The organism is Sphingobium sp. BYY-5 (assembly GCF_022758885.1).
Classification (GTDB): Bacteria; Pseudomonadota; Alphaproteobacteria; order Sphingomonadales; family Sphingomonadaceae; genus Sphingobium.
In genome coordinates, this window is the sequence record NZ_JALEBH010000001.1 from 1,878,951 (window position 1) to 2,106,900 (window position 227,950).

A 227,950-nucleotide genomic window follows, 5' to 3' on the forward strand; every position below is an offset into this window, starting at 1 on the left:
CCCGGCCTCTTCGACAGGCTCGATCCGGGATCCATGAACCTCTGCCTCCCACAAACACACAATCGTAGAGCCAATGGATGCTGACTTTCGTCAGCATGACGGCATGGGGTGGTGAAGGAATGTCGGCTTTTCCCATCCTCCCCTTGTAGGGGCGGTGGCAGGCGCGTAGCGCCTGACGGAGGGGTGTCCCGCTATCGAAAGGGTGACACCCCTCCACCACTTCGTGGTCCCCCTCCCCTTACAGGGGAGGATGAATATGGCCGAAAATAGTCGGTTTTGCCTTTTTTCCATCATCCCGGACCTGTCGAAGGGGCCGGGGGTGACAATGAAAGCGATGCCCCCTTCCGGCCACTTCCGGCCCTCACGCAGCACCCGCAGCCAACCAAACCCTAAGCGCTCGCCGCCGATGTCTCGCTCAGCGCCCTGAACTGTTCCATCATCTGGTCCCAACCGGGGTGGAAGCCCATTGCCTCATGCCGTGCCTTCGTCTCCGCGTTCCAGTGGCGCGCAGTCGCGGTGAAGCGGGTGCCTTCCCCCTCATCGGCGAACGCCCAGATCGCGGTCATGAACGGCGTCTGCGGGATCCAGCCCGCCGCATAGGCGTCGGTCGTCACCACCCGCTCGCCGGCCACCACCTCCAGAAATATGCCCTCCATCGGCCCCGTCTCCTCGCCATCAGGACCGAACATCTGCACCGCGCTGCGCCCGCCGGGACGCAGATCCTCCTCGATCACCTCGGCGCGCCATGGCTTGGGGCAGAACCATTCGTCCTTCAGGTCGGTCCACACCTTCCAGCAGATCGCGCGCGGCGCGGCGATATGGCAGGTCACGGACAGTTCATGGCGCGCGCCGCTCATGGCGTCTCTCCGTCAAAGGCGGCCTGCATCGCGGCCGTGTCCAGCTTCTGCATGGTCATCATCACCCGCATCATGCGCGCGATGCCTTCCTTGTCGCCCGTATGATAATTGGCCATGATCTGGCGCGTCACCAGTTGCCAGCACAGGCCATATTTGTCGGTTACCCAGCCGCACGGCCCCGGCTTGCCGCCATCGGCGGTCAGCGCATCGAAATGCCGATCCAGTTCCGCTTGATCCTCGCACGCCACCGACAGCGACACCGCCTCGTCGAAGGTGAATTGAGGACCGCCATTCAGCGCCTGATAGCTTTGCCCGAACAGGGTGAACTCGACCAGCAGCACGCTGCCACCCGCCAGCGGCGATGGGGAAGGATTTTCTTCGGGATAATAGCTCACATGGTCCACCGACCCGCCGAAGACGGACACATAGAAATGCGCCGCTCCCTCGGCCTGGCCATTGAACCAGAGACAGGGGGAAATCTTGCTCATCACGCCTCTCCCTTGCTGCCGACCAGCGCGAACATCGCGCCTTGGGGATCGGTTGCCTGGATGATCCACGCGCCGCCGGGCACTTCCATCGGCCCCTGCATGACCTGGCCGCCGCCCGCTTTCACCCGCTCGACTGCCGCGTCGATGTCGCCGACGGTGAAATAGAAAAGCCAGACAGGCATCGGCATTTCCTTGGGGCATGGCATGATGCCGCCGGTCATCCCCTGGAAATCGGTCGCCCCGGTCTGCGAGACAAGCTGATAGCTGCCCATTTCGCCCATATCCATGGCGTCGCCCTTGGTCCAACCGAGCTGGCCGGTGTAGAAAGCCAGGTCCTTGTCGAAGTCGCCCGCATAAAGTTCATGCCAACTGACATGCCCCAAAGGCATTCCGGTCGGCGCCTCCATCCCGTCGGGGCTGGAGCCTTTGAGCAACATGAACACAGCGCCACCCGGATCGCTCATCACGACAAAGCGGCCGACGCCGGGGATGTCCTCGGCTAGGCGCATCACCTTGCCGCCCGCTGCGCTCAAGCGCGCGGCGTCCGCGTCGACATCGGCCGATCCGACATAGCCGCCCCACCAGGGCGTCATGCCGCATGTCCGGGCCTCGGCCGGGATCGTCATCACCCCGCCCATCGGCCCGGCGCTGCCGGACACGATCATGTAGGGGTCGTCGGTCCGCTCGCCGCCAAAGGGCTGCGCGGTCCAGCCGACCACGTCGCCATAGAAGGCCAGCGCCGCCTTGGGATCACTGGTCATCAATTCGTACCAGAAGAATTTGCCGTTGAAGTCGGTCATCGTCCGTCTCCTTGCGTGGAGGTCAGGCCTTCGCGTCGAGCAGCACTTCAAACCCGCCATAGATCAGCCGTGCGCCGGAAAAGGGCATGTCCTCGCCCTCCTTGGGCTGCATCCGCTCGTCCTTCATCACCTTTTCCGATCCCGCGTCGCGCGTTGCCTTGTCGGGCCATTCAATCCAGGAAAAGACGACCTCCTCATCCTCCTCCGCGATCACGGCGGTGCGGAAATCGTTGATCTTGCCCGGCTTGACGTCGTTCGCCCAGCATTCCACGACGCGGGTCGCGCCATGTTCGATGAAGATGGGGGCGGCATAGGCCGCGACTTCCTTGTACCGTTCCTTGTTGCCCTTGGGCACGGGAATCACGAAACCATCCATATAGGCCATCGTCTCTCTCCTTCCTTGTGTCAGGTCAGGTCCGTTCAGGCTTCGGCAGGCTCTCCCTGCCCGGCAGCCATGGCAGCCGCCATGTCCATCCACGCTACTTCCCAGATATGGCCGTCCAGGTCCGCGAAATTGCGGCCATACATGAAGCCATGATCCTGTTTCGGGTTGGGTTCGGCGCCGCCAGCGGCGAGCGCCCTGCCCACCACATCGTCCACCGCTTCCCGGCTTGTCTCACTCAACGCGAGCAGCACCTGCGCGGTTTCATGCGCATTGGGAATGGCGCGCCGGGTGAAGCTGCGGAACCGGTCATGGGTCAGCAACATCACATGGATCGTCTCGGAAAAGCCCATCATCTGCGCACTGTCATCGGCGAAATCATTGTTCCGCACCGCCCCAACCGCTTCATAGAAGGCAATCGACGCGGGCAGGTCGCTGACGGGCAGATTGACGAAAATCATCTTCGGAGCGGGTATATTCGACATCACACTTCTCCTCGGGATCTTATCATTCAGCAGCACCCTCTTCTCCGGAGGACGACTCACTGCTTGCACTTTGTGAACTCATACATTATTTTATACAACAGTTAAGTTAGAAAAGATAACTAATGAGTCAATCGAACAAAAAACGAGCCTATCAGGACGGGTGCGCGGTCGCTCATGCGCTGGATATCATCGGCGATCGCTGGGCGATGCCGATCATGCGCGAACTGATGCTCGGCCCCAAGCGCTTCACCGATCTGCGCGCCGGCCTGCCCGGAATCAGCGCCAATGTGCTGACACAAAGGCTGGAGGAACTAGAGGCGACCAGCATCCTCATCCGCCGCCGCCTGCCCCCGCCCGCCGCCAGCCAGATTTACGAGCTGACCGACTGGGGCCGCGAATCGGAAATATTGTTCCAGGTGCTGGGCCGCTGGGCCTGCCGATCCCCCACGATGGAGCCGGGCAAGCCGATGAGTCAGGTGTCGGTGGTCCTGTCGATGCGCACGATGATCGACCGCAGCCGCATCGGCGACCTAGACGCAACCCTGGGCTTCCGTTTCGGCGAGGAGGAATTTCGCGCCATGTTGAAAGACGGCGATTTCCTGATCGACCGGGGCGATGCGGCAGATGCGGATGCGATCTTCACCGGCGACCAGAATGCACTGGTCGCGGTCCTCTACGGCGGCGCACGCTTCGAGGATGTGGTGGCCGCCCTTACGGTCGAAGGGGACAGGGCGCTGGCCGAACATTTCGTCCGGCTCTTCCCCCTGCCCCCCAAGGCGCCATCGACGATCAACTCGACGTTGACAGCTTCATAAGCACCAGCCCCGCCAGGATCAGCCCTGCCGCAACAAACCGCGCGGGGCTGACGCCCTCACCCAGAAAGATCACGCCGACGACGAAAGCACCCAGCGCGCCGATCCCGGTCCAGATCATATAGGCCGTCCCCAGCGGCAGGCTGCGCATCGCCATCGACAGGAGGAGGAAACTGGCCGTCACCGTGCCCAAAGTGATGAGGCTGGGAACAAGGCGCGTGAACCCTTGCGACTGCTTCATCGCAAAGGCCCAGACGATTTCCAGCACGCCAGCAAAAAACAACATGATCCAGGCCATAATGACTCCCTTTCTAGAGAGCCGGGCCGTCCCGGACTTCAACCCGCGTGGCGGGGGAGGACGTGGCCTCGCTTACGGCGTGAGATAGGGTGACGACGCCGCAGGGACAAGTCCAGAAATCCTCCGCTTACAAGGAGAGGATTGGGTTTAATCAATGCCCGCCGTTCAACATCCCGTACACCTGATCGAACGCGCCGCGCTTCGTGGCCTCGCTCAGAAATTTCACCCGTTCGACATGGATTTCCGCCGGTGTCGGCTGCCGCCGCAGTAGTGCCATCGTTTCGCTGATGAAGTCCGCCAGCGGCATCATCTCTTCATTCTCGGCATGGCCCGGCATCAGGTTGGTCTGCACGCCGGGCGGCACGATCTCGATTACCTCGACACTGGTGGCCTTCAACTGCTCCCGCATCGACAGCGACCAGCTATGGATCGCCGCCTTGGTCGCGCAATAAGTAGGCGTCGCCGCAAACGGCACGAAGGCCAGCCCCGACGACACGGTCAGGATCGCCGCGGACGGCTGCGCCTCCAGATGGGACAGCAGCGCATGGGCGAGCCGGATGGGTCCCAGCAAGTTGGTCGTGACGGTCGCCTCCGCAATAGCGAGATCGATCTTCTCCTCCGCCACCATGATCCCCGCATTGAGCAGCACGGCATTGAGCGCCGGAAAGTCCGCGACCAGCCTGTCGGCAAAGGCCAGGATCGCCGCCGGGTCTTCCATGTCCAGCACCATCGCGGCCATGCCGGGATGCGCCGCCGCGACCGCATCCAGCGCCGCCCGCCGCCGTCCGGTGATGATAACCTTGTTTCCCGCCGCATGAAATTCATGTGCCAGCGCCGCGCCGATGCCCGAACCGCCGCCCGTGATGAGAATGGTGTTTCCTGTGACTTGCATGGGTCAGTTCCTTCCGATTGGCTTGACCGGCAATTTAAGCTTATGCTCTCTTTTGGAAAGAAGGCACCTAAAAGTGCCATACATAGCCAAGGGTAAGAAATGAGAAATCCGATGCAAACCCGTTTCCACGCCGACGATATCGCGCAGGCAGAACAGTATCTTGCGACCGAACCACCCGCCACGATCGACCCGCGCGTCGAGCGACTCGTCAACGACCTGATCGGCCGCATCGCCGACAAATGGACGCTGCTGGTGCTGGAACTGCTGGAGGAGGAAGGCACGCAGCGCTTCACCGAAATCGGCCGCGGAGTGGAAGGCATCAGCCAGAAGATGCTGACCCAGACGCTGCGCCAGATGGAGCGAGACGGCCTGCTCACCCGCACTGTCCATCCGGTGGTGCCGCCCCGCGTCGACTATACGCTGACCCCGCTCGGCAACAGCCTCAGCGCCGCCTTTTGCGGCGTCTGGATCTGGGCCGAACGCAATCTGGAAACAGTGGAGGCCGCGCGCGCGAATTTCGACGCGCGCGATTGATTCCATAGCTCCAAACGGAGGTGGCTATTTCTCCGGCGCGGGAACCGGTTGCACCGGCAATGTTGGGGTGGTCGCGCCCGGCTGCGCGGGTTGGGTCGGCACTACCACCGGCGGCCCTGAGATCGTCGGAGCCGTGGCCGGAACAGCAGAAGACGCAGGCGCCTCGGCCGGAATCGGTGCAGCCGCTTCCAGCGCGGTCGTATAGCTGGGCGACCAGCCCGCCGGCGGCGGCGCTTCCCCCGGCGGCACGGGCGGCGGCGGCAGCGGCGTCGGCGACACCACGACCGTCACCGTCCCGCCGAAGCGCGACTGCCATTCGGCCAGCCGCCGCAGATAATCGGCATAAGCGGCGTAAAATTCCTGATAGGGCTTTTCCAGTTCCTTCAGCGCTTCGGGCGCATAGGCCAGGAGCGCGCTGGACGGCATCGTCAATATCTTCGCGCCCACGGCGGTCGCCACCGGGCAGAAGCTTTTGACGACCGGCGGCAGGGCGAAGAAATTATAGACGATGGTGTTGAGCTGCTCGCGCGAGCCCACACCCGCCCGGCCATAGGCAACCTTGTAATTGCGATCGACCGCTGCATTGGCGTCGGTCAGCACCACCTTATGCACCGTCAATATCTGGTTATATTGGGTGCGGGCGGTGCTGCCATATTTCTCGCAATTCAACGCCGCGACGTTGAGCGCCATGCGCACATGCCAGAGCGCGGTGTTGGACGTCACCTTGCGGTTGGGCGTCAGATAATCGCCCTCCTCGTCCTTGGTGGGGATGCTCATCCCCTCGGCCGCATTGTTCGGCGGCACCGGACGCACGGTCGGAACCACCGGCGGCGGGGGTGATGGCGGGGGCGCCTTGGGCGTCGAACAGGCCGCCAGAACCGCCAGCGACACCAGGGAAATTCGCCCAAGAAAAAGGCGCGTTGCGGACATCAAACTCTCCGAAATACTATAGGCTCGGTCATGCCGGGCAACCGGGTCGGGGGGAATATGCCTTATGCTCCGTTCACCGCAACCCTTCAGGCGGCTCGCCGTTCCAGCGCCTGCGTCGCCTCGTCCATCAACTGGGCGATGATGTCGGCGACCGGTTCTTCCTTCGTGACCATGCCGACCGACTGACCCGCCATCAGCGACCCGCCCTCGACATCGCCATCGATCACCGCGCGGCGCAGGGCGCCGGCCCAATAATGCTCGATCTGCAACTGCGCTTCACCCATGTCGACCGCGCCGCTGTCCAGCAGGTTGGCGACTTCGCGCTGCTTGGCGGTGAAGCTCTCGGTCCCCGCATTTTTGAGCGCGCGCACCGGGATGACCGGCAGGCGCGGGTCGATCTGCACGCTGGCGATCGCATCGCGCGCCGAAGCGCGGAAGAAAGCCTTCTTGAACGCCGGGTGGGCGATACTCTCGGTGGCGCAGGCAAAGCGGGTGCCCAGTTGCACGCCCGCCGCGCCCATCTCCAGATAGGCCGCGATCGCCTCACCCCGACCGATGCCGCCCGCGACGAAGACGGGCACCTGGCCTCCCATCTCCGGCAGGATTTCCTGCGCCAGCACGCTGGTCGCCACCGGGCCGATATGGCCGCCCGCCTCCATCCCTTCCACCACCAGCGCATCGACGCCTGACCGCACCAGCTTCTTCGCCAGGCTCAGCGCCGGGGCGAAGCAGATCAGCTTTGCGCCCTTCTGCTTGATCGCCTCGATGCTGCCCTTGGGCGGCAACCCGCCCGCCAGCACGACGTGGCCGACTGCATGTTTCGCGCAGACATCGATCAGTTCGAATAACTGCGGGTGCATGGTGATGAGGTTGACGCCGAACGGCTTGCTCGTAAGCGCCCTGGTCGCCGCGATCTCCCGGTCGAGCAGGTCGGGCGTCATCGCGCCGCAGGCGATCACGCCGAAGCCCCCGGCATTGGAAATGGCCGACACCAGATGGCGCTCACTGACCCAGCTCATCGCGCCACACAGGATCGCGGTTTCGCAGCCGAGAAATTCGGTGCCGCGGGCCATCAGGGAAGCGAGTTTGGCGGTGGTCATATCTTCAAGCCTCTAGAATCAAAAAAAGCCCCTCCCTTTCAAGGGAGGGGTTTGGGGTGGGTGCGTCGCGCCAGCGGCGCCTCCGCCTTATCGGGATAGTGGAAGGCTCGCTTCGCTCGCCACCCACCCCCAACCCCTCCCTAGAAGGGAGGGGGGTATGTCTGTCAAGCCGTCGGCGCGTCCAGGCCGTAGGCCGTATGCAGCACGCGCACCGCCAATTCGGTCTCGTCCTCGTCGATCAGCACCGAAACCTTGATCTCGCTGGTGGAGATCGCCTCGATATTGATGCCGCGTTCGGCCAGGGTCTTGAACATGGTCGCCGCGACGCCCGCATGGCTGCGCATCCCCACGCCCACGACGCTGATCTTGGCGACTTCGGCGTCGGTGATGATGCGGCGGAAGCCGATATTATCCTTGTGGCTTTCCAGCAGGTCGACGCTGCGGGCCAGGTCCGCGCGCGGCACGGTGAAGGTGACGTCGGTCTCTTCCTTCTCCTTGCTGTCATTCTGGATAATCATGTCGACATTGATCGCCGCATCGGCCAGCGGACCGAAGATGCTGGCGACCGCGCCCGGCTTGTCGGGCACGCGGGTGACGATGATCTTCGCCTCATTCTTGTCATGGGCGATGCCGGTGATGAGCTGACGTTCCATTTTGCTTTCCTTGAGCTTGGCGTCCAGTTCCTCGTCGCTCACGATCAGCGTGCCGGGAAGGTCGTCCTGGGTGGGATCATCGAAGGAGGAGAGCACCTGCACGACCACGCCTTCCTTCATGGCGAGGCCGACCGAGCGGGTCTGGAGCACCTTGGCGCCGACCGAGGCCAGCTCCAGCATCTCTTCATAGGTGACGAGGTCGAGCTTGCGGGCGCGCGCCACGATGCGCGGGTCGGTGGTGTAGACGCCGTCGACATCGGTATAGATGTCGCAGCGATCGGCCTTGACCGCCGCGGCCACCGCCACCGCCGACGTGTCGGACCCGCCCCGGCCCAGCGTCGACACCCGGCCGTCGGCCATCATGCCCTGGAAACCGGGGATCACCGCGACCTGGCCCGACGCCATTTCCGCCAGCAGCGCGCCTGTGTCGATCTTCTCGACCCGCGCCTTGGCATGAGCCTCCGTCGTGCGGATCGGCATCTGCCAGCCGAGCCAGCTACGCGCATCCACGCCCATCGACTTGAGCGTCATGGCAAGCAGGCCGCTCGTCACTTGCTCGCCCGACGCCACAACCACATCATATTCGGCTGGATCATAGAGCGGCGAGGCTTCCTTGCAGAAACCGACCAGCCGATCGGTCTCGCCCGCCATGGCCGATACGACGACGGCAACCTCGTGCCCCTGCTCCACGACATGTTTGACGCGCGCGGCCACGTTGCGAATTCGCTCCATCCCCGCCATGGAGGTGCCGCCGAATTTCATCACGATGCGCGCCATTTGCTTGTCGAATCCGCCTAGAGTTGTGAAACAAAATGTCCCAAAGGGCCAAAACGGCGCTCCTATTAGCAGTCGCAACGGATATGGCAAGCAGTCCCGCTACGCACGTCACCACATCGGCACCGCACGGCGTCCCGGCTCTTTTGCGTTCAAGGGCATAGTCGCATTTGCCTCGCCCGTCAGGGCTAGATAGAACAGGATGCATGATGACTGAGACAGCCGCGACGATCGACCCGAAGGAAGCCGCCCATTTCGGCGCCATGGCTGCCGAATGGTGGGACCCCGCCGGCTCCAGCGCGATGTTGCACAAGCTGAACCCGGTACGGCTGCGCTATATCCGCACCGCGATCGACCGGCACTGGCCGGGCCGGGAACAGGCCTTCCGCCCGCTCACGGGCAAGCGCGCGCTCGATGTCGGCTGCGGCGCGGGCCTGCTCGCCGAACCGCTGGCGCGGCTGGGCGCGACCGTCACCGGCCTCGACGCCGCGCCGGAGAATATCGCCGCCGCGGCCGCCCATGCGCGGGGCCAGCATCTCGCCATCGACTATCGCGCCACCCCGGTGGAGGACATGGCGGAGGATGGCTTCGACCTCGTCACTTCGATGGAGGTGATCGAGCATGTCGCCGATCCCGCCGCTTTCGTCGCCGCCCTCGCCGCCAAGCTGGCGCCAGACGGCCTGATGATCCTCTCCACCCCCAATCGCACGGCCCTCTCCCGCTTCGCCATGATCACCATCGGCGAAAGCGTCGGCGGCATTCCCAAGGGCACGCATGACTGGCACAAGTTCATCACGCCCGATGAACTGACCGTCTTGCTGGAGGGCGCAGGCCTGGATGTCATCGACAGCAGCGGCCTCAGCTTCGCCCCCGCGCGCGGCTTCACCCTGTCGGCCAACACCGCGATCAACTATCTCCTGACCGCGCGGCATCGTTAATGTGGTGGATCATGGCCCAGACATGAGGACCGCCTTCGGGAATGTCGAACTCATCCACGGTTTCGAACCCGATATGATGATAATATCCAACATTCGCCGCGTTCATGACTTCGACATAGACCGGCATTCCGGCTGAACGGGCCAGATCGAGTCCCGCGCAGACCGCTGCACCGCCCAGTCCAATGCCTTGCATGGTGGGCCGAACCCCGATGAACTGGAGATACCACCAGGCAAAATGCACTGGTTGATGTGCTTTTAGCGTCTCGCTCATCAATTTGGACCGCTCCCGCCCCACACCGAAAGCGACAGCCATGCTGGGCAGGCCACGGAATATTTCCAGGCGTCCCGGATTGATCCGGCCCGGCTGTCGCCAGAGCGAAACCGCATCGCTCCGCGCCGAATGAAGAACGACACCGTTCGCCAAAGTGCCCGCGACGATCGCCTTGAAGAAATAGGGCAGCCGCCGCACCCTGTCCTCCCGGTCCGGCCATATCCAGTTGAGTCCCGGATCATCGGCGAAAGCCTCGCACAACGAAGCGATCATCGCGCCGCGGGAACGCGCGGAGGCAGGCAACATGGCAGGACGATCCGATGCCTTTTCCGCAATGAACTCCTCTCCCATCGCCCGCTCCGCCCTTCTTTGAGAACATTGTTCTCAAAGAAGTATCGCTTACCCCTGCTGCGGTCAAGCCTGGGCATCGGCAGGCGACAAAAGCCGCTACGCCCCCACCGCCTCGGCCCGCGCGATCAGCGCTTTCGCTTCCTCGACATGCATCGCCTCGATCATCCGCCCCTCGAAGCGTTCAGCTCCGCCAGTCGCCGCCTCGATCAGTCGCCGGGCGTCCGCCACCGCCTGCGCATCCGGACCGAACACCTGGTTCGCCACCGGCACCTGGCTCGGATGAATCAGCGTCTTGCCGTCAAAGCCCAGCGCGTAGCCCTGGGCGCATTCCTCCTCCAGCCCCGTCTCATCGTCCAGCCGGTTGAACACACCGTCGAACACCGCGATGCCCGCCGCGCGCGCCGCCAGCACCACCGCCTGCAACGCATGGCCCAGCCCCGCGCGCCCGGCCGAAGGCGGAATGCCCAGATCCTTGCGCAGGTCGTTATTGCCCATGAACAGTGCCGCGCAGCCCTCTCCCGCTGCGATGGCGGGCGCCGCCAGCACGCCACGCGCGCTCTCGATCATCGCGATCACCGGCTTTTGGCAGACGCTGAACACATCCTTCACCTGCTTGGGATGCTCCACCTTGGGCAGCACCACATAATCAGCGCCCGACGCCTTCACCGTCACCATCTCGACCCCGTGCCAGGGCGTCCCTTCCACATTGATCCGCACCGCGCTCAGCCGGCCGCCAAAGCCCTCGCCCAGCGCCACGATCGCCGCCCCGCGCGCCGTTTCCTTGGCATCGGGCGGCACCGCATCCTCCAGGTCCAGGATCACCATGTCGCACGGCAGCGTCCGCGCCTTGGCGATGGCGCGCGCATTGGATGCGGGCAGAAACAGCAGCGAACGGGCGTGCCTAAGCAGCATTGGGCGCAGCAACATGGACAAGACTCTCCTTTGGATCGGCCTTTGGCGGTTTGACTTCCCCCGTTAAAGATTAGCGCGCATAATCCAAGCCCATGATCGGGAGAGATATCCAGATGCTGACCACCTTCGCGCTCGCCGTAACCGGCCTCGTCCTCTTCTATCTCGCCGTCAGCGTGAAGGTGGTGCGACAGGGCTATCAATATACGATCGAACGTTTCGGCCGCTTTACAGAGGTCGCGAGGCCCGGCCTCAATTTCTACCCCGCCTTCTTCTACGGCGTCGGCCGCAAGATCAACATGATGGAGCAGGTGGTCGATATTCCGGGGCAGGAGATCATCACCAAGGACAATGCCATGGTGTCGGTCGATGGCGTGGTCTTCTTCCAGGTGCTGGATGCGGCCAAGGCGGCCTATGAAGTCAGCGAACTCTATGTTGCGATCATGCAGCTCGCCACCACCAATTTGCGCACGGTGATGGGATCGATGGACCTGGACGAAACCCTGTCCAAACGCGACGAGATCAACGCCCGCCTCCTGTCCGTGGTGGATCATGCCACCAATAGCTGGGGCATAAAGATCACCCGCGTCGAACTGAAAGACATCCGCCCGCCGGCCGACATCGTCAACGCCATGGGCCGTCAGATGAAGGCGGAGCGTGAGAAGCGCGCCAATATCCTGGAGGCCGAGGGCCTAAAGAGCGCCGAAATCCTGCGCGCCGAAGGGCAGAAGCAATCGCAGATATTGGAGGCCGAAGGGCGCCGCGAGGCCGCCTTCCGCGACGCCGAAGCCCGCGAGCGCGAAGCGGAGGCCGAAGCGAAGGCGACACAGATGGTTTCCGAAGCCATCGCCACGGGCAATCCACAGGCACTCAACTACTTCATCGCGCAGAAATATACCGACGCGGTGAGCCAATTCGCCACGTCCCCCAATGCCAAGACCATCCTCTTCCCGGTCGAGGCGACCCAGCTTATCGGCACGCTGGGCGGCATCGGCCAGCTCGCCAAGGAAGCGCTGGGCGACACCCCGACGCCTCCACCCGCCTCCACCCGCCGCGGCCCCTTCGACCGGACCCAGGAATAAGGAGATGGTTGACAGAAGAAGGAAGATCTCCCGCCCATGACCCATTGGCTTACCCTCCTCCACGATCACTGGGCCTGGCTGGTCTTCGCGGCATTGCTGGGGATAGCGGAGGTGCTGATGCCCGGCGTCTTCCTGATCTGGATCGCGATCGCTGCGGCGCTGACGGGCCTTGTCGCGCTGGCGCTGCCGATCGGGCTGCCGCTTCAGCTCCTTCTCTTTGCGGGCCTCAGCATCGTCGCGGTCTGGGGCGGCCGTCGCTGGTATGTCGATAATCCGGTGGCCTCCACCGACCCACTCCTCAACGACCGCACCGCGCGCCTGATCGGCCAGATCGTGACCGTCGTGGAACCGATCACTGGCGGCGAAGGCCGCGTCAAGGTCGGCGACAGCGTCTGGACCGCGCGAGGAAATGACGCGGAACTTGGCGCAAGGGTGCGCATCGTGAGCGCCGAAGGGGCGGTGCTGTGGGTGGAGGGGACTTAAGAAGCAACCCTGCCCCTTGCCGACGCCGATGCACCGAAGCTGAGACTCCGATGCTCAACGCAGACGTGAAGGCACCGGCCCGACGCGATTATCGCCCTTTACCGCCGCCGGAAGTTTCCAGTTCAAGCTTGAGCACCGTATCCACGGAATCTCCGGCGCGCGGGGCGAGAATCCTGATTTCTCCCTGGCTCTGGTCCAGATCGATTTTTTTTCCATCGACCATGTTGGTGGCGCGCAGCACACGGCCGGGCAGCGCGGGAATGGTCAGGACCTTATCGGGCCAGCTCAGGACGTGCAGATACACCGTCCGGCCGCGATGCGTGGTGCCATAGCTGCCGTCGACCGGCTCCAGCGGACCCGGACGCGTTGCAAACAAGCTTTCGCCATAGCGTTGATTCCAGACGCCGAACTCATGGAGCAATCGTTCCTGGCCTTCCGGGATGACGCCATCGGGGTCAGGCCCGACATTGACGTGCAAATTGCCGTTACGGATCACCGCATCGACGAACAACCGCTTCAACTGATCGAGAGGTATGAGCCGCTGCCCGCTCGTATATCCCCACGCATTCTCATTCAGCGAGAAGGTCTTTTCCCAGGGCTTGGGCCGGATCGGGCCTGTAATGGGAGCAGCTCCTTCCTCGGTATCGAAATCGCCTTGCCAGCCGGATCGCGGATTGATCACGATCTTGGGCTGATGCTCTCGCACTTCGGCATTCAATATTTCCGGACGCCAGAACCAGGCCGCATCGGCGTCGGTGCCGTTATGCGCCAACCACCCGCCATCATACCATAGGATATCGATGCGTCCGTACCGCGTCGTCAGCTCGCGCACCTGATCGTAGGTCTGCTTGCGGAAAGCGGCCGCATTCTCCGGCATTTCGCGGATGTGGAAATAGGCCGGGAACCGCCAGTCCAGCGGAGAATAATAGAGGCCCACCCGCAGCCCCTGCTGCCGTGCCGCAGTAACGAACGGCTTCACCAGATCGCGACGGGCTGCCGAATGCACCGCGTCGAACTGGCCATAGCTGCCGGGACTGTCCCACAGGGCAAATCCGTCATGGTGCCGGGCAGTCAGAACCATGTAACGGGCACCGGCCGTGCGCGCGATCTTCGCCCATCGTTGGGGATCATAATGTTTGGGTGCGAAGCGTTGCGCCAGCTTTGCATATTCGGCGGCAGGCACATGATCGCGGAACATGGACCATTCGCCGCTGGCCGGGATGGAATAGAGCCCCCAATGGATAAACATGCCGAGCTTGGCATCGCGCCACCAGGCCATGTCCGCTTCTGACAGGCGCAATTCCGGGGCGAGGGCCGCATTGCTGTTATTGGTTTTCAGCGCCGATTTCTGCTCGTCGCTACCGGCCTGCTGGGTTGAGGGCGGCTCCGCCGCAGCCCAGGCGGAGATATCTCCGGTCAGGCCGAGTGACAGCAGCATCGCAAGACGCAGCTTGCGGTCCCGCGTGCGGAAAAAAGCCCGCCAACCCGTAAATCCCCCCAAGATCGTCTCCTATGAACATCGGTCGAAACCATTATTATTAGCGAAATATCATTTTCACAAGCGCAACACATCACACTGCCATTTACAGGCAGGCGCGTGGACAAACCACCGTTCGTCTGAACTGGAAAATCGCGGCTAGCTGAGCGCTGCAATCGCAGCTTTGGCGTCTTTCTGCGCCGACGGTCCGCTGCCGTCTGCGACAAACGCTATGGTTTGGGGGACTGCTTTGTCAGGGAACCAGATACTGGCTCAATCACACCCGGCGCTTCACCTTCAACCATATGCCAGCATCAGCACCAAGCCGACGAAGGTGAGCAGCAGCGAGAACCAGAGGAAACCGAAGTCGGGCTTGTCGGGGTCTCGCATCGGTCAGTCCTGCCTTTCGAGATGGGGGCGCCGCGTCAGCAGATCGTCGGTGACAGTCATGGTGAAGATCGGATCGGCATCTGGCGGTACTTCGGCAATGGCGTCGACGAAGGCGGCGCGGGTTTCGGGATCATCATAGACCATTTTCCGGTCAAATGCCCTACGCCACGTCGCCTCGTCCGGCCATTCGGCATAGCCGACGAAACGGCCCTCGGCATCCCGGTGGAGACGGGAGCCGTAGCTGCCATATTTCTGACGGATGAGGTCGGTGCCGCGCCGCCAGGCCGCGCGGAACTGATCCTCCTTGCCGGGATGGACCCGCCACCAGTAGATCGCGACGAACATCGGCCATCTCCTTTATCAGGAGAATAGGCCGGACCGGGCGCAGGTTCCAGCGCCCGGTCTCGAAAAGTTCAGAGAATGGTCTGGCCGGTCTTGGCCCAGTCGGTCGCGAAACCCTCAAGACCCTTGTCGGTCAGCACATGCTTGGAGAGCATCTTGATGACCGAGGGCGGCGCGGTGATGACGTCGGCGCCGATCTTCGCGCATTCGAGCACATGGATCGGATGGCGCAGCGAGGCGGCCAGAATCTCGGTCTCGAAAGCGTAATTGTCATAGATCAGGCGGATATCCTCGATCAGCTTGAGGCCGTCGAAGCCATTGTCGTCATGACGGCCGACGAAAGGCGAGATGAAGCTCGCACCCGCCTTGGCCGCCAGCAACGCCTGATTGGCGGAGAAGCAGAGCGTGACGTTGACCTGCGTGCCATCATCGGTCAGCGCCTTGCAGGTCTTGAGGCCATCGATGGTCAACGGCACCTTGATGCAGACATTGTCCGCGATCTTCCGCAGCACTTCGGCTTCCTTCATCATCGTCTCATGGTCGAGCGCGATCACCTCGGCGGAGACCGGACCGTCAACGATGCCGCAAATTTCCTCCACCACTTCCATGAACTTGCGACCGGACTTGTGGATCAGCGTGGGATTGGTGGTAACACCGTCCAGCAGGCCGGTGGCGGCCAGTTCGCGGATTTCGGCGGTGTCTGCGGTATCGACGAAGAATTTCATGCCCGTGCTCCCAGATAGGCGAATCGCGTCCCTTTAACCGTTGGCCGGCGGATACGCCATCATAGCGCGGATAATTGCGTCACGCGCCCGGCGTTATCGTCACCACCATATCGATCATGCACCGCACCGACCGTTTACCGGCGATCCTGTCAGCCCCTGGGTGATGCGGGCATTGCGCCGCACGCCCAGCGCTTTAAGGACAATAGCCATGTCTTCGCGCGCCCGTGTCCTGATCCTGAACGCCGCCCTGGGGCCGCTCGATTACCGCGTGCCGCATGGGATGCGCGTCGAACCCGGCAGCATCATCGTCGCGCCGCTGGGACCGCGACAACTGATCGGCGTGGTGTGGGAGGAAGACAGCTTCCCCGACATAGAGACGGTGGGCGATAACCGGCTGCGCAACCTGCTGGACGTGGTGGACGCCCCGCCTCTGCCCGAACCGCTGCGCCGGCTGATCGAATGGACGGCGGATTATTATCTGGCTCCCCCCGCCGCCGTGCTGCGCATGGCGTTGTCGTCCATGGCGGCGCTTAAAGGCGCACGGACGGTGATCGAATATAGGCGCACCGGGGAACTGCCCGAGCGCATGACCGAACAACGCGCCCAAGCGCTGGAACGGATCGGCGATCGGCAGGGGTTGATCCGCGAGCTGGCAATGATCGGCGGGGTGAGCGACGCGGTGATCCGCGGCCTTATCAAGCAGGATATTTTCGAGGCGGTGGAGGTCAGCGTCGACACGCCCTTCCCCATGCCCGACCCCGATCATGCGCCACCAGCCCTGTCGGAAGCACAGGCCGGCGCGGCGACGACCATGGCGGACGCGGTGCGCGCACATGATTTCGCGCCCTTCCTGCTCGACGGCGTCACCGGATCGGGCAAGACCGAGGTCTATTTCGAGGCGATCGCGGCGGCGATCCGCGCAGATCGGCAGGTGCTGGTGCTTTTACCCGAAATCGCGCTGACCGAACCGTTCCTGGAACGGTTCGGTCAGCGGTTCGGAGTGGCGCCCGTCAACTGGCACAGCGGCCTGCGCCAGAGCGAACGACGGCGGGCCTGGCGCGCCATTGCCAGCGGGCAGGCGCAGGTGGTGGTGGGCGCGCGTTCCGCCCTGTTCCTGCCCTATCCCAATCTGGGCCTGATCATCGTCGACGAAGCGCATGAGGCGAGTTTCAAGCAGGAAGACGGGGTGCATTATCATGCCCGCGACGTGGCGGTGATGCGCGGCTTCATGGAGAAATTTCCGGTCATCCTGGCGTCGGCAACGCCCGCCATCGAGACGCGGCATCAGGTGGAGCTGGGCCGCTATGCCGAAATCAAGCTACCCTCGCGCTATGGCGGGGCGGAAATGCCGCAGATCGAAGGCCTCAACCTGCTGACCGACCCGCCCGAGCGCGGCCGCTGGATCGCGCCGCCGCTGGTCAAGGCGATCGATGAGAATATGGAGAAGGGCGATCAAAGCCTGCTTTTCCTGAACCGGCGCGGCTATGCGCCGCTGACGCTTTGCCGCCATTGCGGCTATCGCTTCCAATGCCCCAATTGCACGAGCTGGATGGTGGAGCATCGCCTCACCCATCGGCTGGCCTGCCATCATTGCGGCCATGTCATCCCCGCCCCGCGCCACTGCCCGGAATGCAAGGAGGAGAACAGCCTGGTCGCGTGCGGTCCCGGCGTCGAGCGTATCGCGGACGAGGTGAAGACGCTCTGGCCGCAGGCGCGCACCGCCATCGTCACGTCCGACACGCTGTCGTCGCCCGCCCGCGTCGCCGATTTCGTAAAGTCGGTAGAGGCCGGCGACATCGACATCATTGTCGGCACCCAGCTTGTCACCAAAGGCTATCATTTCCCCAATCTGACGCTGGTGGGGGTGATCGACGCCGATCTTGGCCTGGAGGGTGGCGACCTGCGCGCAGCCGAACGCACTTTCCAGCAGATCGTGCAAGTGGCGGGACGCGCCGGACGCGGGGAGAAACCGGGCCGCGTCTTCATTCAGACGCGAATGCCGGGCAGCGAGGTCATCAAGGCACTGATCGACGGCGACACCGAGCGCTTCTACGCGGTCGAGACGGAAAACCGCCGCCTTGCCAACGCTCCGCCGTTCGGCCGCTTCGCCGCGATCATCATTTCGAGCGAAAATGCCGACGAGGCGGCGCAGACCGCGCGGCTGATCGGCAAGTCAGCGCCGGTGATCGAGGGGATGCGCGTCTATGGCCCCGCACCCGCCCCGCTGTCCGTACTGCGCGGGCGGCATCGCCACCGGCTGCTGATCCATGCCACGCGGCAGATCGACATCCAGGCGGCGATCCGCGAATGGCTGGGCAATCTCGCGTGGAAATCGGGGACGCGGGTGGCGGTGGACGTCGATCCGTACAGCTTCATGTAGCGATCAGGAAGCATCCGCCGGCGACACGATGATGACCACCCGGCGATTTTCCGCCCTTCCGGTCGAAGAGCGGTTGCTTTCCACCGGAGCGCGCGCGCCCATGCCCACGACCCGCATGGCCGGTTGCGCCATGCCGCCGGCGACCAGCGCATCGGCCACCGCCTGCGCGCGCCGCAGCGACAGCGCTTCGTTATAGCTGGCCGAGCCGGTCGAATCGGTATGGCCCTCGACCCGCGCACCGTGGATGCCGACCGCCATCAACGCGCCGGAAATGCGCCCGATCGCGACTTTCTGATCGGGGATCAACATACTTTCGTCGGTGGCGAAGAGCAGCCGGTCGGCCATACCGAACTGCCAGTCCCCGTTCACCGGCTCGAAGCCCTGTTGCTTGAGTAGCGCGACCTGCTGCGGCGTGAAGCCGGCCTGCCGCGGCGGCTGGACCGTCTGGCACGCCGCCAGCAAAGCTATGGAAAGGAAGAGGAAAGCGTTACGCATCTTGGTCCTTGTCATGTCATCGATCCTGGGCAGCGTTGCGCTCGCCTGTCTTGTCCGCGTACATGGCGGCATCGGCATGGCGCAACAAGTCGCGCGCGTCGGCGCTGTCCTCAGGATAGCAAGCGCTGCCGATGCTGAGCGATCCCTCGATGCTCTCGCCATTGGGCAGCATGATGGGCTGCGTCATCCCGTCAGCGATCCGCGCCTTGATCGCGCCAAGCTCGGCCGGCTCGACACCCGGCGCCAGGATGAGCGCAAATTCGTCCCCGCCCAGGCGGAAAGCCTGGTCGCCGGGCCGCAGTACAACGCGCAACCGGGCAGCTATGACGATAAGCATCGCATCGCCCGCGTCATGGCCATGGGTGTCGTTGACCTGCTTGAAACGGTTGATGTCGATATAGATGATGGCGAAGGATCGTTCCTCCGCATTCGACCGGGCGATGGTCGCAGGCAAGGTCTGCTCAAACATGGCGCGATTGCCGAGGCCCGTCAGCACGTCACGGGTGGCCTGTCGCTCCAGCATCCTGTTGTGCGACACGATACCCTTATGCCAATCATACAACTCGTCCAACAGCGCGTTGAAGTCGCGACCAAGCTGGTCGACCTCCTGAATGTCGGAGGTTGGCGCGCGTCGATCGAACTGGCGATCGGCGCGTACTGCGTGGGCAACCTCGGCGATCTTGCTCAACGGCCCGGTGACATCGCGATGCAAGCGCCGCGCCAGCGTCCAGGTGGCGACCAGAGTGAGGGCGAGGCAGGAGAACGCCGTCGTCAGGCCCGACAGGATGAAGCGCCCCAGCCCATCCGCTCCTCCATAAACCCGGACCTGGGCGATCACCTCCCCACCACGTCGGACCTCCGCGCGTGCCGGGGACAGCGCGACCAGTTTCGCAACGCCCCGTTCGATCGCCACCATCGTCCCATCATCGGGCCGGCGCCATTCAACCAGCGGCGCCCCGCGGGGATCGCGTACATCCACCAGATGAACGCTTTCGGATGCCGCCACGGTCGTGATGCCGCGCCGGGCCGCATCCATATCGCCAAACACCAGAGCTGGCTCGACCGTATACGCCACTGTACGGGCGATCAGGGCGAGATTGTGATCGGCATAGCTGCGAATGACCAGCACGCCAGTAACCATCAAGGCCACACCGGCGGTCAGCACGGCAAAAAGAATCAGGCGCATATGCCCACGCGCCAACACCTGACGCAGGGTAGGCATGGCGGGATCGGAGGACATCGGCATCGCTCAATAACCCCCTTTCGACAAGCGCAGCACGCGCGGATCGATCTTGACGGCCGATCGCGACACCGCGTCGATGCTGAGCTGGAAGGACAAGGACGTCTCTCCATAAAGCAGACAGAACATCGCGCCACTGCGGCAGTCCGGATCATCTTCGGCGATCGTCACGATTGCCTGATCGCGCAGGCTCGCAATCAGGCTGCGCATCGGCGCAGCGCCGACCCGGCCGATATAAAGCGCATCGCAACGATCCGGCGCAACCACCCCCTGTCCGTCCAATTTCGCCAGCTCCACCCGGACGCCGTTGGACAAGTCGATGCCGGCCAACCGCCCGGCATGGCGCGTGACACCCGCAAGACAAAGCCGCACGACCGGGCGGGGAGAAGGCCAGCGTGTATATTCAAGGATAGCGCCCACCATGCGCGCAGTCCCCGCGGCCACCGAATCAGGACCGGAGCCAAGCGGCATCATAACGGGCTGGGTCGGAGGCGCCGCAAGGACGGCGGTCGGCGTCAGCAGCAGCAACCAGAATAGTAAACAGCGCAAACCCGACGACACTCCTCCATGCCCGAAGGCTGTGCCGAATATAGTTAATCGGGGTCAAAATATAGTGGAAATCATTTCGTTCTCGTTACGGTGACAGTAGGGCGCGCTGGCGGGAGTCTGTCCAGCGGATTAGATAAATGGAATGGACAGCCCCTGTCGAAATCTATGCGCGCTCGACCGCGATCGAAAGATGTGCACGGGTTGCGGCCGGAGCATCGAGGAAATCGTCCATTGGCGCAGCATGAGCGATGCCGCGCGGGCCGACGTTATGGCGCGGGTGCGGGACTTCCAGCCTGTAGAGCGCCCTTCTCCTTTTCCGCCGCCTGGGCGTCGAACGTCGCCTTGAGCCGGAGCGCATTGTCGCGCATCTCCGATCCATGGGGTGAATAGGCGATTGGATCGAGCAGGGTCGACGCCGCCTTATAATCGCCGCGCGCCGCCATAGCATGAGCGAAATTGACGCGATATTCCGGGCTTTGCGGCAGGAGGAGGAAGGCCTTGTAGAGGCCGTCATAGCCCAGGTCGGGCATCTTGCCCCCGCGCATCGCATGATAGCGGTAGAAGAGCGCGAGCGGCACGGGATCTTCCGTATCGGCCCGGTTCGCGCGGACGATCGACGTCAAAGCCGCCTTCCAATCCTCATCCTTGTCGCTCTCATGCGCCCGTTCGAGCAGCACTTCGGCGCGCACGGCATAGGCGCGCGCGGACTTGGGGTCGATCGCGATCGCCCGGTCGGCGTCGGCCAGCGCCGCATCCTTCTGCTCCGCCGCCCAGTCGGCCTCGGCGAGCAGGGCCAGAGCGTAGGCGCTGGCGGGATATTTCGCGGAAACAGACCGAATCGCGGTGACGATCCCCGGCAGTTCGTCCGTCTTGGGACGATTGATGAGCCGCAATTCATCCTCGATCAGATCGCCCTGCGCCGGATCGACCGCGCTGACCGTGATCGCATCGATCTTCAATTCCTTGGGCCTGAGCACCGATGCCGTTAAGCGATGCCGCATATAGATTTTGAGATCCTTCTCCAGCCCGGCCAGCCCGCCCGCGAAATAGCTGTCGGGCTGCATATCCTTCACGCCATCGGCGACATCCTTCAGATAGCGGGCGATTTCGGCACGACGGTCAGCCTTATACTGGAAATAATGGGTCAGCAGCCAGGCGGTGCCATAATAGCGGTCGCCATCGCGCAAACTGAGGCCATCGGTATTGCGGGCGAAGAGATTAGCGACCGGATAGGGGGATCCCAGCACCAGTCCCGGCGCTCGCGCCATTGGAATATGACCGAATTCGATCGAACCATCCTTGGGAAATTTCACCACCGAGAAAAATTCGGCGAACCCCTCCACATACCAGGCGGGGTAGGCTGCCGGGAAATGATGCAGCATGAAATGATGAGTATATTCGTGGAAGAGGATTTCCTCCGCCCCGAAATCGAACTGGTTGGACTTTCTTTCCCGCGACAGCACGGCAAAGGCGGTCCGGTCCGACGTAGTGTAGAAGCCCCCGATATTGCGATTGCGGGCCAGGCTCTTCACCTTGTCTTCGCTCGACAGCAGATAGACCTTGACCGGACTGCCACGGTCCGGGTCCGTGACGCCGGTGACGGTGCGCAACAGATAATCGAACTTCTCCAGCCGCTCGGCGAAGTTGCGCAGCGTTTCGTCCCTGCCTTCGCTATAGACGGTGAAGTGACGACTTTGCGCCTGCCACCAGGCCGCCTGCGCCGTGCCCATGCTCATCACGGCCAGGCCAAACCCGGCCAGCGCCTGCATCCAGAATCGCGCGCGTCGCATATCTTCCCCCACAGATCCCGGCCGATTTTGATCGAGCCAGGGGGAGAAGGAAAGATGCAATCTATCCGTTACTCGCCATTTTCCCGCGCCAGCAGTGCCTGTTTCCTGTCCACGCCCCAGGCATAGCCGCCCATGCCGCCATCGCTGCGGACCACGCGATGGCATGGGATAAGGACGGCGAGATTATTGTCGCCGCAGGCCGTACCCGCCGCACGCACGGCACCGGGACGTCCGATTGCGGCGGCAATGTCGCCATAGCTGCGCGTTTCGCCCGGCGGAATGGCGCGCAGAGCGGCCCAGATCGCCTGCTGGAACGCGGTGCCGCCCACATCGACAGGGAGGTCCGCGCCAGCAGCGGGATCGTCGACCAGCGCGGCAACCCTCTGCGCCATGGCGTCCAGCACCGGATCGGCCGGGCAGAGGTCCGCATGAGGGAAACGGACGCGCAGCTCGGCCTCGTCTTCGCCAAAGCTGATGCGGCAGAGTCCCTTTTCGGTTGCCGCTATCAGTACCCGACCCAGGCTGCTGTCGATGGTGCGCCACCGGATCGTCACGCCGCGTCCGCCCCCCTTCCAGGCGCTCGGCGTCATGCCCAGATGCTTTTCCGCATCGGCATAGGCGCGGCTCGGCGCGTTATAGCCCGCTTCATAAATGGCGCCCGTGACGCTTCCCTCCTGCGTCAGCGCCTCCTTCAGCCGCTCGGCGCGCAGGCCGCGCGCCCAGGCGGCGGGGGTAAGGCCTGTCTCGCGCTTGAAGAGGCGATGGAAATGATGCGGCGCATAGCCGACATGCGCGGCGACCGCTTCCAGCCTGGGCGCTTCCTCCGCCGCCTCGATGAAGGCGATCGCAACCTCCACCGCCAGTCGGTCGCGCCCGATCTCATCGGGGCGGCAGCGCAGACAGGCACGAAAACCGGCCGCCCGCGCTGCCGCCGGATCGGGCAGGAAGCTCATATTCTCGCGCCTGGGGTGGCGCGCGGCGCAACTGGGCTTGCAATAAATGCCCGTCGTGGACACGCAGCCAACGAAACGCCCGTCCATCGCCCGGTCGCGGCGCAGAAAAGCTTCCCAGCAGGCATCGGCGTCGGGCATGGCCGACAGAGAGGGGGCGGGATGAGTCATCTGGTTCATGACTATATGCGATAGAATGAGCCTGCCTGTCATGCTTCCCGCGCCTTGCCGTCAAAGCATTTCATCTTTTCCCGATTGCGCCTGGCCCGCCATCGCATATGAATGCGCCACGATGGTCGCCCTTCTCCGCCGCTTCGCCCCTGTCCTTGGCCTCATGGTCGCGTTGCTTGCGCCAGCATCGCTCCATGCCGAACAACAGGATGTCACCGCCGCCGCACGCGGTGTGGTGCGCGTCGCGTTGGTCGCGACCGACGGGTCGGATGCCTATTTCGTCGGCCATGGCAGCGGCTTTGCCGTCGCGCCCGACAAGGTGCTGACCAATGCCCATGTGGTCGAACTGGCCCGCGAGGAGAAGAATCTCGTCATCGGGGTCATCCCGTCCGAAGGGACCAAGACCTATGGCGGGCGAATCATCGCCTTTTCACCGGGCAACGACCTGGCCCTGATCCAGTTGGAGGAAGGCCATCTGCCCGTCAGCACTTTCTACGCAGGTGCGGTGAGCGACGGGCAGCATGTCACCGCGATCGGCTATCCCGGCACGGTCGACCGGGCGCAGGGGCTGGGCCTCAAGCAACTGGTCGAACCGCTCGCGACGGTGAAGACCAGCGGCACCATATCATCGGGCCGCGCCAGCCAGAGCTTCGACACCATCCTCCACACCGCGCCCCTCGCCGCCGGCAATAGCGGCGGTCCCCTGATCGACGATTGCGGGCGGGTGCTGGGCGTCAACAGCTTCGGATCGGTGTCGGACGGCAATGATGCCGAGTTCGGATTCGCCGTTTCCTGGCGCGAAGTCGCCTCCTTCCTGCGGCAGGCGGGCGTTTCCTCGCTCCATACCGTGGTCGGTTGCCGGTCGATGGCGGAGGCGGACGCCGCCGAAGCCTCCATCACCCAGCGCGAAGCACAGGCGAGCGAGCAGAAGAACCGCGCCAGCGCCGATGCGCGCGAGGAAGCCCTGACCCGCGCGCGCGACACGGCCGAACGCGACGTCATCGCCGCGCGCGAAAATGCAATGGCAGGCGCGGCGGTGCTGCTGGCGCTCGCCGTGCTGGGCCTGGGCGCAGGCGGCCTTTTCTACACGCAGGGGAAGGAAAGGAAGACAATCTGGTTCCTGGCTGGCGGCGGCATATTGCTGCTTGCGGCGTTGGGGCTCTTCTTCCTCAAGCCCAGCTTCTCCAGCATCGATGAGCGAGTGAAACTGCCCGATGACAAGGGCGTGACGGCCAACAGCGCCTATGCCTGGGCCGGCGACAATGTCTGCAAGGTCGATCTCAACCGCAGCCGCCTTACCGTTTCACAGCCCAACGATGTCGGCTTCACCTGGGCCGAGGGGGGATGCGTCAATGGCGATACCCAATATGTCGCCGCCGGCACCCAGTGGCAGCGCGCCAATGTTCCTGACCAGGGCAATTTCGTATCGACCAGCCAGTTCGACCCGGCCACCGGCACGCTGCGCGTTCAACGCTGGCTGCCCGATCTGGATATGATGGACAAGGCGCGGGCGCTGCTGAAGGACAAGCCGGTCAAGGGTTGCGGTACGAATCCTGACCTGCTCGCCCGGATCGCGACCCTGCAATCGGACCTTGCCGCCCTGCTTCCTGCCCAGCCCAATGAACGGATCGTCTATCATTGCCAGAAGGGCCAGCTTGCCCCAACCGATCCTGCCAAATAACCGATTCGTCGCAGCATAAATACTCAGGCAAATAGCCGCGATTTCGCCCTGATGATGGAATCGCGTCACATGACTTGCATAGTCATAATCGCACTGCTAACCGGCCCGGCGACAGGGGTTCGGGACGGCATCAAACCGCGCCCCTCTTTTTGCATGACCGGCAAATCAAGTGGAGGACGGTAAGCGCGTGGAGATTAGCGGCGGTATTCAGGCCAGCCTCAGCGGCCGCTATGCGGTAGCGCTGTTCGATCTGGCGCGCGATGCAAATTCGCTCGACGCGGTGGCTGAAAGCCTTGCCGCGCTCAAGGGCGCGGCAACGGAATCGCCTGATTTCAAGGACTTGATTACCAGCCCCGTGCTCAGCCGCGATGCAGCAGGTAAGACGATCGCCGCCGTGGCATCCTCCATGGGAATCGACCCACTGACGACGAAATTCCTGGGCGTGCTTGCCCAGAACCGTCGCCTGGCCCAGCTTCCGGCCATCATTCGCGCCTATGAAACGCTGTTGTCGAATCACAAGGGTGAAGCCCGCGCCGAAGTGACGAGCGCCCACGCGCTCAGCAAGACTCAGATCACCGCTCTGCAAAAGAGCCTCAAAGCCCGTGTCGGTCGCAATGTCGCGGTCGACGCCAAGGTCGATCCCGCGATCCTGGGCGGGCTGGTCGTCAAGATCGGCAGCCAGATGATCGATTCCTCCATCCGTACCCGTTTGAATAGTCTCGCCCTGGCGATGAAAGGCTGAACATGGATATCAACGCCGCAGAAATTTCGAAGGTCATCAAGGACCAGATCGCCAATTTCGGCACCGAAGCGCAGGTGAGCGAAGTCGGTTCCGTGCTGACCGTGGGTGACGGCATCGCCCGCGTCCATGGCCTCGACAACGTCCAGGCGGGCGAAATGGTCGAGTTCGCCAATGGCGTGCAGGGCATGGCACTGAACCTGGAAGCCGACAATGTCGGCGTCGTGATCTTCGGCTCCGACGCCGAGATCAAGGAAGGCGATGTCGTCAAGCGCACCGGCACCATCGTGGACGTCCCTGTCGGCAAGGGCCTGCTGGGCCGCGTGGTCGACGGTCTGGGCAATCCGATCGATGGCAAGGGCCCGATCCAGTATACCGAGCGCAAGCGCGTTGAAGTCAAGGCGCCGGGCATCATCCCCCGCAAGTCGGTGCACGAGCCTGTTCAGACCGGCCTGAAGGCGATCGACGCTCTCGTCCCCGTCGGCCGCGGCCAGCGCGAACTCATCATCGGCGACCGCCAGACCGGCAAGACCGCCGTCGCGATCGATACCTTCATCAACCAGAAGGGCATCAACGCGGGTGACGACGAGAGCAAGAAGCTCTACTGCATCTATGTCGCCGTCGGCCAGAAGCGCTCGACCGTCGCGCAGATCGTCAAGCAGCTCGAAGAAAATGGCGCGATGGAATATTCGATCGTCGTCGCCGCGACCGCTTCGGAACCGGCTCCGCTCCAGTATCTGGCGCCTTACACCGGCGTCACCATGGGCGAATTTTTCCGCGATAACGGTATGCACGCCGTGATCGTCTACGACGATCTGTCCAAGCAAGCCGTCGCCTATCGTCAGATGTCGCTGCTGCTGCGTCGTCCTCCGGGCCGCGAAGCCTATCCGGGCGACGTTTTCTACCTGCACAGCCGCCTGCTGGAGCGTGCGGCCAAGATGAACGACGCCAATGGCGCCGGCTCGCTGACCGCGCTGCCGATCATCGAGACGCAGGCCGGCGACGTGTCGGCCTATATCCCGACCAACGTGATCTCGATCACCGACGGCCAGATCTTCCTCGAAACCAACCTCTTCTACCAGGGCATCCGTCCGGCCATCAACGTCGGCCTGTCGGTGTCGCGCGTCGGTTCCGCCGCGCAGACCAAGGCGATGAAGAAAGTGTCCGGATCGATCAAGCTGGAGCTGGCCCAGTATCGCGAAATGGCGGCCTTCGCCCAGTTCGGTTCGGACCTCGACGCCTCGACCCAGAAGCTGCTGAACCGTGGTGCGCGCCTGACCGAACTGCTCAAGCAGGCCCAGTTCTCGCCCCTGCCCTTCGAAGAGCAGACCGCGTCGATCTTCGCGGGCACCAACGGCTATCTGGACAGCGTGCCGGTCAAGGACGTGACCCGCTACGAGGAAATGATGCTGGCCTATCTGCGCCACGATCATCCTGAAGTGCTGACCGCGATCCGCGACAGCAAGGATCTGGGCGACGACGCCAAGGGCAAGCTGAAGGCCGCGCTCGACGCATTCGGCAAGACCTTCGCCTAACTAAGCAACAACCGTCACCCCAGCGAAAGCTGGGGTCTCCCTTCCTTCAAGAAGAGAGATGCCAGCTTTCGCTGGCATGACGGAAGAAAGGAAACGGAACCGCGCTTTAGATGCTGACCGCCCATTCCCTCCTTGCCTGGACCGTCATGGCGATCGGTCTGGTGCTGCTGCCGGGACCGGACACCATGCTGGTGGCCGGCCATGCAGCGCGCCGTGGTTTCAAGGCTGGGATGGCGGCGATCGGTGGCATTCAACTGGGCGGCCTGTTCTACATGCTGCTGTGCGGCTTCGGCTTCCTCAGCGTGCTGAACGCGGTGCCGGGCCTGTTCATGGCGGTGAAGATCGCCGGCGCGCTCTATCTGGCGTGGATGGGTTTCGGCCTGCTGCGCGGGGCGATCAAGCCGGCCCCGGCTTCGGACGCACCCAAGATGCGACTGGGTGGATCGCCCTTCATGCAGGGCTTCATCAGCACCGTGCTGAACCCGAAGGTCGCGATCTTCTTCCTCGCCGCGCTGCCGCAATTCGTCGGCACCGGCCCCGATGCGCCGTGGCAGGGTATGTTGCTGATCGCGATCGTCTATGTGCTGGGCTTCTTCTGGTGCGCCCTGCTCGCCGCGCTCGCCACCAAGGCGGGCCGCAAGGTCGGTCAAAGCAGCGCGATGCGCTGGTTCGAAGGCGCCATGGGCGTCGGTTTCTTTGGTCTCGCGGGTCGTCTGGCCCTTGCTCGGAATGTTTGAACTATGCCTAGCCTCAAGGAACTGAAGATTCGCCGGGATTCGGTGAAGTCGACCCAGAAGATCACCAAGGCGAAGCAGATGGTCGCCGCCGCGAAGCTGCGCAAGGCGCAGGCTGCGGCCGAGGCAGCGCGCCCCTATTCCGGCCGTCTGGAAGCGGTGGTCGCCAGCCTTGCTTCCAAGATCGCGGGCGGTTCGGGCGAAGGCGCCTCCCCCCTGCTCGCGGGCACCGGCAAGGACGATGTGCATCTGCTGGTCGTCGCCAATTCCGATCGTGGTCTGGCGGGCGCATTCAACGCGAACATCGTCAAGGCCGCGCGCGTCAAGGCCGATGATCTGATCAAGCAGGGCAAGACGGTGAAGTTCTACCTGATCGGCCGCAAGGGGCGCCCGGTCATCAACCGCACCTTCCCCGGCATGATCGTCGCCCAATATGACACGACCGGTGCCAAGGAACCCAATTACGACCAGGCGCACGCCATAGCCAATGAACTGACCGACATGTATCTGAACGGCAAGTTCGACGTCGCGCACCTTTTCTATTCGCGCTTCAAGTCGGCCCTCGCGCAGATTCCGACCGAGCAGCAGATCATCCCGGTCAAGATCCCCGAGGATGCCGACCGCAACGCGATTGCCGCGACGGTGGAATATGAACCGAGCGAAGAAGCGATCCTGGACGAATTGCTGCCGCGCAACGTGTCGATCCAGCTTTTCAAGGCGTTGCTGGAAAACAACGCATCGGAGCAAGGCGCATCGATGACCGCCATGGACAATGCGACACGCAACGCCGGCGACCTCATCAACAAGCTGAACATTCAGTATAACCGTGGCCGCCAGGCCGCGATCACCACCGAACTCGTCGAAATCATCTCGGGCGCCGAAGCCCTTTAAGTGCAGGCAAGGACACTAGTCATGGCAACAAAATCAGGTGCTGGCACCAACAATGTAGGCCGCATTTCGCAGGTCATCGGCGCCGTCGTCGACGTGACCTTCCCGGATGCGGTGCCGTTCATTCTCTCTGCGCTGGAAACCAGCAACAACGGCCAGCGCCTTGTTCTGGAAGTCGCCCAGCATCTGGGTGAGAACACCGTCCGCACCATCGCGATGGATTCGACCGACGGCCTTACCCGTGGTCAGGAAGTCACCGACACCGGTTCGCAGATCAGTGTTCCCGTCGGCCCGGCCACGCTCGGCCGCATCCTGAATGTCGTCGGCGAACCGATCGACGAGCGCGGCCCGGTCGCGACCGAGATGCGCTCGCCGATCCACGCCAAGGCGCCGGAGTTTGTCGACCAGTCGACCGACGCCAGCATCCTCGTCACCGGCATCAAGGTCATCGACCTTCTCGCCCCTTATGCGAAGGGCGGCAAGATCGGCCTGTTCGGCGGCGCGGGCGTCGGCAAGACCGTGCTCATCCAGGAACTCATCAACAACATCGCGAAGGGCCATGGCGGCACCTCGGTCTTCGCGGGCGTGGGTGAACGCACCCGCGAAGGCAATGACCTGTATCACGAGTTCCTCGACGCCGGCGTTATCGCCAAGGACGCCGACGGCAACGCGATCAGCGAAGGATCGAAGGTTGCCCTGGTCTATGGCCAGATGAACGAACCGCCGGGCGCCCGTGCCCGCGTCGCCCTGTCGGGCCTGACCATCGCCGAATATTTCCGCGACGTCGAAAACCAGGACGTGCTGTTCTTCGTCGACAATATCTTCCGCTTCACCCAGGCGGGCGCGGAAGTGTCGGCGCTGCTCGGCCGTATCCCTTCGGCCGTGGGCTATCAGCCGACCCTGTCGACCGACATGGGCGCGTTGCAGGAGCGCATCACCTCGACCAACAAGGGTTCGATCACCTCGGTGCAGGCCGTGTACGTCCCCGCGGACGATTTGACTGATCCGGCGCCGGCCACCTCGTTCGCGCACCTTGACGCGACGACCGTTCTCAACCGCGCCATTTCGGAACTAGGCATCTATCCGGCGGTCGACCCGCTGGATTCGACCAGCCGCGTTCTGGAACCCCGCGTCGTCGGCCAGGAACATTATGAAACCGCCCGTGCGGTTCAGGCGATCCTGCAGAAGTACAAGTCGCTGCAGGACATCATCGCAATCCTGGGCATGGACGAGCTGTCCGAAGAGGACAAGCTGACCGTCGCCCGCGCGCGCAAGCTCCAGAAGTTCCTGTCGCAGCCCTTCCACGTCGCTGAAGTCTTCACCGGCATATCGGGCAAGTTCGTCCAGATCGAAGACACGGTGAAGTCGTTCAAGGCCGTGGTCGAAGGCGAATATGACCATCTGCCCGAAAACGCCTTCTACATGGTCGGCGGCATCGACGAGGCGGTCGCGAAGGCGAAGAAGCTGGCTGCCGAAGCGGCGTAAGCTGACCGAAAATAGCCCCTCCCTTTCAAGGGAGGGGTTGGGGTGGGTGGTGAGCGAAGCGAACCTGCAACCTATCCCGAAAGATTGCAGGCGATTGCTGCGCAATCGCACCCACCCCCCGCCCTCTTAGGAGGGTCACGTGCCCCTCCTAAGACTTGAAAGGGAGGGGGGAGAGTTAATGATGGCACTGCATTTCGAACTCGTGACCCCGGAAAAGCTCGTCCGCTCGGAGGAAGTCTATCAGGTGGTCGTCCCCGGCACCGACGGCGACTTCGGCGTGCTGGAAGGCCATGCCCCCTTCATGTCGACCGTCCGCGACGGCGCGATCCAGATTTTCGCCAGCGCCAGCGCCGCACCGGAAGTCATCCCGGTGCAGGGCGGCTTTGCCGAGGTCAATGAAAAGGGCCTGACGGTTCTCGCCGAAAAGGCGGGCTGATCCTGGGAACGACATGCGCGGACCGCTCTGTCCCGCGGATATTTTTAGCCCTCAGATGACCTGATGGCCGCGTTCCAACCCAGGAATGCGGCCATTTTAGTTAGCGGCTCCTTAACCTTGCCTCCCTAGACCGGAGCCAAGTCGGGGAGTCTCCATGTCCTATCTTGTCCAAGACCTTAGCGGCCTTGTCCTCGCGACCTTGATCGCCCCCCTGCTGCTATATCTGCCTGGCCTGGGCCTGGTCCGGCTGCTTGCCCCCATGGGTCTCGCGGTCGATAGCTACTGGCAACGACTGGGCTGGGCGATGGTCCTCGGCCTTGCCGTCCTGCCGGTCTTCGACACGCTGGCGATCCGGTTGCTTGGCCTCCCTGGCATGATCCTGCTCAACGGCGCGCTCGCCATCTGGGGCGCTCCACTGCTGAAAGCCATGCCAAAAGGCGCCTCTCTCCGGCCGTTCCTGCTTCTGGCCATTCTCTGGTGGCTGATCTCAGCCTGGAGTCTTGTCGATTTCGATATAGGCAGCCGCCTTCACCAGAGCCTGATCGTCCTCGATATGGTCAAACATGCCGCCGTGATCGAACAGATTGCGCGCCAGGGCATTCCTTTCACGGACCCCTTTTTCGCGCGCGAAGGGATCGCCGGCTACTATCATTATTTCTATGTCTGGCCTGCCGCGATCCGCTGGATCAGCGGTTTCCACATCATGCCCGCAATGGCGTTCGGTGCGACCGCCTTCTGGACCGGTTTCGGTGTCATTGCCCTTTTGTGGAGAATTGGCGCGGACGCCGGTTTTATCCGTCCCGGCAAAGAAAGGCGCGTGCTGCTGCTCGCCATCCTTCTATGCTTTGTGGCCGGCGCAGACCTGCTGTTCATGCTGGTCCGCTATCTGATTGCGCATCGGATCGAACCCGAACTGGATAGCTGGAATACGGAAATTCGTATGCTCGGCACATCCACACTCTGGGTGCCGCATCACGTCATGGCGCTGGTCGCGGCCTGGACCGGCATGTTGCTCTGCACCCGCGCCCAGCAGGTCGCCGGCGCAAAGCGTTATGGGCTGGCGTTCGCGGCCGGTGCTGCCTTCGCCACAATGTTCGGGGCCTCGATCTGGATTAGCCTCACGATTATGCCGCTGTTGGCGATCTGGGGATTCATCGCCCTCACACAGCGCGACCCTATCCTGCTCGTCTCTGGCATTGCGGCCCTGTGTATGTCGCTTCCGCAGATCCACGACCTGCTCACCGGCCGCGAACCCGACATCTTTCCGATCGGCTTCCACGTGCGCGCCTTCACGATATTGTTCGCAGCGAACACAATCACGGCGCAGCTCTGGAGCCTGATCCTGCTGCCGCTCAATTATGCGCTGGAATTCGGGATCTTCGCCTTGGGGACGAGCCTCTATTTCCGCAGCCGTAGAAATATGTGCGTGGATGGCCGCACGGTTCGCCAACTCCTGATCTGGAGCGCTATCACGGCGCTGGTCATCGCCAGTTTCCTGCAGTCGGTCATCATCAACAATGATCTGGGCTGGCGCGCGGTACTCTTCATCCTCGTGCCCCTCATGTTATGGACAATGGCCGTTGGCCAAGACATCGGTTCCTTCCGTCAGCTCGGCGCCATGGGCAGCGCGCTGCTGCTGCTTGGAGCGGCGGGAACGCTTTGGGATCTGGTCGGCCTGCGCATCATTCGACCATCATTCTTCCCGACCCTACCGATCCAGATCAACAGCGACCGGCAGCTATCCTATGCCTTGCGCACCGCATATGGCTGGGCTGATCACCATTTGCCGGCAGGTGCGGTGCTGCAGCATAATCCGGCACTTACCTTTCGTTCGATCGAGTTCGGCCTCTACGGACATCACTGGCCGGCCGTTGCGGACAAAGAGGCCTTTCTGTTTGGAGCCAGCCGTCAGGCGGTGGCGGAGCGGATGATGATCCTCAAGCCCATATTCGATCATTCGATATCGAAGGGGGAATTGTTGGAACGCGCGCATCGAGCGCGCAGCGATTATCTGCTCTTCACCCGACGCGATCGGGTGTGGCGCGCAATCGGCGGTCCACCGCTATCACTCACATGCGTATACCGCACGCCTGACCTCTGCATCGCACCAGCCCGCAAGAGCCTTCACCTATGAGAAATTTCCGCATTTTCCTCATGCTCGCGTTCGCTTATTCGGCGATCATCCTGCTGGGCTTTCTGCTCTGTGTAGGACTGATCCGCAGCCCCTTGCTGGATAATATCGACATCCTCTTTTACAGAGGGGTAGCGGTCGCCGCGATTGGCGCACTGCTCATGTTGCTCATTCTGGGCGTGCTACTGCGGCGATTGATGCTTGAGCCGGCGACATTGGTCGGCGCCGTTGCCCTGTCGCTGGCGTTCAATATCTGCTTCCTTATCACCTTCCCAGTCACCTTCGACCGGTCGATCACCATATTCCTGCTGGCCCGGATCGAGCGGCAGGACGGACAACTCGACGCGCGGGGGCTGCAGCGCGTCTATGTGCAGGAATATCTGGGCGATATGCGGCAGATTGATCGACGCATCGAGGAGCAAAGCCTGTCGGGCAATATCCGGGTCGAGCAGGGTCGCATTCATATCACGGCGCAGGGTCGTCGCCTGCTGACGGGCGGGCGGATCGTGGGCGGCTGGTTCGGCGCCGATCCGCGCTTCGTAACCGCGCCTGCTCCGTCGCCTTCGAACCATTAGCCATTTATCAAAGTTTCCAACCTATTCACCTTCCCTATGGATGACCGCCCCCATCGGGTTCGCAAGGCCGGTCACAAGCATCATGGCGGAGACATATGAGCGCCTTTGGACGGAAGAATGGACCTGCCGGGATCAAGCCCGGCTTTGGCGTGGCCCGCCCGATGCAAGGTGGCGCGGCGGTACGCGAGGAGGCGCCGCGGGGCGGCAATCAGTTTCCGCCGCTCGACATCGCCTCGCTGCCCGGCGAAACGTCCGTCGATCCGCTGTCCGCGCCGACCAGCCAGATGCAGCGCAATGCCGACGCCATGTCGCGCCTGTCGGAACGCGCCAATGCCGAACATCTGCCCGATGCCGGGCCGCAGGGGTTCGAGGCGTCGGTCCACAAGATCAAGGAACAGGTGCTGCCCCGCCTGCTGGAGCGCGTCGACCCGGAGGCTGCCGCGACCCTGACCAAGGATGAACTGGCGGAGGAGTTCCGCCCGATCATCATGGAAGTGCTGGCGGAACTGAAGCTGACCCTCAACCGGCGCGAACAGTTCGCGCTGGAAAAGGTGCTGGTCGACGAATTGCTGGGCCTTGGCCCGCTTGAAGAATTGCTGGCCGATGCCGACGTCACCGACATCATGGTGAACGGCCCGGACCAGACCTATATCGAAAAGAAGGGCAAGCTCCAGATCGCCCCGATCAAGTTCCGCGACGAGGAGCATCTGTTCCAGATCGCCCAGCGCATCGTGAACAAGGTCGGCCGCCGCGTCGACCAGACCACACCGCTGGCCGACGCCCGCCTGCCCGACGGCAGCCGCGTGAACGTGATCGTACCGCCGCTCAGCCTGCGCGGCACCGCCATCTCGATCCGTAAATTCTCGGCCAAGCCGATCACGATCGACATGCTCGCCCAATGGGGGGCGATGTCGCCGAAGATGGCGACCGCGCTCAAGATCGCGGGGGCGTGCCGTTTCAACATCGTGATTTCGGGCGGCACCGGTTCGGGCAAGACCACCATGCTCAACGCCCTGTCGAAGATGATCGATCCGGGCGAGCGCGTGCTGACCATCGAGGACGCGGCGGAACTACGCCTGCAGCAGCCGCACTGGCTGCCGCTGGAAACCCGCCCCCCGAACCTGGAGGGGCAGGGCGCGATCACCATCGGCGATCTGGTCAAGAACGCCCTGCGTATGCGTCCCGACCGCATCATCCTGGGCGAAATTCGCGGCGCGGAATGTTTCGACCTGCTCGCCGCGATGAACACGGGCCATGACGGCTCCATGTGCACGCTCCACAGCAACTCGCCCCGCGAGTGCCTGGGCCGTATGGAGAATATGATCCTGATGGGCGACATCAAGATCCCCAAGGAAGCGATTTCCAAGCAGATCGCCGATTCGGTCGACCTGATCGTGCAGGTGAAGCGCCTGCGCGACGGTTCGCGCCGCGTCACCAACATCACCGAGGTCATCGGCATGGAGGGCGAGGTCATCGTCACCCAGGAATTGTTCAAGTTCGAATATCATGACGAGGACGAAAGTGGGAAGATCGTCGGCGAATATCGGTCCATGGGCCTGCGTCCCTATACACTCGACAAGGCGCGCCTGTTCGGCTTCGACCAACCCTTTCTGGAAGCCTGCCTCTGAGGGAATAAAGTCCCGCCGCCCTGCGTAGATGGTCAGTTTATCCGTCCATTCAGGGAGATAGCATTGTTTCGACGAACCACACGCCATCCCGTCCGCCACGGGGTGGCGTTTCTTTTTATCGGCCTCTGGACACCGGCCGAAGCCGAAACCGACTATCCGCGCGTCCCGGAGCCGATGGTCTTCGACATGATGCGACCGCTCGGCGCGAAGCGGGGCGAGTTGGAGGTCAACACGCTGGCCACGACATCCCTGTCCGGTCCCGACAAGACGATCCAATGGGCGCCCGAAGTCGAATATGCGCTGACCGACGGCTTCGCGATCGAAGGGGAGCTGCCCTTCGTGGATGGGAGGCTGGTCGAACTGAAACTGGGGTTGCAGGCCGCGTTCGGCGCGTTCAACGGCGGCAGGAGCGCGCATGGCGTGCAATATCTGGGCATTTACGATCGCGACGCCCGCCATTACCGCAACAGCTTCGCCTATATGCTGGCGCACCGCTATAATGGCCGCTGGAGCAGCATTTCCATGGCGGGCCTGGGCGATGTTTCCTTTTCCGGCGGGCACGGACGCAACGCCGCCATCGTCAACCATTCCTTCTTCTACGACAGCATGGAGGGACAGGTTCTGGGCCTGGAACTCAATTATCGCGGCGGGACGGACGGCTATGTGCTGGCCATGCCGCAGATCCACCAGCGGCTGGCCGCCAAGATCAACGTCCAGGCCGGCATCGGCGCGGAGCGACCGCGTGGCGAGGTTTTCCGCCCCAAGGCAGGGGTGCGATTGGTCCGCGAATTCTAGGGCGGGATGGGGCACGGAAATGCGACTGTGCCGAAGTTCACAGTGTCGTGGAGCAAATTTGTCCGTTTTTACGTCAGTTGCGCCAGTTTTGCGCCAGTGACGCGCCAACCCCGCGCCACTGGCGCAACGGCTGCGCACCACCGACGCGCCGGGTATGCGACACCGATGCACCACCCATGCGCCCGCGACGCGGCGGAGGGAGGATGCGAGCAGGAAAGACGGCGACTGTTCCATCGCAGAGGATAGACCAAAGAAAATCCAACATTGGAAGCGGCAGTCGAGCTTTCGCCAGCGAGGGTGTTTGCCAAGCTGGCGGAAAGGCGGATTGGGTGGAACCTAGACATTCCCCTCCCTTTCAAGGGAGGGGAGAAAGTAGGGCCGCTCATGGTCGCCGCCGGACTGTTGGAATTTGTCCGCGCTGCCAAGGCAGGCGCCCCTTGTCAGGCCGATGGAGAGCGGGCACACCGTCGCGCAATCATCACGACAAGAGGATTGCCCGATGCGCCTTCCCCTCCTGCTAGCCGCTGCCGCGCTCCTGCCCCTCGGCGCGGCGGTCGCTCAACATGCCGGTCATCGTCAGGCTGCCGATCCGATCGCGGCCGCGATCGCGGCGCCCAGCCGCACGCCGGCCAACACCGTCCGCGACACATATCGCCACCCGGCCGGAACGCTCGCCTTCTTCGGCGTCACGCCGGGCCAGACGGTGGTCGAATATGCGCCGAGCGGCGGCTGGTACACGGAAATCCTGGCGCCGCTACTGCGCGAGCATGGCACTTTCTACGCGCTCCAGCCCACCGGCCGTTATCTGGATGCCTACAGGAATTTCCTCGCCGCCAAGCCGGATGTCTATGACAAGGTGAAGCTGGTCGCCTATCCGGAGGAGACCGCGAGCATCCCGGCCAACAGCGTCGACACGGTGCTGACCTTCCGCAACGTCCATAACATGGTGATGGCCGGAACCGAGGCGGCGACCTTCAAGGCCTTTTTCGACATGCTGAAGCCCGGCGGCACGCTGGGCGTGGTCGATCATCGCCTGCCGGAGAGTCGCGACACGGCGCTGGAAAAGAGCAGCGGCTACCTGAAAGTATCCACCATCCGCCGCATCGCGGAAGCTGCCGGCTTCGAATATGTCGGCGCATCCGAAGTGAACGCCAATCCCAAGGATACGGCCGACTGGCCCAAGGGCGTATGGACGCTGCCCCCGACGCTGAGCCAGAAGGAAGTCGACCGGGACAAATATCTCGCCATCGGCGAGAGTGACCGGATGACGCTCAAATTCCGCAAGCCGAAGGGTTAAAGCCCCAATTCGCCGTCATGCTGACGACAATCAGGATGACGGCGAATGGAACGCCCTGAACGCCCTTTGTCTTGCGCGTGCACGCAACCGGGCTAAGGCGGAGGCGTGACCGTTGCCGATCGCCCCCATCGCCCGCTTTTCGCGATCGCGCTGCGCCTGACCGCCGTCTTCTGCCTGTCGGTCATGTTCGTCACCGTCCGGCTTGCGAGCGAGCATGGCGTGCATGTGGTCGAATCGCTCTTCTACCGGCAGGCCCTCGCGCTGCCGGTCGTGCTGATATGGGTCGCGATGGCCGGCGGCCTCCAGACCATCCGCACACGCCGCATCCGCGTCCATGCCAGCCGCATGATGCTGGGCCTGACCGGCATGTTGCTCAATTTCCTGTCCTATATCCTGCTGCCCCCCGCGGAAGCCGCCACCATCGGGTTCACCATGCCGATTTTCGGCACGATCCTGTCGGCCCTGATCCTGCGCGAGGCGACGGGCATCCACCGCTGGAGCGCGGTGCTGATCGGCTTCGTCGGGGTGCTGGTGATGATCCGGCCCGATGCGGGGCATTTCCCGCTACAGGGCGTCGCCGTCGCCATCGCCGCCGCGCTCGTCACCGCCAGCGTCAGCCTGGTGCTGCGGGAACTGGGCCGTACCGAGGCGGCGGGCGTCGTCGTCTTCTGGTTCACCGCCCTGTCGATGATCCCGCTGGGCGTGGCCATGCCCTTCGTCGCGCAGATGCATGACGCGACGACCTGGGGCTTGTTGCTGATGATCGGCCTGTTCGGCGGCATCGCGCAACTGTGCCTGACCACTGCGCTGCGCTGGGGACCGGTGTCGGTGGTGCTGCCGATGGATTATAGCGCGATCATCTGGACCACATTGCTGGGCGTCGCGATCGGCGAGGATTGGCCGATGGCGACGACCTGGATCGGCGCGACCCTGATCGTCGCCAGCGGCCTTTATATCGCCTGGCGCGAACATGTCCGCGCCAGGCAGAGCCGCATCGGGCAGGGCCGCGTCAGCCCAGCAGTTCCGCTTCCAGACTGATTTCGGTCTTCAGCAGCTTGGAAATGGGGCAGTTCGCCTTCGCCTTGGCCGCCAATTCCTGAAAGGTCGTATCGTCCGCGCCGGGAATCGTGGCCTTGAGCGACAAGCGACTCGCGGTGACGGCAAAGCCGCCATCCTGCTGCTCCAGCGTCACGACGGCATTGGTCTCCATCTTCTCCGCCGTCAGCCCCGCCTCGCTCAGGATGAGCGAGAGCGCCATGGTGAAGCAGGAGGCATGGGCGGCCGCGATCAGTTCCTCCGGGTTGCTGCCCGGCACCCCTTCAAAACGGGACGCAAAGCCATAGGGATAGGCGGTGAGCGCGCCACTCTGGGTCGAGATCGCGCCCTTTCCGTCCTTCAGGCCGCCACTCCATACTGCCGAACCGCTGCGATTGATCTTCATGCCGATGCTCCTTGTGGTGAAGCGGAGGAACCCCTGCGGCCCCCCTTGGTTGCTATAGATAATGAATTTCATGCAGGAGAGTGACAATGACTGACCCGACGATGGAAAATCGTGGCGACCTGATCGCATCCGATCGGGTCGAAGGCACGGCCGTCTACAACCGCGAGGGCGAACGACTGGGCAAGATTTCCAACTTCATGGTGGAAAAGCAAAGCGGGCAGGTGCGCTATGCGGCGCTGTCCTTCGGCGGCTTCCTGGGGATAGGCAATGATGAATATCCCCTGCCCTGGTCGATGCTGCGCTATGATGTCGACAAGGGCGGCTATGTGGTCGACCTGGACAAGCAGCAGCTTGACGACGCGCCGCGCCATACCGCCGACCAGCGCCCCGATTATGACGAGGATTATGGCCGCAACGTCTACCGCTATTATGGGCTGATCTATCCCTGGTGAGCGGCTTTTTTGAGGATGCGCCTTTCGGCGCATAGCGGCACCTGCCCTCTCCCCCACCCGGCCACCCATATGATACTGCCGTCGGGTGGCCGGGCGGGGATGAGGGCAGGTGCGGTCTTAAAAATGCGCTCTCCCGCGCATTTTTAAGCAAACTCCAGGCATCCCCATGGCGTCTGAACGAGAAGGCGTCTGGTCGAAGGATCGGACTCCTTTTCCCTCTTTGCCGGCCCGCCACCGGCTGCCCAAATTCAGACACATTTTGTCGCTTGCCAATTGTCTACTTCAAAAATAGAGTTTTATATATATCCTCGAAAGGAAGAATGAGGAGAGCTTCATGGACCGATTCGGAAGTGCGGGCAGGACGCGCCAACCGGTCATTTTGACCGTCCCAGGCCTCAACAATAGCGGTCCCGGACATTGGCAGACGCATTGGGAACAAAGCCGCGGCGATTGTCAACGGGTTGAACTGGGGCGCTGGTCCAGTCCCAATCGCAATGCATGGGTCACGCGACTCGATGCCGCAATCCGGGAGATTGACGGGCCGGTCATTCTTGCCGCCCATAGCCTGGGCTGCATCACCGTCGCCTGGTGGGGTGCGTTGCAGAGCCAGGCCTATGGCTGGCCGGTGATCGGCGCACTGCTGGTGGCCCCGCCCGACTGCGACCGGGTGGAAACGCCGGATACGATCGGCAATTTCGGCCCCGTGCCGCGTTCGCAGCTTCCCTTCCCCTCCATTCTCGTGGCGAGCCGGGACGATCCCTATATCTTCTTCGAACGCGCCCACAGCATGGGCAAATATTGGGGTAGCCAGTTCGTCGATGCAGGTCATTGCGGCCACATCAATGCCGATTCGCATCTGGATGACTGGCAATTCGGGCAAAATCTGCTCGAACGGCTGATCGACGGTGCGCAAGCCCCTGCGTCAGGCGGCGATCCCGCCCTGTCGGCAATTGGCCGGACAGCATCCCACTCCACCCCGCCGGGCGTGTCCGTGCAAGGCTGATCCATCGGGCCGAACCAGCCGGGCGGACAAGACAAACTTGTCCGCCCCTTATTTTTCTTTTTTTGTCTACTTTAGAAGTTGAGATAATAAGGTCTCAAGAGGTGCTCATGACTGACCAAAGACCGATAGATTTTCGCAACGGACGCAGCGATCCACAGCGTATCGATATCGTCGCCAGCATCGAAAAGGTGCGTGACGTGCTGCAGGACCTGCGCTTCGGTTCCATCACGCTGACGATCCATGACGCCCGCGTCGTGCAGATCGACGTAACCGAAAAGACGCGCCTGACCGCCTGAAGGCCGGCAGCGAGCCATTATTTCCGGGTCGCGGCAACGCAGCCCATGCGGTTTGGGGGTGAGCCGCAACAAGCGATCATCATGCCCAATATGTTGGTCCTGACCGGAACACCGGCGGAGCCGCGATCATCAATCACCGGACAGCCGGATAAAAGGGGAATATCATGATTGCGCGTTTCCTGTTGCTCGCCAGCGTGGCGGGCGCTTCCATTATCGTGCCTGGCGCTCATGCGCAGGAGGGCGCGCCCGAACCCGCCGTGGAGGGCGCCGAGCAGACCAATGTTCGCGGCGACGTGATCGTCGTCACCGCCCGCCGACGGCAGGAAACCGCACAGGAAGTGCCGCTCGCCATTTCCGTCGTCAAGGGCGACAGCATCGAGGCCACCGGCAATTTCAACATCGTGAAGCTCCAGCAGCTTGCCCCAACGCTTCAGGTCTACACGACCAATCCGCGCAACACATCGGTCAACATCCGCGGCCTTGGCGTGCCGTTCGGCCTGACCAGCGACGGCTTCGAACAGGGCGTCGGCATCTATGTCGACGATGTCTATAACAGCCGTGTCGCCGCCGCGACCTTCGACTTTCTCGACGTCGCCCAGGTCGAAGTACTGCGCGGCCCGCAAGGCACGCTCTACGGCAAGAACACCACCGCCGGCGCGATCAACATCACGACCAACCAGCCGACCTTCGATTTCGAAGGCCGCGCCGAACTGACCGTCGGCAACCTCAACTACAAGCAGGCCAAGGCCGCCGTGTCCGGTCCGCTGACCGACACGATCGCCGCCCGCATCGCGGTCGCCGCGACCAGTCGCCGCGGCACGCTCTATAATGTGACGAGCCAGCGCTGGATCAACGAGCAGGACAATCTGGGCATTCGCGGCCAATTGCTGTTCAAGCCCAGCGAGGACTTCAGCCTCACGCTGTCGGGCGATTACAGCAAGCAGGACCCCGAATGCTGCGGCACCGTCTATGTCCGCGTCGGCAAGACCCAGCGCGCGCTCACCCGCCAATATGACGCGCTGGTCGCCGCGATCAACGCCGCCAATCCCGGCCGCAACTATGCCGTGCCCAGCACCAATCCCTATGACCGCCTGACCGACCTCGATTCGAACCTGAATGCGGGCAACAAGATCGGCGGCGTGTCGGCCAAGGCCGTCTGGAATGTCGGCCCCGGCACGCTGACGTCGGTCACGGCCTGGCGCTTCTGGGACTGGAAGCCGGAAAATGACCGCGACTTCACCGGCCTGTCGATCGTCGCCAAGTCGCAGAACCCGTCGCAGCAGGACCAGTATAGCCAGGAATTCCGCTATAATTACGAGAGCCAGAAGATCGACTTCGTCGTCGGCCTGTTCGGCTTCAAGCAGCGGATCGACACGCAGGGCACCGAGCAGCAGGGCGCCGACGCCAGCCGCTGGAGCCTGACCGGCACGCAGGCCGCCACGCCCAGCATCCTCGAAGGCCTGACCGCCAGCAACACGCAATGGCTGAAAGCCGACAGCGCGGCGCTGTTCGGCCAGTTGAGCTGGAAGGTGACGGACGCGCTGACCATCCAGCCGGGCGCGCGCATCAACTATGACAAGAAGTCGGGCTTCTACCAGCGTGTCGTGACCAATGGCGCAGGTCAGGTCATCAGTTGCACCCCGACCCCGGCCGCAGGTTCGGCACTGGCGGCGCAGTGCGGCGTCTACCAGCCGCAGGTCAGTTCGCCGTCCGACAGCGCGTGGAACTTCACCTACGACTTCAACGTCAATTACAAGGTCGCCCGCGACGTCCTAGCCTATGCGACCTATGCCAAGAGCTTCAAGACGCTGGGCATCAACCAGAACGGCTTGCCGCTCAATGCCGACAATACGGTGAATTACGACGCCGGCACGGTGAAGCCGGAATCGGTCAACCATTTCGAACTGGGCCTGAAGACGCAGTTCTGGGATCGCCGGGCAACCTTCAACCTGTCCGCCTTCCGCACCGACATCAAGAATTTCCAGGCGACGGTGAATGGCGGCCAGTTCGGCACCGTGCGCGGCTATCTCGCCAACGCGGAGAAGGTCCGGTCGCAGGGCATCGAGGCGGACTTCAAGGTCGTCGCAAGCGATCGCTTCACCGCCTATGCCAACGGCGCCTATACCGACGCCAAATATAAGAAGTTCACCAACGCCCCCTGCCCGCCCGAACTGTCCGGCGGCACGTTGCAGCCGGCCAGCGCCACGCCGGACTATTCGCAGCCGGGCGTTCCGGGCGCGCTCAGCCCGCGCCAGTGCGACATTTCCGGACAAGGCCTGCCGGGCGTGTCCAAATGGGCCTTCTCCTACGGCGCCGAATATAACATCCCGGTCACGCTGCTGGCGAAGGAAGGCCAGGTCTATCTGGGCGTCGACGGCAATTACCGTTCGCACTGGAATTCGAACGCATCCCCGTCGATCTACACGGAGGTGAAGGGCTATGCCCTGACCAACTTCCGTGCCGGCTTCCGCGGCGAAGGCTTCGACGTCTTCGGTTGGGTCCGCAACGCCTTCGACGTGAACTATATCGAGAATCTCCAGGTCGCGCCCGGCAACACCGGTCTGATCGCCGGTCAGCCCGGCGACCCGCAGACCTGGGGCGGCACGATCAAATTCTCGTTCTGATCCCTCCCACGATGTTCACCCCTGCGGGAGCGACACAGCCCTGTCGCTCCCGCATTTTTCATCTTGGTCCTCTTTCTAAATATTTTCGTCATCCCCGCGCAGGCGGGGATCCTATCTCCTGACGTCGCACCAAGCACATTCTTGTGGGAGATGGGTTCCCGCTTTCGCGGGAATGACGGTTGAGCTTGATGAGACACGCGATTTGCGCCCCGCCCGTGGCTGCGGTAGAGCGCCACCATGTCCACGACCTTCACGATCGACACCGCCACCAGCCGCGCCAACCCCACGCCAGCGCCGATGAAGCGCCTGACCGTGCCCGCCATTCAGCGGCGCAAGTTCGAGGGGAAGACCGACGAACCGCTGGTAATGCTGACCGCCTATACGGCGCGGCAGGCGCAGTTGCTCGATCCCCATTGCGACATGCTGCTGGTCGGCGATTCGCTGGGCCAGGTGATCTACGGCCTGCCCTCCACCCTGGCCGTCACACTCGACATCATGATCGCCCATGGCGCGGCGGTGGTGCGCGGCAGCTATCACAGCGTCGTGCTGGTCGACATGCCGTTCGGCAGCTACGAGGCTTCCCCCCAGCAGGCCTTTGCCAGCGCCAGCCGGGTCATGGCGGAAACCGGCGCTGCCGGGGTCAAGCTGGAGGGCGGCGAAGCGATGGCCGAAACCATCCGCTTCCTGACCCGGCGCGGCATCCCGGTGATGGCGCATATCGGCCTGACGCCCCAGGCGGTGAACGCATTGGGCGGCTATGGCGCACGGGGCAAGAGCCAGGAGGAACATGCGAAGATCATGGCCGACGCGCGGGCCGTGGCGGAAGCCGGCGCTTTTTCCATGGTTCTCGAAGGCGTGATGGAGGAACTGGGCGATGCCGTCACCGCCAGCGTCGATGTGCCGGTGATCGGCATCGGCGCTTCGGCCCGTTGTGACGGGCAAGTGCTGGTGACGGAGGATATGCTGGGCATGTTCGAACGTGTCCCGCGCTTCGTGAAGCGCTATGACAATATCGCCGAAACGATCGGCAATGCCGCCGAACGCTATGCCGCCGACGTGCGCAGCCGGGCCTTTCCGACCGACGATCAGGTCTATCGGCCCAAAAATTGATTTGCCTGTGGCATAAGCGCCGCTATTGATCGCGCCTTCCGGCAGATATTTCGGACTCATTTCTCGGAGATTCCCGTGGCCCTCACGCCGCAAAACAGCGAAGCCTTCATGCGCGAAGTCGACGAAGCCGTCCGTCAGGATCAGCTTCTCACCTTTTGGGAACGGTATGGTCGCGCCCTGCTGGTCGTCGTCGTCCTTGGCCTCGCCGCTTTTGGCGGCTGGCTCTACTGGCAGCATTACAGCAAGACGCAGTCCGAAGTCGTGTCCGAAAAGATGGATACGGTGCTGGACGCCGCCGTGGGCGGCGGCACGCCCGACGCCAAACAGCTTGACGCCCTCACCAAGGCGAGCCAGCCCGGCTATCGCGCATCCGCCCTGCTGATCAAGGCGGGCGCCGCAGCACGCAAGGGCGACGCCAAGGGGGCGATCGCCGTCTACAGCGCGATGGCGGCGGACACCGGCCTCGATCAGCCCTATCGCGACCTGGCGCTCATCCGCCAGACGGCGCTGGAGTTTGACGGCCTCAAGCCCCAGCAGGTGGTGGATCGCCTCAAGCCCCTCGCCATCGAGGGCGCCCCCTGGTTCGGCAGCGCCGGCGAACTGGTCGCCGTCGCCTATATGAAGATGGGCAAGAATGATCTGGCCGGGCCGATGTTCGCGGCCATGGCCAAGGACGTCAATGTGCCGCAATCGATCCGTTCACGCGCCCGTCAGATGGCAGGTGTCATGGGAATCGACGCGGTTGAGATTCCGGCCGAGCCGAGCGAAGGATAAGCGAACGGATGGTGAGCATGAAGAGCCTGGCGCCGATCGGGCGTACCGTGACCGTGGCGGCGATGATCGCGCTGCTCGCGGGTTGCGGCATCGTCGGCGGCAAGAAGGGCGGCCCCAAGACTCCGGTCGTCGGCAATCGCGTATCGATCCTGACCAACGAGCAGGGAGTCGAAGTCGATCCGTCGCTGGCCGACGTCCCCGTCAGCCTGCCCGCGCCCTATGTCAACGACAGTTGGTCGCAGCCGGGCGGTGATCCGTCCAAGGCGATGGGCCATGTCTCGCTGGGCGGATCGCCTAGCCAGGTCTGGACCGCCTCCATCCGGGGCAGTTCGCCCCAGGCGCGGCTCGCGGCATCGCCGGTCGTGGCGGGCGGCAAGCTGTTCGTCACCGACGCCGGCGCGCATGTCATCGCCTTCGACGCGGCCACCGGCGCCAGACTGTGGCAGACCAACCTCCCCGCCGAGGGCAAGGGCACCGGCAGCGCGCTCTTCGGCGGCGGCGTCAGCGTCCTGGGCGACCATATCTATGCCAGCACCGGCCTGGGCGACGTGTTCGCCCTCAACGTGGCCGACGGCAAGATCCTGTGGAAGAAGCATCCGGGCGGCCCGCTGCGCGGTGCGCCGACGCTGGAAAACGGCCATGTCTATGTGATGGGCCAGGACAACCAGATTTTCGCGCTCAACCAGACCGACGGCGAAACCCAGTGGACCGACAGCGGCACGCTGCAAGTCACCGGCATTTTCGGCGTCGCCGCCCCCGCCGCCGCGCAGGGCACGGTGGTTGCCGGCTATAGCTCGGGTGAAATCACCGCCTATCGCTATGAAAATGGCCGCGACCTGTGGGGCGATGCGCTGTCGCGCACCAGCATCTCGACGGCGGTGGCGTCGCTGACCGACATCGACGCCGACCCGGTGATCGATCGTGGCCGCGTCTTCGCCATCGGTCAGGGCGGGCGCATGGCCAGCTATGAATTGACCAGCGGCCAGCGCCTCTGGGAAATCAACATCGCCGGTATCTCCACCCCCGCAGTCGTGGGCGAATGGGTGTTCGCCGTCACTAGCGACGCCAAGCTGCTCTGCGTCGCCCGCGCGACCGGCAAGATCCGGTGGATCAGCCAGCTTCGCCGCTGGCAGAAGGAAAAGAAGAAGGACAAGGCGATCCGCTGGACCGGTCCGGTGCTGGCCGGCGGGCGCCTGATCGTGGTGTCCACGCGCGGCCAGATGGTCTATGTCGATCCGGCGACCGGTAATACCCAATCGACGGTGGACCTGGGCAAGTCCATGTCGCTGTCCCCCATCGTCGCCAACAACATGCTCTATCTGCTGGCGGATGATGGAAAATTGACGGCTTTTCGGTAAAAGCCGATTCCAGAAAAAGCTTGTGCTCCTGCGAAAGCGGGAGCCTAGGGTGAGGCAAGTGCCCATGAACCCTAGGCTCCCGCTTTCGCAGGAGCACGACGTTTGTGACAAGCGCATTATTTAACTCGGAAGGAAGTGCGGGCATGCTGCCCACGGTAGCCATCGTCGGACGCCCCAATGTGGGCAAGTCCACCCTGTTCAATCGCCTGGTCGGCAAGAAGCTGGCGCTGGTCGATGACCAGCCCGGCGTCACCCGCGACCGGCGCGAGGGCGAGGCGCATCTGCTGGGCCTCGACTTCACGATCGTCGACACCGCCGGTTATGAGGATGAGGACGCGCAGTCCCTGCCCGGCCGGATGCGGATGCAGACCGAAGCGGCGGTGGACAATTGCGACGTCGCGCTGTTCATGATCGACGCGCGCGCAGGCATCACCCCGCTGGACGAGGAAATCGCCCGCTGGCTGCGCGCCAACGACGCGCCCGTGGTGCTGGTTGCCAACAAGGCAGAAGGCAAGGCGGCGGATGACGGCGTGATGGAATCCTTCAGCCTGGGCCTGGGCGAACCCATCCCCTTTTCCGCCGAACATGGCCAAGGAATGGCCGACCTGTTCCAGGCGCTGCTTCCCCATCTGGAGCGTGAAGAGTTTCAGCATGAGAAGGAGTTCTACGAGGATGACGAGAGCGCACCGCTCAAGCTCGCCATCGTCGGCCGGCCCAATGCGGGCAAGTCCACGCTCATCAACCGGCTGCTGGGGGAAAACCGCCTGCTGACCGGGCCGGAAGCCGGGATCACCCGCGACAGCATCGCCGTCGAATGGAACTGGACCAATCGCGAAGGGCTGGAGCGTCCCGTCCGCCTGATCGACACAGCGGGGATGCGCAAACGCGCCAAGGTGCAGGACAAGCTGGAAAAGCTGGCGGTGTCTGACGGTCTGAACGCCGTGAACTTCGCCGAGGTCGTCGTGCTGATGATCGATTCTACCCGTGGCCTGGAGGCGCAGGATCTGCGCATCGCCGACAGGGTGCTGGAGGAGGGCCGCGCGCTTGTCGTGGCGCTCAACAAATGGGACACGGTCGAACATGGATCGGCCCTGTACCAGGGGATCAAGAAAGCGCTGGACGAGGGGCTGGCGCAGGTGCGCGGCGTGCCGATCATGACCATTTCCGGGGCCACCGGAAAGGGTCTGGACGACCTGATCCACGTCGCTTTCGAAACCCGCACCGCCTGGTCGCAGCGCGTCTCTACCGGCGTGCTCAATCGCTGGTTCGAAACCGCGCTGGAAGCTAATCCGCCGCCCGCGCCGGGTGGCAAGCGGATCAAGCTGCGCTACATCACCCAGAACAAGACCCGCCCGCCGACCTTCGTCCTGTTCGGCACGCGGCTGGACGAACTGCCCGAAAGCTATCGCCGCTATCTGGTAAACGGCATCCGCAGGGAACTGGGTTTCGGCGCGGTGCCGGTGCGGCTGACGCTGCGGAGCCAGAAGAACCCGTTCGCGACCAAGTAAAGCGATGGCCGCCGATCCGGTCCCGATAAACGCCAGGGGCATGAAATGTCCCTGGCCAGCCCTGCGCGCGGCGCGTGCGATGCGGGAAGCGGACGCCATCATCATCGAGGCGGACGACCCGAACGCCGCCACGGAGCTGGAGGCGATGGCCCGGCAGCAGCAATGGGCCTTTGCCGTCCTGGGCCAGCATCGTTTCTCGCTGCGACGCACCTGAGGCGCGGCGCACTCCTCATTGTCCCGCCCCGCTTTAACCCGCCGTTTACGCGCAAGACCTATCTTCGCGTTACAAGGAAAGGAGCGGTGGGGTGTCTCATCTACAGACTGAGTTGGTCAACTGGACCGAGTTTGCGCGGACCCGGAGCGAGCTGGGCGCGGCCTTTCTACGCATCCTGGGCTATTTCCGCGACGATGGCGTCCAGTCGATCAACGCGATCGAGGAGGCGTTCCGCGCCCGCAATGCGGCTGCCCTGGTCCCGCCGGCCCATCGGCTGAAGGGCGAAGCCGCCCAGTTCGGCGCCTTCCGCCTGAGCGTGATGGCGGAAGAAATCGAGATGACCGCCCGCCGCTGCGTGGAAACGCATGAAGGGCCGGAAGAGTTGATCGAGACCGTTGTGGCGCTGCGCCCCTGCTTCACCGAGACGATGACGTTGCTCGACCGCGATGCGAACCCGCTGGTGGCGCGCCGTCCGACCAGCTTCGGCCGCCGGACCGAAGCGCCCGCACCGGGTTTCGGCCGGGGCGTCTAATCTTCGTATTGAAATGAAACCCATCATGCCCCCATATGGCGGGCATGACGCATTTTTCCCTGCTCGACCTGGTCCCCGTCCGTGAGGGCGATGATGCCGCCACCGCGCTCGCCAACGCCGCGGACCTCGCCGCTTATGCCGAAACGCTTGGCTATCACCGTTTCTGGGTCGCCGAACATCATGGGATGCCGGGCATCGCATCGGCCGCGACATCGGTCGTCCTCGCGCATATCGGGCATGCCACCTCCACCATCCGCATCGGCGCGGGCGGCATCATGCTGCCCAATCATGCGCCGCTGCTGATCGCCGAACAGTTCGGCACGCTGGACGCCCTGTTCCCCGGCCGCGTCGACCTGGGCCTGGGCCGCGCGCCTGGTTCGGACCAGCGGGTCGCGCAGGCCATCCGGCGCAATCTGGCAGGCGGGGCGGACCAGTTTCCACGCGATGTCATGGAACTTCAGGCCTTTTTCGCGGACGACGAGCGGCTGGGCATTCAGGCGACGCCGGGCGCGGGCGCGCAGGTGCCGATCTGGATATTGGGTTCCAGCCTTTATGGCGCGCAGTTCGCCGCCGCGCTCGGCCTGCCCTATGCCTTCGCCTCCCACTTCGCGCCTTCCGCGCTGGACGAGGCAATCGCGATCTATCGGCGCGATTTCCGTCCGTCGGCGCAGCTCAAATATCCCTATGTGATGGCGGGCTATAATGTCTTCGCTGCCGATGACGCGGCGGAGGCACAACTGCTGGCCAGTTCGATGCAACAGGCCTTCGTCCGCCTGCGCACCGGGCAGCCCGGTAAGCTCCAGCCACCCGTCCCCGGCTATTATGACAGCCTGCCCGGCCAGGCGCAGGCGATGCTGGCCGATGTGCTCAGTGTTTCCAGCATTGGTACGCAGGCCGATGTCGAACGCGACATCGCCGCCTTCCTGCGCCGCACCCAGGCGGACGAACTGATCGTGACCGGCCAGATTTTCGATCCCGTCGCGCGCAAGCGCAGCTTTGCGATCGCCATGGCGGCGGCGCAGGCGGTGACGGCGGGCGAACCGGCGCTCAACGCGCCCTGAGCCGTCCGCCGCTGAGGATGGACGCGGCGCCGGGTGCGATCCGCTGCAATGCCAGACCGGCGGGGATCACCGCCGCCAGAATGACGAAGGGCTGGGCGATCAGATAGATCGGGTAGAGCGACGATCCCATCGGTCCGAATATCGCCCCCAGCACCGGCCCGCCCAGCCAGATCAGGATGAGATGGGCGCAGAAAAAGAAGAAGGCGAAAGGCTCCAGCCGCAGCAACAGGCCACGCACGACGCTTCCAGCCAGCGCCCAGGCCAAGCGCCAGAAGGCGATGGCCGCGCTGACGCGGACGGCGAGGTCCAGACTGCGCTGGAAGGACAGCCATTCCCCGTCCCCCAGCCTGATCGTTCGATAAAGCTGCGCCGCCATGAGCAGGGCAAAGGGCAGAAGCGCTAGCGGCAGCGGAAGGCGCGCGATCCACTCCTCCCCCGCATGGCGGCGGGTGAGGATGCCGAGGACGAAGAAGAAGAGGATCGACACCCGCATCAGCACGGGCGGCCCCAGCCCCGCGATATGCGCCGCTCCCGCCAGGATCACGATCAGGCCCAGCGTCCAGTCCGGCAGACGCACCAGCAATGGGGCCGCGACCATGCAGAGGAACAGATCGCGCAGGAACGGCATCTGGACATTGATGTCGGGATTGCGGGTCAGGATGAGGACTTCATCCACGACCCACCAGAGTGATCGGGGCTGTGGCGCCGACAGGCCGAACAACCAGGCCGCGCCCGATACAAACAGGATCGCCAGCATGTTCCACAGGATCATCGGCAGAAGGATCGTCCGCGCCTTGCGCGCGATATGGCCGGTCCAGTCGCGCGTGCGCCCCGAAGCCGCCACCAGCCATCCCGAAATCAGGCCCAGCAGCGGCACGGCGCTCCGCCCGAATATCTCCATCAATGTCCAGCGCAGATCATCCTGCGTACTACCGCGAAGCGAGGCCAGCATCTCCCCGTTGAGACCCGTCCAGGCGTGGACATAGATCACTCCCAGGATGCAGATGACACGGGCTATGGAAATCGCGTCGGAGCGGCGCGCTCCATGGACCGGTAGGGTTTCAGGCAAGAAAATATCCTGGTTGTGACGCTTATGGAATGCCGGAACTGGCTCCACGTTCCATGGGACGGGACGATCCGTGGCGGAGCTGCGGGCAAAAGCCGCACTGTTCGAAGGACATAGACAATATGGGCGACCGGCTCAACCATCCCGGCATAAGCCAATATTTACCTATCTCCCCTATCTCCTCCCCCGACAATCGGAAGTCGTTCCGGTTGCAGGGGCGATCACAGACTCATGACCCAAATGCCGAGCGCACATCAACTCTCCGCCGCCGCCGCGCCGTCGGCGGTGAACCAGTCCATGGGCATGGTGTTCCAGATTGCCGGTTCCAGTTCCAAGATATTGATCGATGCGCCGCAACTGGCTGTGCTCGGCCATGATCCCGACCCCTGCATCGCCATGGCCGGACAGGTAGGCAGCCAGGTCAAGATGCGGGTCGGCCATAGCTGGCTGGTGGCCAGCGTGCGGGCGATGACGCTGGACCAGGCGAGCAAGGGCATCGTCGCCGATATCGATTTCCTGGGTGAAGGCGACGAAGAGGCGCCGACGGGGCGCATCTGCCGCTTCCGCCGCGGCGTGACGCGCTATCCCACGCCGGGCACCGACATCTTCCCGGTATCGAGCCAGGACATGGATCAAATCTACGCCGCCGACGATCGGCCGCATGTCCAGATCGGCACCGTCTATCCGACCAGCGGCACACGCGCCGCGCTCTATGTGGATTCCATGCTGGGCAAGCATTTCGCATTGCTGGGTTCGACCGGCACGGGCAAGTCGACCAGCGCAGCGCTGATCCTGCACCGCATCTGCGACCTGTCGCCGCAGGGGCATATCGTGATGATAGACCCGCATGGCGAATATGGCGCCGCCTTTGCGCAGAATGGCGCGGTCTATGACGTCAGCAACCTCGCTCTGCCCTATTGGCTGATGAATTTCGAGGAGCATTGCGAGGTGTTCGTCACCTCCTCCGGGTCCGACCGGACCGTGGACTGCGACATATTGGCCAAATGCCTGCTCGCTGCTCGATCGAAGAACCGGCTGGCGGAGAGCATTGGCCGCCTGACCGTCGATTCCCCCATCCCCTATCTGCTGTCCGACCTGACCACCATCCTCCAGAATGAGATGGGGAAGCTGGACAAGGGGACGGGTTCGCTGCCCTATATGCGGCTCAAGACCAAGATCGACGAGATCAAGGCCGATCCCCGCTACAGCTTCATGTTCTCCGGCATGTTGGTCGCGGACACGATGCAGGCCTTTCTGGCGAAGATCTTCCGCCTGCCCGCGAACGGCAAGCCGATCTCGATCATCGACGTGTCCGCCATGCCGTCCGACATCACGTCCGTGGTCGTGTCAGTGCTGTCGCGTCTGGTGTTCGACTACGCCATCTGGGCGCGCGACGAACCGCAGCGCCCCATCCTCCTCGTCTGCGAGGAAGCGCATCGCTATATTCCCAGTTCGACGACCGGTTCGGGTCAGGCGGTGCGCAAGATATTGGAGAGGATCGCCAAGGAAGGCCGTAAATATGGCGTGTCGCTGGGCCTTATCACCCAGCGCCCTTCTGACCTGGCCGAAGGCGTGCTGTCGCAATGCGGCACGATCATCTCGATGCGCCTCAACAACGATCGCGACCAGGCATTTGTGAAGGCGGCCATGCCCGAAGGCTCACGCGGTTTCCTCGATTCAATCCCCGCGCTCCGCAACCGGGAGGCGATCATCTGCGGCGAGGGTGTCGCCGTGCCGATCCGCGTCTCGCTCGACAATCTGGAGGAAAGCCGCCGGCCGGCATCGGGCGATCCCAGCTTCACCGAACTCTGGCGGCAATCGGGCAGCGAACCGGACATCCTGGATCGCACCATCACCCGCTGGCGTAACCAGGGGCGCTAGGGCCGATCGCCATTCAGCCCTAACGGGCTGCAAATGGCGGCTTTCCGCGCTTCCGGTGCTCACGTACTTTTAGTACGCTGCGCTCCGGGTCGCGAAAAGCCGCCATTTTCGCCACGTCATCATCTGAATGGCGATCGGCCCTAGCCTACCGGCGCGATCCGTCCGGCGGGTTCGGTTTCGCTGTTCACCGATTCGCGGCACTCCTCCTCATGGGGCTGGACCATCAGCTTCGCCTTGCGCCAGCCGCCCTGCGCATAGACCGCCCAGGCGAGCAGGAACGCCGCCAAGGATCCGGCCGGGAAGCTGAGCCACAAGGCATTGGCGCCCAGCGTCGGATAGCCCAGTTCGTAGAAGCCCAGCCGCACCCCGAACAGGGTGAAGGTCAGGATGACGAGCGGCGCCACCACCACGCCGTTGGCGCGCATCACGCCGAACAGGATCATGGTGCAGCCGAACAGCAGGAAGCTCCAACTCGCCAGCAATTGCATGTTCCAGGCGGCATCGATCGCCGCCTGGTTGGTTCCCAGGAACAGCGACAGCAACGGCGCATGGAACAGCAGGATCACGACGATCATCGCGCTGGTGATCGCGAACAGATAGCCCATGCCATAGCCGGTGATGCGGCTGATCCGGTCCCACCGGCCCGCGCCGACATTCTGCGCCGCCATGGCGCTGACCGCAGCGCCCATCGCCATCGCGGGCATCTGGAGATAGGTCCATATCTGCTGCGCGGCGCCATAGGCGGCCGTCACCAGCAATCCTTCGCGATTGACCAGCCCGATCATGACGAGGCCAGAAACCGACATGACGATCATCTGCAGGCCCATCGGCAATCCCTTGCCCACCAGCACGCGCATCTGGTCGGCAGCGGGCCAGAGATAGGCCATTTCCCTGCCCCGCAAGCGCAGGGACAGATCCTTGGCATAGGTAAAGGCGACCAGGCCGATCAGGCTGACGAAACCCGCCACAGCCGTCGCCGCGGCCGACCCCGCAATGCCGAAGGCGGGGATCGGCCCCAGCCCCAGGATCAGCACCGGATTGAGGATCAGGTCGATGGCGACGCTGACGATCATGAAGATGAGCGGCGTGCGCGCATCGCCCGCGCCGCGCAGGCCCATCATCATCATGACGCTGAGCAATGTCGCGGGCATGGCGATAAAGATGACGCGCAGATAGGTGAGCGCCAGGTCGAACGCCTCCGCCGGTGTCGCCAGCAGGCGCAGCAGCGCCGGCGCGCCGATCCACCCCACGATGGCGACGCCCAGCCCCATGATGGAGCAGAAGCCGACCGCCGATCCGAAGGCGCGCCGCGCCGCGTCCACGTCCCGCGCGCCGATCGCCTGCGCGATCATCACGGTCGACGCCATGCCGAAACCGAACACGACCGAGAACATCAGGAACATGATGATGTTGGCGTTGGCGGTCGCCGCCAGCGCCTGCGCGCCCAGGAAGCGGCCGACCCAGATGGCGTTGATCGAACCGTTGAGCGACTGGAGAATGTTGGACGCCAGGGTTGGGATAGCAAAAAGCAGCAGGGTCGACGCGATCGGCCCCTGCGTCAGGTCTTTTGCACCCTTGCCCTCTCCACTCACGCCCGGCCCTCCTTGTAAGTGCTCCTGCGAAAGCAGGAGCCCAGGGCGAACCGGCATTAGCTGGCATCCTGGGCTCCTGCTTTCGCAGGAGCGCATCCTTCTTTAGCGGCTTATCCCAACCGGTCCAGCGCCGCCTTCAGACGATCCGCCTCGGCGGTTTTTTCGGCATGATCCTCGCGCGCCTTGGCGACGGCTTCGGGCTTGGCCTTTTCGACGAAGCTCGGATTCGAGAGGCGACCGCCCAGCGAATCCCGCTCCTTCTCCGCCGCGGCCAGCGCTTTGGCGAGGCGGGTCTTTTCCGCCGCGATGTCGATCACGCCTTCCAGCGGCAGGATGAAGGTCGCTTCGTCCACCACGATCTGCGCCGCCCCGCCCGCAGGCGGCTCGCCGAAGCTCAGGCTTTCGACGCGACCCAGGCGTGCGAGGGCCACACCCTGCCGGTCGAGCCGGCGCTGCGTTTCTTCCGACCCGTCGCGCACCACCATGGGCAGCTTCGCGCCCGGCGGCACGTTGAGTTCGGTCCGCGCGGTGCGGATCGCGCTCACCAGCCGGATCAGCCAGTCGATTTCCGCCTGCGCATCGGTATCGACGGCGGCCAGCCCCTGCGGCCAGCGGGCGACGATCAGCTCGCTCTCGCGCTCACCGGTCAGATGCCACAGCTCTTCGGTGATGAAGGGCATGAAGGGATGCAGCATCACCAATATCTGGTCGAACGCCCAGCCCGCGACGGCGCGCGTCTCATCGTCCATCGCGCCCTTGGTGAGTTCGATATACCAGTCGCAAAACTGGTCCCAGACGAAATGATAGATGGCGTTGGCCGCCGCGTCGAAGCGCAAATCCGCCAGCGCCGTGTCGATCGCCTGCACCGTCGCCACCGTCTCCGCGATGATCCAGCGGTTGACCGGAGCCTGCGCGGCGGGCGCTTCGTGCGTGGTCGAGGCGGTGACGCCATTGGATTGTAGGAAGCGCGCCGCGTTCCACAGCTTGGTCGCGAAGTTGCGATAGCCCTCGACCCGCTTCTCATCCATCTTCACGTCGCGGCCCTGGCTTTCCATCGCCGCCATGAAGAAGCGCAGCGCGTCCGCGCCGAACCGGTCGATCAGGCCGAGCGGATCGACCACATTGCCCTTGGACTTGGACATTTTCTGCCCGTCCGCCGCGCGCACCAACCCGTGGAGATAGAGCTTGCGCCACGGCACGTCGCCCATGAACTCCATCCCCTGCATCGCCATCCGCGCGTCCCAGAAGAACAGGATGTCGAAGCCGCTGATGAGCAGATCGTTGGGGTAGTGCCTTGACAGCTTCTCGCTCTGCTCGGGCCAGCCCAGCGTTCCGAACGGCCAGAGCGCCGAGGAGAACCATGTGTCGAGGACGTCGGGGTCGCGCACCAGCTTCTTGTTGCCAGCCAGAGCCTGCGCCTCCGCTTCGCTCTCCGCGACATAGGGATTGCCGTCCTCGTCATACCAAGCCGGAATCTGGTGCCCCCACCAAAGTTGACGACTCACGCACCAGGGCTGGATATTCTCCATCCAATTGAAGAAGGTCTTTTCCCACGTTTTCGGCACGATCTCGATCGCGCCGTCGTGCACGGCCTGCATCGGGGCCACGGCCAGCTTCTCCGCATCGACATACCATTGGTCGGTCAGCCAGGGTTCGATCACCACATTGGAGCGATCGCCGAACGGGGTCTGGATCGTGCGCGGCTCGAAATCGGCGGAGACCTCCTCCCCTTCCTTGTCCTTGGTGACGTGCGGGACCAGCAGGCCCAGCGCCTTCATCTCCGCGACGACAGCCTCGCGCGCGCCATCGACGCCATCATGGCGGAAGCGGTGGAGGCCCAGGAAGCGATCGGGGATCAGGTCGTCGGCGGTCTGGACGACATTGGCGTCGGCATCGAACATGTTGAGCATCTCGCCAGCCTTGAAGCCCGCGCGCTTGCCCACTTCGAAATCGTTGAAGTCATGCCCCGGCGTGATCTTGACCGCGCCCGATCCCAGTTCCGGGTCGGCATGATCATCCGCCACCACCTTGAAGCGGCGGCCGGTGATCGGCTGGAGGATGTCCTTGCCGATCACATCCTTGTAGCGCGGGTCTTCGGGATGGACCGCGACCGCCATGTCGGCCAGCATGGTTTCGGGGCGCGTCGTGGCGACGACAATATGGTCGCTGCCGTCGGCCAGCGTCACGCCGTCCGCCAGCGGGTAGCGGAAGCGCCAGAAGCCGCCCTTGGTCTCGATCGTCTCGACCTCCAGGTCCGAAATGGCCGAGCGGAAATGCGGGTCCCAGTTCACCAACCGCTTGTCGCGATAGAGCAGGCCGCGCTTGTGCAGTTCCACGAAGGTCTTGACGACCGCCTTCGAGAACCCCTCGTCCATGGTGAAACGTTCGTTCGCCCAGTCCATGGAACAGCCCAGCCGCCGCAACTGGCCGGTGATGGTGCCGCCGCTCTCCGCCTTCCATTCCCAGACCTTCTCGACGAACTGGTCGCGGGTGTAGTTGCTGCGCTTGTCCTGGCGCGCCTCCATCTGACGCTCGACCACCATCTGGGTCGCGATGCCGGCATGGTCGGTGCCGACCACCCAGAGCGCATCCTTGCCGCGCAGTCGCTCGTAGCGGATGACGATATCCTGCAAGGTGTTGTCGAGCGCATGGCCAATATGCAGGCTGCCCGTGACGTTCGGCGGCGGGTTCACGATGGTGAAGGGCGTCGCGTCCGGGCGATCGGGGCGGAACAGGCCCTTCTCCTCCCAATGGGCGTACCAGCGGGATTCGATATCGGCGGGGTCGAAGGTTTTGGGCAGTTCGGTCATGATCGCGCTTTAGCGGGAACGTCGAGAACGTCAATTAAACCGCATCATTCGATCACAAGATTGGCCTGTAAAACGGCTCGTAGATCGGACGGCAAGGCACCTACCACCGACAACGGTCTTTTATATTTCTTGATGGCAACCAACTTCGGATCACCACGACTATTATCGAAAATCGCCAAATAATCGAGATGTTTGGCAAAAATTGCAAGCTGCTCGAAAGAACGGGCGCGACGCGCAATGATTTTGTCGGCCGGCACGTCATGTCCGCCCTCGGAAACCCTCAATCTCACGCGCTGGATCTGGAGGTCGGCCGATTCCAAGACCACATAAAGCATTCGGACATCGAAACCTCGCGCTTTGGCGCGATCAATCAACTCTCGATATTTGGAGGTGGAAAGCACGGTTTCCACACCAATCGTCTGATGAACTTCGATGGATGCATCCAGCCAGTTCTGGATACGATCGAGCGCCGCCCGATTTGCATCATTCTGGGCCAAACCTTCCTGCTCCATCAAGCGGAGGGTGAGAAGATCAGGATTGATAATCCAGATAGAACCGCCCCACCCGTCGATATCCGTGCGATTGTAGAGCGTGCTTTTGCCGGACCCGTTGGGTCCAGCAATAATCCATAGGGAAGGTTTCTCCGCCTTACGCGGCGATATCTGCATCTTTGGCCCGCTCACGGCGCTCGCGCTTCAACCTACGCACATTGGATCGAAATGCCGCGAGCAAATCATATTCCAATGTTTCGCTTTCGGACTGCACAACCTTGACGGCGATCATCTCACCGTTCGGCGCACGCTTCCATTTGGTTGGCAGATCACTGGGGCGTTTATCAGTCATGTCGTTACCTCTACCACAGAGATAATAGCGGTGGATAGGTTAGGAAAGACCTATTTCCCCGTCCACTTGTCCAGCCAGCCCAGCGCTTCGCCATACCATTGCAGCGAGTTGCGGGGCTTCAGGACCCAGTGGTTCTCGTCGGGGAAGACCAGCAGCTTCGACGGCACGTTCCGCCGCTGGAGCGCGGTGAAGGCGGCCAGTCCCTGGGTATAGGGAATGCGGAAATCCTTCTCGCTCGTCACCACCAGCATCGGCGTCTTCCACGCGGTTACATGGTTGACCGGGTTCCATTTCTCGAACTCTTGCGGCTTCTCATAATAGGGGCCGCCATGTTCCCATTCGTCGAACCACAATTCCTCGGTCTCATAGGCCATGGCGCGCGCGTCGAACACGCCGTCATGCTGGACGATGCACTTGAAGCCGTCGGCCCATAGCCCTTCGATCCAGTTCATCATATAGCCGCCATAGCTGGCGCCCAGCGCGCAGGCGTTGCCCGCATCGACCTGCGCGTCCTTCGCCGCGGCGGCGGCAAGGCCCAGCTTCAGGTCTTCGAGCGGCTTGCCGCCCCAATCTTTGTTGATGCTGTCGGTGAAGGCTTGACCATAGCCGGTGCTGCCATGGAAATCGACGATCACGGCGGCATAGCCATGGGCGGCGAAGGCCTTCGGGTTCCAGCGATAGGACCATGAATCGTTGAAGCTGCCCTGCGGCCCGCCATGGACCAGGAAGGCGACCGGCAGCTTGCCCGTCACGCCGCGCGGCTTCACGATCTGGCCCCAGACGGTGTCGCCATTGGCGCCCTTGAAGCTGTAGCGTTCGACCGACACGTCATCGACGCCGGCCAGCTTCTGCGCATTGACGCTGGTCAGGCGCACCGGCTTGCCTGTTGCAGGCATCTTCCAGAAATCGGCGGGCGACTGGATGCTGTCGAGCGCATAGACGAAACCGCCCTGGGGCAGCGGTACGACGCTGCCGGCATGCCCTTTCTCCGTCAACCGCGTGACCTTGCCCGACACTGCATCGACACGGAACACCGGATTGTCGAGCACGTCATTGGCGGTGACGAGCAGGCCCTTGCCGTTCGCCTCCCAGGCGATCGAGGCCACCGAGCGATCCCAGCCCTCGGTCAGCGGCTTGGTCTCGCCCGTCGCGATGTTGCGCAGCATCAGCACCAGCCGGTCGGCCTCATAACCCGGCCGCTTCATCGCCGCATAGGCGAGCCACTTCCCGTCGGGCGACACCGCCGGCATGGTGTCGGTCGCCTCGTTGGCGGCGGTCAGGTTGACCGGCGCGGCGCTGCCGTCTGCCGGAGCCGAGAAGATGTCGAGGTTGGTCGACAGCGGCTCGATCCGCCCCGCCTGACGCAGCGCGAAGAAGAGCGTCCTGCCCTCCGCATCCCATGCGATTTCCTCCGCGCCGCCGAACGGCTTGGAGGGACTGTCGCCGACCAGACCGCCCATCACCGACACGGCCGGGCCGCCCGAAACGGGCATGACGAAAATCTGCGAGCGCTGGCCGTCCGCCCATGTGTCCCAATGGCGCACGAACAATTGGTCATAGACGCGGCCACTGCCTGCGTCGGCAGGAGCATCCGGCTTCACATCGTCGATCGTCCGCGCGCCGACCGGGCGGTCTGCCCAGAGCGCGACCTTCGCCCCGTCAGGGCTGAGCAGGAAACCGGAAATGCCGCCCGGCGCCTTGCTGATCTGGACCGGATCGCCGCCCGCAAGCAGCACGCGCCAGAGCTGATCGTCACCGCTCGCGTTGGACTGGAAATAGAGCGCCGTCCCGTCAGGCGAAAAGACCGGCGACGTCTCATTCTTGTCAGGCTTCGACGCGATCAGGCGCGGTGTCTGGCCCGGCTTGCCGATGTCGAGCAGATAGAGGTCCATCCGCCCGCGATTACCGGCCAGGTCGGTGCTGCGCAGTTGATAGGCCAGCCATTTGCCGTCCGGCGACACGGCCGGCGCGGCAATACGGTCCAGCGCCACCATATCGGCCGGCGTGAACGGCCGGGCGAGCGCGGGCGCGGTTGCCAGGGCCATCATACCAAGCCCGGCAAGCAAAAATATCTTCATGAAATCACCCTCGGATCGGATCGCGACGCACAGGGCATCCGCCAAGGCGTCGTCAGGATGCGAGGGGTCTAAGCCTCCACAGAAATCATCGCAAGGGCGCTCAACGGCCTGTGATGCGCGCGATTTCCTTGGCGACCATATCCTCGACCAGCGCCGGCAGGCGCGCGTCGAGCCAATCCTTGAGCATGGGCTTCAACATCGAGCGGACCAGCCCATCGAGCGTGTTGTCCTGGCCGTCCTGCGGCGCGACCAGCATCGAGGACAGGGTGGACAGCGAATGGCGCGCCGCGACTTCGCTTTCAACCGAGAGGATGGAATCTTTACCGGATGCGGGCGCAGCAGGCGTTTTAGCGGCAGCTTTGGGAGCGGGCATCACGTCCTCCTCCATGACCTCCTCGGTCAGTTCCAGCACTTCTTCGACCGCCGGTTCGATCAAGGCGGCCTTCGCCGCCTCGGCACGAGCGCGGCGAGGCGTAGCCTGCACCGCCGCCTCGCCCTCCTCGGCGATGATCCGCTTGATGGAAGAAAGTATCTCTTCCATCGAGGGTTCCTTGGTCATGTCACCCATGGATAGTCCCCGTCCGAAACGCATTACGCATCCTTAGGCTTTAGAATTACCCGACCGGGTTAACAAGCAATTAAGGCTGCTGCGAAGAAGCGGCGTCGACATTGGCATTTTGCGCGGGCGTATCAACGGTGCGCGTCGCCACGGGCGTGGGCTTCGAATCGAAGCTCCAGTCCAGCCACTTGCCCTTCACCCGCTCATAATTGACCATCGGGTCGTAAAGCGTACCGCTTTCCAGCCCCAGATCGTCGGCTTCCGCATGCCCCATCGCGGCGAGCAAGCTGAAACCGGCAACATAGGCATTACGCTGCGCCGTCACCAACTGGACCTTGGCGTTGAGCGCCTCCTGCTCGGCATTGAGGATGTCGAGGATGGTACGGCTGCCCACCGAATTTTCGGCGCGTACGCCTTCCAGCGACAGATTGGCGGCGTCGACCGCCTTCTTGTTCGATTCGATGCTCTCCAGCGACGCCTGCCAGCTCGCATAGGCGGCGCGCGTCTGCGAAATGACGCTGCGTTCCACTTCGATCTCGCGTTCGATCGCCTGCGATTCGAGCGCTTGATTCTGGCGGACCTGCGCGGCCGGGCGACCACCCTGATAAAGGGGGATGGTCAACTGGACGCCGGCGGCGGCCTGCTTGTTGATCTGCGGGCCCTCTTCAGCAGCCTGACCTGCCTGGTCAAGTGTATGGAGATAATTGGTATAGCCCGCCGTGGTGAAGCCCGAAACCGTCGGCAGGCGACCGGCGCGGGCCACCTTCACATCATAGCCGGCGGCGATCCGGCTCTTCTTGGCGGCCAATATGTCCGGATTGTCGTTCAGTGCGACCTGCACCGCCACGACCGGCGTGGCCGGCAGGCCGGGCAGCGCCGGCGGCGCATCCAGCGCATTGGGCGCATCGCCCACCAGCGCGATGTAATTTTCGCGGCTCGTGATCAGATTGGCTTCCGCCGTCTGCAAATCCGATCGCGCCAGCGCCAGTCGCGATTCGGACTGGGCGACATCGGTCCGCGTGACATCGCCAACCTCGAAGCGATCATTGGTCGCCTGGAGATTGACCTCCAACGCCTTCACGTTCGACTGGTTGAGCGACACCACGGCATTGTCGCGGATCACGTCCATATAGGCGGCCACGGTTTGCGAAAAGATGCTGGCTTCCGTCCCGCGCAAATTGGCCTGTCCCGCCTCGACCCGAATCTTGGCGGCCTTGACATTGTTGCGCACGGCGCCGCCCGAATAGACCGGCACGCTCAGTTGCGCCTGAGCGTTCACCGTCCGCTGGGGCGAGGTGAAGCTGATCGTCGGCTTGAGGATGCTCTCGCTAAAGCTGCCCGTGACATCGACCGCCGGCCGACCGCTGGCCTTCTGGATCGGCACATTTTCGTCGGTCGCCCGTTGACCGGCGCGAGCGCCGGTCAGTGTCGGATTTGAGGCATAGGCCTTGGCCAGCGCCCCCTGCAGCGTTTCGGCCTGGGCTGGGGCGACCATGGCGCCAGCCAGAGCAGAGGTCAGCAACAGCAATGCGACCGCGGCACGATGCCGTTCATATATGCGCTTCGCTGTCATCGCCCTCCGCCCATCCTTTTTCAGAACACAAAAGCCTGAGCCGCGCCAAAACCAGGCAGCACGACCATTTCCATATCGATCAAACTGTTCAGCCCCAGCGAGCCGCCGACCGCCCGGCCGCTGCACAGGCGCGTGACGCCGCGATCGGCGACACCCGTCACGACGCGCGCGCCATCGGCAAGCTGCTGAACGAGCGCGGCGGGAACTTCCTCCACCGCACCGTCGATGAAAAGAACGTCATAGGGCGCGCCGGACAGCGCGCCGGCATGGAGCGCCCCGCGCACCACGGTCGCGCCGGGCACGGCGATCTCCGCCCCGCCCTCTTCCTCGACCGCCGTCACCTGGGCACCAAGCGCGACCAACAGCGCAGCGGCATAGCCGGTCGCCGCTCCGATCAGCAGCACCTTGTCGCCTTCGGCGATCTGCGCTTCCTTGAGCAGCCGACCCGTGACCAGCGGCGGATTCAGCGCACGACCGCCATCCAGCGGAATCGGACGATCGACATAGGTCATGGCGCGGCGATCGGCAGGGACGAAGTCCTCCCGCGGCACCTTGGCCATCACGGCGATCACGCGCTGGTCGTCCACGTCGCTGGTGCGCAACTGGCTGTCGACCATGGCGTTCCGCATCGAAGAATAGTTCTGCTCGGTCACGATAGTTCCTCGCTTGGCACAACTGTATTGGCAATGCAATACACTAAGGAGATCATCGGACCTCTAAATCAGCAAAGCCCCCGCGCCAAGCGGCTTTGCATGGCGGCCACCAAGATTCTTGCGCGCTTCGGGCCGGACCCCGCTTGACTTTGCCGCCAAAGCCGCACATCTGCGGCCACCCACATGCCGAGGCCCGATGGCGGAGTGGTTACGCAGAGGACTGCAAATCCTTGCACGCCGGTTCGATTCCGGCTCGGGCCTCCATCACAGCCTCCGGCTTGAGCATAGAAAAATCCCATTTTTTAATAGCTTGCCTACTCCAGGGCAGAGCCATCCGCGCGACATCGACTGGAAAGCCCGCAAGGCCCGACTCTCCGTCGCGCAGACCAGGCGACAATTTCCCATGACATCGTCTTCCACCCTTTCCACTCGATCATAGTCGGAAGAGACGACTCCACTTTGGACCGACAGCAGCCGTAAAGGCTATAGACATTGATTCTTGGTCAAATGTTCTGATGAAAAGTTGATCCAGAATAAATATTGTGCAATGTTGATGGAAAGGAAAATTCTGTACCTTGCCGTACCTTAGCATGGCGGGACAGAAGAAGTCAGATTGATAGAATTCGGGGGCCGGCATGTGTTGATGTGGGAGGATGGACTATGGGTAAACCAGCCTTTATATTGGCTGCGCTCTGCGCTGCGGCATTTTCGATGCCGGCTCATGCCGACATTACCGGTACTATAGACGCCACGATCACATTGACGACGGCTTGCCGGATCAACAATGCGGTTGTTCCCGACACCACCACCGGCGTCGATTTCGGGACGATCGATTTCGGCACCCAAAATAGCTATTTCACCACGGCGGACGCCCAGCTTGTCGGCACGGTCGGCAATGGCATCGCCATCCAGTGCAGCGACGGCATCGAACCGACGATCGCTTTTTCGGGCGGCAGCTTCGCCGGATTGGGCAGCAGCAACACGGGCACCACCGGCGCGCGCGCGATGAAGCATACGGCCGACGCGAACTATGTGACCTATAATCTGTATGAGGATGTGGCCGGCGGCACCGCGATCCCCGTGGACGGCACCATCGTCCTGGCGTCGGACGGCAGTGTCCAGACGGTGCCCATATTCGGGCGCGCTTTTGGCGCCAACAGCCTGGTCACTGGCACCTATAGCGACGTCGTCGTGGTAACAGTCTCCTTCAATCCCTAGGCCGCGGCGGTTGCCAGCGGGCGCGGGCCGTCCGGCCATGCGATGGTGCCCCCGATATGCCGTGGCTGCGATCCTGCCGATCGCGATCGGTGGCCCCGTCCAGGCGGAAACCAGCAAGAGCTTCGGCGTGTCAGCCACCATCCAGGCAGGCTGCGCGATCGATGGCCTGGGCATGAGCGGCAACGCCGGATCGATGGGAACGCTGACCTTCGCGCCCCAACCGTCGGTCGCCACCACGACGGTGCACGCCAGCCTGACGGGATCGCAGGCCGTCACCCTGCGCTGCTCGCCGGGCGTGCAACTGTCCATGACGATCAACGGCGGCCTGCACCAGGCATCGTCGAACCGCAACCTGCAACTCGCCAGCACGACCGAGCGGCTGGTCTACAGCCTATGCGCTGACGCCGGATGCACGCAGGCGATCGGGATCAATCAGGGCGTCGCCATCGGCGTCACGACCGCCAACATGAATGATGTCCACCTGCCGATCTTCAGCAGCCTGACGTTACCGGGGGACACGCCGCCGGGCACCTATACCGATACGTTGACCATTACCTTGAGCTGGTAGGATGCAAATGGAGGCCCCCATGCCGCTTTCCCCCCTTCGTTCAGGCATGATCGCCATTGCCGTCTGGACGATCCTGTCCGGCCTCGCTCATGCACAGACGACCAACAGCGTGGTGATCTGGCCGATCAATCCGGTCATCGAGAGTGGAGAACGGGCGACGGCATTGCGACTGGAAAATCCGGGGAAACGCCCGATCCTGATGCAGATTCGGGTCTTCGGCTGGCAACAGGCGGAGGGCGAGGACCGATATGGCGAGCAGAAGGATGTGACCGGAACGCCGCCCATGGTGCGGATCGAGCCAGGCCAGCGGCAACTGATCCGCCTGACCCGGATCACGCCGCCGCCCGCGGGCCGGGAACAGGCCTATCGCATCATCATCGATGAAATCCCGCTGGCGGACACCCCGGTCGAGACAGCCAAGACGTCCGGCACGGGCGGACAGGCCGGCGCCGCGATCCAGTTCCGGATGCGCTATTCCCTGCCCCTGTTCCTCTATGGCGACGGGATCGGCAGCCGCCCCCCCAAGGGCCAGGTCGCCGCGAAGGCGGCGCTGCAATGGCGCGTGATCGACGCGAACGGGAAAAGCGTGCTGGAAATCCGCAACGGCAACACCACCCATAGCCGGCTGAGCCAGGTGAGTCTGAAACGAGCCGACGGAACCCTGTCAAAGCTGGATGGCGTCCACGGCTATATTCTGCCCGATGCGGTCATGCGCTGGCCCATCGGACTGAGCATCTCCCCCCGCGCCACCCTGGTAGCTGCCAATGGCGACCAACCCGTCAGCCTGACCCCCTGGGACCCGTAACATGATCGACCCGGCGCTCCCTTCCACCGCCAAGAGAGAGGATGGACCTTGCCGTTTGCCGCCATTCCTCGCCGGCTAGGGTGGACAATCCCCTCAGGACTATGCGCGGTGCTCACCATGGCTCCCTGTACGGCGGCGGTCAAATATGACGACATCCCTGCGGCGGCAGCTTCCAGCGATGTGGCGGGGGCAGTCACGGCCACCCCGTTGCAACTGGAAATCGTCATCAATGGCGTACCAAGCGGCGTCATCGTACCGGTGCAGGCCGATGGCGGCCATTTCCACATGACCGCCGGCGACCTGCGCGCGCTGGCCTTGCCTGCCGAGGGCGATGCGGCGACGCCGATCGCCGTCGATCAGTTGCCGGGGGTCATCGTGGACTATGATATTCCCAATCAGCGCCTGAAACTGCAGGTGCCGGCGCACTGGCTGCATAACCAGCAGATCGGTTTCGGCCCGCGCCAGAACCAGGGGCCGGCGCGCAGCAGCTTCGGCATCATGCTGAACTATGATCTTTATGCGGTGGACGGCGAAGGGGCACCTCCCTCCGCTTCCTTGTGGACCGACCTGCGCGCCTTCGGGCCGGCCGGACTGTTGTCCACCACCGGCGTAGCGCGCACAGATGGCACCGGCACGTCCTACCGGCGCTATGATACGCGCTGGATCCGGTCGGACGAAGCCAGCATGACCACCTATGAGGTCGGCGACCTGGTGACACGCACCCTGCCATGGAGCGGCGCGATCCGTCTGGGCGGTGTCCAGATTTCCCGCGATTTCGCCGTGCGGCCCGATGTCGTCACCTATCCCATGCCGAATTTCGCGGGCGAAGCGGCGCTGCCCTCTTCCGTCGACCTGTTCATTGACAATCACCAGGCATTTGGCGGCCAGGTGCAGCCCGGCCCGTTCGTGATGAATACCCTGCCGCAAATCAATGGGGCGGGTCAGGCGAGCATCGTCGTCACCGATGCGCTGGGTCGGCAGGTCAGCACGACGATCCCTTTCTACGTCGCCTCCACGCTGCTGCGCCCCGGCCTGACCGACTATGCGGTCGCGGCCGGAGCGGTACGCCAGCATTATGGGCAGCGCAGTTTCGACTATGGCGAACTGGCCGCCAGCGCATCGATCCGCCACGGCTTGACCGACATGCTGACGATCGAGGGGCATGGCGAGGCCAGCCGGGATGGCGCCGTCGCCGGCATCGGCACCGTTTTCCGGATCAGCACGCTGGGCGTGGTCAACGCCGCCTATAGCCGCAGCCGGCACGCCGGACGCGATGGCGCGCAAATCGCCCTGGGCTATCAATATCAGCGGCGCAATTTCACCTTTTCCGTCAATCATCTCCAGCAGGATGCCGGCTATTTCGATCTCGCCACGCTGCATCGCGACCGCCGCCGATCGATGCGGTTGACTTCGGTCAGCACGAGCGTTGCGCTCAGTCGTTTCGGGTCGTTCGGTCTGGGCTATATCGACAGCCGGACACGCGGCGAAGGCGGGACACGCCTGCTCAACGCCAGTTGGTCGATACCGCTGCGGGGGGCGACCAGCCTGTTCGCTTCGGCAACGCGCGACCTTCGCGCGGGCGACCTGACCGCTTCGCTGAACGTCCAGATACCGCTGGGCGGTCGACGCGGCACGCTCAGCAGCAATATAGTGCGCGAACAGGATGGCCGGTATAGCAGCCGGATCGACTATAACCGGGCGGCGCCGACCCAAGGCGGACTGGGCTGGAACGCCGGGCTGGCGCGGCTGGGCAATGGCGATATCTACGGCAATGGCGACATGACCTGGCGCACCCGCGATGCCGAATTGCGCGGCGGCGCCTATGGCAGCGCGGGCAATGTCACCGGCTGGTTCGGCGCGTCAGGATCATTGATATGGATGGACGATTCGCTGTTCACGGCCAACCGGGTCGCCGATGCCTTCGCGCTCGTCTCGACCCGCGGCCATGCTGGCGTCCCGGTCTATTATGAAAACCAGTTGGTCGGCCGCACCGATACCTCCGGCCATATCCTTATTCCCTGGGCCACGGCTTATTATCCGGGCAGCTATATGATCGATCCGCTGGAATTGTCGGATGACATGACGGCCGACATCGTCGAGCAGCGCGTCGCGGTGGCGCGCGGCAGCGGCTATCTGCTCGATTTCCCCGTCCGGCGGATGATCGCGGCGCGAATGGTCCTGGTCGACAAGGCGGGAACGCTGCTGCCGGTCGGCGCCGTCGCGCGCATCAACGGCAACAGCATGGCCTATGTCGGCTGGGATGGGCTGGTCTTCGCCGAAGACCTCGGCCCACACAATGACCTGACCGTCGATCTGCCGGAGGGCCAACGCTGCCGGACTTCCTTTACAATCGACGTCAACGCCGGGGGAATTGCCGATATGGGAACACTGACATGCCAATGATCCGGCACGCCATGGCCGCAGCCGCCCTGCTGCTTGGCCTGACGTTGCGCGGCACGCCCGCCATGGCCCAGACCTACGGCACCTGCACCGTGGCGGCATCCACCATCGACCTGGGCGATACCGGCTCCTTTACCGTCGGGAGCCAGAGCCAGACCGGCAGCGGCGCCAGCGGTCTGTCCTGCACCACTCTGCTCTCGCTGCTGGCCACGTCCTATGTCAAGGTGCATCTGGACAGTTCCACCTTCCTGCTGACCGGACCCACCGACCAGACCATCCCCTTCACCTTGTCAACCACAGCAGGCGGCCCGCCGATCCCGGTCGGGGCAGAGGCGGATCTTTCGACCACGGCGTTGCTCACCCTGTTCAGCGGGCCGAACAACAGCATCCCCCTCTTTATCCGCACATCCCCGACAACGGGCCTGACCGCCGGCACCTATACCGGCACGGTCACGATACGCTGGTATTTCTCCGTATGTACGGTAGCGCTCACCGTCGTATGCCTGGGATCGTCGAACAGTCCGGGTTTCAACCGCGGCACGACGCCCATAACCTGGGGCACGGGCGCGCCCGTGACGGTCACGGTGACGCTCGACGTGCTGCCCGATTGCCAGATCACGGCGCCCGACCTTGCCTTCGGCGCGGCGCCGCTGGTCGGCAGTTTCCGTGCGGTGACGCGCACCATTTCGGTGCGTTGCAGCCGGGGGGCTGCCTATAGCGTGGGCCTGGGCGACGGCCAGAATTTTTCGGGAACCCGGCGTATGCGCCGGGCTGCTACGAGTGATTATCTGAAATATGAAATCTATCGCGGCGCTTCGGTCAGCGCGGGGCGCTGGGGCAGCGCGATCGCGGGAGAACGGCGCAGCAGCGCGACGGCCGACAGCAATCCCGGCATCCACGACAGCAGCACTTTGCAGGGTTTCACCTACAGCGCTGTGATCGACCCAACCCAGCCGACACCGACAGCGGGCGATTATGCCGACACCATCATCGTCGACATCGCCTTTTAGACCGAAAGACGAATGGATTATCTTTTCATGTCCCAGCGTCATCACCGCTCGACACCGGCTTCCCCTGCCGTCTAAGAAGGCTCACATGATGAAGCTGTTCATTGGCAACAAAGCCTATTCAAGCTGGTCCCTGCGCGGCTGGCTGGCGTGCAAGCAGTCCGGCCTCCCCTTCGAAGAGGTGGTCGTTCCCCTCTATGACGAGGAATGGGAAAAGCGACGCGAGGGTGACGAGTTTGCTCCCTCGTCCGGCAAAGTGCCTATCTTGTGGGACGGCGATGATGTCGTCGTCTGGGACAGTCTGGCCATCGTCGAATATCTCAATGAGAAGACCGGCGGCGACATGTTCTGGCCGGCCGATCCCGCCGCGCGGGCCATGGCCCGCTCGATGGCGGCGGAAATGCACAGCAGCTTCGCGGCACTCCGTCGCGAGCACAGCATGAACATCCGGCAAATCTATGCACCCGTTCCGCCATCCGAAGCGACCGCGCAGGACATTGCCCGCATCATGCAACTGTGGGCGGAAGCCCGCGCCCGCTATGGCGGCGACGGTGATTTCCTGTTCGGGGCGTTCGGCGCCGCCGACCTGATGTTCGCGCCGGTCGTCACCCGCTTCATCACCTATCAACTCCCCGTCGCCCGCTTCGCCGATGCCTATATGCGCGCGGTCATCGCCCATCCCTGGATGCAGGAATGGATCGGCGGCGCGCAGGCCGAGGAATGGGTGATCGACAAGTTCGAAGTGCCCCACCAGACGGCCTGATCCGGATGAACGACGCGCCCGAAAATCCCAAGGAAGCGCGCGCGGCGGAGGCGGCCGCGATCCGTCGGCGCTGGATCAGCCTGGGCGAAGGCGTGGCGGTGCTGGCGGTGCTGATCTCCGCCCTCACCCTCTATCTCAACTGGTCCAACAAGCAGGATGAACGCGCCGACAAGGCTGCGGAAGGCCGCAAGGCCTCCGCCCGCGCCGCCAGACTGGTGCTGCACGCCGACTCCGTGAAGAACGACCGGATATTGCTGAAGTCGGCCGATCCCAGTCAGGTCATCCAGAGCCAGACAATCCTCTTTCCCAGGGCGTTGGGCGTCGCCGCCGTCGACACCACCGGCGATCCCCGGATCGAAGCAGGCTGGTTTGATGCAGCGCTCAAGCACGCACGCAAGAAAGCAAGCCTGCCGGATGACAGCGTCGGCGACGAAAAACTGCCGGTCGCCATCACGACCCGCTTCGTCGTCGGCGGCGACGCATATGAAAGCGTGGCGCTCTACGACATAGGCTATGGCATTTCGGGCCGCTGGATCACCGGGCACAGCCTGGCCTTACGTGGCCTGTCGCATGTAGAGTCTCTGAAAGCGGATAGCGCCCAGGCGACCGTCGACGCCCGATGGGCGCGGGTGACGAAACGCTAGGAACAGCAGAGCAAATAAAACCCGGCCACTCCCAAGGGAGCACCGGGCTTCACTTTGCACAAAGGCGGTCAGCGATCAGCCGACAATTTCTTCCGGCTTGAAGAAATAGGCGATCTCGATCGCGGCATTTTCCTCGCTGTCCGAACCATGGACCGAATTGGCTTCGATCGATTCGGCGAACAGCTTGCGGATGGTGCCTTCGTCGGCATTAGCCGGATTTGTCGCGCCCATGATGTCCCGGTTGCGCTTCACGGCGTCTTCGCCTTCCAGCACCTGGACGACGACCGGGCCAGAGATCATGAAGGCGACCAGGTCGGCGAAGAAGGGACGTTCCTTGTGGACCGCGTAGAAGCCTTCGGCCTGCTCGCGGCTCATGCGGATGCGCCTGGAAGCGACGACGCGCAGGCCGGCTTCCTCCAGCTTCGCGGTGACGACGCCGGTCAGGTTACGACGGGTGGCGTCGGGCTTGATGATCGAAAAGGTGCGCGTGACGGCCATAGCCCTCGTAACTCCAGATGGTGGGGAATAAAGTTGCGCGCCCTTTAGACGGGGCCGCCCAGCACCGCAAGAGTCTTAAAGCCACGCGCGACGGCGCTATGGTCCCTGCACCCATTTGCGGCCCTCCTGCCGCCAGAAACGGGGGGCGACATCGTCCGCGTTGGACAATAACCGCCAACTTGCGCGCGCACCGTCGATCGTCTCTGCGTCGAAAAAATAGAAAGCCCGTTCGAATCCGAGCGCTTCCTCACGCCAGATTCCATCCGCCAGCGCGATATTCCGCGCGCCGTTCAACGCCGCGCAATCGCCGCTCAACAGGATCGGCTGCTGCGCTTCACCCTCTTCACCCGCCCGGCCATGCGCCAGAAAACTTTCAGGCGGCCCGGCCCACAGCCCTGTGGAAATCCGCTCCAGCCGTTCGGCTTCCTGCGCCACCACCAGCAGCCGCGCGCCCATGCCCAGGATGCGCCCGGCAATGGCGGGCAGCACCTGGTCCACGGGATCGCGGCTGAGCTGGTAGAAATCGACCTGCATGGGCTTATCCCCTATTCGGGTTGCATCAGGCCTCGAACTTGTCCGCCACCAGCCGGTCGATCAGGCGCACGCCATAGCCGGTCGCCCCCTTGTCCCAGGTTCCACCCGGCTTATCGGCCCAGACCATGCCGGCAATATCGAGATGCGCCCATTTGACGCCTTCATCGACGAAACGCTTGAGGAACTGCGCCGCGGTGATCGACCCTGCATAGCGCGGCCCGATATTTTTCATGTCGGCGATCGGGCTGTCGATCAGCTTGTCATAAGCGGCCGACAATGGGAAACGCCACAGCGGATCGCCCACCGCCTGGCCCGCCACGGTAAGATCGGTGGCAAGGCCGTCGTCATTGGAGAAGAGGCCGCCATATTCATTGCCGAGCGCCACGATCATCGCGCCGGTCAATGTGGCGAGATCAACGACGACTTCGGGCGAATAGGTTCGTTGCGCCCAGGTGAGCGCATCGCACAGCACCAGGCGACCTTCCGCATCGGTATTGAGCACCTCGATCGTCTGACCCGACATGGAGGTGACGATGTCGCCCGGACGCTGGGCATTGCCGTCGGGCATATTCTCGACCAGGCCGCAAATGCCGACGACCCGCGCCTTGGCCTTGCGCCCGGCCAGCGCCTTCATCGCCCCGGCGACTGCGCCCGCGCCGCCCATGTCCCACTTCATGTCCTCCATGCCCGGTCCAGGCTTCAGCGAAATGCCGCCGGTGTCGAAGGTCACGCCCTTGCCGATGAAGACGACGGGCTTTTCGGCCGCACCATTGGTGCCGTCCCATTCCATCGCCAGCAGCCGCGCCTCGCGCACAGACCCTTGCGCCACGCCCAGCAGCGAGCCCATGCCCAAGTCTTCCATCGCCGCCTTGTCGAGAACGGTGATCTTGACGCCCAGCCCCTCCAGGTGACGGCAGCGCTCCACAAAACTTTCCGGATAAAGGATGTTCGCCGGCTCCGACACCAGTTCGCGGGTGAAAGCGACACCTTCGGCCACAGCCGATAATTTTTCCCAGGCGGCGTCCGCGCCGGTCGCGACCAGGGTCACGGCCTTGAGCGTCGGCTTGCTCTTCTCACTCTGGCGCGTGCGATAGGTGTCGATCCGCCAGCCGCGCAGCAGCGCGCCAAACGCCAGATGAGCGGCCAGTTCGCCGCTTGCACCACCGACGAACTCGACCGCCGCGTGAATCGCGCCGCTGGTCGACAGCTTGGCGGTCAGGGCCACGCCGGCCTTCTCATAATCCTGCTCGCTCCCAGCGCCCACGCCCAACAGCAGCACGCGCACCGTCTTGCCGCCTTCGTCCGCGAAACTCTCAAAGCTCGTACCCGCCTCGCCAACGAAGCGCGCCGCGCCCGCACCCGCCACCAGCGTCGCGGATGCGGCCAGCGGCAGCGTGTCGAAGCCGCCCTTGGGCACAGCGAAGGCCAAAGTATCGGCATCGGGCCGGGTCGGGCTGAACTGGATATCCATCTAGGCTCTACTTCCTCTTATGACGATCGGCGGCAAAAACCGCGCTCTTGTCTGCCAGATAGTGCGGCTTTCCCTGTCTGGCAAAGCCGTTCGACCGATTTTGGTGGCGAAGATGCGCCACGAAAGATTGCCGACAGGCCATCTGTGCGATAGGCGGAATGCCTGATGCGCCTGTTGATGAGGCCCTAACGCTTGCAAAACGCCATATTCTCTCTTTCCTTCCGCGCCGTCTTGCTGGGCGGTGTCGCGCTTGCCACCAGTCCGGCAGCGCTGGCGCAGCAGCTTAACGAGCCGCAGGCCCCGGTCAGCGCGCCCGATGCGCCCGTGCCGGACAATACGGACCAGATCGGCTTTGCCGCAGACACACTCCAATATGACCGCAACACCGAAATCGTCACCGCCAACGGCAATGTGCAGTTGCTGCGCGACGGCAATCGCCTGCGCGCCGACACGGTCGTATGGAACCGCAATACGGGCAAGGTGGAGGCGCAAGGCAATGTTTCCGTCACCGATCCGGAAGGCAACATCGCTTATGGTGATCGCTTCGACGTCACCGACACGCTGAAAGACGGCGCAGTCGATAATATGCTGCTGGCGCTCCAGTCCGGCGGCCGCCTCGCCGCCGCCAAGGGAGAGCGCGTCAACGGTATCTATACGCTCCACCACGCCGCCTACACCGGGTGTGTGGTCGAGGATAACGACGGCTGTCCCAAGAATCCGACCTGGCAGATCGACGCGGTCAGGGTCATCTACGATCCGACTCGCCAGCGGGTGACGTACAAGGACGCGAAAGTCGAATTATTCGGCCTGCCGCTCATTCCGCTACCGGGCCTCAGCCATCCGGTGGGTGACAATGGCGCCAGCGGTTTGTTGGTGCCGAACCTGCGCTACGACCGCAATAACGGCTTCGAGATTGCGCAGCCTTATTATTTCAAGCTGGCGCCCAACCGCGACCTCACCATCACCCCGCATGTCTACACCGAAACGCTGCCGATGCTGGAAACCAATTACCGGCATCTCTGGGATCGCGGCGCATATCAGATCACCGGGTTCGTCACCCATGGCCGGCGCGTCGGCATCGGCGATGCGGCAGGTACGACGCCAGCTGACGCCCAGAAGGATTTCCGCGGCTATCTCGATGCCAGCGGGGCGATGCAGCTCAGTCCCGAATGGAGCGTGGACGGGTCCGTCCGCGTCACCACCGACCGCACTTTCCTGCGCCGCTACGACATCAGCCGCGAAGACCGGCTGCGTTCGACCATCGGCGCACAGCGAATCGGCGACGACAGCTATTTCTCGATTCGCGGCTGGGCGGTGCAGACCCTGCGCCAGGGCGATTCGCAGGGGCAGACGCCGATCGCCCTGCCCGTCATCGACTATCGGTTGCGGATGAAGGACCCGTGGCTGGGCGGCGTGCTTCAGTTTCAGGCGAATACGCTGGCGATCACCCGCACTCAGGGACAGGACACGCAGCGCGCCTTTGCCGCGGCCGAATGGAATCTTCGCACGCTGACCGGCATGGGACAGGAAGTGACCTTCACCGGCTATCTGCGCGGCGACGTCTATCATAGCAGCGACAATCTCCTGACATCGGTCGTCAGCTATGCCGGCGATCCCGGCTGGCAGGCGCGCGGCATCGCCGCCGCCGCCGTCGATGTGCGCTGGCCCTTCGTCGGTGAGGCCTTTGGCGGCGTCCAGCGAATCGCACCGCGCGTGCAGATCGTCGCCGCCCCCCATCTCGCCAACCTGTCGCTGCCCAACGAGGATGCGCGGGCCGTCGACCTGGAAGACAGCAACCTCTTCGCGCTCAACCGCTTTGCCGGTTATGACCGGTTCGAGGATAGCTCGCGCATCACCTATGGCCTCGAATATGGCCTGGATCTGCCCAATTTCTCGCTCCAGAGCATCATCGGGCAAAGCTATCGCCTCAACAGCCGGGAAAGCATCCTGCCCGATGGCACGGGCCTGTCCGACCGCTTGTCGGACATCGTCGGCCGCACCACGATCCGTTACAAGGACTTCATCGCCTTCACCCACCGCTTCCGGCTGGACAAGGATAGTCTAGCTGTCCGCCGAAACGAGATCGACGCCACCATCGGCAGCAAGAAAACCTATGCCATGGTCGGCTATCTGAGGCTAAACCGCAATGCGTTGGCGAGCCTGGAGGATTTGCAGGACCGCGAGGAGCTTCGCCTGGGCGGCCGTGTCCAGTTCGCGCGCTACTGGTCGGTCTTCGGTTCGACCGTGATCGACCTGACCGATGCGAAGGAAGATCCAGGCAGCGTCTCCGACGGCTTCGAACCGGTTCGCCACCGCCTGGGCATCGCTTATGAAGATGATTGCCTGACGCTCGGCTTCACCTGGCGGCGCGACTATCAGACCAATGGTGACGCCCGAAAGGGCAATGGCTTCGCGCTACGGCTAGCTTTCCGCAATATTGGCATATAAGGATCACGCTTCCCGCGTTCCCGTCAGGGCTGGTTAAGGCGGATCGGTGCATCACGCGCCGTACCGTATTGGAGATTATTGCCGACGATGCTGCCTGTCGTTTCCACGCCCAACCGCATGATCCACGGCGTTCGTTCCGGTTTGCGAGCCTTGCTCCTCTCCTCTGCGCTGCTCGGCGCCGGCATCCAGCCGGTCGCCGCACAGGCGGTCGATGACGCGAACGACATCGCTTCCCAGCTTAACCTGCCCAAAGACCTCACAGTCTTCGGCAAGAGCGACCCCAATGTCCGCAAGGCGACCGCCATCGTCAACGGCCGCATCATCACCGGCACCGACATTGACCAGCGCCTCGCACTCATCATCACCGCCAATGGCGGCAAGGTGGAAGAGGAGGAGAAGGAACGCCTGCGTGTCCAGGTGCTGCGCAACCTGATCGACGAAACGTTGCAGATCCAGGAAGCTGCGGCCAACGACATCAAGGTCGACCCGGCCGAAATCAACCAGAGCTATGAACGTGTCGCGGCCAATTTCCGCCAGTCGCCTACCCAGTTCGACGGCTATCTGCGCGAAAAGGGTAGCTCTGCCGCCAGCATAAAGCGCCAGATCGAGGGCGAACTCGCCTGGAGCCGCCTGCTCCGCCGCAATATCCAGCCTTTCGTCAACGTGTCCGAGGATGAAGTGAAGTCGGTGGTCGATCGTCTCAACGCCGCCAAGGGCAGCGAAGAGTTTCGCATCGGCGAAATCTATCTGTCCGCGACCCCGGAAAATCACGAACAGATCATGGCCAACGCCCGCAATATCATCCAGCAGATCCAGCAGGGTGGCAGCTTCCAGGCCTATGCCCGGCAATTCTCCGAAGCATCAACCGCGGCGGTTGGCGGCGACCTGGGCTGGATTCGCCCGGCGCAGCTTCCGCCCGAACTGGCGCAGGCCGCCACGGGAATGCAGGTCGGCCAGATCGCCGGGCCGATCGAGACGGTGGGCGGCGTGTCCCTCATCTACGTGATGGACAAGCGCAAGGTGCTGACCGCCGATCCACGCGATTCGCTGCTCAGCCTCAAGCAATTGTCCGTCGTCTTCCCGCAGGGTACGACCAAGGAGCAGGCGAGCGCCAAGGCGGCCAGCTTTGCCGCCGCCATCAAGGAGATCAAGGGTTGCGGGCAGGCCAATGAGGTCGGCGCCAAGATCGGCGCCGACGTTGTGGACAATGACAATGTGAAGGTCCGCGACCTGCCGCCGCAATTGCAGGACATCCTCATGAACCTCCAGGTTGGCGAGGCCACCCCGCCCTTCGGCTCCATCACCGATGGCGTGCGTGTCCTTGTGGTCTGCGGCCGCGACGATCCGGCATCCGCCAACGCTCCCAACGCCGACCAGATCATGGCGCAACTGGAGGAAGAACGGGTCAACAAGCGCGCGCGCATCTATCTGCGCGACCTCCGCCGCGATGCCGTCATCGAATATAACTGACATCCCGCCCGCTTCGTCGGAATTGGCGCCCTTCGCCGTGTCGCTCGGCGATCCGGCGGGGATTGGACCGGAAATCGTCGCCAAGAGCTGGGTCATGCGCGAAGCCCGCGGATTGCTGCCCTTCTTCGCCGTGGGCGATGCTGCGTCCCTGCGCGCGGTGTGGCTCGGCCCGATCGCGACGATCAGCGCCCCCGAAGAAGCCGCCGCCATCTTCGATTCGGCGCTGCCCTGTCTCCAGGTCGCCGAGGCGGGCGACATCGTGCCGGGCAGTCCGAGCATCGACGGCGCCCGCACCGCTTTCCAGGCGCTCGAAGTCGCGGTCGGCCTGGCCCGGTCGGGATCGGCGGCGGGTATCGTCACCGCGCCCGTGGGCAAGGAACAGCTTTATGGCGTCGGCTTCACCCATCCGGGCCAGACCGAATTCGTCGCGGAGCGCTGCGGCGTTGCGCCGCATAATGCGGTCATGATGCTGGCCGGTCCCTCGTTGAAAGTCGTGCCGATCACGATCCACATCCCGCTGGGGGACGTAGCTTCGACGCTGACCATCGACCTGATCCGCGCCCGCGCGCTGACCACCGTCAAGGGGTTGCAGCGCAATTTCGGCATCGGCCGCCCGCGCCTCGCGGTTGCCGGCCTGAATCCCCATGCGGGGGAAAATGGTGCTTTGGGCCGCGAAGAAATAGACGTGATCCGTCCCGCCATCGAATCGCTGCGCCAGGAAGGCATCGATATTGTCGGCCCGCTCGCGGCCGATGGCATGTTCCATACTCGCGCGCGCGAAACCTATGACGCAGCACTTTGCATGTATCATGACCAGGCACTGATCCCGATCAAGACGCTGAATTTCGACGAAGGCGTCAACATTACACTTGGCCTGCCGATCGTGCGGACATCGCCCGACCATGGCACCGCCTTCGGCATCGCCGGCACCGACAGCGCCAATCCCGGCGCGATGATCGCTGCGCTCAGGATGGCGGCCGAAGCCGCCCGCGCCCGCATCGCCCATGGCTGAGTCCCCCGCGGCGCTCCCGCCGCTCCGAGATGTGATCGCGCGCCATGGTCTCGCCGCCAGCAAGGCGCTGGGTCAGAATTTCCTGTTCGACGAGCAATTGCTCGACCGCATCGCCGCCATTCCCGGCCCGCTGAAGGGCGCGCACGCCTTCGAGGTCGGCCCAGGCCCCGGCGGCCTGACCCGCGCTATCCTGCGCGCCGGCGCGCAACTGGTCGCCGTGGAGCGCGACGATCGCTGTCTTCCCGCCCTCGCCGAATTGCAGGAAGCCTTTCCCGGCCAGCTTCGCGTCATTTCCGGCGACGCCATGCAGGTCGATGCCCGCACCGAAGTGGGCGAAAGCGCGCATGTCATCGCCAATCTGCCCTATAATGTCGGTACGCCCCTGCTGGTCGGCTGGCTGTCGGTGGACTGGTCGCCCTTGCCCTGGTGGCAGAGCCTGACGCTGATGTTCCAGATGGAAGTGGCCGAACGGATCGTCGCCAAGCCCGGCACCGATCATTATGGCCGCCTGGCCGTCCTGTCGCAGTGGCGCAGCGACGCGCGGATCGCGATGAAGGTCCATCGCAGCGCGTTCACCCCGCCACCCAAGGTCATGTCGGCGGTGGTTCACCTGACGCCCAAGGCGGCACCGGAGGGCGTGCAGCTCAAATATCTGGAACGCCTGACCGCCGCCGCCTTCGGCCAGCGGCGCAAGATGCTGCGCCAGAGCCTCAAAGGACTGCCTGGCGCGCTGGAGGCGCTGGAGGCGGAAGGGATCGAACCACAGCGGCGCGCGGAGACGGTCAGCGTCGAGGAGTTTGTCGCGGTCGCCCGTCGACTGACCAACGGCTGAGACGCAGAGTCTGTTTGGATATGCGCCCTCCGGCGCATTGCGGCACCAGCGACCTACTCCGCCGCCCGCCGCTTCTGCGCCCGGCGGGTGAAGATGTTGAGACATTCGACCAGCGTCGAAAAGGCCATGGCCGCGTAGATATACCCCTTGGGCACATGCACGCCGAAGCCGTCGGCGATCAGCACCGCGCCGATCATCAGCAGGAAACCCAGCGCCAGCATCACTACCGTCGGGTTGCGGGCAATGAAGTTGGCAAGCGGGTCGGCGGCGATCAGCATCACCGTCACCGCCACGATCACCGCGATATACATGACCGCCAGATTGTCCGTCATGCCAACCGCCGTCAGGATCGAATCGAGCGAGAAGATCATGTCGAGCAGGATGATCTGCACGATCGCCGCGCCGAAGGTCATGGTCGCCACGCCCTTCTTGTCCAGCACGCCCTCGCCCGGCGTCGGGTCGACATTATGATGGATTTCCTTGGTCGCCTTCCAGATCAGAAACAGGCCGCCGCCGATCAGGATCATGTCGCGCCAGGAAAATTGGGTTTCGAATGTGGGCGCGCCATGGGCATCGAGCGGCCCGCGCAGCCCCAGGTCGAACACCGGCTGCGTCAGCCCGACGATCCAGGCGATCATCGACAGCAGCACCAGTCGCATCGCCAGCGCCAAACCGATGCCGATCTTTCGCGCCCTGGGCCGTTGTGCGTCGGGCAGCTTGTTGGTCAGGATGGAGATGAAGACGAGATTGTCGATGCCCAGCACCACCTCCATCACCACCAGCGCGATGAGCGCGGCAAGGGCCGTGGGGTCGGTAAAGGCGGTAATCAGGCTGTCCATGATGCTCCTCTTATGACGCCGTTCGGCGCGGTTTCGCAACGGGAAGCGGAGACGCGGGGTCCGCCATACATGCTTTGTAACATGACAACGCTAACAAGGGCACGGGACGTCGCGTCCGGCTGGACTAGGCCTTTCCTGTCCCCTAGCGAGGGCGCGTCATCTTTTTCTGATCCGGTTCCGGCCGCGATCTTCCGACCCTTTCACGAAAGGCGTTTCATGGCTCGAACCACCCTCACCCGCTTCCTGATCGAACAACAGCGCCAGGCCAACGTGCTGCCCGGCGAATTGCGCCTGCTGATCGAAACCGTCGCCCGCGCCTGCAAGACCATCAGCTATTCGGTCAGCAAGGGCGCGCTGGGCGAGGTGCTGGGTAGCCTGGACAGCGAGAATGTACAGGGTGAGGTGCAGAAGAAACTGGACGTGATCGCCAACGAACTGCTGCTCGACGCCAATGAGTGGGGCGGGCATCTGGCGGCGATGGCGTCGGAGGAGATGGAGACCATCTATCCCATCCCCAACCGCTATCCCAAGGGCGAATATCTGATGCTGTTCGATCCGATCGACGGGTCCAGCAACATCGACGTCGGCCTGTCGGTCGGTACTATCTTTTCGGTGCTGAAGGCGCCCGAAGGCTGCGCCGGACGCGACGTGACGGAGGAGGATTTCCTCCAGGACGGCCGGCATCAGGTCGCGGCAGGCTATGCCATATACGGGCCGCAGACCCTCCTTGTGCTAAGCGTGGGCACCGGCGTCTATGAATTCACGCTGGACCGCGAAGTCGGCAGTTGGATCATGACCGATGCTGATATGAAGATGCCACAGGGCAAGTGCGAATTTGCCATCAACATGTCGAACCGCCGCCAATGGTCGCCCGCCATCACCCGTTATGTCGACGAGCGGGTGACGGGTGCGGTCGGGCCGTGCGGCAAGGATTACAACATGCGCTGGACCGCTTCGATGGTCGCGGACGTGCATCGCATCCTCAAGCGCGGCGGCGTCTTCCTCTACCCCTATGACCACCGCACCCCCGGCAAGGCCAAGTTGCGCCTGATGTATGAAGCCAACCCGATGAGCTATCTGATCGAGCAGGCAGGCGGCGCATCGAGCGACGGCTTCATGCCGATCATGGACGTGCCGGCCAAGGGCCTGCACCAGCGCGTCGGCGTGGTGCTGGGCGACAAGGCGGAGGTGGAAGCCGTCGTCGCCTATGGCCGGGAAGCGCAGGTCGCGGCCTGACGCCAACGCACTCCCTCCGTTCGCCCGGAGCGAACGGAGGCCCCTACCCCTCGATCAGGTCGAGATAGGCGACCACGTCATTGTCGGTCGCCAGGAACAGCCCGTCCTGCACCTCCGCCGGTTGCTGCTCCGCGACGTGCAGCGCTTCGCTCAGCGGGCCGTACATGATGGTCGTCGTCCCGCCATCATCGCCCAGATGGTAGAGGCGGACGGTCGCATTGTCATAGGTGGTTCGCATCCCCTGATCCTACCTTCTTCCCTCCGCCGAGTCAGCGCCGGTCCCTGACCTTCATCGACGGCGCCAGTTCGTTGGCGCCGATCCGCACGGGATCGTCGGTGAAGTTGGCGACGAAGGTCGATCCCCGCTCCAGCCCCGGCACGAAGCCTGCCTTGTTGCCCTCGATCACCAGCCCGGCGCTGCCATGTTCGCGGCCTTCCGGCGCCACGGTGATGAAGGCGGACCAGTTGTCCTTGTCCCTGCCCTGCACCATTTCATTGCCGCTGATGACGCCGCTCGCGCCGTTCGACAGGTCGATCATATAGTTGGTGAGATGCCCGCCGCTGTCGTCGAAACTGTTGCCGGTGATGGTGACGCGCGCCGTGCGGGTCTTGAGATAATGGCCGCCCTCGCCCTGGTCGAAGCGGCTGTTGGTGACGCTCAGGCTGGCGAGGCGGCCGATATAGATGCCGTGCGCACAGTCGAGATCGCGGTCGCAGCGGCCAAGTTTGCGGAAGGTCGACTTGTCGATCACCACCTGCCCGCCATCATAATCGCCGGTAAGTATGCCTTCCTCGCTGTTGCGGAACAGGCTGTTGCTGACGGTGAGGTTGCCGCTTTCCAGCCGGATGCCCGCGCCATTGCCGTCAGGCACGCGGATATTCTGGAAGATGACGCCCTCCACCCGGCTGGACCGGCCGCGCAGCACCAGCGCCGCCTTGCCCTCGCACGCCGCGCCGTCGAAGATCACCGTGCCGGGGGTCGCGGCGCGGATGGTGACATCGCCGCCCTGCTGCACCGCGCATTGCCGATAGCTGCCCGGCGCCACCACCACCGTCCCGCGCCCGTCGCCGATCGCGCCAAGCGCATCGCCCAGCGTGCCATAGGGGCGCCCGGTTTCGGCGACGGTGAAGGCGGCGGGCGTCCCTTGCGCCAGCGCGGCGGCGCTGATCGCGATGGAGGTGAGGAGACTGGTGGAGATCAGGCGCATGGCCGGACCTTAAGGGGCCGCGCCATGGGGGCCAAGGGCCGTGACAGGCCGAAAAAGGCGGCACATGCCCCGTTACGAGACAGGCCATGACGGCAAAAGGGGGCGCCGCATCCCATGCAACGCCCCTTTTTGGACTTCAGCAGCGCCGCTTCACTTGGCGCATTTGATGAACTTGCCCTTGGCATCCTTGCATGGCGCTTTCTTGACCATGGCCGTTTTGGTTGTCGCGCATTTGATGAATTTGCCATGGGCGTCACGACAGGGCGCGGCCATGGCGGGCGTGGCGACCAGCGCAACGGCCGCGATCAAAGCAGGAAAAATACGCATTGCAGGCTCTCCTTCCGATTGATGCCTGCACCATGCCACCCTCCATATGTCCGGCAGATGGGCGGAACATGAACAATCGGTAGGGAAAGATCGCAGCGCATGGCCGATTGGAGGGCGACAGGGTCACAACCGCGTCACGGCGGCGAAGTTCACACCGTTGCAGGGCCGTGTTTCCGGGCGAAAACAAGGCATAATGCGCCGGTAAAGCGCCGCTGCGGCGACAGGCACGCGCCGGTCGGGTCACAGCGACGCGCCGGAGACGCGACAGGTATGCGACTGCCACGCGCCACCCGCGCATCAGCGACGCGCCGGTTGGGTCACTGTCTGGGCGGGATCGGCGGCGAAGGGATCGGCAAGGCGTTGCGCATGGAGCGCGAGCGCCCCGGCCCATGTCCGGTCGAACGGCGTGCCCACCAGGCGGCGGCGCAGGCGATGCGCGCTGGCGCGCGACATGCCGGCGGCGCGGGCGGCCTGCGTGACATTGCCGGTGGCGAGCAGCGTGGCGAGAAAGAGCCGCTGCCTGTCCGGCGTCCAGCGGGCACGATCGGTGAAGGCAGGCGCGTCGGGCGCGGGCGGATTGGGGGTGGGGTGCTGGTCCATCTATGAGGATAGATCAGAGGAAATCCTATTTTGGAAGGGAATAGGATTTGGGGGTTGGGGTGGGGGAGGTGCGCCGTTAGGTGTTTGATCCCACAGTTTGATGGTGCGATCCTTTCGTTGGAATGGAAGGAAGCATTATGGGGCAAGTACGTCACGGGAGCGCCACGACCACGCACGCCGTCCGAGCAGCAATACAGCGATCGCAGGCTTCGCTCGCGACGCTGAGCCGGGAGCTTGGGATCAACCCCAAGACGGTGGCGAAGTGGCGCAAGCGGACGACGGTCAATGATCTGAAGACCGGGCCGAAGGCCCCTCATTCCACAACCATGACCGAGGCGGAGGAGGCGATGGTTGTCGCATTCCGGCGACACACGCTGCTGCCGCTGGACGACTGTCTCTATGCGTTGCAGCCATCGATCCCGCATCTGACCCGCTCAGCGCTGCATCGGTGCCTGCAGCGACACGGCATCTCTCGTCTGCCCGACATCGAGGGCGACAAGCCCAAACGTCAACGCTTCAAACGCTATCCAATCGGGTTCTTCCACATCGATATTGCCGAGGTGCAAACTGCCAAGGCAGGGACTGTCAGGAATTCCGTGTGTGGGCGGGCATAATGGGTAAGAAGGAGACCCTGTATGCCTCGACGCAAGGAGCCGGCGATCCCGGCTGATTTACTCGATCAACTCTTGGCCGGCAGCGATGCCGCCAGTGCGCTCCAGCAGGGCGGCCTGCTGGATTCATTGAAGAAGGCGCTGGCCGAACGGGCGCTCAACGCCGAGATGGATTACCACCTTGGCGATGCCCCGCAGGTCGGGAACAGCCGCAATGGCTATGGCCGCAAGACGGTGGTGACGGACACCGGCAAGATCGAGATCGAGGTGCCGCGCGATCGTCATGCCAGCTTTGATCCGCAACTGATCGCCAAGTACCAGCGCCGGTTTCCGGGCTTCGACGACAAGATCGTCTCGATGTATGCGCGCGGCATGAGCACACGGGAGATCGTCGGGCACTTGCGCGATCTGTACGGTATCGACGTCTCGCCGGACCTGATCTCGACGGTGACCGACGCCGTGCTCGAAGAGGTCGCCGCCTGGCAGGCCCGACCGCTCGATCCGGCCTATCCGCTGGTTTTCTTCGACGCGATCCGGGTCAAGATCCGTGACGAAGGTCTGGTCCGCAACAAGGCTATCCACATCGCGCTGGGCGTGCGTGCCGATGGCGGCAAGGTCGTCCTGGGCCTGTGGATCGAGCAGAACGAGGGCGCCAAATTCTGGCTGCGGGTGATGAACGAGCTGAGGAACCGCGGTGTTGAGGACATCATGCTGGCCGTCGTAGACGGCCTGAAGGGCTTTCCAGAGGCCATCACCGCCGTGTTCCCCGAGGCGATCGTCCAAACCTGCATCGTCCACCTGCTGCGCAACTCGATGGACTTCGTGTCGTGGAAGGATCGCAAGGCGCTCGCTGGTGCACTGAAGACCGTCTACCGCGCCACCGATGCCATCGCTGCCGAGGAGGCCCTGACAGCCTTCGAGGCCGGCGAATGGGGTCGGCGCTATCCTGCGATCGGCCAGAGCTGGCGCCGTGCATGGGCCGAGGTTATCCCGTTCTTTGCCTTCCCCGACGAGGTCCGCCGCATCGTTTATACGACAAACGCCATCGAGGCGTTGAATGCCCAGCTTCGACGGGCGGTCAGGGCCAGGGGGCACTTTCCCAGCGACGATTCAGCGACCAAGCTGCTCTATCTGATCTTGAACCGATCCGAGAAAGAGTGGAAAATGCCGCCACGTGAGTGGTCCATGGCCAAGGCCCAGTTCGCCGTGCTGTTCGGAGAACGCTTCATCAAGGCCATGGCAGCGTAATGTTCAACCGCCCGCCCACACACGGAATTCCTGACAGTCCCCCGAAGGCAAGCTCTACCTGTTCGTCGGCATCGACCGCACCAGCAAGTTCGCGGTCACTCAACTCGTCGAGAAGGCCGACAGGCGAACGGCCTGGGAGTTTCTCGAACATCTGCTGAAAGCCGTGCCCTATCGCATCCACACCATCCTGACCGACAACGGCATCCAGTTCGCCGACCAGCCGCGCAATCGGAACACCGCCTTCTCGCGCCAGATGCGCTTCGACATGATCTGCGAGGCGAACGATATCGAGCATCGCCTCACCAAGCCGAACCACCCATGGACCAACGGGCAGGTCGAACGGATGAACCGCACCATCAAGGACGCAACCGTCAAACGCTTCCACTACGAGAGCCACGAGCAGCTACGCACACACCTCGCCGACTTCATCGCTGCCTACAATTTCGCCCGCAGGCTCAAGACCCTCAGCGGCCTCACTCCCTACGAATATATCGCCAAGATATGGACTTCAGAGCCAGATCGATTCATCCTCAATCCGATCCACCAGATGCCGGGACTGAACACCTAGCCAGCGGCAGTCGGCGCACAAATAGCAACTTTGCCACCCCGAAACAGTCCGCAATCGGCCAGTAGCGCCCATAGCAATAACCTGCCCCCCTTGCTCATCCCCCCTTCTCCGAAAGAAAAGGGTAAGCCGTATCATTAATCCAGATTCGGCCGCAAATAGCGCTCCGCCGTGTCCAGATCGATCCCCCGCCGCTGGGCATAATCTTCCAACTGATCGCGCCCGACCCGCGCCACGCCGAAATATTCCGCCTGGGCGTGGCCGAAATAGAAGCCGCTGACCGCCGCCGTCGGCAGCATGGCGAAACTCTCGGTCAGGGTCGCGCCGGTGGCGTGATGCGCGTCCAGCATGTCGAACAGGATGGGTTTCAGGCTATGTTCCGGGCAGGCCGGATAGCCCGGCGCCGGACGGATGCCGCGATATTGCTCGCGGATCAGCGCCTCGTTGGTGAGTTGCTCGCCCTCCGCATAGCCCCACAAGGCCGTGCGGACATAATGGTGCAGCCGCTCGGCGAAGGCTTCGGCGAGGCGGTCGGCCAGCGCCTTGAGCAATATGTCCGAATAATCGTCGATGGCGTTCTTGAAGCGGGCCAGATGCGGTTCGATGCCGTGGATCGACACGGCGAAACCGCCCATCCAGTCGCCGTCATGGCTGATGAAGTCGGCGAGGCACATATTGGCCCGGCCTTCCCGCTTCTGGATCTGCTGGCGCAGCATCGGCAGGGTATAGTGCTTCTCGTCCTCGACATGGACGATGATGTCGTCGCCTTCGCGGCGGCAGGGCCACAGGCCTGCGACGCCGCGCGCGGTCAGCCATTTGTCGTTGACGATCTTGTCGAGCATCTTCTGCGCGTCGGCGAAGAGGCTGGTCGCGCTTTCGCCCACGATGTCGTCCTCCAAGATCGCGGGATAATTGCCCGCTAGTTCCCAGGCGCGGAAGAAGGGCGTCCAGTCGATAAACTGGACCAGATCGTTCAAGTCCCAGTCGGGAAAGCGATGGACGCCGGGCAGGCGCGGGCGCGGGGCCTTGAGACTCTCATCGATCTCGAAGCCGTTGGCGCGGGCATCCGCGATCGGCACCAGCGCGCTTTGCCCCTTATTGGCGCGGGCGACGCGGACATGCTCATAATCATCCTTGGTCTTTTGGACGAAATCGGTCTTCTGCGTTTCGGAAACCAGCGCGGTCGCCACGCCCACGGCGCGGCTGGCGTCCAGCACATGGACCACCGGCCCGGTGAAGGCCGGGTCGATGCGCAGCGCGGTATGGACGCGCGAGGTGGTCGCCCCGCCGATCAGCAGCGGCATGGTCATGTTGGCGCGCTGCATTTCGACGGCCACCGTCACCATCTCATCCAGCGAGGGGGTGATGAGGCCGGACAGGCCGATCATGTCGGCGTCATTCTCGTTCGCGGCCTTGATGATGTCCTGCCAGGGCACCATCACGCCCATGTCGATCACCTCGAAGCCGTTGCACTGAAGCACGACGCCGACGATATTCTTGCCGATGTCATGGACGTCGCCCTTGACCGTGGCCATGATGATCTTGCCCTTGCCCTTGGCGCCGGGTTCCTTGGCGGCCTCGATATAGGGGAGGAGATGGGCGACCGCCTTCTTCATGACGCGGGCGGATTTGACGACCTGGGGCAGGAACATCTTGCCCGCGCCGAACAGGTCGCCGACGACATTCATGCCGTCCATCAACGGCCCTTCGATCACCTGGATCGGCTTTTCGGCGGCGAGGCGGCATTCCTCCGTATCCTCGACCACATACATGTCGATGCCCTTGACCAGCGCATGTTCCAGCCGCTTGGCGACCGGCCAGCCGCGCCATTCCTGCGCCGCCTTTTCCGATACCGCATCCTTGCCGCGATAGCTTTCGGCCAGCGTGACGAGACGGTCGCCCGCTTCGGGATCGCGGTTCAGCAGCACATCCTCGCACGCGGTGCGCAGCGCGGGGTCGATCGCGTCATAGACGTCGAGCTGGCCCGCATTGACGATCGCCATGTCGAGGCCGGCGGGGATGGCGTGATAGAGGAAGACCGAGTGCATCGCGCGGCGCACCGGCTCGTTGCCGCGGAAGGAGAAGGAGAAGTTCGACAGGCCGCCCGAGATATGGACGTGCGGGCAGCGCTTCTTGATCTCCCGGCACGCCTCTATGAAGTCGACGCCGTAATTATTGTGCTCCTCGATCCCCGTCGCCACCGCGAAGATATTGGGGTCGAAGATGATGTCCTCAGGCGGGAAACCGATCGTCATCAGCAGCTTGTAGGCGCGCTCGCAAATCTCGACCTTGCGGGCCTGGGTGTCGGCCTGCCCGGTCTCGTCAAAGGCCATGATGACCGCCGCCGCGCCATAGGCCATGCAGAGCCTGGCATGATGCAGGAAGGCCTCCTCGCCCTCCTTCATGCTGATCGAGTTCACGATCGGCTTGCCCGACACGCATTTCAGGCCGGCTTCGATGACTTCCCATTTGGAGCTGTCGATCATCACCGGCACGCGGCTGATGTCCGGTTCCGACGTCATCAGCTTGAGGAAGGTGGTCATCGCCTCGACCGCGTCGAGCAGCCCCTCGTCCATGTTGACGTCGACGATCTGCGCGCCATTCTCCACCTGCTCACGCGCGATGTCGATCGCGGCGGCATAGTCACCCGCCATGATGAGCTTCTTGAACTTGGCCGAACCGGTGACGTTGGTGCGCTCGCCGATATTGACGAAGGTGGCGGTGGTTTGGGTGGTCATCGATCTCTTCCAAAAATCCTCCCCCTTAGGGGGAGGGGGACCATGCCGCAGGCATGGTGGAGGGGTATCACGCTATCGAGGGGGCGACACCCCTCCGTCTGGCTTCGCCAGCCACCTCCCCTTCCAGGGGAGGATGAACCTAGGCCGCGATGTGCATCGGTTCGAGACCCGCGAGGCGCGTCACGACCTGCAGCTCCGGCACCACACGCGGCTTGTGGCCGTCGAGCGCCTTCGCCACCGCGCCGATATGCGCGGGGGTGGTGCCGCAGCAGCCCCCGACCATGTTGACCAGCCCTTCATCGACCCATTGGCGGATCAGGCGCGCCGTGGTTTCGGGCAGCTCGTCATATTGGCCGAGTTCATTGGGCAACCCCGCATTGGGATAGGCCAGGATCAGCGTGTCGGCATTCTTCGACAATTCGCTGAGATACGGCCGCAGCAGGTCCGCGCCAAAAGCGCAGTTCACGCCGATAGTCAGCGGCTTGAGGTGCCGCAGGGAGTACCAGAAGGCGTTGATCGTATGGCCCGACAGGTTGCGGCCCGACATGTCGGTGATGGTGAAGCTCAGCATCAGCGGCACCGAGCGGCCCGCCGCTTCCTCCGCCTCACGCGCGGCCATGCCCGCGGCCTTGGCGTTGAGCGTGTCGAAGCAGGTCTCGATCAGCAGGAAATCCACGCCTCCCGCGATAAGGGCCTCGCACTGCTCGCGATAATCGGCCTTGAGCGTGTCATAATCGACCTCGCGATAGGCGGGATCGTTGACGTCGGGGGAGATGGACAGAGTCTTGTTCGTCGGCCCGATCGATCCGCAGACGAAGCGGGGCTTGCCGTCCTTCGCGGTGGCTTTCTCGCACGCGCTGCGGGCCAGCTTTGCCGCCGCGATGTTGATGTCCCACACCAGATGCTCGCAGCCATAGTCGGCCATGGCGATCTTGGTCGAGCTGAAGGTGTTGGTCTCGATCATGTCCGCGCCCGCCTCCAGATAGGCGGCATGGATGCCCTCGACGATGTCCGGGCGGGTCAGGCAGAGCAGGTCGTTATTGCCCTTCTGGTCCTTCGCCAGGTCCAGGTCGCCGCGATAATCGGCTTCGGTCAGGCCATGTTTCTGGATCGACGTGCCATATCCGCCGTCGAAGATCAGGATCTTTTCGGCAGCGAGTTTGCGGAGTTGTTCTTCGGCGGTCATTTGCTCCCTCTCCCCGTTCGGTTCGAGCTTGTCGAGAACCCTCGCGCAACCGGTTCTCGACAAGCTCGAACCGAACGGAGGGGGGTGATCCGTATCAGGCGTCCACCGCTACCTTGGGCCTTAAACCCAGCAGATGGCATATCGCATAGCTATGTTCCGCCCGGTTGAGCGTATAGAAATGGAAGTCGCGCACGCCGCCTTCATAGAGTTTGCGGCACAGTTCGGCCGCAACGGTCGCTGATACGAGCTGGCGCGTGGCGGGATGATCGTCCAGTCCTTCGAACAGGCGCGCCATCCATTGCGGCACATCGGTATTGCACATGGCGGCCATGCGCTGGGTCGCGGCGAAATTGCCGACCGGCATGATGCCCGGCACGATGTCGGCGCTGATCCCCGCCGCCGCCGTCTTGTCGAGAAAGCGGAAATAGGCTTCGGGCGAGAAGAAGAATTGCGTGATCGCGCGGGTCGCCCCGGCGTCCAGCTTGCGCTTGAGGTTATCGAGATCGCTCTGCGCGCTCGCCGCTTCGGGATGCACTTCGGGATAGGCGGACACCGAAATCTCGAACGGGTGACGCTTCATCAACCCGTCGACCAGATCGGCCGCGCCGCTATAGCCTTGCGGATGTGGCTCGAAATGGCCGCCTGCTTCGGGCGGATCGCCGCGCAGCGCGACGATATGACGCACGCCCGCCTCCCAATAGGCGTCTGCTATCTCCGCTATCTCATCCTTGCTCGCGGCAACACAGGTCAGGTGCGCGGCGGCGGCGAGCGGCGTTTCCCGCGCAATCCGGGCGACCGTGGCATGGGTGCGTTCGCGCGTGGAGCCGCCAGCGCCATAGGTGACGGACACGAATTTCGGCGCCAGTGGCGTCAGCGTCTCGATCGCCGACCAGAGCTGCGCTTCCATCTTCTCCGTCTTGGGCGGGAAAAATTCGAAGCTGACATGGCAGTCGCCCGCAAGATCCGCATAGAGCGGTGCGGCGGGATCATTCAGGGTCATGCGGAAATCCGTCCTTCGATAGGCAGGATGCGCGCGCCCCGGCGCCGTCCCAGCCAGAGTTGCACCGTCAGTTCCTGGCCGGGCAGCGTTTCCACCCCCTCCAGGTCGAGGCCCGCGGCCGCGAACCAGCTTTCGATCTGCTCATCGGCAAAGCCCAGGCGCGCATGTTGGTCGCGTGTCCGCAGCTCTTCCCGTTCATGCGCCGCGAAATCGGCGATCAGCACCCGCCCATTGACCGCCGTCACCCGCGCGGCCTCCGCGATCACCGCGCCGGGCGCCTGCGCATAATGCAGCACTTGATGCAGCACCACCGTATCGACGCTGCCCGGCTCCAGCGGCAGATCCAGGAAATCGCCCAGCAACAGCGCATATTTGTCGCCGCCAGCCTGCGGCAACTTGGCGCGGGCGAGGCGCAGCATATCGGGGCTGCGATCAAGAGCGGTCACTTGATCGGCATCATCGCCGAACAATTCGATCATCCGGCCGGTGCCGGTGCCGATGTCGAGCAGATGGCCGATCGGCTCGCGCGCCAGCAGCGCCCGCATGGCCCCCTCCACCTGCGCTTCGGGCACATGGAGCGATCGGATCGCGTCCCATTCCTCGGCATGTTCGGCAAAATAGGCCTCGGCCGCGCTGGCGCGATCGGCCCGCACCGCCGCCAGCCGCGCCAGGTCCGCCGCCTGCCACAATTTTTCGCTGTCGGACGGGGTCAGACGATCGAACAGGTCCAGGAAGGGGACGACCTCCGCCCCCTTGCCCAGGCGCAGGAAGACCCAGTTGCCCTCTTTGCGCCGTTCGACCAGTCCGGCCTCGGCCAGGATGCGGACATGGCGCGACACGCGCGGTTGGCTCTGCCCCACGACCTGCGCAATCTCGCCCACGGCCAGTTCCATCGCCCGCAGCAAATGGACGATCCGCAGGCGCGTCGGATCTCCCAATGCGCGAAAAATATCGAGGGCGGACAACATGGAACAATCATATAAAGAAATCTTTATATGCGTCAATGCTCCTCATTTCTGTCATCGGAAAGGCTAAACTGATAGCCTAACCGCCCGCTTTTGCACGATTGGGATTGCCTTGCTCATTCCAAAGCATTACGAATCGCGACGCAGGCGCAATAGGGGGTGAGCTTTTCTCCGAGAGTGGTCTGCATCTTTTTTTTCTCAGAGAGGGGTTGTTGCCCATGTCCAAGTCGATTGCTCTTTCGCTCGTTCTCGCTGCTTCGCTCGGCCTGGCCGCTTGCACGGGTGGCCATGAAAATGCTGCGAACAACGCCGCCAACGTGGCCGAGAACGCTTCGAACGCTGCCGACAACGCCATGAACGCCGCGCTGAACGCTGCCGACAACGCCGCGAACGCTGCTTCGAACGTGACCAACAACGCGACGAACGCGCTGTAAGTCCCGTTTCAGGGAAGATTTCGGGAAAGGGCCGCACCGGCAACGGTGCGGCCCTTTTTCATTGGGAGATGGTGGATAGGCCTGAATATCCTCCCCGAGGGGATTATTGCGAAATTCACCGATCGGCAAAAAGCCATCGTCATTCCCGCGCAGGCAGGAATCCATCTCCCAACCGATCCCGTTGATGCAAGGCCGGGGGATGGATCCCCGCCTGCGCGGGGATGACGAAAGAAATAGGTAGAGCCGATTTTTGCAACGATCTCCTGCAAGGGGAGGATTTTACGGGAGGCGTGGATGAAAGCGCAGATGCTATGGCTTCCAGTCCTGCTCAGCCTGACGGGTTGCGGATCGGGATCGGACGATGGTGTCGGCGGCGTTCGTGCCGGCGAAGCGCGCGCCCTGAATGAAGCCGCCGCCATGCTCGACGCGCAGGCCGGAACCGCGCTGGGCAGCAATGCGGGGTTGAATCCGGCCGCCAGGGCCGCGGCAGCCGCCAATCGCGGGCGCATCATGCCCGCCTCCCCCGCAAACGAAACGGACGCACGATAAAGGGCCGCCTCTTTCGGGGCGGCCCTTCATGTCCTGGTCCAGCCGTTGGGGCTTAGCAGTTGCGATCGATCGCCCGGCCAGCCAGGGCGCCGACACCCGCGCCGAGGATGGCGCCGGTGGTGCCATCGCCACGGCCGTAACGGCCCGAACCCTTGCCGACTTCGTTACCGAGCAGACCACCGGCGATAGCGCCGATGATGGTGCCGCCGGTGCCGTTATCCCGGCAGCGATAGCCGCCGCGATAGCCGCCGCGATAGCCGCCACGATAGCCGCGATAATAACCATCGCCGCGATAGCCACGATCCCCGCGCCAGCCGCGATCGCCACGGTAGCCGCGATCACCACGATAATAATCGCCACGGTCATAACCGCGATAATAGCCGTCACGGGCCATGGCCGGGGTTGCGGTCACGGCAAGGGAGGCTGCGCCCATCGCCAGAGCGGCTCCCATATTCACAAGAAACTTCATCTTCATGGCGTTGCTCCTCCAAAAGCCATCATCATGGGCGAAGGTCCGAACAAGACGGGATTCGCCATCGATTGACGTCCTTATGAGCGATTCGCCTTGAGCTAAGGCTGAATGGGCCTGTCAGCCGCCGTTCACCTGCGAACGGCTGGCCACTGCTTTGCTGCGCCCTGCCGGATTATCCCTTATGGCGGGCGGCAATGACGCGAATCCTGATCGTGCTGGCGCTTGCCATCCTGCTGCTGCCGGCCCCGCCCTCGAGCAAACCGGAAACCGTACACCCCGGCGCCTTGCTGGTAACGGCGCGGCCGCTGGCGCTCAGCAGCATCGATCCTGCGCTGCGCCACGCGGGCGACCTTTCCTATCTGGGCGGCTGGGAATTGCGCAGCAACAACTCCGGCTTCGGCGGCATTTCCGCCCTGCTCGCCTCCGCTTCCGGCGACATTCTGGGCCTCAGCGATTCCGGCATATTGATGGGCTTCCACGTCGGGGACGGTCAGGCGCAGCGGCGTCCGTTCATCGCGCCGTTGCCCGTGCGCCCGCAGGACCGCCATCGGCCCTGGTGGGCCTGGGATTCCGAATCCATCGCCCACGACCCGGCAAGCGACCGTTATTGGGTGGGGTTCGAACTGCAGCAGGCCATCTGCCGCTATTCCCCCGGCTTCGCGCATGTCGAGGGCTGCCGGACCTGGCCGGAAATCGCCGCCTGGCCCAAGACCGGTTCGATCGAATCCCTGGCGCGCCTGCCCGACGGGCGATTCCTGGCGATCGGGGAAATGGGAATGACGCCGGATGGCCGGCATGAGGTGCTGCTCTTCCCCGGCGACCCGGCCGACCATGATACGGCCAATCCCATCCATCTGCGCTATGCGCCGCCCCAAGGCTATCGGCCCACCGATGCGGTGATGCTGGATGCGCGGCACCTGCTGGTGCTCAACCGGCGGCTAACATTGCAGGAACTGTTCACCGCGACCATCGCCATTGTCGATCTGCCGGATCGGCTGGAACCCGGCACCCTGCTCAAGGCCCGCACCCTCGCCCGGCTCGCGCCGCCTCTGCTGGCCGACAATTTCGAGGGGATGGCCGTCACCCACGAGAAGGGACGGCCGATCATCTGGATCATATCCGACGACAATCACGAATTTTTCCAGCGCACCCTGCTGCTGAAATTCGGATTGCCGGGCTGACCCCACTCCGTTCGTGCTGCGTGGTCGCAATGGACCGATGCTTCGATACGGGCCTTCGACTTCGCTCAGTCCCTACTCAGCACGAACGGAGGGGGAGTGATATAAAGGCATGACGCAAAAAAGCGGCCCGGTTAGGGGCCGCTTCTAATGCCGAAACGAATCGAAGAGAATCAGGCTGCGACGGCAGCCTTCTTCTTGGTGATGTCGCGCTTCAGGCGACGCGCCTTCAGCGACAGCTTGTCGTCGCTGGTCTTCAGCAGCCAGTTGTCCAGGCCGCCATTATGCTCGACCGAGCGCAGACCATGGGTCGACACGCGCAGCTTGACGGTGGTCTCCAGCGATTCAGAGATCAGCGACACGTTCTGCAGGTTGGGCAGGAACACACGCTTGGTCTTGTTATTGGCGTGGGAAACATTGTGACCCACCTGGCGGCCCTTGCCGGTCAGCTCGCAAATGCGCGACATAGTCAATCAACCTTTGAATTCGGGTTCGTTCGGAAAGCCGCGCCGATAGCGGGATTCCCCTGGGCCGTCAACCCACCGCGAGGCAGAGTCACAACCCGTTATCGGCATGGCATGTTGAGACGCTGCCTAACCCAAAGCCGATGGAAATGCGAATCATTGACGAGCTGCGGGTGATGATCCTGATCCTTTCGCCTTCGCGCGCCATCCTGTAACGGCAGGACATGGCCCCGCCCTTTCCCCTGCCCGCCCCCATGCGCCGCGCGCTCGACCTGGCCCGCGCGGCCGAGTCGGCGGGCGAAGTGCCGATCGGCGCGGTGGTGACGAAGGACGGCGCCATCATCGGCGAGGGCGAGAATCGCAACCGGCGTGACAATGATCCCACCGCCCATGCCGAAATCGTGGCGATGCGCGCGGCGGCGGCCCATCTGGGCGACTTCCGCCTCACCGGCTGCGACCTGTGGGTCACGCTGGAACCCTGCCCCATGTGCGCGGGCGCCATCTCCCACGCGCGCATCGCGCGCCTCTATTATGCCGCGGCCGATCCCAAGGGCGGCGCGGTCGAGCAAGGGCCGCGCCTCTTCACCCAGCCGCAATGCCTGCACCGGCCGGAGGTTTATGGCGGCATCGCCGAGGCCGAAGCCTCAGCGCTGTTGCGCGATTTTTTCCTGGCCCGGCGCTGAATAGGCAATCCGGTAGAGCTGATAGGGCAAGGTCATGCCGGTTTTGAGCGGGACCGGGACCAGCCAGGCGGGCCGATCGCCCCGCATCAGGTCGGCATAGAAACCGTCGGGGCTGCGCGACTGATAGATAGTGCCTTCGGGGAAATTGGGACAGACCAGCAGATAGGTGGCGTGATGCTTCGCCGCGATCGCGCGGAAACCGCTCGCCGGGCCGTCAAAGGCATGGTGGATATCCAGGATCGTCGCGCCGTTGCGATGATAGGGACCGGCCAGCGCGCTATGATGCGTGGTAGCCAGGATGCGCGGCCCCAGATCGACCATGGTGAAGATGGTTGCAGCGGGCAGTTGGTCCAACTGCTCCAGCGCCGGCAGCGTGCGGCAACGGCCATTGGCTTTCTTGATCGCATCGTTGCGCGCAATGGCGGACGGCCGCCACGGCTTGGGCCTGGTGCCGGTCGCCTGCTGATAGAGAGTCACCACCTGCGGATAGAGCGGATAGGCGAAGGCGGTAGCCGCCAGCAGCGCCACGCCCGCCCCCGCCGCGATCCGCACCCGGCGCGTGCCCGTCAGCACCGCCGCGACCAGCCGATGCGCGGCCCAGGCGGCGGGTGGGATCGCCAGCAATTGCGCCGCCGGCCCGGCGCGGAGCTGCCAGAACAGCAGGGCGGTGGAAAAGAGCATCATCAGCCCCACCGTCGCCCAGGCCCAGAGCCGTTCCGTATCGCGCCGCGAATCCCACAGCGCCCAGAGAAGGCCGACCAGCCCCGCCACCGGCAGCGCCAGCAACGGCACCACCATGCTCTGCGCTTGCGCGGTGATGGGCTTTGCCTCACGGATATTGGCGAGCCAGAGCCGCTGCAATTCAGGCGAGATCTGATAGGGGCTGAGGCATTGGGGCCAGTGCAGCCAGAAGAAGAGCGCGACCGCGCCCCCCATCACGGCGCCCGCCGCCAGCCGCGCCGGCCAGCCGCGCAGGGGAAGCAGCGACAGGATCACCATGCCCGCGCCCGCCGCGCCGAACACCGACACCCAGATGGGCGACAGCGCGTCACAGACCATGGCCCGGTTGGCATAGCTAGCGAAGAGCAGGTAGAGGAGCGAGGTCGCCCCCGCCAGGCTAAGCGCATAGGGCAGCATCCGCCGCTCCGCGCCCGGACGGAACACCCAGCGCAGCGCGATCAGGCCGCCGCCCGCCGCCAGATAGACGATCATCTCCATGCCGATCGCGATGGAGAGTGCGCTGCTGATCCCGGCCATCAGCCCGCCGCGCAGCCGGTTGGTGTCGATCACCCCCGCCAGCGTGGTCAGCGCCAGCGCCAGTTGCCAGCCATGATGGTCGATCCGCATCGGCGCATACATGCCCAGCCCCATCTGCGCGACGAGTGGCGCGAGCGCGGCGAAGAACCAGCCGTTCGGCCCAGCCAACCGTCGCCCGATGAAACCCAAGCTCAGCATCAGCAGCAAGAGTGGCAACAGCGGCGCGATGCCGCAGGCCAGCCGGTCCGCCAGCCCCTGATCCACGAAGGCACGGAAGAAGAGCATCAGCCCGGCGATCGGCAGGTCGACGATACGCGACCAGTGAATGTCCGCCCCGCCCGGCGGGTCGAGCCGATATTGGCGCAGGTCGTACCAGCCCTGCCCCGCCAGCCAGTCCTTCACCTGGACATAGCGGATATTATCGTCGGTATCGCTCAGCACCAGCCAGTGGATGGCGGGCCAGCGCGTCACCACGAAACTGACGACGATGATGATCCAGAGGAGGAAGGTGAGCCATTTCCAGTGCCGCGCTGCGTGGACGGACAGGAAGGTTGCCCATCGGCAGGCGCTGGCGCGCAGGGTTTCGCCGCTATGCAAGGTCATGGGCGTGGATTAGACGCTCCACATCAAAGCGCAACGGGGCCTTATGAAAATCCTCTCTCGCCTTTCGCCGGAACATCGGGCGCTGTTCTGGCAGATCGTCCGCTATGGCCTGACCGGCCTGTTCGTCACCGCCTGCCAGGCGGCGATCTACTGGTGCCTTGCCGCGCTGGCGGGGCTGCATGTCCAACTCGCCAATCTGATCGGTTATGGCGCAGCGGTCTGTATCGGCTATGTCTCGCACAGCGCCTTCACCTTCCGCGATCAGGCGCAGGGCGACGGCCATGCCGCGCGCGGCGCGAAATTCGTCGCGGTGTCGCTGGTCAGCTATGCGCTCAATGCCCTGTGGGTCTGGCTGTGCGTCACCCATATCGGCTGGCCCGCATGGTCGCCTATCCCGGCGATGCTGTTCGTCACGCCGGCGATCGTCTTCCTGCTCAACCGGAAATGGGTGTTTCGGTGAGATCAGAAAATCCTCCCCTGTAAGGGGAGGGGGACCAGCGAAGCTGGTGGAGGGGTGTTCCGCCATCGTGAGGGCACACCCCTCCGTCAGGCGCTACGCGCCTGCCACCTCCCCTTACAGGGGAGGATTATCGTGACTGTGCGCCAGCAGCGCGTCCGGGCGCGCCAGCACCACCAACGGCAAACCGGCCTCCGCCGCGCGCTCGGCCGCCAGCCGCGTGGGCGCGGAAATGGTGACGAGCAGCGGGCAATCGGCCAGCACCGCCTTCTCCACCAACTCATAGGAGCAGCGGGAAGACAGCAGCGCGAAGCCGCCGTCCCAGCCCGCCCCCATCCGCCGCATCGCGCCGATCAGCTTGTCGAAAGCGTTGTGCCGCCCGACATCCTCGCGCGCCAGACGGATCGCCCCGTCCGCGTCCACCCAGGCGGCGGCATGGGCAGCGCCGGTGGCGGCATTCAAGGGTTGATGATCGCGCAATTCGTCCAGCGCCCGGAAGATCGCCACCCGGTCCGCCCGCGACATGGCCCTGACGCGCGGCAGAGGCCGAATCGCCTGCTCCAGATTCTCGATCCCGCACAGGCCGCAGGAGGAATCCGACGCCCGATGCCGCACCCGATCCAGCAAGGCGTCGCTGCGATGCGGCGGCAGCGTGGCGCGGGCGACGATCCCCGCGCCCGTATCATGCACATCGATGTCGAGCAATGCATCCTCGCGCGTCACCAGCCGCTCGGCCAGGCTGAAGCCCTGCACCAGGTCGCTCATGTCGGTCGGCGTCGCCATCAGCACGGCATAGCCCGCGCCATTATATTCGATCGCGACCGGCACCTCTTCCGCCAGCGGGCGATCGACCGTCTCCGCCCCGCCGTCGGGCGTCAGGCGGGTGAAGCGCAGCGTGGCGCTGCCTTTGCTCAAGCCGCGATCCGGCGGACGGCGGCGGCGGCGATGGGGGACAGGGCATCGGGTCTTTCCACCGCCAGCGCCACGATGCGCGCGCGCATATGCGGGTCCCAGAAGCTGGCGATATGGTCGGCGGTGGCGGCCACCGCCTCACCCTCGCCCTGGGCCGCCAGGTTCCGTGCAATCTGGTTCGCCATGTAGATCAGCCGATCGCCGGTCGACATGACTTCATTCTCATTGCTCATGCCCGCAATCCTATTCGGCTGCTTCCAGCGGCGCAATGCGTCGGCTCCGGCGCGCCTGGCTGGCATAATCCTGCTGCCAGTCGCTGGGACCGTTCGACGCCATCACCTGCACCGCCGTCACCTTATATTCCGGGCAATTGGTGGCCCAGTCCGAATAGTCGGTGGTGATGACGTTGGCCTGCGTTTCGGGATGGTGGAAGGTCGTGTAGACCACGCCAGGCGCCACCCGCTCGGTAATCGACGCGCGCAGCGTCGTCTCCCCCGCCCGGCTGCGCAGCGTCACCCAGTCGCCATCCTTGAGGCCGCGATTTTCCGCGTCGCTCGGATGAATCTCCAGCCGATCCTCCGGATGCCAGGCGGTGTTGGCCGTCCGCCGGGTCTGCGCGCCGACATTATAATGGGACAGGATACGCCCCGTAGTCAGCAGCAGCGGGAAGCGCGGCCCGGTCTTCTCGTCGGTGGGCACATAGTCGGTGACGACGAACTTGCCCTTCCCCCGCACGAAACCGTCGATATGCATGGTCGGCGTGCCGTCGGGCGCGGCGGCGTTGGCCGGCCATTGCAGTGACCCTTCCGCCTCCAGCCGGTCATAATGGACGCCCGCGAAAGTCGGGGTGAGCGCCGCGATCTCGTCCATGATTTCGGACGGATGGCTGTAGGTCCAGTTGAGGCCCATGGCGTTCGCCACCAGTTGCACGATCTCCCAATCGGCATGGCCATTGAGCGGGGCCATCACCTTGCGCACGCGCTGAATGCGGCGTTCGGCATTGGTGAAGGTGCCGTCCTTCTCCAGGAAGGTCGAACCGGGCAGGAAGATATGCGCGTAATTGGCGGTTTCGTTGAGGAACAGGTCCTGCACCACCACGCATTCCATCGCGGCGAGGCCCGCCGCGACATGATGGGTATTGGGATCGGACTGGAGGATATCCTCCCCCTGCACGAACAGCCCCTTGAACGTGCCGTCGGTCGCCGCGTCGAGCATGTTGGGAATGCGCAGGCCCGGCTCGGCGTCCAGCGTCACGCCCCATTCCCGCTCGAACAGGGCGCGGGTGGCGTCGTCCGATACATGGCGATAGCCTGAAAATTCATGCGGGAAGCTGCCCATGTCGCAGGCACCCTGGACATTATTCTGGCCCCGCAGCGGGTTCACGCCCACACCCTCACGCCCGATATTGCCGGTCGCCATGGCGAGGTTGGCGATCGCCATGACGGTCGAGGAGCCTTGCGAATGCTCGGTGACGCCGAGGCCATAGTAGATCGCCGCGTTGCCGCCGGTGGCGTAGAGCCGGGCGGCGGCGCGGACGTCATCCGCCCTCACGCCCGTAAGCGGCTCGATCGCTTCGGGCGAGCGTGCAGGTTCCGACACGAAATCGGCCCAGTCCATGAACTCATCCCAGTCGCAGCGTTCGCGAATGAAAGTCTCGTCATAGAGCTTCTCGGTCACGATCACATGGGCGAAGGCGGTCAGCATCGCGACGTTGGTGCCGGGCCGCAACGGCAGATGATGCTCCGCCTCGACATGGGGCGATTTCACCAGATCGGTCCGGCGCGGGTCCATGACGATCAGCTTCGCCCCCTCCCGCAGCCGCCGCTTCATTCGCGACGCGAAGACCGGATGGCCGTCGGTCGGGTTGGCGCCGATGACGAGGATCACGTCCGACTGCATCACGCTGTCGAAATCCTGCGTGCCCGCGGAGGTGCCGAAAGTCGTCTTCAGCCCATAGCCGGTCGGCGAGTGGCAGACGCGCGCGCAGGTATCGACATTATTATTGCCGAAGCCCTGCCGGATCAGCTTCTGGACCAGGAACGTCTCCTCATTGGTGCAGCGGCTGGAGGTGATGCCACCGATGCTGCGCGTCCCATATGTCGCCTGGATACGGCGGAACTCGGACGCGGTGTAGGCGATCGCCTCCTCCCACGACACTTCGCGCCACGGTTCGCTGACCGAGGCGCGGATCATGGGATTGAGGATGCGGTCCTGATGCTGGGCATAGCCCCAGGCGAAGCGGCCCTTGACGCAGCTATGGCCGCGATTGGCCTTGCCTTCCTTCCACGGCACCATGCGCACCAGTTCCTCGCCGCGCATTTCCGCGCGGAAGGTGCAACCGACGCCGCAATAGGCGCAGGTGGTGACAATGGCGCGGTCGGGCGTGCCGGTTTCGACGACCTTCTTTTCGATCAGGCTGGCGGTCGGGCAGGCCTGCACGCACGCGCCGCAGGACACGCATTCGGACCCCAGGAAATCCTCGCCCTGCGACGGCGAGACTTTCGATTCGAAGCCCTTATTCTCGATCGTCAGCGCGAAGGTGCCCTGCACTTCCTCGCAGGCGCGCACGCAGCGCGAACAGACAATGCACTTGCTGGGATCGAAGTCGAAATAGGGGTTCGACTGGTCTTTCGCCTGCCCCATATTGGTCGCGCCGTCATAGCCGTAGCGGACATCGCGCAGGCCCACTGCGCCTGCCTGATCCTGTAATTCGCAATCACCATTGGCGGCGCAGGTCAGGCAGTCGAGCGGATGGTCGGAGATATAGAGTTCCATCACCCCGCGCCGCAATTGTTTGAGGCGATCAGTCTGGGTGCGGACCACCATGCCTTCGGCCACCGGCGTGGTGCAGGAGGCGGGATAGCCGTTGCGCCCCTCCACCTCGACCAGGCAGAGGCGGCACGACCCGAAACTTTCCACGCTGTCGGTGGCGCACAGCTTCGGGATGGACCCGCCCGTCAGCGACGCGGCGCGCATGATGCTGGTGCCTTCGGGCAAAGTGACGCTCTGGCCGTCGATGGTGAGGGTGACGGACTTGCCGGTGGTGATGGCCGGCGGCGTGCCATGATCGGTTTCGCGGGAGAAGCTCATGCCGCAGCCTCCTTGATGGGCGCATTCGCGCCGAAATCCTCTGGAAAATAGTCGAGCGCGCTCAGCACCGGATAGGGGGTGAAGCCCCCCAGCGCACAGAGAGAGCCATATTTCATCGTATCGGCGAGGTCGCGCAGGAGCGTGGTCTGCGCCTCGATCGACACGTCGATCCGGTCGGGCGCGCGGGAGTAGAGTGCCTTATCGAGATAGCTTCCCTGCCCGTCATGCTGACGAAAGTCAGCATCCAGGGCGGCACCATCCAACATTGCGCCAAGGGACTCTGGATCCTGACTTTCGTCAGGATGACGAAGGGGAATGGCCGGCCGCGCCGATATGATCCGGTCCATGATCTCCACCCCGCGCGTCGATCCGATACGGCAAGGCGTACACTTGCCGCAGCTTTCCGCCGCGCAGAATTCCATGGCGAAACGCGCCATATGCGCCATGTCGACGCTATCGTCGAAGACGGTGATCCCGGCATGGCCGATGAGGCCGCCCGCCTGCGCGAAGGCTTCATAGTCGAACGGTAGATGGAACATCGACGGCGGGAAATAGGCGCCCAGCGGCCCGCCCACCTGCACTGCCCGCACCGGCCGCCCGTTGGCGGTGCCGCCGCCGATTTCGTTCACCAGTTCGCCCAGCGTGATGCCGAAGCCGATCTCGTACAGTCCGCCATGCTTGACGTTGCCCGCCAGTTGCACCGGCATCGTCCCGCGCGACCGGCCGAAACCGACCGCCGCATAAGCCTCCGCCCCCTCGGCAAGAATGAACGGCACGGCGGCCAGCGACAGCACATTGTTGATGACGGTCGGTCGGCCGAACAGCCCTTGCAACGCGGGCAAAGGCGGCTTGGCGCGCACCTGCCCGCGCTTGCCCTCGATACTGTCGAGCAGCGCCGTTTCCTCGCCACAGACATAGGCACCTGCGCCCTCTCGCACCTCCAGCGTGAAGGGCGCGATCCGATGCGCCGACGCCTCGATCGCGGCGCGCATGGTCGCGATCGCAAAGGGATATTCGGAGCGGACATAGATATAGCCATGGCCCGCGCCGACCGCATGGGCCGCGATCGCCATCCCCTCGATCAGGCAAAAGGGATCGCCCTCCATCAGCATCCGGTCGGCGAAGGTGCCGCTGTCGCCCTCATCGGCGTTGCAGACGATGAACTTGTCTCCGGCCGGCGCATCCAGCACCGTCTGCCATTTGATCCCGGTCGGGAAGCCCGCCCCACCGCGCCCGCGCAAGCCCGACGCCTTGACCGCATCGACCACCTGCTGCGGGACAAGCGCCCGTGCCGTCTCCAGTCCCTTCCAGCCACCATGCGCCGTATAGTCGGCGAGGTTGAGTGGATCGATAACGCCGCAACGCGCGAAGGTGAAACGTTGCTGGCTGGCGAAGAAGGACAGATCCTCGATCCGGCCCAGCCGATGCGGGTGGGTGCCGTCCAGCACCGCCGCGACATCGCCCGACCCGACCGGCCCGAAGCCGATCCGGCCGTCCGCCGTCTCCACCTCGACCAGCGGCTCGATGCTGAACAGCCCGCGCGATCCGGTGCGGACCACATCGCACCCCGCCGCCGCAAAGGCGCGCGCCACATCGTCCGCGCCCAGCGCGACCGACGCCATGTCGCGGCTGATGAACACCCGACTCATGCCGCCACCTCCAGCGCGATCCGATCCAGCGCGGCGCTGTCGATCCGCGCCACCGGCCGCCCGTCGACCAGAGCATTGGGGCCGATCGCGCACAGGCCAAGGCAATAGACCGGCTCCAGCGCCACCTGTCCGTCGGCGCGCGTCTCACCCATCGCCACGCCCAGCCGCCGCGCTGCCGCAGCCTCGATCGCCGCGCTGCCCCGCGCCTGGCAGCTTTCCGCGCGGCACAGCTTCACTACATGGCGGCCCGGCGGGACGCGGCGGAAGTCGTGATAGAAGGTGATGACGCCATGCACATCCGCGCGGCTGAGGTTCAGCGCCCTGGCAATCGCGGCCACCCACGCATCGTCGATATAGCCCGCCTCTTCCTGCATCGCATGGAGCAGCGGCAACAGCCGGTCCCGCGTCGCGCCGTGGCGTGCGGTCCAGGCGACAATAAACTCTTCCATTCTACCCTGCCTTTTGGCCTGCCTTATTTGGCCGATTTTATAGGCGATCCTGCGCCTGCACCGTCGCACGGTCAAATCGAAGCCGACGATGTTTGATAGACATATCCTATCAACTTGTCCGAAAACCGGGTGGAAGGCGCAACTCGCGCGCTACGCCCAGCACCGCCTGCGCCAGTGGTCCCATCGGCGCGCTGTCGGACACGATCACGCCGACCCGGCTGCCCTCCTCCATCTCCGGCAAGGGGCATGTCCGCGCCCAGGCCAGCCCCTTCAGCAAGGTCGCATGACTGTCCGGAATGATCGAGCAGAGCCGCCCCTGCTGCACCAACCCCAGCAGCGCGACATAGCTGTCCGCCGTCACCAGCGGCCGCAGCGCAAGCCCCCGCTCGGCCATTCGCGCGTCAAGGATACGCCGGTTCTGCATTCCCTGATGCAGCAGGCAGAGCGGCAATCGCGCGAGGTCCGTCCAGTCCAGCGGATCGGGGATCGGCACGCCGTCTATGGCGCTCACCAGCATCGTCCGCTCGACATAAAGAGGGACGGACAGCGCGTGAGCGGGCGGTTCGAAATCCAGATAGGTGAGGCCCGCGTCCAGCTCGAACGCCGCCAGTTCGCGTTCGATCTGGCGCGAGGTGAGCGCGCGCACGGACATATTGAGACCCGGATGCCGCTCCAGCATCGCTTCGGCCAGACACCCGATCGCGGGCATCGCCGCCGGGATCGCACCCAGCCGCAACTCGCCCTTTAGCGGCCCGCGCGCCGTTTCCGCCGCCTGCCCCAGCGCCTCGGCCGCTGCGACGAGCTGCCGCGCCCAGGGCAGGATCGCCTCTCCTTCCGCCGTCAGCCCGGCATATTTCCGGTCGCGCCGGATGAGCCGCTTGCCAAGCTGCGCCTCCAGCGTTGCGATGCCCGCCGACAGGGTAGGTTGCGACACATGGCAATGCGCCGCCGCCCGCGCGAAATGGCCTTCGCGTTCCAGCGCCAGGAAATATTCGACAAGGCGTGTCTGCATCGAAGCTGCTATAGTGCAGGCAGCCCCTTCTTTATAGAGGAGAGCTATCAAGGAGGCGCTTATGCGCAACGGACCGATATTGGGCGCGGTGCTGGCCGGGGGACGTTCCAGCCGCTTCGGCAGCGACAAGGCGCTGGCGCGCATGGCCGATGGGCGGACGTTGCTCGACCATGCGGTTGCGGGGCTGTCACCCCATGTGGCGGAGGTCGTGATCTGCGGACGCGAAGGCGGGCTGGCGGATCGGCCAGGGCCGGACCTGGGGCCATTGGGCGGCCTCAACGCCGCGCTACATCATGCGCTGCGCCACGATTTCGTCGGCGTGCTGACCACGGGCTGCGACATGCCCTTCTATCCGGCCGACCTGCCCGCCGCGCTGATCGGCGACGGCGCCGCGACAATCCTGCAAGGGCAGCAATTGCTCGGCTGGTGGCCGGCTGCATTGGCTGGTGAATTGGATGCCCATTTGGCCGAAGAGAATAGCCGGTCCATCTATGGCTGGATCGAACGGGTGAATGCGCGGGTGGTGGAGGTGCCGGGGCTGGTCCTGCCCAATATCAACCGGCCGGAGGATCTGGTGGATTTGCCAATATAACCCTTTTCCGAACGGACGTGGCTGGACCAAGCTGCAATGTCTATGACTTATCGCAATAAGCTCGTAGTTCCCCGGCGCAGGCCGGGGAACATGTAGCTTCTCTTCGATGCACCTTGTTGTCAGACCGTCAGCGCCACGCTCTCCACCCGGTCCATCTCCACCGATGTCCCCGCCACCGCTTCACCGATCAGCAGCAAGGTCGGATCATCATCGCTGATCGTCGCCACGAGGAAAGCGAGCGCCGACAACTTGCCCCGGATCAACCGCTCATCGGGCAGCGAGACATTGACCGCGACCATCACCGGTGTTTCGGGATCGCGCCCGGCAGCGATCAGGGAACGACTGATCTCCCCCGCGGCGGCGCGGCCCATATAGATGCCGAGCGTGCTGCCGGGGCTGGCCAGCGCATCCCAATCCAGTTTCAACGGCTCGCCCGCTTTCAGATGCGCCGTCACCAGCGTCAGGCCGCGCGCTACCCCACGCAGCGTGAGCGAGGCATGGCCGCTCGCCGCAGCAGCGCTGGCGGTGGTGATGCCGGGACAGATGTTGAAGCGAATGCCGTCAGCGGCGAGATGCGCCATCTCCTCCGCCGAACGGCCGAAGACCGAAGGGTCGCCGCCCTTCAGACGCACCACGCGCTTGCCCGCCTTAGCCGCCGCGAGCAGCAGGTCGTTGATGCTCTCCTGCGCTTTCGAGTGACGGCCCGACCGTTTGCCCACGCTCACCCGCTCAATCCCTTGCGGAATCAGGTCCAGCACGCCCGACCCGACCAGCGCATCATAAAACACGATGTCGGCAGCCCCGATCAGCTTTTCCGCCTTGCGGGTCAGCAGGTCCGGGTCGCCCGGCCCTGCGCCCACCAGCCAGACTCCCCCGGCGGCGATCAAGTCATTCGGCTGCATGGAGCGTCTCCTGCGATGTTTGAGCGAGGATGTTGGCGAGCGCCGGGCGGCACGATCCGCAATTGGTGCCCGCGCCCAGCGCCTTGCCGATAGCGGGCACATCGACCAGTTGTTGTTCGCGGATGGCGGCGACGATCTGGTTCAACCCGATGTCGAAGCAGACGCAGATGGTCGCGCCCCTATCTCCAGAAGCGCCCGGCTGGCTGCCGGGACCGCGCGCCGCGAGGACGGAGCCGCCCACGCCTTCCACTTCCAGTTGCCGGATCAGCCAGTCGCGCGAAGGCAGGATGCCGGTGCGGGTGACGAACAGTATGGCGCAGAGCCTGCCCTCGCTGATGGTCGCGACGCGGCGGGTGCCGCGCGTGACGTCCATGGCCTCCGCGCGGTCGCCCTTCGGCAGGAAGGCGTCGAGCCGCGCGGGATCGCCATTGCCGGCGATCTCGTAAAGCGCGCCGCCCGGCACGGTGATCCGCGTCGACCAGAGGCAGGGCAGCTTCACCGGCTGCCCCATTCCCGGCCGGTCGCGCAGGATGAGGAAGCCCTTCCATTCGGTGGCGACCCTCTCGACGCTGGCCGGGGTCGATTTGAAACCCGGCTGGCCCGAATGCGGATCGACCAGCGGGCGGGGCAGCAGGCCGGTGCGGCCGCCGCTGGAAATCTGGTCGGTCCAGTGGATCGGCGTGAAGATTTCGCCGACACGCTGGCCTTCGCTGATCGCCACGCGGAACAGGCTGTTGCCCTGCGCGGTCTGCACGCGGGCCAGGTCGCGATCGGCGATGCCCAGCGCCTCGGCGTCTTGCGGATGGATCTCGACCAGCGGTTCCTCGCGATGGCGGGCGAGTTTGGGCGCCAGGCCAGTGCGGGTCATCGTGTGCCATTGGTCGCGATAGCGGCCGGTGTTGAGCGTCATCGGCCAGTCGCGCAGCGGCGACTGGATGTCCATCTGCTTCGCCAGCACCAGCCGCGCCTTGCCGTCCGGGGTCGGGAAGCGGCCATCGGCGAAGGGCGTGCCGCCCCAGCGGAAAGGCTCCATGGCGTCATAGGCGTCGTTGCCGATAGTGGCATGGCTGCGCAGGTTGAGCAGGCGCGCGCCATCATTCTGATAGGCGGTCAGGCGCGCATGTTCGCGCCAGATGTCGGCCGGCCGGTCATAGGCGAAGGCGTTGCGCCAGCCCATGCGGCGGGCGACTTCCTTGACGATCCACCAGTCGGGCTTCGCCTCACCGGGCAGCGACATGAAGGGGCGCTGGCGGCTGACGGTGCGGTCCGAATTGGTGACGGTGCCATCCTTTTCGCCCCAGCCTGCGGCGGGTAGGCGGACATCGGCATGAACGCTGGTGTCCGTGTCGGCGATGATGTCCGACACGACGACGAAGGGGCAGGTTTCCAGCGCTTCCCGCACGCGACCGGCGTCGGGCAGCGAGACGGCGGGATTGGTCGCCATCACCCATAGCGCCTTGATCCGCCCCTCACCGATGGCGCGGAACAGGTCGACGGCTTTCAGGCCCGGCTTGGTCGCCATGGCGGGCGCGGCCCAGAAGCGGCCGACGCGGGCGACATTGTCCGGCACGAAGTCCATATGCGCGGCCAGCGTCGAAGCCAGCCCGCCGACTTCGCGACCACCCATCGCATTGGGCTGGCCGGTGATCGAGAAGGGCGCGGCGCCCGGCTTGCCGATGCGGCCGGCGGCCAGATGGACGTTGATAATCGCATTGACCTGATCGGTGCCACGGATCGACTGGTTGATGCCCTGGCTGAACAGGGTGACGGTGCGCGGGGTCGCGACGAACAGCTTGTAGAATTGCTCCAGCAAAGCGGGCGCGATGTCGCAGGTCTTGGCCGTCGTCCACAGGTCGTGGTCGGTGCGGATATGCTCCCAAAAGCCTTCGGGGGCGTTCACATGATCGGCCAGATAGGCGGAATCAGTGATGCCTTCCACGTCACACCAGGCAAGCAGGCCGTTCATCAGCGCGACGTCGGTGCCGGGCTTGACGGGCAGATGCAGGTCGGCGCCTTCGCAGGTTTCGGTGCGGCGCGGGTCGATGACGACCAGTTTGGTCCCACGGGTGGCACGCGCAGCCTGAATGCGTTGATAGACGATCGGATGGCACCAGGCGGTATTGGAGCCGACGAGGACGATCAGGTCTGCTTCCTCCAGATCGTCATAGGTGGCAGGCACTACATCCTCACCGAACGCGCGATTGTGCCCGGCGACCGCGCTTGACATGCAGAGGCGCGAATTGGTGTCGATATTGGCCGAACCGATGAAGCCCTTCATCAGCTTGTTGGCGACATAATAATCTTCGGTCAGCAACTGGCCGGAAACGTAGAAGGCCACGCTGTCGGGACCATGACGCGCAATGGTTTCGCGGAAGCGCCTGGCGACCAGGTCCAGCGCCTTGTCCCAGCTTGTGCGCTTGTTGCCGACCATGGGGTGGAGCAGCCGGCCGGTCAGGCCGACCGTCTCCCCCAGATGCGTGCCCTTCGAACAGAGGCGCCCGCCATTGGCCGGATGCGCCTCATCGCCCTTGATCGTGACCGATCGGGGGCCGGTCGGCGTGGCCGAAATGCCGCAGCCGACGCCGCAATAGGCGCAGGTCGTGCGGATGGAGGTAGTCATAGCCCCTCCCTTTCAAGGGAGGGGTTGGGGTGGGTGCGAGCGAAGCGAGCCTGCAACATCACCGTCGCAAGCGCCGCTGACGCGGCGCACCCACCCCCGGCCCCTCCCTTGAAAGGGAGGGGAGAAAGAAATCGACCTCTCACGCAGCCGCCTGCATCGCCATGGGCCGGGCGATCCATATCCGCCCGCCCTCTTCTTTCACCGCGATCGTCGGCGTGCAGCCCTCGTCATTGCCCTGCGCCTCGCCCGTCTTGAGGGCGATGTTCCAGTTATGCAGCGGGCAGGCGACGCTGTGGCCGTGGACGATGCCCTGGCTCAGCGGCCCCTTCTTGTGCGGGCATTCGTTGACCAGCGCGAAAAGCTGATCGTCGCCGGTGCGGAACACCGCGATTTCCTTTTCGCCGGAAAGCTGCACCGTGCGGGCACCGCGCTGGGGAATGTCGGCCAGCGTTCCGATGTCGATCCAGTCGGTCATGGGTGTCACTCCGCAGCGATGGCGATGGGTTGAAGGGGCTGGTGCAGTTCGCTGTTCGCCCCGGCGGCGCGCTCGGCCCAGGGGTCTTCCTGGGAAAAGCTCTGCGAATAGAGGAAGCGGCTGCGGAGCGCCTCGCGGCCTGCATCATCCTCGACGATGCGGCTCTTGATATAGTCGACGCCGACCCGCTCGATCCACGGCGCGGTGCGCTCCAGATAGCGGGCTTCCTCGCGGTAGAGCTGGATGAAGGCAGCGCAATAATCCAGCGCCTCCTGCTCGGTCGCGACCTTGCACAGCAGGTCGGTGGCGCGGACATGGATGCCGCCATTGCCGCCGACATGCAGTTCATAGCCGGAGTCGACACAGACCACGCCGAAATCCTTGATCGTCGCCTCCGCGCAGTTGCGGGGACAGCCCGACGCCGCGATCTTGAACTTGTGGGGCATCCACGATCCCCAGGTCATCCGCTCGATCTTGACGCCAAGGCCAGTCGAATCCTGCGTGCCGAAGCGGCACCATTCGGACCCGACGCAGGTCTTCACCGTGCGCAGCGACTTGCCATAGGCATGGCCGGAAACCATCCCGGCCGCATTGAGATCGGCCCAGACCGCGGGCAAGTCTTCCTTCTTGATGCCGAAAATATCGAGGCGCTGGCCGCCCGTGACCTTGACCATGGGCGCGTCATATTTCTCGACCACATCGGCGATCGCGCGCAGTTCGCGCGGGTTGGTCAGGCCACCCCACATGCGCGGGACGACCGAATAGGTGCCGTCCTTCTGGATATTGGCGTGCATCCGTTCGTTGACGAAGCGGCTCTGCTGGTCGTCGACATAGTCGCCGGGCAGCGCGCAGAGCAGATAATAATTGAGCGCGGGACGGCAGGAGGAACAGCCGTCCGGCGTCGACCAGTGCAGCTTCTGCATCACTTCGGGGATCGAGCGCATATCCTGCGCCACAATCTCTCGCCGCACATCGTCATGGCCGAAGCTGGTGCATTTGCACATCGTCTTCGGCCCGGACTTCACATCGTCGCCCAGCACGACCGCGAGGAGATTTTCGACGAGGCCGGTACACGAACCGCAACTGGCCGACGCCTTGCACCCGGCGCGCACCGCGTCGAGGCTGCACGCCCCCGCATCGATGCAGGCGACGACCTGGCCCTTGCTGACGCCGTTGCAGCCGCAAATCTCGGCATCGTCCGAGAGCACCGCAACGGCCGCCTTAGGGTCCAGCGCGCCTCCTCCGGAGGCGCCAAGAACCGCATAGGCCTGGCCGAAGATCAGCAGGTCGCGGATGTCGCTGACATCCTCGCCCTTTTTCAGAAGGTCGAAATACCAGCCGCCGTCGGCCGTATCGCCGTACAGCACCGCGCCGACGATCCTGTCGTCCTTGACGACGACCCGCTTGTAGACCCCGCGCGAAGCATCGCGCAGGACGATATCCTCACAGCCTTCGCCGCCCGAAAAATCGCCGACGGAGAAGACATCCAGACCCGCGACCTTGAGCTTGGTCGATGTGACCGACCCCTTGTAACCCGTGTGCTGGTCGGTCAGGCCATCGGCGAGGCTGCGGCACATGTCCCACAGCGGCGCGACCAGGCCATAGACATTGCCGTCATGCTCGACGCATTCGCCGACGGCGAGGACATCGGGATCGCTCGTGACCATATGGTCGTCGACCGTGATGCCGCGATTGACCTCAAGCCCCGCTTCGCGGGCAAGGCTGGTCGCGGGGCGAATGCCCACTGCCATGACGACCAGGCTGGCGGGAATGTCGCGGCCATCCTTCAGGCGGACGCCCTCGACCTGGCCTTCCCCATAGATTTCCGCCGTGTTGGCGCCGGTCAATATGGTCTGGCCGCGTCCCTCCAGAGCGGTCTTGAGCAGCCAGCCAGCCGCTTCGTCGAGCTGCCGCTCCATCAGCGTGTCCATCAGGTGGATGACCGTCACCTTCATGCCGCGCAGGGTCAAGCCGTGCGCCGCCTCCAGCCCCAACAGGCCGCCACCGATCACCACAGCACTGCCGCCCTTCCCGGCAGCCTCCAGCATGGTGTCGACATCCTTCATGTCGCGAAAGCTGATGACGCCGGGCAGGTCTTTCCCCGGCACCGGGATGATGAACGGGTCGGAGCCGGTGGCGATCAGCAGCTTGTCATAATGGACGGTCCGGCCCGACTGGCTGGTGACGGCCTTGGCCGCGCGGTCAATGCCGGTGACGGGATCGCCCGCGATCAGTTCGATGCCGTTGTCGTCATACCAGGCGGCATCGTTGATGACGATCTGCTCGAACGTCTTCTCCCCGGCCAATACCGGCGAGAGCATGATGCGATTATAGTTCACATAAGGCTCTGCGCCAAAAATGGTGACGCGATAGCGTCCCGCATCCCGCGCCAGCAGTTCCTCGACCGCGCGGCAACCGGCCATGCCGTTGCCCACCACGACCAGATGTTCGCGGACATCCTCGAACGGCACCAGGACATCGTCCCCGCTGTCCGTCCGGCGTTCGTCCTTGACCTGAAACTCCATCCTAAGCGTCTCCGGAAATGAAAAAGGCCGCCATCCGGACCATCGGGCTTTGAAACCCGAAAGTCTGGATGGCGGCCTTGCCATCATATGCGCCTTGGCGGTCCTACCCTGAACCGCCGCAGCTATGTGAAGAAGGACATCCTTGTCCCTTGCAGTGCAGCATATGGGGAATCGCCCGACGGCTCAAGCGATTCCTCTCATGCCTTTTCAGTCAGATGGCCCAGTCGGCCTGCACCCAGAATTTCTGCGTGTCGGTCGCCATGCTCCGCGCGTCATAGCTGGCGTAGCGCAGCGATAGGGCGGTCTTCTTTATCTTCGCGGACGCGATAAGGTTCCATTCGTCGCCATAATGCTGATCCAGCCTGTCGCTGTCGAACCGATGCCAGACCGCCTGGAGCGTCACACCGCTCAAGGGACCGACCTGCTTCCAGCCATAGCCGCCGCCGACATAGAGATCGCGTATGCCGTTCGGCGGTGTGGTCAGGAATTTGTCGGCCCAGCCCTGAAATTTGAAATTCGTGCCGAGCGGCGTCTGGAAACTGGTGAATGGAACTCCGCTGCTGGCGCCAAGCACTTCATAGCCGCCGTTCAATTTCCAGCCCTTCACGTCCAGCAGCAGGTCCGCCAGCCAATAGTCGGCACTGTAATCGTTCGGATTGCGGTGATAATCCGACTGGCGCGCATAGCTGAACTGATAGCCCAGCTTGACCGCTTTCGACAGCGCCTGCGTTCCCGCCAACCGCACGCCATAGGTCTGACTGGACAGGCGATAGGCCTGCACCGCCGCCTCATCCTGATCGACCAGATAGGCGAAACCAGTCAGCGTTCCGACGGGCGTGGCCCAGGAGAGGTTGGCGAAGATGTTGTCCCCGCGCACCGCCTGCTGCCGCGCGCCGTTACCGTCGATGCCCCAGATCGTCCGCACTTCCCAAGCATAAGCGACATCCAGCTTCAGCCCCTTGGCCGGGGTCAGTTCGGCGCGCACCGCGTCGAAGGTCTGCGCATTGTCGCGAAAGGCGATATTGCCCACAAAGCGCTCGTCATCCAGCGCGATCTTCTGCCGCCCCCCGGTCAGGGTCAACGCTTTGGTCTTATATTGAAGCTGGGCGATATAGAGCGCGACATTCTGCGGATCGGCGATGATCGGCCGGGTCGCCGCGCCATTCACCCCGTCATAATAGTCATCGACGATGGCGAGCGTCCCCTGCCCCACGACGGTCGCCGACAACGCCCCGCTGCTGGCCGTCACACCGGCGCGGGCGCGGACGGTAAGCGCATGGGAAGAGCCGTCGGCCAGTCCCTGCTGGTCGGCATCCTCATAACGCAGCCGGGCTTCCGCCACTGGCTTTAGGCCGATCTCCTGAGCGCAGGCCGGTCCTGCGACGGCCAGCGCGGCCGCCGATGCGATGATATATTTCATGGGAAATCGTCCCCCTCGGACGAATGATAAACAAAATCCGTTCGGGCTGAGCGAAGTGGCTTCGCTTCGCCCAGCCCGAACGGAAGATTGGATCAGATGCGCGCGCCGGTGTTCCAGGTCGCGCGCCACTTGGCCTTGACCAGCGCCACGCCCAGGAAGGCGAGGATCGCCAGCCCCGCAAAGATCAGGAAGCCGGGCGCGAAGCTGCCGGTCATCTGCTTGGCTAACCCCAGCGAACTGGCGAGGTAGAAGCCACCGACGCCGCCCGCCATGCCGACCAGCCCGGTCATGATGCCGATTTCCGCCTGGAAGCGCTGCGGCACGAGTTGGAAGACCGATCCGTTGCCGGTGCCCAGCGCCAGCATGGCCACCACGAACAGACCAAGAGCGCCCGCGAGGCTCGTCGCATAGGCGACGCCCGCCAGCGCCAGCGCGGCGACGATATAGACGATCATCAGCGCCTTGACGCCGCCGATCCTGTCGGCCAGCGCGCCCCCCATCGGCCGCACCAGCGACCCGGCGAACACACAGGCCGCGGTGCAATAGCCCGCGACGATCGGGGTCAGGCCGAACTGGTCGGTGAAGTAGATCGGCAGGGATGCGGCAAGACCCACGAAACCGCCGAAGGTGACGGCGTAGAAGGCCATCAGCCACCAGGCGTCACCCTCCTTCAAGGGCTGGAAATAATCGATCATCTTTTTCGGCTCGGGCGCATTGGGTGCGTCCTTCGCCATCAGCATATAGGCGACGAAGACGATCGTCAGCGGGATGCAGGCCAGGCCCAGCACCGCATTCCAGCCGAAGATCTTGGCCAGGACCGGCGCGAAGAGCGAGGCAAGCACCGTGCCCGAATTGCCCATGCCCGCAAGGCCCATCGCCTTGCCCTGATGTTCGGCCGGATACCAGCGGCTCGCCAGCGGAAGCGCGATCGCGAAGCTCGCCCCGGCAAAGCCCAGGATCACACCCAGCGCCAGCGTGCCGCCAAAGCTGTTGACGCCCATCACCCAGGCGGTGAACAAACCGGCGATGACGATCAACTGACTGATCGCGCCTGATAATTTCGGACCGATCCGATCGACCAGCAGGCCGTTGACGACGCGCAGCAGCGCGCCGGCCAAGGTCGGCGTCGCGACCATCAGCCCCTTTTCCGCCGGCGTCAGCATGAGCGTCTTGGAAATCATCGGCGCGAGCGGCCCAAGCAGCACCCACACCATGAAAGCCAGGTCGAAATACAGGAATGCAGCGATCAAGGTCGGTGTGTGACCGGCCTTCCAGAAGCTTGTCGCGGGCGAAGACGCGGCGTCCTCTCCTTCGCGATCCCAATAAGCAGTTGCCATGTGACGTCCCCCAATAAACGGAAATGGACACGAAAAAAGCCGCAGCCCGGACGACACCCATGGGGTATGCCCGGTCAGCGGCTTTGCTGCGAAATCTGGTGAGAACACGCGATCCCCACCTTGGGACGGCGCATCCGGATAAGCGCGCTTCGTCGCGCGACTCCTATATCATCTCGCGATTCGCTTCATGTTGCAAGGCACAAAATTCGGTGCAGTTTCAGGGGATGCGTAACTTCGGGTCATTCCGCCGGCAACTCACCGCACCGGCACGAATCCCGCCAGAAACTCCTCGATCTGCTCCGGATCGAACACCCGTCCGTCGAAGAAGCGATCCGGTCCCAAGGTCAACTCCCCCCGGCGCGATCCCACCGCCAGCGGCAGGTTGACCGCGCCTTCCACCTTCATGCTCGCGCCCGGCATCGGCATGTCGCTGTTCGCCAGCGCGCGGCGGAAGATATCGGGGCGGAACACCGCGCCCGCCTTTGCTGCGGTTGCGGCATCATGGTCGACCATGTTCCACCGCACGAGCTGCGAATAGAGCCACAGCGCCTGGCTGCGCCAGGGAAAGGGCGTCGCTTCCCGGCTGAACAGCATGAAATCGGGATTGGCGATCGCCGCCTCCCCCGCCCGCGCCACGATCTGCCCGCTCAACGCCCGCCCAATCAGTTCGGCCGGCTGGTCGACATAGCGCGGATCGGCCAGCAGGTCGGCCAGCGCGGCATGATTGGCCGGATCGTCACACCAGGCCGCCGCCCGCGCCAGCGCGCGCAGCAGCCGGTCGACGGTATCGAGATTTTCCTCCAGCCAGGCTTCGCGGAAGGCCAGCACCTTCTCCACCCCGCGCCGCCAGATGCGCTCGCCGATCGCCACCGTTTCGGCCAGCCCCGCCTCAACCGCGGCGCTGCCCCAGGGTTCGCCGGCGATGAAACCGTCAATCTCGCCCGCGCGCATCGCTTCCACCGTCAGCGACGGCGGCAACACGCGCAACACCACATCCCTGTCCGGATCGACGCCCGCACTCGCCAGCCAGTAGCGCAGCATGATCGCATGGCTGGAAAAGCGGTGAACAACACCGATCACCGGCTTGCGCCGCCACAGTCCGATCGCGGTGGCAAAATCATGCGCAGTGCCCAGCGGGTCAGCCAGCCGCGCCGCGACATCCGGCTCCAGCGCCTTGGCGAAATCACTCGCCATCACCAGCATATTGCCGTTGACGCCCAGCTTGTAGGGCGCAGCCAGCGCGGCGGGCTGCTGGCTCAGCCCCAGCGTCACCGCCACGGCCAGCGGCGCCAGCATCTGCGCGGCGTGAACCTGACCGAACACCAGCCGGTCGCGCACCGTCGCCCAGCTCGTCGTGCGGATGAGGTCGAGGTTCAGCCCTTCGGCTTCCGCAAACCCCTTCTCGCGCGCCGCCACCAGCACGGCGGCGTCGTTCAGCGGCAGGAAGGCGATCTTCACATTCGTCGTCATAGGCCTCCCCCCAGCAGGTCGCTGGCGGTGATGACCGCCTGCGCCACGTCCACGATTTTCTTGCCCTGGTTCATCGCGCCCGACCGCAACAGCGCATAGGCGTCCTGTTCGGACAGGTTGCGCTGGTTCATCAGGATCGACTTGGCGCGGTCGATGATCTTGCGATCGGACAGGGCGGTGCGCGCCTCGTCCAGTTCCGCCTGGATCTTGGCGAAGGCGTTGAAGCGCCGCACCGCTAGTTCCAGCACCGGCTTCACCCGCTCCTTGCGCAGGCCGTCGACGACATAGGCGGACACGCCTGCATCGATCGCCGCGCCGATCATACCGTCGTCGGACTGGTCCACGAACATGGCGATCGGCCGGGCGAGCGCGCGGCTGACGGTCAGCATCTCTTCCAGCGTGTCGCGGCTGGGGCTGCCCAGGTCCATCAGCACGACGTCAGGGGCCATGCGTTCAAGCCGCGCGACGAACGCGCCGCGCGGGGGGACGATATGGATATCGTCATAGCCCGCCTCGCGCAGCCCTTCCTCCAGGACGGTCGCGCGCAGCCCGCTGTCGTCGATGATGACGATTCGCATCTACCCTGCCTCTTTTGCCCCGTAACTGACCGCGATGCTGCGCCGCGTCAATCGGGGGGCTTAGGCCGGCAGCACCAGGCTGGCTTCCAGCCCGCCTTCCGGCCGGTTGGCGAGGCGCAGTTCGCCCCGATGTTCGGCCATGATCGCGCGAACGAGCGCCAAACCCAGCCCAGCCCCGCCCGTCTCACGATTGCGCGATCCTTCCAGCCGGGTGAACGGTTCCAGCATCTCTTCCATGCGATCCTCGGCAATGCCGGGGCCTTCGTCCGCGACGGCGATGCGGATCAGGCCGTCTTCATGCAGCACCGACACATGGGCGCGCTCGCCATAGACGATCGCATTCTCGATCAGGTTGCGCAGCGCGCGACGGATCTGTTGTGGCCGCGCGAAGGCGACGGCGCGGTCGCTGTCCGTCATTGTCACCGGCGATCCCAGCTCGATGAAATCCTCCACCACCGCGTCGGCGAGCGCGGCAAGATCGACCTTCTGCGGATGTTCGGTGCTGCGCCCGGCGCGGGCGAGCGAGAGGATATCCTCCAGCATCCGGTTCATTTCGTCGATCGTTTCGGACATGCGGGCGCGCTCCCCCTCATCCTCCACCGATTCGGTGCGGACGCGCAGCGAAGCGAGCGGGGTGCGCAGATCATGACCGATCGCGCCCAGCATCCGGTCCTTCTCATCCAGCATGGCGATGATCCGACCACGCATGGCGTTGAAGGCCATGGTAAGGTCGCGCACGTCGCCCGGCCCCCGCTCGTCCACCGCATCGGCCGCGCCCGTCCTGGCGAATTGCTGGGCGGAGCCGGTAAGCTGCTTTAAGGGGCGGGCCAGGCGGCGTCCGACCCAAAGCAGGGGCAGCAGGACGATGGCGTAGAGGATAAGTGTCTGACCGATCAGCCATCCGCCAAAGTGCGGCGATCGGTTGCCGCCGCGCGCCTGCGTCACCACCCATTTGCCAGGTTCATATTCCGCCGCCAGCGTCAGGCGCGCGACGCGGTTATTGGGCTGCCAGTCGCCGCTGGCCCGCATCCTTATCCTTTCCCAGCGGCGCAACGGCCGCTCCGCTTCGTCCTGCGCCACGCGCACGGTCAGGATGGGCAGGCCGATATCCTCGAACATCGCCACGGCGCGTTTCTCTATGTCGGGCCGCGCCCGTCCCGCAAGAACGGGCATGGTCTGTACGAAGCGCGCCCGCGCGCGGTCTGGACCAGGCCGGTCGGGCCGGTTGTCGAGCGCATCGACGACGCGATAGACCACGGGCGCCGTCTGGCCGGTCAGTTCCAGCCGGGTCCGTTCCCGGAACAACAGGGCGAAATTGATCGCCTGCGCCACGAACAGGGCGATCGCGACCAGCAGGATGATCTGGCCGACCAGGCTTTGTGGCCAGAGGCGCAGGCGCATCACAGCTTCCGCACCTCCGCCGACAGGGTGTAGCCCCCGCCCCAAACCGTCTTGATGAGCGTGGGGGCCTTGGGGTCCGGCTCGATCTTCTTGCGCAGGCGGCTGATCTGATTGTCGATCGCCCGGTCGAAAGCATTGGCTTCGCGCCCCTGGGTGATGTCGAGCAACTGGTCCCGGCTCAGCACCTGATTGGGGCGCGTGGCGAAGGCGAGCATGAGATTATATTCGGCGGTCGACAGCGGCAGCGAGACGCCCTCGCTATCCACCAACGTGCGCTCCTGCGACTTGAGCAGCCAGCCGGCAAAGGCGTAGGTCGCGCCATCGGGCGCGGTGACGCGCTGGCCGCCGGTGGCGACGCGGCGGAAGATCACCTTGATGCGGGCGACCAGTTCGCGCGGGGAAAAGGGTTTCAGCACATAATCGTCCGCGCCCATCTCCAGCCCGACGATGCGGTCGGTCTCCTCCGACCTGGCGGTCAGCAGGATCACCGGTATCTCGCTCGTCTCGCGAATATAGCGACAGAGCGACAGGCCATCCTCGCCCGGCATCATGATGTCGAGGATGACCAGGTCGATCGCGCTGGCGGCGAGCCGCAGCCGTGCGTCGGCAGCATTTTCGACTGCGGTGACGCGAAAGCCGTTGCGTGACAGATATTGCGCCAGCGGTTCGCGGATCGAACGCTCGTCATCGACGAGCAGCAGATGGGGGCGGTCGGTCATCATGTCTGTCTGTCACGGCTTTCCGGAGGTTGGAAGGGCGAAGGCAGGGGACAACTGGTAACCACCCATCGGCTGCCTACGCCTATGCATATGACTCATCATAATAAACTCACTGTTCCCCGGCGAAGGCCGGGGTCCAGATCGGACGTTAGAGCTGGACCCCGGCCTTCGCCGGGGAACCAATCGACACAAGTTGGTATCAGTCGTCGGCGGGCGGGGGCGGAACATTGCGACCATGGCCGCGACCGCCCATCGAGCCGCGCATCTGGGGGCGCGCGGCCTTCAGCTCATCGGCGGTGACGAAGCCGTCCTTGTTGGTGTCCGCCTTGTCGAACAGGGCGAGCGGACGGGCCATGAACTCGGCCTTGGTGACGGTGCCGTCCTTGTCCGCATCGCCGAAGCCGCCCGGACCGCCGTGCATCATGCCACGACCGGGGCCGCCATGACGACGCCCGCGCCAGCCGCGCCCTTCGGGACCGCCACCCTCGGCGCGCTTTTCGGCGCGCGCCTGATAGCCGGCGGTGAATTCGGCCTTGCTGATCTGTCCATTTTTATCGGTGTCGAGCGCTGCAAAGCGTTCGTCGAGGCGCTGCTGGCGGCGGAGATCGCGATCCTTCCGGGTCAGTTGGCCGTCATGATCGACGTCCAGCTTGGCGAAGCGGGCTTCGAGCGCGGCGGTGAGTTCCGCCTTGCTGATCTTGCCGTCCTTGTTGGTGTCGGCCTGTTCCATCAGGCCGCCACGCGGACCGCGGGGGCCGCCATCAGCGCCGGGCTGGGCGAAGGCAAGGTGGGCGGCCGCAAGACCGCCGATGAACAGCGATCCGACCGCGACGGAAATCCTATATTTGCGGGGCATGTCAGTCTTCCTTTGCAAGGTCATCCCGAACGGCTGTCCGCCGTCCTTGAAGACGCATATGCAGGGAAGTTGTCCCGCAGATATGTCATAGCGACCGCTTGTTTGTCGCGAATTGTAACGGCGCCATTCCAACTTTCCGTCATTCCCGCGCAGGCGGGAACCCATCTCCTGACCTTTCACCCAGATGCCCGGTGGGAAGATGGGTCCCCGCCTGCGCGGGGATGACGATGAGCTGTTTACCGGTCGCGGCGACCCAGCAGGCGCAAGCGCAGCGCGTTCAGCTTGATGAAGCCCGCCGCGTCGCGCTGGTCATAGGCGCCCGCATCATCCTCGAAGGTCACAACCTTCTCGCTGTAGAGCGAATAGGGCGACTTGCGGCCGACGACATAGACGCCGCCCTTGTAGAGCTTGAGGCGCACCGTACCCGTCACCTTCTCCTGGCTGTAATCGATCGCGGCCTGGAGCATCTCGCGCTCAGGCGAGAACCAGAAGCCGTTATAGATCAGCTCGGCATATTTGGGCGCCAGCTCGTCCTTGAGGTGCGCGGCGCCGCGATCGAGCGTCAATTGCTCGATGCCGCGATGGGCGAGGTGATAGATGGTGCCACCCGGCGTTTCATACATGCCGCGCGACTTCATGCCGACGAAGCGGTTTTCAACCAGGTCGAGGCGGCCGATGCCATGCTTGCGGCCATAGTCGTTGAGCGTTTCGAGCAGGGTCGCGGGCGACATGCCGACGCCGTTGATCGCGACACCGTCGCCACGCTCGAAATCGATGGTGATATATTCGGGCGCGTCGGGCGCATCCTCCGGGTTCACCGTGCGCGAGTAGACATAATCCGGGGTTTCTTCCCACGGATCTTCCAGCACCTTACCCTCGGAGCTGGTGTGCAGCATGTTCGCGTCGGTCGAGAACGGGCTTTCGCCACGCTTGTCGCGGGGAATCGGGATCTGGTGCTTTTCGGCGAATTCGATCAGCTTGGTGCGGCTGGCCAGATCCCATTCGCGCCAGGGGGCGATCACTTTGATATCGGGGGCGAGGCCATAATAGCCCAGTTCAAAGCGGACCTGATCGTTACCCTTGCCGGTCGCGCCGTGGGACACGGCATCGGCGCCCACTTGTCTGGCGATCTCGATCTGGCGCTTGGCGATCAGCGGACGAGCGATCGAGGTGCCGAGCAAGTAGAGGCCTTCATAGAGCGCGTTGGAGCGCATCATCGGGAAGACATAATCCTTTACGAACTCCTCGCGCAGGTCGTCGATGAAGATATGCTCTTCCTTGACGCCCATCAGGCGCGCCTTGGCGCGAGCGGGTTCCAGTTCCTCGCCCTGCCCCAGATCGGCGGTGAAGGTCACGACCTCGCACTGGTAGGTCTGCTGCAGCCATTTCAGGATCACGCTGGTATCGAGACCACCGGAAAAGGCGAGGACGATGCGATTGATCTTGTCTGAAGTGGGAGCTGACATGGGCTGGCGACTCTTTTCGTGCAGGAAGGACGCGGAAATGATGCGCGCGCCCGGTATCAGGCAAGCCGCCAAAGCGCAACCGGACAGAAAGAGAGGCGGATGGCTTCATGCCGCTCCGGCGATCGCAACGCCGGCGGGGCGGAGGACGCCATCAGCATGGCTCGACAGGATGGCCTTCGCCCGCATCGTCGCCCTTCTTTTCCAGCCGCGCGCCGTCCAGCAGCGCAGCCCGCTTCTGTTCTGCCGCGGAATCGGCGGCTCGCTGCGCCTTGGTGCGACCGAACTTCGCGCGGTTGGCGTCCGCCTGGTTCAGCTTGTCGGCGCGCGCTTTCGCCTTGCGGGCCTGGCGCAGATTGATGACGTTGCTCATCGTTATAGTATTAGACGGGGCCTTCCACCTTGCCAACAGGCCCGAAAACCGGGCATGACAACCTTTTCCCACGTTCCGAGCCAAGGTCTATGACGAGCATCCATGACGTCGCCGCCCTCGCCAAGGTATCGATCAAGACCGTGTCCCGCGTGGTCAACAAGGCGCCCAATGTCAGCACCGAGTTGCGCGAACGGGTGCAGACGGCGATCGACCAGCTCGGCTATCGCCCCAACCAGTCGGCGCGGCGGCTGGCGGGTGGCCGCTCCTTCATGATCGCCTTCCTCTACAACAACCCCGCCCCCGGCTATGTCAGCCGCATCCAGATCGGCGCGGCGTGGCGCTGCCGCGAACTGGGCTATCATCTGGTAGTCGAGCCGATCTCGCCGGGCGCCGAGGAACGGTTCGAGGTGCTGGAACGGCTGGTCGCGGCGTTGCGCCCGGACGGGGTACTGCTGGTGCCGCCGCTGTCCGACGATGAAGGACTGCTCGCGCGTCTCGCCGAGATGAATCTGCCCTGCGCGCGCATTGCCGGGGAAATTGGGGGAGCGAGCTTCACCATCCACACGCCGGAACACGCCGCAGGCCGGATGATGGCAGATCATCTGATCGGCCTTGGCCACCGGCGCATCGGCGTCATCACCCCGCCGCTTACCCATCATGCCGCGCTCCGCCGGGTCGAAGGGTTCCGCGAAGGGCTGACGGCAGCCGGGATCGCTGTGGACGAGGCGTTGTTCGTACCGGGCCAGTTCGATTTCGCCTCCGGCATCGAGGCGGGCGAAACGCTGCTTGCCTTGCCCCAACCGCCGAGCGCGGTCTTCGCCACCAATGACGAAATGGCGCTGGGCGTGCTGACGCTGGCGCACCGCATCGGGCTGCGCGTGCCGGAAGACCTGTCGGTGACGGGGTTCGATGACACCACGGCCAGCCTCACCTCCTGGCCGCCGCTGACCACCGTTCGCCAGCCGCTGGAAGATATGGGTCGATCCGTGATCGAAGCGCTCGCCAGCGGCCCGGTCGATGCGCCGCATTTCCAGTTCACGCTGATCGAACGAGGAAGCTCTGGCCCACCGTCGAAGGCAGGATGAGAAGGGCTGGAGCGGGTAGCGGGGATCGAACCCGCATCACAAGCTTGGAAGGCTAGTGCTCTACCATTGAGCTATACCCGCATTTCAATGGCTTATGGCCATTTCTGCCCAGCGTTTTACAGGGCGTTTTACAGCCGCCCGCGCGAGACGGTTGCCCAGTGCCACGACAATAGCTGCGTCGTCAACATAGTGCGTACGAATTTCTGACACCTGTTCCGGGGCCACCCCACCAAATTCCCGATTTCCTTGTCAGTCAGATTCAGGCCCAGCGCGATCATCAGCTTGGCCGCATACAGACAGGGTCGCGGCCATAGCGGATTGGTCCAGGCTGCAATAATTCCTCTACCGGGATGTAAATTCTCTCTAATCTCGGCTTATACAGAAGCATTGTTCCTAGGGGGAAGCCGCTTTGTTCAAGCCGGGGGATATCAAGAAGAATGTTCTGTTTGGCGAGGATGGCTGGGCCTTCCTATGGCAGGGAGGGCAACGCCAATTTGATTTTCTGACCGGAAAATCAAGCGCCAGCCAATCCTCAGTCGATAATCTTGTCGCGAACCTGAAGGGGCGGACAGAGTTTTGCGCCGCCCGCAACATCCCCTATCTTCATGTCGTTTTCCCATCCAAACCTGTCACCATGACCGAATATCTCCCGGCAGAAATAAGGGGGCAGGTCCAAAGCCTTTATGAGCGCCAATATGCTGGCGCCATCGATGCTGCAATGGTCGAAAGCATCTTATATCCGCGACCGACGCTTCTTGAAGAAAAGGCAAGCTGTCCGGTTTTCAGCCGGCAGGACACCCACATGACGGAAACAGGCAACGCCATCGTGTCTCGCGAGATACTGCGGCGGCTCGGTCACAGGCATGATCCTCTCTCATGCATGGAAGCGGAAGAGCGCGATCGGCTGGGCGACCTGGCGATTATGGCAGGCACCCGGAAGCCTTTGCCAGAACGCTTTTTGCAGACGCTGCAGAGGACCGAGCGAATCTGGGACAACCGCCCATTTCTGCCCAGCAACACGGACAATGTGACTATCGCTCACAATCCGCGTTCTGCCAGCAGGCGCCGGCTGTTGGCATTAGGGGATAGTTTTCTGTGGACCTGCTTGACGCCGCTATCCACATTCTACCGGGACATTCTTTATGTGAGGTCGGACCTCTTTCAGCCTGAGCTAGTCGATCTGTTTGGCCCGGATGATATCGTCTCGGCCAATGCAGAGCGGTATCTGTGCAAGGTTCGATCCGACGCCGAGGCAGAAAGCGTAGTACTCGGTGGTTACGGCCGGACAAACTATCACCCGTCGGACTCCTTTGTATCCGCCTTGAAGGCTCAGCTCGCCTATCGGCCATATCTCGCCCGATATGCAGAATGGGCCAGCCAGGTGGATGCGATGTGCTTTGACCGTATCGGGGCCGGCGAAATCAACAATCATCTTCAGTTTGCCAAAAGAGATGCATCACGTCTCACATCGACAGGCCAAGACCCCCAGATCATATTCAACAACACGCCTTTCAAACATGATCGGCGATATCAATTGAAGATATCCATGGAGAGCGATGTTGAGAGCGTAGCCCAACTCTTTGAGAGCAGTGAGGAAGGCTATCCCTTCGTGGAGAACAGGTCTCAAACGCATAGGGTGATGGGCGGTCCGAACATCTTCACATTCGATCTAATGCCGGCGCGCCGAGGTAAGCTATTGAGGTTCGACCCGCTCAAACGCGAGGGAAATATAAGAAACCTGTCGATGGAGCTTATCGAGGCCGCCGCATAAGGCGATACTGGAAAGGTGCTGAAGGCGGTCCATGACCTCTGCTCGCGGATTGCTCGCGATTCGGTCAAGCCGGCCCGGAAATGCTGGATTATGCATAGCTTGGAAGGCTAGTGCTCTACCATTGAGCTATACCCGCCCGGCAAAGGAGCGCCCCGCCATCGTCGCCGGAATCTCGTCAAGATCACCCTTACCCGACATCATCATTTCCTCTATCAGGCCGTCATGGATCGCCCCTCCCTGCGCCAACTTGACCTTTTTGCGCAGATGGTTGCGGCCGGCAGCCTGACCCGCTGCGCGACCATGCTGGGCGTGCCGGCCGAAACAATCGCCAGGGATCTGGCGTCGCTGGAAATGCGGCTGGGCTATCGGTTGTTCGAGGATCTGACAGGCGCGGCGCGGCTGACCCCGGCGGGACACAAGACCGCCCAGGCCATGACCTTGCTGGGTCAGGACGATCCCGTGCCATCGGCGACGCCTCTCCCGCCACGAGAGGCCGCGCCGACGCCGGCCGAACCGCCTCGACAGACGATCCTGCTCGCCGCTCCCGCGCCCGTATTCGGCCAGTTGCAGGAAAAGCTGTCAGCTTTCGAGGCGGCGAATGAGGATATCGCCATCACGCTCGACCTGCATGTCCAGTCGGCGGAAGATGCCGCGACGGCGTTGCGGCGGGGGGGAGCCGACATCGCCTATTTCTACGCCCTCGGCGCGCCGAACGACCCACCGTCGCGCTATGGCTGGTCGGAGCAGCTCAACCTCTATGCGGGCGCCGCCCATCCCCTGGCGCGCGCATCGAGCGTGTCGCGCGCCGATCTGGCGATCAGCCCGGCGATCGCGATGGACGACCGCAACGCCACCCGCCCCCTGATCGAAGCGGCGCTGAAGCGCGGCCGCGCCAGGCTGGGACCGATCGTGATGGAAAGCGACGATATGTTCGCGGTGATGGCCGCGCTGCGTGAGGAGGCGGGACTGTTCCCGGCGTTCGGCGCGCTCGCCCGCGACCTGGGGCGGATGGAGGGGATCAGCCGCCTGCCGCTGGACATGCCGCTGCCCTCGATCGAGATTCGTCAGGCGATAGGCCCCAAGGCCAGCGAAACGCCCGCCGTCGAGGCACTGGCGGATTTTCTCTTCCTCTAACGTTGAACAGGTCGGATCGGTGCCAGCGGCTTCCTTCAGGCTGGTCGCAACATGATGCACCAAACCAACGTTGATATATTATAACATTATAGATACAGGGTCTCATTCCCTTTCACCCCTGACAAGGATGATAGTCCCTGATGTCCCATTTTTCGACGCTCCGAAGCGGCTGCGCTCCATCCGCCCTCTGCCTGTCCGCCCTCTGCCTGTCCGCCCTCTGCCTGTCCGCCCTCTGCCTGTCCGCCCTCTGCCTCGCCCCTGCCGCCTTCGCCCAGGCGCCGGCCGATTCCGCCGCGCCCGATCAGGCCTATCATGACCAGAACAAGGCCGATATCGTCGTCACCGCGCTGATCCCGCGCCGGCAGGGCGACATTCTTTCGGGCACCTCGGTCCTGACGGGGGACAAGCTGAACCGCGAGCTGCGCACCAGCATCGGCGAGACGCTGGCCCGCCAACCCGGCGTATCGGCCACCTCCTTCGGCCCCAACGCCTCACGCCCGATCCTGCGCGGATTCCAGGGCGAGCGCGTGCGCATCCTGACCGACGGCATCGGCAGCTTCGACGTGTCCAACACCTCGGTCGACCATGCCGTCGCAATCAATCCGCTGACCGCCGACCGGATCGAGGTGCTGCGCGGGCCGTCCGCCTTGCTGTACGGATCATCCGCGATCGGCGGCGTGGTCAACGTCATCGACAGCCGCATCCCCCGCCGCGTGCCGGACGAAGCGATCCACATCGACGCGCTCGGTTCCTATGGCAGCGCCGCCAACGAGCGCAGCGGCGCGGGCGAAATCGAGGTGCCGCTGGCCGAGAAATTCGTCGTCCATCTCGACGGCACCTATGCCAAGACCGGTAACCTCGACACCGGCAACTATATATTGACGCCTGCCCTGCGTGCGGAAGCCGCCGCCAGCGACAATGCGGAAATCCGGGATCTTGCCACGTTGCGCGGCAAATTGCCCAACAGCGCCGGGCGGATGTGGGAAGTGGCCGGCGGCGCCGCCTATATCGATGATGGCGGCAATCTGGGGGTGTCCTTCGCCCACACCGACAATTTCTATGGCGTGCCGATCCGCTATTCGCTCGACCCCGACGCAGAAGCGGAACAGGTGCGGTTGCGGATGAAGCAGGATCGTGTCGACCTGCGCGGCGAAGTTGCCGTGCATGGCGGCTTTCTGGACAGCATCCGCCTGCGCGCCGGTTTCGCCGATTATCAGCATCAGGAAATCGAGGATACGGGCGAAGTCGGCACCACGTTCAAGAACCAGTCGATGGAAAGCCGGCTGGAGTTCGTCCAGGCCAAGCGCGGCGGATGGGACGGCGCATTCGGCGCGCAATTCTTCACCCGCCGGTTCGAGGTCGATGGCGAGGAGAAATTCCTGCCGAAGAATGAGACCGACCAGATCGGTATCTTCACGCTGCAATCGCTGGACCTGGGCAACACCCGGCTGGAAGGCGGCGTCCGTTATGAACATACCAACCTCCAGGCCGATGCGGACGACACATTGTTCTTCGACGGCCGCCGCCGCAGCTTCGACGCCATTTCGGGGTCGCTGGGCGTCAGCCAGGCGGTCGTGCCGGGCTGGCGTGTGGGCCTGAACCTGTCGCGCAGCGAGCGAGCGCCGTCCGCCGAAGAATTGTTCGCGCGCGGCAATCATGCCGGCACCCAGGCCTTCGAACTGGGCAATGCCGATTTCCGCAAGGAAAAGAGCTGGGGCGTCGAAGGCACGCTGCGCGGGGCGGGCGAAGGCTATAGCGTCAGCCTCGCCGCCTATCACAACTGGTTCAGCGGCTATATCTATGAAAGCATCGCCGACGATAGCGTGTGTCAGGCCGCCAATGGCGGCGCGGATATGGAATTCCCCTGCTATGCTTTCTCCCAGGCCGATGCGCGCTATTATGGCTTCGAAGCCGAAGCGTCGGTCACGCTGGCCCAACTGGGCGGGTACAAGATCAATGTCGATGGTCTGGCCGACTATGTCCACGCCACGATCAAGGGCGATGGCCCCGCGCCGCGCATTCCCCCATTGCGGATGCTGGGCGGGCTGGAAGCGCAGGGCGATCGCCTGTCCGCCCGTGCCGAGGTCGAACATGTCTTCGACCAGGATCGCGTGACCGAATTTGAAACGCCGACCAACGGCTATACGATGGTCAACGCCTCGCTCTCGTTCAAGCCGCTGCCCGGCAATGACCGGACGACGCTGATGCTGTCGGCCAACAACATCTTCGACGTGGAAGCCCGTCGTCATGCCAGCTTCCTGAAGGATTATGCACCGCTGGCGGGACGCGACATCCGCCTCACCGCGCGCTTCTCGCTATAAGGGTTTGTTTGAGAGCGCCTTTGGTACATTTTTGAGACGGTCGGGGCGCGCTGGCGCCGTCCCGGCCCTGTCCTGCGGTCATTGCGATCTGTGACAATTTCGTTACAAGCGGTCCATGCGCCAGATTGCCGCCCTGCCCTATTCCACCGCCGCCGACGGATCGATGCAGATATTGCTCATCACGTCGCGCGACACGCGGCGCTGGGTGATTCCCAAGGGCAATCGCATCAAGGGACTGGCCGGCCACCGCGCCGCCGAACTGGAAGCTTATGAGGAAGCGGGCATCCACGGCATCGCCTGTCCCGCCCCGCTCGGCCGCTATAGCTATGACAAGCGCCGCCGCCGGGGTGGATCGCGCGAGGCGACGGTGGAGGTTTTTCCGCTTGCGGTCACTGGCCACCTGACGCAATGGCCCGAACAGGGCCAAAGGGAGCTGCGCTGGTTCCCTGTCGCCGACGCCGCAACGGCGGTCGACGAACCGGACCTGAAATCGATCATCGCGGCCTTCCGCGAACCGCCCGCCGATCCGGGCTGGTTCTTCCGGTTGCTGCTGGCGATCCGCGAGAAGCAAAATGAAAGGACTGGAATGCTGCGCTGGTTTCATGCGCTGATGCCCAAGCAGGGGCGCTTCTTCGAGCAATTCGAGGATCATGCCACCACTCTGGTCGCCGGCGCCGACGCACTCGCCAGGCTGCTGAAGGGCGGGCCGGACATGGCCGAGCATATCAAGACGATCTCCGACCAGGAGCATGAGGCGGACGACATCATCCGCGAAGTGCTGCAGGACGTCCGCCGCATCTTCGTCACCCCCTTCGACCGCAGCGCCATCACCGGCCTGATCGGCGTGATGGACGACGCCATCGACCAGATGAACCAGACGGCCAAGGCGATCGCCCTGTTCGAGGTGACGGAATTTCCCTCGCAGATGCAGGATATGAGCGCGCTGATCGTCGAATGCGCGCGCATCACCGCGGAGGCCATGCCTCTGCTGCGGTCGCTGAACCTGAACGCGACGCGGCTCCATGAGTTGACCGAGCGGCTGGTGAAGCTGGAAGGCCATGCCGACATATTGCATGAAGCCGGCCTCAAGGCGCTCTACAGCCAGGCGCGGGCAGGCAATCCGATGGATTTCATCGTCGGCAACGAAATCTACAGCCATCTGGAAAAGGTGACGGACCGGTTCGAGGACGTCGCCAACGAGATTTCCGGCCTGGTCATCGATCACGCCTGAGTTCACGCTCTCCATCCGTTCGGGCTGAGCGGAGCGAAGCAGCTTCGCCTGCGGCTCAGCCCCACCCTTCGACTTCGCTCAGGGCGAACGGATCAACAGGACGGTAGCCAGTTCCATGGACGCCCATATCGCCTTTCCCTTGCTGATCGCGCTGATCGGCGTCGCGCTCGCCTTCGATTTCCTGAACGGCCTGCACGACGCCGCCAATTCGATCGCGACCATCGTGTCGACCCGTGTGCTGAAACCGCAATATGCGGTCGCCTGGGCCGCTTTCTTCAACTTCATCGCCTTCCTCTTCTTCGGCCTGCATGTGGCCGAGACGGTGGGTAAGGGCATCGTCGATGCCAATATCATCGACGCGCAGGTGATCTTCGGCGCGCTGATGGGCGCGATCGCCTGGAACCTTATCACCTGGGGGCTGGGCATCCCTTCCTCTTCCAGCCACGCGCTGATCGGCGGCCTGCTGGGCGCGGGCACCGCCAAGGCGGGACTGGGCGCGGTGGTGTGGAACGGCGTATTCAAGACCAGCGCCGCCATCGTCATCTCACCCGCCGTGGGCCTGTTCCTGGCGCTGATACTGGTGCTTGTCATAAGCTGGGTCTTCCGCCGGTTCACGCCGCAAGGCGCGGACCGGGTGTTCCGCAAGCTGCAACTCGTGTCCGCCTCGCTCTATTCACTGGGTCATGGCGGCAATGACGCGCAGAAGACGATGGGGATCATCGCCGTGCTGCTCTATTCGCAGGGAATGCTGACCGGCGGCTTCCATGTCCCCATGTGGGTCGTGCTGAGCTGCCAGGCGGCGATGGGCCTGGGCACGCTGCTGGGCGGGTGGAAGATCGTCCACACCATGGGATCGAAGATCACCCGGCTGACCCCGGCGCAGGGCTTCTGCGCGGAAACGGGCGGCGCGATCACCCTGTTCATGGCCACCCATATGGGCGTGCCGGTGTCCACCACCCACACCATCACCGGCGCGATCGTCGGGGTGGGCGCATCGCGGCGGTTGTCGGCCGTGCGCTGGAACGTGGCGTCGAGCATCATCGTCGCCTGGGTCGTCACCCTGCCCGCCGCCGCCGCCATCGGTGCGCTGTTCTACGGGCTGACGAAACTGTTCTGATGGACAGTGACGCCTAATCCTCCCCTGGTAGGGGAGGTGGCGCGCCGAAGGCGTGACGGAGGGGTGTCGCCCCATCGATGGCGGGACACCCCTCCACCACTTCGTGGTCCCCCTCCCCTTGCAGGGGAGGAAGGAGAGGGCCGAGTCCTGGATCAGGCCACGCGGCCGAGGCGGTGATAGAGATTGGCATATTTGACCGATTCCGGCTGATCCTGCACCTCGCGCAGATAATGGGCGATGGCGGTGCGGATCAGCCCGAAATCCTGCTGCGAGAAGACCGCGCGGGACCGGGCGGGCTGGGGCTGTTCGATCATGTCGGTGGTCATCACTCTGTCCTTCATCTTCCTGCCCATGCGGGCCATGGACACTGAAATAGACAGCTACACGCCCGCCCGTAAGGCCGATGAGTGGCCATAAGTCACAATTATATTTGGTCATATTGTCATTCTATGACATTATGACCTTATGGCAGAGCTAACCGACCGCAAACTTTATCTGGGGCCGAAGCTGCGCGTCCTGCGACGCGAACTGGGACTCAACCAGACGCAGATGGCGGAGGAACTGGGTGTTTCCCCCAGCTATCTCAATCATCTGGAGCGCAACCAGCGGCCGTTGACCGCACAGATGCTGCTGCGGCTGGCCAACACCTACGACATCGACATTCGCGATTTCACCGCCACCCCGGCCGAAGGGGGCCTGAGCGAACTAAGCGAGATATTGTCCGACGCGCTGGTCCGCGACATCGGCATCGCCCGCGACGAGGTGCTAGAGGTGACGGAAAATTATCCCGGCGTCAGCGAGGCGATCACCCGTTTCTACCGGGCATTGAGCGACCTGCGCCGCCTCCCCGGCGAAACAGTCGTCCATGGCAGCCCCGCCCCGCTGGTCGCGCCGGTGGACTGGCTGCGCGAGACGATCGCGCGGGCGGGCAATCATTTCGCGGAGATCGACGCGGGCGCCGAAGCCATCGCCGCCGACCTGCCCGACGATCCCGCGCTGCTCCAGGCGGACCTGCGCGCGCGGCTCAAGGACCGGCACGGCATGAGCGTGCAGGTGATGCGCGGCGACATACTCGCCGGAACGCTGCGCCATTATGACATGCACCGGCGGCGGCTGATGCTGAGCGAGCGGCTGTCGGCATCGGGGCGGCTGTTCGCCATCGCCTATCATCTCTGCGCACAGGAACTGGCCGAAGCGATCGGCGCGCAGATCGCCCGCGCCGCGCCGCCGGACGAGGATAGTCGCCGCCTCGCCAGCATTGCGCTCACCAGCTATGCCGCCGCCGCCCTGCTCATGCCCTATGACCGTTTCCGCCAGGCCGCCGAGCAGAGCCGCCACGACATCGCCCTGCTACGTGACCGGTTCGGTGTATCGACCGAACAGGTCGCCCATCGTCTGACCAGCCTCAACCGGACCGGCGCGCGCGGCATTCCTTTCTTCATGGTGAAGATCGACCGGGCGGGCATCGTCTCGAAACGCTTCGACGGCGAGGCATGGCCCTTCGCGCGTTATGGCGGGCTTTGCCCGCGCTGGGACGCCTGCGATGCGCGCACGCCTGACCGGGTCGAGACGCAGTTGATCGAGACGCTCGACGGCCGCCGCTTCGTCACCCTGGCGATGGCCCTGCCGCCGAGACCGGACGGCGCGAGAGCAAGGTCGGTCATCGCGCTGGGATGCGAGGCGAAACATGCCGGGCGCATCGTCCATGCCGACTCGATCGACGCGGAGAAGGACGACCCGATCGAGGTCGGCCCCACCTGCCACCTGTGCGAACGGCGGGATTGCCCCGACCGGGCGCTGCCCCCCGTCACGCGCGCGCTCGACCTGCACAGCTATGAACGGACGATCGCGCCCTACCCGTTCCGGCGTGTCTGACAAAGAAAACCCGGCGCCTTGTTCAAGCGCCGGGTCAGACAGGGTCTTGGCTGGGAGCCGTCCCTTGTCCGGTTGTCCCCTAGCCCTTCTTTTCGGGCGGCAGGGTGATCTTCACGCTTTCCCCATTCTGGCCGGGGAAATTGGTGAACATCGCATCGATCAGGTTCGGCACCAGATAGGTGAGCTTGTTCGACAGCGACTGGGCACTCGCCTTGCCTTCGAACAGGCGGCGATTATCGGCCGCGCGGTCGATCTTGAGGCTGAAGTCGCTGGTGTAGACGGTGTAACTCGACACGTCGTTATAACCGCCGCCGCCGAACAGCCACGGATCGTAGAAGCCATAGCCCCACGGGCGACCCCAACGGCCGCCAAAGCCGCCGCCCCATGCACCGCCGAAGCCCGGTCCGTAAGGTCCTCCGCCAAAGCCGGTCGAGCGCACCTTCTCCCGGCCATTGTCGACATCATAGGCGACGCGCACGATCAGGTCGGCGCGCGCAGGGTCGCTGGCGGCGACATAGCCGGTCTGGGCCAGGCGCTGCCCGACCAGTTCGGCATAATGAGAAAATTCCAGGCCACCGGCCAGTCTGGGATCGTCCGAGACAACGGTGTAGCTCTGCCCGGCGGGAGCGGGGAGCTGCTGGAAACGGGCGACATCGGCCTTGAACGGCGTGGCGCAGCCCGACAATGCCACCAGCGCCAGGGCGGGCGCCGCGAACAGACCGATCTTGTTGAAACGAGCCATGTTTTTACGTCCTGTATCAGGCGAAGCGCCTGCGATCATTCTTTGCGCTCCGCGATAGCAAAACGCAACTGAACATCGTTTGAACGCACGAACCCATCGAACGGGCGCAAATGATGTTCTCACATCCATAACGTTATGGAGATGGCAATTCCGTGCCCCAAAGAAAAGGGGCCGCCCTTTTGCGCGACCCTGTGGCACGAATGCATCAGCTCAGCGCATCAACCCCATCGCATCATAGGCCGCGCGCAAGGTCGGCTCCGCCGCCGCCGCCGCCTTGGCCGCTCCCTTGTCGAGAATCGCGTCGAGCGCGGCATCATCCGTGCGCAATTCCAGGAAGCGCTCGCGAATCGGGCGAAGCGTTTCGACCAGCAATTCGCCCAGCGCCGGCTTGAACGCACCGAAGCCCTTGCCCGCAAATTCCGCGCAGACCGCATCGGGCGTCTTGCCCGACAGGGTGGCGAAGATGCCTACCAGATTGTTTGCCTCGGCCCGGCCCGCCAGCCCTTCGGCCGATTCGGGCAGCGGTTCAGGATCAGTCTTGGCCTTCCGCACCTTGGCCATGATCGCGTCATCGTCATCGGTCAGGTTGATGCGGCTCATGTCCGACGGGTCGGACTTGGACATTTTCGCAGTGCCGTCGCGCAGCGACATGATGCGCGCCGATTCCCTGGGGATGATCGGCGCGGGCAGGGTGAACAGATCGACGCCGAAGTCGGTGTTGAACTTCGCCGCGATGTCGCGCGCCAATTCCAGATGCTGCTTCTGGTCCTCACCCACCGGGACATGGGTGGCGTTATAGGCCAGGATGTCGGCCGCCTGCAGCACCGGGTAGACGAACAGGCCGACCGAGGCGCCCTCGCGGTCCTTGCCCGCCTTGTCCTTGAACTGGGTCATGCGGTTGAGCCAGCCGATGCGCGCCGTGCCGTTCAGCAACCAGGCGAGTTCGGCATGGGCGGGGACGCGCGCCTGGTTGAACAGGACCGAGCGATCCGGGTCGATCCCGGCCGCGACCAGAGCGGCGGCCATGTCGCGCACGTTGCGGATGCGCTGTTCGCGCCCTTCATGCACGGTGATCGAATGCATGTCAGCGAGGAAGAAGAAGCATTGCGCATCGCCCGTCATTTCATCCTGCATCTTCACCCAGTTGCGGATCGCGCCGAGATAGTTGCCAAGGTGCAGATTGCCGGTCGGCTGGATGCCGGAAAGGACGCGCATTCTTCTATCCACTCTTTCTTATTTGGTTGCGGTTGCACCCCGTCGGCGCATCAGCGCCTTGAGGTCGGACAGCCGATAGGCGCCCGTCACGAAGGAGGCCAGCCCGTACAGCGCCACGCCCGCGCCGACAAGCAGGGCCAGCGCGACATAGCGCTGGAGCATCGCCCCGGTCAGCCAGGGATCGAGCAGCCCCTCGCCCGCCCAGAGCGCGACGCCCATGATAAGCGCGGCGACGGCAAGCCGGGGCAGACGGCGACGCAGCCCTGCGTCGGCAGCAAAATGGCCGCGCTTGACCAGCGTCGCGTAGAGCATCGCGACATTGATCGTCGAGGAGAGGGCGGTCGCCAGCGGCGGGCCGATATGGCCCAGCGTCGGGATCATCGCCAGATTGCCGATGATGTTGATGACGATCGACAACATCGCGTAGCGCACCGGCGTCTTCGTATCGCCGCGCGCATAATAGCCCGGCGTCAGCACCTTCACCAGCACATAGCTTGGCAGGCCGATCGAGAAGGCGGACAGCGCCCAGCCGCAGCTCATCGCGTCCTCCGCCGTGAAGCGGCCATATTGGAACAGCCCGCGCACGATCGGTTCCGCCACGACCAGGAAGGCGACGGTGGCAGGCAGGGTCAGGAACAGCGCCAGTTCGATGCCCCGGTTCTGCGTCTCCATCGCCGCCGCATCCTCGCCCCTGGACAGCATCCGCGAGATGGTGGGGAGCAATATGGTGCCAAGGCCGATGCCGATCAGGCCCAGCGGCAACTGGTTCAGCCGGTCGGCATAATAGATATAGGTGATGGAACCCGACGCGAGCAGCCAGCCCGACAGCGCGGTCGAGACGAGCAGGTTGATCTGCGACGCGCCCGCGCCAGCGGCCGCGGGCACGATCAGGCGGAGAAGCTCTCGCACATCCTTGTCGAGGCGCGGGCGCTTGATCTTCATTGACACGCCCGCGCGCTTGCATGCCCAGATCAGCCAGAGCAGTTGCAGCGCGCCGCCGATCGTCACCGACATCGCCTGCACCCGCGCCGTCGCATATTCGTCGGCGCCGTGGAAGAACCACAGGCCCGTAATCATCGCGACGTTGAGCAGGATGGGCGCGGCGGCATTGACCCAGAATTTGTCGAGCGAATTGAGGATACCGCCCAGCAGCGAGGCAAGGGATATCAGCGCCAGATAGGGAATGGTGATGCGCGACAGGGTGACGGCGAAGGAAAATTGCTCCGGCGTCGGGTTCTGGCGCGAAAAACCGCCCGACAGCGCCCAGGTGATCGGCCAGGCGGCAGCGATCAGGACGAGCGTGAAGAGGATGAGGACCGGCAGCAGCACCGCCATCGCGCGCTCGGCGAAATCATAACCGGCAGGCAGCCCGCCCTCGCCAGTCGCCTTCTTGTTGAACAGCGGGATGAAGGCGGCGGAAAAGGCGCCCTCAGCAAAGAGGGCGCGAAACATGTTGGGCAGGCGGAAGGCGACGCCGTTGAAGGCGTCCGACGCGAAACCCGCGCCGACATAGCGCGCGGCGAGCGAATCGCGGACCAGCGCCAGCACCCGGCTGGCCAGCGTCAGCCCGCCGACCGAGCCGAGGGCCTTGACCAGTTTCATGGAATGAGCCCTCCTTCCGTTCGGGCTGAGCCTGTCGAAGCCCCGTCCTTCTCTTCCAAAGAAAAGAGCAGCCCTTCGACAAGCTCAGGGCGAACGGAAATCAAGAGCATCTCGGAATCAGGCGTGGCCGGCCGGTTCGCCCGACGTCACTTCCATCTGCTGCGCCTGCTGGAGGTAGAGCGCGCCGAAATCGATGGGATCGAGCAGCAGCGGCGGGAAGCCGCCGTCGCGGATCGTGTCGGCCAGCACGCGGCGGGCGAAGGGGAAGATGAGGCGCGGGGCTTCGGCCAGCATGAAGGGCTGAATCTGGTCTTCGGGCACGTTGCGCATCCCGAACAGCGCAGCATAGAGAAGTTCGACGGCAAAGGCAGTGCCCTGCGGCGCGATAGCCTTCACCTCGATTTTCAGCGACACTTCCAGCACTTCGTCGCCCACCTTGTCGGCGCCAATATTGAACTGGACGTCGATCTGCGGCTGGTCCTGCCACTGGTAGACGGCCGGTGCGTTCGGATTCTCGAACGAAAGATCCTTCACATATTGGCTGATCAACGCGATCTGCGGCGCGGTGTCGGCCCCGTTCGGCTGGACGTTGACGGTGGTGGTGGTGGTGTCGGCTTCGTCGGCCATGTTCTCTACCTTGACTTTCCCAGTTGGCCGGCGGCGGCACGCCCCCGGAATATGATGACCCGCGCGCTTAGCAGGGGCGCAGAAGCAGGGCAATGGCGCCGCCGTCAACCCGCTATTTGAAGTTGGGGGGAAACATGCCTATGTTATCCATGGAACCTGAATTGAAACAAAGGGTATTAGCCCCCGTGTATGTAATCGTCATCCTCGCCATGATCGCCGGCTTCCTGGCGCTGCGGCTCTATTCCGTGCTGGGCAAGCGTACCGGACACGAGCAGGAGCCTGCACTGCGCCCGGCCGATGAACGCGCCAAGGTGACGGTGTTGCAACCCGGTCCGGTACAGCAGAACAGCGGCGATTCGGTGCGGTTGGCCGAAGGGCTGATCGCGCCGGGCGCGGAAACCGGCGTGCGCGCGCTGATCGCCGCCGACCGCAGCTTCGACGTGCCGCAATTCGCGGAAGGCGCCAAGAGCGCCTACAAGATGGTGCTGGAAGCCTTCTGGCGCGGCGACCGCGAACAACTGGCCTGGCTGTGCGACGCCGATGTGCTGGCCTCCTTCGAGGAAGCGATCACGGCGCGCGAGGCGGAGGGCCATGTGCTCGACAACCGGCTGGTCCGGATCGAGAAGGCGCAGATCATCGAAGCGTCGGTCAAGGACCGCTTCGCCGAGGTGGCGCTGCGTTTCGAAGCGGACATCGCCGCCGTCACCCGCGACAAGGACGGCAATGTCATCGCCGGATCGCTGACTGACGCGATCGGCACCAAGGATATCTGGACCTTCACCCGCGACATCCGCAGTGCGGACCCGAACTGGAAGCTCAGCGAAACCGACGAAGCGTGATTCTGGGCGTGATCGGAGCATGAGCTTGCGCCAATCGGGGGGTGCGCTTGCCGCAGCGTTGCTGCTGTCCGCCTGCGCGGGCGGCGTGATCCCACCATCGACCGGCCCCGCTCCGACACGCCCTACCCATACGCGCCCCACGCCGTCAGGTGAGAGCGCAGCCCGGCCCACTCCCGCCACGCCCCGTCCCGCGCTGCCGGTCGAAACACCGACCGAACCGGCGCTCGACCAAAGCATCGCCGCGGGCCTTGGCGTCACCAAGGGGCCGGATATTGCCAGCCTGATCCCGTCGGGCGAGCGGGCACGACTGGCGCTCCAGGCCTTCCGCCTCTCCTGCCCGACATTGATGCGGCGTGCCGACCAAAGCGGCCTGACAAGGGGGGCGGACTGGAACAATAGCTGCGCCGCCGCATCGAGCTGGCCCGAAGCGTCGGCGAGCGAATTTTTCTCCCGCTATTTCGAAGCTGTGCAGGTGGGTGACGGCAAAGCCTTCGTCACCGGCTATTATGAGCCGGAGATCAGCGGATCGCGCACCCGCCAACCGGGCTATCAGGTGCCGATCTACCGCCGCCCCGCCGATCTGATCGACGTCGACCTCGGCCAGTTCAGCGACAACCTGAAAGGGCGCTCCATCCGGGGCAAGGTGCAGGGCACCAAGTTCGTCCCCTATGACGAGCGCAGCCAGATCATCAGCGGATCGCTCGCCGGGCGCGGGCTGGAACTGGCGTGGGCCGCCGATCCGGTAGAGTTTTTCTTCCTGCAGGTGCAGGGCAGCGGTCGGCTGAAACTGCCCGACGGCGGCGTGATGCGCATCGGCTATGACGGTCAGAATGGCCGCGACTATACCGGCATCGGCAAGCTGATGAAGGATCGCGGCCTGATCCAGGCCGGGTCGATGCAGGACATCATGGCCTATCTGCGCGCCAACCCCGTCGACGGCGCGGCCATCATGAACGAGAATAAGAGCTTCGTCTTCTTCCGCGAACTGACCGGCACGGGGCCACTAGGCGCACTGGGCGTGCCGGTGACGGCAGAAGCGACGGTCGCAGCAGATCCCAAATTCATCCCTCTGGGCGCGCCGGTATTGCTCTCGCTCGACCGGGCCGAACCCAACGGCATCTGGATCGCGCAGGACACGGGTGGCGCGATCAAGGGCGCCAACCGCTTCGACAGTTTCTGGGGCGCAGGCGCGCGGGCGCGCAGCATTGCCGGCGGCATGGCGGCGCGGGGCAGTGCCCTGATCCTGCTGCCGATCGGGTCGGCGGCGCGGCTCTCGCGGCCCTGACGGTCGGACCATGGTCCGGCGTCGCCTCACCAACGACGAAGAGGCGCTCTGGGACGCGCTGACGCGATCGGTGCGACCGCTGCGCCCTGGGCAGCGCCGCCCGCTGCCAACAGCCATTCCGGCGCAGCCGCCCAAAACAGGGTTAACGCCGCAGGCCCGCCCGGCCCCTCCGCCCAGGCCTGCGCCCGCCCCCGCTACCACGCTTGATTCAAGCTGGGAGCGCCGTATCCGTAACGGCAATCTGATGCCCGACATGAGCATCGACTTGCATGGCCACAGCCTGGCCACGGCGCATAACAGGCTTAACCAGGCACTGGCCCAAGCCCTGGCGCAGGACGCGCGCATCCTGCTGATCGTGACCGGAAAGCCGCCCAAAAACGCCGCCACGCCGGGCGGTGCGCGGCGCGGCGCGATCAGGGGTGAGATCGGACATTGGCTGGAGACCAGTCCCTATGCCGATCGCATCGCCAGCGTCCGCATCGCCCACCCACGCCATGGTGGCGATGGTGCGATCTACCTGATTCTACGCCGGAAAAAATAAAGCCTTTTCGCGACGCTTGCTGATCCTTTCTTAACCACTGTCCTTCATATCCGGTGGATCGGGCTCCGACAGGGAGCAGCAATCAGGACGGGAGGCGAATGCAGGGCGTGACGTTGAGAAGCCGCGCCACTGCCTGTGTCGCAGGGGCGCTGATCTTTGTCCTGTCCCTGGCGCTTGGCTATGCTGGAGGCCAGGAGGATGGCCTGGTCGTGATCGGCGGATCGCTCATTCTCGCCATCCTGGGCGGGGTGATGAGCTGGGCAGCGGTCAACCGGTCCATGGCTGCCGCCGGCAAGGCGATCGATACCGCCACCGAAAGGCTGGCGTCCGCTGCACATGGCGATCTGCAATCCCCTGTGCCTCAGGAAATCGGCGTCGAACTGCCCGAACTTTCCATCGCCATGGAAAGCCTGTTCAGTCAGGTGCGCACCAATCTCGACCATGTGCAGACGCTCGCCTTGTTCGATCAGGTCACGGGCCTCGCCAATCGTACCAGCTTCTGCCGCCAGGTCGAACGCCATCTGACCGAACGGCCCGACACGGGCATGGCGGCCTTGTTCTTCATCGACCTGGACGGGTTCAAGAACGTCAACGACACGCTGGGCCATGCAGCAGGCGACCAGTTGCTGGCGCGCGTCGCCGGACGGCTGCGCGAAGTCGCAACGGCCCAGACCGGCAACGGCGCGGGCGACGCCGTGATCGGCCGTCTGGCCGGCGATGAGTTCACCCTGTTCTTTCCTACCCTCTCCCACCACAACGACCCCGCCCGCGTCGCCCGCGCCATCCAGTTCGCCCTCAGCGAGCGGTTCGAACTGGGCAGCCAGCATGTCGAACTGGGCGCGTCGATCGGCATCGCCTGCTATCCCGATCATGGCGACACATTGTCGGCCCTGCTGCGCGCCGCCGACATCGCCATGTACCATGCCAAGCATGAGGGTCGCGGCCGCGCGGAAATCTACACCGACGAACTGGCGCTGGAAGCGGCAGACCGCGCCGCGCTGGAACGTGAACTCCTGCTGGCGTTGCAGCGTGAGGAGTTTCTGCTGGAGTTCCAGCCGCTGATCGACATCGGCAGCGGCCAGGCCGTCGCGGCCGAGGCGCTGGTGCGCTGGGCGCATCCCGAACGCGATCTGGTGATGCCGGGCGCTTTCGTACCCGTCGCCGAGGAAAGCGGCGCGATCGTCGCCCTAGGCGACTGGATCATGAGCCGGGTCTGCGAAACCGCGTCCCGCTGGGCCAGGGCCGGCATCACCCAGCGCATCGCCATCAACATCAGTATGCGTGAACTGGCGCAGGCGGATTTCTTCCTGCGCCTGCGCCAGGCCATGGCCACTCATCAGACGCCGCCGGCCATGCTGGAACTCGAAATCACCGAATCGCTCGCAATGGACATGGAACCGCGCGTCCTGACGCAACTGCGCGCACTGCGCGAAGAAGGGGTGCAGGTCGCCATCGACGATTTCGGAACCGGTTACTCCAACCTGGCGCGCCTGAAGGACCTGCCGGTCGACCGGGTGAAGATCGATCGCAGCCTGGTGCGCGACATCGCGATTTCGGCCGAAGCACGGACCATCTGCAGCGCTGTCGTCGGGCTAATCCAGGGCCTGGGCATGGAAGTGGTAGTCGAAGGCGTCGAGAGCGAGGCGCAGATGGACGTGCTGCGGGTGATCGGCTGCTCCCTGTTCCAGGGCTATCACCTCGCCATGCCCAGCCGCGAACAGGATTATCTCGCCCGCTTCGCCGCGCCGGTGGTTCTGGTGCAGCATAGCGTCTGATTGGGCTGTTCACGGGCTGATATTGGTGGGCAGACGGCAAGGGTGGAACCAAGACATTCCCCTCCCTTTCAAGGGAGGGGTTAGGGGTGGGTGGCGAGCGCAGCGAGCCTGCAACCGCCAGGCCAGAACGCCGCTAACGCGGCGCACCCACCCCCTCCCCCTCCCTTAAAAGGGAGGGGAGAAAGAAGGTCCGCTTATGGTCGCTTCCTGCCATCCCCCTTTCGTCATCCCGGGCTTGACCCGGGATCCCGCTTCCTTCTTCTGATCGAAAAGTTGAGTACACAAAGCAATAGTGGGACCCCGGGGCCATGCCCGGGGTGACGATTGTAGGGATGCCCTCGCCCCCGGGAGCCACGCGCGTTCACGCGTGCGTGCGTGTGTGCGCCACAATGTGAAGTGGTCTTCAGCCCTCCCCACTCGGGGCGGAATCAGGCCCGTGCCAGCGTCCGTTCCACCACCAGCGCATAGATGCGCGTCAGGTCATGCAAATCCTGGACCGCGACCGCCTCATCCAGCTTGTGCATGGTCGCGTTGTTGAGGCCGAACTCCACCACCGGGCAGAGACGCGAGAGGAAGCGTGCGTCGGAGGTGCCGCCGGTAGTCGACAGTTCGGTTTCCACACCGGTCACGTCGCGGATGGCAGCGCTCACCAGATCGGATAGCGCGCCCGGCTGCGTCAGGAAGGGCTCGCCGCTGATCCGCGCCTCCACCACGCCGCCCTCTTGCGCCGCAATCGCCCGAATCCGCTCGATCAGAGATGCCCCGCTATGCCGGTCGTTGAAGCGGATCGAGATGCGCGCCGTCGCCTTGCCCGGAATGACGTTGTGCGCGGCGTTGCCGACTTCCAGGTCGGTGATCTCGATATTGCTGGGCTGGAACCAGTCGGTGCCTTTGTCCAGCACCTCCGCCTCGACCAGCGACAGGATGCGGACCAGCCGGGGGATCGGATTGTCGGCCAGATGCGGATAGGCGACATGGCCCTGCGCGCCCGCGACGCTGATCCACATATTGACCGATCCGCGTCGACCGATCTTCACCACGTCGCCCAGCCGCTGGGAGGATGTCGGCTCCCCCACCAGGCAAAGATCGGGGCGCAAGCCGCGCGCCGCCATCCGCTCCATCAGCGCCAGCGTGCCATAGACTGCCGGTCCTTCCTCATCCCCGGTGATGATGAGGCTGATCGTGCCGGGCAGGTCCCCGGGCAGCTCGCCCAGCGCCGCGACGAAAGCCGCGATCGATCCCTTCATGTCCACAGCCCCCCGGCCGTAAAGCAGGTCGCCGCGGATTTCCGGCGCGAAGGGATCGCTGGCCCAGCCCGGCCCCGGCGGTACCACATCCAGATGTCCCGCAAAGGCAAAATGCGGCCCCGCGCCCATGGTGCGCCAGGCGAGGAGATTTTCGACCGGCCCGTCGGGCGCCTCCCCCGTGACAAAGCGATCGACGGTGAAGCCCAGCGGCGTCAGCATGGCCTCCAGAACCGCAAAGACATCGCCGGTGGCGGGCGTTACGGAAGGACAAGCCAGCAGGTGTCGGGCCAGGGCCACGACATCATCCTTGGGATCACTATAGCCATTGGGGCTGGGGTCATTGGGGCTGGTCATGCTCATTGCGCGGGGTTAGCGAAAGCCAGGCCCGTTGGCCAGCGGCAGGAGCAGGGCGATGCCCAGGATAGAGCTTGAGCAGATCGCACAGACGAACAGAACCACCTATCCCGCCGATCATGGAAAGCGCCGACGATTGCATATTCGTCGCCTTTTTTAGCCGCCATCCTTTGGGCAATTGCCACTATTCGGATATCGACATGCTATGGGCCAACGGGGCCTACCGCCACAAGGATGGGAGCAGCTATTGACGATGCAGATGGACCGGCGCGCATGGATGACAGGCGCGGGGATGGCGGGCATGGGCGCGATGCTGGGCGCAGTGCCGGCCCCTGCAATGGCTGCGGCGGGGCTGACTCGTCCGCCCCGGCTGCGGCAGGGCGATACGGTCGGGCTGATCGAACCGGCGGGCTTCACTGACGACGCCTTCGACCTGGATCTGGCCAGGGAAACGATCACAGCCATGGGCCTCAACCCCACGCCGGCACGCCATCTGACCGCGCGCTATGGCTATCTGGCTGGCGAGGATGCGGATCGCGCGGCCGACGTGAATGCGATGTTCGCCGATCCTGAAGTGCGAGCTGTGTTCGCGGTACGAGGCGGCTGGGGCTGCGCGCGCATCCTGCCGCTGCTGGACTTTGCAACGATCCGGAAAAATCCCAAACTGCTGGTCGGCTTCTCCGATATCACGGCGCTGCACCTGGCCTTCGCTGCGAAGGCGGGCTTCACCACCATCCACGGTCCCAATGCGTCGAGCAGTTGGGGCAGCTATAGCTGGGACGCCTTCCGAGCGGTTGCGTTCGACGGTGCAACGCCGACCTTCGCCAATCCGGTGGGGCATGAGGACCGGCTGGTGCAGCGCGCCGGGCGCATCCGTACCTTCGGCCCCGGCGTGACGCGCGGCCGGCTGCTGGGCGGCAACCTGACCGTGCTGGCGGCGCTGATGGGGACGCCCTGGCTGCCGGACTTTTCCGGCGCGATCCTTTTCATCGAGGATGTAAGCGAGCAACCCTACCGGATCGACCGGATGCTGACCCAGTTAAGCCTGGCCGGCGTGCTGGGCAAGCTGGCCGGGGTGGTATTCGGGCAATGCACCGACTGCGGCCCGGCCGGGGCCAGCTTCGGCGGCTTCACTTTGTCGGAAGTGCTGCAACAACATCTGGAGCCGCTCGGCATCCCCGCCTTCCAGGGCGGCCAGTTCGGCCATGTCGCCAATCAATATAGCCTGCCGCTCGGCGTGCAGGCGGAAATGGATGCGACGGCGGGCACGATCCGGTTGCTCGAACCGGCGGTCGCCTGAAGGTCAGGGCCTTTCGTCCCAGCGGACCAGACGGACGTTCCCGTCCCGGTCCGCCACAAATTCACCGAACGCCCCCGTGCGCAGCTTGCGCGGGGGCAAGCCCAATGCCAGCAGCGCGAACCGGGCCGCGCCGTTGCTGGTGACGAGCAGGTCGACGCCTTCCTCCTGCTCGGCGAAGAAAGCCCGCCAGGCGGCAAGGCGTGCTTCCGCATCGACAATCCAGCCGTCGGGAGCGATCCCCTGCTCCTCCCATCGAGCGAGCGCCGCCGCGCCGATCCGCGCCAGCACTTCCGTCTCCGGACGCCCTTCGTCGGGACCATGGTCGATCTCCCCCAGCCAGTCACGCACGCCGTCCGGCGCATGGCCTGTCGCGGCGGCAATTGCCTGCGCCGTTTCGCGGGCGCGCAACAGCGGACTGTAAAGGAGGCGGCGGACAGAAATGCCCTCATCGGCGAACCAGGCGCCAAGCCGATCCGCCTGGGCATGGCCGCTGTCTACCAGCGGAATGTCGGTGCGTGCACCAACCCTGCGCGGCTCTTCGCCGCTGGCGAAGGTGTTGCCGTGGCGGATGACGAAGATGCGGCGCATGACGATCAGAGCGAGGGCGTGGGATCGCCATGTTCGGCGATCAACCGCTCGACGCGGATGATGTCCGCTTCGGTGTCGATCCCCGAACTGTCGAAGCGGGGTGGATCGACCGCGACGGTCATGACGGGAATACCCAGTTCCAGCAGGCGCAGTTGCTCCAGCCCTTCAACTGTTTCGAGCGCGGTCGGCGCACAGGCTTCAAACCGGCGCAACGCATCCAGCGCATAGCCATAGAGGCCGACATGGCGCCAGACCGGCGAAACCGGATGGCTGGCGCGCAGCTTGTCCTCATTGCGGATCGCCGGAATGATCGCCTTGGAAAACCAGAGCGCCTGCCCATCCGACGCGCGCGCGCAGGTGGTGCCGCTGAAGGGCGAACGCATCTTATGATCGCGCAGGGCACCGAGCGCCGGCCAGTCGAGCGCAATCACCGGCGTGGCGACTTCGGCCCCCTGCTCCAGCGCCGCGATCACCGCGCCAAGCGCCCCTTCCGGCTGGAAAGGCGAATCCCCCTGGAGGTTGACGACGAACTGCGGTGTTGTGGACATGGCCAATGCGGCGGCGAGGGCGCGACCCGATCCGGTAGCGATGGCGCTGTCGGTCATCACCGCGTGGCATCCGACGGCCTGCGCATGGTCAGCGATTTCTGCATCGTCGGTGGCAACGATCAGCGTGATGTTGGAGCGACCGGCGATGGCCGCGCGCGCCATCGCGATCGTGCGGTGCAGCAACGTGCGCCCGGCGATCAGCCGCAATGGCTTGCGCGGCAGACGGGTCGAGCCGGCGCGCGCGGGAATGACGACGAGATGGTTCAGGCAATCCCGGCGTGCAGCAGGTCATGCATATGAAGCGCGCCCCTCAACCGACCATTTTCGCATACGAAGAGCAGCATGATATTGCGCTCCTGCATCAAATGCAGCGCCTCTGTCGCCAGTTCATCCGGGGTGACGGACTGCGGCGTGGTGGTCATGAAGCGCCCGACCGATTCGGTCAGATTCTGCTTGCCCGTCACGGTTCGGCGCAAATCCCCATCAGTAAAGGCGCCGATCAAAGAACCACTACGATCGACGATCGCCGTTCCGCCCAGGCGGCCCCGCGTCATTTCGATCGTGGCGTCCAGCAGCGTCGCATCTTCGCGGACCGTCGGCACATTCTCGCCGGTCGCCATCAATTCGCGGACCTTCAGCAATTGTGCGCCCAGCCGGCCATTGGGATGAAATTTATGGAAGTCATCGGCGGAAAACCCACGCATTTCCATCAATGAAATGGCCAGGGCATCGCCGAAGGCCATCTGCACCGTCGTCGAAGTCGTTGGCGCAAGGGCATTGGGACAAGCCTCCTGCACGTCAGGCATCAGGACACAGATGTCGGCTGCCATAGCAACCGTGCTATGCGGCTGAGCGGTCATTGCCAGCAACGGGATAGCGAAACGCTTGCAATATTGGATGATCGGACCGAGTTCGGTCGACTCCCCTGAATGAGACAACATCAGCACCACGTCGTCTCGCGTCACCATGCCAAGATCGCCATGACCGGCATCGGCGGGATGCAGGAAGATTGCCGGCGTGCCGGTGGAGGTAAGCGTCGCCGTCATCTTCCGTGCGACGATCCCGCTCTTGCCGATCCCGGTCACGATCACGCGACCACGGACATTCATGAGCATACCCACGAGGCGGAGAAATGTGGCGGCGAAATCCCGTTCGTTGAAGCAAGCCTCTAACGCTTGCAACCCGCTGGCCGCGATCGATAAACTTCGACAAGCCGTCTCAACAATATGTCCGCCGGAACCGAATGGTACAATCTTAGATGCTGATGTTGACACGCGCTTGCCCTTTTTTCCGCCCAAGCCTGCAAGCAACCACTCACAGCCACGGACGGCGACCAACCGCCGAATTCGGCGTGGAAGTCTACCTTCGTTTCGCGACCCCTTGCCGAAACACGTCCGGCGCAGAGTGACCGTCTACGCTGTTTCAGGCACTTATGGCAATCTACTTTGCAGATGCGAAAGAAATCTTTGGCAAAATCCACGGAAGCATCGGCCATGAAACAAGCCAAGATGACTTTATGGGACGATAAACCGCGCATCCTTTTTGCCACTCAGCCATGCGCGCCTTCGCATTAGCGGTGATAGTCCCGATACCAGTCGACGAATCGCGGCACGCCCGACTCGATGGCGGTCGTGGGCGCAAAGCCGATATCCTGGGCAATGGCGCTGATATCGGCGAAAGTCGCATGGACATCGCCAGGCTGCATCGGCTGGAAATCAATCTCGGCCTTGCGATCGATCGCATCCTCCAGCACGGCGATCAGGTGCATCAATTCCTCCGGCCGGTTGTTGCCGATATTGTACAAGCGGTGCGGCGCGCGGCTGCCGCCCGCCTTGACCGCGCCGTCGTCGGCAGGCGGATGGTCCAGGCAACCCAATATGCCCGTCACGATATCGTCGATATAGGTGAAATCGCGTTGCATCCGACCATGGTTGAAGACCGGGATCGGCTCGCCCGCCAGGATCTTGGAGGTAAAGATCCACATCGCCATGTCGGGCCGGCCCCAGGGGCCATAGACTGTGAAGAAGCGCAAACCGGTCATGGGTATGCGGAAAAGATGGGCATAGGTTTCGCTCATCAGCTCGTCGGCGCGCTTGGTCGCTGCATAAAGCGAGACGGGATGATCGGCCCGGTCCTCGACCCGGAAGGGGAGGCTGTCATTGCCGCCATAGACCGAGGAGGAGGAGGCGTAGACCAGATGCCGCACGCGGCGCTCACGCGCCAGTTCGAGCATGTTCACATGACCCGCCAGGTTGGAGCGGACATAGGCGTGCGGGTTGATGAGCGAGTAACGGACGCCCGCCTGCGCACCCAGATGGACGATCGCTTCGATCACCTGATCGTGCAGCGCATTCTGGACCGCATCCATGTCAGCAAAATCCAGCTCATAGAAGGTGAAGAGCTTGCCATGGGACTGGTGCAGTGCATCCAGCCGGGCGCGCTTGAGCGACACGGGATAATAGTCGTTGATATTGTCGATGCCGACAACCGCATGGCCCTGCGCCATCAGCCGATCGGCGACATGCATACCGATGAAGCCTGCAGCGCCAGTGACCAGAATCGTCATGCTTCTTCTCCTCAGGATGCAGTGCCTCGTCTCTGCCGAACCGATGGCGGATGTAAACCCCTGTGTTGGCATTACCGCCGGACCGGTAGGCATCAGGGCTGGTCCGCTTAGGCTTTCCCTAATCTTTCCGGCCTAAGGAGAGGATATGGACATGGCTGCCCATCCATATCCGCCCTCGACCGATGCGCCGGCGCGCTGGTCCACGCTGGCGCAGGAAGCGGCGGAGGCTAATGCCTTCTACGCGCCCGACATGCTGGGCGCGGCGCTCGATCATCTCGCCGCCGATGGCACGGTACGGCTAATCGAGGCGCAAAGCGACAATGGGCTGATCGGCCTGCTGCCAATGGTCGTACGACACCGCCATGGCCGGATACCATTCAACTGTGTTTCCAACTGGATGCACGATCACTGCTTCTTTGGCGCGCCTATCGTCCGCCAGGGGCAGGAACTGGCAGCATGGCACAGCTTCATGGCCCAGATTGACGCGGCCCCCTGGGCGCGCGGCTTCCTGCATCTGCAGGGGATCGACGCGGCCGGCGCCAATGCCGCCGCGATTGAGGCGCTATGCGTCGAGCAACGACGCGGCTGGCGTGAGATTCATCGCTACGACCGCGCGATGCTGCGATCGGACCTGGATGCCGACGCCTATTGGGAAACGCAGGTCCGGTCCAAGAAGCGCAAGGAATTGCGGAGATTGCAGAAGCGATTGGCCGACTTGGGCGCAGTCGAGCAACGGCTGCTGACCGATCCGGCCGAGCTTGCCGTATGGTGTAGCGATTTCATGACTCTCGAAGCCTCCGGATGGAAAGGCCGGGAAGGCACGGCGATCGCCTGCAAGCCCGCCGACACCGCCTTTTTCCGCGCTGCCTGCGCCGCCGCCTGCGATGCGGGGCGATTGCACATGCTGCGGATCGACCTGGACGGACGGGCGATCGCCATGCTGGTCAATTTCCGCCACGGCGACGGCGCCTTTTCCTTCAAGATCGCCATCGACGAGGAACTGGGCCGCTTTTCTCCCGGCGTGCTGATCGAGATCGCCAACCTGCACGCCGTACAAGGCGATCCAACCATCGGCTGGATGGACAGTTGCGCCGCCGTCGATCATCCGATGATCGACAGCCTGTGGGCCGAGCGCCGCACCATCGTGCAATATCGCATCGCGCTGCGTGGCAAAGGCATGGCCCGCTTGCAACGCAGCGCCGCTTTCGCCTTTGCCAATGGCGTCGAGACGCTTGCCGGCTTTCTGAAAGGACAGGGATGACCGCCCATTCCATCGCGGCCGATCAGGTGGCCACCTTCCCCGATAGCGCACGCGATGCCTTTGCCGCAGCCTATCCCGACCAGCCAGCCAGACTGACCCACGGGCTGGTCGGCCATGTGCTGTTGCATCTGGACGCACTGGCGCAGTTGGCGGAGCGGATGCCGGCATCCTCGGTCGAATATAATCTGGGCAAGCTGCCATTGGGTGTGCAACCGGAGGATACGCCGTCCAACGGATTGACCCTGGGCGAGACGATCCGCACGATCGAGACCAACGGCAGTTGGGCGGTACTCAAGAATGTTGAGCGTGATCCCGCCTATGCCGCGTTGCTCGACGCCGTGTTGGCAGAGTTGGAATCGATCGTCGTCGAACAGACTGGACCGATGCTGCATCGGGAGGCCTTCATCTTCCTTTCGTCCCCCAACAGCGTCACGCCCTTCCACATGGACCCGGAGCATAATATCCTGCTTCAGATCATGGGGACCAAATCCATGACCGTCTTTCCCGCCCGCGACGAACAACTGGTTCCCGCGCAGAAGAGCGAAGATTTCCACAATGGCGGGCATCGCAACCTGGTGTGGCGGGATGGGTTCAAGGCGCGCGGCGCGCCCTTCCCGCTCACGCCGGGTGAGGCCGTCCATGTGCCGGTTAAAGCGCCGCACTTCGTGGAAAATGGTCCGGCGGTGTCGGTGAGCCTGTCCGTAACCTGGCGGTCCGAACGATCGGTGGCGGAAGGGGAGCTTCACAGCTTCAACGCGCTGTTGCGTCGGCGCGGCCTGCCGGTCGGCACGGTCCGTGCGCAACCGGAAAAACAAAGCCTGCGCCGTTTCGCCTATCGCATCATGCGGAAGCTGGGCGCCTGAACAGCCGGCGCAGCAGCGCCTCCGCCTCCAGCCGGGGTGTGAAACGCTCGATCACCCACCATTCCAGCCGTTCTTCGCAGGTGGCAAGGCTCTGTTTGTAGCGATCCTTACCCGCCAGGAAGGAATAGCGTCTGAGGCCCCGTCCGGCATAGCGGTCGACTGCCGCCGCATGGCAGAGCAGGCCCGGCTTATCCTTGGTCCCGCGCGGTTCGGTAAAGGCTGATTGATAGTTCATCGCCACGCCACGATGCACGAAATTGACGAGCAGGCCGACCACTTCCCCCCCATCGGTGAAGCGCAGCAGCTCGATCTGCCCGCCAGGCAGGCCGCGCGCCGCAAGGGTAGCGACGAACCTTCGGAAACCGGCATCATCCCAGGCATTGTCGGCGTGCCGCCCCCTGTTGAGCGCGGCCATCTCCTCGATCCAGGGAGCGATGTTCATCGGCGTCCCGGTCGTGACTTCGGGCAGCACGCCACCCCGGTCCTTGATGGCACGCCGAATCTGGCTGCGGCTATTGGCGCTGAGCAGCGACAGATAATCGCCATCGGCGGCGCGCACGGCATCAAGATCGACCTGATAAACCGGGGAGGCGTCGATGCAGCTATGGCGACGCCCAGGCAGATCCAGCAACGGCGCGCCCGGCGCGATGCCGCTCAGCCGCAGCACGCGCCAGTCGGGCCGGCGCGCCAGCGCGTCGATGGCAGCAACGGACGCCTCTATTTGGCGGTCCGTTTCTGCCAGCAAGCCATTATATTCGACATAGGGGCGATCAACGGCCCGATCGCCCATCTGGTTCAGGCTGAGCGTCGCGACCGGTCCCAGCAGACGTCGCCGCATGGCATGGCCGACCAGCGCCAGCGCTACATCCCGCCCTTCCCCGTCCGTGACTGCCAGCAATTCAGGCTGGATGGCGTAATTGTCGAGCCAGGCATCCAGCCAGGTCCAGCCCAGGAAGAAGGAGCCATCCGATCGCGCCTCCAGCGCCCGCCAGCGCGGAGCGAGAGCCGCCCGATCAGGCCGGGAGAAGGTCGCTGTGAGAGCCATCGCGCCCCTTGTGGCAGAGGAGCACGCCGGGTCAAGCGGCGCATCTGCATACGCCCTCTCCCCATCCCGCTGTTCAGGCGACAATCCGTCGCGCGGGATCGACGGTTCCGTCAGGATTGACGCCCGCCCTGGCAAGGTCGCGCTTTATCCCACCGGTCAGGAAACGGTGCCACATCATGAAATCGGCCCGAAGCGACCAGAGCGGATGCCGAAAGGTCGCGGGGCGATTGCGCTCCACCAGACTATGGCCCACCCAGGCAAAGCCATAGCCCGCCAGCGGCAGCGCCACCACCATCCACCAGCGGCCGGTCAGCGGCGTCGCAATCGCCAGTATGATGACCAGACTGGTGCCCGCATAATGAAGCGCGCGCGTACCGGGACGCGCATGTTGTTGCAGATAATAGGGCCAGAAATCGCCAAAGCGCCTGATGCCGGTCATGGCCATCCTCTCCGGCCGCCAGCGTAGCGATACCCCCGAAACCCGTTAACTCTTATGCGTCAGACCGTGCGCCCTTTCGGGAGCGTAGAGGAAATAGTCATAGGCGGCCCGTGCCGCCTCCGCGATGACCCGGTCGCGCGCGACATGACCCTTGCTATCCTTCATCACGAAGACGACAACGGCGAACCTGCGCCCATCGGGCAGGCGCACTACGCCCACGTCATTCCCGATGCCGTTCAAGGAGCCGGTTTTGTGCGCGACCGCCGTGCCGGACGGCAACATGCCCGCAATCCTGGCCTTCCCCGTCTGACAATGCGCCATGATGGTGAAAAGACGCTGGGTGCTGTCAGGCTTTAGCGCACGGCCCGATTCATAGGCGGTGATAAGATCGAGCATCGCCGAGGGCGTGGACGTATCGCGCGGATCCATGATGAAGGCCGGATTGGGTAGATCGCGCATGTCCCGCACGCCAATCTGAGGGTCGGCGCGGCGCGCGGCATCGGCATTCTGGCGAAAGCTGCCCGACAGGGGACTGATACCCATGGCGCGATAGAGGAGATGCGCGGTGTCGCTGTCGACCCGCAGGCCGGTGACGCCCAGCTTCGCCACGAATCGAGTGATTGCCGCTGGTCCGCCAGCACGCGCGACCAGCACGTCGGTCGCATTGTTGTCGCTCTTCTGAAGCATCAGTTCGAGCAGCTTTTCGACCGAGAGCGTCGCGCCGGGACGCGAGAACATCCAGACGATGCCGCCCTCGCTCGCCAGCGCGGGGTCGAGCGCCAGTTGATCGTCCAGCCGCACTTCGCCGGCATCGATCAGCGCGAAAATCCTGCCGGCGACCGCGACCTTATAGGCGCTCGCCATCGGGAATAGCGTGTCGCCATGGAAGCTCTGGGTCTCACCGGTCTGCAAGTCGCGCACGGCAATCCCGACCGTACCGTCAGAAAGCGCGGCAAAACGCTCAAATTCCGCCAGCAACTTGGCCTGCGCCGTCTGCTCGACCAGCGGCTTGGGCGGCGGGCCGAAGGCGTCGGCGCTGGGCAGCGGCGCGAAGAACAGGCCAAGGGCGAACAAACAGGCGGAGATACGGGGCAATTGCGACATGGCAGCCTCCTCGCCCAACAAGGCGGCCATGACAAGCCCCTTGCCACCGACGCTCGATGGTTGACGCGCACGCCCGCGCGGACCATCACCACCGACCATGAGCGACACGATCAAACTGCACGAAAGCTGGCGTACGCCGCTGGCCGAGCAATTCGCCGCCCCGCACATGCAGGCGCTCAAGACCTTCCTGCAGACGGAGAAAGCTGCGGGGAAGCGCATCTTCCCCAAGGGCAGCGAATATTTCCGCGCGCTAGACCTCACCCCGCTCGACCAGGCAAAGGTAGTGATATTGGGGCAAGACCCCTATCATGGCGAAGGTCAGGCGCATGGACTGTGCTTTTCGGTCCAGCCCGGCGTGCGCACCCCGCCCTCTCTGGTCAATATCTACAAGGAGATGCAGGCGGACCTGGGCATCACGCCGGCGCGTCACGGCTTTCTGGAGCATTGGGCGAAACAGGGGGTGTTGCTGCTCAACAGCGTACTGACGGTGGAGATGGGCCGCGCCGCATCGCATCAGGGCAAGGGCTGGGAATTATTCACCGACGCGATCGTGCGCCTCGTCGCGCAGAAGGAGGAACCGGTCGTGTTCCTCCTCTGGGGCGCCTATGCCCAGCGCAAAGCGAGCTTTGTCGACCAGAACCGCCATCTGGTCATCAAGTCGGCGCACCCCTCCCCCCTGTCGGCGCATAATGGTTTTCTCGGCTCTCGCCCCTTTTCCAAGGCCAACGCCTTTCTGGAGGCCAAGGGACGCGGCGCGATCGACTGGGCCTTGCCGGAGATCGGGACGGCAATTCCGTAAGGCTCCGCACCTTTTAGCGGAATCTTCCATCTTGAGCAGAGTGCAATCTGAACGGCGGATAACAGCTCGGTTCAGGATCGGAACAAGGAAGCGATGCCATATCTCCGCCTGTAATCAAGAATTTCAGGTCTGGAGGAGAAAATCATGAACATCCGCAAAACCATACTGGCCACCGTGCTGGCTGCCGCCACCCTGTCGGCTATCGTGCCGTCGGTGTCCTATGCCCGTGACGGTGATCGTCGCTGGAGCCGCGACCGCCATTATCGCGACCATGACCGCCGCGATGGCTATTATGCCGACCGGCGCGGTTATCGCGACGATCGTCGTTATCGCTGCCGCAAGTCGGGCGGCACCACCGGCCTGCTGGTGGGCGGCGTCGCGGGCGCATTGCTGGGTCGGGCGGTCGATACCCATGGCGACCGGGCGCCGGGCACCATCATCGGCGCAGGCGCAGGCGCCCTGGCCGGCCGGGCAATCGACCGCAATTCCAAGTGCTGACGAGCGTGGTGTGGGATGGCTTCCAACAAGCCATCCCACATCCAGCAACTGACTTTCCCGGCATTTCTTGACCGGAGAATCGCGAGGCCCGGTCCTGCTTGCGCAGGCCGGGCCTCATTCCCTCTCCAAACTGGTCAGGCGATCAGCCGTCGTAGTCGCCGCCGATATTCTGATTGCGCGGCGGCGCAGCAGCGGTCAGGCGCAGAGCCTCCGCCGACTGGGCGATCGAACCAATCTCATCGGGCGTGTCGTCATCGTCGATCTGCACCTTCTGCAGCGACACGACCAGCGAATCATGCAGATCGTCCGGCAGAACCGTTTCTTCCGCAATCTCGCGCAGGGCAACGACGGGATTCTTGTCGCGGTCGCGGTCGAGCGTCAGCTCGGCGCCACCAGAAATTTCCCGCGCGCGCTGGGCGGCGAGTAGGACGAGGTCAAAACGGTTGGTAACCTTGTCGACGCAATCTTCGACGGTGACGCGGGCCAAACGGGGCCTCCTGAAAACAACGAATGGAAATCGTGAACCCGGCGCCTAGCAGCGCTATCCGCCTGAGTCAATGAAAAGGCCATAAAGCCATGGCAAGCTACGCCTAAAAAAGGCATGAAGTAGTATGGCGACCGTCAAGCCCGCCCCCCCGTCCGGCGACGCGGAAGAGATTCGCGTCACGCTGGCGGGCAATCGCCTGCGCCTTATCACGGAAGGAGCGGTGTTGCGCACGGCGTTGATCGCATTGATCGACCATGCGCGCCACAGCCTCAAACTCTATTATTATATCTTCGCCCAGGACGGCAGCGGGACACTGGTGCGCGATGCGCTGATCGCCGCGCGCGCACGCGGCGTGGCGGTGACGCTCATGGTCGACGGCTTCGGTTCCAGCTACACGCCCGACAGCTTTTTTGCGCCGCTGGTCGAAGCCGGGGCACATTTCGGGCGATTTGGCACGCGGCGCTCCACCCGATACCTGATCCGCAACCATCAGAAGATGGCGATAGCCGATGACCAGCGCCTGCTTATCGGCGGCTTCAATATCGAAGACGGCTATTTCGGCATCCCCGCCGACAATTGTTGGCGCGACCTCGGCCTGCTGGTCGAGGGCGATCAGGTCCAGGCGATGACCCGCTGGTATGGGCAGCTCTGGCGCTGGGTATCGACCAGGAAGCAACGCTTCCGGACGCTGCGCCAAATGGTGCGCAACTGGAATCCGACGCTGCATCATGCTCCGGCCGAACCCTTCCGCTGGCTGATCGGCGGCCCGACCCGGCGGCTGAGCCCATGGGCACAGGTCGTCAAACATGATCTGGACCATGCCCGGCGCGTCGACATGATCGCCGCTTATTTCTCGCCTGGACGCGGCATGTTGAAACGTATCGCACGAGCTACCCTGTACCAGGGCGCGCGCATCATCCTACCGGCGAAATCCGATAATGGCGCGACCGTCGCCGCCGCACGGCTGCTCTACGCCCCCCTGCTTCGTCGCGGAGTCGAGATTTACGAATACCAGCCCTGCAAGCTGCACATGAAACTGCTGGTCATCGATGATGCCGTCTTCATCGGCTCCGCCAATTTCGACATGCGCAGCCTGTTCCTGAACCTGGAGGTAATGCTGCGCATCGAGGATGCGGGCTTTGCCGCGGCGGTCCGTAATTTTATCACCGGCGAGGCAGCCGCAAGCCGCCAGATCACGCTGGAACAGCATCTTGCCAGCCGGACGTTCCTGACCTTGCTGAAGCAGGGGATCAGCTATCTGCTTGTCGGCGTGCTGGACTATACCGTCACGCGGCGGCTTAATTTCCGCGATCCGAACGCGGACTGAAGAGACAAACGGAATCCCCGACGCCAGACGACGTCCGCTTTTTAAACTAAGGGTTGTGGGGATTCATCGTGAATTGATGACGGCGGCAGCGAGATAGATCATTGCTGAGAAGCTTTGGTCTGTTTTGCAGGCACGCATGGCGATACGTTTGAACTCTTTGAGTTTGCAGAAGAAGTTTTCGATCAGGTGTCGCCATTTATACATTTCAGTGTCGAGCCGAATAGGTATGGCGCGGCGTGGATGCTGAGAGATGACGATCCTGGCACCGCGTTCGTTGAGATCGGCAATGATGTCGTTGCTGTCGAAAGCTTTGTCGGCAAGCAACGCCCCAAACTCGACGCCTTCGATCAGCGGGGCAACACCGACGCTATCGAAACGATTGCCCGGCATCAGGCGAAAGCGCACAAGGTTGCCCAAGGCATCGGTTAGCGCCAATATCTTGGTCGTCATGCCGCCTTTGGAGCGGCCAATGGCCTGGCTCGAAGTCCCCCTTTTGCACCTTGACCGTGCCGGTGAACTTTCACGATGGTCGCATCGATCATGGCGTATTCCATGTCTGGCTCCTCCGTCAAAGCATCGAAAATCCGCTTGAAAACATCCGCTTCGCGCCAATCACGGAACCGCCGAAACGCCGTACTCCAGTTGCCGAACTGGGCGGGCAGGTCGCGCCAAGGACTGCCCGTTCGCACAATCCACAGCACCGCCTCCATGAATAGTCGATTGTTCCTGCCGCTGCGTCCGGGATCGGTGATCTTGCCAAGACAATGCGGTTCCATCTTCGCCCACTGGGCGTCCGTCAGTACAAAACGATCCATCCGCACCAGGAAGCACAGTTGCCGCTAAATGGGAATCCTAAATCCCCACAATCCTTAGGGCGGATCGACATTCACAGTTTTAGGCGCTTCCCAAGCCGTCATGCCGGATCAGGTCCGGCATGACGTTGAAAATGAGGCTGAGGCTTCTGCTTTAACCTGAATGTCGATCGGTCCTAGCGAACGACGATGAAGAAGCTCGCCGGCGCAGCCCCGCCATTTTCGATCACGATATTGTAGCGATCGGTGAAGAGCGGCATCCAGGCGCAATCGACCTGCGGCCCGCCGACCGGCTTGGCGCACAGGGTCGCGCCATCCGCACCCTGAACACGCAGAGAAAGGCTGGTCGCGCCGCCCGCCGGCGCCACCAATATATGCGCGCGCTGCCCGCCCAGGAAAAGCTGTCGCATGGTCAGGCTGGCGCCGGGGACCAGCGAACCGCGCCGATACGCCGGCCCCAAGGCTCGCCCCCGGAAAGCGGGTGTCGCCTGCGCGACGCCGTGGTTGCTTGCTTCCCGCGCCCAGAGCGCGGCGAGATCCTCCTGCCCTTCGGCCGGCGTGGCGCCCAGCGCTTTCAACACCTGAACCGTATCAAGCAAGGCGGCATAATTGCCGCCCGCCTGTGCGGCGTCGCCTTCCAGCAAGGTGCGCAGGATCGGATCGTCGGGACGCATATCTGCCCCCCAGGCGGCTGACGGGGCGGCGGCAGCAAGCAATCCGGACAATAACAGCCTAATCATGGTCCATCCTCAGGCTGGACGACGAAGCGCGCGCCGGGCGCAGCGTCCTCCACATGCAGCGACAGCTCATGCCGCTCTGCAATCGCCAAAGCAAGGGAAAGGCCTAGACCATGGCCGCCGTCGGGCGCACCATCCAGACGGACATAGCGTTCGAAGATGCGTTGCCGGTCGGTCAGCGGTATGCCGGGACCGTCATCCTCCACGACGATCCGCGGCCCCGGCGACAGTTCGAGCGATACGGTCCCGCCGCTGGGCACATATTTGAAGCCATTGTCGAGCAGGTTGGACATAAGCCGCATCATCTGCATCGAGTCGGCGCGGAACATGATGCCCGGCGTGATACGAGCATGAAAACCGATGCCTAGATCCTCCGCGCTCGCGCCATAGAGATCGGCCAGGTTTTCGGCGATATCGCTGAGGCTGATTTCAGCCAAGCCTCGCAGATCGCCCCGCATTGCCTGTGTCCCCGCAATGTCCAGCAGCGAATCGAGCAGGCGGACAACCTCGCGTATTTCCCCACGCGACTGGTCGAGCGTGCGAAGCAGCATCTTGTCGTCCGTGGCCACCATCGCCTTGAGGATACGGGTGTCGAGATGCATGAGCGGCGTGCGTATCTCATGCGCGGTCTGGTCCGACACGGCGCGCTGCGCTTCGATCAGCCGTTCGACCTGATCCAGCATAGTGTTTGTATTGGCGGCGAGTTCGGTCAGCTCATCATTGTCCCCCGCCCCCGGCGCCCGCGCCGCGATATGGCCGGCCCGGACCGCTGCGAATGTGGCGTTCACGGATTCGACCCGCGCTCGCAGCCGACGCGCCGCGAAATGCCCCGCCACCAGGCTAAGCATCGCGATCAGCGCACCCGCGGTTGCGAACGCCACGGCCAGCCGGGCCAACAGCGCCTGGCCACGATAGTCGCTGCGCCCGACGACCAACCGCGCATCAGGACCGAGCCGGGTCGCCCGCGCGAACATGCGTTCACCGTTCGAGAGCGCAACGAAGCGCGCCTCCGACACTTCGGGCGCGATGGCCGGCCATCGGTCGAGATTGCCCGCGACCGGATGTCCGTCGGCATCTGCCAACAGATACCAGACACGTTCGTCATCTTCCCGCTGGACGGCGAACCGATCCGCGATACGCGCCCGCAGCTCTTCATACCCGCCACTGACATAAATATCGGCAAGGCCGGCAAGGTCTGTATCGACCTCCCGCGCCAGCATCGCCCGCCCGTCACCATCCACGATCTGCCGGACCACGAGGAACAGGGCGAACGTCGAAAGCAGGCTGACCAGGAGCGCCGACAGCGTGACCCGGCCAAAAACCGAGTGAAACAGGCCAGTCCTAGACATCCGCCGAGCCGGTTCGGGCGATCAATCGATAGCCCGTGCCCCACACGGTTTCGAGTACCGGACTGTCGAACCCGTCCTCCAGCTTGCGCCGAAGGCGCCCGACATTGACGTCGACGACATTGGTCTGGGGATCGAAGCTCAATTTCCAGACATGGCGCAGCAGCATTTCGCGCGTCACCACCTCACCCGCATGATCCATCAGATAGCGGAACAGTTCGAACTCCTTGGGCGACAGCGGCAGGTGCCGCCCCTGGCGAAAGACAGTGCGCGCCTTCACATGGCATTCCAAGTCGCCGAACAGCAGCATCGGCTCATGCTGACGGCGGCTGGCCCGGCGCCAGAGCGCGCGGACGCGCGCGATCAGTTCGTCCGGTTCGAAGGGTTTGGCAAGATAATCATCCACGCCGCTTTCAAGGCCTTCGACCCGATGCTCGCTGCGGCCAAGAGCAGACAGCATCAGAACGGGCACGCCGACCCCGGCGACGCGCATACGGGTAACGACGTCGATGCCCGACAGATAGGGCAACATGCGATCGAGGATGATGACATCATATCCGCCACTGCCGGCGCGGTGCAGCCCGGCCGAGCCATCCTCCACCTGCTCCACAATCATACCGGCGCTGCTCAATATGGCGGCGATATTGGCGCGCGCCGCCGCATCATCCTCCACCAGCAAGACGGAAATTTGATCGGACTGCCCCATAATGCCTCCCGCTCGCAGATAATGCGAAAGGCCGCCAGTGACAAAATATGTTAGCGGGTCACTGGCGCACCGGCCGGGACGATAGTCGCTTTACCCGTTGACCGCGTTGCGGAACATGATGACGGCGATGACGATCAGATAAACGCCGAAGATTTTCTTGAGTGGTCCGGCCGGCAGGCTGTGCGCGGCGGCGACGCCGAGCGGTGCGGTCAGCATCGACATGGAGGCGATCGCCAATGTCGCGGGCACGTTGATATAGCCCAGCGATCCCCAGGGCAGACCGGCTTCCTTGAAGCCGATGATGGCGAAGCCGATCGTGGTGGGAATGGCGATCAACGTGCCGATGCCGGAGGCGGTGGCGATGGCGCGGTGGATCGTGCGGCCGCACAAGGTCATCACCATGATCGCGATCACGCCGCCGCCGATGCCCAGCAGCGAAGAAAAAGTCCCTAGGCCGCCGGCGATGCCCATGCGCACGATGCCTGACGGCATGGTGTCGCTGACAACCTTGCCGTTGATGCTGGGCAGCAGGAAGTTCAGAGACATGAGCGCCACGCCGGTCGCGAAGATCATCTTGAGCGTGTTGCCGTTGACATGGCCGGCAAGCAGCACGCCCGCGCCGCAGCCCAGCACGATCCAGGGCGCCCACGCCTTGAGCACCTCAAATTCCACTGCCCCGCGCTTGGCATGGGCCAGCAGGGAGCGGATCGAGGTGACGATGATGGTAGCCGCCGACGTGCCGATGGCGACGTGAGCGATGGCGTCATGTGTGCCCCCCAGCAACGGCAGCACCACCAGCAGAGCTGGCACGACGACGAAGCCGCCGCCGATGCCAAAAATGCCCGCCGCGAAACCAGCGATGAGGCCCGCGCCGAGCATGGCGACAAGTGGAACCAGCCAGGTCATGATATCGCCCTGCATCACCGCGCCCCTTTCTGCCCAATGTGGTCAGCGCGCATGTTGGTGCGATCGCCTCTACGGATCAAGGCGGCGAATGTGGAGATATCGACCATGACGTTAAACCATGCCTCTCTTCGGCGAAACCAGGATGCATGGGGGGCATGTGGTCATGTCCCCCTGCCCGGCTAGACGAACGAGGGATGGGAACCCGCAAGCCCTTCTTCCATGGTCGGATGCAAACGAGAAACAATGTACGGAAATGCAGGGCTGGCGACACCGGAAAAATAAACGGCGCCAACCCCAAGGGGGCTGGCGCCACTTTGTTCGGGCCGGCCGGAGACGCCGGGATCAGGCGATCGCGTCTTCCACCGGAGTATAGGGCAAGCCCAGGTCCTCTGCCACCGCCTGATACGTCACCTTGCCGTCCCAGATGTTGAGGCCGGCGCGCAGGTGCGGATCGCGGCGCAGCGCATCCTTCCAGCCCAACTCGGCGATGCGCAGGGCATGGGGCAGCGTCACATTGTTGAGCGCATAGGTGCTGGTGCGCGCGACCGCGCCGGGCATGTTGGCGACGCAATAATGGACGACGCCATCGACCACATAGGTCGGCTCGGCATGGGTGGTGGCGTGGCTGGTTTCAAAGCAGCCGCCCTGGTCGATCGCGACATCGACCAGAACCGCACCCTTCTTCATGGTCTTGAGCATTTCCGCGCTGACCAGCTTGGGTGCGGCGGCCCCGGGGATCAACACCGCGCCAATCACCAGGTCCGCCTCGGCCACGCATTCGGCAAGGTTCGCACGGTTGGAGAAGCGGGTCTTGGCCCGCGCCTCGAAATACATGCCCAGCTTTTCCAGCACTTCGGGGCTGCGGTCGAGGATGGTGACGTCGGCGCCCAGGCCCGCCGCCATCTGCGCCGCGTTGAAGCCGACGACACCGCCGCCGATCACCACAACCTTGGCCGGCAGCACGCCCGGCACGCCGCCCAGCAATACGCCGCGGCCGCCATGCGCCTTCTCCAGCGCGGTCGCGCCGGCCTGGATCGACATGCGGCCGGCAACCTGGCTCATCGGCTTGAGCAGCGGCAGGCCGCCCGACGCGTCAGTCACGGTTTCATAAGCGATGCAGGTCGCCCCGCTGGCGATCAGGTCACGGGTCTGCTCCGGATCGGGCGCAAGGTGCAGATAGGTGTAGAGGATCTGGCCGGGGCGCAGCATGGCGCGTTCTTGCGGCTGCGGCTCCTTCACCTTCACGATCATCTCGGCAGTGGCGAAGATGTCGGCGGCAGTGGCGATAATCTCGGCGCCTGCCTTCTCATAGAGCGCGTCGCTGGCGCCGATGCCCTCGCCCGCGCCGGTTTCCACCAGCACGCGATGACCGTGCGCGGTCAGTTCATGCACGCTCTCAGGCGTCAGGCCGACGCGATATTCGTGATTCTTGATCTCTTTGACGGTGCCGACGATCATCATGTCTCTCCAGAAGCAAAGGGCGGACAGGGTCACGCCGCTGTGTCCCGAACATAGCGCGGGTCGGTCAGCGAATGTTCCCTGATTTTGAACCTTTGACAGAGACAGGCAGGATGATATCCCGAACAAAACCTCTTTTACGGAATTTCATTGCATGGATAGGTTCGATGTTGCGATCATGGAAGCGCTCCAGGCCGACTCACAGCGTTCCATGCAGGAATTGAGCGAACTGATCGGCCTTTCGCCCTCCGCCTGCCATCGCCGGGTCAAGGCGCTGGAGGATGGCGGCGTGATCGCGGGCTATGCCGCCCGCCTCAATCCGGTAGTGCTCGGCTTGGACCTCCACGCCTTCGTCGAAATCTCGCTCACCAGCCAGAGCCGCGAGGCGATGGACCGGTTCGAAGCGGCGGCCGCAGACTTCCCCGAAATATTGGAATGCCATCTGATGGCGGGCCATGCCGACTATCTGCTCCGTGTCGCCGCCGCCGACCTTAAAGGGTTCGACGACATCCACCGCGACTGCCTCGCCCGCCTGCCGGGCGTATCGGCGATCCGCACCAGCTTCGCCATCCGTCGCATCCGCGACTGGCGCGGCTACCGCTTGCGTGGGCTTAAGGCGCAGCCCTGACCGGCACCGGCGCGTTACAAAGGTCGACGCCGCCGGCCGGACGATCATAAAAATCATCCTTCCGGTTGGCGCGCAGGCGCAGATAGTCGGCAAAGCTCCGTGAGGCGACATCCATCTCCTGGAAGCGCGGCCGTTCCGCATCAGGCAGGTCGCTGGCCAAGCGGATGGAAAGGATCGGCACCTGATGCTCCTGCGCCGTATAAAAGCCCAGTTCGCCCGAACCACGCGGCAGGCTGGAAAGATTTGCCATGCCATCGATCACCCGGCCGACCACGGCGATATTGCGGTCGAGCTGGCGCGGCGCCTGGCCGATCACGGCATATAGCTCTGCCCCGGTCCCGGCGTCGGGCGAGAGGTTGCGGCCGACCCCGACATAGCCGTAGCAATGCGGCAGCCAGGCCGACGTCCCATCCATCGCCACCGGCCAGCCACCGACATAGCCGGTCGTGGGCGCATAGGGATCGGCATAGGGCAAAGGCGTGACCTGCAACCGCCGATTGGCCAGCGGTACAGCATAATCGAGCGGGCTGGTGGCGGTCAGGCCCGGTGGCATCGACTTCTTCTCGGTCGCGTCACCCCATTGCACGACATAATTATCCTGCACCCGGTTGATGCTGGTGCCGTCCCACCAATGCGCCCTTGCCAGCGCCTGGATATTGGCGACGTGCCGCGGCGAGAAGGCCGGCGCGAGCTGGATGACCACCCGCTTGCCGCCTTCGATGGTCATGACCAGCAGTGCATCGGCGGGGATGGCGCGCCAGGCCGCAGCCGGCGCCTGCGCCACGACAGCCGCCGGCGTGGCGGGCGGATCGGCGGCGATGGCAGGAGCAGCGGTCAGAACGGCAAGCAGCGCGGCGCAAAAGCGATGGGTCATATCGCGATCAAACAGGGATAGCGGGATAAAGTAAAGGAGCACTGTCCAATGCCCCTTGCCTAGCCGGACGACGCACGATAGGGAGCCGCACTTCCAGAGCAATGCGGAGCGGTGGCCGAGTGGTCGAAGGCGCTCGCCTGGAAAGTGAGTATACGTCAAAAGCGTATCGAGGGTTCGAATCCCTCCCGCTCCGCCAAGTATTCTTCTCCGATAACTTCACATCATCTCAAAGTACGCAGAAATGCGTTATTTGTTGCGCGTCTGCGATCTCCCTGTATCTCATATGTTCTCGTGAAAGCTTGAACGATTCGGGGGCACTGTGGGGGCATCAATTTGCAGTTATGGGGGCACCGGATGCTGACCGACCTGCAATGCCGCAAGGCCAAAGCAGGGGAGAAGGACTACAAGCTCTCCGATGCTCACGGTCTCTACCTGTTCGTTACCAGGACCGGCTTTCGTTCCTGGCGCTGGAAGTACCGCTTTGCCGGCAAGGAAAAGCGGCTGGTGCTGGGCAGCTATCCCGACATGAACCTGAGCGCCGCCCGCGAAGCGCGGGAGAATGGCGCGCGCCTGCTCAGGAGCGGTATCGATCCGGCGCTGCAGGCCAAGCAGCTGGCTGCGATACGGCTGGAGGAAGCGGAAGCGACCTTCGAGGCGGTTGCCCGCGAATGGCACGGCCAGCAGCTGGGCGGCTGGGTGCCGCGCCATGCGGCCGATGTGATCAAAAGCCTGGAGCAGGATGTGTTCCCGAAGATCGGCGCCCTGCCGATCAAGGGCATTACCTCGCCCATGGTGCTGGAGGTGATTCGGGCGATCGAGGACCGGCCTTCCATCGAAACGGCAAGAAGGGTGCGGCAGAGGATCTCGGCCGTTTATGCCTATGCCATTGCATCCGGCCTTGCCGATGCCGATCCGGCAGCCCCGATCAGGGCTGCGCTGAAGCCGCTGATCAAGGGACGGCAGCCCGCACTCGCCACGCTAGAGGAAGCCCGCGCGCTGCTGCGGCAGGTGGAGGCCGCACCCGCCCATCCTATGACCAAGCTCGCGTCCCGCATGCTGGCGCTCACTGCTTTGCGGCAAGGCGTCCTGCGAACGACAATGTGGTCGGAGCTGGAAGGGCTGGACCCGGACGAACCGGTGTGGCGGATCCCGGCTGCACGGATGAAGCTCAAGCTCGACCGCAAGATCGATCCGCGCTTCGATTTCATGCTGCCGCTTTCGAAACAAGCGAAGGACGTGCTGGAAGCCGCGCGTGCCTTTGCACCCTACAGTCGCCTCGTCTTTCCCAGCCAGCGCCATGTACATCGGCCAATCAGCGAGAATGCGGTCGGCTATCTCTACAACCGTCTTGTCTCCCATGGGCGACATGTGCCGCATGGGTGGCGCTCAACCTTCTCCACGATCATGAACGAGCGGGCGCAGGCGCAGGGCCTTGCAGGGGACCGGGCGATCATCGACCTGATGCTGGCGCACATTCCCGAGGGTGTGGAAGCGAGCTACAACCGGGCTGCCTATATGCCGCGACGGCGCGAGATCGTGCAGGAGTGGGCGGACCTGTTGATGAAGGATATGCCGCCGGCCATGGCGCTGCTGGAAGGTCCACGCCGCTAAGGGGCAGTTGGGCTGAAGGAGGCGCCGCATGAGCGCGCGCTCCCTTTTCGAGATCGCCACGGGTATCGAGCACAAGGCGCGGCGGACCTTTCAGCCCGTTCGCCGCAACAGCTATCATGCCGGGGCGCGCGAGGGCCGCTTCTGGCGGCCGGTGAACCCAAAGGACAAATGGGCACATATCCGGGCGGCCGAGGCCTATGATCGCCAGCGCAAACAGGCAGGCAAGCGCAATGGGCCACTTGGTCATATCGCGCTGGAACTGCTGCGCGAGCTTTACCGCATCGTCGACTACAAGACCGGCAGGCTCGAGCCCTCGATCGATTATCTGATGCGGCAGCTGCGCCGATCCCGGGCCGCGATCGTCCAGGCCATGGCCCGATTGAGAGAGCATGGCTTCCTGGAATGGATCCGCAGGACCGAGCCGACCGGCAATGAGGGCTTTGGACCGCAGGTGCGCCAGATCACCAATGCTTATCGCTTCTGTCTCCCGGCAGCGGCACGGCGGATGGTCGAGCGGATCGTTGGCAAGGGGCCAGCGCCGGTCGATGATGCCCATCGCCGCGAGACGGTTGCGCAAGAGACGGAGGCCATGTTGGCATCTCTGCCGGCCAACCGGCGTATGCACGCGATGATCGACGACGAAACGCTTGCCGCAACCCTCGGCCGCATGGGGCTTTTGCTGGAAAGTAACGCGAGTTCATCCAGCAGCCAGAATCCTGGCATGGATATATAGAAGGAACGGCTTCGCCGTGCGCAGGTCAGAGGACCCAGGCTCATAAGCGATATTCCTCCCACAAATCCCCTCCGGTGGAGAGGTGGAACGCACCGCCCTTGGCGGCGCGATTGCTCCCCAACGGGCGCAAGAGGCTTTGGTGTGCCTGAAAGGCGGCCCGCTGGTCCAGTGCCAGGGGCTCACATCACAGGTGCATCAAAATGCATCAGCGCACGGGAGCTGCAAATCGCCATGCGGCCCCCAGCCTGTGCCGCGTCACTGCCCTTTCGACTGGTGCATCAAAACCGACACGAAAAGTGCGCAGGCGAGGCGGGGGAATAAGCGAGTTTTCAGGGGGATGCGTATAGCCGCACGATGGGAGTTTGGTAGGCTGCGTGATTCCACCTGCCGCGTGAAGGTCGGGAAGGTTTGTGACGGCCCACATCATCGGCGCGCCGATGATGTGGGACGCGGGCGCCCGCCTGATGCGAGCTGGGAACCCGGAAGACTGGCAGGCCATCGCTCTCTTGAAAGGCTATATCCGCCCGCAGGAACCAGCGAGGAGCGTCGGCCAATTTATGACAAACATTGTTTGAAAGTCCGATATCTTGTCATCGGCTGGCCGAACTGCTTAGGTTGCGTAGTGAAACGGGGGAAAATCATGAAGCTGGTGAAATCGCTTGTGCTTGTCGTAGCCTGCTGCGCGCCCATAGTGGCGCACGCCAACGAAACCATCACCTACACCTATGACGCACGGGGCCAGGTCATAAAGGTCGAGCGCTCAGGCACGGTCAACAACGGCATCACGACCGAATATGTCATCGACAAGGCCGACAATCGCTCCAGCGTCAAAGTGACGGGCGCACCCAGCTAGCCTGACCCGCAATAGACGGTCGCTTTTCCATCACGCCTGCCAACAGGGGACCATCATGACGAACTCGATCCAGGTCGAGCGTGGGCCGATGCGTGCGCGTAGCGCGCTGCTGGCCATTTCAGCCATTCTCGCTTCCGTTTCCGTGCCGGCCGTCGCGCAAAGCCTCGGCACGGCACCGCCCGCGTGGCTCTCGGTCGACGAAAATGGCGTCGATTCGGTCAAGGGCAGCTACAACTTCTCCATGACCGAAGGTTCGATCGGGGAAGGCGATGAAGCGCTTGCCATGGTTCGCTACTGGGGTGAGGCGGGCTGGAGCGACAATTGGAGCGGCACGCTCATTCGCATGGGGGGAGATGTGCGTGTCGTCTTCGGCAATATATCGGAACGCTTCACTCTTAGCGGCACGACTTTCGTCAATGCGAAAGCCAATGGCGCAACCTTGAGCGTGGATGGCAGCAACACCTTCTATACGTTTACCGCATCAGACGGCACTATCATCACATATAATGTTCCGTATGATCCACTCACGCCCTCCGTAACCCTCGTAGGAGATGGGGGGTGCCAGTCTTCGGGTGGAATGATGGCCTGCGGCCTTCCCGATACGATCACCCGGCCCAACGGCTACAAAATAAATCTGGTGTGGGACGTAACCTCCATCTGTACCGGCGGGGAGGAATGTCAATCGATCCGGGTGTCCTATCGCCTGAAAACGGTCCATGACAATCGCGGCTATATGATGAAGATCCGCTATCTGTCGGACAGCACCAGCATAGCCGCTCGGCCCAATTGGATCAGGCGGCAATGGATCAAGTTCATCAACAGGGCCGTCGACTCTTGCGATCCGGATGCGTTTGATTGCACGAGCCTGACACAAAGCTGGCCCACCGCCACATATGATCATTCCGTCTCGGACCAGTTGAGCATTACCGATCCGGGTGGGCGCGTCTGGCGTTTCACCACCTCTGCGGGCAAGCTGACCGGCATCAAGTCGCCGGCCAAGAGTTCCGACAATGTGACCATTGCCTATGGGACCAATGGTGTCACTTCGCTCAGCGATGGAGCGGTCACATGGGCCTATAATCGCACCGTATCGGGCACCACCGCGACGACAGTGCGTACGGACAGCCTTTCGCATACCCGTACGGTCACGTCCGACCTGAACATCGGTCGCCCGCAGTCGGTGCAGGATGAACTGGGGAAACTGACGTCCTTCCAATATGACGGCAATGGCCGTCTGACGAGGATCACGCAACCCGAAGGGAATTATGTCAGCTATGCCTATGATGCACGCGGCAATATCCTGACGACCACGCAGGTCGCCAAATCGGGTTCCGGGCTCGCCAATATCGTCACTTCCGCCAGCTATCCGGCAAGCTGCACCAATCCCAAAATCTGCAACCAGCCGGAAACCACGACGGACGCCAGGGGCCAGGTTACCAACTATGCCTATGATGCGACCCATGGCGGTCTATTGTCGGTGACATCGCCCGCCCCCAGTGGCGGTGCCGTCAGGCCGCAAACGCGCTACAGCTATGGCAGCGCCAGCGCATGGTATAAAAACGGATCCAATGCGATCACGGCCGGCTCCGCAATCTATCGGCTGACATCTGTTTCCGCCTGCGCGACGACGGCCAGTTGCACGGGGACAGGGGATGAGACGAAGACAGTCATAGCCTATCAAGGCGGTTCGGCCAGCAGCAGCACCAACCTTTTGCCTTTGAGTGTATCATCTGGTTCGGGTAATGGCGCGCTGACGGCGACGACGGCTTATAGCTATGATGCCATTGGCAATCGCCTGACGGTAGATGGGCCTCTGGCGGGGAGCGCGGACACGACGCGCTATCGCTATGACGCGGCGCGCCAGATAGTCGGTGTCATTACGCCTGATCCCGATGGCGTGGGGTCTCGCAAGCCCCTTGCGCAGCGCATAAGCTATAATGGGGACGGCCAGGTGACTTTAGTCCAGACCGGCAACGTCACCGATCAGGGAGACACGGCCTGGAATAATTTTGCGGAAAGCTACCGTCTTACGAACGTCTATGACGGCAACGGCCGGATGAACCGCCAGACGATCTGGTCCAATGGCGTGGACTATGCGGTTGCGGATTATATCTATGACGCGCTGGGTCGTCCGTCCTGTTCGGTGACATATATGAACCCTGCCAATTGGGGGCCGCAGGCCAGCAGTTGCACGCCGCTGCAGACGACCGGTCCCAATGGCTCCGACCGCGTGGTCAGGACCAACTATGATGCCGTTGGTCGGGCAACGAGCGTCGAGGAGGGTGTTGGCACCGCCGCAGCGGCCACCACATGGGCCGCGACCTACGGCAACAATGGCCAGCAACTCACGGACAGGGATGGTGAGAACAATCTGACCACCTATGAATATGACGGCTTCGACCGGCTGGTGAAGACGCGCTATCCCAATAGCGCGAAGGGTGCCGGAACCAGCTCGACCACCGACTATGTCCAGCTGACCTATGACGCTAACAGCAATGTCACCAACACGCGCCTGCGCGATGGGCAGAATATCGGCTACACCTATGATAATCTCAATCGGGTGACGCTGAAGAACCTCCCCGGAACCGAAGCGGACGTGAACTACGGCTATGACCTTCTTGGTCGCACCACGCTGATGCAAAGGCCCGCTGACGGAGTGACCCTCACCAACGGCTATGACGCTCTGGGCCGGCTCATCACCGAGGGGCAAACGTTCGGATCGATGACGTACGAATATGACCTTGCCGGACGTCGGACCAAGGCGACCTGGAATGACGGCTTCTATGTCAATTATGATTATGACATGATGGGCGCCATGACCAGGATCCGCGAGAATGGGGCGACCTCAGGCATTGGCGTGCTGGCGACCTACAGCTATAATGACCTGGGCTTCCGGACCGGCACGGCGTTTGGCAACGGCACCAGCGCCAGCTACACGCCCGACGCGATCTCGCGCCTCTCGTCGATGACGCAGAACCTGGCGGGCACGGCGCAGGACCTCACACTGGGCTTTGGCTATAATCCGGCCAATCAGCTCAAGCAGACGACGCGCAGCAACGACAGCTATGCCTGGACCGGCCATGTGAATGTCACGCGCCCCTATGCGAGCAACGGCCGTAACCAATATGCTACGGCCGGCGCCGCCAGCTTCAGCTATGACGGGCGTGGCAACCTGACGGGTGATGGCACCAACAGCTATAGCTATGGCTCTGAGAACCGGTTGAACTCAGCGACGGGCGGGGTCACGCTCCACTATGACCCGTTGGGCCGTTTGCACGAATATAACACCAGCGTCTCGACGCGCTTCACCTATGATGGTGGGCATATGGCAGCGGAAGTGGCCAATCCCTCCGGTGCGATCACACGCCGTTATGTCTATGGTCCCGGCGCAGATGAGCCGGTCGTCTGGTATGAGGGGTCGGGCACGGCCGATCGCCGTTGGCTGCACGCCGATGAGCGCGGCAGCATCATCGCTGTGACCAACAGCAGCGGCGCGAGCCTTGGCCTCAACCGCTATGATGAATATGGCATTCCTGCCTCCACCAATCTGGGCCGGTTCCAATATACCGGCCAAGCCTGGCTGTCGGGCCTCAACATGTATTATTACAAGGCCCGCATCTACTCCCCCACCCTCGGCAGGTTCCTCCAGACCGACCCCATCGGCTATGCCGATGGCATGAACATCTATGCCTATGTCGGTAATGATCCTGTAAACAGTACCGACCCTAGCGGGCTGGAAGGTGGAAAAAGAATACGGGGCAGCAATTACAGGCAACCCAGAAATCCGACACCAAATGAGAAGGATGAAAACCTGGGTCCCGTAGTAGGCGTTGTTACAGGACAGAGACCTGCCCCTCCATCTGCTCCAGGCAATCCGGTGATTAGACCCGGAGGGGGTGGAAATATCGGTGGAGCAGAGCCAGGTGGGGGTGGCTCCCTTCCCGCGACGCAAAAATTAAATGATTGTCAGAAATCATTTCTCGCGAATGAACTTTCCAAACGCGGATTGCCGAGCTCTCACCTCAACGATGTGAAATTCGTTTCTGGCCTCGACGATAATGCTGGCTTCTTCACGAAGAAAGCATTCAATTCTTCTACGAATCGAGCAGTAACACAGGGCAGCACCATTTATGTTCAGCCGCGCTATTTCAACGAGTTTGCAAATTTTGGATCTGCAGGTGGATTTGAAGAAATCGCTCATACTGCTCAGTTTTCTTTGTTAGGATCGTCGCGGTTCTATTATGATTATGGGATGTCGTCTGCAATGGGCTGGCTCAGCGGAGCCGGAAATTATGACGGCAATATGCTTGAAGCTACGGCAAAACTTTACGCTGCGCAGATGAATTCACAGAAAGCAGGAATGTGCCCGTGAGGATTATAGCAGTTATCGCGGCCATGCTGATCACCACCGCTTCCGCCTGCTCGAAGCCAGATTTATGTAAACAAGAAAGTTTTTTCTGCCAGTCAAGAGATAGTTGGAAAGATAACGCAAAGGAACTCTCTGATCGTGAAGTTTATCATCTCAATAAATTATTGATAAATTACTACAGCCCGTCGGATGAATCACTTCTAAATGAGGTGGGATCGAGAGGAAAAACGGCAATTGATCTGCTCATAAATGATATCAATTCATCACGGATGTTCAAAAATTATTCGTACATTATTACTTACGTTGACGCGGTAAGGCGTAATGGAAATTACGATATTTGCAATTATAATGATGAACGAAGACGATTGGAGGAAGCAATCGAAAAGAGTGCAGGCGTCAGAACGAGCCTAGTCAATCAGTTTTGCCAGAAAGGCGTCAACCCGAAATAGCAGCATGCCGTCGGTACGAGGGGTCTGGCACGACCGATCGCCGTTGGCTGCACGCCGATGAGCGCGGCAGCATCATCGCTGTGACCAACAGCAGCGGCGCGAGCCTTAGCCTCAACCGCTTGCGCTCCATGTAGCGCCTGCCAGCGCCGAGGATCGCGGTGAAGTGGAACGGCTCGCGCACACCGTGCAGGCCGTCACCGACGACCATGTCGAGATCGCCTGGGTCGACCAGGGCTATGCCGGTGAGCGGGCCGCCAATGCCGCAGCCAAACATGGCATCTCGCTGGAAGTCGTCAAACTGCCCGAGGCCAAGCGCAGCTTCGTCCTCTTGCCGCGCCCCTGGGTAGTCGAGCGGTCATTCGCTTGAGCGGCGCGCTTCCGCCGCCTCGTCAAAGACTATGAACGCTATGCCGAAACACTCGCAGGACTTGATGTCATCGCTTTCGCCTACCTTATGATGAAGCAGGCCATCACTATCGTCGCAGGTTCATAACAGTCTCTAGTGATATTGCGTTCTTCTTGGCGGCGGACCCCACACATCCCCAATCTATGCCATCATCCTTTTGCGACTTACCGAAAGCCGCTATCTTGGACATTCCGCTCGATTTAACTCATGAACCTTGCCATCCCTATCAGGCAGTAGCAGGGAGACCGATCCTCCTCGCTTCTGGAATGTGTAGAAGAACCCCGTCTTTCTCTCTCCCGCGTCTACAGCGCCCTTCGCGGGATCAAAGAACAGTTCGCCTACCGTATTCACTACTTCATCTCGCTTTAAATGCAGCATTCTCCTCACCTGCGATATAGTGTTACCAGCGTCATCCAACATCTTATCGTTTTCAAGCCTGACAACAATTTGATCGCGATAAGTGTAGCAACCTAAAAATGGTCGCTTGTCATCAATCTCTGCACCGTTCGGAGTATTATCGTTCCAGAGAAAGAATGCGAGGAACGGCGCTAGGCATATCAGTAACGCCCACAAGTAAGCCTTCTTGCCCTTCATCTGCCTTTGACCTTGCATCCATAGAGTTTGGTCCCAGTCATAGTTCCAGATACACCGAGAGCCAGCCCCCCGGCTCCATACCCAGAAGCGTCACCGGCTGTTGTGACACTCTTCTTGCCGAGAGAGGCGTTTGCAGAATAGCTGAACAATCCCACGCCAACGTTGAGTGACACGCCGCCACCGTTCAGGAGAGCCAAGCTTCTAGCAGTGCCCGATACCTGCGTGACGCCCAGTTCCGCTCCACCACCGCCGCCAAGCGAGTAGAAACTGCCTGCCGTTCCGGTCTTGGCATTTCGGAAAGTGCCGAATGACCCTGTAATACCACCACCGACAATCAGCGTGCTAACCGTCGCTTCATAGTCAATCTGACCTTCCTCGCGCAAGGCTCCCGCGCAACCTGGATCATCCACCATATTTTGCGGCATTCCTTTTCCTGGTGTTGGCTTTGGCTTTCGCTTTGGCTTCGGTTGAGCAGTAACGGTAATGTTCGCGTCATCATCGCCGTAATTGCGCGGAATGGGGTTGATACCGCCTATATTACCTCGGCCAATATTTCCGCTATTTCCGCCACCGCCTCTAGATCCAGTGACCACGATATCAGCATAGCCGGCTTCAAAAAGCCCACTGGGATCACTCCCATTCACCGGATCGGATTTGGCGTAGTTATACCAGTTGATCCCATCGCCATATCCGATGGGATCGGTCTGCATGAACCGTCCGAGGGTGGGCGAGTACATGCGGGCCTTATAGTCATAGAGGCCCAGTTCAGCGAGCCATTTCTGGCCTGTGTACTGGAAGCGGCCGAGGTTTCCGGCCTTGGGGATGCCATATTCATCATAGCTGTTGATGGCGATAGCGCTGCCGCTGTCATTGGTGACGGCGATGATAGAGCCGCGCTCGTCGGCATGCAGCCAGCGCCGATCCCCCGTACCCGAACCTTCATACCAGATCAGGGGTTCGTCACTGTTGGGGCCATAGACATAGCGACGGAGCACAGCGCCTGACGGGTTGGCGATCTCCGCAGCAAGATTGGCGCCATCATACATCATCCGCGTCGAGACGGTCGTGTCATATTCCGACAGGCGGCCTAGCGCATCATAATAGAGGCTTACCCCGTTGCTCGCGGTCTTGAGCATGTTGTCGACGGTATAGCCGAAGCTCGTCGTGCCGTCGCCCGTCAGGTTTCCGCGTGTGTCATAGCTGAAGCTCGCTGCTCCCGCGCTTGTATATTGATTGAGACCATTCACCGTATAGGCGCGGTTGATGTTATAGACCCCGTTCCAGGCATAGGTGTCGTTGGATGCGGTTCGACTGCTGATCTGGTTTGCCGGATTATAGCCGAAGGTCAGGGTCTGATCCTGCCCGGTGCCCGCCAGGTCCTGCACCAGTTGCGACTGGCGTGAGGCAGGATCATAGCTGTAACTGGTCGTCGTCCCGTTGGCGCGGGACAGGCTGGTCCGCCGGCCCAGATCGTCATAGCCGAAGGTCACCAGTACATTGTTCCCGCTGTCGAGGATCGCGCTCATCTCGCCGGTTACAAGATAGCTATAGTTCACATAGAAGCCGTCCTGCCACGTCGCCCGCGTGCGGTGACCAGCGCCATCATATTGATAGCTCATCGCCCCGAAGGGTTGCCCTTCGCTCAGCACCCGCCCCAAGGCGTCGTAGGCAAATGTTTGCGTGACGCCGTCGGCCGGACGGCTGACGGTGTTCACGTCACCCCAGAGGTCATAGGCGATATTGGTGTCATATTCGCCGGCAGGCCGATCGATCGACGTCATACGATCGAGCGCGTCGTAGCCATAGTTGATGATCTGCCCATCGCGCAGGCGGCGCGAGGTTACATTGCCGTTAGCGTCGTATCCCAGTTGCTCATAACTGCCCCCCGGATAGGTCGTGGAGGAAAGGCGATCGAAGCCATCATAGCCATAGGTCGTGACATTGCCATTGGCGTCGGTCACGCTCTGCTGTTGGCCGTTGTTGGTATAGGCGACCGTCACATCGTCCGACTGCTCGGCCAAACCATAGCCATTGGTCGTCTTGAGCAGACGATTGGCATTGTCATAGCTATATTTTACGACGCGATCCGGGCCTTTGGGTCCATTGGTTTGCAGCGGCGCGCAACTCGTGGCCTGTGGTCCCCATTGTGCTGGATCCATATATCTGATCGAACAGGATAGGCGGCTCGCGCCATCATACACATAGTCGGCCACAGCATAATCAACGCCATTCGACCAGATGGTCTGCCGATAGATGCGGTCGACCGCGTCATAGACTTTGGTAAGGCGATAACTTTCCGCGAAATTATTCCATGCGGTATCGCTTGCGTCCGTGACGGTACCGGTTTGCACAAGCGTCAGACGACCTTTCGCATCATAGCTGTTCCGCACCGCACGGCGCTTGAGCGCACCCCCGCCATCGGGATCAGCGGACACGATACCGATCCGTTCACGATTGGCATCATAACGATAGGTGACGATGTCGTCGCTGCCTGCCAGCGGGCCATCCACGCTGATGACGTTGCCGACATCGTCATAGGCGTTGGTAATGGATGATATGACCGATCCATCCCCGGCCTGCACAGTGATCGTCGTGGGCAAGCCATTGGCGTTATAGGCTATGCTGGCCTTGCGCTCATTGGCTGTGCCAGTGCAAGAAGCGGCAGTCCCGCAGATCGAACTGCCTGTTACCATCTGCACGCCATTGACGGCGGTATAGCTATAGGTCGTGGTTGGGCGTCTGCCAGCGGCATCGGCAGGAGCCGTGATGGCGCTGAGGGTGCCTGTGGTCAGATTATAGGCGTAGTCGGTCTGGTTGCCTTTGGCGTCCTTGGTCCATTGCGGCTTGTCGCAGGTCGCCGTGCTCGAACAGGGATAGGATGCTGATGTGGACAGATTCGCAAGACCGCTTCCTGACTTGGCAACGGATGTAGTCTGGGTAACGTTGCCATAGCCGTCATAGCTATATTGCGTGTAATTGCCTTCGGGAGCCGTGGCCTGAGTGACACGCCCATTGCCATCATATTGCCAACTGCTCGTCTTGCTCGTCGCATCGGTTGCCGAAGTCATTCGTTGCGAAGCAATGTCGAACACATAGGTGCTGACGTGGTTGAGCGGGTCGGTGACGGTCGTCGTCCGGCTGCTGCCGGCGTCGGCATATCCATAGCTGGTCGTGCCCGCCGCTGTCTTGACGCTCGATACCCGGTTCGATCCGTCATAAGTCACTGTGATATCTTCGCTGCCACTACCAGGCCGCGTGATTCCCGTTACGTTTGTACCAGTCATGCGATAACTGGTCGTCCGGCTCATGGCATCGGTGATATTGTAATAGCTGTTGCCGCCACTCGTAGTGGAACTAAAAGACTGGGAACGCGCGCTGCTGCCAGAGATTTTGGTATTCGACATCACGGCGCTGGTGATCGTTCCCCAAGCGTCGAAATAGGATGCAGGAGTAACCTGGTCCATCTCTGGCGGATCGATGGCAGGATAACCAAAAGCCACGATATAGCCGGAGTTATTGGTAACGGAACTTATCTTGTAGGCAGTTTTCTTAACGAGACAGATCGTGCCTGATGAACTTGGCTTTACTGAGGTGCAATATTGCACACCTGTATAAGCATAAGTAATCGTTTCTCCCGAAGGGCGAGTAACGTCCGATACGACAGCGGCATTCGTCGCATAGGGATAGGCTCCGACTCGGGTCGTACTAAAATGAACGACCGTGCCGTCGTTCATGGTATAAGTATAAACCGAGCCGCTCAGCGAGAGCGATGCGCCATTGCCTTCGGTCGGGGTATAGGTCGATCCTGAAATGGTGAAGCGATCCGATGTGGCGCCAAAGCTGACATAAGCGGTGTTTCCACTGACGTTCAGCGTTGCAACGAGATTATCGCCCCAGCCGCCGCCATGGTTGAATTTTCGCCAGATCAGTCCTTGGGTTCCGTTTCCTCCGGCGGTCAGCACAGGACCGTCTACATTCATCGTGCCCAGGAACAGATCGACGCCGTTGCCATCAATGGAGGTACGGACGGGAGGAGTAGAGGCGACTTGCCCCCAAACAGGCGAAACCAGCCCCGAGCAAAGAATGGTACCAAGTCCAAGAAGCGTGCGGCGCGCGCGATAACGCGCAACCTGACGGGAGGTCGTCATATATCTGTTCCGCCATAAGAGAATGAAGTGAAGCGGGGCGCCTCAGGATCAGGGCGCGCCCGTCGTCTTCGCGTTGATGCGGTTATCCGCTTTGTCGTGGGTATATTCGGTCGTCACGCCATTATTGACCGTGCCGGTTCGGACAAGCTTCACCAATCGCCCCTTCGCGTCATATTGGTAGGTGACCGTTTCAGATGCGATCGCGCTTCCGACCCAGAACAGGCCAAACGCAAATATAATAGGCTGCACCTTGCGCATATGCCCCACTTATTGCCGCTTCTACACGACCGACACTACCACCATGTAAATCGAAAAATGACAATATGTTTCTTGATGGTTTCTATAAGTTTCTGAAATTCCCAATGCGCACAATGGTGTGGGAGCGAGTTCCTCTGGGCGGATGCATATGGGCAGGTTGATCTGAACCCAAGATTGTACCTTGGTTGTGGCCGACTCGCTGGCGGTGCTGCCCAAGAAAGGAATGTCAACCATGGTGACCAGATCGCTTCGCCCGGCATTGTGGCTGGTACTCAAGCCTGCGTTGGCGTCGGCGCCACGCCCTATGGGCGCGGCGCTATAAGGTAAGTCCACACATCGTTTTTGGATGGTCGTCAGAGCCATTGCACCCGGGCTTCGCGGATGCCAAGTGAGATTGGCTGGCACCGGTACCAGCCAGGGTTGACCGATTTGTCTGACCGGTCTCGATCATTTTCGCAGGAACGCCCTTCATGCAATCGACCGGACTATTAGCAGCGATAGGCTGGATCGAGACACTGATCCTCAGCTCCACCGGCCTGAGTATCTTTTTCCAGATTCCCGTCGATCGGCCTGCATCGGTTTCGCAAAATCACCGATGATCAGGAACCGCATCTTGCTTTGATGGAGGATTTTCGAAAATATCAGGCGACTAGTCGATTTGGGGGGATCATGCGCATTTAATAACTTTGTCGCTTGTCGCGATGCTGGCGGCACCGGCGGTGGCCCAGGAAAAGCAGCATTATGCCTATGATGCTTTGGGCCGGTTGACCAAATCCTATCGCGAGACGGGGCCGAATGCGGGCAACCTCAACACCTATCAATATGACGCAGCGGACAATCGGCAGAATTTTTCTGGCCGGAATGTGATCAAAAACCTTCAGGTCAATCAATTCATCCTGTCTCCCGATGGCCGCTTCAAACTGGCGATGCAAGGCGATGGAAACCTCGTTCTTTACTTTGGATCACAGGCCCTTTGGGTGGCGCCGGGCACCTATGGCGCCGGCAACCAAGCCTATTTCCAGAATGATGGGAACTTCGTGGTTTACGGCCCATCTGGACCGCTATGGGCCGCAGGCGTCAATTCGCCGGGTGCCGAGCTATATTTGCAAGACGACGGCAATCTGGTCATTTATTCGCTCTATGGCGTGCCGCTTTGGCATACGGGTACGGGCGGACATTAACGGTCTGCATCTGGCATAGGCCTCAATAGCCAGCACACCTCCGCCGGCATATTGGGTTTGGTCCCTGCGATGGACGCTATCGGAGTAACGCAATGATCGGGCGGCATAGGCATGAGCCTGCGCCGCCCGATCATTGCGTTTCAATAATATCCGATGCGTTCGACTTTCACATAGGATGTAGCTCTAAAATATGTACGAAACTCCATCGCGTGCCCTGCGCGCGCCGAGGAGAAGGAAAAGGGAACCTCCATAATCTGGTATGAAAATGGGGCCATGAACTCTTTTCGCTTGACCGTCCTGGATGTCAATATTTCATTGGCCGTCGCGTCGTAAACGTCCAGGGTGACGACCTCATCTTCCGTCTGAATGTTGGTGACGTCGACCATGATCCGCCAAACCGCCACTCTCTCGCCGACGGGAACGGATGTCGTGTAGGGGCCATATGTCAGAAACGAAACGGGAGAGGTAGTTTCGGCAGCCCACCCTCCCGAAGCATCGGCATAGCCTATTTGATGGTTGAGGGACGTGGCCAGCCAACTTGTATCAAATTGCCGCTGAACCTGGGCTTGCGATCGATTGTCGGCTTTGTCGTAGTTGTACTTGCTAAGCGCACCTTCGCCCCTCTGAACACGAACCAGGCGACCAAGGGCGTCATATTCGAACTGGTCAGTAGATGGCTGGGCGGATGCCGTCTGCGTGCAAACGGCAACCGCTGCGATGGCTGCCAGGACCTTGATTGAATAAGCCATGATCTTCATCCCCCAATTTACCCCCAATCTGTATAGGTAGTTGAACATCGTCTAAAATTGCGAACGCATGAATCGAGCCATTGCACCCTGGCTTCGCGGATGCCAGATGAGATTGATCGGCACCAGCAAATGCCGATGGGTTGGTTCATCTGACCGAGCCTGATCATTTTTGCAGGAACGTTCTTCATGCAATCGACCGGACTATTAGCAGCGATAGGCTGGATCGAGACACTGCTCCTTGGCTCTACCGCGACCATAGCCGCCACCCTTGCAGTTGCGATCGTGGGCTTCCTGCTGTTGGAGGGGCGGCTGGATTGGCGGCGCGGCGTGCGGACGCTTATCGGCTGTTTCCTGATCTTCGGCGCACCGGTCATAGCGGCGGGCTTGCTTGCCCCGGCCTCGCGGACAGCCGTCCCCAGGGAAATTGCCGCAGAGACCGAAATCCCCCCACCGCCGCCGCGACCGCCGGAACACTATGACCCTTATGCAGGGGCAGCGCTGCCGCAAGGCTGGTGATCGTCACAGGCCGTCCCTGTCGGCAATCGTGCGGATGATGCGCTTTCCGCCGCGCCGTTCCAGCTGGACGAACAGATCGACGGTGCTGCGGATATAATGGGCAATATCGTTGCGGTTGAGCTGTGTGCCCGATTGCAGGATGATCAGCGCCAGTTGCTCGATCGCCTTGGCGGGCGTGTCAGCGTGGATGGTGGTCATGGAACCGGGATGGCCAGTGTTGATGGCGCGCAGGAACGTATAGGCCTCGCTTCCCCGCAGTTCGCCCAGGATGATCCGATCCGGGCGCATACGCAGCGAAGCCTGGAGCAGATCGTCGGCGTGGACCTTGGCTTCCCCCAGCTCGCCCTTGACCGCTACCAGGCCCACCATATTGGCATGATCGACCTGCAATTCAGGCGTGTCCTCGATCAGGATCAGGCGTTCTTCGCGCGGTATCTCGCGAATGAGGGCGTTGAGGAACGTCGTCTTGCCCGTTGAGGTGCCGCCCGAGATCAGGATGGTCTTGCGCTGCCGCACCGCATCGGCGAGCATCGACACCCGATCGTCGCGGCCAATGGGCGATGTCTCTCTTGCCTCTGCCTCTGGCTCGTCGAACGCGCCGCTTGCGGCATAATCCTCAAGCGTCAGATTGGCCGAGACATGACGGCGGATGGCCATGGCCAGCGGACCGCGCGTCGCGGGCGGCGCGACGATCTGGACGCGCGAGCCATCAGGCAACCGCGCGGAGAGAAGCGGATGCTCGCGGTTGATGCCCTGATGGGAGAGGCTGGCAATCTGCCGCGCCAGCCGCCACAGGCTGGCTTCCGTCAATGCCGGCACATGCTCGCGCTCGATCCCGCCGCCCAGACGCTCGATCCAGATCTCGCCAGGATGGTTGATATAGATGTCAGTCACATCGGGCTGAACCAACACGCTGGAGATGGGAGCGAGATAGGCGTCGAGAAAGGGAAAGTCGGAGAGCACAGGCTCTGTCGCATCCTTGCTCGATGCGCGTGCCTTGTTCATCGCCGCAGTCCCGTGCCGCTGAAGTCCAGGTCCCGCGCCACGAACACCGATATCTCGGCCCCCGATGCAACCTTGATCGTCGGCGCCGGATCGACATTGGGAAGGAAACTTTGCCCCGCAGCGCCAATCTGCCCGGGCAAGCCGACGATCACCGAGTTGCTTCTTGGCCGCGAGGCGACATTGACGCCGATGGTCAGCGCCGACTGCAGCACGGCATTGCCGAACCGCTCGATGAAATGATTGTTGACCTTGCCACGAATGCCGGCCCCGCCCAGCACATCGGCGGCAGGCGAGCCGATGCGGATCGCCACGCCATCGGGCCGGATGAGCCGCGTCCAGGTGACCAGCACGCGCTTCTGCCCTTCCTTCGCGTCACCCGATGCCTCGCCGATCAACCGGCTGCCGCGCGGGATCAGGACGCGGGTGCCATCGAACCCGCGCGCATCGCGCGACACGACGGCACGGACCAGACCCGGACGCCGGCTGTCGATCGGCGTCTCGAGCACGGCGCGGATCATCGATCCCTGCGGCACCAGGCTGGAGCGATTGCGAATGACGCTCGCCCGCACCGCCTGGTCGTCACCGGCACCGCCAGCGGCAGCCGAGGCATTACCCAGCCCATCGGCCGAAGCCAGATCGATGATGAGCGGGGAATCCCCTCCTTCACCCTTGGTGCGGGGAGCTGTCGGCGCAGGAGCGAGCGGTGATGGCATCGGCGGCATGTAGGCCGGCGCCATCGGCGCAGGGAAGCGGTTCTCCGCCATTGGCGGGGCTGGCGGCGCTGAACTTGTTGTGGCCACAGGTATTGGGGCACCAGACTGGATCGGCGCTGGTGGCGGTAATGGCAGAGACAGTGGCTGCGGCGAGGCGATGGTCGCGTTGGCGGGCGCGGCCCTGGCGCCGGCTTGTTCATTCCCGCGCCGGTTGGCGTCGAGGATCAGGAACAGGCCGATGGCCAGGACAGCGCATATGCCGGCAATGGCCGCGCCCGAAAGGCCGGATGATGGCATCCGAACCTTCGGATGGATGGTGCGATCGTCCAGCGCCGAGCGGGGATCGTCCTGCTCCTGGCTCATGGCTGGACCTTCGCGACCTGACGGGTGGCGACCGCCTTGCGCTTGCCCGAGCGGAATATGAAGCGGGGCGCGATGGCATCGACCACGAACGCGCCCTCGCGCATGGCGCCATTGATCAGCGTCTCATCCCCCTGCTCGTCTACCGCATAGACGGCGGGAATGGCGACCTGCGCCGGCCAGCGGATCGTGGTCGCCAGGCCATCGTCAGCCATGCCTTGCGGGATCAGTTCTTTCGCGCCCTTGACGCGATAGGAGGCCTGGCTGTCATGCACGACCGTCGGCGGCGCCATATCGATACCGGCATAGCGGAAGCGCACGATATAGGGACTGATGCCCATGACCGACCCGGACGAAAGCAGGAAGCTGTAACGCCGCGCGTCGGTCAACACGATGAGATTGGTGTCTATCGCGCCATCGGTGGGCTTGATGAAGAGATGATCGGCCCGCTTGTTGGGCGTCACCTGCCAGCCCGTCGCCTCGCCTATCGCCACATTCTCGATCCGCTCATCGGCCGCGAACTCGATCGCCACGGTAAAGCCGGTCTGAAGGCCAAGACGCACGACCTGATCGCCATCATAGTCGACCGTCTGGATGCGCGGATCGCCCGGCGAGGGCTGCGGGATCACTTCCGCTGCCGCTGGCGCCGCAAGCAGGGCGAGCAGTAGAGGCGCAGCCATGCGGATCACGGCTGGGAGACTCTGGCTATGTTTGCCTGGACCGGCAGCCCGCCCACAGGCGCGGCCTGGACTTGCGGCACTGGCGTGCTCACCGCCACAACAGGCTCGGGCGATTCCTGGTCGCGGCGATAGCGCAAGACCTGGAACCCCAGCGGATTGATCAGCCGGTCATCCATCGACATGGCCGCGTCGACAAAGCGGTAGCGGATGATGGCGACCCAGGCTTCCTTTGGCCCCTCACTCTGGCCCTGGTCCCGCCGCTCGGTCTCGAAGCGTATCTGGGCCGCGCCTGGCCCCATCGGCGAGACGCTCTTGATACGAACCGAGAGCACGGTCGTACGGGGCAGGCGCTGGAAGGGGCTGGCCGGATTGGTGGGCGCCATCATGGCGATATAGTCGCTGCGCGCGCGGTCGGCCGACCAGAGGCCCACCTTGCGATAATTGGCCTGGACGCTGGTCACGTCCACCTCTTCACGCGCGATCACATATTGGGCGAGCAGCGACTTTGTCAGCGCTTCGTCGGGCGCAAGCGTCTGCCGGCCATCGCCCTTGAGCAACTGGACATAGCCGGTCGTGCGATCGACCAGCAGCGTATAGGGCACCACCGTCTTGAGCGGCATCATCAGCGCGATCGCGATCACCGCGAACAGCGCGACGCTGCAGGCGATGCCGGCAACGAGCCACGCTATACGCCGCGACTGGCGCAGCTTTTCCTGGCCGTCCTGCGCCCAACTGGTGGCGCGCGCATAATAGGCTTCGCGGTCGGAAGCGGGTTTGGTGCTTTTGTGGGTCTTGTCACTCATATCCGGCCGTTCCGCTGGCTGATGCTCTTCGTTTTGCGCTGATGCCCCGTGCGCCGGTAACTTTGTCCGAGCGGCGTGGGTCTGGGGTCGCCTGGGCTGTTTCTTTCGGAAAGCGCAATCCGCCGCGTCGCATCCGGCCCTGTTACAGTGAGAAGAGGCCTTGTCTCCCATTGATCGCTGATCCTGATCGAATCGGAGATCATCGCTGCGCGGGATCGGCCCTCCTCCTGCGGTTGCGCGGCGCCTGACGGGCGCTCCTGTCCCTGTTGCACAGGCGCGGCGCTTCGCCAGCGCTCGGAGATACTGGAACCAAGGGCAAGACCACGCTCCACGAAGCGGAAGCCGGCCCCCATGCGCAGTGAGACGAAGAGCGCGATCAGCAGCGCCAGCGTGAAGATGACGATGGTGGCGAGGATTTCGCCGGGCGCGAGCACCGGCAAGGTTCCAGCCATCATGGCCTGGATCAGGGCGGCCAGCTGTGGCTCGATGATCGCCATCTCGATCCCCAGCAGCACGCCGGTGGCGACGCTGGCGACAGCAGTCCCGATCAATGCCCGGACCCAACCTTCGAACAGGCCGCGCGTCGTGTCGAAGAGCAGGCAGGCAAAGAATAACGGCCCGAGCGCAAGCAGCAAGCCCGCGATCAGTCGCACGGACATGAGGACTGCAAGGCCCGACACCAGCAGCAGGATGCCCGCTACGGTGAGCAGCGGATTGCCGGCGAGCGATAAGAGCGGGGCTTGGGGAGGAGGAGGCGCCGCCGGGGCGCCATCGGGCGAAGGCGATGGGTTGACCGGCGGTACGGCAGTAGATGGCCGGGTGAGTTCGGCGATCGACTGATAGCTGCCTTGCAGCCGCGCCGGGAAACTGCGTCCGGTCCCGCCGCCCGCGCCAGGTAGCAAGGCGAGCACCTCGCGCGGAGCCTCGATCGCGAGATTGTAGACGACCGACCTGTAGGCGGACCACTGGGTGGCAAAGGCAAGGACCAGGCCGATCTTGGCTACGAGCAGGATGCCGTCGCGGATCTGCAACTGATCTCCCAACAGCAGCCGGTAGCCCTGGAAGGCGATCAGGATGGTGAGCAGACCGCCCAGCCCGAGGATGACGGGAGAGTTGCCGGCAGACAGCGCGGCATAGCCGCCTTCGCCCAGAAGCGCGGCCTGGCAATCGACATAGCGGGTGAGCGCCATGGCATAGCCCTGGGCCGCGTCGAAAGGCGCACAGCCTTCCATCAGGCGACGCTCAGCAGTTCGGGAAGCCAGGCCTGCGGGTCGTCGCCCACCCGGTCGCGTATTTCGTCGAGCAGGCGCACCGTGCGTTCGCGTCCCGACAGGATCGTCAATATGTCCGCCTCGCCGCTCAGGTTCAGGCGCGCCACCACGCTGTCATTGCCATGCTTGATGAGGAAGCAATGCGCATTGTCAGCGAGGCTACGGACAAGATCATATTCATGGGGCGTGAGGCCAAAGCCATCGCAATAATCCTCGCGCCGCGCCTTGGCATTGGCCATGAAGATCTGGGTTGCCGCCTGCTCGACGATGGCGCTGGCGATCTTGCTCGACAGGGCGTCCTCCGCGCTTTGCGTGGCGAAGCCGACGATGCCGTTGCGCTTGCGGATCGTCTTTTCCCAATCCTTGATCTTGTGGACGAAGATATCGTCGTCGAGCGCCTTCCAGCCCTCGTCGATCACGATGATCGCCGGTGTGCCGTCGAGCCGCTCTTCGACCCGGTGGAAGAGATACATCATGGCCGGCGTGCGCAAGGTTGGCGTATCGAGGATGCGGGTCATGTCGAAACCGACGGTCAGGGCGTCGATGTCGATCCGATCCTCCGCATGGTCGAACAGCCAGGCATGTTCGCCTTCGCCCCACCAGGGGCGCAGGCGCGACCAGAGATCATTGGCATGTGGACGCTCGCTGCCACGGAACAGTTGGGCGACGTAGCGCAGGCGGCGATGGGATTTGGGAACGCCATAGCTCGCATCGACCGCTTCCTGGATGTGGAGCAGTTCCTGGGGCGTCAGCGGTTCGCCCGGCAGCGCCACCAGACGGCCAAGCCAGTCGATCAGGAAGCGGCGGTTCTCAGGGCTGTCGTCGATCTGGAGCGGGTTGAGCGCTGCCGACATGCCAGGCCGCAATATGTCGTAGACGCCGCCAATCGCGCGGATGAAGAGTTCAGCGCCCCGGTCCTTGTCGAAGAAGATGATCCGTGGCGCGAACTTGCGCGCCTGGGCGAGCAGGAAATTGAGCACCACGGTCTTGCCCGAGCCTGACGGGCCGATGATGGTGAAGTTCCCCAAATCCCCTTGATGGAAGTTGAAATGATAGGGACCGGCGGCTGTGGATTCCAGGATGGTGACGGCATCGCCCCAATGATTGTCCGTCGCCCGGCCGCTGGGGAAATTATGATAGCTCGCCAGGCTCGCAAAATTGCGCGACGAGATGAGCGCGCGGCGCGCGATATAGGGGAAGTTACCCGGGAACTGCGCCCACCAGGCAGCTTCCAGGCCTATCTCCTCGCGCACCGCGATGAGGCCAAGGTCGGTAAGCGCCGACTGGACTTCGGCGACCTGCGCATCGACCAGGCCCATCTCGCCCCCGCGCACGGCGATGGTCAGATGATGTTCGCCAAAGGCGGCGCGGCCGGCAGCGAGATCATCCTTGGCGCTGCCCAGTTCTCCCCGCAGGCTGAGCGCCTCGTCGTCCGATGCGCGCATACGGCGCAGCGCCAGGTTCATGCGCCCCAACCCCGCCTGACGATCGACGAAGCCGAAGCTCTGGCTCACCACCATCTCGACCGGCAGGCGCAGCAGATCGTCGAGCATGCCGGGCGTGGTGCTGCCTGGATAATCCTTGATCGAGAGGATGGCCTGATACTCGCGGGGAAGGTCTCCCGCAGCGCCAAGCTCCACCATGTCCTGGCCGAAGCTGATCCGGCGATAGGGCAGATACTCGCCGATATCGCCTTCGGGCAGGCGCACGGGCCGCATCTCGCCGTTGAGGATCATCGAGAGAAACTCGAGCGGTTCGGAATAGAGGCCGTGCTCGCTCTCATAGCTGCTGAGCACGCGCGGGCGATAATGGCCAAGCGCCGCGACGACCTGCTCGGTTGCGGTTTCGAGCGCGCGCTTGTCGGCGGCGCGGTCTGCCGCCGAGGAACTCGCGCCGGTCAGCCTGCGCGACAGGCGATCGGCGATGCCGCTGCGCCCTTGCAGGGGGCGGCGTACGATGGTGAGGAAGAGATCGTTGACGTAGAGGCGGCGTGTGCCCAACCGTGCACGCCAGGCCTCGTCCAGCCGCGCGCTGAAGCTGTCTGGATAATCGGCCTCAAGCGACGTATCGACGCGGCGGCGGACGATATGGTGATAGATGGCGAAGCGCGAGGAGCCGATCGCCTGGAGCATCGCGTCACGCAGCCCCTTACGATAGTTGAGTTCGTCGGTGTCGGCGGTCTCGAACAGGAAGCCGCCCAGATGGATGACCTGCAGCATCAGGCCATCGCGGGTCAGCAGCGTATGATCGTCGATCTGCGCGGCATAGGGCAGCCTGCTGCCGACCGATCGCTCACGCCTCGCCGCTTTCTCGGTCGCGCTCAAGGTTGATAGGAATTGCAGCGCCATAGCCGATAGTTGGGAATGCGGGGACAACGGGCGGCCTTGACCAGCCACAGGTCGAATATGTTGGGTTCACGCAGGCAGGCGAGATAGCCGATGACATGGATGACGACTGCGGCAAGCAGCACCCAGACCGATTTGAGAACCAGGAACAGTTCGGCGGTGACGATCGCGTTGATGACGAAGAAGCTGTAGGTGACGCCGGCGAACATCTGCGGCCTTGCCAGGGCCACGAACAGCGTGTCGCGGTCGAGCTGGCTCACCGCTCAGTAGCCGGCCGAAGCGGTGGACTGGATCCCACCAACGATGCTCGCCGCGCCGAACAGGATGAAGCAGCCCAAAATCACCACCGCGCCATAACGCCAGTTCATCCGACCGGTCAGCATCATGAAGCCGACAGCGGCCACGGCGATAACGGCGGCAACGGTCGCAACCGTGCCCAGCAACGTGCCCTGCAGCCATTGTAAGGCACCAACGATCGGGCCGGAACCGGCAGGATCGCCATAGCCGGTCTGGGCAAACAGGGACGTGGGAGCCAGGGACATCAGGGAGAGCCATAGGCGAACGGATGCGCCAACCCCATAGAATGCGCGAAACATGCAAAGACCCCCGATTCCTACCTTGCAAACCGCTATGTCCGCAACGCGGCCCGGCTGCAAATAATATCAACATTCATGGATGGATGGGGATGCTTTATGGGACATAGGTGCGTGTCTCAGCGTGCGTGACGCCGGCACAGAGCGATAAAGCAGCTAATGCCACAGCCGATGCAAGAAAATGACGCATAAACCCCCGGAGTCTTGACTGGCCTGCAAGACGATATAGCGTAATTTCTCGACTGTCCCGGCCCATGTCAATGGTTTTCCAGCCACCGGTAAGCCAGCTTCTTGCATATGAAATGCAATCCCGTGCGCTCCGGTCCATCACTTGGAACAGGATCATTTTGATCGCCCAGAACAAAATGGCCCATAATCGGATTCATCGTTGCATCAGCGATAATCCACTGGCACCGTAATGATGTATCTCTCTGGCGCAGGCCAGAGAATCGCTTTGTGGGGGCCATAAGGTGTTCGGACTATTTTTGATTGCTGCGCAGGCGGCAACGGGCGTTGCTGCGCCGGTGCAATGTCAGATCGTTGCGGAAAAGGAAGAAGCGGCCACGCTTCTGATTGGCGTGTGCGGCGAGCAAGCCGTGATGCTGGGATCTGCCGCAAGCTACGAAAGCGCAGAACATGCAGGAACCGGCGCGGTCGTTGCGGTGGTGCGCCGCGTTGAGGGTACGCAGGTGTTGATGGTGCGGCCGGGACAAGATGGCGGCGCCTTCCTGGAGAATGTGACGGGCGACCTTGCAAGGCAAGCGGGGCGATCGGTGGACGCCGGGCTTGGTGATTTGAGCGTCGACCTGTCGCGCTTTGCCGAAAAGGGCGTCGTTGGGCTGGCCGCCGCTCATGTTGCGAGCAGAAGCCTGGCTGCGCAGACTGCGCCGGCGCTGGGCGAACTCTCCATCGAAAAATGGGTTGCCGATGAGGCAGCGCGGCGCGCCCTGCCGGAGGAGAAGCCCAGGGTGGTCGAGGTGGTAGCGGAAGGTCGGGGGCCTGAGGCGCAGTGATGGATATTGGGGGGAAAGGTAGAATGATGCGTTACTGGCTCGCCATGCTGGCTGCGCTCGGCATCATAGCGGCATCGGCGGCTCATGCTCAGGATGCCGCACCATCGCCGCCCACGCGACCCAGCATCGACGAAAACGCTGTTAATCTCACCACCGGCCAGTTGATTACCAGCGTCACCGACATCTCGATCGGGCCGAACGATCATCACGGCCTGCAATATGTGCGCCAATGGGTGGCCCCGCAGTGGCGACAGGCCAGCGTGCCGGTGATGAATGGCAGTACATATTCGGTGACAGTCACCTATGATGGACAATCCTACAGCTTTAGCCTGAATGGATCGTCATATATACCGGATGATCAGGACGGTTCCACGTTAAGTGCTGATCGACAGACCTTCACCTCAGGCAAGGGCCTGGTAATAAAATTTACCACTGGCATAGCGCCGATGCTCTATACCCAATCGAACATGGGCAGAGCCACCTCCATAACATTCCCGGATGGCACCACCAGAGATTTGATATATGAAGAAGGGGCTTATCAGATCGATTGCCCAGGCGAGTGTAGAACCGTAAATCTTTCCAGATTGGGGATGATAGTAAGTTCAACGGGGTATCAGTTAAAAATAAATTATGCCTCAGATAATCTTTCGAGCAGAGATGATCGCATTGCGTGGTCAAATGTTTCTCGTGTCACGGCGATAAATAATGCAATACAATATTGCAATTCTTTATCTAATTGCACTCCAAGCGCCAATTGGTCATACGTCAAATATTCCTTCTCAAATGGCCTTGTTTCAACAGTAACAGATGCTGACAATCGAACGACAGCATATAGCTACGCCGGCAATAAGCTGTCGCGTATTCGCATTCCTGACGCTACTGTAGACACGGCGGAGGTCACCTATGATGGCTCTGGCAAGGTAGCGACGGTGAAGCAGGCGGGTCAGACGTGGAGTTACAGCTATGGCGCTGGCAGCACGACGGTCACGGATCCGCTGGGCCACCCGCGCTCGATCGGCTTCAACGCGAGCAGCTTGTTGAAGACATCCGAGACGAACGAGAATGGCTATACGACCAACTTCGAATATTGCACGGTCAATGACGCGACCTGCCGGATCAACCTTCTCAAGAAGGTGACGATGCCGGAGAGCAATTCGGCCAGCTATGAATATGACACGCGCGGCAATGTCACGAAGACGGTGCTGACGCCCAAGTCCGGTTCGGGCAATCCGGCCTTCGCGGCCTATCAGGCGACCTTTCCTTCGAGCTGTAGCAACCAGAAGACCTGCAACCAGCCGACAACCACCACGGATCAGGCAGGACAGGTCTCAAATTACGAATATGACGACAGCTCGGGCATGGTGAGCAAGGTCACCGCGCCCGCGCCTGCGGCTGGTCAAGCGCGTCCTGAGACCCGCATGACCTTCGTCAACCTGCAAGCCTGGGTGAAGAATGCCTCGGGCGCACTGGTGCTGGCGCCGGCCGCGACGCGTTATCCTCTGGCTATTTCGACCTGTGCCACCGGCAGCGTACCATCATGCGTGGGCACGGCCACCGAGACGGTGACGGAACTGGGCTATCAGAGCAAGGCGGAAACCCGCGGCACCAATGTGCTGCTCGGCTCGGTGACGACACGCTCGGGCAATAATGACCCAGGGCAGGCGCGAACCGTGATCTTAATCTATGATGACGCCGGCAATGTCATTGGTCAGAGCGATGGCTTGGGCAATATGTCCTGGTCCCGCTACAATGCCGCGCGGCAGCTGACATCGAGTTGGACGGCCGACCCTGACGGGGCTGGCGCGCGGCGTCCTCGTGCGCAGGTGATCCATTACGGCGCCTATGGCCTGCCTGACTCCATATCCTTTGGCACCATCGACACCAATGGAGACAATTTCACACCGCTCCAGTATCGCTTCCTGACCTATGACGGTTATGGCCGGAAAATCACCGACCGGATTCATGCTGGCGGCAACGATTATTCTTTGACCCAGACCAGCTATGACGTGTTGGGGCGGACGGATTGCGTAGCGCTACGCATGAACCCGGCCGTCTATGGCTCCCTGCCGGGCGCTTGCGCGTTGAGCACCATGGGCTCCAATGGCAAGGACCGGATCACCAAATACATATGGGAATGGGCCGGCGCGCTCCACGCCACGACCAGTGGCTACGGTACGGCGGACGCACGCGATGATTTTAATGATCGCAACTTGAACGGCTCGGTGATCCGCGCGGTGGACGGCAAGGGCAATGTGACCTCCTATGAATATGACGGTCACGATCGGCTGCTGCGTACCTGCTTCAACGCGACGACCTGCAACAGCGGGGCGGCGGACAAGTTCCTCTACACCTATGGCACGAGCGGCAATGGAACCGGGCGGATCATCCGCAAGGGGCTGCGCGGGCATTCGGAAGCGGTCTATACCGAATATAGCTATGATGCGTTGGGTCGGGTCACCAACACCAATTATCCGGGCGACGGCTTCTTCGATCAGGATGTGAGCTACAGCTACGACAATTTCGGACGGGTGACCCGGGCGCTGGATGCCAACACCCATTATGTCTCCTACAGCTATGATGCGCTGGGCCGGGTGACGAGCCAGGGCGACCAGGCCCAGTCGCTCGCCATGCAATATGATGCCGCCGGACGGCGCACGCGGCTGACGTGGAACAATGGCTTCTACGTGGCCTATGATTATGACGCGACCGGCGCGATGACGGCCATCAAGGAAAATGGCGCCGCGGCGCTGGCGACCTTTGATTATGATGCGCTGGGTCGCCGGTCGTCGCTGACGCTGGGCAATGGCGCAACCACCAGTTACGGCTATGCCGGTCCGACCCTGTCGAACTTCAATATCAACCTTGCCGGTTCGAACACGACTTACGATCAGAATATCGATCTTCAATATAATGCGGCCGGGCAGATTACGGCGCGGATCGCGTCGAACAACAGCTATGCCTGGAATGGGGCAGTCAACACGACGCGCGTCTATCAGACCAACGCGCTCAACCAATATAGCCAGGCCGGGTCGATCACGCCGACCTATGACGTCAAGGGCAATCTGAGCAAGGCGGGCGGCGACACATTCGCATACAATGTCAACAACGCGCTGGTGACGTCGAGCAACGGCACGCAACTCTATCAGGACCCCGTGGGCCGGATGAAGCTGGTGGGCAACGGCACGACCTGGCGGGTGTTCGAATATGACGGCCCGCATGTCGTGAGCGAGCGTCGGTCGAGCGACCAGGCGATCCAACATTGCTACATCTTTGGCCCCGGTGACGACCAACCGCTGGTGTGGTACGACTATTCGTCGGGCAGCCTGGTCAAGAAGTTCCTGACGGCCGACGAGCGCGGCTCGATTGTGGCGGTGACGAACAGCAGCGGTGGGGTCATGAAGATCAACAGCTATGACGAGTTCGGCATCCCCGCCAGCGGCAATATGGGCATGTTCCAATATACGGGCCAAGCCTGGATACCCGAACTGGGCATGTACAACTACAAGAGCCGCATCTACTCCCCCACCCTCGGCAGGTTCCTCCAGACCGATCCCATCGGATACCAGGACGGCATGAACTGGTATAACTATGTCGGGGGAGACCCAGTGAATCGACGCGATCCGAGTGGGCTTGCATATGTATCGCAAGAGCATGTCAAGCCAATAGATCCTCAAAATAGCGGAGACATTATTACCGTAACTGGCATACGCCAGAGCCTGCAAGATTTGCTCGGGAAACCCAATCTAGCCGTACCGAATAACGTCGGTGGCCCAGCGGCAGGCGTGGGAGGCGCTGATAGTGGATATAGTGCGGGACTAGGAATGCCGCAAAATATTGCATGGAATGGAGTGTTCGGGACAGTCCAAGACGTGCTGGAGACTGTGTTCGATCCAAATACCATAACTGTGACTGGTCGCCCCGTTAAAATCCAAGATTTGGGACTAACCTACGGCGGGACCATTACGCTCGTTGGCTGGATCAGCATCAATCCTGACATTAGAGCTTTACAGATTGATGTGCAGATGATGGAAGCCCAAGGGACTGGAGGCCGTGTTTTGATGCAGTCATTGAGGCAAGCGGTCAAATCTGCCCAATCCCTCAACCTATCAACGGTTAGGATTAGTGCTGTGTTGGCTAATCCCCAGTTGGACAGGATTTTGCGTTCAATGGGTGGAGGGCCTGGAACATATTACCAAACTTCGGGTGGTTACGACACTCTGATCATTGACGTTCCGAGATAAAGGATAAATCATGAGTGCATTGCACTTATTAACTGATGAAGAACAAGTCGTGGCTGGTGAAATATCTTCGAGCGGATGCGCACCCGCCGATGCATTTAATATGCTTCAAGAGCGAAATGTGGGTAAGGATAGCGTCATTAGGATTTTGAGGGTTTTGTTTGACCTTAGTTTGAGTGACGCGCTTGCTCTCATCGAAAGTCAGCCTCACAAATGACCCCTGTGCCTCATACAGTCCTGCCCATGTGAGGCAGAGCAAACCGCCAGCGGCGGCGTCTCGTATAGCCCGCCTTTGTTCAGTGAGGCAAAATCTCGCTGAATCAGGTCCGTGTGAGGCGGCTGAGAGTGTGATTTTAGGATAAAAGTAATGGCACTCCGGCCTGTGCTTGGGGTGCCATAAGAGTTTGTCTGCATACCGTTTTGGGACTGGTCGGCGATGGTGCCATAGGAAAATCGCGGGTTTTCCGACAGGGCTTGTGACGTGCTCCCTGATTGTTACCCGTCAGAGGTAGAGTCCAGCTCCTTCAGCTACAGCATTGCAGGGACGCTGGGCGTTGATTGAAACACAGATACCAATCGACAGGCGCCCGACTTTCCTCACTGATTGACATAATGGAAGGAAATAATCCTTCCATTATGGGGCATGGCCTTCTAAGCGATTGCCATGCCTTTGCCAGTCTCTCCATTTCAAAGCCGATTTACCCGCCAGCAAGTCTGCGAAGCTGTCGGCCTCGACAGCGAGCTCTGAAGCGTCCCGGGTTTTCCGGAGGCTCCGAACTGTGAGAAGGAGCATCCGGTATGAGCAAGATGGGAAACAGATTTTCGCCTGAGGTCCGTGATCGAGCGGTGCGAATGGTTGGCGAGCACCGTGCGGATTACGGCTCGGAATGGGAGGCGATGAGTTCGATTGCCTCGAAGATCGGCTGCACGGCCGAGACGCTGCGCCGCTGGTGCCGCACGGAGGCAGGCCGACGGGCGGCACCAGCGGCGCAGGGTGTTGATGATAAGGCCCGGCTCAAGCTGCTGGAGCGCGAGGTCAAGGAGCTCCGTCGAGCCAACGAGATCCTTCGCAAGGCGTCGGCATATTTTGCGATGGCGGAGCTCGACCGCCGCGAGAGATGATGATGTCGTTCATCGACGTCCATCGCGAGGACCTGGGTATCGAGCCGATCTGCCGCGAACTGGCGATCGCCCCGTCCTCCTATCACGAACACGCGGCCCGTCTTGCCGATCCGGCGAAGCGTTCCGCCCGTGCGCGCCGGGATGACGACATGTGCGAGCAGATCCGGCGCGTTCACGAGGCCAGCTTCGGACTCTACGGCTCGCGCAAGGTCTGGCATCAGTTGCGGCGCGAGGGCCTTGATGTCGCCAAGTGCACGGTCGAGCGACTGATGCGTAGCATGCGGCTGGCCGGTATTCGTCGAGGGAAGAAGACGACCACGACCGTCAGCAATCCCAAGGCGCCATGCCCGCTCGACAAGGTGAACCGGGAGTTTCGTGTGGACCGGCCGAACGCCCTGTGGGTAGTCGATTTCACCTATGTCCACACCTGGGCAGGGTTCGTTTACGTGGCCTTCGTGATCGATGCCTATGCGCGGCGCATCGTGGGCTGGAAGGTCAGTACTTCAGCCACGGCCGGGTTCGTTCTGGATGCCCTTGAGCAGGCGATCCATGCGCGCAGACCCGGCCCGGATGACGGCTTGATCCACCACAGCGACAGGGGCGTGCAATACCTCGCCATGAACTACACCCAGCGCCTGGCGGAGGCCAACCTCGTGCCCTCGGTCGGCAGCGTCGGCGACAGTTACGACAATGCTTTGGCCGAGACGATCAATGGCCTTTACAAGGCCGAGGTCATCTGGCGCCAGCGGTCCTGGCCAAGCGCATCGGCGGTGGAAATGGCGACGCTGAGCTGGGTCGACTGGTACAACAACCATCGCCTTTTCGGCCCGCTCGGCTACATCCCACCCGCCGAGGCCGAAGCTAACTACTATGCGGCCATTGAGACCCTCGATATGGCTGCCTGAGTCAAACTGCACAGCCTCCAGAAAACCCGGGACGCTTCAAGGTTTTGTCTCACTGAACAAAGGCGGGTTATACGAGACGCCGCCGCTGGCGGTTCGCTCTGTCTCACACGGGCAGGGGCGCACGAGGCAAGGTCGCTATCTATCAATCCATAATCTGTAAGGCGGGGAGATGCTCTCCTCCGACTGTTGAGCACGTGCCTCCCAAGCCTGTGCTAGCCCCTTGTCGTAAGGAACGAACTTCCCTTCCGCATAGAACTGCGACACCTGATCGCAGGCACTTTTATCGCCAAGCAGAGCTGATTTCATATATAATGAAAATGCCCTCTTTCTATTTCTTCTTACAGATTTTCCGTAATCGTATGACACCGCCAAATCGAACAATGCTTCAGCAATATTCGACTTTTCAAGAGATTTTAATATTGAAACCCCTTTGCGTTCATCTCTTTCCACAACATCATTACCATATAAATGCCATGAAGCTAAGGCGTAATCTGCACGCATGTCACCTTCCGCACATGCCTTGGTGAGAAGTTCATAGGCCTCCCGCAGTTTCGGCTCTTCGCTGCGAGATAGAGCAAGGGCCTTCTCATAGCCGGAGGGCGCTCCACTCACTGTCATCCTCCAACCTCCATGAAATCAAGCGCTGCAATGTCAGGGCCACACGTCGGTGATCTCGCTGGATTTCCACCCCAGCAAGGATCGAGCATAAAGTCTGGGATCAAAAGCGGCGGGAAGAACCCTTTTGGAGGCCATGGTTTCTTCCAACCTGGCGGTGGCTTGCGAGGAGGGCGCCTCCTCTCATCACCTTTTTCTCCACCCCATCCATCTTTGCCTTTTCTAGCTTGACCCTTTTGGTGCTAATAATCGTTACGTTTCGAATGAACTATCGCGCTAACAGCCGGATAAAGCCACATCACGCTCAATATCCAGAATACCCAAGCAATCTCTGCATTGTTCATTAGGGTAGCCCAAACAGCTATACCTAGCGTGATAGCGGCAGCAAACATCTGCCACCACGAAAAAGGAAATCGCATTACCGGGCTCCTCGGTTGATACAGCGCCCATCTTCTGGATGAGCCTCGGCTCCCCTCTGCGCTTTGTCAGCCGCTCCGCCTGCGGCAACGGCGGTTGCGCCATATCGAAGTGCTTGTGCGGTAGTGGCCCCGGTCGCCGTACCCGCAGAAACCAATCCTAATCCTCCCGATACAGACCCGACTGCAATGAAGAACAGGTCCTTGGCAGCTCCCCAGAGATCGAGACGCGAGTTATTGACGAAGCTTTGGTAAGCAGGATTCATAACGACTTTTCTGCGTGGATCACCCGTCTTAGTCATAGTTCTTCCACGACTATCATATGGCACGTAGCCTTCGGGAACTGCAAACTGTGGCGCTGGAGCGCAACCGTTGTCAGGTTGCTCATTATTTTGCGGCATTACTTCATGCGCTTGGAGCGTCGATATATGTCAATGTGCGGGTATGAGCTAAAGATCAAGAATGCTGCACACCCGACGATAATCAAGGCAGCATCTGTTGGCTTATCATACGATCCCCAGGCGACAACAATGGACGATCCAGCCACGAAAAATAGCCGAGGAAATGCATAATAGCGATAATTAATATCGCCAGGAACTTTGCGGAAAACCTCTAACATATTCGTAAAACGCCAATAGAATGCGACATCTAATGCCAACCCCAACACAACAAATATTGCGGTGAAAACGAAAAAGCTAACAGTCATATCAGCAACCTATCTTACCGACTAAGCGACCATATCCTGCCGCGACCCCATCTCCGGCGACATTATTCACTCTCTGCTGGCTTGCGCTTAGATTGTTGAACATTCTTCTAGAGGCCATCGACCCGCCAAGAATGCCTTTGGTTGCATAGCCGGCGCCAGACCCGCCAATGAAGGATATTGCGCCTTGAGCAGCCCCCTCGAGATTTCCATCTACGAGATTAGCTCCAATGTTGACGATGGAAGCGACCCGCCCAACTCCACCAGCGAGGAGTGCCGTGCCTTCAAAAACGGCAAATCCAGCGCCAGTAGGCGCGGTCAACAATCCCAAGCCACCAGATACAACCGCAGTTTCATCAGCGCGGTCACCAACCCAGCTAGCCCAGTCAGCGACTTGGCCAGCAACAGTTTTAGATGGAGGGGGACATGGCTTACTTCGCGGCGCCGTCACGACTATTTCTGCATCAACAGGCGAATCTCCACCGCCGCCGCCACTCTCTCCTTTTTCTCCAGAAGCAGAAAAAGGGTCTGATCGCTCAAAGCACATTACTTGAGTTGCAATAACCTCAATATCATTGCCGAAAGATTTGGTAGGAAGATGGATTGCGTTACATGAAATGGCTAGCCCCGTCGGATCCGTATTATTAATCGGATCGCCGCCGACATAGTTATACCAATTCATGCCATCGGCATAACCGATGGGGTCGGTCTGCATGAACCGTCCGAGGGTGGGGGAGTAGATGCGGGCCTTGTAATAATACATGTTGAGACCCGACAGCCAGACCTGGCCGGTATACTGGAACCGGCCCAGATTGGTCGAGGCGGGAATGCCATATTCATCATAACGGTTGGTGCCAAGGCTCGCGCCGCTGCTGTTGGTCACAGCGATGATGCTGCCGCGCTCGTCGGCGTGCAGCCAACGGCGATCGGTCGTGCCCGACCCCTCATACCAGACGACCGGCTCATCTGCGCCGGGACCATAGACATAACGGCGTGTGATCGCACCGGAGGGATTGGCCACTTCCGCTGCCATATGCCCACCATCATAGGTGAAGCGCGTCGAGACGCTGGTGTTATATTCGTGCAAACGGCCCAACGGGTCATAGTGGAGCGTGACCCCGCCCGTCGCTGAGTTCAACCGGTTCTCAGAGCCATAGCTATAGCTGTTGGTGCCATCACCCGTCAGGTTGCCACGCCCGTCATAGCTGAAGCTGGCGGCGCCGGCCGTAGCATATTGGTTACGGCCGTTGCTCGCATAGGGGCGCGTGACATTCACATGGCCGGTCCAGGCATAGCTGTCGTTGCTGCGCGTCGTCTGCTTGAGCTGATTGGCCGGATTATAGCTGAAACCAAGCGTGAGGTCCTGCGCCGTGCCCGCCAGGTTCTGCGTCATCGACGAGAGGCGCGAGATCGCGTCGGGCGTGTAGTTGGCGCTGGTGCCGTTGCCAAACGCCGTGCCGGTCCGGAAACCCAGGTCATTATAGCTGTAGGTCGCCAGCACGCCGACACCCGAGGTTGCTCCATTCTCGCGGATCCTGGTCATGGCGCCCATCATGTCATAATCGTAATTGACATAGAAGCCGTCATTCCAGGTCGCCTTGGTCCGCCGTCCGGCAAGGTCATATTCGTACGTCATCGATCCGAACGTTTGCCCCTCGGTGATGAGCCGGCCCAGAGCGTCATAACCGTTGGTGAGGGTCACTCCGTCAGCGGGCCTTTGCATCAGCGTGGTGCGACCAAGAAGGTCGTAGCCGTAGTTGACGTCCGCTTCGGTTCCGGGGAGGTTCTTCAGCGTCACCCGATTGAGATTATCATAGGTGTAGCCGATATTCTGCCCATCGCGCAGGCGCGTGTTGGTGACGTTGCTATTGGCATCGTAGGTCAGCTGGACATAATCGGTGGTCGAGCTGGTTCCGGCACCCTTGGCGGTATTGGGATAGCGCGTCTTCACCAGCCGGTCGAAGCCGTCATATTCATAGGTGGTCAGGTTGTTCTCCCCATCCCTGTCCGTGAGTTGCTGGCCATTGTTGCCGTATGTCGCGGACCATGTGGTCGCGACTGCGGCGGTGCCAACAGCTTCCTCGACGCTCGTTGCCCGTCCAACCGCATCATAGTTGGTCCTGACCACGCGATCGGGGCCATTGGGACCGGTCGTCTGCAACGGCGTGCAACTGCTGGCCTGTGGTCCCCAATTGGCAGGGTTCATGTATGTCACCGAACAGGACGGACGGCCCAGCGCGTCATAGATATAGTCGACCACCGAATAATCGGTGCCATTGGACCAGATCGTCTGGCGGTTCATCCGGCCGTTGCCGTCATAGACGTTCGTAAGGCGGTAGCTTTCCGCAAAATTATTCCAGGCCGTGTCTCCCTGATCGGTGACGTTGCCGGTCTGGACCAAAGTCACCTGGCCGTCCCCATTATAGCTTATGCGCTGCGCAAGGGGCTTGCGAGACCCCGCGCCATCCGGATCGGGCGCAATGACACCGACCACCTGGCGCGCCGCGTCATAGCGATAGCGCGTCGTGTCCGCGCTTCCCGCCAGAGGGCCATCCACCGTCAGGCGATTGCCGATCGCGTCGTAGCTATAAGCCGTCGTCGCCGTCAGCACGCCATTACCCGAGCCCGTTGAAATCGACACAGGAAGAGAGTTGCCTGCGTTGTAGGCGATGGTCGTTCGTACTTCGTCTGCGCCATTGGCACAGGACGCGCTGGACCGGCATGTCGAACTCGAAGTGAGGGCATATAGTCCCGACGCCAGCAACGTGTAACTGTTACGCGTCTCTGGTCGCGTCCCGCCTGCCGTCGGCGCGGGAAGAATCATCTTTGTTACACCGCCATGTGTCGGATCATATTCGTAGTTGGTTACTTGCCCCTTGGCGTCGGTTGTCGTGACCGGCTTGTCACAGAGCGCCGCGTTCGTACAATTTTCGGGATAAGTCGCGCTTGTCAGGATGTCTGTGAGCCCTGAACCTGGTTTGGCGACGAGACGCCGGGACAAAAGGTTTCCCCGTGCGTCATAGCTGTAATGAACATAATTTTGTTCAGGCATTGTAACCCGAACCAAACGAGATTGAGTATCATAGGCGTAGAATGTGGATTGCGAGTTTGCATCTATGACCTTGGTGGGGCGGCCAAGAGCGAGATCCGACATGATTGTCGTAGATTGCGAAAGGGCGTTTGTCCGGACCATGGTCGCCAGATTGTCGGCAATATTGTAGGCATAATTGGTCGTCACGCCCGCATTCACGACCTGTGAGACCTTGCCTGACACGTCACCCGTTATCACAATGTTGTCGCTTGCGCTGCCAGGCTTGCGTAAAGAGGCAATGGAAACGCCATTCACGCGCGTAATGCGCCAAAGGGCGCCTGCGTGATCGGTAATTTCGGTGACTGTTCCAGATGGATAGGCGTACGTCGCAGTGCGCGTTATCGACGCGTCATTCATGTTGGAGAAAACAGCGCTGGTTTTCACATACCAACTGGACGCGGGTAGGCCCGTTGTTGGATCAGTATTATTTTGATAGGTAAAAGCGATCCTATAGTTGTTCCGGTTTCGGATTGCGCTAAGCCGGAAAAAATGAGCGCAATTATCATATAACGGCTCGCCGTTGACGACGTATGGGACGCATGTTTCTCCGGCACGCCATTCACGTGTGATTACTTGACCGGATTTATAGGTCGTGGTGTCGGCAAGGAGGGTGCAAACCGTGGTTTGCGACGTAGTGGAGCAAAATCCGGACTTTCCGCCCTTATACTCAAGGTTTCCGGGCCATCCAAATGTCGTTACAGCACCATCTTGCTGTGTGAAAGTATAGGATTCCGCGCTATTTTTGGTCAGTGTCGCGCCAGTGCCTTGATTTGAGGTGAAACTGGTAGCCCCCGACGCTCCTGTGAATGTCTCACTGCGGTTGTTGATCGTGATCGAGATTGTGGCTTGGCCACTACTTACCACTCGGCGGAAGCCCATTTGCAAGCTGTTGCCCTGAATAGCGCCGAAATATTCGGTTAGGCTGAGGAGCCCATCGCCCGTACCGATCGATCCGACAGGAATTCCCGCACTGAACATATCGGAAGTCAGGTCGACGCCGTTTGCATCGATATTCGAGAAGGGGGGCGGGATCGGAATTTCTTGCGCAAATGCGTTGCCTGTGACCATTCCTGCGAGGGTAGTCGAGGCGAGAAGAAGAACGAGTGAACGAGAAAATGCCGCATTGGTGGCAGAAATCGCCATTATATCCCCCTGGCAACTCAAATTTACTGTCAATTAAGCGAAGCTGAAGTCGTTTAGATGGTTGCAGCAACCGCAACGATTTGACACCATCCCATCTCGTCCTTTTCGATCGAAAGGGTGGCTTGCTGACCAGAATAATATAACTGGGTGATTAGCTGCTGTTTTGTAGCAGCCCCTTCAGACAAGTCGGTAACAAATGCATATTTGTCCTGACAGCCGTCCAGGACGTCCGCATCGCCTTCTCGAACATAAGCGCGCAACGCGGGACCTTGAGGGGTGCCGCTCGCGATGCCCTGAACAAGGCCACTTACCGAAAATATTTCAGCAAATGCAGGCGTTGAAAGCCCCGCCAAAAGGGCGGCAACAACGAGTTTTGAACGCATATTTCCCCCAATATCAGTACGATTCGACATCAACGCGACCTCAAGCCCCTGGATCGCCCGTCCGCCAGCATCCGCTTGCTCACCCTAAAACATCTAATTCGCTTCGTGCAAAGTCTGATGTCTATCCAGAAGACCGCATGTGGAAAGCCATGATTTTTGAAAAGCGACCGTCTATTGCGGATCAGGCTAGCTGGGTGCGCCCGTCACTTTGACGCTGGAGCGATTGTCGGCCTTGTCGATGACATATTCGGTCGTGATGCCGTTGTTCACCGTGCCTGAGCGCTCGACCTTTATGACCTGGCCCCGTGCGTCATAGGTGTAGGTGATGGTTTCGTTGGCGTGCGCCATTATAGGTGCGCAGCAGGCTGCGACAAGCGTGAGCGATTTCACCAGCTTCATGATTTCCCCCCGTTTCACTACGCAACCTAAGCAGTTCGGCCAGCCGATGACAAGATATCGGACTTTCAAACAATGTTTGTCATAAATTGGCCGCCGCTCCTCGCCGATTCCTGCGGGCGGATGTAATCTTTCAGGATAGCGATGGCCCTATGCTGATGACGCAGCGTACCGGCGCCTTGGCTTTGACGGCCGCCCGCTCACATGCATCTATAGTATCGCGGTTCGTCTGCCGCATATTGGCCGCGTCAACGATGGCCTGCCAGCCTTCCGGGTTCCCGGCCTGCATCAGGCGGGTGCCCGCGTCCCACAATGTCGGCTCACCAATGATATGCGCGGCCATCTTCTCGGGCATGTGCCAGCCCTGCGGCAGGGCGCGCAGGACAACGCCCGGCAGGATCGACCAGGCCATCATCCCGGCCACCATTCCACCACCGATGGCCCACAGGATGCGGCGACGCTGCGCGCAGATCGTGGCGACCGTGCCGGCCAGATGCTCCATGCGTGACGCCGCGCCGTCTATCCGCTCCTTTGCCTGTTTGATGGTCGCAGCGTCCTCCGCCCGAGCGCTGGTCCCGGCCGCCGCGATCTGGTCGGCCATTGCGTCGGACGTGACCTGCATCGCCGGACGGCGTGCAAGCGTGTTGATCGCGTTGCGCATCTTCTCCAGCAGGGCCGCGATCTCGCCCAGCGTCTCGCTATAGTCGGGCGTGGCTTCCCGTTTGGCGGCAAGCCCGGCAATGGCCGCTTCCAACAGGTCTATCTTCTCCGCAAGGCGCGTGAAAGCAATGGCAGCCGGATCGGGTTCGGGGGCAAGTGTCGGTAAACTACTATCCATGATCTTGTCTCCTTCTCATCTGCTCATGCCGTGGCCGCGCCCCATCTCGATGCCGACGCTGTTGGAAAGATCCTGGGAGAGCTTGCGGCCGGTATCGAAATCGATCCCGAGTTCCTGCTTGCGGCTGCGCAGGATCGATTCCATCTGCGCGTCGCGTTCGAGGCTTTTCGCTATGCCCGCCATTTGTTCGGTAATTTTGCGCGCGCCCCGGAAATCTTCATCGTGTTGGAGTTCCTGGCGATGCTGGCCGAGTTGTCTCCAGCCTTCCACGAACCGGTCGGCGCGCTTGTCGGGATCGACGCGGATTTCCGCTTCCAGTTGCATGGCGCGGATAGCGCCCTGAACCCGCCCACCGGCCGCATCCGATACCAATGCGGGATCGCGGCCATAGGCCTGCTCCATGTCCTTCACCGCATGTTTTGCGGTCTGGGTCAGCGCTTCGCGGGCCTTGTCGAGTTCGGCCTGCTGGTGCGGCAGGACGGGCAAGCCCTGGTCCTGCATCTTCCAGATGCTGGCAACAGCGCGGGCGTGGCGCTGGACCGCAAGGTCGCGCATCCGCTCGCGCGCGGCCCGCGCCGTCTCCGCCGGATCGAGACGCTGCTCAATCGGGCGAAACCCTTCGAACGTACCGCGTTGCCGTTCCGGGCTGGGTGATGCGTGGCGATCCTGCTGCTCAAGCGACAAGCGCAGACCATCGAAGATGCTGCGTGCCTTTTCGGCCCCTGTGCGGACGATTTCCGCGACCCGCTCGCGGAACGTGATGCCGCGCCGCTCGGCGAAGGCGCGCGCAGGATCGGCCTTTTCGTAATCGCTCGCCATGTCCTTGGTGCGCTCACGGCTGAGCGTGCGGACAAGTCGGGATTCGTCGCGAAAATCGTCGCGGCCATAGTGCAGCACCAAGCCGTCCCGATGCCGCGTCAGGCCGACATAGGAACCGTGGCGATCCATGCCCGGCGTCGCCAGCACATGGGCCTTATCCACGGTCATGCCTTGCGCCTTGTGGATGGTGGCGGCATAGCCGTGATCGACATGGGCATAATCCTTCATGTCGAACGCGACGGATCGCCCGTCGTCGGTGCGCACGGCCATATGGCCTTCGCTGACCTTCTCGATCGTTCCCAGCGTGCCGTTCTTCACCGCAAGGCTGCGTTCGTTGCGCAGGAACATCACGCGGTCGCCGCAGGCGAAAGCGCGGGTGCCGCGCTCGGTCTTCACGCGAACATCATCGCCTAGCTCGCTCGCCTGCCGCATCCGGTCGCGTGCCGCCTTGTTCAGTTCGCGCACTTCGTCGTTCGTATGGGTGAGGATGATGCGGCTGGCTTGCGGGTTGTCCTGCCGTTCGCGATCCCAGCGGGCGACAAGATCGTCGCGCGCCTGTTCGCGCGTTTCGGCCGCATGAACCATGCCGTGGTCGGCATAGGCCCGGATCGCCTCGCCGGTTCGGCCGGTGGCGAGATGCCGGGTGGCGTCGCGCTGCCATTCCTCATGCTGGCGGCGCACCTGCGTGATCTCGACGCCGCCATGCCGTTCATGGATCGCGCGAAAGGCCGCACCCGCCTCGATCGCCTGCAACTGCTGGGGATCGCCTACCAATACCACCTTGGCCCCTGCGTCGGCGGCATGGGACAGAACCCGCTCCATCTGGCGGGTGCCGACCATGCCCGCTTCATCGATCACCAGCACATCGCGGGCGGTGAGCATGTCGCGGCCCTGACTCCAGCCATGTTCCATACTGGCGATGGTGCGGGACGCTATGTCGGCACCATTCTCAAGCCCCTCGGCGGCGATGCCCGACAGAGCTGCGCCGCGCACCTCAAACCCCGCGCGCTCCCATGCCTCGCGCGCTACGCCCAGCATCGCGCTCTTGCCGGTCCCGGCATAGCCGACGACAACGCTCAAGCCACGGTCGCCCGTCACATGCTCGAACGCTGTGCGCTGCTCGCCGGTCAGCACAAGTCCGCTCGCCTCCGCGCGCGACAGCGCGTCGGCGCGCGCCTTCTCGTCCACGCGATGCCGTTCGCGCTCTGCCATCAATGCGCTGGCTTGGCTCAACCGCTGTTCGGTCTCGATCATGTCGCGGCTGGTAAAGCGATCGTCGCCGCGCCCGTCCTTGCCCAATTCGATCAGGTCGGACGAAGCGCGAACGGCACTCATCGCCCGGTCGAACTGTTCCTTTCCATCCGTATGGCGATGCACGAACATCGCCATATCGCGCCGGGTAAATGTCGCCTGATGGTGGGTGATCGCATCCAGGGTGACGCGCGGCTTCGCGATGATGCGTTCGCCGTTGCGCCGGGCGACGGCGCGATGATCCTCGATGCGCTCGGATTCCAGCCCGCGTTCGCCCATGCGTTGCGCAGCGGGGCCGATCTTGTCTTGCGGCTCAAGGTCGATGCCTTGCGCCTCCAGGCTACGGTGATCGATCCTTGCATCTATGTCGAGTTCGGCAAGGCGGGCGTTGACATGCTCGGCCCAGCGTTCGCGCCATTGCTCGACCAGTTCGGCGCGGTTCCAGTCGCGCACCTTCTGCCCGAAACCGTCCTCGCCCACCTCGCGCATGGTCAGCATGACATGGGCATGGGGTTTGGGCTGGCCGTCGCTGCCCGTGTCCCAATGGATATTGAGGTCAGCGATCATGCCGGACGCGACAAACTCGACCGACACGAAGTCGCGAGCCAGTTCAATGCCCTGGGCCTGGGTCATCTCGCGCGGAATGGCGAACTCGACCTCGCGGGAAAGCTGCGCGTCCTTGCGCTTCTCGGTCGCCTCGACCTCGTTCCAAAGGGTAGCGCGATCCGCAAAGCGTTCAGGTGCGCCTTCGGGCAGCAGCACTTCGCTATGAACGACGCCCGACTTGTTGGTGAAGTCATGGTCGCGGTCCAGTCGCTCGTCGTGCAGGCGCTCAGCCGAACGATAGGCAGCGGCGGCCACGGCGCTGCGACCGCTGGCGCGACTGATGACCTGAACGGAGAAATGGAAGATCGCCATGACGATCGTCCATCTACTACGCTCAAGCGCACGTCGGAACGACGTATAAGCGCGCCCTTCTCGAAATTTTCTCGGACGGGACTAGGCGGTGTCAGCCCGTCCCGGCGACTCTACTGCATCACCGCTCGCACTCTTCTATCATGGCTGCATCGTCACTCAATGGAGACTTTGCGATGCGTAAACCTCGCGACTTCGATTCGGAACTCAAAGCGCTTGCCGACAAGGCGAAGGCGCTCAAGGAACGCCGCGTGCGCCAGCTTGGCGAACTGGTGACGGCGACCGGAGCCGACACGCTCGACGCCGATGTGCTGGCCGGGGCGCTGCTCCATGCCGCTACGGTGAAGGACGCCGCAACAAAGGAGGGGTGGCGCAAGGCAGGGGCGAGCTTCTTTCAGGGCAAGGGCGGTAAGCCTGCGGGCGGACCTGAACGCAGTCCGAGCGGCACTTTTCCGCTCGACGGTGGCGCGGCATCGCATTGAGGCAAGGAAAGCGCGAACCGACATGCGGGACTGGGTTGTGAAGCGTCGGGAGAGAACGAAGCACCTGATCGAACTGGGCGGTCTCGTCATCAAGGCCGGGCTGGTCGATCTCACCGATGATGACCGGGCGACGCTCTATGGCGTGTTCCTTGACGTGGCGGACAGGTTGCGGGGCGAGGAACGGGCCAACGCGCTGGCGCTCTGGCAACGCAAGGGCAAGCGTGCGTTCGAAATCGAGCAGAAAACGAAAGATGAGACTTTTGTGCTCAAGGGGCCGATGCCATAAATATGGGCATGTCGTGGATTGCCATCATTCTTATCCAAACGGCCGGATTGCCGCCGCCCAAGTGCGAGGTGGACCGCGATGCAATGATCGCTCTCGACCCGCACGCATTCGATCAGGACATGGACGGCGGATGGCGGGCGCTTGCAGTCAAGCCCGACTGTCAACTGGCTGCGGCCGATCTCATCAAGGACTATCGTGCCGCCCATCCAGGACATGGCACCATATTGTTCTGGCATGAAGGGCAGTTAAGAGCGGGGGCCGGGCAGTCGGAAAAGGCGCTGTCCCTGTTTGAACAGTCTCACCAGCAGCCGAACCAGTTGAATGTCGATACGGGCTGGAATGCCTATGTCGATGCCTCGATCGCGTTCCTGCGCCATGATGCCACAGCACTGAAAACGGCCCGCGACAAATTGGCAAATTTGCCGCCGCCTGCTCAGCAGCCTGACGCAACGCCGGAAGCAAGGGAGATCAAGGTTCAGTCATGGCCGCCAAATCTTGATGTCGTGGACGGCCTGGTTTCCTGCTTCGATCAACCATATAGCATCGCCTACAGCCAATCATGTCGGCCTCACCAGCCCTGAACTGCTAGCTGGCCGAGGTTTTGCCTGACGCGCTACCCCTCAGACATATTTCCCGGCAGCAAGCCATGGCGCAATCCGCAACGGAACGTCTGCGCAGTAGGCCGCCTGTTCGGGGCTGATACATTGGCCAGTAAGGTTTGAGCCGCCATAGGGCAGCGCCATGGACGAACAAATCAATGCAATCATCCTGCGCGTCATCGAACGCGCACCGCAATGGATACGGCATGACCTGGAATCGAAGGATGTCAGCGTGCGCGCCAGGGCGGAGGAAACGCTGGCGGCGATGATCGCCAATGCGCTTGAGGAGGGAAGCGGCGACTCTCCTGGGGATTAGCGCTATGGCAGCGTGAAGGGCAACAGGCATCCAGCCGCCGCCTCTCCGCTCATCTCTCCGTCGATATGCAACCGCTGCGTAACCATGGCTCGAACCTTTCCGGTCCTTGAGCAAGGTGCCGGACAGCGCGCCGCATCCGGCACATGACGACCCATCTGACCGTACACTTGCGTTGCGCGATTTCCGCATAGCTGAGATGGTCGACCTGATGGAGCATGAACGTCTCGAATGCGTTTGACGGCATAGTGTCGAGCATCATCCGCGTCATGAGTGCATCGTCATCGCCCTCATCGTCCCACGGAATCGGCAACACGCTGTTGATTTTCCGCAGCCTGTCCTCGCAATAGCGGCGATGACGCTGGCGAAGCTCAGTCTCGGCCAGCGCGATCGGTGCACGCCGCCAGCGCCGGGGCGTATCGCCGTCAAGGGCAGCAGCGATCATCGACAAGGCTTCGGCCATACAGCATTCCACGGCGGGGATCGTGATCGACAGTCGCCCGGCGATCTGCCGATAGGAACAATCGTCCACCCGATGCAGCAGGAACACCACGCGGGTCAGCGGTGGAAGGCGCGCCACCGCATCGCAATAGGCCGCCTGCAATCGGGGATCGATGTCATGCGATGCGGACATGATTGGCCTCCCGCGCAAGCATGGCGACCGCCTCCTGCCTCTCAAGACAGATGGTATGTACCAGCCGATGCAGCGCCGCCGTGCAGTCCATCGCCCACGCCAGTTCCTCGCCGCTGATCCTGTAGCTCCGCCCATAGCGCACCTCGACATAGGCACGGCGGATGCAGCCGAAGACGCGGCGCTCGAACGGCGTGTCGCGTGGCCATGCGAGGGAAAGCCGCATGTCGAGATATTCGGCGACCTCGCGCAGTTCGTCCAGCGCATGGGTGCGCAGGCCATTGAGGGTCAGCGACCATGCCACGCATTGATAAAGATGTTCGCACGCCTGATGCAGCAGCAATGCCGCCATCGGGGCATTACCCCGGCCTTGATAGAAGGCCGCGCCCATGAAGAAATCCCCGGCCCGTCCATACCAGCGGCTGAACTCGGCTTTTCCACGCTCATGCTGGCGAGCGGCAGGCAATGTGCGCGGCGATTCCAACCGCCCGCTGCCCGCTTCGTAGAGCGCGATGCCTTCGCTCGCGATGGTGACGAACCAGGGCACGCCATGGACGAGTGCGTTGTTCACATGACTCAATGTATGGACGCACAGGCGCACAGGATGCGCGATCTCGCCCATCTCCCACGCCCGTCGCAGCCGGTCGCGGATCGGTGCCCAATCATCGCGGCGCGCGGCGATCCGGCGATGATTGACGATTGCGAGCAACCGGATCGGTGCGGCAGGCGGGACCGATGCCTGATCCTGCGCCGTGTGCGGACCATAGAGGATGAGTTTATCGATATGGGCCGTCTTGAAGCGTTCCGTGCGCTTGCGCGCGCATAGGGCGTCGAAGCCTTCGAACAGCAGCGCAGCGGCCCGGTACAGTTCCTGCCGCATGGCGATCGGCAAATGGTCGAGGTCAGCGCGCAGCATCATGCGTCGTCCTCCCCTGGCAGGCCGGTATAGCCGGTCATCCGGCCCACGTCGGCGAGCAACGTCGCCACCGTTTCCACGATCTCGGCAGGCGGCATAATGGCGAGTATGTCGCGCGACTGACCGGTCAGTCGGCCGTCCCGGTGATAGCGGGTAAGCGGCGGGATCAACCGTGCCAGTTCCTCGGAGGGAGACGGCAGGCCGTTCGCCTGGGTTTCCTCCAGCGCGCGTTCAAGGTCGAGGCCGATTTGGAGGCGGTTCCAGTCGTCCGAGTAGCCCGCGCGCAGCAGCAGCGTCTTCAAGGCGAACTCGGTCGCATAGGCCGCTTCGCGCACGACCAGCGAGGGACGGTCCCGCGCATGTGCTTCCACCATCATCCCGACAAAATCCACCGCGCGGCGATAGAGCGTCACAGCGAGGATGCGGTCGAAGTCGCCCGGACGGTGATAGAGATCGAGATTATACCGGGGATGTCCCCCAAGCGCCGGACGAAGCGACCGGGGCCGCGCATCGTCGCCAAGCGTAGCCAACAGAGTGCCGAATGCCTCGGCCAGATACATTTCGGCTTCGGCCTGGCTCGTCTCCAGCGCGCCCGCGATCCGGGCGAGGTCGAAGCCGTGGCGGCGATATTGGGCGAAGGCTGTGCGTGGCGGCTCGTCCAGCGCCTCGGCTGCCGCCGCGATCCGATCATGGATCGCCTGAGACTGGGCATCCCTTGGCGGGTCAATCGCCCCATCGAAGAGAATGATCCCGCCTTCGTAACGCTCGGCAAGCCAGGGATTGGTGCGGTGGAAACGTTCCGCCTCGGCGATAGTGAAGACGGAAAGCTCGATGGCGATCGCCCGGCCCAGTTCCGACTTCAGGACGGCCTGGGCGCGACCCCAATAGCGATCCAGTCCCTTATAGGCCTCGTGATCCACGAAGGCCCAGATATCGAATATAAGAGGTTCGTATCCCCATTTGATCCGCGTTCGTGTGTTGGCATGATCCCCGACCAGCATCAGCCAGTGCAGCGTTCCGCGCCTCGGCGCACTGCTGCGGTGATCGACGAAATAGGCGCGCAATATCCGTACCGCGCGTTCCATCGCCATCCGGCCGATGGCATCGAGATGCCGCACGCGCGCCGGGACGCGCTCGCGCATATCGTGGAATGCGTGCAATGCGCGTTCCTGCTCATCCACAAGAGGAAGCGGGCGTGACTTCTTCGCCTCGTCGTCCATAAGACCCTCCATCCCGCATCCATGGCGGATGAGGCGGAAGCAACAGGGCGGATGCGAAACGATCCCGAAACTCCCGCATGATTCGCGATGCCTGATGCGCCATTGCCTTGCTCAAGAAAGCCATTGCATCAATATACGACATCGTTTAATCATTAAACGATGTCGTATATACGATTAAACGATAGCGTCAACGAGTTTGACTTGGAGATTGTCTCATCACCCGATAGCGACGGAACCATGGGACGCCCGCCGCTTGGAATGAAGCCGACGACGATCAGGCTATCAACTGACACGATCCGCCGTATCGAGGCGCTCGTTGGAAACCGGCGATTGGCGCTATTCATCCGGGAAGCGGTCGAAAACGAATTGCAGCGGCGCGAAAAGCCGGAACAGCGCAAGGAATAATCAGCGAGTGTCCTGCTTCAGCTGCAATTTTTGCGGGGAGGTCTGATGACATTACACAAGCTCCTTTGGCTGGCGCTTGTCGCCTGGTTAGGCATCGGCCATGCCAAAGCTCAGACGAGTTCCGAATTCGAGGTTGCGGGCCTGCATCTGGGCATGACCCTTTCCCAAGCCAGGCAATCGCTGGTGGAGAAGGGGTACAATGTCGAGACGCAAAGTTTGACAATAGACTGGCTCGACAAGGCCACGTTACCGCTCCGGCTCGTCGCGAGGCGAGCCAACGCGGAGGCGCATTCTTCCGAATATGTCCAGGTCTGGCTTAGCCATCCGCCGTCCGAAGCCGTCGTGCTTGGCGTTTATCGCGGTATAACCCATGACAGAGATACAGGACCGCTCGCCACGGCATATTTTGATCTGGCGCGCGAAAAGGCGGGGTTCGAAATTTATCGCCATTTGGCCAATGTCTATGCCGCAAGGCCATGGGTGGATGAACAGTTGATCCGCTGGCGTCCGGATGGCAAGCGCGTCACGAGTTTTGGCAAGCTGTTGTCCAACTTGCCTTCTAGCGAACCGACACTCGATCCATGTGTGGCCAATTACCGTCCCACCCATTCGGGAGGAATACTCGTTGGCGCACGGCCGTCAGTGCCCCTTGAAACGGTCTCATTTGCATCCAGCGCTGACGCAGGCCCCAACGCCACAGGATTTTTCATCCCCCGCCTTTCATGCGGCGCCACATTCGAGAGCCTGATCGTACAGGACGGCATCGGGCTGGCGCAGGAGGTAGGGCTACTTCTGATTGACCAATCTGGAATGGTCAAAAACGCCGCTGAATATCGCAGGTGGAAGAGTACGCGCGATCAAGCTGACAGCGAAACTCGCCGTAGCCAAGCCTCAAAGGCTGAGCTGTGAAAGGAGCCCGCCACAGCGGCGATCCAATTTTGGCATGGGCGGGCACGCGCGGGACGCCCACAATCTGCCTCTCACTCCCTGCGTGCGAAAGCTAGACCCTGAAATGTACAAGGCGGTACTGAGTGCCGAACCGGCACTACAGTGTCCACGCCCTTGCGAACCGGGATCATCTGAGACAATCTGATTCGCGACTGACAGGCCATCGAGAAAGGTTCGATGGAGATGTCAAACTCATCATAGCGCCGACATTTGCGGGGACAGGCGAGCGCAAATCGTGATAATCAGGCAACAGTGCCGGAAAAAATGCGTGTTGGTAACGAAGCGGGACAGGTCCCGCAAGTTCCCTACAAGACCCTCCATGTCCCTCGGTGTCCCTCTATAGCCCTATGACTTAGGTCCGGGCAGTCTTGCGCGCTATGCACGCTTCTTGTCTTTGGCAGAAACCCGGTCAATTCTGGCTTTAGGGGGTATTCGCAACGCATGACTTGAAAGCGCCCTCTATGCCGAACGCCGATCGCATCATTCGCCTCAAAACCGTTCTCGACCGTACCGGCCTTTCCCGGTCCACCATCTACCGCAAGATCGCGGACGGAACATTCCCCCGGCAGGTGCCGATCAGCGTCCATGGCGCGGGCTGGCACGAATCCGCCGTCAATCGCTGGGTTGCCGATCCCGGCCGCTACCGGGCCGACAACGATAATCCACCGTCGCTTGGGAAGGCCGGCCATGGAGAGGGGTGACGACGCCACCCGGCCCGATCGCCTGAGCGCCGCCAACGACAACGGGCCGGACGGCGGACCGCCCGATGTGGACGTGGATGCGGCGCTGACCCGCATAGCACAGGCCATTGGCCGCCACATCGCGCGCCAGCATATCCGGGTGCGCAAGGCGGCTAATGACAATGAGGGGGAGGCCGGTTTGCCGCCCGCTGGACCTTGACATTTTGCTCATATTTGACTATTATGACCATAGTATAGGAGATATGGTTATGACCATCGAAATGCAGTCGGATAGCTGGACCGTGGCGCAGGCCAAGGCCCGCTTAAGCGAAGTGATCGAAAAGGCGCGGCGTGAACCCCAGGCGATTACCCGCCACGGCAAAAGCGCCGTGGTTGTGGTCGATGCCGCCTTGTGGGAACGGGTCAAGCGCCGCGAGCGTCGCGGCAACTTCGCCGACTTCCTGCTGACGTCGCCGCTGCGAGGGTCTGGCCTGGAGATTGAACGCCTCAAGGGCGGCGTTCGCGAGATCGAGCTATGAGTTTCCTGCTCGACACCAACATTATCTCCGAAGGCGCGAAACTGCGCCCTGATCCCGGCGTGATGGACTGGCTGGCGTCGATGGACGAGGAACAGATGTTCCTCAGTGTCGTGTCGCTGGCCGAACTGCGCCACGGCATCGAGCGCATGGACAAGGGCGGCCGCAAGGCCAGCCTCGACATATGGCTGACCGAGCAACTGGCGCCCCGCTTCGAGGAGCGGCTGTTGCTGGTGGATACCGGCACTGCCGACCAGTGGGGCCGGATCGTCGCCCGTTCCCAGGCTGCAGGCCGCCCGATTGGCGCAATGGACGCTTTCATTGCCGCGCACGCCCAGCAACATGACCTGACATTGGTGACACGCAACATCTCCGACTTTGAGGCGAGCGGCATTCGTCTCTTCAACCCCTGGACCGAAGGGAAGGCCTCATGAACCGTATCGCTCTTTATGCCCGTTACTCCTCCGACCAGCAAAGCGCGGCATCGATCGAGGATCAGTTGCGTATCTGCCGCGAGCGCGCCGAGCGTGAGGGCTGGCATGTCGTGCATAGCTATGAGGATGCCGCGATCTCGGGCGCCAGCATGATCCTGCGTCCTGGCATCCAGTCGTTGGTACAGGACGCGCAAGCGGGGAAGTTCGACATGGTGCTGGCCGAGGCGCTTGACCGCGTGTCGCGCGATCAGGCGGACGTGGCCACGCTCTACAAGCATCTCCAGTTCGCGCGCGTGCCGCTGGTGACGCTAGCCGAAGGCGAGATTTCGGAACTCCATGTCGGCCTCAAGGGCACGATGAACGCGTTGTTCCTGAAAGACCTTGCAAAGAAGACCCATCGCGGCCAGCGCGGGCGCGTCGAGAAGGGCTTTTCGGCGGGACCGGTGGGCTATGGCTATCGCACGGTGCGGCGGCTTTCGAGCGAGGGCGAACTGGTGCGCGGCGAATGTCGGATCGAGCCGTCCGAAGTGCCGGTGGTGGAGCGCATCTTTCATGAGTTTGCGGCGGGCAAGAGCCCGCGCGCCATTGCCCGCGATCTCAACGCGAACGGCGTGCCCGGCCCCTCGGGGCGTGCGTGGAGCGATACGACCATACGCGGCAAGCGCAGCCGGGGCTTCGGTATTCTTAACAACGAACTTTATGTCGGCGTGCGGGTCTGGAACCACAAGCATCACCTCAAGGATCCGCGCACCGGCCGGGCGGTGGCTCGGACCAATCCTGAATCCGAATGGGTGCGAGTGGAAGTCCCGCAATTGCGCATCGTAAGCGACGCACTGTGGCAGGCCGTGAAGGAGCGGCAGGGCGCATTGGCCGTGCAATACAAGCCGATGATCGATGGCGTTCATGCCGCGCAGGCCAGCCGCATGCATCTGGCCCGCCGCCCTGCTTATCTGCTGTCGGGCCTTGTTGAATGCGGGGTGTGCGGCGACAAGATGGGGGTTGTAGCCAATGGGCGCATTGGCTGCCCTAATCATCACCGCCGCCATGTCTGTACCAACAGCCGGACCATCCTTCGCGAGACGCTGGAACAGCGTGCGCTTGCGGGCCTGGCCGAACGGCTCGTCTCACCGGACAAGGTGCAGGCTGCGGTCGCTGCCTATGCCGACTATATCAACCGCGAGAACCGTGAGCAGCGGGCGCAGGTGGAAACCGACGCTCGCGCGCTGGAGAAGATCGACAAGGCCATCGCAGGCATCATGACTGCGATCGAAGACGGGCTGTATCAGCCCGTGATGAAGGCGCGCATGACCGAACTGGAGCGGCAGAAGGCCGACATCGCCGCCCGCATGGCGCAAGCGCCGGAGATGATCCCGGATGTGCATTCGGGTATCGCGGAAATCTATCGCCGCCAGATGAAGCGGTTCACCAAGGCGCTCGAAGACCCTGAGACGCGGCTCGACGCTTCGGACGCCATCCGCTCGCTGATCCAGCGAATCGTCCTGCACCCCGGCGAGAAGCGTGGCGAACTTCACGCTACGCTCCACGGCGCCCTCATGGGCATTTTGGATTTTGCTCAGGACACCCCTCGACCCAAAACCCTTGTTACGACAAAGGTGGGCTTGGGTTCGCTGGCATGACGGAGGAAGTGGGTCGGAACGAAGAAAAAGGCCGGCCCCATCGGAACCGGCCTTTCCTCAATCGAACAGCTCTTCCAGAAAGCTCTTCTTGCACTTTTTCTGATAGTAGCGCCCGTCATCCCGGTCCGGGCGATAGCTTGGCTGGGCGACGGGCGCTGGCTGCGGCGCGGGTGTGGTTGCCTGCCCTGACCGCTCGATGATCTTGTCGAGTTCGCCCCGGTCCAGCCAGACGCCCCGGCATTGCGGGCAATAGTCGATCTCGACCCCCTGCCGGTCCGTCATGGCGAGACCGACATGACAGACCGGGCAGAGCATCGCCGACACCTGGGCGGGATCGCGCATCGCGCTTATTCCCGCTCGCCGGTCAGGCTGAGCAGCATCTGGAACAGGTTGACGAAGTTGAGGTAAAGCGACAGCGCGCCCATCACCTGCATCTTCTGCGCGACCTCATGGCCGGCATAGACGAAATATTCCGACTTGATCCGCTGCACGTCCCAGGCGGTGAGGCCGGTGAAGACCACCACGCCGATGATCGAAATCACCATCGCCATCGCCGACGAGCCGATGAAGATGTTGATGACGCTGGCCACCAATATGCCGATCAGGCCCATGATGAGGAAGCTGCCCATCTTCGTCAGGTCGCGCTGGGTGGTGTAGCCCCAAAGCGCCATGGCGAGGAACATGACCGCCGCCGAGAAGAAGGCCTGGGCAATGCTGCCGCCGGTGAAGACCAGGAACACGCTGCCCAACGACACGCCCATCACCGCGGCAAAGGCGTAGAAGGCAGCGCGCGCGCCCGATGTCGTCATCTTTTCGATACGAAAGCTGAAAAAGAAGACGAAGGCCAAAGGCGCGAACATCGCCACCCATTTGAGGGGCGTGCCAAAGATCGCGGCGGCCAGCACCGGCGTATTGCCGACCAGCGCGGCGACGAGGCCGGTGATGACAAGGCCGATGCCCATGTTGCGGAAGACGCCCAGCATGTGCGCGCGCAGGCCGGCATCGGTATCAACCGACCGGCTGGCGCCATAGCCCGGCATACGAACGGGATTATTCATGGGAAACACTCACTCCATCATAAATATGGTTCGAGTGGCCCGGTGCGGTCTCCTGCGGCAACGAGAGGGGGCAAATCACCGCAAAACCTGCACCGGGCGCACCCGATGCGGTCCGACATCGCGACATGGATTCAAGGGGGTCATCCACATCGCCAGAGGGGCCCGGCCCGCTTCAGCAATATCGGGTGGGGAACGCGCGGGTGCAAGGGATGGGAGCCGCTGCAACATTTTATTACAAAGCCAAGCCCCGTTGACGCCCGCCCCGCTTCGCGACATGGCTTGGCCCATGTCCGACGACCAGCATATCCCTGCGCCGCTGCGCCTGTTCAACAGCCTGACCCGTTCGATCGAGGCCTTCGCGCCGATCGAGGAAAATCATGCGCGGGTCTATAGCTGCGGACCGACCGTCTATAATTACCAACATATCGGTAACATGCGCGCCTATGTCTTCGCCGACACGCTGGGCCGCACGCTCGCCTTCAAGGGCTATCGCCTCACCCATGTCATTAACATCACCGATGTCGGCCACCTGACATCGGATGCTGATCAGGGCGATGACAAGATGGAGAAGGCTGCTGCTGCCCAAGGTCAGTCAGCCTGGGACATCGCGGCCTTCTACACCGCGGAGTTCAAGCGCGACCTTGCCTGGCTGAACGTCCGCGATCCCGCCCGCTGGACGGTCGCGACCCAGTATGTACCGCAGATGATCGAAGCGGCGAAGCAGATCGCCGACACCCATTGCTATGAACTCCCTTCGGGCCTCTATTTCGACGTCTCGACAGTCGCCGACTATGGTCATCTCGCCCGTGCCGTCACCGAAGAGGGAGAGGGACGCATCGACGAGGTCGAAGGCAAACGTCACGCGGCTGACTTCGCTATCTGGCGTAGGACGCCGCAAGGCGAGACGCGGCAGATGGAATGGGACTCGCCCTGGGGTCGCGGCGCGCCGGGCTGGCATCTCGAATGCTCGGTGATGAGCCGTGTTGAACTGGGCCTGCCTTTCGACATCCACACCGGCGGTATCGACCATCGCGAGATTCACCATCCCAACGAGATCGCGCAAAATCAGGCGATCCAGGGTTTCGATTCGAATCATGGCCATCTCGACTGCGCCCAAAACAGCGGCGCGCGCATATGGATGCACAATAACTTCCTGATCGATCGCGGCGGCAAGATGAGCAAGTCGAGCGGCGAATTTCTACGTCTGCAACTGCTCGCCGACCGAGGCTATCATCCACTGGCCTATCGCCTCCTGTGCTTGCAGGCGCATTATCGATCGGAACTGGAATTTAGCTGGGACAATCTCGCGGCAGCGCTGACACGGCTCAAGCGGCTGGTCATGGGGGTCGAGGGATTGAAGGCCCGCGCCGAGGGCGTCACCTGGCAGTCGCCCCGGATCGACTATCTGCGCGCCAACCTCCATCCCAGGCTGGCCCCGCTGCTGGAGCAGTTCGAGGCGGCGATCGCCGACGACCTGATGACGCCCCGCGCGCTGCCGCTACTGGAAGAGACGATCGGCATGAGAAAAGTGCCGGTGGACGAGAAGCTATGCCTGATCGCAGCTTTCGACCGGGCGCTGGGCCTGAATCTGCTCACGCTCACCCGCGCCGACCTGCGCGTCCAGCCCAAGGATGCACAGATCACGCCGGAAGAGATCGAGGCCGCGTTGGAACGCCGCACCGCCGCACGCGCGGAGAAGGATTTCGCCCTGTCGGACGAGATTCGTGATAGCCTGATCGCACGCGGCGTCGAGGTGATGGACGGCGATCCGCTGCGCTGGGACTGGCGGCTGACGCTGGGCTGAGGATCGTTACGCCCCCGCACTGCTCTTGACGCTGGCGCATGGGAGACCCAAGAGACGCGCGGGTCGACTCGATGAAGCGGGGTGGTGACATGATGCTTTCCGCGCGCTGTTCGGTTGCCCTTCTGGTGCTGGCGCTGGCGTCCTCCACGGCGATGGCCGCCGCACCGCCCGCCTTCTCGGCCAGCGATCCCCGTCATGCCCGGCTCTACGCGCTGGAGGAACAGGCGTCCGACCTGTTCAACAGCGACGATTATGCGCTGTCCATGTCGCAAAAGACCCGCGACGCCTGGAACCGGCTCCACGCCGCGGCGATGAGGGCGAAGGTGAAGGGCCAGCCGCACCCACTGGCCGGCGTGGCGCTCATCAACCTGTCGTCGATGGACCAGATCGACGGGAAGAATCCTGATGCGCTGGCGCGATCGAACGAGGGGCTGGCGCTGCTGGTGCCGTTCGCCGACGCCTATCCGATCGCGTGGATGCAGGGCCTGTCGATCAAGGGCTATGTCCAGATCGCGCTCGGCGACGTGTCGGGCGGCGCGGATACGCTGGCGCAGGCGAGCCGATATATGGACGGCTATATCGCCCGCACCCCGGTCGACAAGCTGGACAGCGATGCACAGATGCTGCGGTCCAACATCGCCTTCACCCATGCCCAGGCGTTGACCCGGCTCGGACGGAATGCCGAGGCGGTCGAGGCGCAGAAGGCGAGCATGGAGGCGCGGATCGCCGCGGTCGGGCCGAACAGCGCCGATACCGTCGGCTCTTACTATACCTACGCGCAGATGCTCCAGCGCGCCGACCGCGACGTGGAGGCGGAAAAATATGCGCGGCTGGCGGTCGACGTGGCGACCGATCATGTCGACCGCAAGCACCCCAGCTACGCCCGCGCGCTAGAAGCGCTGGGCCTGCTGCTGTCGCGTACCGGACGGCGGATCGAAAGCCTGGACTATCTGCAGCGCGCCATAGCGATCAAGCGTGAGACGGTGGGGACGGACAGCCTCTATTTCCAGTTCGGGCTGCAAAATCTGGCATCGGTGCTGATGCCGCTGGAACGCTATGCCGATGCCGAGCCGCTGTTCATGGAGGCGGAACGCGGTTTCCGGAAGATCGAGGGAGAAAGCAGCCCGCAATCGGCGCGGGCGCTGGCGTTCGCCGCATCGGCGAGCCTGGCCGAAGGGCGGCGCGACGAGACGATCGCGCGGCTGAACACCGCGTTGTCGCGCGTGCGCGCCGGGTCGGACAAGGACCGGGACATCGGCCAGCGCGTCTATCCCTATTTGATCCTTGCCCTGATGGAAGCTGGGCGCATCGAGGATGCCCGCACCACCGCCCGCGCCTTCGCCGCCGAAACGCGACAGTTGGACAATGCGCCAGCCTTCCCGCTGGCGCAGGCGGCGATGCTGTCGGCCTGGGCCGAACAGGATGCCGGCACGCTTGGAGAGAGAACGCGGCGACTGGCCGGCGTGCTGCGCGACGGCGCGGCGATGAACGACAATGGCGAACTGACGGAGGAGCAGCGCGCCGGGCTGGACATGATATTGGCGGTGGCGGTGCAGACGCAGGATAGCGCGCTGGCGCTGGACGCCATGGCCGTGCTGGCCGGATCGCGCATCGCCCAGGCCAACCGATTGGTGGCGCAGCGGTTGATCGAACAGCCGGCACTCGCGGCACAGGTGCGCAGCCTGCAGGATAAGGTGAAGGCGCTGGAAGCGGCGGACAGCCGGCTGCTCAAGGCGCTGGCCATCGACAGCGGCGTCGCCGAAGCCCGCGCCGGTCGCGCCGCTGTGGCCGCCGATGCGGAAGCCGAGCGTGCCGCCATCGCCCGCGCCTATCCGCGCTGGGTCGAGGTACGCGGCGGTGAGCGACCGGACCTGGATAAACTCCGCGCGAGTCTGGGCAAGGAAGAAGCGTTGCTGGCGGTGATGCCGGCATTCGACGGCGTTTATATGTTGGCCGTGAGCGCAGGCGGCACACGGATCGAGCGGGCGGCAATGGACCGCGCCACCATGGTCGCGCTGGTCAACCGGCTGCGCGCCTCGCTGACCCCCACCGGCTTCGACCAGGCCGCCGCGCACAATCTCTACCAGCAAATCTTCACGCCCGGCATCCTCGCAACGCTGGGCAAGGCACGGTCTTTAAGGATCGTACCGACAGGAGCTTTCGCCTCCCTGCCCTTCGCCATGCTGCCCATGCGGCCGGTAGCGGCCGTTGGGCGCGACACGCCCTGGCTGGTCCGCCGCTTCGCGATAGAGGTGCAACCCAGCTTTGCCATCGGCACGGCCAACCGACAGCATATGGCGATGCGCGATCAACGCTTTCTGGGCATAGGCGCGCCGCAGACCTTCGCCAACGCGCCCGCCGGCCAGCCCGGCATCACCCCACGCGGCGGCGCGCTACTCGCCGCCAATCAATATTTCCGCAATGGCGGGGCGGAGGCGCGCGCCCTGGCGGAACTGCCGCCGCTGCCCGGATCGCTCGCCGAACTACAGGCAGTGGCGAACCGCTTCGGATCGAACCACACCACCTTGCTGATCGGCGCGGAGGCGAATGAGACAGCGCTGCGCACGCGCGACCTGTCGTCCTATGGCGTGATCCTGTTCGCAACCCACGGGCTGGTGAGCGGCGAGATGGAGGGTGTGACCGAACCGGCGCTGGTGCTGTCGCCGACCGGCACCGGCGACACGAACGACGACGGGTTGCTGACCGCGTCGGAAGTGGCGGCGATGCGGATCGGGGCAGACTGGGTGATCCTGTCCGCCTGCAACACGGCCACGGGCGACAATGCCCAATCCGCCGCCTATTCGGGGCTGGCCCAGGCCTTCCGCTATGCTGGCGCCGGCGCACTGCTGGTGTCGCACTGGCCGGTGCGCGACGATGCCAGCGCCTTCATCACGCTGGAGACGGTGAAGGGCGCGGATCGGGGCCTGCCGCGCGCGGTGGCGCTGCAAAAGGCGATGCTGAAACTGATCGCCTCCAAACGTCCCGACGCCACCCAACCCTATATCTGGGCGCCCTTCATCCTGATGGGCCGCTAAGAGCCTGTCTCGAAATGCGCCTTTGGCGCATTTCGAGACAGGCTCTAATACCAAGATATATTGATGAGAACTTATGCCGGTCTGTTCCCCGGCGAAGGCCGGGGTCCAGTTCGAACCGTGGAACTGGACCCCGGCCTTTGGCCTACGGCCGAAGTTTATCCTGAGCGCCTGCTGCAAGCAAGCAGTCGAAGGGCCGGGGAACAGCAACCACTCGATCTTGATGAGCATTCTCTACGCAGCTTGGTATAAGGCGCCTCAGGATCGTGTGTCGGCAAGCACGGGGCACATGCAAATATTTTCCGCTGCGAACCCGCCGCATTTCATAAGATAAATCAAATCCCTGCGTCGTTCATGAAGCGAAGATGAAGGCCCTCCGAGGCGTTTGTCATCAAATTTAAATCCAACTGTCTTGATCGCGCCATATCAGCCCCCCGTGACAGGGAATGAATTACAAAAGGGGTTGATTTTTCATGATGTTAAACAGTTTCGCGCGAGCGGTACTGCTCGCAGGCTCCGCATTGGCCAGCATGACCGCGCCGATCGCCTTCGCCCAAAATCAGGCGCCCGACACAACGGCGGCTGACACACCGGGCGACAGCGGCCTGGGCGAGATCGTCGTCACCGCGACCAAGCGTGAGACCAATCTTCAGGAAACGCCGATCGCCATGGCGGTCATGAGCACCGAAGCGCTCAAGGACCGCCATGTCCAGAGCCTCTATGACCTGGCTGACGGCGCCGTCCCCTCGCTGCGCATCGCGACTTTCGAAGCGCGCCAGAGCGCGCTCACCATCGGCATTCGCGGCATCGTGCCGCTGGACGCCAACCAGCCCGCGCGCGAGCAGGGCGTGGGCATCTATGTCGACGGCGTCTATCTCGGCCGCCAGCATGGCCTGAACGCCGCCCTGTTCGACGTCGAGCGCGTCGAAGTGCTGAAGGGGCCGCAGGGCACGCTGTTCGGCCGCAACACCGAAGGCGGCGCGCTCAGCATCGTCAGCAAGGCGCCGACCGGTGAGTTCGGTGGCCGCGTCGACGCGGGCGTCGGCAATTATGGCGCGCGCACCGGCGACTTCCATCTCGACCTGCCCAAGATCGCAGGGTTCAGCGTCAAGGTGGACGGCGTGATCCAGCATCAGGACGCGACCACCAAGAACCCGCTCGAAGGGCAGAGCGGCTGGAACTATTATAACCGCAAGGGCCTGCGCGCCGCGGTGCGCTGGCAGCCGACCAGCAGCATCACCAACGACTTCTCCTATGATGTCGCGCGGGACGCCAATACCCCCTTCTACAGCCAGTTGCTGAACTACAACCCCAATGGCTGCGCGGCCGGTACCCAGGCGTCGCAGCCGGCCTGCGCCCTGCCCGGCACCAATTACACCAACCTGACCGGCACGGTGAAGCCGCTGCTGCCCGGCGTGGTCGTCAATGGCGACACGCGCATGAAGACCGCCGACATCGGCGTGCCGCAGCAGCCCAGCATCGACAAGACCCACGGCTTCACCAACGCGCTGAAATGGGCAGTTTCGCCCGAAATCGAGCTGCGGTCGATCACCGCCTGGCGCGGTGTCGACGCGACCCAGTGGGACAATAGCGGTGGCGCGCATCGCGTGCCGGTGGTCAACCTGACCAGCGCCTGCACCCAGGCTGCGCCCTGCGCGTTCAGCCGCTACAGCCTCGCCGACCTGCGCCAGCGCCAGTTCAGCCAGGAACTGCAGGCGGTCGGCACCGTCGGCAGCATCGATTATGTCGCGGGCCTCTATTATTTCAACGAGCATGTCAGCGACGACGCCGCGACGCCAAACTCGAACGGCGTATATCTGAACAGCGCGGGTCAGGCCGTCTACACCATCCTGAACTCCTGCACCGGTTCGGGTGGTTTCGGCTCGGATGTCGGCTGCCGCTCCATCGACCGCGCGTCGGAAGTCTGGTCCAAAAGCTATGCGGCCTATGGTCAGTTGACCTGGAACGCGACCGATGCCCTGCACCTGACCGTCGGCGGCCGCTACACGCACGACAAGAAGAAGGGCGTGCTGCACTATTCGCGCAACATCAACTATGACACCAACCCCACGGTGGCGGCCGCGAACGGCTATTCGCCGCTCGACGAGACGTGGAACCGGTTCAACCCGATGGCGACGATCGCCTATGACGTCAGCAACGACCTGCATGTCTACGCCAAATATGCGACCGGCTATCGTGCCGGCGGCGCCAGCTCGCGCACGTCCAACTATCAGGCGTTCGATCCCGAAGACGTGAAGTCCTACGAAGTCGGCCTGAAGTCGGACTTCTGGGATCACAAGGCCCGCTTCAACCTGGCCGGCTACATCATGGACCGCAAGGACAGCCAGGTGGACATCAGCTCCATCCAGGTGACCGCGACCGGCAGCTTCAACAACCTCGTCACGATCAATGCGCCCGGCACGACCAAGATCCGCGGGATCGAGGCCGACCTGACGCTGAACCCGATCGAGGGGCTGACGCTGAACGCCTCCTACGCCTATACCTATACGAAGATCCCGCTGGTGCCGATCACCTACACGGCGGGCGGCCTGTCGACCACGGTCGACCAGCGCTTCTACATCGTCTTCACGCCGCGCAACGCGGCGAGCGGATCGATCGACTATGCGCTGCCGTTCGGCGGCGGCGACACGAAGCTGAAATTCCACCTCGATGGCAATTATTCGCAGGCGACACAGGCCTTCGACCAGTTCGCGACAAAGGCCGACGCCTCGCTGATCTTCAACGGACGCATCTCGCTCGCCGATATCGGCGTGGGCAATGGCCGCAATCTGACGCTCAGCGTCTGGGGCCGCAACCTGTTCAACGAGCAATATGTCTTCCGCCGCGATCCGTCGAACAGCCTGCCCGGCGCACCGACGAGCAGCGTGACGACCGGCAGCGTCAACAACATCCTGGGCGACTATGGCAATTTCAACGCGCCACGCACCTTCGGTGTCGATGCCAGCGTGAAATTCTAAGCCATTTCATTGCAATCAGCCTGATCGGCGTGGCGGGAATTCCCGCCACGCCTTTTTTTGTCAGACCGGCAACCGGATCACGATCCTGAGTCCGGGCCTGAGTCCGGGACCGCCATCCTCCAGGGTCATCGTCCCGCGGTGCAGCCGGACGATCGCGTCGGCCAGGGGCAGGCCCAGGCCATGGCCGCTGCGCTGCCCGCTATGATCGAGCCGGCTGAACCTGCGCATCACGAGGGCGCGCTGATCCACGGCGATGCCAGGACCAGCGTCGGCGACCGTCAGGATGACGGCACTATCCCGCTTTTCGGCGGAGACCGATATGCCGGTGCCGTCAGGCGTATGCCGAACGGCATTTTCAAGCAGGTTGAGCAGCATCTGCGAGAGGAGCTGGCGATCGCCGGTCAGCGATACCGCGTCACATCGCCCAATCATGACGGGATGCCCCCCTTCTTCGGCCAGAGGGCGCACCATGTCGACCATCTCTTCGATCAACGCATCGATCGCCAGCGGCTGAAACCCCGCCCTGCGCGATCCGCTCTCTATTTCGGCGATTCGCAGCATCGCGCCGAACATGCCGAGCAGTTCGTCCGCCTGCTCCGTTGCCAGTCGCAGTTCATCGCGGATCGGCGCCGCCTCCACCTGCTGCTCCAGGAGGGAGAGCGTATTGCGCAGCCTGGCCAGGGGCGTGCGCAGTTCGTGCGAGATATCGTTGGACACATTACGGACTTCGGCCATCAACATATTCATGCGATCGAGCATATGGTTGAGGGCCGCGGCCTGCTGGTCGAACGCCCCGCCATCCCCGGCGATGGGCACGCGACGGGAAAGATCGCCCTCGACGATGGATTCGGCGGTGTGGCGCATCTGGCCGATCCGTTCGCCGATCAGGCGATGGAACAGAAGCAACCCGGCGAGAACGACGACCACGATCGCGCCGAACCCCGCCACATAAATGCGTCGCCGTACGGCAAAATAATCGTCGATCGGTTCGGTTTCAGCAAATATGGCGAGCCGCATCCCGCCACCGATATCCCGGACCAGCACGCGCCCGGCGCTGAGGCCTTCGATCCGGTCCCGCCGGCTCAGGGACGAAAATCCCAATGGCGGTACGCGAGTAAAACGCGAATTTCCGGCGATGACATGCCCCTGCGCGTCTGTGAGCAGCATTCCCAGATCAGCGGTATCGCGCCGACTCGTCATCACGACGATCCGGCGCCGCAATTCCTCTCGGTCGGTTCCAGTTCCCGCCGGCGCGAGCGTGTGGCTTTCCGTCTCGATCCGCTTGTCCACCAGCACGTTGATCATCGACAGCGTCGCGAAGAAGGTGCCGAATCCAGCGGCCAGGGTCACTGTCAGAAACAGGGCCAGAAAGGCGATCGTCAGCCCACGCAGCGAAGTCGGCCGACCGATCATGCGCGCAGGAGATAGCCCATGCCGCGCTGCGTGCTGATCGGATCATCACCTTGTTCGAGCAGCTTCACGCGCAGATGTCGAATATGTGCGTCGATGATATTCGTGGTCGGCACGAAATCATGGCCCCATATACGCTCGATCAGCATGGGGCGCGTAACGACCGTGCCCGCATTGCGCGCCAGTTCCAGCAACAGCTTGAATTCCGTCTGCGACAGATTGAGGGATTGTCCGCCACGCCAGGCCCGCAGGCGGGATGGGCTGATGACGATATCGCCTGCGCTGATCGTATCGGTCGGCTGGTCATTGATGCGCCGCGCGCGCAACAACGCCTGGAGCCGTGCGTTAAGTTCCATCGGATCGACAGGCTTCACCACATAGTCGTCGGCGCCGGCATTGAACCCTTCCACCTTGTCGAACACCTGCCCCAGCGCGGTGAGCATGAGGACCGGGACATTCATGCCGCCCTCGCGCAATTGCCGCAGCACGGTGATTCCGTCGATGGTCGGCATCATCCAGTCGAGAATGACGATATCGAAGGCGCGCTGACCGATAATGGCCAGGGCCGCGAGGCCGTTGTCGGCCGTCTGGATATCATGACCGAATTGAGAAAGCTGAGTGACGATCTGCTGTTGCAGTTGCTTGTCGTCTTCAACCAGAAGGATTTGCATGTTCATGGCTTGTTGAACGCGAACCGTGATAGGGAAGATGCTTATCCCATAGGCAGTTGTCGAAGCAAATGCATCCGCCGTCCAACGATGGATATCGCCATTATGACGGCGCACCCCAATGCCTGCAACAAGGTTGTCATGGACGCGATCTAGCAAGAATCCATTCACATTCCGCCCAAGCCGGGAGACGATTCGGATGAACGCGACGATCGCCATGGAAGACCGAGCCAGCCGGCCGGATCTCGACAAGGGCCTGGGCATCGTTGGAACCATAGGTTTCGGCGCCGCGATCCTCACCGCCCTGATCTACGTCGCGTACAGCATCTACACCGACGCCAGTTCCGCAGGTGTGCAGGCGACCACCTATCTGCCCTTCATCCTGTTGTTCATCGCCCTGCTGATCGCGCTGGGCTTCGAGTTTGTGAACGGTTTCCACGACACGGCCAATGCGGTCGCGACCGTCATCTACACCAATGCCATGCCCGCCAATGTCGCTGTGGTGTGGTCGGGTTTCTTCAATTTCCTGGGCGTACTTCTTTCGACCGGCGCCGTGGCCTTCGGCATCGTGTCGCTGCTGCCCGTCGAACTGATCCTGCAGGTCGGGTCGAGCGCGGGCTTCGCCATGGTGTTCGCTTTGCTGATCGCGGCGATCCTGTGGAATCTCGCCACCTGGTGGCTGGGCATCCCCTCCTCCAGCTCGCACACGCTGATCGGTTCGATCATCGGTGTCGGCATCGCCAATGCGCTCCTGCACGGCAAGAGCGGCACGGCCGGCGTCGACTGGGGCAAGGCGACAGAGATCGGCCAGGCCCTGCTCATCTCGCCGCTGATCGGCTTCGGCATGGCGGCGCTGCTGTTCATCGCCATGAAGATCCTCGTCCGCAAGGAAGAGCTGTATCAGGAACCCAAGGCAGGCGTGCCGCCGCCGCTCTGGATCCGGGCGCTGCTGATCTTCACCTGCACCGGCGTCAGTTTTGCCCATGGCTCCAATGACGGGCAGAAGGGCATGGGCCTTATCATGCTGATCCTGATCGGCACCGTGCCCACCGCCTATGCGCTCAACCGCGCGGTGCCGCAGCGCTACGCAGTCGAGTTCCACCAGAACTCCATCGCAGCCGCCAATGCACTGGACGTCACGCCCGCCGCCAATGCGAACGCCGCAGACGCGCGCAAGACTGTCACCCGCTATATCGCCGACAAGACGCTGTCGACCGCAACGGTTCCCGCTCTCGCCGTGCTGATCCGCGACGTCGATCAACAGGTTTCCGAATATGGTTCGCTGGCGAAGGTGCCTGCCGCCGCCGTCAGCAACATCCGCAACGACATGTACCTGGCTTCCGAGGCGATCAAGCGGCTCGGCAAGGACAAGGACGCCCATCTGCCGGAAGCCAGCGCCGCGACGCTCACCACCTACAAGGGGTCGCTCGATGCCGGCACCCGCTTCATCCCGACCTGGGTGAAAATCGCGGTCGCCTTCGCCCTGGGCCTTGGCACCATGGTCGGCTGGAAGCGGATCGTCATCACGGTGGGTGAAAAGATCGGCAAGTCGCACCTCACCTACGCGCAGGGCGCCTCGGCCGAACTGGTGGCGATGGGCACCATCTTCGGGGCCGACCATCTGGGCCTGCCGGTGTCGACCACCCATGTCCTCTCCTCCGGCGTCGCCGGCACCATGGCGGCGAACAAGTCCGGGCTGCAGATGAGTACGATCCGCAACCTGCTCATGGCCTGGGTGCTCACCCTACCGGTATCGATCGGGCTGGCTGGTCTGCTATACATGATCTTTGCCCAGATTTTCTAAACAGGAGCGGCATACGGCAACGGGACAGGAACCCCTCTTCCAGCCCCCCATACCCGGTCAGGGCATGGGGCCTGGCCTTATCTGGGGTCTCGATTTCTCGGAGGATGGCGGCGCGAGTCCCGTCTCACGATGTGACGCCGACAGAACGGGCCGCTTCCGCTGGCTGCACCTCAACCTCGCCGATCATGGCACGCGAAAATGGATTGCGGACGCCGATCTGCTCTCACCGCAGATCAGCGAATTGCTGCTTTCCCCGGACACGCATCAACGCGCGCTGGTGGACGGGGACAGTGTCGGCTGTGTCCTGCATGATTTCGAGCGCGATTTCGACGTGGCCGACACCGACCGGATCGGAGCGCTGCGCATCGCCCTGACGCCCAGCCTGATGCTGACCACAAGGCTTCATCCCCTGCGGTCGGCTGATATCGCGCGCAATCGGCTGGAACGCGGCGGCAGCGCGACCGTCAATGGCCCGGCACAGGCGCTGGACCTGCTGGTCGGCGCCATCACCGCCAATATCGCGGAGATCGCCCGAACGCTGAGCCATGACGTCCAGACGGCGGAGGACGCTCTGCTCGACGGCCATCATCCGCCTGAATCGCGCGACCTGATCCGCATCCGCCGCCGTCTGGCGCAGATTCACCGGCTTCTGACCGGGATGCGCGGCGTGTTCCAGCGGCTGGAGGAGGATGAGGAACTGCCGGGCGCGCTGTTGCCCACGGTCGAGAAGCAGGCGCAACGGCTCCAGTCGCTCGACGCCGACATATTGGGTGTTCAGGGACAATTGCGGCTGCTGCGCGATGAGGTGGATATTCAGGTGACGCAGCGCACCAACCAGAATCTCTATATCCTCTCGATCGTCACCGCGCTGATACTGCCGGCGACGCTGGTGACTGGCCTGTTCGGCATGAACACAGGCGGTATGCCGCTGGCCGATGGGCCGCATGGCACGCTGGTCGCCACGCTGATCGCCGGGGTGGCGGCGGGCATCACCTATTGGCTGCTGCGGCGAATGGGGTTCATGCGCCGATAGGAACGCCCCCCCTATGCCGCTCAGAATCGATCAGGCACGATCATCTCCAGTGGCACGGGATGGCGAATATAATCCTCATTCCGCACGCGGTCGGGCAATATGACCGGTGTCTTGGGCACGTCCTCATAGGGGATATAGTCCAGGAGATGCGCGATGCAGTTGAGCCGGGCGCGCTTCTTGTCGACCGCCTCCACTACCCACCAGGGCGCCTCCGGGATATGGGTGCGATCGATCATCGCTTCCTTGGCGCGCGTATAATCCTCCCAGCGGCGGCGCGACTCCACGTCCATGGGCGACAGCTTCCACTGCTTGAGCGGATCGTGGATGCGCATGGCGAAGCGGAACTGCTGCTCGTCGTCGGTGATGGAAAACCAATATTTGATGAGGATGATGCCGGACCGGACCAGCATCCGCTCAAATTCGGGGACGGATCGGAAAAATTCCTCCACCTCATCCTCGGTGCAGAACCCCATGACGCGCTCCACACCCGCGCGATTATACCAGCTACGGTCGAACAGGACGATCTCGCCCGCGGCCGGCAGATGCGCGGTATAACGCTGGAAATACCATTGGGTCCGCTCGCGTTCATTGGGTGCGGGCAAAGCGGCGACGCGGCAGACGCGCGGGTTCAGACGCTGGGTGATGCGCTTGATCGCGCCGCCCTTCCCCGCCGAATCGCGCCCTTCGAAGATCACGACGACCTTCAACCCCTTATGCACCACCCAGTCCTGCAACCGGACCAGCTCATGCTGAAGACGGAAAAGTTCGCGGAAATAGGTCCGGCGCTCCAATTGCTCCCGATCGGGATGCTCCTCCATGTCGGCGAGCATCGTCTCCAGCCGATCTTCGTCGATCTCCATCTCCAGTTCCTCGTCGAAACTGTCGGCGATCTCCGCCTTGATGCGGTCCATGGCGAAACCGGGCTGTTCGTCGAAGGTCATGGGCAATCCCTTCCGATAGGGTGGCAATGCCTCTTCGTCGCACCGGGCGATGACAATATATTGACGCAACCACGGGACATTGGTCAAAAATATATAAGCCCGGCATGTTTCAGCAATGACCGGGACATGAACATTCCGCCAAGTCAGTCCTTGTCGATCATATCCATGAAGTCGCGGGCGGCATCCCGATCCGCCGGGTCGTCGAAGGTCGACTCGATATCCGGCGCGGCGCCAAGCAGGAACAGCAATGACCAAAGCGCGAAACGCCGGCCCTGGTCCGTTTCCAGACCGAGATCGACCTGCATCCGGTCGATCCCCGCCGCCAGCGCGTCCGGGGTCAACGCATCCATATCCGGAGTGCCGAAATAACGCTGAAGCTGATCGTCGAAATTCATGGACATGTCGATTGCAACGGCGTCAGCCGCTCAACCGCTCCTTCCCGGAAAATGAAAAGGCCGGCCCCCGATGGCGCCGGCCTCTTGCAAGATCAGCCGTTCAGCTTGTCCTTGACCGCCTTTGCAGGGGTGAAGGTCAGCTTCTTCGACGCTGCGATTTCAATCGTCG

General features: G+C 62.9%; 208 protein-coding genes, 3 tRNA genes, 3 pseudogenes and 1 other annotated feature (1 of these 215 running past the window's edge). Of the genes and pseudogenes, 101 read left to right on the forward strand and 113 right to left on the reverse strand.

The window, feature by feature from the left end; genetic code table 11:
* Positions 1–389: 389 nt before the first annotated feature.
* Genes MOK15_RS08985 through MOK15_RS09005 form a run of 5 tightly spaced genes read right to left on the reverse strand, consistent with a single transcriptional unit; the run spans position 390 to position 3,012 of the window.
* Complete coding sequence (locus MOK15_RS08985) at positions 390–857, reverse strand: SRPBCC domain-containing protein (RefSeq protein WP_242931297.1); 468 nt, start codon at positions 855–857, stop codon at positions 390–392.
* Complete coding sequence (locus MOK15_RS08990) at positions 854–1,345, reverse strand: VOC family protein (protein WP_242931298.1); 492 nt, start codon at positions 1,343–1,345, stop codon at positions 854–856. The genes MOK15_RS08985 and MOK15_RS08990 overlap by 4 nt, the downstream gene beginning before the upstream one ends.
* A complete protein-coding gene (locus MOK15_RS08995; protein WP_242931299.1) occupies positions 1,345–2,145 on the reverse strand; it encodes a VOC family protein in 801 nt (266 codons plus the stop codon). Before MOK15_RS08995 ends, MOK15_RS08990 begins: the two co-directional genes overlap by 1 nt.
* A 22-nt stretch (positions 2,146–2,167) precedes the next feature.
* Positions 2,168–2,530, reverse strand: a complete 363-nt coding sequence (locus MOK15_RS09000) for a DUF1428 domain-containing protein (protein ID WP_242931300.1) — start codon at positions 2,528–2,530, stop codon at positions 2,168–2,170.
* Between the two features lie 35 nt (positions 2,531–2,565).
* Positions 2,566–3,012: a VOC family protein gene (locus tag MOK15_RS09005; RefSeq protein ID WP_242931301.1), complete on the reverse strand. Its 447-nt coding sequence runs from the start codon at positions 3,010–3,012 to the stop codon at positions 2,566–2,568.
* Between the two features lie 122 nt (positions 3,013–3,134).
* Between MOK15_RS09005 and MOK15_RS09010 the strand changes: the two genes are divergently transcribed.
* Complete coding sequence (locus MOK15_RS09010; RefSeq protein ID WP_242931302.1) at positions 3,135–3,827, forward strand: helix-turn-helix domain-containing protein; 693 nt, start codon at positions 3,135–3,137, stop codon at positions 3,825–3,827.
* Here the strand turns inward: MOK15_RS09010 and MOK15_RS09015 are convergent.
* Both MOK15_RS09015 and MOK15_RS09020 read right to left on the reverse strand, forming a co-directional pair.
* Positions 3,802–4,122, reverse strand: a complete 321-nt coding sequence (locus tag MOK15_RS09015; RefSeq protein WP_242931303.1) for an SMR family transporter — start codon at positions 4,120–4,122, stop codon at positions 3,802–3,804. The two genes, MOK15_RS09010 and MOK15_RS09015, sit on opposite strands and share 26 nt — an antisense overlap.
* A gap of 151 nt (positions 4,123–4,273) precedes the next feature.
* Entirely contained in the window at positions 4,274–5,014 is a 741-nt protein-coding gene (locus MOK15_RS09020) for an SDR family oxidoreductase (protein ID WP_242931304.1), read from the reverse strand.
* 99 nt (positions 5,015–5,113) lie between these two features.
* Here MOK15_RS09020 and MOK15_RS09025 point away from each other — a divergent pair, with 99 nt between their 5' ends.
* Entirely contained in the window at positions 5,114–5,548 is a 435-nt protein-coding gene (locus MOK15_RS09025) for a helix-turn-helix domain-containing protein (RefSeq protein WP_242931305.1), read from the forward strand.
* A gap of 24 nt (positions 5,549–5,572) precedes the next feature.
* On the opposite strand, the gene MOK15_RS09030 is transcribed toward MOK15_RS09025, so the two are convergent.
* The 3 genes from MOK15_RS09030 to MOK15_RS09040 all read right to left on the reverse strand — a co-directional run bounded on the left by MOK15_RS09030 (position 5,573) and on the right by MOK15_RS09040 (position 9,008).
* Positions 5,573–6,478 carry a hypothetical protein gene (locus tag MOK15_RS09030; protein ID WP_242931306.1) on the reverse strand — a complete coding sequence of 302 codons (906 nt, stop codon included), beginning with the start codon at positions 6,476–6,478 and terminating at the stop codon, positions 5,573–5,575.
* An 86-nt stretch (positions 6,479–6,564) separates the two neighbouring features.
* Positions 6,565–7,578 (reverse strand): nitronate monooxygenase, encoded by a 1,014-nt coding sequence (locus tag MOK15_RS09035; RefSeq protein ID WP_242931307.1) that lies wholly within the window; start codon positions 7,576–7,578, stop codon positions 6,565–6,567.
* A gap of 164 nt (positions 7,579–7,742) precedes the next feature.
* On the reverse strand, positions 7,743–9,008 hold the full coding sequence (locus tag MOK15_RS09040; RefSeq protein WP_242931308.1) for an aspartate kinase: 1,266 nt from the start codon (positions 9,006–9,008) through the stop codon (positions 7,743–7,745).
* A gap of 203 nt (positions 9,009–9,211) precedes the next feature.
* Between MOK15_RS09040 and ubiG the strand changes: the two genes are divergently transcribed.
* On the forward strand, positions 9,212–9,943 hold the full coding sequence (ubiG, locus tag MOK15_RS09045) for a bifunctional 2-polyprenyl-6-hydroxyphenol methylase/3-demethylubiquinol 3-O-methyltransferase UbiG (protein WP_242931309.1): 732 nt from the start codon (positions 9,212–9,214) through the stop codon (positions 9,941–9,943).
* Here the strand turns inward: ubiG and MOK15_RS09050 are convergent.
* Both MOK15_RS09050 and MOK15_RS09055 read right to left on the reverse strand, forming a co-directional pair.
* Positions 9,912–10,565 (reverse strand): GNAT family N-acetyltransferase, encoded by a 654-nt coding sequence (locus MOK15_RS09050; protein ID WP_242931310.1) that lies wholly within the window; start codon positions 10,563–10,565, stop codon positions 9,912–9,914. The two genes, ubiG and MOK15_RS09050, sit on opposite strands and share 32 nt — an antisense overlap.
* A gap of 96 nt (positions 10,566–10,661) precedes the next feature.
* Positions 10,662–11,477 (reverse strand): CoA ester lyase, encoded by an 816-nt coding sequence (locus MOK15_RS09055; RefSeq protein WP_242932698.1) that lies wholly within the window; start codon positions 11,475–11,477, stop codon positions 10,662–10,664.
* Positions 11,478–11,590: 113 nt separating this feature from the next.
* Between MOK15_RS09055 and MOK15_RS09060 the strand changes: the two genes are divergently transcribed.
* Together MOK15_RS09060 and MOK15_RS09065 are read left to right on the forward strand one after the other, a co-directional pair.
* Positions 11,591–12,556, forward strand: a complete 966-nt coding sequence (locus tag MOK15_RS09060) for an SPFH domain-containing protein (RefSeq protein ID WP_242932699.1) — start codon at positions 11,591–11,593, stop codon at positions 12,554–12,556.
* Between the two features lie 36 nt (positions 12,557–12,592).
* Complete coding sequence (locus MOK15_RS09065) at positions 12,593–13,039, forward strand: NfeD family protein (protein WP_242931311.1); 447 nt, start codon at positions 12,593–12,595, stop codon at positions 13,037–13,039.
* Positions 13,040–13,127: 88 nt separating this feature from the next.
* Here MOK15_RS09065 and MOK15_RS09070 read toward each other — a convergent pair whose 3' ends face one another.
* From MOK15_RS09070 to fsa, 3 genes are all read right to left on the reverse strand, one after another.
* Complete coding sequence (locus tag MOK15_RS09070) at positions 13,128–14,540, reverse strand: alpha-L-fucosidase (protein ID WP_242931312.1); 1,413 nt, start codon at positions 14,538–14,540, stop codon at positions 13,128–13,130.
* A 369-nt stretch (positions 14,541–14,909) separates the two neighbouring features.
* The gene (locus tag MOK15_RS09075) at positions 14,910–15,251 is read right to left on the reverse strand and encodes an antibiotic biosynthesis monooxygenase (RefSeq protein WP_242931313.1); all 342 of its coding nucleotides are present in this window, start codon (positions 15,249–15,251) and stop codon (positions 14,910–14,912) included.
* Between the two features lie 68 nt (positions 15,252–15,319).
* On the reverse strand, positions 15,320–15,973 hold the full coding sequence (gene fsa, locus MOK15_RS09080) for a fructose-6-phosphate aldolase (RefSeq protein ID WP_242931314.1): 654 nt from the start codon (positions 15,971–15,973) through the stop codon (positions 15,320–15,322).
* Between the two features lie 208 nt (positions 15,974–16,181).
* On the opposite strand from fsa, the gene MOK15_RS09085 reads away from it, so the two are divergent.
* Positions 16,182–18,353 (forward strand): primosomal protein N', encoded by a 2,172-nt coding sequence (locus MOK15_RS09085; RefSeq protein ID WP_242931315.1) that lies wholly within the window; start codon positions 16,182–16,184, stop codon positions 18,351–18,353.
* A 3-nt stretch (positions 18,354–18,356) separates the two neighbouring features.
* Here the strand turns inward: MOK15_RS09085 and MOK15_RS09090 are convergent, their stop codons facing one another.
* The 3 genes from MOK15_RS09090 to MOK15_RS09100 are packed head-to-tail and all read right to left on the reverse strand — an operon-like array spanning position 18,357 to position 20,637.
* Positions 18,357–18,863: an OmpA family protein gene (locus MOK15_RS09090; RefSeq protein WP_242931316.1), complete on the reverse strand. Its 507-nt coding sequence runs from the start codon at positions 18,861–18,863 to the stop codon at positions 18,357–18,359.
* Position 18,864: 1 nt separating this feature from the next.
* Entirely contained in the window at positions 18,865–20,094 is a 1,230-nt protein-coding gene (locus MOK15_RS09095) for a diguanylate cyclase (protein ID WP_242931317.1), read from the reverse strand.
* A 3-nt stretch (positions 20,095–20,097) separates the two neighbouring features.
* Positions 20,098–20,637 carry a YfiR family protein gene (locus tag MOK15_RS09100; RefSeq protein ID WP_242931318.1) on the reverse strand — a complete coding sequence of 180 codons (540 nt, stop codon included), beginning with the start codon at positions 20,635–20,637 and terminating at the stop codon, positions 20,098–20,100.
* Between the two features lie 142 nt (positions 20,638–20,779).
* Here MOK15_RS09100 and MOK15_RS22000 point away from each other — a divergent pair, with 142 nt between their 5' ends.
* Positions 20,780–20,983 (forward strand): DUF1289 domain-containing protein, encoded by a 204-nt coding sequence (locus MOK15_RS22000; protein WP_347567186.1) that lies wholly within the window; start codon positions 20,780–20,782, stop codon positions 20,981–20,983.
* Here the strand turns inward: MOK15_RS22000 and MOK15_RS09110 are convergent.
* Together MOK15_RS09110 and ada are read right to left on the reverse strand one after the other, a co-directional pair.
* Entirely contained in the window at positions 20,904–22,406 is a 1,503-nt protein-coding gene (locus MOK15_RS09110) for a hypothetical protein (protein WP_242932700.1), read from the reverse strand. The two genes, MOK15_RS22000 and MOK15_RS09110, sit on opposite strands and share 80 nt — an antisense overlap.
* Before the next feature lie 89 nt (positions 22,407–22,495).
* Positions 22,496–23,557, reverse strand: a complete 1,062-nt coding sequence (gene ada, locus MOK15_RS09115) for a bifunctional DNA-binding transcriptional regulator/O6-methylguanine-DNA methyltransferase Ada (protein ID WP_242931319.1) — start codon at positions 23,555–23,557, stop codon at positions 22,496–22,498.
* A 112-nt stretch (positions 23,558–23,669) separates the two neighbouring features.
* On the opposite strand from ada, the gene MOK15_RS09120 reads away from it, so the two are divergent.
* The 13 genes from MOK15_RS09120 to MOK15_RS09180 all read left to right on the forward strand — a co-directional run bounded on the left by MOK15_RS09120 (position 23,670) and on the right by MOK15_RS09180 (position 38,510).
* Positions 23,670–25,229, forward strand: coding sequence for a serine protease (locus MOK15_RS09120; RefSeq protein WP_242931320.1), 1,560 nt, complete (start codon positions 23,670–23,672; stop codon positions 25,227–25,229).
* A 187-nt stretch (positions 25,230–25,416) separates the two neighbouring features.
* A complete protein-coding gene (locus MOK15_RS09125) occupies positions 25,417–25,971 on the forward strand; it encodes a F0F1 ATP synthase subunit delta (RefSeq protein ID WP_242932701.1) in 555 nt (184 codons plus the stop codon).
* Positions 25,972–25,973: 2 nt separating this feature from the next.
* Complete coding sequence (gene atpA, locus MOK15_RS09130) at positions 25,974–27,503, forward strand: F0F1 ATP synthase subunit alpha (RefSeq protein WP_242931321.1); 1,530 nt, start codon at positions 25,974–25,976, stop codon at positions 27,501–27,503.
* A 110-nt stretch (positions 27,504–27,613) separates the two neighbouring features.
* Complete coding sequence (locus MOK15_RS09135; protein WP_242931322.1) at positions 27,614–28,240, forward strand: LysE family translocator; 627 nt, start codon at positions 27,614–27,616, stop codon at positions 28,238–28,240.
* A gap of 3 nt (positions 28,241–28,243) precedes the next feature.
* Positions 28,244–29,128, forward strand: a complete 885-nt coding sequence (locus tag MOK15_RS09140; protein ID WP_242931323.1) for a F0F1 ATP synthase subunit gamma — start codon at positions 28,244–28,246, stop codon at positions 29,126–29,128.
* 21 nt (positions 29,129–29,149) lie between these two features.
* The gene (atpD, locus tag MOK15_RS09145; protein WP_242931324.1) at positions 29,150–30,610 is read left to right on the forward strand and encodes a F0F1 ATP synthase subunit beta; all 1,461 of its coding nucleotides are present in this window, start codon (positions 29,150–29,152) and stop codon (positions 30,608–30,610) included.
* 181 nt (positions 30,611–30,791) lie between these two features.
* The gene (locus MOK15_RS09150; protein ID WP_242932702.1) at positions 30,792–31,046 is read left to right on the forward strand and encodes an ATP synthase F1 subunit epsilon; all 255 of its coding nucleotides are present in this window, start codon (positions 30,792–30,794) and stop codon (positions 31,044–31,046) included.
* Between the two features lie 154 nt (positions 31,047–31,200).
* Positions 31,201–33,180 carry a hypothetical protein gene (locus MOK15_RS09155; protein ID WP_242931325.1) on the forward strand — a complete coding sequence of 660 codons (1,980 nt, stop codon included), beginning with the start codon at positions 31,201–31,203 and terminating at the stop codon, positions 33,178–33,180.
* Positions 33,177–33,752 carry a hypothetical protein gene (locus MOK15_RS09160; RefSeq protein WP_242931326.1) on the forward strand — a complete coding sequence of 192 codons (576 nt, stop codon included), beginning with the start codon at positions 33,177–33,179 and terminating at the stop codon, positions 33,750–33,752. Before MOK15_RS09155 ends, MOK15_RS09160 begins: the two co-directional genes overlap by 4 nt.
* Before the next feature lie 95 nt (positions 33,753–33,847).
* Positions 33,848–35,380: a CpaF family protein gene (locus MOK15_RS09165; protein WP_242931327.1), complete on the forward strand. Its 1,533-nt coding sequence runs from the start codon at positions 33,848–33,850 to the stop codon at positions 35,378–35,380.
* A 102-nt stretch (positions 35,381–35,482) separates the two neighbouring features.
* Positions 35,483–36,175: a hypothetical protein gene (locus tag MOK15_RS09170; RefSeq protein ID WP_242931328.1), complete on the forward strand. Its 693-nt coding sequence runs from the start codon at positions 35,483–35,485 to the stop codon at positions 36,173–36,175.
* A gap of 499 nt (positions 36,176–36,674) precedes the next feature.
* Positions 36,675–37,472 (forward strand): methyltransferase, encoded by a 798-nt coding sequence (locus tag MOK15_RS09175; RefSeq protein ID WP_242931329.1) that lies wholly within the window; start codon positions 36,675–36,677, stop codon positions 37,470–37,472.
* Between the two features lie 144 nt (positions 37,473–37,616).
* A complete protein-coding gene (locus MOK15_RS09180) occupies positions 37,617–38,510 on the forward strand; it encodes a DMT family transporter (RefSeq protein WP_347567222.1) in 894 nt (297 codons plus the stop codon).
* On the opposite strand, the gene MOK15_RS09185 is transcribed toward MOK15_RS09180, so the two are convergent.
* Complete coding sequence (locus MOK15_RS09185) at positions 38,482–38,913, reverse strand: OsmC family protein (protein WP_242931330.1); 432 nt, start codon at positions 38,911–38,913, stop codon at positions 38,482–38,484. The genes MOK15_RS09180 and MOK15_RS09185 overlap by 29 nt on opposite strands.
* An 86-nt stretch (positions 38,914–38,999) precedes the next feature.
* Here MOK15_RS09185 and MOK15_RS09190 point away from each other — a divergent pair, with 86 nt between their 5' ends.
* The 11 genes from MOK15_RS09190 to MOK15_RS09240 all read left to right on the forward strand — a co-directional run bounded on the left by MOK15_RS09190 (position 39,000) and on the right by MOK15_RS09240 (position 49,845).
* Positions 39,000–39,365, forward strand: a complete 366-nt coding sequence (locus MOK15_RS09190) for a PRC-barrel domain-containing protein (protein ID WP_242931331.1) — start codon at positions 39,000–39,002, stop codon at positions 39,363–39,365.
* 334 nt (positions 39,366–39,699) lie between these two features.
* On the forward strand, positions 39,700–40,368 hold the full coding sequence (locus MOK15_RS09195; protein ID WP_242931332.1) for an alpha/beta hydrolase: 669 nt from the start codon (positions 39,700–39,702) through the stop codon (positions 40,366–40,368).
* Between the two features lie 107 nt (positions 40,369–40,475).
* Positions 40,476–40,664, forward strand: a complete 189-nt coding sequence (locus MOK15_RS09200; protein WP_242931333.1) for a YezD family protein — start codon at positions 40,476–40,478, stop codon at positions 40,662–40,664.
* A gap of 164 nt (positions 40,665–40,828) precedes the next feature.
* Complete coding sequence (locus MOK15_RS09205) at positions 40,829–43,288, forward strand: TonB-dependent receptor (RefSeq protein WP_242931334.1); 2,460 nt, start codon at positions 40,829–40,831, stop codon at positions 43,286–43,288.
* 237 nt (positions 43,289–43,525) lie between these two features.
* Positions 43,526–44,398, forward strand: coding sequence for a 3-methyl-2-oxobutanoate hydroxymethyltransferase (gene panB, locus MOK15_RS09210; RefSeq protein ID WP_242931335.1), 873 nt, complete (start codon positions 43,526–43,528; stop codon positions 44,396–44,398).
* 75 nt (positions 44,399–44,473) lie between these two features.
* Positions 44,474–45,172 (forward strand): tetratricopeptide repeat protein, encoded by a 699-nt coding sequence (locus MOK15_RS09215; RefSeq protein ID WP_242931336.1) that lies wholly within the window; start codon positions 44,474–44,476, stop codon positions 45,170–45,172.
* 8 nt (positions 45,173–45,180) lie between these two features.
* Positions 45,181–46,530: a PQQ-binding-like beta-propeller repeat protein gene (locus MOK15_RS09220; RefSeq protein ID WP_242931337.1), complete on the forward strand. Its 1,350-nt coding sequence runs from the start codon at positions 45,181–45,183 to the stop codon at positions 46,528–46,530.
* Between the two features lie 143 nt (positions 46,531–46,673).
* Positions 46,674–48,038 carry a ribosome biogenesis GTPase Der gene (gene der, locus MOK15_RS09225; RefSeq protein WP_242931338.1) on the forward strand — a complete coding sequence of 455 codons (1,365 nt, stop codon included), beginning with the start codon at positions 46,674–46,676 and terminating at the stop codon, positions 48,036–48,038.
* Between the two features lie 4 nt (positions 48,039–48,042).
* Positions 48,043–48,252, forward strand: a complete 210-nt coding sequence (locus MOK15_RS09230) for a sulfurtransferase TusA family protein (RefSeq protein ID WP_278254134.1) — start codon at positions 48,043–48,045, stop codon at positions 48,250–48,252.
* Positions 48,253–48,343: 91 nt separating this feature from the next.
* Positions 48,344–48,784: an Hpt domain-containing protein gene (locus MOK15_RS09235; protein WP_242931340.1), complete on the forward strand. Its 441-nt coding sequence runs from the start codon at positions 48,344–48,346 to the stop codon at positions 48,782–48,784.
* Positions 48,785–48,828: 44 nt separating this feature from the next.
* Positions 48,829–49,845 carry an LLM class flavin-dependent oxidoreductase gene (locus MOK15_RS09240; protein WP_242931341.1) on the forward strand — a complete coding sequence of 339 codons (1,017 nt, stop codon included), beginning with the start codon at positions 48,829–48,831 and terminating at the stop codon, positions 49,843–49,845.
* Here MOK15_RS09240 and MOK15_RS09245 read toward each other — a convergent pair.
* Positions 49,832–50,914 carry an acyltransferase family protein gene (locus MOK15_RS09245; protein ID WP_242931342.1) on the reverse strand — a complete coding sequence of 361 codons (1,083 nt, stop codon included), beginning with the start codon at positions 50,912–50,914 and terminating at the stop codon, positions 49,832–49,834. The genes MOK15_RS09240 and MOK15_RS09245 overlap by 14 nt on opposite strands.
* A gap of 237 nt (positions 50,915–51,151) precedes the next feature.
* Between MOK15_RS09245 and MOK15_RS09250 the strand changes: the two genes are divergently transcribed.
* Positions 51,152–52,792: an ATP-binding protein gene (locus MOK15_RS09250; RefSeq protein WP_242932704.1), complete on the forward strand. Its 1,641-nt coding sequence runs from the start codon at positions 51,152–51,154 to the stop codon at positions 52,790–52,792.
* A 140-nt stretch (positions 52,793–52,932) separates the two neighbouring features.
* On the opposite strand, the gene MOK15_RS09255 is transcribed toward MOK15_RS09250, so the two are convergent.
* The 8 genes from MOK15_RS09255 to MOK15_RS09285 form a co-directional block, all read right to left on the reverse strand.
* Positions 52,933–54,384 carry an MATE family efflux transporter gene (locus tag MOK15_RS09255; protein ID WP_242931343.1) on the reverse strand — a complete coding sequence of 484 codons (1,452 nt, stop codon included), beginning with the start codon at positions 54,382–54,384 and terminating at the stop codon, positions 52,933–52,935.
* Positions 54,385–54,494: 110 nt separating this feature from the next.
* Positions 54,495–57,194 (reverse strand): valine--tRNA ligase, encoded by a 2,700-nt coding sequence (locus MOK15_RS09260; RefSeq protein ID WP_242931344.1) that lies wholly within the window; start codon positions 57,192–57,194, stop codon positions 54,495–54,497.
* A 44-nt stretch (positions 57,195–57,238) separates the two neighbouring features.
* Positions 57,239–57,877 (reverse strand): zeta toxin family protein, encoded by a 639-nt coding sequence (locus MOK15_RS09265; RefSeq protein ID WP_242931345.1) that lies wholly within the window; start codon positions 57,875–57,877, stop codon positions 57,239–57,241.
* A complete protein-coding gene (locus tag MOK15_RS21870; protein ID WP_278254135.1) occupies positions 57,843–57,977 on the reverse strand; it encodes a hypothetical protein in 135 nt (44 codons plus the stop codon). The genes MOK15_RS09265 and MOK15_RS21870 overlap by 35 nt, the downstream gene beginning before the upstream one ends.
* Before the next feature lie 110 nt (positions 57,978–58,087).
* The gene (locus MOK15_RS09270) at positions 58,088–60,115 is read right to left on the reverse strand and encodes a S9 family peptidase (RefSeq protein ID WP_242931346.1); all 2,028 of its coding nucleotides are present in this window, start codon (positions 60,113–60,115) and stop codon (positions 58,088–58,090) included.
* Positions 60,116–60,215: 100 nt separating this feature from the next.
* Entirely contained in the window at positions 60,216–60,683 is a 468-nt protein-coding gene (locus MOK15_RS09275) for a DUF2497 domain-containing protein (protein ID WP_242931347.1), read from the reverse strand.
* A 70-nt stretch (positions 60,684–60,753) separates the two neighbouring features.
* On the reverse strand, positions 60,754–62,247 hold the full coding sequence (locus MOK15_RS09280; RefSeq protein WP_242931348.1) for a TolC family outer membrane protein: 1,494 nt from the start codon (positions 62,245–62,247) through the stop codon (positions 60,754–60,756).
* Positions 62,248–62,267: 20 nt separating this feature from the next.
* Entirely contained in the window at positions 62,268–62,900 is a 633-nt protein-coding gene (locus MOK15_RS09285; protein ID WP_242931349.1) for a protein-L-isoaspartate O-methyltransferase, read from the reverse strand.
* A 190-nt stretch (positions 62,901–63,090) separates the two neighbouring features.
* On the opposite strand from MOK15_RS09285, the gene MOK15_RS09290 reads away from it, so the two are divergent.
* The 8 genes from MOK15_RS09290 (at position 63,091) to MOK15_RS09325 (ending at position 70,305) form a co-directional block, all read left to right on the forward strand.
* A tRNA-Cys gene (locus tag MOK15_RS09290) sits at positions 63,091–63,164 on the forward strand.
* A gap of 396 nt (positions 63,165–63,560) precedes the next feature.
* Entirely contained in the window at positions 63,561–64,118 is a 558-nt protein-coding gene (locus MOK15_RS09295) for a spore coat U domain-containing protein (protein ID WP_242931350.1), read from the forward strand.
* Between the two features lie 61 nt (positions 64,119–64,179).
* Entirely contained in the window at positions 64,180–64,686 is a 507-nt protein-coding gene (locus MOK15_RS09300) for a spore coat U domain-containing protein (protein ID WP_242931351.1), read from the forward strand.
* A gap of 19 nt (positions 64,687–64,705) precedes the next feature.
* Positions 64,706–65,491 (forward strand): molecular chaperone, encoded by a 786-nt coding sequence (locus MOK15_RS09305; protein WP_242931352.1) that lies wholly within the window; start codon positions 64,706–64,708, stop codon positions 65,489–65,491.
* A 117-nt stretch (positions 65,492–65,608) separates the two neighbouring features.
* Positions 65,609–67,894: a fimbria/pilus outer membrane usher protein gene (locus MOK15_RS09310; protein ID WP_242931353.1), complete on the forward strand. Its 2,286-nt coding sequence runs from the start codon at positions 65,609–65,611 to the stop codon at positions 67,892–67,894.
* Complete coding sequence (locus tag MOK15_RS09315; RefSeq protein ID WP_242931354.1) at positions 67,885–68,901, forward strand: spore coat U domain-containing protein; 1,017 nt, start codon at positions 67,885–67,887, stop codon at positions 68,899–68,901. The genes MOK15_RS09310 and MOK15_RS09315 overlap by 10 nt, the downstream gene beginning before the upstream one ends.
* A gap of 85 nt (positions 68,902–68,986) precedes the next feature.
* Positions 68,987–69,661, forward strand: coding sequence for a glutathione S-transferase family protein (locus MOK15_RS09320; RefSeq protein ID WP_242931355.1), 675 nt, complete (start codon positions 68,987–68,989; stop codon positions 69,659–69,661).
* A 5-nt stretch (positions 69,662–69,666) separates the two neighbouring features.
* Positions 69,667–70,305: a hypothetical protein gene (locus MOK15_RS09325; protein WP_242931356.1), complete on the forward strand. Its 639-nt coding sequence runs from the start codon at positions 69,667–69,669 to the stop codon at positions 70,303–70,305.
* Positions 70,306–70,380: 75 nt separating this feature from the next.
* Here MOK15_RS09325 and ndk read toward each other — a convergent pair whose 3' ends face one another.
* The 3 genes from ndk to MOK15_RS09340 form a co-directional block, all read right to left on the reverse strand.
* The gene (gene ndk, locus MOK15_RS09330; RefSeq protein ID WP_242931357.1) at positions 70,381–70,803 is read right to left on the reverse strand and encodes a nucleoside-diphosphate kinase; all 423 of its coding nucleotides are present in this window, start codon (positions 70,801–70,803) and stop codon (positions 70,381–70,383) included.
* A 96-nt stretch (positions 70,804–70,899) separates the two neighbouring features.
* Positions 70,900–71,337: a DNA polymerase III subunit chi gene (locus MOK15_RS09335; protein WP_242931358.1), complete on the reverse strand. Its 438-nt coding sequence runs from the start codon at positions 71,335–71,337 to the stop codon at positions 70,900–70,902.
* A gap of 25 nt (positions 71,338–71,362) precedes the next feature.
* Positions 71,363–72,808 carry a leucyl aminopeptidase gene (locus MOK15_RS09340; RefSeq protein ID WP_242931359.1) on the reverse strand — a complete coding sequence of 482 codons (1,446 nt, stop codon included), beginning with the start codon at positions 72,806–72,808 and terminating at the stop codon, positions 71,363–71,365.
* Between the two features lie 192 nt (positions 72,809–73,000).
* On the opposite strand from MOK15_RS09340, the gene lptD reads away from it, so the two are divergent.
* The 4 genes from lptD to rsmA all read left to right on the forward strand — a co-directional run bounded on the left by lptD (position 73,001) and on the right by rsmA (position 78,570).
* Positions 73,001–75,256: an LPS assembly protein LptD gene (gene lptD, locus MOK15_RS09345; protein WP_242931360.1), complete on the forward strand. Its 2,256-nt coding sequence runs from the start codon at positions 73,001–73,003 to the stop codon at positions 75,254–75,256.
* A gap of 87 nt (positions 75,257–75,343) precedes the next feature.
* Positions 75,344–76,726 carry a peptidylprolyl isomerase gene (locus tag MOK15_RS09350; RefSeq protein WP_242931361.1) on the forward strand — a complete coding sequence of 461 codons (1,383 nt, stop codon included), beginning with the start codon at positions 75,344–75,346 and terminating at the stop codon, positions 76,724–76,726.
* Positions 76,704–77,738 carry a 4-hydroxythreonine-4-phosphate dehydrogenase PdxA gene (gene pdxA, locus MOK15_RS09355; protein ID WP_242931362.1) on the forward strand — a complete coding sequence of 345 codons (1,035 nt, stop codon included), beginning with the start codon at positions 76,704–76,706 and terminating at the stop codon, positions 77,736–77,738. The genes MOK15_RS09350 and pdxA overlap by 23 nt, the downstream gene beginning before the upstream one ends.
* Positions 77,731–78,570, forward strand: a complete 840-nt coding sequence (gene rsmA / locus MOK15_RS09360) for a 16S rRNA (adenine(1518)-N(6)/adenine(1519)-N(6))-dimethyltransferase RsmA (protein ID WP_242931363.1) — start codon at positions 77,731–77,733, stop codon at positions 78,568–78,570. Before pdxA ends, rsmA begins: the two co-directional genes overlap by 8 nt.
* A gap of 53 nt (positions 78,571–78,623) precedes the next feature.
* Here rsmA and MOK15_RS09365 read toward each other — a convergent pair whose 3' ends face one another.
* Positions 78,624–79,409 carry a TerC family protein gene (locus MOK15_RS09365; RefSeq protein WP_242931364.1) on the reverse strand — a complete coding sequence of 262 codons (786 nt, stop codon included), beginning with the start codon at positions 79,407–79,409 and terminating at the stop codon, positions 78,624–78,626.
* A gap of 216 nt (positions 79,410–79,625) precedes the next feature.
* On the opposite strand from MOK15_RS09365, the gene MOK15_RS09370 reads away from it, so the two are divergent.
* Complete coding sequence (locus MOK15_RS09370) at positions 79,626–80,645, forward strand: class 1 fructose-bisphosphatase (RefSeq protein WP_242931365.1); 1,020 nt, start codon at positions 79,626–79,628, stop codon at positions 80,643–80,645.
* Between the two features lie 43 nt (positions 80,646–80,688).
* Here the strand turns inward: MOK15_RS09370 and MOK15_RS09375 are convergent, their stop codons facing one another.
* The 4 genes from MOK15_RS09375 to MOK15_RS09390 form a co-directional block, all read right to left on the reverse strand.
* Positions 80,689–80,883, reverse strand: coding sequence for a hypothetical protein (locus tag MOK15_RS09375; RefSeq protein ID WP_242931366.1), 195 nt, complete (start codon positions 80,881–80,883; stop codon positions 80,689–80,691).
* Positions 80,884–80,914: 31 nt separating this feature from the next.
* The gene (locus MOK15_RS09380; RefSeq protein ID WP_242931367.1) at positions 80,915–81,853 is read right to left on the reverse strand and encodes a right-handed parallel beta-helix repeat-containing protein; all 939 of its coding nucleotides are present in this window, start codon (positions 81,851–81,853) and stop codon (positions 80,915–80,917) included.
* 150 nt (positions 81,854–82,003) lie between these two features.
* Positions 82,004–82,180 carry a hypothetical protein gene (locus MOK15_RS09385; protein ID WP_242931368.1) on the reverse strand — a complete coding sequence of 59 codons (177 nt, stop codon included), beginning with the start codon at positions 82,178–82,180 and terminating at the stop codon, positions 82,004–82,006.
* A 297-nt stretch (positions 82,181–82,477) separates the two neighbouring features.
* Complete coding sequence (locus MOK15_RS09390; RefSeq protein ID WP_242931369.1) at positions 82,478–82,780, reverse strand: LysR family transcriptional regulator; 303 nt, start codon at positions 82,778–82,780, stop codon at positions 82,478–82,480.
* A gap of 137 nt (positions 82,781–82,917) precedes the next feature.
* Here MOK15_RS09390 and MOK15_RS09395 point away from each other — a divergent pair.
* From MOK15_RS09395 to MOK15_RS09405, 3 genes and pseudogenes are all read left to right on the forward strand, one after another.
* Positions 82,918–83,355, forward strand: a pseudogene (locus MOK15_RS09395) (IS481 family transposase); the annotation flags it as partial.
* A 60-nt stretch (positions 83,356–83,415) separates the two neighbouring features.
* Positions 83,416–84,639 carry an IS256 family transposase gene (locus MOK15_RS09400; RefSeq protein WP_242929997.1) on the forward strand — a complete coding sequence of 408 codons (1,224 nt, stop codon included), beginning with the start codon at positions 83,416–83,418 and terminating at the stop codon, positions 84,637–84,639.
* Between the two features lie 37 nt (positions 84,640–84,676).
* A pseudogene (locus MOK15_RS09405) lies at positions 84,677–85,207 on the forward strand (integrase core domain-containing protein); the annotation flags it as partial.
* Between the two features lie 134 nt (positions 85,208–85,341).
* On the opposite strand, the gene metH reads toward MOK15_RS09405, so the two are convergent.
* The 4 genes from metH to MOK15_RS09425 all read right to left on the reverse strand — a co-directional run bounded on the left by metH (position 85,342) and on the right by MOK15_RS09425 (position 91,096).
* On the reverse strand, positions 85,342–87,942 hold the full coding sequence (gene metH, locus MOK15_RS09410; protein WP_242931370.1) for a methionine synthase: 2,601 nt from the start codon (positions 87,940–87,942) through the stop codon (positions 85,342–85,344).
* A gap of 139 nt (positions 87,943–88,081) precedes the next feature.
* Positions 88,082–89,128: a homocysteine S-methyltransferase family protein gene (locus tag MOK15_RS09415; RefSeq protein ID WP_242931371.1), complete on the reverse strand. Its 1,047-nt coding sequence runs from the start codon at positions 89,126–89,128 to the stop codon at positions 88,082–88,084.
* Positions 89,129–89,222: 94 nt separating this feature from the next.
* Positions 89,223–90,128: a methylenetetrahydrofolate reductase gene (metF, locus tag MOK15_RS09420; RefSeq protein WP_242931372.1), complete on the reverse strand. Its 906-nt coding sequence runs from the start codon at positions 90,126–90,128 to the stop codon at positions 89,223–89,225.
* On the reverse strand, positions 90,125–91,096 hold the full coding sequence (locus MOK15_RS09425) for a metalloregulator ArsR/SmtB family transcription factor (RefSeq protein ID WP_242931373.1): 972 nt from the start codon (positions 91,094–91,096) through the stop codon (positions 90,125–90,127). The genes metF and MOK15_RS09425 overlap by 4 nt, the downstream gene beginning before the upstream one ends.
* Positions 91,097–91,311: 215 nt before the next feature.
* On the opposite strand from MOK15_RS09425, the gene MOK15_RS09430 reads away from it, so the two are divergent.
* Complete coding sequence (locus MOK15_RS09430; RefSeq protein WP_242931374.1) at positions 91,312–91,527, forward strand: circumsporozoite protein; 216 nt, start codon at positions 91,312–91,314, stop codon at positions 91,525–91,527.
* Between the two features lie 294 nt (positions 91,528–91,821).
* Positions 91,822–92,076: a hypothetical protein gene (locus MOK15_RS09435; RefSeq protein WP_242931375.1), complete on the forward strand. Its 255-nt coding sequence runs from the start codon at positions 91,822–91,824 to the stop codon at positions 92,074–92,076.
* A gap of 52 nt (positions 92,077–92,128) precedes the next feature.
* On the opposite strand, the gene MOK15_RS09440 is transcribed toward MOK15_RS09435, so the two are convergent.
* A complete protein-coding gene (locus MOK15_RS09440; protein WP_242931376.1) occupies positions 92,129–92,551 on the reverse strand; it encodes a glycine zipper 2TM domain-containing protein in 423 nt (140 codons plus the stop codon).
* A 191-nt stretch (positions 92,552–92,742) separates the two neighbouring features.
* Here MOK15_RS09440 and MOK15_RS09445 point away from each other — a divergent pair, with 191 nt between their 5' ends.
* Complete coding sequence (locus MOK15_RS09445; protein WP_242931377.1) at positions 92,743–93,729, forward strand: esterase-like activity of phytase family protein; 987 nt, start codon at positions 92,743–92,745, stop codon at positions 93,727–93,729.
* Between the two features lie 170 nt (positions 93,730–93,899).
* On the opposite strand, the gene rpmB is transcribed toward MOK15_RS09445, so the two are convergent.
* Positions 93,900–94,193 carry a 50S ribosomal protein L28 gene (gene rpmB, locus MOK15_RS09450; protein WP_242931378.1) on the reverse strand — a complete coding sequence of 98 codons (294 nt, stop codon included), beginning with the start codon at positions 94,191–94,193 and terminating at the stop codon, positions 93,900–93,902.
* Between the two features lie 221 nt (positions 94,194–94,414).
* Between rpmB and MOK15_RS09455 the strand changes: the two genes are divergently transcribed.
* Complete coding sequence (locus MOK15_RS09455; protein ID WP_242931379.1) at positions 94,415–94,873, forward strand: nucleoside deaminase; 459 nt, start codon at positions 94,415–94,417, stop codon at positions 94,871–94,873.
* Here MOK15_RS09455 and MOK15_RS09460 read toward each other — a convergent pair.
* Positions 94,835–96,733, reverse strand: a complete 1,899-nt coding sequence (locus tag MOK15_RS09460) for a hypothetical protein (RefSeq protein WP_242931380.1) — start codon at positions 96,731–96,733, stop codon at positions 94,835–94,837. The two genes, MOK15_RS09455 and MOK15_RS09460, sit on opposite strands and share 39 nt — an antisense overlap.
* 43 nt (positions 96,734–96,776) lie before the next feature.
* Here MOK15_RS09460 and MOK15_RS09465 point away from each other — a divergent pair, with 43 nt between their 5' ends.
* A complete protein-coding gene (locus tag MOK15_RS09465) occupies positions 96,777–97,193 on the forward strand; it encodes a GtrA family protein (protein ID WP_242931381.1) in 417 nt (138 codons plus the stop codon).
* A gap of 114 nt (positions 97,194–97,307) precedes the next feature.
* Here the strand turns inward: MOK15_RS09465 and fdhD are convergent, their stop codons facing one another.
* The 6 genes from fdhD to MOK15_RS09495 form a co-directional block, all read right to left on the reverse strand.
* Entirely contained in the window at positions 97,308–98,105 is a 798-nt protein-coding gene (fdhD, locus tag MOK15_RS09470) for a formate dehydrogenase accessory sulfurtransferase FdhD (protein ID WP_242931382.1), read from the reverse strand.
* On the reverse strand, positions 98,102–98,335 hold the full coding sequence (locus tag MOK15_RS09475) for a formate dehydrogenase subunit delta (RefSeq protein ID WP_242931383.1): 234 nt from the start codon (positions 98,333–98,335) through the stop codon (positions 98,102–98,104). Before MOK15_RS09475 ends, fdhD begins: the two co-directional genes overlap by 4 nt.
* A 10-nt stretch (positions 98,336–98,345) precedes the next feature.
* Entirely contained in the window at positions 98,346–101,192 is a 2,847-nt protein-coding gene (gene fdhF / locus MOK15_RS09480) for a formate dehydrogenase subunit alpha (RefSeq protein WP_242931384.1), read from the reverse strand.
* Positions 101,189–102,841, reverse strand: a complete 1,653-nt coding sequence (locus tag MOK15_RS09485; protein ID WP_242931385.1) for an NADH-ubiquinone oxidoreductase-F iron-sulfur binding region domain-containing protein — start codon at positions 102,839–102,841, stop codon at positions 101,189–101,191. Before MOK15_RS09485 ends, fdhF begins: the two co-directional genes overlap by 4 nt.
* On the reverse strand, positions 102,838–103,290 hold the full coding sequence (locus MOK15_RS09490) for an NAD(P)H-dependent oxidoreductase subunit E (RefSeq protein WP_242931386.1): 453 nt from the start codon (positions 103,288–103,290) through the stop codon (positions 102,838–102,840). Before MOK15_RS09490 ends, MOK15_RS09485 begins: the two co-directional genes overlap by 4 nt.
* Before the next feature lie 109 nt (positions 103,291–103,399).
* Complete coding sequence (locus tag MOK15_RS09495; RefSeq protein WP_242931387.1) at positions 103,400–104,302, reverse strand: LysR family transcriptional regulator; 903 nt, start codon at positions 104,300–104,302, stop codon at positions 103,400–103,402.
* 61 nt (positions 104,303–104,363) lie between these two features.
* Here MOK15_RS09495 and MOK15_RS09500 point away from each other — a divergent pair, with 61 nt between their 5' ends.
* Positions 104,364–104,894 carry a molybdenum cofactor guanylyltransferase gene (locus MOK15_RS09500; protein WP_242931388.1) on the forward strand — a complete coding sequence of 177 codons (531 nt, stop codon included), beginning with the start codon at positions 104,364–104,366 and terminating at the stop codon, positions 104,892–104,894.
* A gap of 119 nt (positions 104,895–105,013) precedes the next feature.
* Here the strand turns inward: MOK15_RS09500 and cobA are convergent, their stop codons facing one another.
* The 13 genes from cobA to MOK15_RS09565 form a co-directional block, all read right to left on the reverse strand.
* Entirely contained in the window at positions 105,014–105,796 is a 783-nt protein-coding gene (gene cobA / locus MOK15_RS09505; RefSeq protein ID WP_242931389.1) for a uroporphyrinogen-III C-methyltransferase, read from the reverse strand.
* The gene (locus tag MOK15_RS09510) at positions 105,783–108,416 is read right to left on the reverse strand and encodes a nitrate reductase (protein ID WP_242931390.1); all 2,634 of its coding nucleotides are present in this window, start codon (positions 108,414–108,416) and stop codon (positions 105,783–105,785) included. The genes cobA and MOK15_RS09510 overlap by 14 nt, the downstream gene beginning before the upstream one ends.
* A 139-nt stretch (positions 108,417–108,555) precedes the next feature.
* Positions 108,556–108,891 (reverse strand): nitrite reductase small subunit NirD, encoded by a 336-nt coding sequence (nirD, locus tag MOK15_RS09515; protein ID WP_242931391.1) that lies wholly within the window; start codon positions 108,889–108,891, stop codon positions 108,556–108,558.
* Between the two features lie 5 nt (positions 108,892–108,896).
* Entirely contained in the window at positions 108,897–111,416 is a 2,520-nt protein-coding gene (gene nirB / locus MOK15_RS09520) for a nitrite reductase large subunit NirB (protein WP_242931392.1), read from the reverse strand.
* A 211-nt stretch (positions 111,417–111,627) separates the two neighbouring features.
* A complete protein-coding gene (locus MOK15_RS09525; protein ID WP_242931393.1) occupies positions 111,628–112,836 on the reverse strand; it encodes a hypothetical protein in 1,209 nt (402 codons plus the stop codon).
* Positions 112,837–112,928: 92 nt separating this feature from the next.
* A complete protein-coding gene (locus MOK15_RS09530) occupies positions 112,929–114,173 on the reverse strand; it encodes a nitrate/nitrite transporter (RefSeq protein WP_242931394.1) in 1,245 nt (414 codons plus the stop codon).
* 255 nt (positions 114,174–114,428) lie between these two features.
* On the reverse strand, positions 114,429–115,643 hold the full coding sequence (locus MOK15_RS09535; RefSeq protein WP_242931395.1) for a CmpA/NrtA family ABC transporter substrate-binding protein: 1,215 nt from the start codon (positions 115,641–115,643) through the stop codon (positions 114,429–114,431).
* On the reverse strand, positions 115,640–116,221 hold the full coding sequence (locus MOK15_RS09540; protein WP_242931396.1) for an ANTAR domain-containing protein: 582 nt from the start codon (positions 116,219–116,221) through the stop codon (positions 115,640–115,642). The genes MOK15_RS09535 and MOK15_RS09540 overlap by 4 nt, the downstream gene beginning before the upstream one ends.
* A 60-nt stretch (positions 116,222–116,281) precedes the next feature.
* Positions 116,282–117,625 (reverse strand): ATP-binding protein, encoded by a 1,344-nt coding sequence (locus MOK15_RS09545; RefSeq protein WP_242931397.1) that lies wholly within the window; start codon positions 117,623–117,625, stop codon positions 116,282–116,284.
* A complete protein-coding gene (locus tag MOK15_RS09550) occupies positions 117,622–118,341 on the reverse strand; it encodes a response regulator (protein ID WP_242932705.1) in 720 nt (239 codons plus the stop codon). Before MOK15_RS09550 ends, MOK15_RS09545 begins: the two co-directional genes overlap by 4 nt.
* 199 nt (positions 118,342–118,540) lie before the next feature.
* A complete protein-coding gene (locus MOK15_RS09555) occupies positions 118,541–119,197 on the reverse strand; it encodes an EF-hand domain-containing protein (protein ID WP_242931398.1) in 657 nt (218 codons plus the stop codon).
* A gap of 236 nt (positions 119,198–119,433) precedes the next feature.
* Complete coding sequence (locus MOK15_RS09560) at positions 119,434–120,663, reverse strand: argininosuccinate synthase (RefSeq protein ID WP_242931399.1); 1,230 nt, start codon at positions 120,661–120,663, stop codon at positions 119,434–119,436.
* Positions 120,664–120,814: 151 nt separating this feature from the next.
* Positions 120,815–121,033 carry a DUF4169 family protein gene (locus tag MOK15_RS09565; protein ID WP_242931400.1) on the reverse strand — a complete coding sequence of 73 codons (219 nt, stop codon included), beginning with the start codon at positions 121,031–121,033 and terminating at the stop codon, positions 120,815–120,817.
* Positions 121,034–121,122: 89 nt separating this feature from the next.
* Here MOK15_RS09565 and MOK15_RS09570 point away from each other — a divergent pair, with 89 nt between their 5' ends.
* Positions 121,123–122,118, forward strand: a complete 996-nt coding sequence (locus tag MOK15_RS09570) for a LacI family DNA-binding transcriptional regulator (RefSeq protein ID WP_242931401.1) — start codon at positions 121,123–121,125, stop codon at positions 122,116–122,118.
* A gap of 7 nt (positions 122,119–122,125) precedes the next feature.
* On the opposite strand, the gene MOK15_RS09575 is transcribed toward MOK15_RS09570, so the two are convergent.
* Positions 122,126–122,199: transfer RNA gene (locus MOK15_RS09575), tRNA-Gly, on the reverse strand.
* A gap of 328 nt (positions 122,200–122,527) precedes the next feature.
* On the opposite strand from MOK15_RS09575, the gene MOK15_RS09580 reads away from it, so the two are divergent.
* From MOK15_RS09580 to MOK15_RS09600, 5 genes are all read left to right on the forward strand, one after another.
* Positions 122,528–123,889 carry a hypothetical protein gene (locus MOK15_RS09580; RefSeq protein WP_242931402.1) on the forward strand — a complete coding sequence of 454 codons (1,362 nt, stop codon included), beginning with the start codon at positions 122,528–122,530 and terminating at the stop codon, positions 123,887–123,889.
* Positions 123,890–124,111: 222 nt separating this feature from the next.
* Positions 124,112–125,023, forward strand: coding sequence for a LysR family transcriptional regulator (locus MOK15_RS09585; protein ID WP_242931403.1), 912 nt, complete (start codon positions 124,112–124,114; stop codon positions 125,021–125,023).
* Between the two features lie 140 nt (positions 125,024–125,163).
* The gene (locus tag MOK15_RS09590; RefSeq protein ID WP_242931404.1) at positions 125,164–127,344 is read left to right on the forward strand and encodes a TonB-dependent receptor; all 2,181 of its coding nucleotides are present in this window, start codon (positions 125,164–125,166) and stop codon (positions 127,342–127,344) included.
* Positions 127,345–127,459: 115 nt separating this feature from the next.
* Positions 127,460–128,575 (forward strand): DUF47 family protein, encoded by a 1,116-nt coding sequence (locus MOK15_RS09595; RefSeq protein ID WP_242931405.1) that lies wholly within the window; start codon positions 127,460–127,462, stop codon positions 128,573–128,575.
* 115 nt (positions 128,576–128,690) lie between these two features.
* Positions 128,691–129,692: an inorganic phosphate transporter gene (locus MOK15_RS09600; protein ID WP_242931406.1), complete on the forward strand. Its 1,002-nt coding sequence runs from the start codon at positions 128,691–128,693 to the stop codon at positions 129,690–129,692.
* Positions 129,693–129,844: 152 nt separating this feature from the next.
* On the opposite strand, the gene MOK15_RS09605 is transcribed toward MOK15_RS09600, so the two are convergent.
* Entirely contained in the window at positions 129,845–130,018 is a 174-nt protein-coding gene (locus MOK15_RS09605) for a hypothetical protein (RefSeq protein ID WP_242931407.1), read from the reverse strand.
* A gap of 139 nt (positions 130,019–130,157) precedes the next feature.
* On the opposite strand from MOK15_RS09605, the gene MOK15_RS09610 reads away from it, so the two are divergent.
* Entirely contained in the window at positions 130,158–131,567 is a 1,410-nt protein-coding gene (locus tag MOK15_RS09610) for an XRE family transcriptional regulator (protein ID WP_242931408.1), read from the forward strand.
* Positions 131,568–131,646: 79 nt separating this feature from the next.
* Here the strand turns inward: MOK15_RS09610 and MOK15_RS09615 are convergent, their stop codons facing one another.
* The 4 genes from MOK15_RS09615 to secB form a co-directional block, all read right to left on the reverse strand.
* On the reverse strand, positions 131,647–132,309 hold the full coding sequence (locus MOK15_RS09615) for a DUF4136 domain-containing protein (protein WP_242931409.1): 663 nt from the start codon (positions 132,307–132,309) through the stop codon (positions 131,647–131,649).
* Positions 132,310–132,519: 210 nt separating this feature from the next.
* Positions 132,520–133,524 carry a tryptophan--tRNA ligase gene (trpS, locus tag MOK15_RS09620; RefSeq protein ID WP_242931410.1) on the reverse strand — a complete coding sequence of 335 codons (1,005 nt, stop codon included), beginning with the start codon at positions 133,522–133,524 and terminating at the stop codon, positions 132,520–132,522.
* An 18-nt stretch (positions 133,525–133,542) separates the two neighbouring features.
* Entirely contained in the window at positions 133,543–135,126 is a 1,584-nt protein-coding gene (murJ, locus tag MOK15_RS09625; RefSeq protein ID WP_242931411.1) for a murein biosynthesis integral membrane protein MurJ, read from the reverse strand.
* A gap of 117 nt (positions 135,127–135,243) precedes the next feature.
* A complete protein-coding gene (gene secB, locus MOK15_RS09630; protein ID WP_242931412.1) occupies positions 135,244–135,753 on the reverse strand; it encodes a protein-export chaperone SecB in 510 nt (169 codons plus the stop codon).
* 185 nt (positions 135,754–135,938) lie between these two features.
* On the opposite strand from secB, the gene MOK15_RS09635 reads away from it, so the two are divergent.
* The 4 genes from MOK15_RS09635 to MOK15_RS09650 all read left to right on the forward strand — a co-directional run bounded on the left by MOK15_RS09635 (position 135,939) and on the right by MOK15_RS09650 (position 140,193).
* Entirely contained in the window at positions 135,939–136,592 is a 654-nt protein-coding gene (locus MOK15_RS09635) for a Tim44/TimA family putative adaptor protein (RefSeq protein WP_242931413.1), read from the forward strand.
* Between the two features lie 19 nt (positions 136,593–136,611).
* Positions 136,612–137,877, forward strand: a complete 1,266-nt coding sequence (locus MOK15_RS09640; RefSeq protein WP_242931414.1) for a murein transglycosylase A — start codon at positions 136,612–136,614, stop codon at positions 137,875–137,877.
* A 10-nt stretch (positions 137,878–137,887) separates the two neighbouring features.
* On the forward strand, positions 137,888–138,418 hold the full coding sequence (locus MOK15_RS09645; RefSeq protein ID WP_242931415.1) for a Smr/MutS family protein: 531 nt from the start codon (positions 137,888–137,890) through the stop codon (positions 138,416–138,418).
* A gap of 98 nt (positions 138,419–138,516) precedes the next feature.
* Entirely contained in the window at positions 138,517–140,193 is a 1,677-nt protein-coding gene (locus MOK15_RS09650) for an EAL domain-containing protein (RefSeq protein WP_242931416.1), read from the forward strand.
* Positions 140,194–140,621: 428 nt separating this feature from the next.
* Here the strand turns inward: MOK15_RS09650 and dapE are convergent, their stop codons facing one another.
* The gene (dapE, locus tag MOK15_RS09655) at positions 140,622–141,800 is read right to left on the reverse strand and encodes a succinyl-diaminopimelate desuccinylase (protein WP_242931417.1); all 1,179 of its coding nucleotides are present in this window, start codon (positions 141,798–141,800) and stop codon (positions 140,622–140,624) included.
* A 247-nt stretch (positions 141,801–142,047) separates the two neighbouring features.
* Between dapE and MOK15_RS09660 the strand changes: the two genes are divergently transcribed.
* Positions 142,048–143,094 carry an LD-carboxypeptidase gene (locus tag MOK15_RS09660; RefSeq protein ID WP_242932706.1) on the forward strand — a complete coding sequence of 349 codons (1,047 nt, stop codon included), beginning with the start codon at positions 142,048–142,050 and terminating at the stop codon, positions 143,092–143,094.
* A 3-nt stretch (positions 143,095–143,097) separates the two neighbouring features.
* Here the strand turns inward: MOK15_RS09660 and MOK15_RS09665 are convergent, their stop codons facing one another.
* The 4 genes from MOK15_RS09665 to MOK15_RS09680 all read right to left on the reverse strand — a co-directional run bounded on the left by MOK15_RS09665 (position 143,098) and on the right by MOK15_RS09680 (position 146,796).
* Positions 143,098–143,682 carry a histidine phosphatase family protein gene (locus tag MOK15_RS09665; RefSeq protein WP_242931418.1) on the reverse strand — a complete coding sequence of 195 codons (585 nt, stop codon included), beginning with the start codon at positions 143,680–143,682 and terminating at the stop codon, positions 143,098–143,100.
* Between the two features lie 5 nt (positions 143,683–143,687).
* Positions 143,688–144,497 carry a 3-deoxy-manno-octulosonate cytidylyltransferase gene (gene kdsB, locus MOK15_RS09670; RefSeq protein WP_278254244.1) on the reverse strand — a complete coding sequence of 270 codons (810 nt, stop codon included), beginning with the start codon at positions 144,495–144,497 and terminating at the stop codon, positions 143,688–143,690.
* Positions 144,494–145,504 carry a KpsF/GutQ family sugar-phosphate isomerase gene (locus tag MOK15_RS09675; RefSeq protein ID WP_242932707.1) on the reverse strand — a complete coding sequence of 337 codons (1,011 nt, stop codon included), beginning with the start codon at positions 145,502–145,504 and terminating at the stop codon, positions 144,494–144,496. The genes kdsB and MOK15_RS09675 overlap by 4 nt, the downstream gene beginning before the upstream one ends.
* Before the next feature lie 296 nt (positions 145,505–145,800).
* Positions 145,801–146,796: an NAD-dependent epimerase/dehydratase family protein gene (locus tag MOK15_RS09680; RefSeq protein ID WP_242931420.1), complete on the reverse strand. Its 996-nt coding sequence runs from the start codon at positions 146,794–146,796 to the stop codon at positions 145,801–145,803.
* A 145-nt stretch (positions 146,797–146,941) separates the two neighbouring features.
* Between MOK15_RS09680 and MOK15_RS09685 the strand changes: the two genes are divergently transcribed.
* Positions 146,942–148,057, forward strand: coding sequence for a GNAT family N-acetyltransferase (locus MOK15_RS09685; RefSeq protein WP_242931421.1), 1,116 nt, complete (start codon positions 146,942–146,944; stop codon positions 148,055–148,057).
* Positions 148,054–148,920, forward strand: coding sequence for a cupin-like domain-containing protein (locus tag MOK15_RS09690; RefSeq protein ID WP_242931422.1), 867 nt, complete (start codon positions 148,054–148,056; stop codon positions 148,918–148,920). The genes MOK15_RS09685 and MOK15_RS09690 overlap by 4 nt, the downstream gene beginning before the upstream one ends.
* Here MOK15_RS09690 and MOK15_RS09695 read toward each other — a convergent pair.
* The 3 genes from MOK15_RS09695 to bla form a co-directional block, all read right to left on the reverse strand.
* Complete coding sequence (locus tag MOK15_RS09695; protein WP_242931423.1) at positions 148,898–149,965, reverse strand: GNAT family N-acetyltransferase; 1,068 nt, start codon at positions 149,963–149,965, stop codon at positions 148,898–148,900. The two genes, MOK15_RS09690 and MOK15_RS09695, sit on opposite strands and share 23 nt — an antisense overlap.
* 73 nt (positions 149,966–150,038) lie before the next feature.
* A complete protein-coding gene (locus tag MOK15_RS09700) occupies positions 150,039–150,404 on the reverse strand; it encodes a DUF962 domain-containing protein (protein ID WP_242931424.1) in 366 nt (121 codons plus the stop codon).
* A gap of 45 nt (positions 150,405–150,449) precedes the next feature.
* Complete coding sequence (bla, locus tag MOK15_RS09705) at positions 150,450–151,508, reverse strand: class A beta-lactamase (RefSeq protein ID WP_242932708.1); 1,059 nt, start codon at positions 151,506–151,508, stop codon at positions 150,450–150,452.
* A gap of 97 nt (positions 151,509–151,605) precedes the next feature.
* Between bla and ung the strand changes: the two genes are divergently transcribed.
* Positions 151,606–152,307, forward strand: a complete 702-nt coding sequence (gene ung / locus MOK15_RS09710; RefSeq protein ID WP_242931425.1) for a uracil-DNA glycosylase — start codon at positions 151,606–151,608, stop codon at positions 152,305–152,307.
* Positions 152,308–152,451: 144 nt separating this feature from the next.
* Positions 152,452–152,805 (forward strand): glycine zipper domain-containing protein, encoded by a 354-nt coding sequence (locus MOK15_RS09715; protein ID WP_242931426.1) that lies wholly within the window; start codon positions 152,452–152,454, stop codon positions 152,803–152,805.
* 142 nt (positions 152,806–152,947) lie between these two features.
* Here MOK15_RS09715 and rpoZ read toward each other — a convergent pair whose 3' ends face one another.
* On the reverse strand, positions 152,948–153,292 hold the full coding sequence (rpoZ, locus tag MOK15_RS09720) for a DNA-directed RNA polymerase subunit omega (protein WP_242931427.1): 345 nt from the start codon (positions 153,290–153,292) through the stop codon (positions 152,948–152,950).
* Between the two features lie 124 nt (positions 153,293–153,416).
* Between rpoZ and MOK15_RS09725 the strand changes: the two genes are divergently transcribed.
* Positions 153,417–154,619: a phosphatidylserine/phosphatidylglycerophosphate/cardiolipin synthase family protein gene (locus MOK15_RS09725; protein ID WP_242931428.1), complete on the forward strand. Its 1,203-nt coding sequence runs from the start codon at positions 153,417–153,419 to the stop codon at positions 154,617–154,619.
* A gap of 63 nt (positions 154,620–154,682) precedes the next feature.
* Here MOK15_RS09725 and MOK15_RS09730 read toward each other — a convergent pair.
* From MOK15_RS09730 to ald, 6 genes are all read right to left on the reverse strand, one after another.
* Positions 154,683–155,434, reverse strand: a protein-coding gene (locus MOK15_RS09730) for an IS5 family transposase (protein WP_242930478.1) whose coding sequence is annotated in 2 segments (ribosomal slippage) — positions 154,683–155,104 and positions 155,104–155,434 — 753 coding nt in all. Because the reading frame shifts where the segments join, the coding sequence is not laid out codon by codon here.
* A gap of 173 nt (positions 155,435–155,607) precedes the next feature.
* On the reverse strand, positions 155,608–156,171 hold the full coding sequence (locus MOK15_RS09735) for a hypothetical protein (RefSeq protein ID WP_242931429.1): 564 nt from the start codon (positions 156,169–156,171) through the stop codon (positions 155,608–155,610).
* Complete coding sequence (locus MOK15_RS09740) at positions 156,168–157,517, reverse strand: HAMP domain-containing sensor histidine kinase (RefSeq protein ID WP_242931430.1); 1,350 nt, start codon at positions 157,515–157,517, stop codon at positions 156,168–156,170. Before MOK15_RS09740 ends, MOK15_RS09735 begins: the two co-directional genes overlap by 4 nt.
* Positions 157,510–158,220, reverse strand: coding sequence for a response regulator transcription factor (locus MOK15_RS09745; protein ID WP_242931431.1), 711 nt, complete (start codon positions 158,218–158,220; stop codon positions 157,510–157,512). Before MOK15_RS09745 ends, MOK15_RS09740 begins: the two co-directional genes overlap by 8 nt.
* 90 nt (positions 158,221–158,310) lie before the next feature.
* A complete protein-coding gene (locus tag MOK15_RS09750) occupies positions 158,311–159,141 on the reverse strand; it encodes a sulfite exporter TauE/SafE family protein (protein WP_242931432.1) in 831 nt (276 codons plus the stop codon).
* 327 nt (positions 159,142–159,468) lie between these two features.
* Positions 159,469–160,584, reverse strand: coding sequence for an alanine dehydrogenase (ald, locus tag MOK15_RS09755; RefSeq protein ID WP_242932709.1), 1,116 nt, complete (start codon positions 160,582–160,584; stop codon positions 159,469–159,471).
* A 154-nt stretch (positions 160,585–160,738) separates the two neighbouring features.
* Between ald and MOK15_RS09760 the strand changes: the two genes are divergently transcribed.
* Positions 160,739–161,212 carry an Lrp/AsnC family transcriptional regulator gene (locus MOK15_RS09760; protein WP_242931433.1) on the forward strand — a complete coding sequence of 158 codons (474 nt, stop codon included), beginning with the start codon at positions 160,739–160,741 and terminating at the stop codon, positions 161,210–161,212.
* On the opposite strand, the gene MOK15_RS09765 is transcribed toward MOK15_RS09760, so the two are convergent.
* Positions 161,196–162,086, reverse strand: coding sequence for a peptidylprolyl isomerase (locus tag MOK15_RS09765; RefSeq protein ID WP_242931434.1), 891 nt, complete (start codon positions 162,084–162,086; stop codon positions 161,196–161,198). The genes MOK15_RS09760 and MOK15_RS09765 overlap by 17 nt on opposite strands.
* Positions 162,087–162,191: 105 nt before the next feature.
* Between MOK15_RS09765 and MOK15_RS09770 the strand changes: the two genes are divergently transcribed.
* From MOK15_RS09770 to MOK15_RS09800, 7 genes and pseudogenes are all read left to right on the forward strand, one after another.
* Positions 162,192–162,282 (forward strand) — tRNA-Ser (locus MOK15_RS09770).
* Between the two features lie 158 nt (positions 162,283–162,440).
* Positions 162,441–163,697 (forward strand): integrase arm-type DNA-binding domain-containing protein, encoded by a 1,257-nt coding sequence (locus tag MOK15_RS09775; protein WP_242931435.1) that lies wholly within the window; start codon positions 162,441–162,443, stop codon positions 163,695–163,697.
* Positions 163,698–163,725: 28 nt separating this feature from the next.
* Positions 163,726–164,430, forward strand: a complete 705-nt coding sequence (locus MOK15_RS09780; RefSeq protein WP_242931436.1) for a replication protein A — start codon at positions 163,726–163,728, stop codon at positions 164,428–164,430.
* A gap of 640 nt (positions 164,431–165,070) precedes the next feature.
* On the forward strand, positions 165,071–165,283 hold the full coding sequence (locus MOK15_RS09785; protein WP_242931437.1) for a hypothetical protein: 213 nt from the start codon (positions 165,071–165,073) through the stop codon (positions 165,281–165,283).
* Between the two features lie 55 nt (positions 165,284–165,338).
* Positions 165,339–169,655, forward strand: coding sequence for an RHS repeat-associated core domain-containing protein (locus MOK15_RS09790; RefSeq protein ID WP_242931438.1), 4,317 nt, complete (start codon positions 165,339–165,341; stop codon positions 169,653–169,655).
* A 23-nt stretch (positions 169,656–169,678) separates the two neighbouring features.
* Positions 169,679–170,101 carry a hypothetical protein gene (locus MOK15_RS09795; protein WP_242931439.1) on the forward strand — a complete coding sequence of 141 codons (423 nt, stop codon included), beginning with the start codon at positions 169,679–169,681 and terminating at the stop codon, positions 170,099–170,101.
* A 118-nt stretch (positions 170,102–170,219) separates the two neighbouring features.
* A pseudogene (locus tag MOK15_RS09800) lies at positions 170,220–170,594 on the forward strand (transposase); the annotation flags it as partial.
* Positions 170,595–170,684: 90 nt separating this feature from the next.
* Here MOK15_RS09800 and MOK15_RS09805 read toward each other — a convergent pair.
* Complete coding sequence (locus MOK15_RS09805) at positions 170,685–171,101, reverse strand: hypothetical protein (RefSeq protein WP_242931440.1); 417 nt, start codon at positions 171,099–171,101, stop codon at positions 170,685–170,687.
* Positions 171,098–175,249, reverse strand: a complete 4,152-nt coding sequence (locus tag MOK15_RS09810) for an RHS repeat-associated core domain-containing protein (protein WP_242931441.1) — start codon at positions 175,247–175,249, stop codon at positions 171,098–171,100. The genes MOK15_RS09805 and MOK15_RS09810 overlap by 4 nt, the downstream gene beginning before the upstream one ends.
* Positions 175,250–176,271: 1,022 nt before the next feature.
* Between MOK15_RS09810 and MOK15_RS09815 the strand changes: the two genes are divergently transcribed.
* Complete coding sequence (locus MOK15_RS09815; protein ID WP_242931442.1) at positions 176,272–176,688, forward strand: hypothetical protein; 417 nt, start codon at positions 176,272–176,274, stop codon at positions 176,686–176,688.
* Between the two features lie 140 nt (positions 176,689–176,828).
* On the opposite strand, the gene MOK15_RS09820 is transcribed toward MOK15_RS09815, so the two are convergent.
* Entirely contained in the window at positions 176,829–177,446 is a 618-nt protein-coding gene (locus MOK15_RS09820; protein WP_242931443.1) for a hypothetical protein, read from the reverse strand.
* A gap of 177 nt (positions 177,447–177,623) precedes the next feature.
* Between MOK15_RS09820 and MOK15_RS09825 the strand changes: the two genes are divergently transcribed.
* Positions 177,624–177,953, forward strand: a complete 330-nt coding sequence (locus MOK15_RS09825) for a TrbC/VirB2 family protein (protein WP_242931444.1) — start codon at positions 177,624–177,626, stop codon at positions 177,951–177,953.
* A gap of 3 nt (positions 177,954–177,956) precedes the next feature.
* Here the strand turns inward: MOK15_RS09825 and virB11 are convergent, their stop codons facing one another.
* From virB11 to MOK15_RS09865, 8 genes are read right to left on the reverse strand one after another with little or no spacing between them, the layout of a single operon-like run.
* On the reverse strand, positions 177,957–178,958 hold the full coding sequence (gene virB11 / locus MOK15_RS09830) for a P-type DNA transfer ATPase VirB11 (RefSeq protein ID WP_242931445.1): 1,002 nt from the start codon (positions 178,956–178,958) through the stop codon (positions 177,957–177,959).
* Positions 178,955–180,034 carry a TrbI/VirB10 family protein gene (locus MOK15_RS09835; RefSeq protein ID WP_242931446.1) on the reverse strand — a complete coding sequence of 360 codons (1,080 nt, stop codon included), beginning with the start codon at positions 180,032–180,034 and terminating at the stop codon, positions 178,955–178,957. Before MOK15_RS09835 ends, virB11 begins: the two co-directional genes overlap by 4 nt.
* Positions 180,031–180,711, reverse strand: coding sequence for a TrbG/VirB9 family P-type conjugative transfer protein (locus tag MOK15_RS09840; protein ID WP_242931447.1), 681 nt, complete (start codon positions 180,709–180,711; stop codon positions 180,031–180,033). The genes MOK15_RS09835 and MOK15_RS09840 overlap by 4 nt, the downstream gene beginning before the upstream one ends.
* A gap of 5 nt (positions 180,712–180,716) precedes the next feature.
* Complete coding sequence (locus MOK15_RS09845; RefSeq protein ID WP_242931448.1) at positions 180,717–181,514, reverse strand: type IV secretion system protein; 798 nt, start codon at positions 181,512–181,514, stop codon at positions 180,717–180,719.
* Positions 181,511–182,746 carry a type IV secretion system protein gene (locus MOK15_RS09850; protein WP_242931449.1) on the reverse strand — a complete coding sequence of 412 codons (1,236 nt, stop codon included), beginning with the start codon at positions 182,744–182,746 and terminating at the stop codon, positions 181,511–181,513. The genes MOK15_RS09845 and MOK15_RS09850 overlap by 4 nt, the downstream gene beginning before the upstream one ends.
* Positions 182,746–185,133, reverse strand: a complete 2,388-nt coding sequence (locus tag MOK15_RS09855) for a VirB4 family type IV secretion/conjugal transfer ATPase (RefSeq protein WP_242931450.1) — start codon at positions 185,131–185,133, stop codon at positions 182,746–182,748. The genes MOK15_RS09850 and MOK15_RS09855 overlap by 1 nt, the downstream gene beginning before the upstream one ends.
* Complete coding sequence (locus MOK15_RS09860; RefSeq protein WP_242931451.1) at positions 185,106–185,390, reverse strand: type IV secretion system protein VirB3; 285 nt, start codon at positions 185,388–185,390, stop codon at positions 185,106–185,108. The genes MOK15_RS09855 and MOK15_RS09860 overlap by 28 nt, the downstream gene beginning before the upstream one ends.
* Positions 185,391–185,393: 3 nt before the next feature.
* Positions 185,394–185,726, reverse strand: coding sequence for a TrbC/VirB2 family protein (locus MOK15_RS09865; protein ID WP_278254139.1), 333 nt, complete (start codon positions 185,724–185,726; stop codon positions 185,394–185,396).
* 467 nt (positions 185,727–186,193) lie between these two features.
* Between MOK15_RS09865 and MOK15_RS09870 the strand changes: the two genes are divergently transcribed.
* From MOK15_RS09870 to MOK15_RS09885, 4 genes are all read left to right on the forward strand, one after another.
* A complete protein-coding gene (locus MOK15_RS09870) occupies positions 186,194–186,736 on the forward strand; it encodes a hypothetical protein (RefSeq protein WP_242931453.1) in 543 nt (180 codons plus the stop codon).
* Positions 186,737–186,759: 23 nt separating this feature from the next.
* Entirely contained in the window at positions 186,760–190,977 is a 4,218-nt protein-coding gene (locus MOK15_RS09875; RefSeq protein WP_242931454.1) for an RHS repeat-associated core domain-containing protein, read from the forward strand.
* 10 nt (positions 190,978–190,987) lie between these two features.
* A complete protein-coding gene (locus MOK15_RS09880) occupies positions 190,988–191,191 on the forward strand; it encodes a hypothetical protein (protein ID WP_242931455.1) in 204 nt (67 codons plus the stop codon).
* A gap of 581 nt (positions 191,192–191,772) precedes the next feature.
* A protein-coding gene (locus tag MOK15_RS09885; RefSeq protein ID WP_242931456.1) for an IS3 family transposase occupies positions 191,773–193,001 on the forward strand; the annotation gives its coding sequence in 2 pieces (ribosomal slippage) (positions 191,773–192,061 and positions 192,061–193,001; 1,230 coding nt in all).
* Positions 192,054–192,168: a sequence feature (AL1L pseudoknot), on the forward strand. Its footprint overlaps the gene before it by 115 nt.
* Before the next feature lie 135 nt (positions 193,002–193,136).
* Here the strand turns inward: MOK15_RS09885 and MOK15_RS09890 are convergent.
* The 6 genes from MOK15_RS09890 to traA all read right to left on the reverse strand — a co-directional run bounded on the left by MOK15_RS09890 (position 193,137) and on the right by traA (position 203,574).
* A complete protein-coding gene (locus MOK15_RS09890) occupies positions 193,137–193,619 on the reverse strand; it encodes a tetratricopeptide repeat protein (RefSeq protein WP_242931457.1) in 483 nt (160 codons plus the stop codon).
* A gap of 1,120 nt (positions 193,620–194,739) precedes the next feature.
* Positions 194,740–198,969 carry an RHS repeat-associated core domain-containing protein gene (locus MOK15_RS09895; RefSeq protein ID WP_242931458.1) on the reverse strand — a complete coding sequence of 1,410 codons (4,230 nt, stop codon included), beginning with the start codon at positions 198,967–198,969 and terminating at the stop codon, positions 194,740–194,742.
* Between the two features lie 53 nt (positions 198,970–199,022).
* Positions 199,023–199,352, reverse strand: coding sequence for a hypothetical protein (locus MOK15_RS09900; RefSeq protein ID WP_242931459.1), 330 nt, complete (start codon positions 199,350–199,352; stop codon positions 199,023–199,025).
* Positions 199,353–199,538: 186 nt separating this feature from the next.
* A complete protein-coding gene (locus MOK15_RS09905; RefSeq protein ID WP_242931460.1) occupies positions 199,539–199,751 on the reverse strand; it encodes a hypothetical protein in 213 nt (70 codons plus the stop codon).
* Positions 199,752–199,881: 130 nt separating this feature from the next.
* Positions 199,882–200,586, reverse strand: a complete 705-nt coding sequence (locus tag MOK15_RS09910) for a DUF6118 family protein (RefSeq protein ID WP_242931461.1) — start codon at positions 200,584–200,586, stop codon at positions 199,882–199,884.
* 15 nt (positions 200,587–200,601) lie between these two features.
* On the reverse strand, positions 200,602–203,574 hold the full coding sequence (traA, locus tag MOK15_RS09915) for a Ti-type conjugative transfer relaxase TraA (RefSeq protein ID WP_242931462.1): 2,973 nt from the start codon (positions 203,572–203,574) through the stop codon (positions 200,602–200,604).
* A 173-nt stretch (positions 203,575–203,747) separates the two neighbouring features.
* Here traA and MOK15_RS09920 point away from each other — a divergent pair, with 173 nt between their 5' ends.
* The 4 genes from MOK15_RS09920 to MOK15_RS09935 all read left to right on the forward strand — a co-directional run bounded on the left by MOK15_RS09920 (position 203,748) and on the right by MOK15_RS09935 (position 205,254).
* Entirely contained in the window at positions 203,748–204,053 is a 306-nt protein-coding gene (locus MOK15_RS09920; protein WP_242931463.1) for a conjugal transfer protein TraD, read from the forward strand.
* A 22-nt stretch (positions 204,054–204,075) separates the two neighbouring features.
* Positions 204,076–204,339: a conjugal transfer protein TraD gene (locus MOK15_RS09925; protein ID WP_242931464.1), complete on the forward strand. Its 264-nt coding sequence runs from the start codon at positions 204,076–204,078 to the stop codon at positions 204,337–204,339.
* An 8-nt stretch (positions 204,340–204,347) separates the two neighbouring features.
* Entirely contained in the window at positions 204,348–204,920 is a 573-nt protein-coding gene (locus tag MOK15_RS09930) for a hypothetical protein (RefSeq protein ID WP_242931465.1), read from the forward strand.
* A gap of 160 nt (positions 204,921–205,080) precedes the next feature.
* Positions 205,081–205,254, forward strand: a complete 174-nt coding sequence (locus MOK15_RS09935; protein ID WP_242931466.1) for a DUF6771 family protein — start codon at positions 205,081–205,083, stop codon at positions 205,252–205,254.
* 49 nt (positions 205,255–205,303) lie between these two features.
* Here the strand turns inward: MOK15_RS09935 and MOK15_RS09940 are convergent, their stop codons facing one another.
* From MOK15_RS09940 to MOK15_RS09950, 3 genes are read right to left on the reverse strand one after another with little or no spacing between them, the layout of a single operon-like run.
* Entirely contained in the window at positions 205,304–205,885 is a 582-nt protein-coding gene (locus MOK15_RS09940; RefSeq protein WP_242931467.1) for a sigma factor-like helix-turn-helix DNA-binding protein, read from the reverse strand.
* Complete coding sequence (locus tag MOK15_RS09945; protein WP_242931468.1) at positions 205,869–206,801, reverse strand: DNA-binding protein; 933 nt, start codon at positions 206,799–206,801, stop codon at positions 205,869–205,871. Before MOK15_RS09945 ends, MOK15_RS09940 begins: the two co-directional genes overlap by 17 nt.
* Positions 206,798–208,018: a hypothetical protein gene (locus MOK15_RS09950; protein WP_242931469.1), complete on the reverse strand. Its 1,221-nt coding sequence runs from the start codon at positions 208,016–208,018 to the stop codon at positions 206,798–206,800. The genes MOK15_RS09945 and MOK15_RS09950 overlap by 4 nt, the downstream gene beginning before the upstream one ends.
* 159 nt (positions 208,019–208,177) lie before the next feature.
* Between MOK15_RS09950 and MOK15_RS09955 the strand changes: the two genes are divergently transcribed.
* The 7 genes from MOK15_RS09955 (at position 208,178) to MOK15_RS09985 (ending at position 212,658) form a co-directional block, all read left to right on the forward strand.
* Positions 208,178–208,423 carry a hypothetical protein gene (locus MOK15_RS09955; RefSeq protein ID WP_242931470.1) on the forward strand — a complete coding sequence of 82 codons (246 nt, stop codon included), beginning with the start codon at positions 208,178–208,180 and terminating at the stop codon, positions 208,421–208,423.
* Between the two features lie 45 nt (positions 208,424–208,468).
* On the forward strand, positions 208,469–209,332 hold the full coding sequence (locus MOK15_RS09960; protein ID WP_242931471.1) for a hypothetical protein: 864 nt from the start codon (positions 208,469–208,471) through the stop codon (positions 209,330–209,332).
* Between the two features lie 500 nt (positions 209,333–209,832).
* Positions 209,833–210,072 carry an AlpA family transcriptional regulator gene (locus tag MOK15_RS09965; protein WP_242931472.1) on the forward strand — a complete coding sequence of 80 codons (240 nt, stop codon included), beginning with the start codon at positions 209,833–209,835 and terminating at the stop codon, positions 210,070–210,072.
* The gene (locus tag MOK15_RS09970; RefSeq protein ID WP_242931473.1) at positions 210,059–210,271 is read left to right on the forward strand and encodes a hypothetical protein; all 213 of its coding nucleotides are present in this window, start codon (positions 210,059–210,061) and stop codon (positions 210,269–210,271) included. Before MOK15_RS09965 ends, MOK15_RS09970 begins: the two co-directional genes overlap by 14 nt.
* Before the next feature lie 49 nt (positions 210,272–210,320).
* Positions 210,321–210,590 (forward strand): type II toxin-antitoxin system prevent-host-death family antitoxin, encoded by a 270-nt coding sequence (locus tag MOK15_RS09975; protein ID WP_242931474.1) that lies wholly within the window; start codon positions 210,321–210,323, stop codon positions 210,588–210,590.
* Positions 210,587–211,021, forward strand: coding sequence for a type II toxin-antitoxin system VapC family toxin (locus MOK15_RS09980; protein WP_242931475.1), 435 nt, complete (start codon positions 210,587–210,589; stop codon positions 211,019–211,021). The genes MOK15_RS09975 and MOK15_RS09980 overlap by 4 nt, the downstream gene beginning before the upstream one ends.
* A complete protein-coding gene (locus MOK15_RS09985) occupies positions 211,018–212,658 on the forward strand; it encodes a recombinase family protein (RefSeq protein WP_242931476.1) in 1,641 nt (546 codons plus the stop codon). The genes MOK15_RS09980 and MOK15_RS09985 overlap by 4 nt, the downstream gene beginning before the upstream one ends.
* A gap of 57 nt (positions 212,659–212,715) precedes the next feature.
* On the opposite strand, the gene MOK15_RS09990 is transcribed toward MOK15_RS09985, so the two are convergent.
* Both MOK15_RS09990 and MOK15_RS09995 read right to left on the reverse strand, forming a co-directional pair.
* A complete protein-coding gene (locus MOK15_RS09990) occupies positions 212,716–213,000 on the reverse strand; it encodes a zf-TFIIB domain-containing protein (protein ID WP_242931477.1) in 285 nt (94 codons plus the stop codon).
* A gap of 5 nt (positions 213,001–213,005) precedes the next feature.
* Positions 213,006–213,716, reverse strand: a complete 711-nt coding sequence (locus MOK15_RS09995) for a Bax inhibitor-1/YccA family protein (RefSeq protein WP_242931478.1) — start codon at positions 213,714–213,716, stop codon at positions 213,006–213,008.
* Between the two features lie 286 nt (positions 213,717–214,002).
* Between MOK15_RS09995 and cysS the strand changes: the two genes are divergently transcribed.
* The 3 genes from cysS (at position 214,003) to MOK15_RS10010 (ending at position 221,530) form a co-directional block, all read left to right on the forward strand.
* Entirely contained in the window at positions 214,003–215,520 is a 1,518-nt protein-coding gene (cysS, locus tag MOK15_RS10000; protein WP_242931479.1) for a cysteine--tRNA ligase, read from the forward strand.
* A gap of 89 nt (positions 215,521–215,609) precedes the next feature.
* Positions 215,610–218,555 (forward strand): CHAT domain-containing tetratricopeptide repeat protein, encoded by a 2,946-nt coding sequence (locus tag MOK15_RS10005; RefSeq protein ID WP_242931480.1) that lies wholly within the window; start codon positions 215,610–215,612, stop codon positions 218,553–218,555.
* A gap of 473 nt (positions 218,556–219,028) precedes the next feature.
* Positions 219,029–221,530 (forward strand): TonB-dependent receptor, encoded by a 2,502-nt coding sequence (locus MOK15_RS10010; protein ID WP_242932710.1) that lies wholly within the window; start codon positions 219,029–219,031, stop codon positions 221,528–221,530.
* Between the two features lie 60 nt (positions 221,531–221,590).
* On the opposite strand, the gene MOK15_RS10015 is transcribed toward MOK15_RS10010, so the two are convergent.
* Complete coding sequence (locus tag MOK15_RS10015) at positions 221,591–222,943, reverse strand: HAMP domain-containing sensor histidine kinase (RefSeq protein WP_242931481.1); 1,353 nt, start codon at positions 222,941–222,943, stop codon at positions 221,591–221,593.
* The gene (locus tag MOK15_RS10020) at positions 222,940–223,827 is read right to left on the reverse strand and encodes a response regulator transcription factor (protein WP_347567188.1); all 888 of its coding nucleotides are present in this window, start codon (positions 223,825–223,827) and stop codon (positions 222,940–222,942) included. Before MOK15_RS10020 ends, MOK15_RS10015 begins: the two co-directional genes overlap by 4 nt.
* Here MOK15_RS10020 and MOK15_RS10025 point away from each other — a divergent pair.
* Positions 223,808–225,412: an inorganic phosphate transporter gene (locus MOK15_RS10025; RefSeq protein ID WP_242931482.1), complete on the forward strand. Its 1,605-nt coding sequence runs from the start codon at positions 223,808–223,810 to the stop codon at positions 225,410–225,412. The genes MOK15_RS10020 and MOK15_RS10025 overlap by 20 nt on opposite strands.
* A 64-nt stretch (positions 225,413–225,476) precedes the next feature.
* Positions 225,477–226,445 (forward strand): transporter, encoded by a 969-nt coding sequence (locus tag MOK15_RS10030; RefSeq protein WP_242931483.1) that lies wholly within the window; start codon positions 225,477–225,479, stop codon positions 226,443–226,445.
* Between the two features lie 20 nt (positions 226,446–226,465).
* Here the strand turns inward: MOK15_RS10030 and ppk2 are convergent, their stop codons facing one another.
* The 3 genes from ppk2 to MOK15_RS10045 all read right to left on the reverse strand — a co-directional run.
* Positions 226,466–227,386, reverse strand: a complete 921-nt coding sequence (gene ppk2 / locus MOK15_RS10035) for a polyphosphate kinase 2 (RefSeq protein WP_242931484.1) — start codon at positions 227,384–227,386, stop codon at positions 226,466–226,468.
* Positions 227,387–227,529: 143 nt separating this feature from the next.
* On the reverse strand, positions 227,530–227,781 hold the full coding sequence (locus MOK15_RS10040) for a hypothetical protein (protein WP_242931485.1): 252 nt from the start codon (positions 227,779–227,781) through the stop codon (positions 227,530–227,532).
* Positions 227,782–227,873: 92 nt separating this feature from the next.
* Positions 227,874–227,950, reverse strand: the end of a protein-coding gene (locus MOK15_RS10045) for an HU family DNA-binding protein (RefSeq protein WP_242931486.1). 199 nt of this gene lie beyond the right edge of the window; the window shows 77 of its 276 coding nt (coding positions 200–276); its start codon lies beyond the right edge, outside the window; it ends in the stop codon at positions 227,874–227,876.

Excerpts from the sequence above, each read along its gene's own strand:
- ndk (WP_242931357.1), bottom strand. The coding sequence starts at position 70,803 with ATGGCCGTCACGCGCACCTTTTCGATCATCAAGCCCGACGCCACCCGT.
- MOK15_RS09530 (WP_242931394.1), bottom strand. The coding sequence starts at position 114,173 with ATGGCAACTGCTTATTGGGATCGCGAAGGAGAGGACGCCGCGTCTTCG.
- fsa (WP_242931314.1), bottom strand. The coding sequence starts at position 15,973 with ATGAAATTCTTCGTCGATACCGCAGACACCGCCGAAATCCGCGAACTG.
- MOK15_RS09220 (WP_242931337.1), top strand. The coding sequence starts at position 45,181 with ATGGTGAGCATGAAGAGCCTGGCGCCGATCGGGCGTACCGTGACCGTG.
- MOK15_RS09295 (WP_242931350.1), top strand. The coding sequence starts at position 63,561 with ATGGGTAAACCAGCCTTTATATTGGCTGCGCTCTGCGCTGCGGCATTT.
- MOK15_RS09205 (WP_242931334.1), top strand. The coding sequence starts at position 40,829 with ATGATTGCGCGTTTCCTGTTGCTCGCCAGCGTGGCGGGCGCTTCCATT.
- MOK15_RS09795 (WP_242931439.1), top strand. The coding sequence starts at position 169,679 with ATGCTGATCACCACCGCTTCCGCCTGCTCGAAGCCAGATTTATGTAAA.
- MOK15_RS09460 (WP_242931380.1), bottom strand. The coding sequence starts at position 96,733 with ATGACCTTGCATAGCGGCGAAACCCTGCGCGCCAGCGCCTGCCGATGG.
- MOK15_RS08990 (WP_242931298.1), bottom strand. The coding sequence starts at position 1,345 with ATGAGCAAGATTTCCCCCTGTCTCTGGTTCAATGGCCAGGCCGAGGGA.
- MOK15_RS09465 (WP_242931381.1), top strand. The coding sequence starts at position 96,777 with ATGAAAATCCTCTCTCGCCTTTCGCCGGAACATCGGGCGCTGTTCTGG.
- MOK15_RS09935 (WP_242931466.1), top strand. The coding sequence starts at position 205,081 with ATGGACGAACAAATCAATGCAATCATCCTGCGCGTCATCGAACGCGCA.
- MOK15_RS09535 (WP_242931395.1), bottom strand. The coding sequence starts at position 115,643 with ATGACGACGAATGTGAAGATCGCCTTCCTGCCGCTGAACGACGCCGCC.
- MOK15_RS09455 (WP_242931379.1), top strand. The coding sequence starts at position 94,415 with ATGGCCCCGCCCTTTCCCCTGCCCGCCCCCATGCGCCGCGCGCTCGAC.
- MOK15_RS09525 (WP_242931393.1), bottom strand. The coding sequence starts at position 112,836 with ATGAAATATATCATCGCATCGGCGGCCGCGCTGGCCGTCGCAGGACCG.
- ald (WP_242932709.1), bottom strand. The coding sequence starts at position 160,584 with ATGATCGTCGGCACCGTCAAAGAGATCAAGAATCACGAATATCGCGTC.
- MOK15_RS09950 (WP_242931469.1), bottom strand. The coding sequence starts at position 208,018 with ATGGACGACGAGGCGAAGAAGTCACGCCCGCTTCCTCTTGTGGATGAG.
- MOK15_RS09995 (WP_242931478.1), bottom strand. The coding sequence starts at position 213,716 with ATGAATAATCCCGTTCGTATGCCGGGCTATGGCGCCAGCCGGTCGGTT.
- MOK15_RS09485 (WP_242931385.1), bottom strand. The coding sequence starts at position 102,841 with ATGAGTCGGGTGTTCATCAGCCGCGACATGGCGTCGGTCGCGCTGGGC.
- MOK15_RS09160 (WP_242931326.1), top strand. The coding sequence starts at position 33,177 with ATGAGAAATTTCCGCATTTTCCTCATGCTCGCGTTCGCTTATTCGGCG.
- rpmB (WP_242931378.1), bottom strand. The coding sequence starts at position 94,193 with ATGTCGCGCATTTGCGAGCTGACCGGCAAGGGCCGCCAGGTGGGTCAC.
- MOK15_RS09050 (WP_242931310.1), bottom strand. The coding sequence starts at position 10,565 with ATGGGAGAGGAGTTCATTGCGGAAAAGGCATCGGATCGTCCTGCCATG.
- MOK15_RS09645 (WP_242931415.1), top strand. The coding sequence starts at position 137,888 with ATGGTCCGGCGTCGCCTCACCAACGACGAAGAGGCGCTCTGGGACGCG.
- MOK15_RS09320 (WP_242931355.1), top strand. The coding sequence starts at position 68,987 with ATGATGAAGCTGTTCATTGGCAACAAAGCCTATTCAAGCTGGTCCCTG.
- MOK15_RS09335 (WP_242931358.1), bottom strand. The coding sequence starts at position 71,337 with ATGCAGGTCGATTTCTACCAGCTCAGCCGCGATCCCGTGGACCAGGTG.
- MOK15_RS09560 (WP_242931399.1), bottom strand. The coding sequence starts at position 120,663 with ATGTCAGCTCCCACTTCAGACAAGATCAATCGCATCGTCCTCGCCTTT.
- ubiG (WP_242931309.1), top strand. The coding sequence starts at position 9,212 with ATGATGACTGAGACAGCCGCGACGATCGACCCGAAGGAAGCCGCCCAT.
- MOK15_RS09595 (WP_242931405.1), top strand. The coding sequence starts at position 127,460 with ATGCGCCAGATTGCCGCCCTGCCCTATTCCACCGCCGCCGACGGATCG.
- ppk2 (WP_242931484.1), bottom strand. The coding sequence starts at position 227,386 with ATGACCTTCGACGAACAGCCCGGTTTCGCCATGGACCGCATCAAGGCG.
- MOK15_RS09060 (WP_242932699.1), top strand. The coding sequence starts at position 11,591 with ATGCTGACCACCTTCGCGCTCGCCGTAACCGGCCTCGTCCTCTTCTAT.
- MOK15_RS08995 (WP_242931299.1), bottom strand. The coding sequence starts at position 2,145 with ATGACCGACTTCAACGGCAAATTCTTCTGGTACGAATTGATGACCAGT.
- pdxA (WP_242931362.1), top strand. The coding sequence starts at position 76,704 with ATGCCGTCATCGAATATAACTGACATCCCGCCCGCTTCGTCGGAATTG.
- MOK15_RS09440 (WP_242931376.1), bottom strand. The coding sequence starts at position 92,551 with ATGAAGATGAAGTTTCTTGTGAATATGGGAGCCGCTCTGGCGATGGGC.
- MOK15_RS09425 (WP_242931373.1), bottom strand. The coding sequence starts at position 91,096 with ATGTTGTCCGCCCTCGATATTTTTCGCGCATTGGGAGATCCGACGCGC.
- MOK15_RS09195 (WP_242931332.1), top strand. The coding sequence starts at position 39,700 with ATGGACCGATTCGGAAGTGCGGGCAGGACGCGCCAACCGGTCATTTTG.
- MOK15_RS09315 (WP_242931354.1), top strand. The coding sequence starts at position 67,885 with ATGCCAATGATCCGGCACGCCATGGCCGCAGCCGCCCTGCTGCTTGGC.
- MOK15_RS09840 (WP_242931447.1), bottom strand. The coding sequence starts at position 180,711 with ATGGCTGCGCCTCTACTGCTCGCCCTGCTTGCGGCGCCAGCGGCAGCG.
- MOK15_RS09855 (WP_242931450.1), bottom strand. The coding sequence starts at position 185,133 with ATGGCGCTGCAATTCCTATCAACCTTGAGCGCGACCGAGAAAGCGGCG.
- MOK15_RS09845 (WP_242931448.1), bottom strand. The coding sequence starts at position 181,514 with ATGAGTGACAAGACCCACAAAAGCACCAAACCCGCTTCCGACCGCGAA.
- MOK15_RS09270 (WP_242931346.1), bottom strand. The coding sequence starts at position 60,115 with ATGAAGATATTTTTGCTTGCCGGGCTTGGTATGATGGCCCTGGCAACC.
- trpS (WP_242931410.1), bottom strand. The coding sequence starts at position 133,524 with ATGCGCGTCCTTTCCGGCATCCAGCCGACCGGCAATCTGCACCTTGGC.
- MOK15_RS09890 (WP_242931457.1), bottom strand. The coding sequence starts at position 193,619 with ATGACAGTGAGTGGAGCGCCCTCCGGCTATGAGAAGGCCCTTGCTCTA.
- MOK15_RS09390 (WP_242931369.1), bottom strand. The coding sequence starts at position 82,780 with ATGGACCAGCACCCCACCCCCAATCCGCCCGCGCCCGACGCGCCTGCC.
- MOK15_RS09085 (WP_242931315.1), top strand. The coding sequence starts at position 16,182 with ATGTCTTCGCGCGCCCGTGTCCTGATCCTGAACGCCGCCCTGGGGCCG.
- MOK15_RS09025 (WP_242931305.1), top strand. The coding sequence starts at position 5,114 with ATGAGAAATCCGATGCAAACCCGTTTCCACGCCGACGATATCGCGCAG.
- rsmA (WP_242931363.1), top strand. The coding sequence starts at position 77,731 with ATGGCTGAGTCCCCCGCGGCGCTCCCGCCGCTCCGAGATGTGATCGCG.
- MOK15_RS10005 (WP_242931480.1), top strand. The coding sequence starts at position 215,610 with ATGATGCTTTCCGCGCGCTGTTCGGTTGCCCTTCTGGTGCTGGCGCTG.
- MOK15_RS09785 (WP_242931437.1), top strand. The coding sequence starts at position 165,071 with ATGAAGCTGGTGAAATCGCTTGTGCTTGTCGTAGCCTGCTGCGCGCCC.
- MOK15_RS09610 (WP_242931408.1), top strand. The coding sequence starts at position 130,158 with ATGGCAGAGCTAACCGACCGCAAACTTTATCTGGGGCCGAAGCTGCGC.
- MOK15_RS09780 (WP_242931436.1), top strand. The coding sequence starts at position 163,726 with ATGAGCGCGCGCTCCCTTTTCGAGATCGCCACGGGTATCGAGCACAAG.
- MOK15_RS09750 (WP_242931432.1), bottom strand. The coding sequence starts at position 159,141 with ATGCAGGGCGATATCATGACCTGGCTGGTTCCACTTGTCGCCATGCTC.
- atpA (WP_242931321.1), top strand. The coding sequence starts at position 25,974 with ATGGATATCAACGCCGCAGAAATTTCGAAGGTCATCAAGGACCAGATC.
- metH (WP_242931370.1), bottom strand. The coding sequence starts at position 87,942 with ATGACCACCCAAACCACCGCCACCTTCGTCAATATCGGCGAGCGCACC.
- MOK15_RS09940 (WP_242931467.1), bottom strand. The coding sequence starts at position 205,885 with ATGTCCGCATCGCATGACATCGATCCCCGATTGCAGGCGGCCTATTGC.
- metF (WP_242931372.1), bottom strand. The coding sequence starts at position 90,128 with ATGACCCTGAATGATCCCGCCGCACCGCTCTATGCGGATCTTGCGGGC.
- MOK15_RS09035 (WP_242931307.1), bottom strand. The coding sequence starts at position 7,578 with ATGACCACCGCCAAACTCGCTTCCCTGATGGCCCGCGGCACCGAATTT.
- MOK15_RS09565 (WP_242931400.1), bottom strand. The coding sequence starts at position 121,033 with ATGAGCAACGTCATCAATCTGCGCCAGGCCCGCAAGGCGAAAGCGCGC.
- MOK15_RS09040 (WP_242931308.1), bottom strand. The coding sequence starts at position 9,008 with ATGGCGCGCATCGTGATGAAATTCGGCGGCACCTCCATGGCGGGGATG.
- MOK15_RS09810 (WP_242931441.1), bottom strand. The coding sequence starts at position 175,249 with ATGACGACCTCCCGTCAGGTTGCGCGTTATCGCGCGCGCCGCACGCTT.
- MOK15_RS09370 (WP_242931365.1), top strand. The coding sequence starts at position 79,626 with ATGGCTCGAACCACCCTCACCCGCTTCCTGATCGAACAACAGCGCCAG.
- MOK15_RS09735 (WP_242931429.1), bottom strand. The coding sequence starts at position 156,171 with ATGATTAGGCTGTTATTGTCCGGATTGCTTGCTGCCGCCGCCCCGTCA.
- MOK15_RS09585 (WP_242931403.1), top strand. The coding sequence starts at position 124,112 with ATGGATCGCCCCTCCCTGCGCCAACTTGACCTTTTTGCGCAGATGGTT.
- MOK15_RS09790 (WP_242931438.1), top strand. The coding sequence starts at position 165,339 with ATGACGAACTCGATCCAGGTCGAGCGTGGGCCGATGCGTGCGCGTAGC.
- MOK15_RS09490 (WP_242931386.1), bottom strand. The coding sequence starts at position 103,290 with ATGGAAGAGTTTATTGTCGCCTGGACCGCACGCCACGGCGCGACGCGG.
- panB (WP_242931335.1), top strand. The coding sequence starts at position 43,526 with ATGTCCACGACCTTCACGATCGACACCGCCACCAGCCGCGCCAACCCC.
- MOK15_RS22000 (WP_347567186.1), top strand. The coding sequence starts at position 20,780 with ATGGACAGCCCCTGTCGAAATCTATGCGCGCTCGACCGCGATCGAAAG.
- MOK15_RS09685 (WP_242931421.1), top strand. The coding sequence starts at position 146,942 with ATGGACATGGCTGCCCATCCATATCCGCCCTCGACCGATGCGCCGGCG.
- MOK15_RS09190 (WP_242931331.1), top strand. The coding sequence starts at position 39,000 with ATGACTGACCCGACGATGGAAAATCGTGGCGACCTGATCGCATCCGAT.
- MOK15_RS09495 (WP_242931387.1), bottom strand. The coding sequence starts at position 104,302 with ATGCAGACACGCCTTGTCGAATATTTCCTGGCGCTGGAACGCGAAGGC.
- cysS (WP_242931479.1), top strand. The coding sequence starts at position 214,003 with ATGTCCGACGACCAGCATATCCCTGCGCCGCTGCGCCTGTTCAACAGC.
- MOK15_RS10015 (WP_242931481.1), bottom strand. The coding sequence starts at position 222,943 with ATGATCGGTCGGCCGACTTCGCTGCGTGGGCTGACGATCGCCTTTCTG.
- MOK15_RS09365 (WP_242931364.1), bottom strand. The coding sequence starts at position 79,409 with ATGGACAGCCTGATTACCGCCTTTACCGACCCCACGGCCCTTGCCGCG.
- MOK15_RS09305 (WP_242931352.1), top strand. The coding sequence starts at position 64,706 with ATGCCGCTTTCCCCCCTTCGTTCAGGCATGATCGCCATTGCCGTCTGG.
- MOK15_RS09660 (WP_242932706.1), top strand. The coding sequence starts at position 142,048 with ATGCAGATGGACCGGCGCGCATGGATGACAGGCGCGGGGATGGCGGGC.
- MOK15_RS09700 (WP_242931424.1), bottom strand. The coding sequence starts at position 150,404 with ATGACCGGCATCAGGCGCTTTGGCGATTTCTGGCCCTATTATCTGCAA.
- MOK15_RS10010 (WP_242932710.1), top strand. The coding sequence starts at position 219,029 with ATGTTAAACAGTTTCGCGCGAGCGGTACTGCTCGCAGGCTCCGCATTG.
- MOK15_RS09745 (WP_242931431.1), bottom strand. The coding sequence starts at position 158,220 with ATGGGGCAGTCCGATCAAATTTCCGTCTTGCTGGTGGAGGATGATGCG.
- MOK15_RS09990 (WP_242931477.1), bottom strand. The coding sequence starts at position 213,000 with ATGCGCGATCCCGCCCAGGTGTCGGCGATGCTCTGCCCGGTCTGTCAT.
- MOK15_RS09930 (WP_242931465.1), top strand. The coding sequence starts at position 204,348 with ATGTCGTGGATTGCCATCATTCTTATCCAAACGGCCGGATTGCCGCCG.
- MOK15_RS09110 (WP_242932700.1), bottom strand. The coding sequence starts at position 22,406 with ATGCAGGCGCTGGCCGGGTTTGGCCTGGCCGTGATGAGCATGGGCACG.
- MOK15_RS09135 (WP_242931322.1), top strand. The coding sequence starts at position 27,614 with ATGCTGACCGCCCATTCCCTCCTTGCCTGGACCGTCATGGCGATCGGT.
- MOK15_RS09275 (WP_242931347.1), bottom strand. The coding sequence starts at position 60,683 with ATGGGTGACATGACCAAGGAACCCTCGATGGAAGAGATACTTTCTTCC.
- MOK15_RS09835 (WP_242931446.1), bottom strand. The coding sequence starts at position 180,034 with ATGAGCCAGGAGCAGGACGATCCCCGCTCGGCGCTGGACGATCGCACC.
- fdhF (WP_242931384.1), bottom strand. The coding sequence starts at position 101,192 with ATGAGCTTCTCCCGCGAAACCGATCATGGCACGCCGCCGGCCATCACC.
- MOK15_RS09775 (WP_242931435.1), top strand. The coding sequence starts at position 162,441 with ATGCTGACCGACCTGCAATGCCGCAAGGCCAAAGCAGGGGAGAAGGAC.
- MOK15_RS09680 (WP_242931420.1), bottom strand. The coding sequence starts at position 146,796 with ATGACGATTCTGGTCACTGGCGCTGCAGGCTTCATCGGTATGCATGTC.
- MOK15_RS09310 (WP_242931353.1), top strand. The coding sequence starts at position 65,609 with ATGGCTCCCTGTACGGCGGCGGTCAAATATGACGACATCCCTGCGGCG.
- MOK15_RS21870 (WP_278254135.1), bottom strand. The coding sequence starts at position 57,977 with ATGATCGCCGTCAAGGTTGTGCAGTCCGAAAGCGAAACATTGGAATAT.
- MOK15_RS10020 (WP_347567188.1), bottom strand. The coding sequence starts at position 223,827 with ATGGCGATCGTCGCGTTCATCCGAATCGTCTCCCGGCTTGGGCGGAAT.
- MOK15_RS09095 (WP_242931317.1), bottom strand. The coding sequence starts at position 20,094 with ATGCCGATGTCCTCCGATCCCGCCATGCCTACCCTGCGTCAGGTGTTG.
- MOK15_RS09015 (WP_242931303.1), bottom strand. The coding sequence starts at position 4,122 with ATGGCCTGGATCATGTTGTTTTTTGCTGGCGTGCTGGAAATCGTCTGG.
- MOK15_RS09615 (WP_242931409.1), bottom strand. The coding sequence starts at position 132,309 with ATGGCTCGTTTCAACAAGATCGGTCTGTTCGCGGCGCCCGCCCTGGCG.
- MOK15_RS09895 (WP_242931458.1), bottom strand. The coding sequence starts at position 198,969 with ATGGCGATTTCTGCCACCAATGCGGCATTTTCTCGTTCACTCGTTCTT.
- MOK15_RS09250 (WP_242932704.1), top strand. The coding sequence starts at position 51,152 with ATGCCGAGCGCACATCAACTCTCCGCCGCCGCCGCGCCGTCGGCGGTG.
- MOK15_RS09260 (WP_242931344.1), bottom strand. The coding sequence starts at position 57,194 with ATGACCGAACTGCCCAAAACCTTCGACCCCGCCGATATCGAATCCCGC.
- MOK15_RS09695 (WP_242931423.1), bottom strand. The coding sequence starts at position 149,965 with ATGGCTCTCACAGCGACCTTCTCCCGGCCTGATCGGGCGGCTCTCGCT.
- dapE (WP_242931417.1), bottom strand. The coding sequence starts at position 141,800 with ATGAGCATGACCAGCCCCAATGACCCCAGCCCCAATGGCTATAGTGAT.
- MOK15_RS09090 (WP_242931316.1), bottom strand. The coding sequence starts at position 18,863 with ATGACAAGGACCAAGATGCGTAACGCTTTCCTCTTCCTTTCCATAGCT.
- cobA (WP_242931389.1), bottom strand. The coding sequence starts at position 105,796 with ATGCAGCCGAATGACTTGATCGCCGCCGGGGGAGTCTGGCTGGTGGGC.
- MOK15_RS09980 (WP_242931475.1), top strand. The coding sequence starts at position 210,587 with ATGAGTTTCCTGCTCGACACCAACATTATCTCCGAAGGCGCGAAACTG.
- murJ (WP_242931411.1), bottom strand. The coding sequence starts at position 135,126 with ATGAAACTGGTCAAGGCCCTCGGCTCGGTCGGCGGGCTGACGCTGGCC.
- MOK15_RS09475 (WP_242931383.1), bottom strand. The coding sequence starts at position 98,335 with ATGAGCAATGAGAATGAAGTCATGTCGACCGGCGATCGGCTGATCTAC.
- MOK15_RS09380 (WP_242931367.1), bottom strand. The coding sequence starts at position 81,853 with ATGCGCCTGATCTCCACCAGTCTCCTCACCTCCATCGCGATCAGCGCC.
- MOK15_RS09925 (WP_242931464.1), top strand. The coding sequence starts at position 204,076 with ATGCGGGACTGGGTTGTGAAGCGTCGGGAGAGAACGAAGCACCTGATC.
- MOK15_RS09640 (WP_242931414.1), top strand. The coding sequence starts at position 136,612 with ATGAGCTTGCGCCAATCGGGGGGTGCGCTTGCCGCAGCGTTGCTGCTG.
- MOK15_RS09600 (WP_242931406.1), top strand. The coding sequence starts at position 128,691 with ATGGACGCCCATATCGCCTTTCCCTTGCTGATCGCGCTGATCGGCGTC.
- traA (WP_242931462.1), bottom strand. The coding sequence starts at position 203,574 with ATGGCGATCTTCCATTTCTCCGTTCAGGTCATCAGTCGCGCCAGCGGT.
- MOK15_RS09945 (WP_242931468.1), bottom strand. The coding sequence starts at position 206,801 with ATGATGCTGCGCGCTGACCTCGACCATTTGCCGATCGCCATGCGGCAG.
- MOK15_RS09200 (WP_242931333.1), top strand. The coding sequence starts at position 40,476 with ATGACTGACCAAAGACCGATAGATTTTCGCAACGGACGCAGCGATCCA.
- MOK15_RS09590 (WP_242931404.1), top strand. The coding sequence starts at position 125,164 with ATGTCCCATTTTTCGACGCTCCGAAGCGGCTGCGCTCCATCCGCCCTC.
- MOK15_RS09430 (WP_242931374.1), top strand. The coding sequence starts at position 91,312 with ATGTCCAAGTCGATTGCTCTTTCGCTCGTTCTCGCTGCTTCGCTCGGC.
- MOK15_RS09510 (WP_242931390.1), bottom strand. The coding sequence starts at position 108,416 with ATGACTACCTCCATCCGCACGACCTGCGCCTATTGCGGCGTCGGCTGC.
- MOK15_RS09715 (WP_242931426.1), top strand. The coding sequence starts at position 152,452 with ATGAACATCCGCAAAACCATACTGGCCACCGTGCTGGCTGCCGCCACC.
- MOK15_RS09765 (WP_242931434.1), bottom strand. The coding sequence starts at position 162,086 with ATGACCCATCGCTTTTGCGCCGCGCTGCTTGCCGTTCTGACCGCTGCT.
- MOK15_RS09540 (WP_242931396.1), bottom strand. The coding sequence starts at position 116,221 with ATGCGAATCGTCATCATCGACGACAGCGGGCTGCGCGCGACCGTCCTG.
- MOK15_RS09350 (WP_242931361.1), top strand. The coding sequence starts at position 75,344 with ATGCTGCCTGTCGTTTCCACGCCCAACCGCATGATCCACGGCGTTCGT.
- MOK15_RS09985 (WP_242931476.1), top strand. The coding sequence starts at position 211,018 with ATGAACCGTATCGCTCTTTATGCCCGTTACTCCTCCGACCAGCAAAGC.
- MOK15_RS09805 (WP_242931440.1), bottom strand. The coding sequence starts at position 171,101 with ATGAAGGGCAAGAAGGCTTACTTGTGGGCGTTACTGATATGCCTAGCG.
- MOK15_RS09905 (WP_242931460.1), bottom strand. The coding sequence starts at position 199,751 with ATGAAGCTGGTGAAATCGCTCACGCTTGTCGCAGCCTGCTGCGCACCT.
- MOK15_RS09150 (WP_242932702.1), top strand. The coding sequence starts at position 30,792 with ATGGCACTGCATTTCGAACTCGTGACCCCGGAAAAGCTCGTCCGCTCG.
- MOK15_RS09340 (WP_242931359.1), bottom strand. The coding sequence starts at position 72,808 with ATGGATATCCAGTTCAGCCCGACCCGGCCCGATGCCGATACTTTGGCC.
- MOK15_RS09740 (WP_242931430.1), bottom strand. The coding sequence starts at position 157,517 with ATGTCTAGGACTGGCCTGTTTCACTCGGTTTTTGGCCGGGTCACGCTG.
- MOK15_RS09030 (WP_242931306.1), bottom strand. The coding sequence starts at position 6,478 with ATGTCCGCAACGCGCCTTTTTCTTGGGCGAATTTCCCTGGTGTCGCTG.
- MOK15_RS09820 (WP_242931443.1), bottom strand. The coding sequence starts at position 177,446 with ATGAAGATCATGGCTTATTCAATCAAGGTCCTGGCAGCCATCGCAGCG.
- MOK15_RS09920 (WP_242931463.1), top strand. The coding sequence starts at position 203,748 with ATGCGTAAACCTCGCGACTTCGATTCGGAACTCAAAGCGCTTGCCGAC.
- MOK15_RS09000 (WP_242931300.1), bottom strand. The coding sequence starts at position 2,530 with ATGGCCTATATGGATGGTTTCGTGATTCCCGTGCCCAAGGGCAACAAG.
- MOK15_RS09445 (WP_242931377.1), top strand. The coding sequence starts at position 92,743 with ATGACGCGAATCCTGATCGTGCTGGCGCTTGCCATCCTGCTGCTGCCG.
- MOK15_RS09415 (WP_242931371.1), bottom strand. The coding sequence starts at position 89,128 with ATGACCGCCGAAGAACAACTCCGCAAACTCGCTGCCGAAAAGATCCTG.
- MOK15_RS09555 (WP_242931398.1), bottom strand. The coding sequence starts at position 119,197 with ATGCCCCGCAAATATAGGATTTCCGTCGCGGTCGGATCGCTGTTCATC.
- MOK15_RS09325 (WP_242931356.1), top strand. The coding sequence starts at position 69,667 with ATGAACGACGCGCCCGAAAATCCCAAGGAAGCGCGCGCGGCGGAGGCG.
- MOK15_RS09550 (WP_242932705.1), bottom strand. The coding sequence starts at position 118,341 with ATGACCGACCGCCCCCATCTGCTGCTCGTCGATGACGAGCGTTCGATC.
- MOK15_RS09825 (WP_242931444.1), top strand. The coding sequence starts at position 177,624 with ATGCAATCGACCGGACTATTAGCAGCGATAGGCTGGATCGAGACACTG.
- MOK15_RS09375 (WP_242931366.1), bottom strand. The coding sequence starts at position 80,883 with ATGCGAACCACCTATGACAATGCGACCGTCCGCCTCTACCATCTGGGC.
- MOK15_RS09880 (WP_242931455.1), top strand. The coding sequence starts at position 190,988 with ATGAGTGCATTGCACTTATTAACTGATGAAGAACAAGTCGTGGCTGGT.
- MOK15_RS09120 (WP_242931320.1), top strand. The coding sequence starts at position 23,670 with ATGGTCGCCCTTCTCCGCCGCTTCGCCCCTGTCCTTGGCCTCATGGTC.
- MOK15_RS09055 (WP_242932698.1), bottom strand. The coding sequence starts at position 11,477 with ATGCTGCTTAGGCACGCCCGTTCGCTGCTGTTTCTGCCCGCATCCAAT.
- MOK15_RS09075 (WP_242931313.1), bottom strand. The coding sequence starts at position 15,251 with ATGTTCGTCGCGATCTACTGGTGGCGGGTCCATCCCGGCAAGGAGGAT.
- ung (WP_242931425.1), top strand. The coding sequence starts at position 151,606 with ATGAGCGACACGATCAAACTGCACGAAAGCTGGCGTACGCCGCTGGCC.
- MOK15_RS09965 (WP_242931472.1), top strand. The coding sequence starts at position 209,833 with ATGCCGAACGCCGATCGCATCATTCGCCTCAAAACCGTTCTCGACCGT.
- MOK15_RS09175 (WP_242931329.1), top strand. The coding sequence starts at position 36,675 with ATGCGCCTTCCCCTCCTGCTAGCCGCTGCCGCGCTCCTGCCCCTCGGC.
- MOK15_RS10025 (WP_242931482.1), top strand. The coding sequence starts at position 223,808 with ATGAACGCGACGATCGCCATGGAAGACCGAGCCAGCCGGCCGGATCTC.
- nirD (WP_242931391.1), bottom strand. The coding sequence starts at position 108,891 with ATGACCGACTGGATCGACATCGGAACGCTGGCCGACATTCCCCAGCGC.
- MOK15_RS09185 (WP_242931330.1), bottom strand. The coding sequence starts at position 38,913 with ATGAAGATCAATCGCAGCGGTTCGGCAGTATGGAGTGGCGGCCTGAAG.
- MOK15_RS09570 (WP_242931401.1), top strand. The coding sequence starts at position 121,123 with ATGACGAGCATCCATGACGTCGCCGCCCTCGCCAAGGTATCGATCAAG.
- MOK15_RS09910 (WP_242931461.1), bottom strand. The coding sequence starts at position 200,586 with ATGGATAGTAGTTTACCGACACTTGCCCCCGAACCCGATCCGGCTGCC.
- MOK15_RS09760 (WP_242931433.1), top strand. The coding sequence starts at position 160,739 with ATGGATAGGTTCGATGTTGCGATCATGGAAGCGCTCCAGGCCGACTCA.
- MOK15_RS09165 (WP_242931327.1), top strand. The coding sequence starts at position 33,848 with ATGAGCGCCTTTGGACGGAAGAATGGACCTGCCGGGATCAAGCCCGGC.
- MOK15_RS09865 (WP_278254139.1), bottom strand. The coding sequence starts at position 185,726 with ATGTTTCGCGCATTCTATGGGGTTGGCGCATCCGTTCGCCTATGGCTC.
- der (WP_242931338.1), top strand. The coding sequence starts at position 46,674 with ATGCTGCCCACGGTAGCCATCGTCGGACGCCCCAATGTGGGCAAGTCC.
- virB11 (WP_242931445.1), bottom strand. The coding sequence starts at position 178,958 with ATGAACAAGGCACGCGCATCGAGCAAGGATGCGACAGAGCCTGTGCTC.
- MOK15_RS09155 (WP_242931325.1), top strand. The coding sequence starts at position 31,201 with ATGTCCTATCTTGTCCAAGACCTTAGCGGCCTTGTCCTCGCGACCTTG.
- MOK15_RS09005 (WP_242931301.1), bottom strand. The coding sequence starts at position 3,012 with ATGTCGAATATACCCGCTCCGAAGATGATTTTCGTCAATCTGCCCGTC.
- MOK15_RS09955 (WP_242931470.1), top strand. The coding sequence starts at position 208,178 with ATGTCGTATATACGATTAAACGATAGCGTCAACGAGTTTGACTTGGAG.
- MOK15_RS09960 (WP_242931471.1), top strand. The coding sequence starts at position 208,469 with ATGACATTACACAAGCTCCTTTGGCTGGCGCTTGTCGCCTGGTTAGGC.
- MOK15_RS09230 (WP_278254134.1), top strand. The coding sequence starts at position 48,043 with ATGGCCGCCGATCCGGTCCCGATAAACGCCAGGGGCATGAAATGTCCC.
- MOK15_RS09875 (WP_242931454.1), top strand. The coding sequence starts at position 186,760 with ATGATGCGTTACTGGCTCGCCATGCTGGCTGCGCTCGGCATCATAGCG.
- ada (WP_242931319.1), bottom strand. The coding sequence starts at position 23,557 with ATGAACCAGATGACTCATCCCGCCCCCTCTCTGTCGGCCATGCCCGAC.
- MOK15_RS09690 (WP_242931422.1), top strand. The coding sequence starts at position 148,054 with ATGACCGCCCATTCCATCGCGGCCGATCAGGTGGCCACCTTCCCCGAT.
- MOK15_RS09975 (WP_242931474.1), top strand. The coding sequence starts at position 210,321 with ATGACCATCGAAATGCAGTCGGATAGCTGGACCGTGGCGCAGGCCAAG.
- MOK15_RS09650 (WP_242931416.1), top strand. The coding sequence starts at position 138,517 with ATGCAGGGCGTGACGTTGAGAAGCCGCGCCACTGCCTGTGTCGCAGGG.
- MOK15_RS09500 (WP_242931388.1), top strand. The coding sequence starts at position 104,364 with ATGCGCAACGGACCGATATTGGGCGCGGTGCTGGCCGGGGGACGTTCC.
- secB (WP_242931412.1), bottom strand. The coding sequence starts at position 135,753 with ATGGCCGACGAAGCCGACACCACCACCACCACCGTCAACGTCCAGCCG.
- nirB (WP_242931392.1), bottom strand. The coding sequence starts at position 111,416 with ATGGAGTTTCAGGTCAAGGACGAACGCCGGACGGACAGCGGGGACGAT.
- MOK15_RS09665 (WP_242931418.1), bottom strand. The coding sequence starts at position 143,682 with ATGCGCCGCATCTTCGTCATCCGCCACGGCAACACCTTCGCCAGCGGC.
- MOK15_RS09020 (WP_242931304.1), bottom strand. The coding sequence starts at position 5,014 with ATGCAAGTCACAGGAAACACCATTCTCATCACGGGCGGCGGTTCGGGC.
- MOK15_RS09400 (WP_242929997.1), top strand. The coding sequence starts at position 83,416 with ATGCCTCGACGCAAGGAGCCGGCGATCCCGGCTGATTTACTCGATCAA.
- MOK15_RS09850 (WP_242931449.1), bottom strand. The coding sequence starts at position 182,746 with ATGGAAGGCTGTGCGCCTTTCGACGCGGCCCAGGGCTATGCCATGGCG.
- atpD (WP_242931324.1), top strand. The coding sequence starts at position 29,150 with ATGGCAACAAAATCAGGTGCTGGCACCAACAATGTAGGCCGCATTTCG.
- MOK15_RS09970 (WP_242931473.1), top strand. The coding sequence starts at position 210,059 with ATGGAGAGGGGTGACGACGCCACCCGGCCCGATCGCCTGAGCGCCGCC.
- MOK15_RS09725 (WP_242931428.1), top strand. The coding sequence starts at position 153,417 with ATGGCGACCGTCAAGCCCGCCCCCCCGTCCGGCGACGCGGAAGAGATT.
- MOK15_RS09385 (WP_242931368.1), bottom strand. The coding sequence starts at position 82,180 with ATGCGTATTTTTCCTGCTTTGATCGCGGCCGTTGCGCTGGTCGCCACG.
- MOK15_RS10040 (WP_242931485.1), bottom strand. The coding sequence starts at position 227,781 with ATGAATTTCGACGATCAGCTTCAGCGTTATTTCGGCACTCCGGATATG.
- MOK15_RS10030 (WP_242931483.1), top strand. The coding sequence starts at position 225,477 with ATGGGGCCTGGCCTTATCTGGGGTCTCGATTTCTCGGAGGATGGCGGC.
- MOK15_RS09010 (WP_242931302.1), top strand. The coding sequence starts at position 3,135 with ATGAGTCAATCGAACAAAAAACGAGCCTATCAGGACGGGTGCGCGGTC.
- MOK15_RS09280 (WP_242931348.1), bottom strand. The coding sequence starts at position 62,247 with ATGACAGCGAAGCGCATATATGAACGGCATCGTGCCGCGGTCGCATTG.
- MOK15_RS09065 (WP_242931311.1), top strand. The coding sequence starts at position 12,593 with ATGACCCATTGGCTTACCCTCCTCCACGATCACTGGGCCTGGCTGGTC.
- MOK15_RS09140 (WP_242931323.1), top strand. The coding sequence starts at position 28,244 with ATGCCTAGCCTCAAGGAACTGAAGATTCGCCGGGATTCGGTGAAGTCG.
- MOK15_RS09435 (WP_242931375.1), top strand. The coding sequence starts at position 91,822 with ATGAAAGCGCAGATGCTATGGCTTCCAGTCCTGCTCAGCCTGACGGGT.
- MOK15_RS09240 (WP_242931341.1), top strand. The coding sequence starts at position 48,829 with ATGACGCATTTTTCCCTGCTCGACCTGGTCCCCGTCCGTGAGGGCGAT.
- MOK15_RS09900 (WP_242931459.1), bottom strand. The coding sequence starts at position 199,352 with ATGCGTTCAAAACTCGTTGTTGCCGCCCTTTTGGCGGGGCTTTCAACG.
- bla (WP_242932708.1), bottom strand. The coding sequence starts at position 151,508 with ATGTCGCAATTGCCCCGTATCTCCGCCTGTTTGTTCGCCCTTGGCCTG.
- MOK15_RS09605 (WP_242931407.1), bottom strand. The coding sequence starts at position 130,018 with ATGACCACCGACATGATCGAACAGCCCCAGCCCGCCCGGTCCCGCGCG.
- MOK15_RS08985 (WP_242931297.1), bottom strand. The coding sequence starts at position 857 with ATGAGCGGCGCGCGCCATGAACTGTCCGTGACCTGCCATATCGCCGCG.